The following is a 230,686-nucleotide window of genomic DNA, read 5'->3' as shown; positions in this document are numbered from 1 at the left end:
TGGAGCACGATCTTGATCGCCCGCACGTCATGCCCGGCGCTGCGCGCGGGCACCCGGACGCTTATCGTCTCGGTAGCCATGATCGTCACCGCCTCGCCATCGCGCGCATGAACGCCATGTTGCCGTCGCCCGCCTCGGCGTCGCGGATCGTGGAGCCGGTGTACGACATGAACACGTCGTCCAGGGACGGCCGCGACACGCTCACCGCCGTGATCGGCAGGCCGAGCTCGGCGAACAACCTCGGCACGAACTCCTCGCCCGACGCCACCGCGAACGTCACCGCCCCCTCGCGCACGGCCGCTTCCAGCCCGAACCGCTCGCGCAGCGCCTCGATGGCCTTGGCGTCGTCGTCGGTCTGGATCTGCACGCGGTCCTTGCCGACGCTGGCCTTCAGCGCTTCGGGCGAGTCGATGACGACGATCTCGCCGTGGTCGATGATGGCGATCCTGTCGCAGTACTCGGCCTCGTCCATGTAGTGCGTGGTCATGAAGATGGTGATGTCCTCCGTGAGCCGTAGCTGGTTGATGTACCCCCAGATGGCCGAGCGGGTCTGCGGGTCGAGGCCGACGGTCGGCTCGTCGAGGAACAACACGCGCGGGGAGTGCAGCAGGCCGCGGGCGATCTCCAGCCGGCGCTTCATGCCGCCGGAGAACGTCATGACCTTCGCGTCCTTGCGGTCCCAGAGCGCGACCATCTCCATCACCTGGCGGATGCGGTCGCCCACGACGGCCTTCGGGACGCCGTACAGCTCGGCGTGGAAACGCAGGTTCTGCTCGGCGCTCAGGTAGCCGTCGAGGGTGGGGTCCTGGAAGACGAGGCCGATGTTCCTGCGTACCTCGTCGCGCTCGCGCACCACGTCATGGCCGGCCACGGTGGCGCTCCCGCCGGTCGGATTGACCAGGGTGCAGAGCATGCTGATGGTGGTGGTCTTGCCGGCGCCGTTCGGGCCGAGGAAGCCGAACACCTCGCCGGGGCGCACCTCGAAGTCGACGCCTTTGACGGCCTCGACCTTGCCGTACGTCTTCCGCAGGCCCCGTACGGCGACAGCCGGACGGTCGCTCATCAGTCCTCCGCCAGAATCTGGAAAACGGCTTTGCGGGTCTTCTTGATCAGCAGTTTGGCCTCCTCCACCTGCCGGTCCCCGGCCGTGCGCACCAGGTGGGCGAAGGCCTCGTTGAGCTGGGCCCACAGCAGGCGCAGCTCGTGGCGGTCGGCCGGCACCGTCCTGGCGACCTCCTCCCACGGCGCCTCCTCGGCGTGCCTGGCGGCCTGCTCGCGGCCCCGCTCCGTCAGCTGATAGGTGCGGCTGCCGCCCGACTCGCTGGCCGTGACCAGGCCCTCGTCCTCCAGCTGCTGGAGCGCCGGATAGACCGAGCCGGGGCTGGGCCGCCACACGCCGCGGCTGCGTTCCTCGATGTCCTGGATCATTTGGTAGCCGTTCTGCGGCGCCTCCAGGAGCAGGGCCAGCAGGGCGGCCCGGACGTCGCCGCGGCGCACGCGCGGCGACGGCGCCTCCCAGTGGATCATCGCGCCGAACTCCGGCGCGGGCGGTGCGAACGGGTGATGCGGCCCGAACGTCTCCGGACCGGGCGGCGCGCCCGGATGACCGGGCGGACCCGGAGGGAACGGGGGAGCGGGAGGGCCAGGGGGCGGCGGAGCGTCCCAGAAATCCGGATCTCGCATGACGTCCTCCAACTATCGAGATATCTTGACGATATATCTAGATAGTTGGGACAACAAGGACTTTTCTTCTGAAGGCTGGAAGTTAGCGGGCGTTAACGACGGCGTCGATCGCCGCCTTCGCCATCGCGTGCAGCAGCGGCCGCATGTCGCGCTCCGGCAGCTCGCCGGCGCTGTGCGGGGTCGAGTTGAGCAGGCCGAACACGGCGTGAGTGGCGGCGCGCAGGCGGGCGGCCGGGCACGCGGGGTGCAGCTCGGCCAGCACGGTCACCCATTCCTCGACGTAGAGCCGCTGCAGCCGCCGGATCTGCCGCCGCTGCGGCTCCGCCACGTTGCCCAGCTCCCTGTCGTGCACCGTGATGAGCGCGGGCTGCTCGATGGCGAACGTGATCTGGACGTTGAGCAGCGCGTCCAGGGCCTGGCGCGGGTCGGGAGCCGACGTGGCGACCGCGACGCCCGACTCGCGCAGCCGCGAGCTGACGTCCAGCAGCATCTCGGCCAGCAGCGCGTCCTTGCCGCTGAAGTGCCGGTAGAGCGCCGGTCCCGAGACGCCCACCGCGCTTCCGATGTCCTCGATCGAGACGCCGTGGAAGCCGCGCGCGGCGAACAGCCGGGCGGCCGCCTCCAGAATCTCCGCACGCCTGTTGCGCCGATTGCGGGTAGAGGTGGTGGCAGCGGTGGTCACGTCTCACATACTAGACGGCTACGTTAATGATGACTAACATCCGAGCCATGAGAGGGGACTCATGAGCAGCGACTGGCCGGTGCTGAAGTCGGCCGCCGACCCGGGGAGCGAGGCGTACAAACGCAATGCCGAGCTCAACGAGCGGCTCGCCGCCGAGCTGCTCGAACGCCTCGCCGTCGCCGCGCTCGGCGGCCCCGAGCGGTCCCGGCAGCGGCACGTCGAGCGCGGCAAGCTGCTGCCGCGCGACCGCGTCGACGGCCTGCTCGACCCGGGCTCGCGCTTCCTGGAGTTGTCGCCGCTGGCCGCGAACGGCCTCTACGACGATCAGGCGCCGGCCGCCGGCATCATCACCGGGGTCGGCCGGGTCTCCGGCCGCGAATGTGTGATCGTCGCCAACGACGCCACCGTCAAGGGCGGCACGTACTACCCGATCACGGTCAAGAAGCACCTGCGCGCGCAGGAGGTGGCCCTGCACAACCACCTGCCGTGCGTGTATCTCGTGGACTCCGGTGGAGCGTTCCTGCCGAAGCAGGACGAGGTGTTCCCGGACCGCGAGCACTTCGGCCGCATCTTCTACAACCAGGCCACGATGTCCGCCCGCGGCATCCCGCAGATCGCCGCGGTGCTCGGCTCCTGCACGGCGGGCGGCGCGTACGTGCCCGCGATGAGCGACGAGGCGGTCATCGTCCGCGGCCAGGGAACGATCTTCCTGGGCGGTCCGCCGCTGGTGAAGGCGGCCACCGGCGAGGAGGTCACGGCTGAGGAACTCGGCGGCGGCGACCTGCACGCGAGGGTCAGCGGCGTCACCGACCACCTGGCCGAGGACGACGCGCACGCTCTCGCCATCGTCCGCGACATCGTCTCCACGCTGGCCCCGCGCGCCGCCCGGCCGTGGGAGACGATCGCTCCGGAGCCGCCCCGGCACGACCCACGCGAGCTGTACGGGATCGTGCCCGGAGACACGCGGCAGCCGTACGACGTGCACGAGGTGATCGCCAGGATCGTGGACGGATCGCGCTTCCTGGAGTTCAAGGCGGAATACGGCTCGACGCTCGTGACCGGGTTCGCGCACGTCCACGGCCATCCGGTGGGGATCGTGGCGAACAACGGCATCCTGTTCAGCGAGTCCGCCATGAAGGGCGCGCACTTCATCGAGCTGTGCGACCAGCGGCGCATCCCCCTCCTCTTCCTGCAGAACATCAGCGGGTTCATGGTCGGCAAGGCGTACGAGGCGGGCGGCATCGCCAAGCACGGCGCCAAGATGGTCACCGCCGTGTCGTGCGCGCGGGTGCCCAAGTTCACCGTCGTGATCGGCGGCTCGTTCGGGGCGGGGAACTACGCGATGGCGGGCCGGGCGTATTCGCCCAGGTTCCTGTGGATGTGGCCGAACGCCCGCATCTCGGTCATGGGCGGCGAGCAGGCCGCGAACGTGCTCACCACCGTCGGCGCCGCCGACGCCGACGCGATCAGGGCTCAGTACGAGCGCCAGGGGAACCCGTACTACTCCACGGCCAGGCTGTGGGACGACGGCGTGATCGACCCGCTCGACACCCGCACCGTCCTCGGGCTGGCGTTGTCCGCGGCGGCCAACGCCCCGCTCGAGCCCGCGGGCTACGGCGTCTTTCGAATGTGACGGATGTGACCATGTTGTTCGACCGCGTTCTGATCGCCAACAGGGGCGAGATCGCCGTACGCATCGCCCGCACGTTGCGGGGGCTCGGCATCACGTCGGTGGCCGTGCACACGGCCTCCGACGCGGGCGCCAAACACGCGCTTGAAGCCGACATAGCCCTCCAGGTGCCGAAATATCTTGATATTGAGGCGATCATCCGAGGTGCCGTGGCTTCGGGCGCGCAAGCCGTCCATCCCGGATATGGGTTCCTCGCCGAGAACGCCGAGTTCGCGCGGCGGTGCGCCGCGGCCGGGCTGGTGTTCGTCGGGCCGCCGGCCGAGGCCATTGAGGCGATGGGCGACAAGATCCGCGCCAAGGCCACCGTGTCGGCCGCCGGGGTGCCGGTGGTGCCGGGCGGCGCCGAGCCGGCCGACTCGCTGGAGGGCTGGCGGGACTTCCCCGCGCTGATCAAGCCGTCCGCCGGGGGCGGGGGGAAAGGCATGGTGCTGGTACGGTCGGCGGCCGAGCTGCCCGAGGCGCTGGCGTCCGCGCGGCGCACGGCACGGGCGGCCTTCGGGGACGGCACCCTGCTGATCGAGCGATATGTCGAGAGCCCTCGCCACATCGAGATCCAGATCCTGGCGGACTCCCATGGGAACGTCGTGCACCTCGGCGAGCGCGAGTGCAGCCTGCAGCGCAGGCACCAGAAGATCGTCGAAGAGGCGCCGTCGCCGTTCGTGACCCCGCCGATGCGCGCCAGGATGGGGGCGGCCGCGGTGGAGGCCGCACGGGCGGTCGGGTACGTGGGCGCCGGCACGGTCGAGTTCATCGTGGACGGCGCCACCGGCGCCTATCACTTCATGGAGATGAACACGCGCCTGCAGGTCGAGCACCCCGTCACGGAGCTGGTGACCGGCCTGGACCTGGTGGAGCTGCAACTGCGGGTGGCGGCGGGGGAGCGGCTGCCGTTCGGGCAGGAGGACGTGCGGCTCGACGGGCACGCCGTCGAGGCCCGCGTCTATGCCGAGGACCCGGCCCGCGGCTTCCTCCCGACGGGCGGCCGGGTCCTGCTCCTCCGCGAACCCGGTGGCGGCGGTACGCCCGATGTCCGGGTGGACTCGGGGCTGGTCGAGGGCGGGGTCGTGGGCAGCGAGTTCGACCCGATGTTGTCCAAGGTCGTCGCCTGGGCGCCGGACAGGGAGGCGGCGCTCAGGACGCTCGACCGGGCCCTGGCCGGCACGGTCGTGCTGGGCGTGGTCACCAACGTTCCGTTCCTGCGCGCCCTGGCCGCACACCCGGCCGTCGTGGCGGGGGAGCTGGACACCGGCCTGGTCGAACGCCTGCTCCCCGACCTGGTGCCCGGCGTGGAGGTGCCGGACGAGGTGCTCGCCGCCGCGGCGCTGGTCTTCCACGACCTCCCGCAGGGCGACGACCCGTGGGAGGTCACCGACGGGTGGCGGCTCGGCGAGCGCGCGTGGACGACGTGGCGGCTGGAATCCAGGGACGGCGTGCACGCCATCCAGGTCCGCGGTCTGCCCGAGGAGTCCGCTGAGGTGCGGGCCGATGACGGCCAGGCGGCCGCCCGCATCCGGAAGGACGGACCCGGGCTCACGGTGACGATCGGCGGGCGCACCGAGCATTACGTGCACGTGCGTGACGGCCAGACGTTGTGGCTCGGCAGGGACGGCCGGGCGTGGGCGTTCACCCGGCACCTCATCGGCGACCCCGGCGACCGGCCAGGGGCCGCCGGCGCCGGGGACGGCGTGGTCCGCAGCCCCATGCCGGGCACGGTTCTGGTCGTCAAGGCGCAGCTCGGTGAGCGGGTGAGCGAGGGGCAGCCGCTGGTCATCGTGGAGGCCATGAAGATGGAGCACACGGTCACCGCCCCACGCGACGGCGTGCTCTCCGAGCTGCCCGTCGAGCCCGGCAGGCCGGTCGACATGGACGCCGTGCTGGCCGTCGTCACCAGCGAGGAGGCGTGATGGCGTACCCGATGGAAGGTCTTCCGCAGCAGGTCACGATCTACGAGGTCGGCCCGCGCGACGGCCTGCAGAACGAGTCCGCCGTCGTGCCCGTCGAGGTCAAGGCCGAGTTCATCGACCGGCTCGCGGACGCGGGCCACAAGGTGATCGAGGCGACCAGCTTCGTGCACCCGAAGTGGGTGCCGCAGCTGGCCGACGCCGACGAGCTGCTCACGAGGCTGCACCGCAGGCCCGGCGTGCGCTACCCGGTGCTGGTGCCGAACCTGCGCGGCCTCGACCGGGCGCTCGACCGGGGCGTGGACGAGATCGCGATCTTCGCCAGCGCCACCGAGACGTTCGCGGCCAAGAACCTCAACCGGAGCCTGGAGAGCCAGTTCGAGATGTTCGAGCCGGTCGTGGCCAGGGCGGTGGACAACGGCGTCAGGGTGCGGGCGTACGTGTCGATGTGCTTCGGCGACCCATGGGAGGGGCCGACGCCGATCCCGCAGGTCGTCACGGTCGGCGAGCGGCTGCTCGGCCTCGGCTGTTACGAGCTGTCGCTCGGCGACACCATCGGCGTCGGCACGCCCGGGCACGTGACCGCGCTGATCAAGGCGTTCCGCCGGCCGGACAAGCTCGCGGTGCACTTCCACGACACCTACGGCCAGGCGCTCGGCAACACGCTGGCGGCGCTGCGGGCGGGCGTGACCACGGTGGACGCCTCCACGGGCGGCATCGGCGGCTGCCCTTACGCCGAGTCGGCCACCGGCAACCTCGCCACCGAAGACCTCGTCTGGATGCTGCGTGGACTCGGCATCGAGACCGGGCTGGACCTGGGCAAGCTCGTCGCCACCAGCACCTGGCTGGCGGAGCTGCTCGGCCGGCCCAGCCCATCCCGCGTCGTGCAGGCGCTGTCGAAAGGCTGACATGCTCAAGGACGAGTACGAAGAGCTGCGCAAGACGGTCGAGGCCTTCGCCCGTGACGTGGTGGCGCCCGTGATCGGCGACTATTACGAGCGCGAGGAGTTCCCGTACGACATCGTGCGGCAGATGGGCGCGATGGGCCTGTTCGGCCTGCCGTTCCCCGAGGAGTACGGCGGGATGGGCGGCGACTACTTCGCCCTGTGCCTCGCGCTCGAGGAGCTGGCCCGGGTCGACTCCAGCGTGTCGATCACCCTGGAGGCGGCGGTGTCGCTGGGCGCGATGCCGATCTACCGGTTCGGCACCGAGGAGCAGCGTGCGCACTGGCTGCCCAGGCTCACCGCCGGGACCGAGCTGGGCGCGTTCGGACTGACCGAGCCGGGCGGCGGCACGGACGTGCCGGGCGGGATGCGGACCACGGCCGTGCTCGACGGACAGGAGTGGGTGATCAACGGGACCAAGGCGTTCATCACGAACTCCGGCACCGACATCACCAGCGTCGTCGGCGTGGCCGCGCTCACCGGCGAACGCGAGATCTCCACGATCCTCGTCCCCAGCGGCACTCCCGGCTTCACCGTCTCCAAGAAGTACTCCAAAGTCGGCTGGAACGCCTCCGACACCCGCGAGCTGTCCTTCGCCGACTGCCGTGTGCCTGTCGGCAACCTCCTTGGTGAGCGCGGCCGCGGCTATGCCCAGTTCCTCCAGATCCTGGACGAGGGCCGCATCGCGATCGCCGCGCTCAGCGTGGGCCTGGCCCAGGGCTGCGTGGACGAGTGCTTGAAGTACGTCAGGGACAGGAAGGCGTTCGGCCATGCGATCGGCCATTACCAGGCCATCCAGTTCAAGATCGCCGACATGGAGGCGCGAGCCCACACCGCCCGCCTCGCCTACTACCACGCGGCCGAGCGCATGCTGGCCGGGCTGCCGTTCAAGAAGGAAGCCGCGATCGCCAAGCTGGTCGCCTCCAACGCGGCCATGGACAACTCGCGCGAGGCCACGCAGGTGTTCGGCGGGTACGGGTTCATGAACGAGTTCCCCGTCGGCCGCTTCTACCGCGACGCCAAGATCCTGGAGATCGGGGAGGGCACCAGCGAGGTCCAGCGCATGCTCATCGCCCGCCAACTCGGCCTGGGTGACCTGTAGGGATGTTTGCGCAGGCGATGCAGCACCGTCTAGTGTCATTGGTCATGACGGCTGACGATCTTCTCATCAGGAGGGCGGAGAAGGCGGACGCGGACGAGGTGTTCGCGTTGGCGCGTGAGTTCGGGCTGACGTTCAGGCCCGAGCGCGAAGCCTTCGACGCCGCCCTGCCCGAGCTGCTGGCGAACGAAGACGCCCTGCTGCTCACGGCCGTCGTGAACGGGCGGGTCCACGGTTACCTGCTGGGATTCGTGCACTTGACGTTGTTCGCGAACGGGCCCGTCGCCTGGGTCGAGGAGGCCATGGTCCAGTCGGGGCTGCGTCGGCAAGGACTCGGGCGGGCCCTGCTGGAGGAGTTCGAGCAGTGGGCCCGCTCCCGCAAGGCGGGCTACGTCGCCATGGCGACGCGGCGGGCGCCGGAGTTCTACCACGCGCTCGGATACGAGGCCTCGGCCACCTTCTTCCGCAAGGTGCTGCGCTAGCTGTACTGACCACGGTCGTTGGTGTCATAGGACGGGATTCGCGACTCGCCGCCGAAGTGTGGTGGGTGACGAAGGGCAGTGCGGCCGTCTCAAGGGCTGGCGGGCCGGCGCTTCTGTCGGAGGCGGATGGCATCCTTGCCTACGTGAGTATCCACGCCGTTAGCCCCTTGTTCGTCGGGCGCGCCCGTGAGCTGGCCGTCCTCGGGGACGCGCTGGCCAGGGCGCGTGCCGGGGTGCCGTCCACCGTGCTGGTCGGCGGCGAGGCGGGCGTCGGCAAGACGCGACTGGTCGGCGAGTTCATCGATCGGGCCGACGATGCCACGGTGCTCGTCGGCGGGTGCTTGGAGCTGGGCACGGAGGGCCTGCCCTTCGCCCCGTTCACCGCCGTGCTGCGCGGGCTCGTGCGGAAGCTCGGCCGCGACGGGGTCGCGGCGCTCGTGCCCGGCGGCGCGACGCGCGGGCTGGCGCGGCTGCTGCCCGAGTTCGGGGAGCCGGACAAGGACGGTCCGGAGGCCAGGGCACGCCTGTTCGAGCTGGTGCTCGGTCTGCTGGAGCGGCTGGCCGAGGAGCGCGCCGTCGTGCTCGTCGTCGAGGACGCGCACTGGGCCGACCGGTCCACCCGCGACCTGCTGTCCTTCCTGGTCCGCTACCAGCGCACCGCCGGCCGCCTGCTGATCGTGGTCACCTACCGCACCGACGAGCTGCACCGCACCCACCCGCTACGGCCGATGCTCGCCGAGCTGGCCCGGGTCGAGTGGGTGGCCAGGACTGACCTGCGCAGGCTGACCCGCAGGGAGGCGGTCGCCCAGGCGGCCAGCATCCTGGAGCGGGAGCCGTCCCCCGCCGACATGGATCTGATCTACACGCGGAGCGAGGGCAACCCGCTGTTCGTCGAGGCGCTGCTCAGCGAGGGCGGCGGCGGCGACGCGCTGCCCGAGTCGCTGCGCGACCTGCTGCTCGCCAGCGTCGAGCGGCTGCCGGAGGAGACCCAGGAGCTGCTGCGCGTGGCCAGCGCGGGCGGCCAGCGCATCGAGCACGACCTGCTCTCCGCGGTCGCCGGGCTCGACGAGAGCTCGCTCTCCCGCGCCCTGAGGCCCGCCGTCGCCGGCAACGTGCTGGTGGTCGACGGCGAAGGCTACAGCTTCAGGCACGCGCTCATCCGCGAGGCGCTCCACGACGACCTGCTGCCGGGCGAGCACACCCGCCTGCACACCCGCTACGCCGAGGCGCTGGAGCGCGACCTGTCGATCCTGCCCGCCCCGCGCGGCGCGATCGAGCTGGCCCACCACTGGCACTCGGCCCACGACTCCACCTGGGCGCTGGTCAGCGGGTGGCACGCGGCTGCCGCGGCCCGCAAGTCCACCGCCTACGACGAGCAGTTCGGTATGTTGTCCAGGGTGCTGGAGCTGTGGGACCAGGTGCCCGACGCGGCCGAGCGCATCGGCTGCGACCGGCTCGACGTGCTGAAGCAGATCGCGACGGTGGCCCACCTCGCCGGCGAGTACGAGCGGGCCGTCGCCCTGGCCAGCGCCGCGCTGGCCGAGCTTGACGAGCGGAGCGATCCGATCAGGACCGCCGTCGTGCTGCGCCAGCGTGGCCTGACCCGTTACGACCTGGGGCGTCCCGGCTATCTCGACGATCTGCGCCGCGCCGCCGAGCTGGTGCCCGCGGACGCGCCGAGCAAGCTCCGCGGTCAAGTGCTGGAGACCCTGTCGCGCATGCTCCACGGGCCCGAGGACTGGCCGGAGAAGATCGCCACGGCCCAGCAGGCCAGGGAGATCGGCCGCCAGGTGGGCGACGCCAACGTCGAGGCGCACGCCCTCATCAATCTGACCTGGGCGCGCTTCGGCTATTCCGAAGTCGAGGCCCAGCTGGCGGCGTTCGCCGAGGCGCGCCGCATCGCCGCCGCCGGGGAGGCCTACAACGCGCTGATGCGCTGCGCCATCTCCGAGTCCGACGCGCTCGAGGGCGCGGGCCGGCACGAGCGGGCCGCCCAGGTCGCCCGCGACGGTGTCGAGGAGGCCGCCAACTACGGCCTGGCCCGCACCTCCGGCGCCTTTTTGGGAATCAACCTGGCCGAGCCGCTGGTGTCGCTCGGGCGGTGGGACGAGGCGCTCCAGGTGATCGAGCACGCGCTCGACCTCACGCCGCCGGCACCCTACCGGGCCAGCCTGCAGGGGTTCGCCACGGACATCGCGCTCGCGCGGGGGCAGCTGGATCGCGCCGAGCAACTGCTGGGGTCGTCGCGCAGCGTGTTCTCCCGGGGGACGTACCGGGATCAGACGGTGCTGCCGCATCTGTGCAGGGAGGTGCAGCTGCTGCAGGCGCGGGGGCAGCTGGAGGAGGCGGTGCGGGCGGCAGCCCGCGCGCTGGAGGAACGCGACCTGATGGTCAGCCCGCGGTATGCCTGGCCGGTGCTCGTGACCCTCGCCCGCCTCCTGCTGGCCGTCGCGCCGCCCGCACCGCGCTCCGGTGGGGGCGTGGGGGCGGCGCAAGGGCCCGGAGCGCTCGCGCAGTTCGCTCTGTCGCTCATGCCGCGGATTCGAGCGCTGGGGCAGGAGCTTCCGGCCGTGGGGGATCTGCAGCAGGCGCATCGGCTCACCTTCAGCGCACTGACCGGGCCGGAGACGCCGATCGAGGATGCCGCGGAGCTTGTCGCGTGGCAGGTCAAGGCGTGGGATCTGGCGGTAGAGGCGTGGGCGGCGCTGCGGCAGCCGTACGCGGAGGCCAGGAGCCTGGTGAGCGCCGCGCAGGCGGCGCTGGCGGCCGGGGACCGGCAGGAGGCCGCCGGCCGGCTCACGCGAGCGCGGGAGCTCGCCGGGCAGCTCGGCGCCACGCCGCTGCTGGAGCAGATCGACGTGTTCGGGCGGCGGGCCAGGATCGGGGGATCGGAGGAAACCGCGGCGGACGGGCAGCCGTTGGGGCTGACGGCGCGGGAGCTGGAGGTGTTGCGCGAGGTGGCCGACGGGCGGAGCAACCGGGAGATCGCGGAGGCGCTGTTCATCTCGGTCAAGACGGTGAGCGTGCACGTGTCGAACATCCTGGCCAAGCTCGGGGTCGCCACCCGCGGCGAGGCCGCCGCCACAGCCCACCGACTCCACCTGTTCGACGCCCCGTAACGGGCGCGGCGCGCGACTGCACCCGGCCGTGAGTGGGTGCTTGGTGTTCGGGCTTGTGGCTTCGCGCGGCCGTGCGGTGCTTGGTGCTCGCGCCTGCGGCTTCGCGCGGCTGTGCGGTGCTTGGTGTTTGGGCTTGTGGCGTGGTGCGGCTGTGCGGTGCTTGGTGTTTGGGCTTGTGGCGTGGTGCGGCTGTGCGGTGCTTGGTGTTTGGGCTTGTGGCGTGGTGCGGCCGTGGCCGAGTGCTCGGTCGTCCGCCCGCGGCTTCCGCGGCCGCGACCGGCGTTTGGTCCTAGCGCCCATGGCTTCGCGCGGACGTGACCTGGCTCCTGCGTCGTGCGGCTGTGACCGTGGGTGCCGACGGCCATGGAAGACTCCTGGTGGGCGGCCAGTTGAGTCCCGGCTGATGGCCACGAGAATTCCCGGTGGATGGCCTCGGGTGTCCTGATCTTCGCCTGTCCCCTTGGAGACCTCTCCAGTCCGGTTTGCTGATGTTTGCCGCATTTCGCAAGCCGACCGAAGAGGTCCCGTGACAAAGTCTGACAGAGAGATCATGAAGATCTTTGAGGCGTACGACCTGACCAAGACCGTCCACTCCGCCGCGCAACTGTCCGGCGCGGACCCCAAGACCGTCAAACGCTACGTCGAACTGCGCCAGCTGGGCCTCAACCCGTATGAGCGGGCGGCCCGGCCGAAGCTGATCGACCCGTTCCTGGAGAAGATCGAAGAATGGGTGGAGGCGTCGAAGGCGAAGATCCGCGCTGATGTCGCCCACGACAAGCTGGTCGCGATGGGATATCGGGGCAGCCCCCGCTCCACCCGGCGGGCGGTCAACGCCGCCAAGGCTGCGTGGCGGGCCGGGCGGCGGCGCACCTACCGGCCGTGGATCCCCGAGCCGGGCATGTGGCTGCAGTTCGACTGGGGCGAAGGCCCGCGGGTCGGCGGGAGACGCACCTGGCTGTGGTGCGCTTGGCTGGCCTGGTCGAAGTTTCGGGTAGTGATCCCGGTCTGGGACTGCACGCTCGGCACGTTGGTGTCGTGCCTTGATTCGACGCTGCGGCGGATCGGCGGCGCCCCCACCTACGTCCTCACCGACAACGCCAAGACGGTGACCAGCGACCACGTCGCCGGGATCGCGGTGCGGCATCCGCAGATCGTCGCCGCGGGCCGGTATTACGGCTGCACGGTGGAGACCTGCGTGCCTTACGATCCTGAATCCAAGGGCGGGGTGGAGGCCACCGTCCGCCTGGCCAAGGCGGATCTGGTACCCACCGAGGCCAACCTCCGCAGCGAGTACGGCAGTTTCGCCGAGCTGGCCGAACAATGCCGGACCTGGTGCGAGAAGATCAACGCCCGCCGGCATCGCGGCAGCGGCCAGGTCCCCGCCGAGCAGCTGTTGATCGAGCAGCAGGCGTTGCACGTGCTGCCGGCCGAGCCGTTCGCGCTGGCGCTGGGCGAGCAGCGGATCGTCTATGACGACCAGACCATCAGCTTCGCCTCGGTGCGCTACTCCACCCCACCCGGACACATCGACACCAAGGTCTGGGTGCGTGTGGTCGGCGAGGAACTCGTCATCACCGCCCGGGCCGTCGGCGGGGAGCTGGCCGAGATCGCCCGCCATCGAGTGTCTGTCCCGGGTAACCCGCAGATCCTCACCCAGCACTACCCGCACCATCCCAATGGGCGCAGTGTCCACCAGCCGAAACCGCGGCCGCGCAGCGAGGCGGAGGTCGCGTTCCTGGGCATCGGGCCGGGCGCCAAGCGGTGGCTGACCGAGGCCGGACCAGCCGGAGCCGTGCGCATCCGCGCCAAGATGGCACGCGCCGTCGAACTGGCCGCGGTGCTCGGCGCTGAGCGTGTCGATGAGGCACTCGGCCTGGCCGCGATCGCCGGCCGCTTCGCCGACGACGACCTGCCCGCCATCGTCGACCATCTGAGCGACCACCGGGCCGTTGGCGAACTCGTGCGCGCCGATGAGACGCATTCGGCTCAGCCCGGCACCGCCTCCTGGCAGGCCCTGGGCCAGTGACCACCCCACCACCCGCCCGGCCTGCGCGGCCGGGCGGGCGCCCACGATGAGGAGAACCCCACCCCATGACCTCGCCCACCCCACCGGCTCTGCCCGACGAACTGGACCGGCTGCTACGCCGGATGCGCCTGCCCTACCTGCGCAAAGCCGCCCCCGACGTGCTGGCCACCGCCCGCGCGCAACGCTGGGACCCCGCCGAAGTCCTGCGGATTCTCATCCACGAGGAGGTCACCGGCCGCGACGCGGCCACCCGGCGGCTGCGCCGCACCTCGGCCAACTTCCCCACCGGCAAGACCCTCGCGTCCTGGCGACCGGAGGAGTCCTCCATCCCCGAACCCACCCAGAACGCCCTGGCCACGCTGGAATGGATCGGCCGGGCCGAAAACCTCGTGATCGCCGGCCCGTCGGGCACCGGCAAATCGCACTTCACCGAGGGCCTGGCCCACGCGGCCATCGAGAAGGACCTACGCGTGGCCTGGTTCACCCTGGAAACCCTCACCACCACGATCGGCAAGGCCAAAGTCGACGGCTCCATCGCGCGCACCGTCGCCCGCATCTGCCGCGCCGACCTCATCGTCATCGACGACATCGGCCTGCTCCCGGCCGGAACCGACGCCGCCGAGGCGTTCTACCGGATCATCGATGCCGCCTACGAACGCCGCTCGATCGCGATCACCAGCAACATCCACCCGAGCGGGTTCGACACCATCATGCCCAAGACCCTGGCCACCGCCTCGGTCGACCGGCTCCTCCACCACGCCCACCTGGTCCTGACCAAGGGCGATTCCCACCGACTCGCCGAGGCTCTGGCGGGCAAGGGCGTCACCCCGTTGACCTGACCACCCATCAGGACCACCCCGGCCATCAGCATGGATTTCTGGTGGCCACCAGCCGAGAGAACCCAAGTCCACCTACCTGGGGATCTTCATGACCGTTGACACCGTGGGCTCGTGCTCCGCGCCGGGCGGCGGTCACCGTGGCCGCATGCTGTGGTGCGGTGTGGTTGTGACGGTGGCTTCGTGCTTGGGCATCGTGTCGCCCGCTGGCGCGACTCGCGGCGTGTTGTGGGCGCGTGGGGTGCTCGTCCGGCGCGGGCTTTCCGTTCCACCCATCCTGTACGGCTTCGCCAAGTGTGCCGCCACCCGCCGCACGTGGCTGGTGGCCTCCAGGAAAACGCCCTCTGACCCCGCACGGGGCCGGGCGCCGTTACGTGCGCACCGGACCCGTCGACATGGTGGACGCTCAGGCGGTCAGCTGGGCTTCCAGGCGATAGCCGTCCACCGTGACGTAGACCTGGTCGCCCGGGCGCGCGTTCAGCCGCATGAGCACCGGCTGGAGCGAGTCGAAGACCGGCTGGTGGCCTTGCCAGACCAGGACGATGGCGTTGTCGCCGGGACCCGTGACCGACAGCAGGGTGCCGGGACGCATGCCGAGCTGCGCCGCGTACCCTTCGGGCACCGGCACCGGTCCGCCGCGCAGGTGTTCGGGGGTGACCTCGATGCGCTGCCAGCGGCGCGGGTCCGAGGACGGGCTCGGCAGTGGCGCGGGCGGCGTGGAAGGGGCGCCCGCCACAGGCAACACGCCGGAACGGCCGCCCGACAGCGCCGACAGGGTGGCCAGGGCGGCGGACGGGTCGATCGAGGCGGTGGTCGCGGGCGGGATGGGCTGGCCACCCCGGTGGTGGTGCCCGTTCGCGCCCGGGGTGCGGCGGGGCAGCGGCTGGGCCGGCGACGGGGCCGACGAGGACACCTGGCCGGGCGCGCTCTCGGGAGGCAGGGCATCGAGCCATGCCTGGGCCGAGTGGGCGCGGATGCCGAGCTCCGCCATCAGCTCGACGACGTCGGTGTCGGGCGGGCTGGAGGCCAAGAGCTGCCGCGTACGGGCCTGCAGACCGTGGAGGTCGCCCACCACCAGCCAGCCGTCCTGGAGGCGGCGGTCGGGCATGAGGGTCACCAGCACCCGCCACAGCGGGGTGCGCAACGACGGCACCATCACAGGGTGAGCCGGGTCCGCGCCGATGAGCTGGTCTTCCGTGGCAGCCGCGCCGAGCCACTCGGTCAGGCGGAACATGTGTCCCGTGACCGGGGCGGATTCCGAGGAGCGCAGCCAGTGCAGCACGCGTTCCTCGGCGGTGCGCTGGGCCTGCGAGAGCGCGTCCCGCTCGACCAGCATCTTGTGCGCGAGCGTGCGCAGGCTGACCGGGTCCTCGGCGAACAGCCGGTGCACGGCCACGGCCAGCTCGAGTTTGTCCAGGCTGCGGAACAGGCTGTCGACGACCCGCACCATGGCGTGGTCGGTGTCGGACGGCACGGGGCTGGGAGAGCCCGTGGCGGGTGTCGGGTACGCGGGCGTGCGGGGGGCGGCGCCCTTGGGGGCGTCCCCGGCGGGGATGGCTGGGAATGACCCGGTGCTCGGGCCGCCGGGGATGGCGGGGAACGACCCGGTGCTCGGGCCGCCGGGGATGGCGGGGAACGACCCGGTACTCGGACCGCCGGGGCCGGATGCGCCCGGGGCCGGGATGCGCGGCAGGGATCCGGTGTCCTGGCGGCCGGGCTGCGGGCCCCCGGGGCGCTGCGGGAGACGTTCGGGCTGGCCCGGGCGCTGCGGGAGGCCGCCCTCGCCAGCGAAGCCCTGACGCGGTGCGCCGCCCTGTGGCTGCGCGGGGGACGCGCCGCTCTGCGCGGGGAAGGATCCCGCCTGGGGTTGCGGGCCGCTGTCCGGCTGGCCCGGGAAGGAGCCGGTTTGGCGTTGCGGGCCGCTGTCCTGCTGCGCCGGGAAGGAGCCGGTTTCGCGCTGAGCGCCGCTGTCTTGTGAGCCGGTTGGGCGCTGCGGGCCGCTGTCCTGCTGGACCGGGAACGAGCCGGTCTGGCGGGCCGGAGCGCCGTCCGACGGCTGTCCCGCCGGGCGCGGAGGCGTGCCCTCTGCGGCGGGGAACGAGCCGGGCTGGCCGGGGAAGGCGCCGCCCTGGCGTTGAGGCATGCCGTTGCCTTGAGCGGCGGCGAACGGGCCGGCGGTCTGCGGTTGTTGCGTGGAGCCCTCGGGACGCTCGGCGGGGGAACCGCTCTGGGCGGCGAACGAGCCGGTCTGGGGCTCCGGCCCGGCGCCCCGGGCCTCCTCCTGTGCGGGGGCCGCGCCGCGCTGCAGCGGGCGCGTCACCTCGGGGTGATCCGGCTTCGCGGCCTGGCGCTGGGCGGGGATGCGGCCGAGTATCTCGCGGAAGATGGAGCCGATCACGACTTCCGGCGTGGCCGACGGCGTGCTCAGGTCGCTCGGTGACAGGCGGCGCAGTCGCTGCCAGCCGCCGAGGCCGGCGACCGCCGTGCGGGTGGCCTCGGGCCAGCCGGGCAACGCCGGGTCGACCTGGTGGACGGTCAGCGCGGGAATCAGGTCGGTCAGCGGCAGATGATCCCAGCGGGAAGAGGCCAGCCGGGCGAGACGTTCGCAGATCCAGTCGAGGCCCGCCGTGCCGAGCGCCTTCGACAGGGCCAGCGAGGACCACCACCCCGCGGGCAGGCGCGGATCGCCCAGCACCTCGGCCACCTGCTGTGGTCGGCTCCAGCGCAGAGCAGGGACTAGGTCGCTCAGGCAGATCGATGACTCGACTTCCATCGGCGGACCTTATCCTCCCCAGTGAGCCGCGTGGTGGCGCCCATAACGCATGTGGCTAATGGTGCAGCCTACGCGGCAAGCTATCAATCAGTGTGAATAGGGTAAAGACGGTTCAGATCCAAACCGTACCGTGGACGACCGCCCACCTGGGCCACACATGCGGCACCGGCACGGCAACCTGCCTCCAATGCGCCCCGTTCGTCGACCCCCTGCAAGCTTGCTGTGAGAAATCCGGCGGCGAACGCGTCACCTGCTCCGGTGGAGTCTACGACCTCGGCGGGTACGCCCGCGGCCGTTGCCACAACTGTTCCGTCCACCGCGGCCAGCGCACCGTCGGCGCCGAGCTTCACGATCGCTGTGCCATATCTCTCACTGAGGAGCACCGCGGCGCGTTCCGCGGTGGTGGCGCCGGTCAGCAGGAGGGCCTCGTCGAGGTTCGGGATGATGAGACCGGCGGGGGCGGTTTCGCGCATGAAACGTTCAACGCCGAAGTCACGCAGCGGTCCCGTCGAGGCCGGGTCGACGCTGATCGCCACGCCCGCGGCCGCGGCGTCCGCCATGGCGGCCGTGGCCAGGCTCAGGCCGGGGGTGGCGAAGAGCAGGTAGCCGGACAGGTGCAGCCGGGCGACGCCGTCGAGCAGGGCGGGGTCCCAGTCGTCCGCGGAGATCAGGGCGCCTGCGCCGCGGTTGGTGAGCATCGAACGTTCGCCGCTCCTGTCCACCATCGCGATCACCACGGCGGTCGGATGCTCGGGATCCACCGTCACATGGGGCCGCACCCCCGTCTTGACCAGCTCGGCGGTGTGCCAATCGCTGCTGTCGTAGCCGAGCCTGGTCAGGAGACGGGTATCGGCGCCCAGGTGGGCGGCCCAGGCGGCGGTGTTCGCGCCGGAGCCGCCGGGGCGCAGCACGATGTCGGCGGCCGTGTCGGTGCCCGACATGACCGGCGAACCGTGCAACGCCACCACATCGGTGACCACGTCGCCGATGACCAGCAGGCCGCGGTCCGTCACAGCGGTCTCAGAAGTCGGCATGAGATCGCCAGGTCGCGCGGTCTCAGAAGTCGGCACGAGATCGCCAGGTCGCGCGGTCTCAGAAGTCGGCACGAGATCGCCATTTCACAGTCGCGCCCACGACAGGGCGATCCGGGCGGCCAGGGCGGTGTTGCCGCGTACGGCGGCCAGGTTCGCGTCCAGGGAGGCGCCGCCGGTGCCGTTCACCAGGTAGCCCAGCAGGAACGGGGTGATCGCCTGCCCCTTGACGGCCTCGCGCTCGGCGGCGGCCAGCGCCTCGGCCAGCACGCGGTCGTGCAGCTCGGGGTCGAGCTGCAGGTCCTCGGGGACCGGGTTGGCGACGATCAACGCCGTCTCCTGGCCGCCGAGCGCGTCCTGGCCGCGCATGATCTCCGCCGCCTCCTCGGGCGACTCGATCCGCCAGTCGATCGGCTGGCCGGAAGAGTGCAGGTAGAAGCCGGGGAAGGTGTCGGTGCGGTAGCCCACCACGCTCACGCCCCGGGTCTCCAGCCGCTGCAGCGTCGCCGGCACGTCGAGGATGGACTTCACGCCCGCGCACACGACCGTGATGCGGGTACGGGCCAGCGTGTCGAGATCGGCGGACTCGTCCTGATCCTCGGTCCAGCCACGGTGCACGCCGCCGAGCCCGCCGGTGGCGAACACCCGGATCCCGGCGCGGGCCGCCAGGAACGACGTGGCGGACACAGTGGTCGCGCCGCTGGCCTTCAGCGCCGCCGCCACGGGCAGGTCCCGCTGGCCCAGCTTGCGCAGCCCGGACTCGGTCGCGATGCGCTCCAGCTCCACCTCGGTCAGGCCGATCCTGGGCACGCCGTCCAGCACGGCGATCGTGGCCGGCACCGCTCCCGCGGCCCGTACGACTCCCTCCAGCTCACGCGCCACCTCCAGGTTGCGCGGCTGCGGCAGCCCGTGAGAGATGATCGTGGACTCCAGCGCCACGACGGGTGCGCCGCCGGCCAGGGCCTCGGCCACCTCGTCGGACGGCCGCAGTACGGTGTCGGTGGTGCTGCGCATAGTGGGTTTCGTGCTCCTCGCGTGATCCTTGCCCTGTTCAGGGCGAACGTGGAATTTTACGGCATGTGCTGAGAGCTCCGTAGCCGCCCACATGAGCGATGGACGCCGTCTCGGGCAGCATCGCATCGCGCGACCGAGTCGATCAAGGAAGCGTTCCTCTGGGGCGTTGACGAGGGGCGTCGTTTGGGCCTTAAAGTGCGGGGATGAGGTCCTATGACGTGATTGTCGCAGGAGGCGGGCACAACGGGCTGGTCGCGGCCGCCTACCTCGCCGGAGCCGGTCGGCGGGTGCTGGTGCTGGAGCGGCTCGACCACGTGGGCGGACTGGCGATCTCCGCCCAGCCCTTCCCAGGGGTGGACGTGCGGCTGTCGCGGTACTCCTACCTCGTCAGCCTCCTGCCCTCGCGCGTCGCCCGCGATCTGGGACTCGACCTGGAGCTGCGGCGTCGCCGCTACGCCTCCTACACACCCAAGGGCGACACCGGGCTGCTCGTCGACAACGAGGACGCGGCACGTACGGCGGCCTCGTTCGCGGCCGTCACCGGCGGCGCGGCCGACCACAAGGCGTGGCAGGACTTCTACGGCATGACCGCGCGGGTGGCGCGGACCCTGGCCCCCACCCTGCTCGAACCCCTGCGCACCCCGGCCGAGATCGAGCGCCTGGTCGGCGCGGAGGCGTGGCGCGAGCTGTTCCAGCGGCCGATCGGCCAGACCGTGGACGAGCGGTTCGGCGACGACACCGTGCGCGGCGTCGTGCTCACCGACGCGCTCATCGGCACCTACGCCGACCCGGCCACCGACCTGCTGGCCAACCGGTGTTTCCTCTACCACGTGATCGGCGACGGCACCGGCGAGTGGAACGTGCCCGTGGGCGGCATGGGCGCGGTGTCCGGGGCGCTCGAAGCGGTGGCCCGGCGGGCGGGCGCCGAGATCAGGACCGGGGCGGAGATCATCGGGATCTCGCCGTCCGGTGAGGTCGCGTTCGTCGACGCGGACGGCGAGCATGCGGTGAACGGCGGGCACGTGCTGGTCAACCTGCCGCCCGCGGTGCTCGACCGGCTGCTCGGCCGGGCGCCGAGCACCGTGCCCGAAGGGGCGCAGCTGAAGGTCAACATGGTTCTCAGCAGACTGCCGAAGCTGAAGGACTCCTCAGTGGATGCGATGGCCGCCTTCAGTGGGACGTTCCACATCAACGAGGGACGCGAGCAGCTGGCGACGGCGTTCGCGCAGGCCGCGCGGGGCGAGATCCCGGAGCTGCCGCCGGCCGAGGTCTATTGCCACTCGCTGACCGATTCGTCGATCCTCGGGCCCGGACTGCGGGGGAGGGCGGAGACGATGACGTTGTTCGGGCTGCACATGCCCGCCAGACTCTTCCGGGAAAATCCCGACAAGGCGCGCGATGATGCCCTCCACGCCACCTTCGCCTCCATCAACTCAGTCCTCGCCGAACCCATCGAGGACTGCCTGCTCCAGACCCCCGACGGCGCCCCGTGCGTGGAGGTCAAGAGTCCGGTGGACCTGGAACGGGAGGCCGGGCTGCCCGGCGGCCACATCTTCCACACCGACCTGAGCTGGCCGTACGCCGACGACGGCAGGGGCGGATGGGGTGTGGAGACCGAACACGAGCGCATCCTGCTGTGCGGTGCCGGCGCCCGCAGAGGCGGCGGCGTCAGCGGGATCGGCGGCCACAACGCCGCGATGGCCCTCCTGAGGCCGTGATCCTCATAAAACGTGAGTAAGCGCGTTTATGAGCTTTTCATGATGAGCCTCTAGCGTTTGCTCCATGAGTGAGCCCGCACGGTTGCTGGTAGTGGACGACGAGCCCGCGTTGCGCGAGGCGCTGCAGTCGAGCCTGGAGTTCGAAGGCTACAAGGTCGTCACCGCCAACGACGGGCAGGCGGCGCTGGACGAGCTCGCCCGCGAGTCCTACGACGCCGTGCTGCTCGACGTCATGATGCCCCGCCTCGACGGGCTGACCGCCTGCCGCAGGCTGCGCGGATCGGGCAACCACATCCCGGTCCTCATGCTCACGGCACGCGACGCGGTCGGCGACCGCGTGTCCGGGCTGGACGCCGGCGCCGACGACTACCTGGTCAAGCCGTTCGAGCTCGACGAACTGCTGGCGCGGGTCCGTGCCCTGCTGCGGCGCGGCGCGCTGAGCACGGGTCCCGAGGAGGACGGCACGCTGTCGTACGGCGACCTGCGCATGGACCCGGCGACCAGGGAGGTCACCCGGGGCGCGCGCCGGCTCGATCTGACCAGGACCGAATACCTGCTGATGGAGCTGTTCCTGGCGCATCCGCGGCAGGTGCTGACCCGGGACCAGATCCTGAGCGAGGTGTGGGGCTTCGACTTCGAGCCGACGTCCAACTCGCTCGACGTGTACGTGATGTACCTGCGGCGCAAGACCGAGGCCGGGGGTGAGCCGCGGGTGATCCACACCGTGCGCGGCGTGGGCTACGTGCTACGGAACACGCCGTGATCTGGAGCAGCCTGCGCACTCGGCTCACGCTGCTCGTCACCATCGCCGTGGCGTTGGCGGTCGCCGTCAGCGCGGGCGCGTGCTTCCTGATCGTCCGGCATCAGGTCTACGAGCAGGTGGACCGGCAGCTTGGCCCCCACCCGGGCGAGGACCCGCGTAAGCAGCAGTACTCCCTCGAGCGTGACTGCGGTCCCGTCCCGGAGAACGAGCCGCACTACGGGCCGATCCATTCGACCCAGATCATCTACGCCGATGGACGTCCCCCCTGCTACATCGGGCCGGCCTTGAAGATCATCCCGGAGGACTGGCAGGTGGCCGCCGGTAGGTGGAAGGGGCCCCGGCACTTTCACAACGGTGTCACCGAGGACGGCACGGAGATGCGGATCCTCACCGAGTACGCCAAGCCCGGCGTGGCCGTGATGGACGCCGTGCCGTTGCGAGGTATCCGGAACACCCTGCAGATGGTGGCGTTGCTGCTCGGCGGCGTGGCCGCACTCGGGATCCTGGTCGCGGCCACCGCCGGGTTGCTCATCGCCCGTGCCGCGCTGCGCCCGGTGGGGCGGCTCACCCGGGCCGTCGAGCACATCGCGCAGACCGAGGATCTCGACACGCGCATTCCCGTCAAGGGCAACGACGAGATCGCCCGGCTCAGCTCTTCCTTCAACGCCATGACCACCGCCCTGGCCGGTTCGCGCGAACGCCAGAAACAGCTGGTCGCCGACGCCGGGCACGAGCTGCGCACGCCACTGACGACCCTGCGTACCAACATCGACCTGCTGCTGCGCAGCGAGCAGACCGGCCGCAGCCTCGACCCCGAGGCCAAGCGGCGCCTGCTGGTCAACGTGAAGGCGCAGTTCGCCGAGCTGTCCACGCTGGTCGCGGACCTGCTCCAGCTCGCCAGGGGCGACACCGAGCACGAGCCGCACGTCGAGCTGGCCTTCCACGAAGTGGTGACGGCGGCCGTGGAACGGGCCAGGCTGCGCGGCGCCGAGGTCGTCACCGACCTCAGCCCCTGGTACGTCGTCGGCAGCGCCACCTCGCTCGAACGCGCCGTGCTCAACCTCATCGACAACGCCGCCAAGTTCAGCCCCGACAGCCAGGTCGAGGTGTCGCTGAAGGACGGCAGGCTCACCGTGCGCGACTACGGCCCGGGACTGCCCGAAGAGGAGCTGCCGCACGTCTTCGAGCGGTTCTGGCGTTCACCGTCCGCCCGTGGCCTGCCCGGATCCGGGCTCGGGCTGGCGATCGTCGCCCAGGCGGTCGAGGAGGCCGAGGGCAAGGTCGGCCTGGCGAACGCGCCGGGCGGCGGAGCGATCGCCACGATCGATCTCCCCGGAACTCTCATCCGTAACTCAGAATCGGATAAGTCACGTTAAAGGCGCGAACCATGTGCTAGGTGCATGAACACCACAGCAGTCAGGACGCGCCTGGTCGAGGTGGTCGTCCCGGTCCACAACGAGCAGCGGGCGCTGCGCGCGAGCGTCACCCGCCTGCACGCCTATCTGACCGGGAACTTCCCCTACGGCTTCCGGATCACGATCGCCGACAACGCCAGCACCGACAACACCTGGCAGATCGCCACCGAGCTGGCCGAGGAACTCCCGCACGTGCGGGTCGTGCACCTCGACGAGAAGGGCCGCGGGCGGGCCCTGCGGCGAGTCTGGTCACAGAGCGACGCCGACGTCGTCGGCTACATGGACGTGGACCTGTCCACCGATCTGGACGCGTTCCTGCCGCTCGTGGCGCCGCTGCTGTCCGGCCACAGCGACCTGGCGATCGGCACCCGGCTGTCGCGGGCGTCGCGGGTCGAGCGCGGCCCCAAGCGCGAGTTCATCTCCCGCTCGTACAACCTGCTGCTCCGCTCGGTGATGGGGGCTGGGTTCTCGGACGCGCAGTGCGGCTTCAAGGCCGTCCGTACGGAGATCGCCCAGGCCCTGCTGCCCGGTGTCGAGGACGAGGAATGGTTCTTCGACACCGAGCTGCTGCTCCTGGCCGAGCGCCACGGGCTGCGCATCCACGAGGTGCCCGTGGACTGGGTGGACGATCCGGACAGCCGGGTCGACATCGTCCGGACCGCCCGCGACGACCTGCGTGGCCTGGCCAGGGTGGCGCGCAAGACGCTGTCCGGGGCCGCGCGCATCCCCGTGCCCGCGCGGGTGCAGCGCGCCGAGCTGCCGAAGGGAATGGCCAGGCAACTGCCCAGGTTCGCGATCGTCGGGGTGTTCAGCACGCTGGCGTACCTGGCGCTGTACTCGCTGCTGCGGCAAATGGTGCCGCCGCTGGCCGCCAACGCGGTCGCGCTGCTGGTCACGGCCGTGGCCAACACCGCCGCCAACCGGCGCTTCACGTTCGGCGTCACCGGCTCGGCCGGGGCGATGCGGGACCAGCTCGAAGGGCTGATCGCGTTCCTCGTCGGGCTGGCGCTCACCTCGGGCAGCCTGTCGCTGCTGCCGGACGGGGTCTCCCACGGCGTCGAGCTGATCGCGGTCATCATCGCGAACGCCGCCGCCACGCTCGTACGCTTCCTGCTCCTGCGCGTGTGGGTCTTCAACCCCAAGCGGAGGACCGTACGATGACCGCCACCATGATGCGGCCCGCGCACCGGGCCGCCGAGAGCCGGTCCCTGCCCGCCCGCCTGTTCCTGGGCGCCGAGGACGACCCCCGCTGGTCACGTCCCGCGTTGTGGGCGGTGCTCGTGACCGCGCTCGTCCTCTACACGTGGGCGCTGAGCGGGAACGCCAACGCCTACTACGCCGCCGCGATCGTCTCGGGCACCCAGAGCTGGAAGGCGTTCTTCTTCGGCGCGCTCGATGCCGGGTCCTTCATCACCGTGGACAAGCCGCCGCTGGCCCTGTGGGTCATGGGGCTGTCGGCGCGGATCTTCGGCTACAGCACCTGGAGCATGCTGATCCCGCAGGCCCTGGCCGGTGTGGCGGCCGTCGGGCTGGTCTTCTCCGCCGTATGGCGCTCCTTCTCCGGGGTGCGGGCGGGGCACGCGGCGGCGCTGGTCGCGGCCGTCGTCATGACGCTCACGCCGATCACGGTGGCGATCAACCGGGACAACAACCCCGACACGGTGCTGGTGTTGTTGCTGGTGCTGGCCGCCTGGTTCTGCCTGGAGTCGTTGCGGACCGGGCGGTTGCGGTCGCTGCTGTTCGCCGCGTTGTTCGTGGGGCTGGCGTTCAACACCAAGATGTTGCAGGCGTATCTGGTGGTGCCCGCCTTCGCGGTGGCGTACCTGGCCTGCGCGCGAGTGTCGTGGCTCAAACGTGTGGGGCATCTGCTGGCCGCGGGTGCGGTGCTGCTGGTGTCCAGCGCCTGGTGGATGGTCATCGTCGATCGGTGGCCCGCCGATTCCCGGCCCTACATCGGCGGTTCGACGGACAACTCCGTCTGGGACCTGGTGATCGGCTACAACGGCCTCGGCCGCATCTTCGGCCAGGGCGGGTCTGGCGGCGGCGGGGGCGGCGGCGCCGGCTTCGGCGGGGAGTCCGGGGCCGGGCGGCTGTTCAACGACATCATGGCCGGGCAGATCTCCTGGCTCCTGCCGTTCTGCGTGGCGGCGCTCGCGTTCGCGGTCGTGATCCGGGTGCTGCGGATGCCGTCCGAGGACGCGCCATCGGGGGCGGCGTGGCTCGTGTGGGGCGGCTGGCTCGTCGTCCACTACGTGGTGTTCAGCTTCTCCAGCGGCACCTTCCACCCGTACTACACGACCGCCATGGCGCCCGCCGTGGCCGCGTTGAGCGGGATGGGCGTGGTCGTCATGTGGCGGGCGTACCGGCGGTCGCGGGCCTGGGCGTGGGTGCTGCCGCTCGCGGTGGCCGTGACCGGCGGCTGGTCGTTCGTGGTGTTGCGGCGTACGCCGGACTGGGCGCCGTGGCTGGCCTGGGTCGTGCTCGGGGCGACCCTGGTGGCCGTGGCGGTGCTCGTCCTGGCCCGGATACGTTTCGGACCGTGGGCTCCGACGCCGGGCGGCTCGGCACAGGTCACCGCAAAGGTGGCGGCGATCGCGCTGGCGGCCACCGTGATCGCCGGGCTGGCCGGGCCGGCCGCGTACGCGGTCACGCCGCTGCAGTCCCAGGTGAACGGCACCAACCCGACCGCCGGGCCCGCGACGGGCGGCGGGATGGGCGGGTTCGGACGGCCGGGAGGCATGCCCGGCGGCGGGCAGTTCCCCGGCCGCCAGGACGGACAGAACGGGACCACGCAGCGGCCTTCCGGCGGTTTCATGCGGGGCGGGGTGAGCGACTCGATGGCCAAATACCTCGTCGCCAACCAGGGCGAGGCCACCTGGCTCGTCGCGGTGCCCAGCGCGCAGCAGGCGTCGTCCCTGATCCTGTCCACCGGCAAGCCGGTGATCGCCATGGGCGGCTTCACGGGCAGCGATCCGGCCATGACCGTGGAGCGGCTGAAGGAGCTCGTGTCGTCGGGACAGCTCCGCTATGTCATGGCGGGTGGTGATCAGGGTGGGCCCGGTGGACGGGGGAACGCCGAGGTGACGAGTTGGGTGCAGGAGACCTGCACGGCGGTGGACGGGCAGGACGGTCTATACGACTGCACGACCTAATTACGCAAGGGCGCAGCCGGGTCGGCGCCCCAATTTTCTTCGCTATGAAATAGGCGGATTAGTCCGGATTTAGCAGCGTGATATGCCTTGTGGCCTGGGGAAACTCTTTTCGGTTTCATTGGCAGGTGGCGATCAGCGGAGTATTCTCGACGCAGTCGACGGGACCGGAGATGCCTCATATCCCCGGTCCCTCCCCCCAACGTATGGGAGATCATCTTGGGTTACAAGGAAATGGGCTGCGCACTCTTCACCCGCCTCGACAACGACTTCATCCAGATGCGCGCAGACCAGGCCGAGCTGGCACAGGACCTCACCGAGCGGATCAACGGGGTGGCCAGCCGCGTCAAGACGCTCGACGGGAAGGTGACACTGCTCGATGAGCGGGTCACTCGGGTCGAGGAGAAGGTCGACAAGCTCGATGAGCGGGTCACTCGGGTCGAGGAGAAGGTCGACAAGCTCGATGAGCGGGTCACGAGGGTCGAAGACAAGGTCGACAGGCTGGACGCCAAGGTCGACAAGCTCGATGAGCGGGTCACGAGGGTCGAGGACAAGGTCGACAAGCTCGACGTCAAGGTCGACAAGCTCGATGAGAAGTTCACCGGCAAGTTCAACATGCTGGAGGGGAACCAGATGGAGATGATGCAGATCCTCGTCGCCATCCAGCGCAAGCTCGACATCGACAAGCCCGACATCGACAAGGCCGACCTCAACTAGCAAGCCCCCCACGCCGAAGAGCGGGCCCGTACTAGTCACGGGGCCCGCTCTTCTCATAAGCGTGCTTTATAAGAGCGGAGGCCGATTCAGGCAGGGAGTGCCGCGAGGAGGAAGGCGAGGCGGGCGGCGGCGGATTCGACGTCGTCGGTCGTGCCCAGCCGGTAACCCCACGACGTGACGAACGCACCCTCCTCCGAGCACGTCACGGTCTCCATCAGGGTGGCCGAGAAACGGTTGCGGACCGACACGTAGGCCGGGTCGCTGGCCAGGGCCAGGCTCTGGACGGACAGGTCGGCGTGACGACCTGCGTGCCAGGCGAACCGCTCGAGGCTGAGCGCGGTATCAAGCATCATGCGTCACCTCCGCATCGTCTCGCGACAGAATTGCACGATCTTGCGGTGGGTGGCAAGCAATTGCTGCGGTTAATGTGGGCCTTGTTTACGGTAGGCGTGAAGAATGCGGATCAGTACCTCCCGTCCCCCCTCGTCGAACTCGGCCACTCTCGCATAGGCGTCGAACGCGTTGACGTAGAAGGCGATGTCATCGGGATCCCGCAGGACCAGGTCTTTTGTCATCGTGGCCACGCCGACCATGGCATCGTTGTAGATCCAGAAGCTGTTGATCGGCGCCGACGGCAGCTCGGTGCCGAAGGGGATCACGCCGAACTCGACGTTCGGCAATGTGCTCACGGCGAGCAATCGGTCGAGCTGGCCGCGCATGACGTCGGCCGGGGCCAGCATGATGTGCAGCGCCGACTCGGGCAACACGAATCTGAACGTCCTGCTGCGGTCGTACAGGATCTCCTGGCGTTGCATCCGCACCCGCACGGCCGCGTCGATCTGGTCGGCGGCGCTGTAGAGGCGCTTGACCTTGCGGAAGACGTGCCTGGCGTATTCGGGGGTCTGCAGCAGGCCCATGACGATGCCCGGCTCGAAGGCGCGGAACAGCTTGGTCTTGGCCTCCAGGTCCCGCATGTCCTCCTGAAGGGCGGCCAGGCCGCTGCGGTGGCGCTGCTTCCAGCTGTCGTGCCGCTCCGCCAGGGCGAGAGCCTGCCTGATCAGCTCGTCGGTCGTGTCGGGCGCGGCGCTCACCGCCTGCGCCCACACGACCACGTCATCTTCCGTGGGAGTCTGCCGGGCGTTCTCGAGTCGTGAGACCTTGGACGGCTGCCAGCGCAGCCGCTCGGCCAGGTCCTTGCCCGACAGGTGAGCGGCCTCGCGCAGCTGCCGTAGCTGACCGCCGAGGTCGATGCGCGCCTGCTGAAACGAGGTCACGCCGCAAGAGGCTAGCCCCGGTTGCGGCGATCAAGCCAGCTTCGACCGCAATTGTGATCAACCGGTTGCCGTCGGTGTCTCTCCGCTGGTCGGGAAAGCGGTTGCCGGTCCGTCGGCCAGGACGCGGCGGGCGATTTCGGTGATGAGCTCGCGAGGGACCTCGACCGCGGTCTCGCCGTCGAGGACGTCGCGGAGGTCCGCGAGCGCCTCCGCGTCGGTGACTTCGAGCCCCTGCACGACGATGGTGCCGCGGTCGGTCTCGTACAGGGTGGGGCAGGCGCCCGCCTCCGAGGTGGAGCCGAGGAACCGCATGCGCATGACAATCCTTCCCCGAAATTACAGTGCAATTGCGCGCAATCGTATGCCTCGGTGGTGCGTTGTGATTGTTCTTTCCGAAAATCGGTATATATGGTCAGTCGAGAACGCCGTCCATGAACTCCCGCGCCCGTTCGAACAACTCCAGCGTCGTCGCGTGCAGCAGGTCGCCGATGTCCTTGGGCGCCTTGCCGGCGAACGCCCGGGCGTGCGTGCCCTCCAGCACGATGCCGAGCTTGAAGCAGGCCATGACCGCGTACCAGCCGATGGCCGACAGGTCGCGCTCGGACAGCGCCGCGTAGTAGGCGACGAGCTCCTGCGGTGACGGCAGTCCGGGCACGTGCCCGTTGCTGACGGGCCAGGTGGCCAGCAGCCAGCCCAGGTCGAGGAGCGGGTCGCCGATCGTGCACATCTCCCAGTCCACGATCGCGGCCACCCGCGGGCCGTCGCAGGCGAACATGAGGTTCGCGAAGTGGTAGTCGCCGTGCATGATCCCCGGAGTGAACGACCGGGGGAGGCGGCGGGTGAGCCACTCGGCGGTTTCGTGCAGGCCGGGGATGTCGGGGCCGGGGTAGCCGTCGAGGGCGCCGTACGAGTCGAGCTCCTTGAGCCAGCGCGGCACCTGCCGCTCCAGGAACCCCTCGGGCCGGCCGAAACCCGGCAGCGCCCCCGGATCGACCCGTCCCAGCTCGGCCAGCGCGGCGGCGGCCTCGAACCCCATCCGGTGCCTGATCGCCGGGTCGGAGGCGTGCGGCTCGGGCAATCCCACCGAGGGGTTGAACCCGTCGACCGGCTCCATCAGGTAGAAGACCGGCTCCTCCGCCGTCTGCGCCGCCACCAGCACGGGCGCGGGGACCGGCGTGTCACGCAGCGCCGCCAGCAGTCGCGCCTCGCGGCGCAGCACGTCGTTGCTCCTCTGGCGGGCGTGCAGGGGCGGGCGGCGCAGGATGTACGGGCGGCCGCCGCGTTCGAGTCTGACCATCATGTTCTGCGTGCCGCCCAGAACCGGCGCCACGTCCGTGATCGGGCCGCCCGGCAGCCCTTGGCCGTCCATCCACGCGCCGAGCGTGTCGAAGTCGATGGCGCTGACATCGATGTGGGTGGAGGTCATGTGCCGCCCTTCGAAGACGCCTGGCCCGTCCGTGACGAGCGGCCGTGCCGACCGCCGACAGGCCGGCGGCCGCCGTGCCGACCGCCGACAGGCCAGAACGATATTCTGGTGGTGACCCTACGAGGGCGCCGCGCACCGGGTCAACCCAGGGCCTGCATGAACGGCAGGAACTGGCGGGCAGGATCGCCGGGCAGGCCGCCGCCGCGCACCATGCGCGAGACCGTCCACGGGTTGGCGACGCCGTGCTCGCCCGCCCACCGGATCATCGAGTCGTGGGCGAGGTCGAAGTCCATCCGCACCTCGCCCTCCGCCCCCAGCGCCAGGTCGCCGATCAGCGCCCGCGCGGTCTCTTCATCCCGCGCCACCACTGGGCCGATGACCGTGTTGTCGTCGTTGCGCCAGCGGTGGCCGAAACCGCCGTCGGCGATCCTGACCTCCTCGCCGAAGGCGAACATCCGCCGCAGCAACACGGACCTGTCCGTGCCGAACACCTCGGCGTCGAACGCCAGGATCGTGCCGAGGTCGTCCGGGGTGGCGGAGCGGGTCCGGCCCGAGAGCTCGCCTCTGAAACGGCCCGTGTGCTTGGCGGCCTGGCCGACGACGCGGAAGCCGAGCCGTTCGTAGAGCGGACGGCCGTTCTCGGTGGCGTACAGCGAGACCGTCCGGTCCCCGGCGCGCTCCAGCACGTGCTCCATGAGGCGACCGCCCAGGCCGCGCCTGCCGAACCTGGAGGCCGTGAGGACCATGCTGATCACGGCGTGGTCGTCACCGTAGCGGGTCAGGATGTTCGTGGCGGCCAGGCCGGCGCCGTCCGGGGCGTCGATGCCGTACGCCTCGCCGACCTCGAGCAGCAGGCGCCACTTGTGCTTTTCGGGCAGCCAGTCGCGGTCCTTGGCCAGGCGCGTGCAGTCGTCGAGGTCGTCGAGTGTGAGACGGCGGGGCGTCATAGGGGACATTCTTCTCTATGGGGGATGCTGATCTCAAAGTGATTGTTGGAGGGCGGGATGGAGTGCGTTGCGGCGATCGATGTCGGCGGGACCACCATGAAGGGTGGACTGGTCGCGCGTGACGGGACGATCCTCTACGCCGAGCGTCGCCCCACGCCCCGCGCGGAGGGCGCGGAGCAGGTGATCGCCGCCATCTCGGCCTTCACCGGCGATCTGTCCAGGCCTCGGGGAAGAATGCGGCCGGTGGCCGTGGGCCTGGCGGTTCCGGGGCTCGTCACGCCCACGCACGCGGTCTTCTCGGCGGCGTTCGGGTGGCGCGACGTTCCGGTTTCCGCGTTCACGGACGTGGACCTGCCTGTGGCGCTGGGGCATGACGTGCGGGCCGCGGGGGAGGCCGAACTGGTCTATGGGGCCGGTGGAGGGCGGGATGTGTTGTTCCTGCCCATCGGCACGGGGATCGCGGGCGCGGTCGTCCTGAACGGCTCACCGTACGGGGGCGCGGGCGGATGGGCCGGGCAGATCGGACACATCCCGGTCCGGCCTGACGGGCTGCCGTGCGGGTGCGGGCAGCGAGGTTGCCTGGCGGCCTACGCGTCGGCGGGGGCCATCGCGGCGCGGTGCGGGGAGCCGTCTGCCGAGCACGTCCTTCGCAGGATGCGGCAGGGGGACCAGGCGGCCGCTGCAGTTTGGCGGGAAGCGGTCGAGGCTCTCGCCCTGGCGCTGGCCACGTACACGCTGCTGCTGGATCCGGCGGAGATCGTCATCGGCGGCGGGTTGTCGCAGGCAGGCGACGCCCTGCTGGAGCCGGTACGCGCCCGCCTGGCGGAGCGCCTGGCCTTCCGGCCCGCTCCGGACGTGCGGGCCTCGCGGCTCGGTGTGCAGGCCGGCCTGCTGGGGGCGGCGCTGCTGGGGTGGGGGGGCGTGGCCCACGGCGGTCTCAGGCGTCGGGAAGGAGCTCGGCGGGGATGTCCGTGAGCTGGGCGCGTAGTTCCTCGCCCAAGGCCTTGGCCTGCGGATCCATGCGCGGGCTCGCCGCCACGCCCCTGCCGAGCAGGCCGTGGACGACGAAGTTGAGCGCCAGGATGTTCGGCAGTTCGAAACGCTCGATCCGGTACGGGGCCAGGTCCGGGAGCAGCTCCTGGAGCTTGGCGATCGTGAGGTGGGCGGCCAGCCAGCCGTAGCGGCCGGCGGTGTCGGCCCAGACCCCGAGGTTCGCATTGCCGCCTTTGTCGCCTGATCGGGCCCCGGCGATCCGCCCGAGTGGCGCCCGTACCACCGGCCCGCCGATCGACGTCACTTCACTCCGCGCGGGCGCCGGGAGCGAGCCGGCGGGCGGCGCGGCGCGGGAGGCCTCGTGGGGGACCTCGTCGCCGTTCAGGAACACCCGGGGGCGGATCTCGGCGGCCGGGACGAGGACCGGCCAGTACACGCCGTACGGCGAGGCGTCTCCCGGCGGCGTCAGCCCGTGGAAACCCGGATAGCTGGACAGTCCCGTCTCCACCACAGCCGAGGAGAAGGCCCGGCCGGCCTTGTGCCGGTCGGCGTCCATGACCGTGATCCGCAGCAGGCCGCCGCCGGTCAGCGTCACGTCCACCTGGTCGAACGACTCACGCGGGACCCGCGCCCAGATCGCCTCCTCCGCGACCCTCGCCTTCGCCTCCACGTCCAGCCCCGTCAGCACGAGCGTCATCGTGTTGCGGTAGCCGGCCAGGTAATTGACCGCGACCTTGAGGGTGTCCGGCGGCGGCTCCCCGCGGACCCCGGACACCAGCACCCGGTCCGGCCCCTCCTGCGACAAGGTGATCGTGTCGAACCTGGCCACCACATCGGGGCCGGGATAACGCGGGCCGCCGATCTCGTAGACGAGCTGCGCGGTCACTGTGCCGATCGACACGAGACCGCCTGTGCCCGGATGCTTGGTGATCACCGCCGACCCGTCGGCCCGCAGCTCGGCGATCGGGAAGCCGCAGCGCGCCAGGTCCGGCACCTCCTGGAAGAACGCGTAGTTGCCGCCGGTCGCCTGGCAGCCGCACTCGATGACGTGCCCGGCGACCACCGAGCCGGCCAGCGCGTCGAGATCGCCGGGACCCCAGCCGTACCGCCACATGCCCGGCCCCGTGACCAGCGCCGCGTCCGTCACCCTGCCGGTCACCACCACGTCCGCTCCCGCCGACAGCGCGGTCGCGATGGGCCGCCCGCCCAGGTACGCGTTCGCGGTCAGCGGGGTCGCGTCGAGCCGCTCACCGGTGTCGGCGTTGATCAGATCGAGCGGCCGGCCGGTGAGGTCGTCGCCGGTGACGTACGCGACGTTGGGGGACAGGCCGAGCCGGCCGGCCAGCTCGTGCACGGCCTCGGCGCACCCGGCCGGGTCCAGGCCGCCCGCGTTCGAGACGATCTTGATGCCTCTGTCGAGGCAGGGGCCGAGAACGTCCTCGAGCTGGCGCAGGAACGTGGGCGCATAGCCGGGCCGGCCCTTGAGCCGGTTGCCCGCCAGAATGAGCATGGTCAGCTCGGCCAGCCAGTCGCCGGTCAGCACGTCGATCGGGCCGCCCTCGACCATCTCCCGCGCCGCCGAGAGCCGATCGCCGAAGAAGCCGCTGCAGTTCGCGATGCGCAGCGTCACGGCGACGCCCACCGCGGCGGGCGTTTGTCCCAGAACGCCGCGATCCCTTCCTGGCCCTCCTCCGAGGTGAACCGCTCGGCGGACAACTCCGTCATCCGCCGCAGCCCCTCCTCGAACGACAGCTGGGGCACCTCTCTGAGCAGCCGCTTCGTGATCGCCAGCGCCTCCGGGCCACCCTTGATCAACATCGACGCATAGTGCGCCACCGTCGCGTCCAGCTCCTCCTCCGGCACGGCCCGCGACAACAGCCCGATCTCGGCGGCCGTGGAGGCGTCGAACACCTCGCCGGTCAGGAAGTATTCAGCCGCCGCCCGGGGATCGAGCCTGCGCAGCACCGGTACGGAGATCATGGCGGGCACGACGCCCAGGCGTACCTCCGTGAACGCGAACGACGCCGTCAGCGGCGCGATCGCGAAGTCGCAGGAGGCCACCAGCCCCAGGCCGCCTGCCCGCGCGGTGCCGTTGAGCCGGCAGACGACCGGCTTCGGGCTCTCCCAGAGCAGCGTGAAGATCTCCGGAAGCGACGCCGTCACCGGCGCGCCCGCCGCCTTCTGCTCCTTCAGGTCGGCGCCCGAGCAGAACACGGTCCCGGTGGCGGTCAGCACGATCACCCTGGCCGCGGGTTCGGCCAGCGCCCACGTGAGCTGGTCTTCGAGGTCGGCGAGCAGGCGTACGGACAAGGCGTTGCGGTTGTGCGGTGAGTCCAGCGTGACGGTGGCGACGCCGCCCGCCAGGTCCTTGCGTACGAGGCTCGTCATGGGTTCCCTTCCTGGATGATCGCCAGTACGGCGCCCGCCTCGACCTGCTGTCCCTTCTCGACGTGCACGCCGGAGACCACGCCGTCGGCCGGGGCGGCGATCCGATGCTCCATCTTCATCGCCTCCAGCACCAGCACCGACTGGCCCTTCACCACCCGGTCGCCGGCCGCCACCTCGACCCTGAGCACGCTGCCCGGCATCGGAGCCAGCAGAGAGCCCGGCGCGATCTGCTCGACAGGCTCGGGCAGGCGGGGCACCGGGGTCAGCTCGGCGTGGCCGCCTGCGTGGTCGACATAGACGGTGCCGTCCTCGTCGTACTGGGCGATCTCGTACGTGTGCCGGACGCCGTCGCGTTCCAGGACCACCCGGTGGGGCTCCGTGCTGATCGTCACCACGCCGTCCGGCAGCGGGTCGTAGACCACTTCGATGCCGGTGAAGCAGGCACGCCGGGGTTGGGAGCGTACGTTGCGCCAGCCGCTGGGCAGACCGGCCAGCACGGGGGCGCGGCGACGGTTGGCGGCGGCCAGGGCCAGGGCGGCGGCCAGCGCGGGCAAGTGGTCGGCCGGCTCCGCCGTGTCGGCGCCGAGGGGACCGTCGGCGGCCAGGAAGCCGGTGTGGGTGTCACCGGCCACAAAAGCCTGGTTTGTCAGGATTTTCACCAACAAATCCCGGTTTGTTGTGAGGCCATGCAGCCGTGCTCCCCGCAGCGCCGCGACGAGTTTCCGCACCGCCTCGGCCCGGGACGTGCCGTGCGCGATCACCTTGGCCAGCATCGGGTCGTAGTACGGCGAGACGACCGAACCCGACTCCACCCCCGCATCCACCCGCACATCCCCGCCGACCTCGAACCGCCGCAACACCCCCGACTGCGGCAGATAATCGGCGTCCTCCGCATAAAGCCGCACCTCCACCGCATGCCCTGACGCCTTCGGAGGAGCCGGGGACAAGGCGATCCCCTCGGCCACCTCCAGCTGCAGCCGCACGAGGTCGACACCATAGACCAGCTCGGTGACCGGATGCTCGACCTGGAGCCGGGTGTTCATCTCCAGGAACGCCACCCGATCCCCCTGGACCAGGAACTCCACCGTCCCGGCCCCGGTGTAGCCGATCCTGCGCGCGGCCCGGACCGCCGCCTCGCACAACCGCTCCCGCACCTCGGGCGAGATGCCCGGCGAGGGGCACTCCTCGACGACCTTCTGATGCCGCCGCTGCACGCTGCACTCACGCTCGCCCAGCGCCCACACGGTCCCATGCGTGTCGGCCAGCACCTGCACCTCGACGTGCCTGGCCCGCTCCAGCAGCGGCTCGGCGAAGACGGCCGGGTCGCCGAAGGCCGACTCCGCCTCCCGCCGCGCGGACTCGACCTCCCGCGCCAGCTCCGCGGCCTCCCGTACGATCCGCATGCCGCGTCCGCCGCCACCGGCGGACGCCTTCACCAGCAGGGGAAACCCCGCGGGCGCGGCCAGGTCGAGCGAGGGCAGGACCGGGACCCCGGCCTCCTCCATCAGCCGCTTCGCGGTGATCTTCGACCCCATGGCCTCGATGGCCGCGGGCGGCGGGCCCACCCAGGTGAGCCCGGCGGCCAGCACCGCCTGTGCGAACGCGGCATTCTCCGACAGGAAGCCGTAGCCGGGATGCACCGCGTCCGCCCCGGACGCCACGCAGGCCTCAATGATCCGGTCCATGTCCAGGTAGGTATCGGACGGGCGGGCGCCGCGCAGTCGTACCGCGAGGTCGGCCTCCGCCACGTGCGGCGCGTCCGCGTCGGGGTCGGCGAAGACGGCCACTGTGGAGATGCCGAGCGATCTGCAGGTACGGAAGACGCGGCGGGTGATCTCGCCCCGGTTCGCGACGAGCAGGCGGGTGATCACGGCCGGAACACCCCGAATCCTTGGGGCTCCGGCACGGGGGCGCTGTTGATCGCCGACAGGCACATGCCCAGCACGGTACGCGTGTCGCGCGGATCGATCACGCCGTCGTCGTAGAGCCGTCCGGACAGGAAGAACGGCAGTGATTCGGCCTCGATCTGGGCCTCGACCATGGCACGCATCGCCGCGTCGGCCTCCTCGTCGTACACCTGCCCCTTGGCCTGGGCCGACGCCCGTCCCACGAGCGACAGCACCCCGGCGAGCTGCGCCGGGCCCATCACCGCCGACTTGGCGCTCGGCCAGCTGAACAGGAAGCGGGGCTCGTAGGCGCGCCCGCACATGCCGTAGTTGCCCGCGCCGTACGAGGCGCCCATGACGATCGTCAGGTGCGGGACGGTCGAGTTGGAGACCGCATTGATCATCATGGCGCCGTGCTTGATGATGCCGCCCTGCTCGTAGTCCTTGCCGACCATGTAGCCGGTCGTGTTCTGCAGGAAGAGAAGGGGGGTGCGTGACTGGTTGGCGAGCTGGATGAACTGGGTGGCCTTCTGCGACTCCTCGCTGAACAACACGCCGCGTGCGTTGGCCAGCACGCCCACCGGATAGCCGTGGATCCGCGCCCATCCCGTCACCAGCGAGGCCCCGTAGAGCGGCTTGAACTCCTCGAACTCACTCCCGTCCACCACCCTCGCGATCACCTCGCGCGGGTCGAACGGCACCTTGAGATCCTCCGGCACGATCCCCAGCAGCTCATCCGCCGGATACTTCGGATCTTCCGCGGAAACGGGGGTGACGCCCAGCTTGCGCCAGTTCAGCGACCGTACGATGCGCCGCCCGATCCTGAGCGCGTCGTGCTCGTCCTGGGCGAGGTAGTCGGCCAGCCCGCTGATCCTGGCGTGCATCTCGGCCCCGCCTAGAGACTCGTCGTCGGATTCCTCCCCGGTCGCCATCTTGACCAGGGGCGGGCCGCCCAGGAACACTTTCGCACGCTCCCGCACCATCACCACGTAGTCGCTCATTCCGGGCACGTACGCGCCGCCGGCCGTGGAGTTGCCGAAGACCAGCGCGACGGTCGGGATCCCGGCGGCCGACAGCCTTGTCAGGTCGCGGAAGATGCGCCCGCCCGGAATGAAGATCTCCTTCTGCGTCGGGAGATCCGCGCCGCCGCTCTCGACCAGGTTCACGTACGGCAGGCGGTTCTGCAGCGCGATGTCCGCGGCCCGCAGGGACTTCTTCAACGTCCACGGATTCGACGCCCCGCCACGGACCGTGGGATCGTTCGCGGTGATCATGCACTCGACCCCCTCGATCACCCCGATCCCGGCGACCATCCCGGCTCCGACCTGGAACTCGCTGCCCCAGGCCGCCAGCGGCGACAGCTCGAGGAACGGTGAGTCCGGGTCGACGAGCAGCTCGATGCGCTCCCTGGCGAGCAGCTTGCCCCGGCCGCGGTGCCGCTCGACGTACTTCTCCCCGCCGCCGGCCACCGCCTTGGCGTGCTCGGCGTCGAGCTCGGCCAGTTTGGCGAGCATCGCCTCGCGCCGCTGCCGGTATTCGTCGCCGAGCGGGTCGATCCTGCTCCTGATCATGCGCCCTCCGTAGTTGACGTGCGCGTCAACCCGATGGCCTGCGCCCACAGCCGCGTCAGATGATCGACGGCCATCTCCTCGTCGGCCTGTTCGCCCAGATCCAGCCAGACATGAGCGAAATGCTCCACCATCCCGCCCAGCATGATGGCGGTGACCCTGGGATCCAGCGCCGGATCGGCCAGCCCCTGCTCCTGCAGCCGCCGCAGCCCGTCCGCGCCGCGCCGTACGAAGACCTCGCGCAGCTCCAGCAGCAGCCGCCCAAACCTCTCCTCGGAAACGGCCGCGTGCTCCACCATCCGGACGAGCCGCGAGTTCGCCGCCCATGCCCGCAGGTAGAGGCGGTTGGCCGCCTCGATGCGCGCGTACGGATCGCCGGTGGCCGTGTCCCCGACGACGCTCGCCGCGAACATCTCCCCGACCACGGCCTCGGCCACCTCGCCGAACAGCGCTTCCTTGGAGCCGAAGTAGGTGTAGAAGGAGCCGTGCGAAACCCCGGCCCGCCGGCACACGTCGTCGATCCGCACGGCGTCGTAGCCGTGCTCCTCGAACGCCTCGCGTCCCGCGTGGAGCAAGGCGGCGCGCGTCCGCTGGCCTCTGGGCGTCAGCACAGGCGACGACCTGACGATCACGTCAACTACGGTAGCCGTCGTCTTCCACATGCGAAAGCCCTGTCCGGCGAGCCATGAGGCACCGGGCAGGGCTTGGGGTGGGAAAGGCTGTGGCCGACGGACGGAGCGACGTCAGCCGCAGTGGCTCCAGCCCGACTTCCAGATTTGCTCAGCCCACTGTCCGCCCCAGATCACGCATTTCTTGGCGGCGGGAAGCCTGATAGGCCCTGCGTATGCCGTGAACCTGCCCGGGTTGCTCGCGCTGGATCCGCCCTTCACCTGAAGGATCGCGTTCATCTGCACCTTGCCCGGGTGGACGAAGCGCGACAGCGTGACCACGCAATTCTTGCCCGCACTGGAGTTGTACAGCAGGTAGATCGTGGCGTTGCGCAGGGCGTGCGAGTCGACGACCTTATAGCCGGCGCCGCACAGGGACGTCGCTCTGTACGGGTTGGGCTTGAGCGGAACGTATGTCTTGGTCGGCTTGCTCGTAGGAGCAACGGTGGTCGTGGGGCCGGAGGTCGGAGGCGGCGCTGAAGTCGGCTCGGTTTCCGGGTCCACCGTATTCGTCTGCTTTTTCTTGGTCGGCTTCGGCGAAGGCTCGGCCCGCTTCGTGGTGGTCTGCGGCCGTGGCTGGGACGTCTCGACCGGGGTCGTCGGAACCTGGGCGACCGGCTGCTTGGTTTGCTTCTTCGGCTTCTTGGTCTCCTCCGGGACCTCGATGTCCATGGTGGGGACCGGTTCCGAGGTGTCGGTCGGGACGACCGGGGCGGGGGTCTGATCGGTGGTCGGGGGTTCGCCGGGCTGGCCGGCGCCCGAGCCGTCGCCAGGGGTGCTCGCGCTGGAGTCCTTCACGGCCACCACCGGGATCTGCTTGCTGTTGGCCTGCACCACGACGGCGCCGGCCACCACGAGCAGGGCCGCGGCTGCGGCGCCGGACAGGGCGAGGGTCAGGGTACGGCGCTGTCTCGCCGGAGTGCGGTCACCGGGCCGTGAAGAGCCGCCGGGGCCGCCCGGTCCGGCGGTTCCGCCAGGCGGCCTACCAGGCCCGCCTGGCCCGCTGTGCCCGCCGTGCTGAGCTGGGGCACCGGGAGCGCCCGGGCTGCTGTATCCGCCTGGTCCGCCCGGAGCTCCTCCCTGGAACGGGCCGCTGCCGGGCATGCCGGATGCGGCGGCCTGAGGGCCGCTGGTGGGACCGCCCTGGTGGCCACCGCCATATGGCGTGCCGCCCTGGGGCGCTCCCGCGTGCGGGCCGTTGCCGGGCATGGCGTTCTGGGGGCCGGCCATCCCGGGCTGGAGACCGCTGTGAGGGGAGCCGGTCCCGGGGGCGGTTCCCATGGGGGAGGCGCCCTGGCCGGGCCCGTTCTGGGCCGCGGCGGCAGGAAGGCCGTAGGGGCCCGTTTGCGGAGGTGTGCCGTGCTGCTGGCCCGTCGCCGCGGGCTGGGGACCGGTGGGCTGCGTCCAAGGGCCGGGGTGGGCGGCACCGGCTTGAGGTCCCGTGCCGGGCTGCGGGCCCGCCGGCGGGACGCCCGCCACGCCGAGCTGCTGGCCGGTCACCGGCTCGATGGCCGCTTTCGGGGCCGGCTGGCCGGTGAGACGGAGGATGAGCTCGTCGGCGCTCGGGCGCTGGCTGGGGTCCTTGGACAGGCAGGCGGCCACCAGCCCGGCCAGCTCGCCCTCCATTCTCCCGAGCTCCGGCTCCTCGTTCAGGATCCGGTTCATCACCACCGGGATGGAGTCCGCGCCGAAGGCGGGCTTGCCCGTGGCGGCGAACACCATGGTGACGCCCCACGCGAACACGTCGGCCGCCTCCGACACCGCCGCGCCGCTCAGCTGCTCGGGCGCCAGGTACGACGGCGTCCCCATCGCCATCCCCGTGGCCGTGGCGCCCGGCGAGTCCAGGGCGCGGGCGATGCCGAAGTCGATCACGACGGGCCCCTCGGGCCCCATGAGCACGTTGGCGGGCTTGAAGTCGCGATGCAGGATTCCGGCCCGGTGAATGGCGGCGAGTGCGGTGGCCGTGCTGATCGCGAGCCGTTCGAGCGCCGCACCCCGTCGCGGGCCCTCGTTGATGACCAGCTCACGCAGGGAGGGCCCGGGGACGTACTCGCTCACGATGTACGGCCGGCTTCCCTCCAGGTCGGCGTGGAGAACGGGGGCGGTGCAGAACCTGGCCACCCGCTGGGCCACCGCCACCTCGCGCAGGAACCGGGTCCTGGCGTCGGCATCGGCCACCAGGGCGTGGTGCAGCAGCTTGACCGCGACCTGTTCCCCGGAGTCGCTCTTGCCCAGATAGACAACGCCCTGGCCGCCCTCGCCGAGCCGGGCGACGATGTCGTACGCCCCCAGCCGTCGCGGGTCGTCCGCCGCCAACGGCTGGAACTGATTCACGTCGGACCCCCATCACAACCCAATAGATGAGGCAAAACGCTACCAGCGTGGCGGTTGGGACGTCTGCCGGACCAATAAGAAGTTTCATCTTTTGACGCCACTAGTCAGTGTTGCGACGCAGGTCGTGTACGGTGCGACGCCCAAGGTCACGGCTTGGTCAAGAGCGGCTCAGATGGCCTTGCCCGGGTTGAGGATGCCCAGCGGGTCGAAGACGGCCTTGATGCCGCGCTGGACCTCGGCGGCCACCGGCCCGGCCTCCATCGCCAGCCAGCGCTGCTTGAGCAGCCCCACGCCGTGCTCCCCGGTGAGCGTGCCACCCAGCTCCAGCGCGTGCGTGAAGATCTCGTCCGCCGCCGCCCACACCTCGGCGGGCGGCTCCACCGAACCGCGGTCGAAGATGAAGACCGGGTGCAGGTTGCCGTCGCCGGCGTGCGCGACCGTGCAGATCTTGACCCCGTGCCGGGCCGCCGTCGCCTCGATCGCGCTGATCATGTCGGGCAGCACGGATCGCGGCACGCAGACGTCCTCCACCAGGCACGCCCCGAGCCGCTCCTTGGCGTCGTACGCCAGCCTGCGCAGCCCGATCAGCTCCTCGGCCTCCTGCGGGCTGGAGGACACGGCCACGAACGAGGCGCCGTTCTCCATGCAGATCCGCTCCATGCGCTCGGCCACCGCCTGCCCGTCTCCGGCGTCGGACTGGCCGATGAGCATGGCCGTCGTGTCGGCCTCCAGGCCGAAGTTACGCATGTCGTTGATGGCCTCCAGCGTGGCGCGGTCGAGCAGCTCCATGAGCGACGGCTGGCAACCGGCCGCCATGATCGCCGACACCGCCGCCCCCGCGTCCCTGAGCGAGCCGAACTCGGCCGCGAACGTCGCCGGCGCTCCGGCCGGCGCCCGCCGCAGGCGTACCGTGGCCGCGGTGATCACGCCCAGCGTGCCCTCCGAGCCGACGAACAGGCCGGTCAGGTCGTAGCCGGTGACGCCCTTCATGGTGCGCCGGCCGGTGTTCAGCACCCGGCCGTCGGCCAGCACGACCTCGAGGCCGAGCGCCGAGTCCCTGGTGACGCCGTACTTGACGCACCGCAGCCCGCCGGCGTTGGTCGCCAGGTTCCCGCCGATCGTGGAGATCTGGTACGAGGACGGGTCCGGCGCGTACATGAGCCCGTGCTCCCTGGCGGCCCGGTCCAGGTCGGCGGTGATGACGCCGGGCTCGACGACGGCGATCTCGTCGGCGGGGGAAAGCTCCTTGATCGCCGTCATCTTGGCCAGCGACACGATGATCGTGCCGTCGCCGGCGACGGACGCGCCCGCCAGGCCGGTGCCCCCGCCGCGCGGCACCACCGGCACCCGGTGCTCGCTCGCCCACTTCATCGTGGTGACCACGTCGTCGCGGGAAACCGCGAGCACCACGCCGAGCGGCTTGCCGGGCTCCAGGAACGTCCGGTCGCGGGCGTAGGAGCCGACCACGTCGGGGTCGGTCTGGACGCGGCCCTCGGGCAGGGCGCTCACCAAGGCATCGATGGGTCTCACATCATGCAGCTTATGGTTTGCGCAGAGTGCTCCTTAAGGACAAACTGCCCAGGTGGAAGTCAGGTGCCCGGTGTGCTCGCGTACTGACCAGGTCGTCGCGGTCCCCGGAGCGGTCGCCGCGGGGACCACGTACAAGATCGGGCGGGTCAGGTTGCCGGGCACGCGGGAGGTCGCCGACCTCCCCACCGCCGCGACGCTGGGCGCGTCCAAGCACGTGATGAGCCGTACGCAGCTCGCGGTCTGGATGTCGTTCCCCAGCCGCCACTACACCCCGTGGGCCAGGAACCAGGGCTACATCATGTTGTGCGCGGCGGCGCTGGTCCACCTGGTCGTGTCACTGGTGATCGCGATGGGGCAGGACCCGCAGTGGGGCGAGGTGCTGCTCGCCCCGTTCTGCCTGACGGGCCTGTTCTGGGGGTTCGGGCTGCTGAACGTGCTCGGCTCGCACGGCGCGCGCAGACGCGACAACGTCGAGGCGCCGGCCAGGGAGAAGGCCCTGGCCGTCTGGGAGAGCCTCTACTACTGCGCCCGCGACAACGTCGTCTTCGAGCCGGAGGTCGGCGTCTCGTTCCATCCGAGCGAGACGCGCGACTACATCTTCGGCTTCAGGAACAACCGCTAGGCGTCAGCCGCGCTCCTCGGCCACCAGGCGCACGCAGACGGCCAGGCCGTTGATGGCCTGCTCGAGCTCGTCCAGCTCCGGGTACGTCGGCGCGATCCTGATCGTGCGGTCGTCCGGGTCCTTGCCGTACGGGTGCGTGGCGCCGGCCGGCGTCAGCGCGATGCCCGCGGCCTTGGCCCTGGCCACGACCTCGGCCGCGTGCGGCACCTCCAGGCTGATGAAGTAGCCGCCCTTGGGGCTGGTCCAGGTCGCCAGGCCGCCGAGCTGCTCGGTCAGCACCTTGTCCACCAGCTCGAACTTCGGCCCGATCAGGTCGGCGTGCCGCCGCATGTGCGCGGCCACGCCCGCGCCGTCGCGCAGGAACTCCACGTGACGCAGCTGGTTGATCTTGTCGGGGCCGATGGACTGCTTGGCGGTGTTGTGGAGGAACCACTCGGCGTTCGCCGGCGAGGAGCCGAAGAACGACACGCCGGCCCCGGCCAGCGTCACCTTGGAGGTGGAGGCGTACACGAACACCCGGTCGGCGTTGCCCTGCTCGGCGGCCAGCGCCAGCAGGTCGGCCAGCTCGGCCGGAGTGTCGGTGAGGTGGTGCACCGCGTAGGCGTTGTCCCAGAAAATCCGGAAATCGGGGGCGGCGGTGGGCATGGCCGCCAGCCTGCGGACCGTCTCGTCGCTGTAGACGATGCCGGACGGGTTGCTGTACTTCGGCACGCACCACATGCCCTTGACGCTCGCGTCGCCGGCGACGAGGCGCTCGACGACGTCCATGTCGGGGCCGTCGGCGTTCATCGGCACGGGGACCATCTTGATCCCGAACCGCTCGCAGATCGTGAAATGCCGGTCATAGCCGGGCACCGGACACAGGAACGTGATCTCCGGCTCCTCGATCCAGCGCCGCTCGGCACCGGGAACCTTGGACAGCAGCGCGTGCACCACCGTGTCGTGCATGAGCGCCAGGCTGGCGTTGCCGCCCACGACGAGCTGCTCGGCGGGCACCTGGATCAGCGGCGCGAACAGCCGGCGCAGCTCGGCGAGGCCCTGCAGGTTGCCGTAGTTGCGGCCGTCGGTGCCGTCGGCCGCCTTGTAGGACGCCGGCAGTTTGAGCATGTCATTGGAGAGGTCGAGCTGGCGCGGCGACGGCTTGCCCCTGGTGAGGTCGAGCGAGAGCCCTCGCTGGACGAGGGCGGCGTAGTCACGCTGAGCGGTCACAGAGATCTCTCCTCGGAATCGGTCCCAGACCGCAAGGATAGAAGAACACGCCGGACGGTCCGGCCCTCTTCCGCTATGTGGGACGACATGCTCGGTGCGACGAGGGCAAAAACCTGGGCCACGAATGTCAAAGAACGACTTCACGAGCGGCTGCGGTTGGCGTGGAATGGGTAGATCGGGGCAGGCCCATCTCCGCACTGGAGGGAGCAGCCGTGACGACCGTTCGCGAGCCCTCGATCGAGCAGGTCCGGCGCCGCCGTACCGGGACCGTCATCGCCTCCTGGTTGTCGACGACCGACCACAAGGTCATCGGATACCTCTATCTGATCACCTCGTTCGGGTTCTTCCTCGCGGCCGGGATCATGGCGATGATCATCCGGGCCGAGCTCGCGCAGCCGGGCATGAACCTGGTCAGCCAGCAGATGTACAACCAGCTGTTCACCATGCACGGCACGATCATGCTGCTGCTGTTCGCCACGCCGCTGTTCGCCGGGTTCACCAACGTGGTGATGCCGCTGCAGATCGGCGCGCCGGACGTCGCCTTCCCCCGGCTGAACGCGGTGGCGTACTGGTTGTTCCTGTTCGGCGGGCTTATGGTGCTGGCCGGGTTCTTCACGCCGGGCGGGGCGGCCGACTTCGGGTGGTTCGCGTACACGCCGCTGTCGTCGTCGATCTACTCGCCGCAGGTAGGCGGCGATCTGTGGATCATGGGACTGGCGCTGTCGGGGCTCGGCACGATTCTCGGCGGAGTCAACTTCATCACCACGATCATCGGCATGCGGGCGCCGGGCATGACCATGTTCCGCCTGCCGCTGTTCACCTGGAACGTTCTGCTCACCAGCGTGATGGTGCTGCTGGCGTTCCCCGTGCTCGCCGCGGCGCTGCTGGTGCTCGAATCGGACCGCAAGCTGGGCACGCAGGTCTTCCTGAGCGAGAACGGCGGGCCGCTGATCTGGCAGCACCTCTTCTGGTTCTTCGGCCACCCCGAGGTGTACATCATCGCGCTGCCCTTCTTCGGGATCATCACCGAGGTGATCCCGGTGTTCAGCCGCAAGCCGATCTTCGGCTACCTGGGGCTGGTGGGCGCCACGATCGCGATCGCCGGGCTGTCGATGACGGTGTGGGCGCACCACATGTTCCCGACCGGCCAGGTGCTGCTGCCGTTCTTCTCGTTCATGACGTTCCTCATCGCGGTGCCGACCGGGGTGAAGTTCTTCAACTGGATCGGGACCATGTGGCGGGGGCATCTGTCGTTCGAGTCGCCGATGTTGTTCGCCGTGGGTTTCCTGGTGACGTTCCTGATCGGCGGGCTCACCGGGATCATCCTGGCCTCGCCGCCGCTCGACTTCCACATCACCGACACGTACTTCGTGGTCGCCCATTTCCACTACGTGGTGTTCGGGACCGTGGTGTTCGCGATGTTCGCCGGGTTCTACTTCTGGTGGCCGAAGATGACCGGCAGGATGCTCGACGACCGGCTCGGCAAGGTGCACTTCTGGACGTTGTTCATCGGCTTCCACACCACGTTCCTGGTGCAGCACTGGCTGGGACAGCTCGGCATGCCCCGGCGCTACGCCGACTACGGGGCGGCCGACGGCTTCACCTGGCTCAATCAGGTCTCGTCCATCGGCGCGTTCCTGCTGGGCGCCTCCACGTTGCCGTTCCTCTACAACGTGTTCAAGACCACCAGGCACGCCCCCAAGGTCATGCTCGACGACCCATGGGGCTACGGCAACTCCCTGGAATGGGCGACCTCCTGCCCGCCGCCCCGGCACAACTTCACCAGCATTCCGCCCATCCGCTCCGAGCGGCCCGCCTTCGATCTGCACTATCCCCGCGAGCTGGAGGAACGTCCCTCGGCGGTCGAGGAGGCGGAGGAGGGCGGCAAGCACGACGTCACCCCCCGGCAGGACACATCCGACTGACCTTTCACGAACCAGATCGCGGTGCTTGTGTGGAGATGACGTTTCGCCCATCTAAGGAGATCGGCGATGACAGGCACGAAGATCCCCTTCGACCCCGAGACGGCCCCCTGCGGCAAAAGGTCCGGAGGTCAGCGCCTCGTCGACGACGACGGCTACGGCCTGGTGATCCGTGACCAGTTCTTCGACTGCGGCTGCCGCCGGATCCGCCACGAGTACCACGACGGAAGCATCCACCTGTCCGCCATCCGCCATGACGGCAAGCGGGTGAAGGACCCGATCCAACCCGACCACGGGAGCTGAGCATCAATGATCGACGTGCTGATCGTCGGGGGAGGCGGGGCGGGCCTGCGCGCGGCCGTCGCGGTCGCCGAGCTGGACCCGTCATTGAAGGTGGCGGTCGTGTCGAAGGTCTATCCGATGCGCAGCCACACCGTCTCCGCCGAGGGCGGCGCGGCCGGGGTGATCGGCCTCGACGACACGCTCGACGAGCACTGCTACGACACGATCTCCGGCGGCGACTGGCTGCCCGATCAGGACGCGGTCGAGGCGTTCGTGTACGAGGCGCCGCGCGAGCTGATGCAGCTCGAGCACTGGGGCTGCCCGTGGAGCCGCGAGCCGGACGGCCGTGTCGCCGTCCGGCCGTTCGGCGGCATGAAGAAGATGCGCACCTGGTACGCCGCCGACAAGACCGGCTTCCACCTGCTGCACACCCTGTTCCAGACGACTCTGAAATACCAGGACATCGTCAGGTACGACGAGTGGTTCGTGACCAAGCTCGTCGTCGACGACGGCCGCGTGCATGGCGTCGTGGCCGTGGAGATCAGGACCGGCCGCATCGAGACCATCCCCGCCAGGACGGTCATCCTGGCAACCGGCGGCTGCGGCCGGGTCTTCCCCTTCACCACCAACGCCGCCATCAAGACCGGCGACGGCATGGCGCTGGCCTACCACGCCGGCGCGCCGCTGAAGGACATGGAGTTCGTCCAGTACCACCCGACCGGCCTGCCGTTCACCGGCATCCTCATCACCGAGGCAGCCAGGGCGGAGGGCGGCTGGCTGATCAACAAGGACGGCTATCGCTACCTGCAGGACTACGACCTCGGCAAGCCCACGCCCACGCCGAAGCTGCGCAGCATGGAGCTGGGCCCGCGCGACCGGCTGTCCCAGGCGTTCGTGCACGAGCAGGAGAAGGGCCGCACCGTCGACACGCCGTACGGGCCGGTCGTCTACCTGGACCTGCGCCATCTCGGCGAAGGCAAGATCGACACGCGCATCCCCTTCGTGCGCGAGCTGTGCAAGAGCTACCAGAACCTCGACCCGGCCACCGACCTCATCCCGGTGCGCCCGGTCGTGCACTACATGATGGGCGGCGTCCACACCGACATCGACGGCGCCACCCCCATCGCCGGCCTGTACGCGGCCGGCGAGACCGCCTGCGTGAGCATCAACGGCGCCAACCGGCTCGGCTCGAACTCGCTGCCCGAGTGCCTGGTCTTCGGCCGCCGCGCCGGGACCGCCGCCGCCGAGTTCGCCCGGTCCCACCGGGACGGCGAGGCGGCGGCCGTCCGCAGCCAGGGGGAGGACGAGCGGCGGCGCTTGGAGCGGGCGCGCGAGGGCAGGAGGACCGGCGAGCGGGTGGCTGACCTGCGTGAGCAGATGCAGCACACGCTGGAGGGCGCGGCCGGCATCTACCGCAACGGAGACGTCCTGGCCAAGGCCGTCGACACGCTCGCCGAGCTGCGCGAACGCGCCGAGGATGTGTGTTTCGACGACACCGGCGCCGCCTTCAACACCGAGCTGATCAACCTGCAGGAGCTGCACACCATGCTGGAGGTCGCGCAGACGATCGTGGCCTGCGCGCTGAACAGGGAGGAGTCACGCGGCGCACACCAGCGCACCGACTTCGAGGCCAGGGACGACGCCAACTTCCTGGCGCACTCGCTGGTGCACCGCGCCCCCGACGGCACCCCGTCGGTCACCCTGCTCCCCGTAACGATCACCCGCTGGCCGCCGGGAGAAAGGGTTTATGGCCGTGACTGAACCCGACGCCCCCCGCGAGCGGAGCGAGCAATTGGACAGGGTGCGTCGCGAAGCGGAGCGAGCAATTGGACAGGGTGCATCGCGAAGCGGAGCGGGGGGCGCCGCGGAGCAAGCCACCCGCGGAGCGAATGAGGAGGGTGAAGGAACCAATGAGCGCGTCTGAGACGAAAGAAGCCATTGAGCGGACCGCGTCGAAGACCATCCGGCTGGAGGTCACGCGCTATCGGCCCGGCGAGGACGATGCGCCGTCCTTCCAGGGATACGACGTGCCGCTCATGGAGGACTGGGCGGTGCTGGACGGGCTCAACTACGTCAAGGACCACCTCGACGGCAGCCTGACCTACCGCTGGTCGTGCCGGATGGGCGTGTGCGGCTCCTGCGGCATGAACGTCAACGGCGAGCCCCGCCTGACCTGCGGCACCTTCCTGTCGGAGTTCGGCGACGGGCCGGTGCGGATCGAGCCGCTCAAGGGCTTCCCGGTCATCAAGGACCTCGTCGTGGACATCGACGACTTCCTGGCCAAGCTCTCGTCCGTGCGCCCCTGGCTGGTCAGGGAAGGCGAGGAGCTGCCGCTGAGCACCGAGTACGCCCAGACGCCGGCGCAGTTGGAGGCGTACAAGCAGTACAGCATGTGCATCAACTGCCTGCTGTGTTACTCGGCCTGCCCGGTCTACGTGCTCGACCCCGACTTCCTCGGCCCGGCCGCCATCGCCCTCGCCCAGCGCTACAACCTGGACTCGCGGGACATGGACGACCGGTTCGACGTGCTCAACCAGGATGACGCGGTGTGGGGGTGCACGTTCGTCGGCGAGTGCACCCGGGTCTGCCCCAAGCACGTGGACCCGGCCGAGGCCATCCAGCGTTACAAGCTGACCGCCGCCGTGCGCTCGGTGCTGCCCTGGAGCAAACGATGACGACCGCCTACCGGCCGCGCCGTGACAACCTGTGGTTCGCCCGCACCCGCAACTACACGATCTTCGTGCTGCGCGAGCTGACCAGCGTCTTCGTGGCCTGGTCGATCGTCTTCCTGCTGATGTTCCTCGACGCCGTCGTCAGCGGGAGCCTGCCTGCGTTCGCCGCGCTGGCCGGGCAGCCGTGGATGATCGCGATCAACGTGGTCGCCCTCGCCGCGACCTGCTTCCACGCCATCACGTTCCTCAACCTCGCGCCCAAGGCCACCGTCGTCCGCCTGGACGGCTGGCGGGTGCCCGCCTGGATGATCCAGGGCGGCAACCATTCGCTCTGGTTGCTGATCTCCGCGGTGATCGCCTACTTCGTCCTGAGGTCGCCATGAAGCGCACGCTGGAGCCGTACCTGTGGTTGTTGTTCAGCGGCGGGGGAGTGGTGGCCGCTCTCGTGCTGCCGGTGCTCGTGCTGCTGTTCGGCGTGCTCATGCCGCTCGGCGTGCTGGACTGGCCCACCGCCGAGCACCTGCGCGCGCTGGCCGGCCACGTGCTCGTACGTCTCGCCCTGCTCGTGGTCGTCGTCCTGTGCCTGTTCCACGCGGCGCACCGGATCAGGTTCACCAGTGAGGAACTGCTCGGCATCGCCAGGTTCGACCCGGTGATCGCGGTGATCTGCTACGGCGGCGCGGTCGCGGGCGGTGTGGTGGCCGCGCGTTTGATGTTCTGATTGTCGTAGTTTGATCACGTTTCAACAACGTACTTTACGATCGGTTGATTGACGCTCTAGCGTCCGGCATTGCACACCCTATGGCCATGCGCCCGGCGATCCCGGGCAGAGAGGGTTCCTGGTGCCCAGAACGAAGCGCTTATTAGCAGCTTTCCCGGCGGTCGCCCTGCTTGGCGCCGCCCTGTCCGTGCCCAGCGCTCAAGCGGCGTCCGTCGCGCATTACGAGCCCGCGGCCTCGGACTTCTACATCAATTACGCGCCGCCCGCGGTCGGGAAGGACCCGGAGGAGCCGGCCGTGGCCGATCAGCGGGCGCGTTCGCTGACCCCGGCGCAGAAGTTCGACAGGAAGTTCTCCAGCGGGAACCCGGCCGCCGGCCGCATTCTCGCCGCCCGCGAGAACGAGGCGATCAGGACCGGCCGCAACCCGGCTGAATGGATATTCAAGAATTCCAAGCAGACCCGCACCGCCAAACTCCTGACCCTGCTGGTCGAGTTCAACGAGCAGGCCAATGACGACTTCTCTGGATTCAACCGGTTGCGCACGGTCAACAGCGGACCCGACGACTGCCTGGTCGAGCCGCCGGGCACGCTGAAGAACGGCCCCCTGCACAACACCATCCCGGACCCGGCCACGCTGCCGCACAAGGACAACAACTCCTTCTGGGTCAAGGACTTCAGCCCCGAGCACTTCAACAAGATGCTCTACACCGACAAGGGCATCACCGAGCGGGTCCGCCCCGACCTGAAGGATCCGCGCGACGGCAAGCCCGGCATCGACATCTCCGGCTTCACGATGAAGAAGATGTACGAGGAGATGTCGAAGGGCGCCTACTCCGTCACCGGATCGGCGGTCGGCTGGATCAAGGTCCCGCACTCCGAGGCCTGGTACGGCGCCGCGGCCTGCGGCGGCGCCCCTCAGGACATGTCCGGCCACCCCGACAACCCGCTCGGCGCCCAGCAGCTGGCCATCGACTCGGTGACCACCCTCGCCCAGGCCCAGCCGGACTTCCCGTGGGCCGACTACGACGTCGAGGACATCTCCGACGCCGACGGCGACGGAAACCACCAGGAGCCCGACGGCGTCATCGACCACCTGGTGCTGGTGCACTCCGGCAAGGACAAGTCCTCCGGCGGCGGCGCCGAGGGCACCTACGCCATCTGGGCCCACTCCAGCGCGGTCGCCGGCGGCTACAAGGTCCCCGGCACCGACAAGAAGATCTCCAACTACATCGTGCAGCCCGAGGACTCCGGCGTCGGCGTCTTCGCCCATGAGTACGGCCACGACCTGGGCCTGCCCGACCTGTACGACACCTCCGGCCAGGCCAGCTCCGCGGTGGACTTCTGGGACCTGATGTCCAGCGGCTCCCACTCCGGCCCGATCTTCCAGTCCATGCCGACCCATATGGGCCTGTGGGACAAGTGGGTGCTCGGCTGGGCGAACCCGACCACGTTCGACCCCGGTGACGCCGCCAAACTCGTCACGGTCGGCCAGTCCTCGCGCACGCCCAAGCTCACCGCCGACGGCGTCCGGGTGAACCTGGCCTCCTCGCCGCAGAAGATGATCGACGTCCACAGCGGCTCGAACGCCTGGTGGAGCGGCCTGGATCAGGATTGGGCCAACCTCACGCTGACCCGCGACCTGCCCGTCCCCGCCGGGACCGATCTCAAGTTGTGGATGTGGAACAACTACGTGATCGAGCAGGACTGGGACTTCGGCTTCGTCGAGGTGTCGACGGACGGCGGTGAGACGTGGACCCAGCAGAAGGTCTACGACGAGGCCGGCAACGAGGTCAGCACGCCTGACGACTATCCGGACCCGAACAAGAACCTCAGGGCCTTCGGCAACAAGAAGTACGGCCTCACCGGTGACAGCGGCGGCTGGCGGCACGACTACGTGAACCTGACGCCGTTCGCCGGGCAGACGATCAAGCTGCGGCTGGCGTTCAACACCGACGCCGCCTTCCAGGAGCGTGGCTGGCACGCCGACGACTTCCAGCTCACCAACGGCGGCACGGCCGTGTGGAGCGACGACGTCGAGGGCGGCGACAACGGGTGGAAGGCCGTCGGCGGCACGTTCACCAACACCAGCGGCCAGGGCTGGACCCGCAACAACGGCGAGCGCGAGATCTCCCGGTTCTACCTGGCCGAGTGGCGTAACTTCGACGGCTTCGACAAGGGCCTGCAGTACACCTACGACACCGACTACTCCCGCGACGGGGCGTGGAAGGTGCAGAAGGTGAAGTACAACGCGCCGGGCCTGCTGGTGTGGTACCGCGACTCGACGTTCATCAACAACAACCTCGGCAGCACGCTGCGGCTGCCGCCGAGCCTCGGGCCCAAGGGCAGCCTGCTCGTCGTGGACTCGCACTACGAGCCGCTGCGCCGCACCGGGACCGCCGCCGAGAAGGACCCGACGGCCAACAAGAACCTCCAGGGGCGCGTGCAGACGTCCAACGCCGCGTTCGGGTTCGGCAAGACGTACCCGTTCAAGGAGTGCCTGGAGGCGCCGGACGAGCCGTTCAGCGAGTACTGCACGGACTTCCCGGCACAGAAGGGCGTCTCGCACTTCACCGACGCCAAGACCTGGTATCCGGGCATCGAACTGCTCAACGGCGCGCTCGCCTACCGGGACTTCGACGCCTCGGTGGTAGTGCCGTCCAAGGGCGATCAGACGTACACCACCCGCGTGGTGCACGCGGACGGCACCCCGGCTCCTGAGCTGTACGGCCAGGTGGCCGCCGGCTCGGTGCTCGGCACCGGCAACCCCGGTGACGAGGGCAAGGCGCTGGGCGTGCAGTTCAAGCTGATCTCGCCGCTGCCGGGCAACCTGGGCGCCATCGTCCAGGTCGTACCGCCCAAGAAGTAGCCGTGTGGCCGCCGGGACTCCCGGCGGCCCTGAGGTCGGCCGCGTTTCCGCGGCCGACCTCAGCTGGCGGTTTCTGCCCCTACGATTGATGACCATGAGCGAGTTGCGCACCAAGGCGGAGCACACCGAGGCGATCCTGAGGGATCGCCGGGTGGCTGTGGTGGTGAACACTCGCTCCCGCCGGGGGCGGCGTCACTACTTCGAAGTGATCGAGCAGATCCACAACCTCGGGATCGAGCCGCTGGCCGAGTTGTCGGTCTACAACCCCAAGCGGCTGCGCGACCTGCTCGACACCGCTCTGGCGACCAAGCCGGACCTGCTCGTCGTGGGCGGCGGCGACGGCACGCTCTCCTCGGCCGTGCGTCACGTCGCACACCGTGACGTGGCGCTCGGCGTGCTGCCGCTCGGCACCACCAACAACTTCGCCCGCAGCCTCGGCCTGCCACTCGACCTGGCCGGGGCGATCCGGGTGTTCGCCACCGGCAAGGTGGCCGACATCGACCTGGGCATGGCCGGCGACCGGGAGTTCGCCAACCTGGCCAGCTTCGGCGTATCGGTGGAGGTCGCGGGCAAGGTCAAGCCGTGGCTCAAGCGGGTTCTCGGCCGGCCCGCCTATCCGCTGACGGCGCTGACGATCCTGCCCAACCACAAGCCTTTCCGGGCCTACATCACGGTCGAGGGGCAGCGCCACGAACTGCTCACCCACCAGCTCAACATCGCCAACGGCCGCTTCCACGGCGGCTGGCAGGTGGCCAAGGACATCAGCATCGACAACGGCCTGCTGGTGGCCTACCAGCTCGGCTCGGGCAAGAAGTTGCGACTGCTCGGCGAGACCCTGCTCAGGGCGACCACCGGCCGCTGGCGCAGCCTCGCTGGAGGGCCGTTCGTGGTCGGGCGGGAGATGTACCTGGAGACCGACCCGCCGATGGCCGCCGACGTGGACGGCGAGGTGCGGCTGCGCACCCCGATCACGCTCCGCGTGGTGCCCAACGGCGTGCGCGTCATGGTGCCCGCCTCGTTCGAGGACCGCTAACCCCAATGCCGGTTAGTTAACGCTTGAGGTGTGACGTCAAGGGTTCACGGAAAACTGGGACAGAAGAACGGAGATCCAGTAGAACGGGTGATCTTCCACAACCATCCGTAACAGACTGGATCTCCGTTGAGCCGACAGTCTGCCAGGTCTGTCCTGGCGTGCGCCATCAGCACGGTCACATCGACCACCCGGACCGCGGCGGGGGTGTTCGCGCCGGGTCATCTGGGCGAGCTGACCCAGCTCATTCCCTTTGAGATGGTCGATGAGGCGCTGGCGGAAACGGGTGCGGTCGAGCGGAGGTTGCGGGACCTGCCCTCGCGGGTGGTGGTGTATCTGCTGCTGGCGGCGGGGCTGTTCGCCGGGCTGGGATATCGGCAGGTATGGGCTCGGCTGGTGTCGGGCCTGGCCGACCCGGGCTCGCTGCCGTCGTCCTCGGCCTTGGCCCAGGCGCGACGCCGGGTCGGGGTAGCGCCGTTGAAGGCGCTGTTCGACCTGCTGGCGGGCCCGCCCGCGGGTGCGCTGCGGTGGCGGGGGCTGCTGGTTTGTGCGATAGACGGCACCACGATGTCGGTGCCCGACAGCCCGGCGAATCTGACCCGATACGGGCATCAAAGCGGTTCACATGGCGGGTCGGGCTATCCCCTCGTCCGGCTGCTGGCCGTGGTGGTCTGCGGCACTCGGACCCTGCTCGCGGTGACCTTCGGCCCGTTCAAGACCGGCGAGACCAGCTATGCGCCCGCCTTGTTCGGCTGCCTGCGGCGGGGAATGGTGCTGCTGGCCGACCGGAACTTCGCGGTCAAGGACCTCGTCACAGCGATCGCCGACACAGGAGCGGACCTGGTGATCCGCTGCAAGAACAACCGGGCCCTACCCCGGCTGGCCACCCTGACAGACGGGTCGTGGACCAGCGTGCTGGGCGGGGTGCCCATTCGCGTCATCGACGCCCACATCACCGTCACCCTGTCTGGCACCCACCGGCGGGCCATCCACTATCGGCTGATCACCACCCTGCTCGATCCGCACCGCTACCCGGCCCGGGACCTCGTCGTCCTCTACCACCAGCGCTGGGAAATCGAAACGATCTACCTCGAGCTGAAGGCGACCATTCTGGGCGGGCGGGTCCTGCGCGCCCGCACCCCGGCAGGCGTGGACCAGGAGATCTACGCCCTGCTCACCACCTACCAGGTCCTGCGGCTGGCGATGGCTGAGGCCACCGCCATCCATCCCGGCATCAGCGATGACCGGGCCAGCTTCACCATCGCCCTGCTGACCGCCCGCGATCAAGTGATCCACGCCGCCGGCATCCTCGCCGACACCACCATCGACCTGCTGGGACGTATCGGCCGCGCCCTCCTTGAAGATCCCCTGCCACAGCGCCGCGAACGCATCAGCCCACGCATCGTCAAACGCGCGATCTCCAAACACCGAGCCAAAGGACAAGTCGACCGCACCAACCACCGCGCGAGCACCACCATCGACGTCCTCACCGAACACCAGTTGACAGCAGCCCAAAGCCCTTAACTTCACGGCATTGCCGCTAACCCAGCCGCCGATACGCCGGGCCGAGCACCCGCGCCAGGTCCGCGGGCGGCGGGAAGACCCGCAACAGCAGGTCGGGAGCGGCGGCCGTGGGACGACGCTCCGGCCGGTGCGCCGTCGCGCCGGCGGCGTAGAAGTCGGCCAGCCGGTCGGCGAACGGCACGTCCTCGACCTGCAGCTCCTCTGAGGTGTCGCCGGCCAGGAAGCCGAGCAACTGTTCGCGGGTGCGCCCGCGCCAGGCCAGCACCAGGAACGGGTCGTCGTCGAACGACTCGGCCAGCAGGTAGAGCACCGCAGACAGGTGCTTGCACGGGAAACCCCAGTCCGGGCACGAGCAGTCCATGTCCAGATCGCGCGGGAACAGATCGACCCCCATCGCGGCGAACAGCTCCTCGATCTCCACCGGCATCTCCCCGGCCAGCAGCTTGGCCCGGTAGACGGCCTGCGCCGCGATGGCCTCCTCGAGCGCGGCCCACCGGCTCTCGGCGTATGCCTCGATCCTGATCACGACCTCGTACGGATCCCGCCGCGAGCCCTGCACGGCGGCCCTGACCTCGCCCGCGGACAGGTCGATCGACAGGACCTGGCCCCGGCGGGCGTAGGCCCGGCCGCGGGAGAGCCGCCCCTTGTCGCAGATGCGCTCCAGGATGTCGATGAACCGCCGCGACCACCACGTCGAGCCGATCGAGCCGCGCTGCGTGCGGGCCCTGATGCCACCCTCGACCTTGATCGGCCTGCTGCCGTCGAACCACGCCATGATCAGCTCACCCCCTCCGCGGTCAGGCGGAACACCTCGCGCAGCTCGTCGGTCGACAGGTCCGTGAGCCACTCCTCGCCGGTGCCGACCACCCGCTCGGCCAGGGCCTTCTTGCGCTCGATCATCTCGTCCACGCGTTCTTCCAGGGTGCCCGCGCAGATCAGCTTGCGCACCTGCACGTTCTTGCGCTGCCCGATCCGGAAGGCGCGGTCGGTGGCCTGGTCCTCGACGGCCGGGTTCCACCAGCGGTCCACGTGCACGACGTGGTTCGCGGCCGTCAGGTTGAGCCCGACCCCGGCCGCCTTGAGCGACAACACGAACAACATCGGCTCCGTATCGTGCTGGAACCGCTCCACCAGCCGGTCGCGGGTCTTCTTCGGCAGGCCGCCGTGCAGCCACAACACCGGGCGGTCCAGCCGCTGCGCCAGGTAAGGCTGCAACATCGTCCCGAACTCGGCGTATTGAGTGAAGAGCAGCGCTTTCTCGCCCTCCGCCAGGATCTCCTCGGCAAGCTGCTCCAGCCGGGCGAGCTTGCCGGACCGCCCCGCCAGCCGGGAGCCGTCCTTGAGCAGATGGGCGGGGTGGTTGCAGACCTGCTTGAGCTTGGCCATGGTCGCCAGCACCAGGCCGCGCCGCTCGATGCCCTCGCTGTCGTCGATCTTGGCCAGCATGTCGTCCACCACCGCTTGGTAGAGAGAGGCCTGCTCGGGCGTGAGCGGGCACCACTCCTTGACCTCCATCTTCTCCGGCAGATCGGAGATGATGGACTTGTCGGTCTTGAGGCGGCGGAGGATGAACGGGCCCGTCGCCCTCCTGAGCGCCTGGGCGGCCTGCTCGTCCTGGCGGGCCTCGATGGGCTCCTGGAACCTGGTCCTGAACCGCGAGCGCGACCCCAGCAGCCCCGGGTTGGCGAACTCCATGATCGACCAGAGCTCCGCCAGGTGGTTCTCCACCGGGGTGCCGGTCAGGGCCAGTCTGGTCGGCGCCGGGATGGACCGCACCGCCTGCGCCTGCAGCGTCCCGCTGTTCTTGATCGCCTGGGCCTCGTCGCACACGACCCTGCGCCACTCGTGCCGCTTGAGGGTCTCCAGGTCGCGTTGCGCGGTGCCGTACGTGGTGATGACCAGGTCGGCGCGCTCGATCTCGGCGGCGTCGCGGCCGCTGCCGTGGTGCACGTAGACACGCAGCCCCGGCGCGAACCTGGCCGCCTCCCGCTGCCAGTTGCCCACCAGCGACATCGGGCACACCAGCAGCGTCGGCACGTCCGACCGCTCGTGGACGAGCAGCGCCAGGGTGGTGATCGTCTTGCCCAGCCCCATGTCGTCGGCCAGCACCCCGCCGAGGCCCAGCTGCGACAGGAAGCTCAGCCACGCCAGGCCGCGTTCCTGGTACGGCCGGAGCATGGCGTCCAGCCCCGCCGGGGTCCTCAGCGGTTCGAGCCGCCGCTCGGCCTGGCCGGACAGCAGGTCGCCGAGCACGCCGTCGGCGTCGATCTCCAGCAGCGGCAGCTCGTCGTCGCCCCATAGATCGGCGCTGACCACATGCTGGAGTATGTCGGCGGCCGTCGCCTCGCCCGTGCGCTCGCCCTCCACGGCCCTGAGCGCCGCCTTCAGCTGCCGGTCGTCCAGCTCCACCCACTGGCCGCGGACGCGTACCAGCGGCACCTTGAGCCTGGCCAGCTCGGCCAGCTCCGCCTCGCTGATCGTCTCCTCGCCCACGGCCAGGTCGATGCGGAAGTCGACCAGCTGCCGCATCCCGAACCCCTGGCTCACGGCCGCGGTCTGCGCCTTGGTCCTGGTGGTCAGCTTGAGGCCCAGCCTGGTGCGCCCGGCCCAGCGGGGCAGCTGCACCCCGAACCCGGCCGCCTGCAACAACGGCGCCGCCTGCCGCAGGAACCCGAACGCCCCCGCCGTGTCCAGCGCCAGCTCGCTCGGCTCCGGCACGCGCAGGGCGCGGTCCAGCTCGGGGTAGAGCCGCACCGCCCGGCCCAGCCCGGTCAGGAGCTCGCGCTCGGGAATCGGTGGCAGGCCGGGCACCCGCGTGCCGCTCCACACCTCAGCGGCGGTGACGTAGAGGCTGGGGTCGTCGGCGGCCTGCAACGCGAGCTCCACCCGCCAGTCGTCGGTGTCGGCCGGCTCCAGCAGCCGGAAGCACACCCGCGCCGCGCCCTCGGCCGCCGTCGCGGCCTCGTGCCACTTCTCCAGCTCCCGGCGCAGCTCGGGGACGTCAGGGCAGGCCGGGTCCGCGCCGGTCAGCGCGGCCAGCCAGCGGTCCTGGAGCGTCCTGGGGCGGGCCACAAGGGGCTCGGTGAGCGCCTGGCGGACGAGCGCGTCGGTGAAGACGTCGAGCGCCTCGCGCAGCACGCCGGCGGAGGGACGCTCGATGCCGGAGGTACGGCACGCGGGCGGCATGGCCAGCGCCAGCTCCCGGAAATATCCGGCGTCCACCCCGGTCACCACGGGCCGCCACACCGCCCGCGCGTCGGCCTCCGGGACCGCCCACATGTCCCTGGAGCCGTTGTCCTCCCTGGCGGCGGGCGGTAGGAGCTGGGGGATGACGCGGCCGCGGCGTACCAGGTCGCGGGCGAAGTCGGCGACCGCGGCCCAGTGACGCATGGTGGCGGTGCCGGTGCGCTCGGCCAGCACGTGCAGCGCCGTCGCGGCGGGTGGCACGACCGCGGGAACCTGCCACAGACGCAGCCGCGGCCGGGTGACCTCTGAGAGCCGGCCGGTCTCCGGCGACGGCAGCGGCTCCTTGACCGAGCCGGGAAGCAACAACTCCAGCGTCCGCCCCGGCACGTCGTCGAGCCCGAGCACGGCCGCGACGCCGGACGCGGGCACGGCGAACGGATGGGGCCGCGGCTCATCGCTCCGCCGCGCGCGGCCCCGCGGCGGTGGGCCGGCGGCAGGCAACGCGGTGCCGGCCGCCTCCGAGGGATCGTTCGTGGCCTCCGCCCAGAACGCGAGCCCGTGGGCCGCCCAAACCCCGTGTACCAGCACCACGGCAGGTTACCTCCGGGAACGGAAGATCAGGTCTTGGCCAGGGCGCAGGCGCCCAAGATCGAGCAGCTGGCACTTATATAAGTCAACCCTGAAGTTGTAACATGAAGGTATGAACCCTCCCGGATCGTGGTGTGAACGGCCGAAGCCGCAGGCGCCGCCGTGCGAGCTCCCGTCCCCGTGGAGCAAGCCGCGGCAGCCGGACGACTGGTGCGACGTGCCGAAGGACCCGGTGCTTTCGGTTCTGGGCTTCCTGCTCAAGGGCGCCAAGCGCAAGTAGCGCGTGATAGAAGGCCTTGAGCCTGGGTAGTCGCCTTCCTCAGCGGAGGAGGCGAGCGTCGTGAACGACACGCACAAGCTGGTCAACGATCTCTCCGAGCAGGTCTCCAGGCTCGTCAAGGACGAGTTCCGCCTGGCCAGGATGGAACTCGCCGAGAAAGGCAAGCACGCGGGCTTCGGCGCGGGCCTGTTCGGCGCGGCCGGTACGGTCGCGTTCCTCGGCGGTGGCGCGCTGGTGGCGGCCGTCGTCTTGCTCCTCGCTCTGGTCATGCCCGGCTGGGCGGCTGCCGCGATCGTGGCGGGAGCTCTGTTCGTCGTCGCCGCCGTGCTGGGCCTGATCGGTAAGAACCAGGTCAAACGAGCCACGCCGCTGGTCCCCCAAGAGACCATCGCGAGCGTCAAGGCCGATATCGACACGGTCAAGGAGAGGGCACGGCGATGAGCGAGACCGACCCCGGATACGACGGCGAGCATCACGCAGGTGACGTCGGCGCCCGCAGAGCAAGGGTGGGCACGCCGACCGAGCGCGAGTCGATCAACGTGCCACCGACGAGGCCAGGCGCGGAGGAGAACGCGCGGCGGGCGGAGGAAGCCCGCGAAGAACACGAGACATTCATCCCGGAAACCCCCATCCGCGACGAACGATCCGAGGCAGCGGAAAGCCTGCGTACCGAGGAAGAGTCGCTGCAGGGGACGCACGGGAACCCGGACGACGAGGAAGAGGGCGACGTGCGCAAAGACATCAAGGAAACGCGGCAGGATCTAGGCGAGACGGTCGGCGCGCTGGCCGACAAGGCCGACCTGAAAGGCAGGGCGGGCAACGCGGCCGAGACCGCCAAAGACAAGGCGGCCGAGGCGGCCGAGACCGTGAAGACCAAGGCGGCCGACGCCGCCGACACCGTGAAGAGCACGGCCACCGACGCCGCCGGTGAGGCGAGGAAGCGGCCTATGCTGCTCATCGCCGCCGCCGGAGCCGTGGCGGCCTTCGTGGTGCGCCGCATCGTGAGGCGCCGCAAGGGCAAATAAGGCATTGTCCGCCTCAGCCACCCCCGAACGGTCGCCCTCGGACGTCCCCGACCGACCGGCCGAGCTGCCCCGCCGAGCCTGGTGGAACGTGCTGAGGCGGACGGTCGCCGAGTTCAAGGACGACCGTGTCCAGGACCTGGCGGCCGGCCTCACTTACTACGCGGTGTTGTCCGTCTTTCCGGCGCTGATCGTGCTGGTGGCGGTGTTCGGGCTGCTCGGCAGGCAGGACGCGGCCATGCTGGTCGGCAACCTCGTGGTGCTGGTGCCGGCCGAGGTGCGGGACCTGATCGTGCGGGGCGCCGCCGCGGCCCAGGGAGGCGGGCAGGTGGCGAGCGTCGTCGCCGTCGCCGGGCTGCTGCTCGCCCTCTGGTCGGCCTCCGGCTACATCGCCGCCTTCATCAGGGCGGGCAACGCGATCTACGACATCGAGGAAGGCCGCCCGTTCTGGAAGGTGACGCCGCTCAGGATCGGTCTCACGGTGCTGGCCACCGTGCTGCTGGCGCTCGGCGCGATCGCGGTGACGCTCACCGGTGACCTGGCCCACGCGGTGGGGGACGCCTTGGGCCTGGGCGACGCGGTGGTGGCCACCTGGAACGTGGTCAAGTGGCCGTTGATGGTGCTCGTCGCCGCCGGGCTGATCATGCTGATGTACTGGGCGGCGCCCAACGTACGCCAGCCCGGCATGCGCTGGATCACGCCGGGAAGCGTGCTCGCGGTGGTGTTGTGGGTGGTGGTCTCCGGCGGGTTCGCCCTGTACGTGGCGTCCTTCGGAAACTACAGCCGCACGTACGGCGCCCTCGCCGCGGTGGTGGTGTTCCTCATCTGGTTGTGGTTGTCGAACATGGCGTTGTTGTTCGGCGCGGAGCTGGATGCCGAGTTGATCAGAGAGCGCCGCATCGCCGCGGGTCAGCCGGCCGGGCAGGAGCCGTATGCGGTGCCCCGTGATCCGCCGGAGGCGGATAACCTGCCGGAATGAGGCTTCGGACGGCCGCCGCTTGGCTGGCGCTGCTGGCCGTCACGGGATGCGGCGGCGGCTCGGCGGTGAGCGACTACGGCACGGTGGTCAAGGGCGCCAAGGGCACGACCGTGCAGGTCGAGCTGCGGCAAGGGCAGCGGTTCTCGCTGGCCGTGGCCGACAACCCGTCGGTGGGCGACGACTGGTCGCTGGTCGCGGCGCCGGACACGAAGGTGGCGTCGTTCATCAGCGAGGAGCACGAGAGCGAGGACGAGGGCCCCGGCTCCGGCGGCACGACCTACTTCGTCTTCAACTCCAAACGGCCGGGCATCACCGAGATCAGGCTGTTCGACTGCTGGCGCTGCGGCCAGGACCGGACGCCGGCGACCGAGGAGAGCAGGCGGCAGTCCGGTGAGGCGATCTTCGCGGTCACCGTGAAGTAATCTGCGGATCATGGACTTCATTCGGGTACGCGCCTCCGCCGACGGGGCGGAGACGATCTCGTACTGGACCGGCGACGTCTACGCCTGGCAGGACGATGACGGCCCGCACCACCTGTTCGGGTTCGAAGGGATCAACGTGGCCAGGGCGGTCGAGTCCGACGACGGCTGGCAGCTGCTGACCAGGGAGGCCGCGCTCTACCTCGACCCGCGGACGAGGGAGGTCCTCGACACGTGGGACAACCCGTTCACGGGGCGGACGGTCGAGGTGCACCACGTCTTCAACGATCCGGTCAACCAGCGGCTCGGGGCTTACCCCGTGCCCATGACCCGGCTGGGCGATCAGGTGGTCTACAACATCGATGTGCGGCTGGCGTACCCGTCGCCGCTCAAGGTCGCCGACTACCCGGACAACTCGGCAAGCGACACCTACCGGGCGCTGGAGTTGTTCCAGTTCTTCGCCGCCGCGCGGGATCTGGAGTCGGGCGTGGCCGATGTGCCCTGCGTGTTCTCGTGGTGCCGGGTGTCGCCGTGGTTGCCGTGGATGGCGATGGGGCAGCGCGGCGGCGGGCTGGTCTACCACTGCCGGGGCTCGAAGGTGCCCGAGGTGCCGCTGCGGCTGCGCGAGCGCGTGGGTGAGCGGTTCCTGCACGCGCCCGAGGAATGGTCCGGGCCCAACATGACGAGCTGGACGGCCTTCGCCGATAAGGTCAAACGGTGAGCAACGACCTGTTCTGCGAGATCATCGCCGGAGAGCGGTCCGCCTATGTGGTGAGCTCCGACGAGGTGGCGGTCTCCTTCCTCGACTCCCGGCCGGTCTTCAAGGGACACGTGCTCGTCGTGCCCCGGGTGCACGTGGAGACGCTGGCCGACCTCGCCGACGTCGGCCCCTTCTTCGAGCGGGTCCAGGCCATGGCCCGGGCTGTGGAGACGGCGCTCGAGGCGGGCGGCACGTTCGTGGCCATGAACAACCGGGTCAGCCAGAGCGTGGCCCACCTCCACGTCCACGTGGTGCCGCGCAACAACAAGGACGGGCTGCGCGGGTTCTTCTGGCCGCGGACGACGTACGACTCCGCCGAGGAGGCGGAGTCGTACCGGGATGTGATCGCGAAAGCACTGTGAGCGGAGCGAACCCATGGGCACGGGAGCTGCTCACAGGGCCGACGCAGTCGGCACTGTGAGCGGAGCGAACCCATGGGCACGGGAGCTGCTCACAGGGCCGAAGAAGTCGGCGCTCTGAGTTAGGCTCTGGCCGCGTGGAGTACCTGGTCGGGGTCGCCGTGGTCGCGGTTCTCGTGGGCGTGCCCGCGATCGTGTTGTGGCGCGTCATGAGGGGCCGCCGCGAGCTGGGCACGAGCCCGGCCGAGCGGGCCACGTTCGAGACCCTGCACACCGCCTCGCTGGCCGGGCCGCCGCTGCGGGCCGGGCTCACCGCCGACGGCGCCGAGCGTGCCTCGCGGCACCTCCGGGCGTTGCTGGGCTCGGCGGCACTGGCGATCACCGACGGCGAGCGGCTGCTCGTCTACGACGGCGCCGGCGACGACCACCACGCCGACCAGGCGTTCGAGCACGCCGCGGCCACCTTGAAGGACGGCCGCACCCAGGTGCTGACCATCGACTGCGAGCTGCTCGAATGCCCGATCAGGCACGCCGTGGTGGTGCCGCTCACCACCGACGACCGAGTCGTCGGCACGCTCGCCGCCTACGGGCAGAACGCCTCGGCGGGGCTGGTCAGGGCCGCCCAGGAGGTGGCCGGATGGGTGGACTCGCAACTGGAGCTGGCCGAGCTGGACCGCTCGCGCACCCTCCTCATGGAGGCCGAGGTGCGGGCGCTGCGGGCGCAGATCTCGCCGCACTTCATCTACAACTCGCTCACGACGATCGCCTCCTTCGTGCGCACCGACCCCGAGCGGGCTCGGGAGCTGCTGCTGGAGTTCGCCGACTTCACCCGCTACTCCTTCCGCAGGCACGGCGAGTTCACCACGCTCGCCGAGGAACTGCGCTCGATCGACCGCTACCTGATCCTGGAGCGGGCCAGGTTCGGCGACCAGCTGCAGGTCACGCTCCGCATCGCGCCCGAGGTGCTGCCGGTCGCGGTGCCCTTCCTGTGCCTGCAGCCGCTGGTCGAGAACGCCGTCAGGCACGGCCTGGAGAGCCGCAACGGCGTCGGGCGCATCACGATCGTCGCCGAGGACGCCGGAGCCGAATGCCGCATCAGCGTCGAGGACGACGGCCTCGGCATGGACCCCGAGCGGCTGCGCCGCATCCTCGCCGGAGACATCGCCTCCCCAGGCGGCGTCGGGCTGGCCAACGTGGACGAACGCCTTCGCCAGGTGTACGGCGACGAGTACGGCCTGGTCGTCGAGACCGGCACTGGCGCGGGCACGAAAGTCAACATACGATTGCCGAAATATCACCCGGGCGTCTCTGCCCGTTGACCTCGATCTTTGTTGTCGGTTTTATCACTATCTATGGCACAACTCCGGGTCCTCGCGGTCGACGACGAGCTGCCCGCGCTCGAAGACCTGTCGTACCTGCTGCGCGCCGACCCCCGCATCGGCGAAGTGGCCACCGCCAGGGACGGCGCCGCGGCCCTGCGTCTGCTCGACCGCGCCATCGCCGACGGCAGGCCCATCGACGCGGTGTTCCTCGACATCAGGATGCGCGGGCTCGACGGCGTGGTGCTCGGGCGGCTGCTGTCGCAGTTCGCCAACCCGCCCCGGGTGGTGTTCGTGACGGCGTATGAAGAGCACGCCGTGGACGCGTTCGAGATCAAGGCAGAGGATTACCTGCTCAAGCCCGTACGCCCGGAGCGGCTGGCCGAGGCCATCCGGCGGGTCGCGGTGTCGGCCGACGTGCCGGCGGAGGGCGGCGAGAGCGACACGATCCCGGTCGAGCTGGGCGGCGTGACGCGGTTCGTGTCCAGCGCCGACGTGGTCTACGTGGAGGCGCAGGGCGACTACGCGCGGCTGCACACCGCGACCGGCAGCCACCTGGTCCGCATCCCGCTGGCCACGCTGGAGGAGCGCTGGGCCTCGGCCGGGTTCGTCCGGGTGCACCGCAGCCATCTGGTGGCCGTCAAGCACATCGAGGAGCTGCACATCGACTCAGGCAAATGCACGGTGCGGGTGGGTGACACGGAGATCCCGGTCAGCCGCAGGCACACGCGCGAGCTACGCGACCTGCTGGTCCGCCGCGCGCGGAAGGGGAGGCAGGAATGAGCCCTCGAGCCATGAAGGGCAGGCAGGCGTGAGCCCGGATGCCCGCCCGGCCCGGCCCGGGAAGGGGAGGAAGGCGTGAGCCCGGATGCCCGCCCGGCGCGGCGGGCACCGCGTGAAGGCCCGCGCCGGGTCGCCGTCACCAGCCCGCGCACCGCCGCCGCCCGCCGTCCCCGTTACCCCGCCACCCGCGAGATCGACGAGCAGACCCGGCTCGGCGAGGTGTACATGCGCTCCCTGCTGCGCACCCAGTTCCGGCTGGCGTTGTTCGTGTGCACCATGCTGGCCTGCGTGGTCGGCGGCCTGCCCCTGCTGTTCCTGCTCATCCCCGAGCTGCGCGAGGTGCACCTGCTCGGCGTGCCGCTCCCGTGGGCGGTGCTCGCCGGCCTCATCTACCCCGCCTTCGTCATCGGCGCCTGGTGGTACGTCCGCCAGGCCGAGCGCAACGAACGCCACTTCGCCGAACTGGTCGAGCGCCGATGAGTCTGACCGCCGTCCTCGTAGTGGTGGTGGCGGCCGTGCTCATCGGAGCGTTCGGCATCCGGGTCTCCCGCACCACCTCCGACTTCTACGTCGCCTCCCGCACGGTGAGTCCGCTCTGGAACGCCTCGGCCATCGGCGGCGAATACCTGTCGGCGGCCTCGTTCCTGGGCATCGCCGGGCTCATCCTGTCCTTCGGCGTGGACATGTTGTGGCTGCCGGTCGGCTGGACCGGTGGCTACCTGGTGCTGCTGGTGCTGGTGTCGGCGCCGTTGCGCCGCTCCGGGGCGTACACGCTGCCCGACTTCGCCGAGGCCAGGCTCGAGTCGATGACCGTGCGCCGCACGGCCAGCGTGCTCGTCGTGCTGATCGGCTGGCTCTACCTGATGCCGCAGTTCCAGAGCGCCGGCCTGGTGCTGCGGACGATCACCGGCGCGCCCGTGTGGGTCGGCGGGTTGCTGGTCGCCGTCGTCGTGGCGGTGAACGTGTTGTCGGGCGGCATGCGGTCGATCACGTTCGTGCAGGCGTTCCAGTACTGGCTCAAGCTGACGGCGCTGGCCGTGCCGCTGGTGTTCCTGCTGATGGCCTGGCACGCCGACGGCGCGCCCGGGGTCAGCGCGGCGGACGCGGCCACCTGGCAGGTGCCGCTGGCCGGGGCCAAGGAGTACGGGCTGTATTCGACGTACTCGCTGATCCTGGCCACGTTCCTGGGCACCATGGGGTTGCCGCACGTGCTCGTGCGCTTCTACACCAACCCCGACGGACGGGCCGCCCGCCGGACGACGCTGGTGGTGTTGTCGCTGCTCGGCGCGTTCTACCTGATGCCCGCCATGTACGGCTGGCTCGGCCGCCTCTACACGCCCGGCCTGGCGCGCACGGACACGGTCGTGCTGACGTTGCCCGCGCAAATGATCGGTGGAACGCTGGGCGACCTGCTGACCGCCCTGGTCACCGCCGGGGCGTTCGCCGCGTTCCTGTCCACGTCGTCGGGCCTGACGGTGTCCGTGGCGGGAGTGATCGCGCAAGATCTGCTCAAGGGCAGCGTGCGCTCGTTCAGGATCGCCACGCTCATGGCGGTGGCGGTGCCGCTGGTCCTGGCGTTGTGGGCGCGGGCGCTGCCCGTGGCGGACGTGGTGGGGCTGGCGTTCGCGGTGGCCGCCTCGTCGTTCTGCCCGCTGCTCGTGCTGGGCATCTGGTGGCGCCGGCTCACCACCACGGGGGCACTGGCCGGGCTGTTCGTGGGCGGCGGGCTGGCCTGCGCCGCGGTGCTGGCCACCATCACAGGCGCGGCGTACGACGGGTTCCTCAAGGCGCTGCTGGCCCAGCCCGCGGCGTGGACGGTGCCGATCGCGTTCGCGGTGATGGTGGCGGTGTCGTTCCTCACCCCGCACCGGGTGCCGCCCGGTGTGGCCAGGACGATGGTCAGGCTGCACACCCCGGAGGACCTCGACCTCGACCGCGGCGACTGGCGCCCGCGGTCTTCCTGAGAGTGCGCGCGGGCACTTCGGTTTTCGGGCGAAGTGGTAGTCGGCCAGGGGCGAACCGCTCCCGTCCCTACGGCAGATATGCTTTTGTGATCTTGGTGCGTTGGATGGTGTGGTCTCGATCGCAGTCGTGGCAGTAGCCGGTCACCACGTTGCCCGCGATGTTCAGGTCTTCCATGTAGTGCTCGCGCCGCTGCCACACGATGACGATCACCTCGCCGGTGACGGCAGCCAGTGCCACCGCCTCGCCGTCCACGTCCGTCCCGTTGCCCTGGAGGATGGCTGCGGCCGCCGCAGCGGTGTCGGTGCGAAGGTGGTTTTTGACCTCCACCGCGAGTCGGCGGCGCTGGATGCTCTCCGCCCTGATCGTGCCGTCTGGCGCCACGCTGACCGGGGCGTGGCCTCCCTGACGCAGCAGCCGCAGGGTCTCGTCGGGCGCCAGGCTCCCGAGGGCGACCGTGGGGGCGATCTGGCGCAGGCCCAGCTTGCGGAGCGCCCTGGCGCCGCAGAGCTCGGCGATGACGGCGGGGTCGCTGGCGATGATCACGGACGGCGTGCCGGCGACCTTGATCGTGCCGTGCTTGCGTGCCGTGTCGGTGACGAGGTAGCGCAGCGGCTGGGGGACCGTCTTGGCGGAGAAGCGGGCGAGGCCGGCGAGCAGGGTGTCGGCGTCCGTGCCCGCGTCCAGCGCTCTCCGGATGCTCTTCTCCGAGAAGCGCCACACGCTGGCCCGGTCGCGGGACTCCAGGTCGGCGCAGGCGTTCAGGAAGGCGGCCAGGTCCGGGGCGGGGAGGCCTGAGACGATCGCGGTCAGGTCGTTCTGCAGGGTCGCGGTGGCTGAGGGCGGCGGGAACAACCCGCCCAGATCGCCGCCTGGCTCAGGTGCGGTCAGCAGGGCTCGGCCCAGGCGGGTCAGGGCCCCGTCGGCGACGATGCCCAGCAGCTCGCCCTCACGGAGTGCCGCGGCCACGAACTCGTCGGCCGCGTGCGCCGAGTCCGCCAAGGCCCGCGTGCGCCAGCCCACCGCCGCCCGCAGCCCTGCGGCGTCCGTGCCCAGCCCGGGGGACAGGGTGCGGAGTACGTCCAGGACCGCGCGCCGGATCCGGCCCGCCCCGCAATCGAACTCGTAAGGTGGCGACATCGGCTCCATGTGGTCCGCACAACACCCCACGACCCGGTACGTCGCGGCCTGCGGCAGCCCGAGCCAGGCGTCGGCGAGCGCCCGCCACCTGGCGTCGGGGGAGCGCGCCAGCCAGTCGTCCACCAGCGTGGTGCTGACCAGCTGCTCGTCCGACTCCGAGGCGAGCAGGTCGGCGCCGTACGCGACGTCGAGCCACAGGACCGCCTCCTGCTCGGGCACGCCGAGCGCCTTGGAGACACGCTTGAGCTCACGGACACCCACGCCGCCGGACTTCAGCTCCGCGATCGGGGTCGTGGCGGCCAGCTCGACGAGGGCTTCGACGCGGTCGATGGCCGCCAGCGCGGCGGACACACCGTCGGCGTCGGTACGCGGCCCGGTCGGCACGCCGGGCTGACCGGTCAGCGGCGGTTGCCAGCCGTCGCCGCGCAGGGCCAGCGCCACCTCTTTGGGCATTTCGTAGTTCCAGCCGTCGCGTATCACGAATCCGGCCTTGACCAGGCGTTGCACGGGATGCTCCGATGACCCGTAGTAGAGCTGCTCCAGCACCGGCGGGCCGGCTGTCATGGTCGTGAGCAGCTCAGCAGCCTGGCGGGGGAGGCGGGCGGCCGCGGCCCGGACGGACGCGCTGTCGCGCAGCAGCTCCTCGGCCTGCGTCACGAGGTCGGCCTTGCGCCCTTGCGGCTGGCCCCCGAGTGCCTTGACCATGGTCTTCAGCACCTCGGTGGTGATCTTCTTCGTGAATGCGCGTAGTGGCCTGCCCAGCCCGAACGGGTGAGCCCAGAGGCCGGGGCGGTGCGGCGAGCGCACCGTGTCGCCGTCGAGCGCGATCAGGCCGCGGGCGGCCAGCGTGCCGAGCGCATCGTCGAGCCGCCCGTCCGGGTCGTGCAGCGTCGCGGCCAGCTCGGCGCGGGTGGTCTCGCCGCCGGCCGCCTGCACGGCCTGGCTGACGGTGTGGCAGTCGGCGTCCAGGTCGAGCAGCACGGGAACCGCCAGATCAGGCCGGGCCAGGAGGCGTTCGAGCACTTCCTGCGAGGGGGCGGCGGCCAGCTCGGGGCGGTGGTGGAGGAGGGCGGTGAGTTCGGCGGTGGTGCGTGGCACGCGACGAGCCTAGCGAGGCGGGGGAGGACTATGGCGGCGTATGGGGACATGACCCGGCCACGGAGATCAGGGCGGGGGGAGCTCCCCCGAGCCCCTGGCCACCAGCTCCACCGGCACCTTCACCCGGCGCGGCACCGATGAGGGGTTCAACAGGAGGTCCACCGCGCTGTGGGCCAGGCGGGCCACGTCGTAGCGGACCACTGTTACCCCCGGGTTGAACACATCCGCGAGCGCGAAGTCGTCGAACCCCACGTACGCCGGTCGCTCCGGCCGCTCTCGCAGGGCCTGCAGGATTCCGATCGCGGCCCGGTTGTTGGTGGCGAAGAACGCCGTCGGGGGATCCTCCAGCTCCAGCAGCTTGATGACCTCGTGCGAGACTCGCCACGGATCGAACACCCCGCGCACCACCAGCGCCTCATCGGTGGCCACCCCCACCGCGCTGAGCGCCGCGCGGTAACCGGTCGCCCGGTCGTGCACCGAGCTCAGCCCGTCGCTGTCGGAGATCAGCGCGATGCGGCGGTGGCCGCGGGCCAGCAGGTGCTCGGTGGCCACACGCCCGCCCCGTACGTCGTCGAGCACCACCACGTCCGCCGCCTCCAGCCCGCGCGGCACGCGGTCCACGAAGACCATGCGCAGGGTCGTGTGCTCGGCCAGCCAGGCGTGGTCGGCCGCCGAGGGGACCACGATGAGGGAGTCCACGCCCCGCGCGGACATGGACTCGATGAGCATGCGTTCCTTGTCCGGGCTCTCCTCGTACGAGCCGAACACCACGAGGGCTTCGTGCTCGGCCGCGGCCGCCTCCACGGCGGCGGCCAGGCGGGAGTAGAACTCGTTGGAGATGTTCTCCATCACCAGGCCCAGCGTCAGCATGGTCGCGCCCCTGGCGAGGCGGGCGGCGGCCTCGTTGCGGCGGTAGCCGAGCGCGCTGATGGCCGCGTGCACCCGCTGCTGCAGCGAGGCCCGGACGTGGGGCTCCTGGTTGACGACCCGGGAGACGGTCTTCAGGCTCACACCCGCATGCCGGGCCACGTCCGCCATGGTCGGCTTGCGCGCTGTCATAGTCTGCCCCCATGCATGACGAAAGGACCCCCATGGATGACGAATGGATCTGTGGCCGGTTGGGTGAGGACGAGCCTTGGGTGCTGGGCGCGGTCAACCCGCCGGTGTTCGAGAACTCGCTGTTCACGTTCGCGACCGCGCAGGCGCTGGGCGAGGCGATCAGGAACGAGGACGAGCGGTACGTCTACTGGCGGGGGACCAACCCTACGGTCGATCTTGCCCAGCGTAAGCTGGCCGCGCTGGAGCGGGGAGAGCGGGCCAAGTGTTTCGGCTCCGGCATGGGCGCCATCTCGGCGACGATCTCGTCGCTCGTCTCGGCCGGCGACCACGTGCTGGTGCTGGGCGCGGTCTACGGGCCGACCACGCAGTTCCTGCGTTACCTGGAGAAGTTCGGCGTCACGCATACGCACGTCGGCGACCTCGCGGAGGGTGACAGCGCTATCAGGGCGGACACCCGCCTACTCTACTTCGAGTCCCCCTCCTACATGGCCTACGCCGTCGTCGACATCGCCGAGGTGACGGGGTGGGCGCGCGAGCGCGGCCTGGTGACGGTGATGGACAACACCTGGTCCACGCCGATCTTCCAGAAGCCGCTGACGATGGGCGTCGACCTGGTCGTGCACTCGTTGTCGAAGTACATCGGCGGGCACAGCGACCTCGTGGGCGGCGTGGTCGTGGGTTCCTCGCGGCTGATCCGGCCGCTGGCCCTGACGGAGTACCAGCTGTACGGGGCCGCCATGTCACCGCACGACGCGGCCAAGGTGATCAAGGGGTTGCGGACCTTGCCCGTGCGGATGGCCGCCCACCAGGAGCGGGGACTGGCGGTGGCGGCGTTCCTGGCCGGCCATCCGGGTGTGCGGGCGGTCAACCACCCGGGGCTTGCGTCGCATCCCGGGCACGCCATCGCCACCCGCCAGATGTCGGGGTTCTCGAGCCTGTTCAGCATCGAGCTGGCGACCGAATCGAGGGAAGAGGTCGCGACGTTTCTCGATAAATTGCGATATTTCAGGATCGGCGTGTCGTGGGGTGGCTTCGAGAGCCTGGTGAACGCACCCGCCCTGTCCACCGAGGAGAGCGTGCGCGCCACCATGGGCATCCCGGTCGGTCTCGTCCGTCTCTCGGTCGGTCTGGAACCCGCGGACACTTTGATCAAGGACCTCGGTCTAGCGCTGGAAGGCATGGGTCGCCTAGCGTGACTGACAGCGCTGTCCAAACCAGCGCTGTCAGAACCACGCGGGAGGCCCCCCATGAGAAAGCCCTTCCTGGCGGCCACGGTCGCCACCACGCTTCTGCTCGCGGGCTGCGGCTCCGGCTCGTCGTCCTCGGGAGAGGTACGGCTGCGCATGATCGAGAGTCTGACCAGCCCCGAACGTACCAAGCTCATCAAGACCCTCATCGCCGACTTCGAGAAGGCCAACCCGGGCGTCACGGTCGAGCTCGTCTCACCGCCGCTCGACAGCGCCGACCAGAAGATCACCCAGATCCTGCAGACCAAGAAGGACCTGGACGTGCTGGAGGTACGCGACCACACGGCCAAGTCCTTCTCCAACAACGGCTGGCTGGCCGAGCTGCCCACCACGGAGTGGCCCGGCTGGTCGGACCTGACCGAGCTGGCCCAGAAGAAGGCCGTCGAGGTCGGGGGCAAGGCATACCTGATCCCGTACGGCTTCTACCAGCGCACGCTCTTCTACCGTACGGACTACGGCATGGCCCAGCCCCCGACGACCTGGGAGGAGCTCTACGAGGCCGGCAAGAAGATGACCTCGGGTGACCGCTTCGGTTACTCGTTCCGGGGCGGCAAGGGCGGCGCGGACTACGCGGTGATGATGATCAGCGCGTACAACGGCGAGGCCCTGAACCCCGAGAAGTCCTTCTACCTGAAGGACAAGCGCACGATCTTCTCCACTCCCGAGGCCGCCCAGGCCATGGAGCTCTACGTCAAGATCTTCAAGGAGGCGTCGCCGCCCGACTCGGTGTCCTGGGGCTACCCCGAGATGGTCCAGGGCTTCACCTCGGGCGTCACCGGCATGCTCATCCAGGACCCGGAAGTGATCAAGACGGTCGAGGACAGCGGGGTCACCGCCTGGTCCACCGCCCCCATCCCCAAGGGCCCCACCGGGTACGCCTTCCAGCCCGTCGGCTACGCCGGCTGGGGCGCCACCTCCTTCACCAAGCACCCGAAGGAGGCGGTCAAGCTCGTGCAGTTCCTGTCGGAGGCCAAGCAGAGCATCGCCTTCGCCAAGGGCAACTCGCTCATCCCCATCTCCAAGCAGGCGCAGAACGACCCGCAGTTCTCGCAGGGCGCGTGGAAGGCGTACCTGCAGGCGCAGCAGGACCCCAAGCAGGTGATCACGATCAGGCCGGTGGACTACCCGGGCTGGAGCCAGTTCCTCGTCGACTCCGACCGCGACGTCCAGGCGCTGATCACCGGCAAGAAGACCGTCGCCGACGTGCTCAAGTCGTGGGACGCCTTCTGGACGGACCAGGCCAAGAAGGTTTCATGAGGACCTTCAACGTCCGGAGGGCCAGATTCATCGCGCTGTGCCTGCTGCCAGGCGTGGTGTTCGTGGCGTTGTTCACGTACTACCCGGTGCTCCGCGGCGCGGTGATGGCCTTCCAGCGGTACAACCTGTTCGACCTCACCTCGACCCCCTTCACCGGCCTGGAGAACTTCCGCGCCGTGCTGGGCGAGGAGCGGTTCTGGACGGCGCTGCGCAACACCGGCACGTGGGTGGTCGTGTCGCTGTTCTTCCAGTTCTTCCTGGGGTTCGGGCTGGCGTTGCTGCTGCGGCGGCATTTCCGCGGGCGCGGCCTCTACCAGGCGTGGGTGTTCTTCCCGTGGGCCATGTCGGGGTTCCTCATCGGGTTGTTGTGGCGGTGGATGTTCAACGGGCAGTTCGGCGTGATCAACGACCTGCTGCTCAAGACGGGGATCATCGACCAGCGCATCGGCTTCCTGGCCTCGCCGGGGTGGGCGATGACGTCGGTGATCGTGGCCAACGTCTGGTACGGCGTGACGTTCTTCGCCATCATGATCATGGCCGCGCTGCAGTCGGTCCCGAAGGAGCTGTACGAGGCGGCGGACGTGGACGGGGCGTCGCGGCTACGGCAGTTCTGGCACGTGACCCTGCCGCACATCCGGACCACGCTGGCACTGATCGTGTTGCTGCGGATCATCTGGATCCTGAATTTTCCGGATCTCATCTATTCGATGACCGGCGGCGGCCCCGCCGGCAGCACCGACATCATCACGACCTTCCTCATCCAGCAGGTCATCGGCGGGGACTACGGCCGGGCCGGCGCGGTCGGCCTGCTGGTCCTCGGCCTGCTGCTGTCCTTCAGCGTCTTCTACCTCAACGCCACGAGATTCGAGAAATCCCGATGAGACGTGTCGCGACGCTCGCCAAGGTGGTCGTGCTGGCCGCCTGGCTGCTGATCACCCTGTTCCCCCTCTACTGGGTCGTCGTCACCTCGCTCAAGCCCAAGCCCGAGATCTTCGCGGTGCCGCTCAAGTACTGGCCGGGCGAGGTGACGTTCGAGCACTACGAGGAGCTGTTCTCCTTCGCCGACTTCGGCACCTACCTGCTCAACAGCCTCATGGTCTCCCTTGTCGCGGCCGGGGCGGTGACGGCCATCGGGGTGCTCGGCGGTTACACCCTGGCCCGCTTCACCTTCCCCGGCCGCGGCGTGCTGATGCTGGCGTTCCTGGTCACCCAGATGATCCCGCTGTTCATCGCGCTCGGCCCGCTCTACCTGCTGATGTCGGATCTCGACCTGCTCAACCGGCTCGCCGGGCTCATGCTCGTGTACGTCGCCATGCTGGTGCCGTTCTCCACGATCATCATGCGCGGCTTCTACGAGCGGGTTCCGGTCGCGCTGGAAGAGGCCGCGCAGGTTGATGGGGCGTCACGGCTCGTGGCCATGGTGCGGGTGGTGATCCCGGTCATGTTGCCGGGGATCGCGGCGACGTTCATCTTCGCGTTCGTCCAATGTTGGAACGAGCTGTTCCTGGCGATCACGTTCATCGACAGCGAGGACGCCAAGACGATCCCGGTGGCCATGAACTCCTTCATCACGCAGTACGACATCGACTGGGGATCCATGGCGGCCGCCACCGTGGTGTCCGTCGTGCCCACGCTCGTGCTGTTCGCCGCCATCCGCCGCTACATCGTCGAAGGGCTGACGGCGGGGGCGGTCAAGGGCTGACCCAGTAGGTGATGTCGCAGAAGCGGGACTCGGCCCGGCCGGACCCGTGGTGGTAGCTGTCCAAGCGGTGGTCAAGCACCTTCGGTCAATGGTCCCGTCCTAGGCGGGCACTACGCGGTCCTCGCCTGCGGGCGCTGCCGCCACGTACGCCGACGGCTCCACCGCCCAGGCGGCCCTGGACCCGGCCAAGGAGCTGCGCTCGCTCACCCTGCCCGCGCTCACCCGCCCGCAGCTCCACCGGTTCTCCCTCTCCCTGCATGCGCCACGGTAGAGGGCCGTAATGGGGTGAAAGGGAAGGCCGACCGCTCATCGCGCTGAATGGACCTTTCGCCGCAGCCCATCCCCAACTAAGCGCCGCACGCCGTCGGCTCAGCGAAGAACCCCGTTACGGGCCTCCACGACGGGTAGGTTGCGCTCTTACGTTGACCGTGATCCGCATCACAGTGGAGGTCCCGTGACGACAAGAGAACATGACGCGTCCGTTTATGAACAAGTCCAGGAGAGCACTGAGTTCCAAGAATTGAAGAAGCGCTTCCGCGCCTGGACGTTCCCGATGACCGTGGCGTTCCTCGCGTGGTACCTGCTGTACGTGGTGATGTCCGGATGGGCGCGCGGCTTCATGGCCGTCAAGGTGCTCGGGGACATCAACATCGGGCTGATCTTCGGCCTGCTGCAGTTCGTGTCCACGTTCCTGATCGCGTGGGCGTACGCGAGGCACGCCGAGAAGAAGCTGGACCCCATCGCCGACAAGCTGCGGCATGAAGTGGAGGAGAAGCTCTAGTGGAGTCGACCACCCTGGGAATGATCCTCTTCCTCGCCTTCGTCGCGGCGACCCTGGGGATCACCTTCTGGGCCAGTCGCCAGACGAAGACGGCCGCCGACTACTACGCGGGCGGCCGCTCGTTCACCGGCGTGCAGAACGGCCTGGCCATCGGCGGCGACTACATGTCCGCCGCCTCCTTCCTGGGCATCGCGGGCATCATCGCGTTGTCCGGCTACGACGGGTTCCTGTACTCGATCGGCTTCCTCGTCGCCTGGCTCGTGGCGCTGCTGCTGGTGGCCGAGCTCATGCGGAACTCCGGCAAGTTCACCATGGCCGACGTGCTGGCGTTCAGGATGAGCCCGCGCCCGGTCCGCACGGCCGCCGGCGTGTCCACGATCGTGGTCAGCATCTTCTACCTGCTGGCGCAGATGGTCGGCGCGGGCGCGCTGGTCGGTCTGCTGCTCGGCATCACCAGCCCGGCGGGCAAGGCGTGGACGATCGTCGGCGTGGGCGCGCTGATGATCGTCTACGTGGTGTTCGGCGGCATGAAGGGCACCACCTGGGTCCAGATCGTCAAGGCCGTGCTGCTGATGGGCGGCGCCGCGCTGGTGACGGTGCTGGTGCTGGGCAAGTTCGGCTTCAACCTGTCGGCGCTGCTCGGCCAGGCCGCCACCACCAGCGGCCCGAAGGCCAACCCCGGCAACTTCCTCATCCCCGGGCTGAAGTACGGCACCGACGCCCAGGGCCTGGCCGGCAAGATCGACCTCATCAGCTTGGGTCTGGCGCTGGTGCTGGGCACGGCGGGCCTGCCCCACATCCTCATCCGCTTCTACACCGTCCCCACCGCCAAGGACGCCCGCAAGTCGGTCCTGTGGGGCATCGGCATCATCGGCACGTTCTACCTGCTGACCCTCGTCCTCGGCTTCGGCGCGGCGGCTCTCGTCGGCAAGGACGCCATCGTGGCGGGCGACAAGGCGGGCAACACCGCGGCGCCCCTGCTGGCCCAGGCCGTCGGCCAGGACATCTTCGGCCCGGTCGGTGGCACGCTCCTGCTGGCGCTCATCGGGGCCGTGGCCTTCGCCACGATCCTGGCCGTGGTCGCCGGGCTCACTCTCGCCTCCTCCTCCAGCTTCTCGCACGACCTGTACGCGCACGTCTTCAAGCGCGGCAATGCGACGGAGCGCCAGGAGGTCGTGGTGGCCCGCATCTCCGCCCTGGTCATCGGCGCCGTCGCGATCGGCCTCGGCATCCTCGCCCAGGGGCAGAACGTGGCGTTCCTCGTGGCGCTGGCGTTCGCCGTGGCGGCGTCCGGCAACCTGCCGGCGATCCTCTACAGCCTGTTCTGGAAGCGGTTCAACACGGCGGGCGCCGTGTCGGCGATCTACGGTGGTCTGATCTCCGCTCTGGTGCTGGTGATCTTCTCGCCGGTGGTGTCCGGTGGGGAGACGGCGCTGTTCAAGACGGCCGACTTCGCCTGGTTCCCGCTGAGCAACCCCGGCATCCTGTCGATCCCGATCGGCTTCCTGTGCGGCTGGCTCGGCACGATCATGAGCAAGGAGTACAACGCCGCCAAGTACGCCGAAATCGAGGTCCGCTCCCTGACCGGGGTTGGCGCGGAGAAGGCCGTAGAACACTGAGTCCCTGCCCCCCATCGAGGCGCCGCCTGCCCTGAGGCGCCTCCCCGCCGAAGGCGTCCCACCCCCGCCCGGGGCGTCTTCCGCGCCGAGGGCCCGGCCTCCTCGCGAGGCCGGGCCCTCCTGCGTATCTCCCACCATTGGTCCCCTGGCGCGGCACCCGCCGGTGCGGCAGCCCACACTTCGGGTGTCTGTATGGCGAGTAGCTCGGCGGTGGGGCTCGGTGCAACGTGTGCGGCGGATCGCCACCGCGCCCTCTGATGCGCCGCCCGTCGACGTGACGCCGCCTTCGTGGCCACGCGTCCAGGCCGAGACGTTGGCTGGGCTCGGGGGACCGGCGCCGGCACGCGGGGAGCGCGGCCTCCGGGCTGGAGACGTCGGTTCACGCTCGTGGTGAGTCAGCGGGGCGGGGCGGAGGCGTGGTGGCCGTGGCGGCCAACGGCGGCGGAGACGGCTGCACCGAACGGGTGTGAGTGACGGTTGCCTGGGAAGGGGGAGCGGGCGTCCCGCACCGTTCGCGATCTTAACGACCACGAAACGCTGTGAAACGAGTGGTTGACGGGATTTCAGCGGTATGGGTACGTTCTCAGATGTGTGAACGTTGCCACACTGGCCTGGCAGCCGCGTGGCCGTCATCAGCATGTCTGATGCTCCGCTTGATCAGTGTGGAGGCGAAACCCCAATGAGATCCCCCCTCGCCCGTTGGTCCGTCCTCTCTGTGTCGCTGGCCCTGGCGCTCACCGCCTGCGCCAAGGGCACAGGCGGCGGCGCGGCGCCGACGCAGTCTCCCGGCCAGTTCAACCCCGGCGCCACGTTCCAAGGCACGATTTCCGTCATGGGCTTCGGTGCGACCGACGAGGTCGGCACGACCCGCGTCGACAAGGCCAAGGCGTCACTCGGCGGCGCGGACGTGAAGCTGATCGAGGGCGACCTCGACATCCAGCAGTTCCTGTCCTCGGTGGCGGCCGGCGACGCGCCGGACATCATCTACGCCAACCGTGACCAGATCGGCACCTTCGCCTCGCGTGGCGCGATCGTGCCGTTAACGGCCTGCATTCAGGGCGAGCAGATCGACACCTCGATGTTCAACAAGAACGCGCTTGCTCAGGTGACGTTCGGCAATGAGATCTGGGGCATCCCCGAGTTCAACCAGGTGCAGATCACCATGGCCAACGCCGAGCTGCTCAAGGAGGCCGGCCTGACCATCGCCGATGTCAACGGGTCGAACTGGGACAAGGTCACTGCGGCGGCCAAGAAGCTGGTCAAGGCGCCGGGCGGCAAGCTCCAGGTGATCGGCTTCGACAGCAAGCTGCCGGAGTTCCTGCCGCTGTGGGCCAAGGCCAACGGCGCCGACCTGCTGTCGGCCGACGGCAAGACCGCCCAGCTCAACAACCCGGCCGTGGTCAAGGCGCTGGAGTTCGCCGTCGGCATCTACGACGCGCAGGGCGGTTTCGCCAAGGTCAAGGCGGTGCGGGACTCGGCCGACTTCTTCGGCAAGGGCAACCAGTTCGCCAAGAACGAGCTGGGCGCCATGCCGATGGAGCAGTGGTACGTCAACGTGCTCAACGACGTCTCGCCCAAGGCGCCGCTCACGTTCGACACCTTCCGCACCCCTCAGGGCCAGCCGCTGGCCTACTCCTCGGGCTCGGCGTGGGCGATCCCGAAGGGCGCCAAGAACGCCGCGGCCGCCTGCCGCTTCGCCAAGACGATGACGCTCGTCGACTCCTGGAAGGCCGCCGCCCAGGCCCGCCTGGACAAGCGCAACCAGGAGAAGAAGCCGTTCACCGGCATCCTCACCGGCAACGTCAAGGCCGACGAGGAGATCCAGAAGATGCTCACCCCGGGCGGCGAGCCGTGGGACTCCGGGGTCAAGGCCTTCTACGAGGCCAACCAGCACACCTTCAGCCTGCCGGCCAACCCGGCGGACGCGGAGTTCAAGAAGGCGTGGCAGGACGCGGTGAACCGGGTGCTCAACGGCCAGGACGAGCCGCAGGCCGCGCTGGACAAGGCGCAGCAGGACGCCCAGGCGGCGCTGGACAAGGCCTGGGCCGGGTGGACGAAGCAAACGAACTGACATGTCCCCGTCCCCTTCCAAGGTCCCGCGCCGGCGGTCCACGCGGTTCGTCGAGACCCGGGCGGCGCTGCTGTTCATCAGCCCCTGGCTCATCGGGTTCTTCATCTTCACCGCGTGGCCGGTCATCAACAGCGCCTACCTGTCGCTGACCGACTACGACGTCATCAACGACCCCAACTTCATCGGCTTCGACAACTACGTGACGCTCTTCGAGGACCCGAAGGTCGGGCTGGCGCTGCGGAACACGTTCATCTTCATGGTGATGTCGGTCCCGACCCAGCTCGTCGTCTCGCTGGGGCTGGCGCTGCTGCTCAACGCCGCCACCCGGGCCAGCGGCTTCTTCCGCACCGCGTTCTTCCTGCCGAAGATGACGCCGCCGGTCGCGGTCGGCATCCTGCTGCTGATGTTGTTCAACGGCCAGAACGGCCTGATCAACAGCTTCCTCGGGATCTTCGGCATCGAGGGGCCCGCCTGGACCACCGACCCCGACTGGGTCAAGCCCGGCCTGGTGCTGATGAGCCTGTGGACCGTCGGGGCCTCGGTGGTCATCATCCTGGCCGCGCTCCGCGGCGTCCCGCAGGAGCTGTACGACTCCGCGCTGGTCGACGGCGCCGGCTGGTGGCGGCGTACGTTGCGCATCACCGTGCCGATGATCAGCCCGACGTTGTTCTTCCTGTTCATCGTGGACAGCATCAACGCGCTGCAGTCCTTCACCGAGGCGTACACCGCGTTCTTCGGCTCCGGCAACACCACCTACAGCAACGACGCGGCGCTGTTCTACGCGATCTACCTGTTCCAGCAGGCCTTCGAGTTCCTGCACATGGGGTACGCCTCCGCGCTGGCCTGGCTCCTGTTCATCGTGATCATGGCGATCACCGTCGTGCAGATCCTGGTGACCAGGCGGTTCGTGCACTACGAAGGGGAGCGGCCGTGAAACGCCGGATCAGGCTGATCCTGACGTGGACCGCGCTGAGCGCGTTCGCCGTCGCGTTCATCTACCCGTTCGTCTGGCTGCTCAGCGCGTCGTTCAAACCGCGCGGCGAGGTGTTCGACCACCGGATCCTGCCCGAGACCTTCACCTTCGACAACTACATCAAGGTGTGGCAGGAGGCGCCGCTGGCGCTCTGGATGTTCAACACGCTGCTGGTGACGGTGCTCGCCGCGGTGGCCGTGACGATCACGAGCGCGATGGTGGCGTGGGGCTTCGCCTACTTCCGCTTCCCCGGCAGGGGAGCGCTGTTCGGCGTGGTGCTGGCCACGATGATGTTGCCGGGCGCGGTCACCATGATCCCGGTGTTCCTCATCTGGAACTCCCTCGGCATGGTCGGCACGCTCACGCCGCTGTGGGCGCAGAACCTGTTCGGCAGCGCCTTCTACATCTTCCTGCTGCGGCAGTTCTTCCTCGGGCTGCCGCGCGAGCCGTTCGAGGCGGCCAAGATCGACGGCGCGAACAACTGGAAGATCTTCACGCGCATCGCGCTGCCGCTGTGCAAGCCGGCGGTCGTGGTGACGCTGCTGTTCGAGTTCCAGGCGGCGTGGACGGACCTGATGCGGCCGCTGATCTACCTGCGCGACTCCTCCACCTTCACGGTGCCGCGCGGGCTGAAGGCGCTGCTCGACCAGTTCGGCTTCGGCGGCGAGTGGCACTGGGAGATCGTCATGACGGCCAGCGTGATCACCACGATCCCGATGATCATCCTGTTCTTCCTCGGCCAGAAGCACTTCGTCAAAGGCATCGCGACGACAGGAAGCAAAGGATGAGCTTTCCCGGCGGATTCCTGTGGGGCGCGGGCACGTCCGCGTACCAGATCGAGGGTCACCACGGGCGCGGCGAGTCCGTGTGGGACGAGTTCTGCCGGCGGCCCGGCGCCATCGAGGGCGGCGGCGACGGCTCCCGGGCCTGCGACTCCTTCCTGCGCTGGCGCGAGGACGTCGAGCTCATCAAGGACCTGGGGCTGGGCGCCTACCGGTTCTCGACCGGCTGGTCGCGGGTCATGCCGGACGGCCGGCGCGCCGATCCGAAGGCGCTCGACCACTACGAGCGGTTCGTGGACGCGCTGCTGGAGGCCGGGGTCGAGCCGGTGCTCACGCTCAACCACTGGGACATGCCCGCGGGGCTGAGCTGGGCACGGCGCTCGACCGTCGAGGCGTTCCGGGTGTATGCCGAGGCGGTCGCCGGGCGGCTGGCCGACCGCGTCGCCTGGTGGATCACCCAGAACGAGCCGTGGATCATCGCGTTGCTCGGCTACCAGCTCGGCCTGCACGCGCCCGGCGTGGCCGACCTCGGCACCGCCGTCAAGGCCGGGCACCACGTGCTGCTCGGCCACGGCGCGGCGGCCGACGTGCTGCGGGCCTACTCTGGGGCGAAGGCGGGCTGCGCGCTCAGCCTCTTCCCCTGCGACCCGGCCACGGACAGCGAGGCCGACTGGGCGGCCGCCGCCGGCTCCGACGGCTACGTCAACCGCTGGTACCTCGACCCGCTGCTCGGCGACGGCTACCCCGCCGACATGCGCGAGCACTGGGAACGGGCGCTCGGCCACAGCCTGGACTTCATCAGGGACGGCGACGAGGCCGCCATCGGCGGCCGCAGCGATTTCCTCGGCATCAACTACTACACGCGCCGGGTCATGGCCGCCGCGCCGCCCAACCCGTTCCCGTGGCGGGTCGTCGGGCCCAGCGGCGACGTGGCCAGGACCGACGAGGGCTGGGAGATCAACGCGGACGCGCTGCGCGACCTGCTGATCGGGCTGAGCCGCCGCTTCCCCGGCACCCCGCTGATGATCACCGAGAACGGCGGCGTCTTCGGCGACGCCCCCACCCACGACGGCCTGGTCCACGACAACCGCAGGATCGCCTACCTCCGCGACCACGTCGAAGCCGTCCGGGCGGCCCTTGCCGCGGGCGCCGACGTGCGCGGCTACCTCCATTGGTCGCTCATGGACAACTTCGAGTGGGCGCTGGGCTACCGGCCCAGGTTCGGGCTGGTCCACGTCGACTACGCGACCGGCGTCCGGACCATCAAGGATTCCGGGCGATACTACGCCCAGCTCATCGCAGGGGGCGGCACCGCTCCCGACCTGCCCAGGATCGAGGCTTTCGGCTAAGACATGCGCATCACCACCACCGACCAGGCCCATCACCTGGACAGCGGGCACTACCGGCTGACCGTCTCCCGTACCGACCCCAGCGCCGAGCTGGAAGGCTGGATGACGCTCAGCCTCCTCGCCTCCGTCGGCACCGCGAACGGGCGGGACGAGACGTACGAGACACTCCCACCCGTGCTCGTCCAGCGCGGCAACGTGGCGATCTTCGACTTTCCGCAGCGCACCACCGAGTGGGAGACGAAGACCGTCCGGCTGACCTGCACCCCCGAGACGATCGCGCTGGAGGTGCGGGTCGAGGGCGACGGCGTGCTCGGCGACGTGACGCTGATGGGCGGGCGGGCCGTGCTCAACAGCCGCGCGGCCGGCACGTTCCGCAGCGGGCTGCACGCCCGCGGCGTCTTCAACCCCACCCCCACCCACCCCGTGCAGGTCGTGCGGCCGGTGTCCGTGCCGCTCGCGCTCACCGTGATCGGCGACGCCTCGCCGGGCCGGCTGCACGCCGTCTTCTCGCCGCCGCCGCTGGTCCTGGCCTTCACCAAGGAGGAGCCGGACGGCGCCACCGCCGTGCCCGACGGGCCGTGGCTGGGGGCCTCGGTACGCGCCGGGATCACCGACCTGACCTTCACCGAGCTCGCGTACGAGCCGCTGGACGGCGGGATGTTGCTGCGGTTCGACTACGAGTGCCACACGGTGGTGCGCGGCTCGTGGACCTCGCCCGCGGTCGTCTTCCGCACCGCGTCCTCCCCTTGGGAGGCGATCGCGCAGCACCGCGACGACCTGGTCGCGCACGGCCTCGCGCCCGCCGGGCCGGTTCACGAGCAGCACGCCTGGTGGAGCGAGCCGATCTTCTGCGGCTGGGGCGCACAGTGCGCCGGAGCTCGACTGGCCGACGGCCGGTCGCCGGTGGAGCTGTCCAGGCAGGACCTCTACGACGAGTGGTTGTCCCGGCTCGAACACCACGGCATCGTCCCGGGGACCATCGTCATCGACGACCGCTGGCAGCTGACGTACGGGGACATGGAGCCGGACCCGGCGAAATGGCCGGCGCTGCGCGAGTGGATCGCGGCCAGGCAGGCGCGCGGGCAGCGGGTGCTGCTGTGGTGGCGGGCCTGGTCGGCCGACGGGCTGCCGGCCGAGGAGTGCGTGCTCGACGCCGGCGGGCGGGCCGTGGCCGCCGACCCGTCGAACCCCGCCTACCGCCTCCGCGTCCAGCGGATCATGGAACGGCTGCTGGGCGACCTCGGGGCGGACGGATTCAAGATCGACTTCACGCAGTGGTTCCCCAGCGGGTCGCATCTGAAGTCGTACGGCTCGACCTGGGGCCTGGCCCTCCTGCACGAGCTGCTCGCCACCATGTACGACGCCGCCAAACGCGTCAAGCCCGATGCCCTGATGGTCACCCACACGCCGCATCCCGCATTCGGGGACGTCACCGACATGGTCCGGCTCAACGACGTGCTCGAGTACGACGCCCGTGGCGAGCCCGTGCCGGCCGTCGACCAGCTCCGCTTCCGCCACGCGGTCGCCGCCCACGCCATGCCGGGCCACCTGATCGACACCGATCAGTGGCCGATGCCCGGCAAGGCGGACTGGCTGGCCTACGCCGAGGCGCAGCCCTCGCTCGGCGTGCCCGCGCTGTACTACGCCGAGCGCATCGACAACTCCCTGGAGGAGATCACCGGAGCGGACCTCGAGCTGGTCGCGAGGTGGTGGCGGCGATGAGGCAGGCCGAGGTCGTGGTGTACGGCGCCACGTCCGCGGGCGTGTGCGCCGCCGTCGCCGCCGCCCGGCTCGGCCTCGACACCGTGCTGCTCGAACCGGGGCGGCACGTGGGCGGCATGACCTCCGGGGGGCTCGGCTACACCGACATCGGCGACCCGCGGGTGCTCGGCGGGATGGCGGCGGAGTTCCGCCAGGCCGTCGCGGACGCGTACGGCGTCGCGCCCGGCCACTACGCAGGGCCCGAGCCGCACGTCGCCGAGGAGATCTTCCTGTCGTGGCTGGAGCGGGCCGGGGTGGAGGTCGCGTTCGACGCGCCGCTGCGCACGGTGGTCACCAGCGGCGACCGCATCTTCTCCGCCGCCACCCGCCAAGGAGACTTCGGCGGGGGCGTCTTCGTGGACGCGAGCTACGAGGGCGATCTGCTGGCCGCCGCCGGCGTCGGCTATCGCGTCGGGCGGGAGGACCGGAGGCTGCACGGGGAGACCTTCGCCGGGCGGCGCGAGGTCGTGCCCGGCATGCACGGCTTCCCGCCGTGGATCTCCCCGTTCCGCGCGGACGGCTCCCTCCTCCCGCAGATCGCCGACGGGCCGATGGCCGAGGTGGGGGAGGGTGACGGCGGCGTCATGTCGTACGGCTACCGCGTCTGCATGACCACCGCGCCCGATCGCGTCCCGTTCGAGCGGCGGCCCGGTTACGACGAGGAACACTGGGAGCTCGGGCGGCGGCTGTTCCGGCACTGGCGGGAGCAGGGCGTCGAGCCCCGCGCCGGGCGGCTCGTCGGGCTGGAGCCGAACCTGCCCAACGGCAAGTGCGACGGCAACTCGCTGGGGCCGTTCTCGCTCAGCGTGCTCGACCGGTCCGCGTGGGCCTACCCGGACGCCGGTCCCGCCGAGCGCGAGCGTATCCGGCTGCGCCACCTGCACCACGCCCAGGATCTGCTGTACTTCCTGTCCCATGATCCGGAGGTGCCCGAGAGCGTGCGGGCCGAGCTGGGACGGTGGGGGCTGCCCGCCGACGAGTTCGCCGACACCGGGCACCTGCCCCATCAGCTGTACGTCCGGGAGGCGCGGCGCATGCTGGGCGAGAAACATCTCACCGAGCACGACCTCGTGCGCAGCCGCCCGCAGGAGGACGTGATCGCGATGGGGTCGTACCACCTCGACATCCGCGAGGTGCAGCGGACCTGGCGGTGGGTGTACGAGCACCCGGACCCGGTGCCGATGGTGGTCACCGAGGGGTATCTGTCGGTGGGGGTTCCTCCGTACCAGATCCCGTACGGCGCGATCGTGCCGCGGCGCGAGGAATGCGCCAACCTGCTGGTGCCGGTGTGCGTGTCGGCGTCGCACGTGGCGTTCTCGTCGGTCCGGATGGAGGTGCAGTACCAGATGCTGGGCCACGCGGCGGGGGTGGCCCGCCCCCTTGCAGGCGGCCGGGAGCGAGAAGGCAGTGCAGGACGTGGACGTGGCGTCGTTGCAGGACGCGCTGTCCGCCGCCGGCCAGGTGCTGGCTCTTTAGGGCCAGGCGCCGGCCGCCTCAGGCCTTGGCGGCCCGCTCCAGAACCGCCCGCACGAACGGCGGGATCACGCCGCGCAGCACGTTGGCCTCGTGCGCCTCGGCCTGGGCGAGCGCCCGCTCGGCGGCGCCGGCCGAGCCCGCGGCGGCGCCGCCTGCCAGCAGTTCGAGTGCGGCCAGGCCCGCGGCGCCCATGTCCTTGGCGGCGGCCACCCAGCGGGCCAGCTCCCTGGCGATCGGCCCCGGCACGTCCGTCGGCAGCTCAGCCAGCCGGGCCAGCTCGGCCCGCAGCCGGTCGACGCCATCCCCGGCGAGGGCGGAGGCGCACAGGGCGGTCAGGGCCGGGCTCTGGTTGTCGCCCGGCGGCCACGACGAGCACGCCTCCACCAGCGGCAGCAGCTCGGCCGCACCCTCCAGCAGCCGTACCGCGCGCTGGTGGGAACGGGCCGGATCGTAGGCCGCCAGATGCCAGGCGTAGTCGGCCACCGTCGCCAGCGCGATCTGCGACGCCGCCGCCTCCACCATCGGGTTGGCCGTGATCCCCGCCAGCGGCACGCCGTCGAGCTCGGTCGCCCGCCCGGCCAGCGGCCCGAGGAAGACCCGGGCGAAGTCGAAGTCGTTGACCGGGAAGTTGTCCCACAACGCCACCCGGTGCCCGTAGGAGGCCGCTGCCGCCGTCATGTCGTAGGCCGTGATCTCGCCGACCACGATGTCGGAGCCGGTCCACCAGACGAGCACGTCCGGCGGCAGCTCCTCGGCCAGCCGGTCCCGATAAGGTGTCCGCGCCGTCCCCGCGTAGTCCGTCGGCACCATGGTCAGGGGCCGCTGCGCGCCGCGGGGCGCCAGGAACTCCTCGGCGAAGTCGCGGCAGACCGCCGCGTGGGCGCTCGCGCTCGCGCCCTCCGCCGTGCCGAACGCCGCCCGGTCCGGCTCGTGCCGCAGCTCCGGCGGGATGTCGTCGAAGAGCAGCGCGAAATCGCGTACTCCTGCCTGCCATACCTGCTCGGCCTTCGCTCTTAGCGCCGCACGCTCCGCGGGGTCGCTGTAGACCATCGACAGGCCGGGGCTCACCGCGAACACTAACCGCACGTGCTGGGCCGCCGCCTCCGTGACCAGCTCGGCCAGCCGCGCCAGCTCCTCCTCCGGGTACGGCTCGCGCCACCGCTCCCGATGGTAGGGGTCGTCCTTGGGCGCGTACACGTAGGTGTTGAGCTTGTGCCTGCCGGAGAACCGCAGGTGCTCCATACGGTCGGCGTGGGTCCACGGGGTGCCGTAGAAGCCCTCGATGGTGCCCCGGAGCGGCAGGTCCGGCCAGTCGCGCACGTCGCACTCCGGCACGCACACGTCGTGCTCGGCGCACGGGGCGGCGGCCATGGCGATCAGCGTCTGTGCCCCGTAGAAGGCGCCCGCCGGATCGGCCCCGACGATCAGCACGCCGGCGTCGCCGACGGTGAGCGTGTAGCCCTCGGCAGGCACCTCCGCCCCCTCATCGACCCGCACCTCCACCTGGACCGCACGACCCATGGGCAGGTCCTCCGCCCGCGACCCGCCGGCGGTCCTGGCGTTCGCCTGCGATGCGTCCGTGGCCTCGCCGTCCGGCCCGAGGGGTGCCGCAGCGCGTCGCGCCGGCCTTGCGAGGGCCGTGGCGTCGTCCTTCGGCCGGGGCACGCCCGCCGCCTGGGCCTCCGGCCCCGACGCTCTCGTCGCGTCGCCTTCCGGGCTGAGGGGCGTCGGTGCGGACGGTTCCGTCGGGCTTGCGGGCGCGGAAGACGCGGTCGTGCGGTGGGTCGGCGACGCGACCGGCGGTGTGCCGGGAGGGACGACGGTCTCCTCCGAAAGGGCGCTCGGAACGGTGGCGGATGTATTCGGTGGGGCCGCCGGCGGCTCGGTCAGAGGGGTGGCGGCGAGCGGGCCGCTGGGCCGGGCAGAGGGGGTGAGGGCGGTGCGGAGTGCGGTGAGCGCGGTGCCGGCGGTGGTGGAGCCCTGGATCCGGCACCCGGTCAGATCGACATGTGAACTGCCGATTATGGCCTTTTTCGGACAGGGATTAATCCACGCCAGAGCATCCATTGTGGGAACGATACCGGATAGAATCGCGCCTCGTGAGCAGTGATGTGACCGAAGTTGTGCCCGGGGTGTTCCGCATTGCGGACACCTGCCACGTTTACGTCGTGGCGGCCCCCGCGCAGGCGGGGGAGGAGCGCACCGGGATCGCGATCGACTTCGGTTCCGGCCGCGTGCTCGACCTCCTGGACGAGATGGGGATCGACCGCCTCACCCACGTCCTCATGACCCACCACCACCGTGATCAGGCCCAGGGCCTGGCCAGGGCGGTCGGCGCGGGCATCCCCATCCATGTCCCGCCGGTGGAGCTCGACCTGTTCGAGAAGGTCGGCGAGATGTGGTCGGGTCGGCAGCTCAGCAACGACTACGACCTGCGTGACGACAGGTTCTCGTTGCTCGACCCCGTGCCGGTGGCCGGCGTCGTGCCCGAATACCGGACGGCCACGTACGGCGGCGTGGAGGTGCGCGTGCTGCCCACCCCAGGGCACACCCCCGGCTCCGTGACCTACATCGTCGGCGACGTCGCCTTCACCGGCGACCTCATCTACGCCCCCGGCAAGGTGTGGTCGCTGGCCGCGACCCAGTGGTCGTACACCGAGAACGAGGGCCCGGCCATGATCGTCCTGAGCTGCGAACTCCTCCAGCGGGAGGAGCTCAAGGCGTTACTGCCGTCGCACGGCGAGCCGATGACCGACCCGGACGACGCACTCCGGCAGCTCTCCCAGTCCATGCAGCGGTACGTGAACTTCCGCCGCCCCCACCCCTGGGACGTGCGCGGACTCCTCCACAACCCGTTCGTCGAGGTGACCTCCCACCTGCTGATGAACAAGAGCGCCAATTCCCACAGCTACGTCCTGCTGTCGGAGTCCGGCGCCGCCATGATCTTCGACTTCGGCTACGACATGTCCACCGGTCTGGTGCACAACACCTCACGCGCGGCCCGCCGCCCCTGGCTGGCCTCGCTCCCCGCCCTCCGCGAGCACTACGGCGTCACCAGCATCGAGGTCGCCCTCCCCACCCACTACCACGACGACCACGTGGCGGGCATGCCGCTGCTGCGCGACGTCGAGGGCACGGAGATCTGGACCCCGTCCCACATGGCGCCCATCCTGGCCGCGCCGCTCCACCACGATCTGCCCTGCCAGTGGTTCGACCCCATTCCCTCCGACCGGGTGCTCGAGCTGGGGGAGACCGTGCGGTGGCGGGAGTACGAGATCACGGTGCACGACCTGCCGGGGCACACGTTGTTCGCGGCGGCGTACGAGTTCCAGGTGGACGGCCACCGCGTGCTCGTCACCGGCGACCAGCAGGACGGCATGGGCATCCCCGGGGAACGCCAGGAGAGCCTGAACTTCCAGTACAAGAACAGATTCAGGATCGAGGACTATCGCAAGAGCGCCGCGCTCTACCGGCGCCTGCGCCCCGACCTCATGGTCAGCGGCCACTGGCGCCCCCGCTGGGTGGACGACGACTATCTCCACATGCTGACCGAACGCGGCGAGGAACTCATCGCCCTCCACTACGACCTGCTCCCGCTGGACCACCTGGACCTGGGGGCGGACGGGGTGCTGTGCCGCCTGACGCCTTACTACACGAGCGTTCCCGCGGGGGGCGAGCTGGTGCTCACGGCCACCGTGCGCAACCCGTTCCCCGACAAGGTCGTGGCCACCATCGAGCCGGTCGTTCCCCCAGGTTGGGAGCGGGAGCAAGGGGCCCTGACGCTAAGGCTGCCCGGAGGGGGTATGGAGCAGGTGCACCTCCGTCTCGGCGCCGACGTCGTGCCGCGACGCCGCGTTCGCCTGGCAGTCGACTTGACCATCGGCGATCTGCGCCTCGGGCAGCACGCCGAGGCGCTGGTCGACGTGGTCGGGGAAGGGATTCGATGACCATAGAGCGGCGTACCCCCCTCAGCCGTTCCAGGAGGCCCACGATCAAGGACGTGGCGGAGGCCGCCGGAGTCTCCCGCTCCACCGTCTCCCGCGCGCTGACCGGCCGCGGGTACGCCGCCAGCGACGTGCGCGAGCGCGTCCTGCGGGCCGCCGCCGAGCTCGGATACGTGCCCGATGTCATGGCCCGCACGCTCAAGCAGCAAGTGAGCAGGTCGGTCGGGGTGCTGGTGAGCGACCTGCGCAACCCGTTCTACGCGGAGCTGGCGGCCGGGGCCAGCAGGGAGGCCCGCGAGCGCGGGTACACCATGGTGCTGGCGGACACGAGCCTGTCGGCCGAGGCGGAGAGCGAGGCGGCCGAGGCGCTCGTCGCGCTCAGGGTGGCGGGCGTGGTGGTGACGCCCAACTCCCCGGCCGTGTCCACCTACCTCGCTTCGCACGACATCCCGGTGGTCGAGGTGGACCGGCAGTTCGCGCCCGGCTCGACGGACGGGGTGGTGGTGGGCAACCGCGTCGGCGCCCGCAAGGCCACCGCGCACCTGGTCGAGCTGGGGCACCGCAGGATCGCGCTGTTCATCGACGAGACCGACTGGACCACCGGCTACGAGCGTTACCAGGGTTATCTGGAGGCGCTCGGGGCCGGTGACATCAAGGTGGATCCCGACCTGGTCGTCTCGTCAGGCTGGGACGTGGCAGACTCGCGGCGCCGGGCGCTCGACATGCTCCGCGACCCCGGCCGGCCGACCGCCGTCTTCGCCGCCAACAACGTGCTCGCCGAGGGCGTCTGGCGGGCGATCCGGGAGCTGGGGCTGCGGGTGCCGGAGGACATCAGCCTGGTGGCCTTCGACGACGCGCCGTGGATGAGCATGGTCTCGCCCATGGTCACCGCGGTCTCTCAGGACACGTTCAGCTTGGGCGCGACCGCGGTGCGCAGGCTGAACGAGCGCATCGAGATGCCGGAGTCGGACTCCGTCACGACCGTGCTCAACGTGCACCTCGTAGCCCGCGAATCGACAGCATCACCGCCCATGATCTGACATTTCGCCCATCTCGTGCGTTGACCCCGGGGAAAGGTCGCCCTAGGATCCGCTGTGGGAACGATGTCACAATCCCCTTGACGCGGCATGCGTTCCTGTCGGAGGCCCCCATGGAGCACGTTCCCCCTGTTCTGTCGCTGGACATCGGCGGCACGAAACTCGCCGCAGGCGTCGTCACCGGCGACGGCCGGATCCACGGCTGGCAGATCGCCCCCACCCGCAGGGAGGAGGGCCCCCGCCCAGTCCTGGCCAGGCTGTTCGACCTGGGCAGGAAGGCGATCGCCGAGGCCGGGCTGCCGGAGGTGGCCGCCGTCGGCATCTCCTGCGGAGGACCGCTGGACGCCGCGGCCGGCGTGCTGGAGTGCCCGCCGCACCTGCCCGGCTGGATCGACGTGCCGGTGGGCGCGATGGCGTCCGAGGCGTTCGGCGTGCCGTCGGCCCTTGAGAACGATGCCACAGCCGCCGCACTCGGCGAGTTCCGGTACGGGGCCGGCCGCGGCACCAGCACCATGCTCTACCTGACCATCTCGACAGGCGTCGGCGGCGGCTCCGTCATCGGCGGCCGGCTGCACCGCGGCGCGGCCGGCAACGGGGGCGAGCTCGGGCACGTCATGGTGCGGCCCGGCGGGCGGAGATGCTCGTGCGGGCGGCTGGGCTGCCTGGAGGCCTACGCGTCCGGGACCGCCATCGCCGAGCGTGCGCGTGAGGCGCTGGCCGCGGGGAGAGCCTCCTCTCTCGCCACCATCGACCAGCCGACGGCCGAGGACGTGTCCCGCGCCGCCGCGGACGGGGATCCGCTGGCGGGCGAGATCTGGGACGAGACCACATGGGCTCTGGGAAGCGCGATCACCGACCTGGTGAACGCGTTCGAGCCCGAGCTCGTGGTCCTCGGCGGTGGCGTCACCCGGTCCGGTGCGCGGCTCGTCGACCCCGTGGCCGCCGCGGTCGCCAGGGACGCCATGCCGCCGGCGGCTCGTAGCGTGCGCATCGAGCTCGCGCGGCTGGGGGCGGGCGTGTGTGTGGTGGGTGCCGGGGCCGTCGCCCATGATCTCGTCGCAGGGAGGAACATCCATGCCTGACCAGCCTTCGATCCCCCGACCGACGAGTGCAGTTCCATCCCGGGCGAACGGGCGGGCGTCCCTTGAGGTGGAGGGCGGGTCCGGTGGGGCGTCTGCGGGACCGGCCCGGGCGAACGGGCGGGCGTCCCTTGAGGTGGAGGGCGGGTCCGGCGGACCGTCCGCGGGATCGGTGCGGGGCGTGACGGCGCAGGTGCTGGCGGCGCATGTCGAAGGGCATCTTGCCGCCGCGCGGGGCATGGCGGCGCTGATCCCGGTCGTCGAGGCCGCCGCGGACCTGCTCATCGATACGTTCGCGCGTGGCGGCACTCTCTACACGATGGGCAACGGCGGCAGCGCGGCCGACGCCCAGCACCTCACCGGCGAGTTGATCGGCCACTACAAGCGCGACCGCCGCCCGCTGCCCACGGTGACGCTCACGACCGACGCCACGGTCATGACGTGCATCGCCAACGACTACGCCTACGAGGACGTGTTCGCCCGCCAGGTCGAGGCGCTGGCCGGTCCGGGCGACGTGGTGGCCGCGTTCACCACGAGCGGCAACTCGCCCAACGTCGTCGGCGCGCTCAAGACCGCACAGAGCAAGGGCGCGGTGACGGTACTGTTCGGCGGCAAAGACGGAGGAGCCGCCGCCGAGCACGCCGACCACCTCCTCCTCGCCCCCGCCTCAGAGACACCGCGCATCCAGGAGATCCACACACTGATGCTGCACATGATCAGCGAGAAGGTCGACGCTTGGGCGGCCTCATGAGCAGGCGCCCCGCCCCCATGGCCAACGCCCCCTCCGGCGCCCAGCCGCGCGACCTGCCCCGGGCCCCCCGCCCGGCGGCCACGCCCGACCGCACCCTGCACATGATCGGCAACGCGCACCTCGACCCGGTGTGGCTGTGGCCCTGGCAGGAGGGCTACCAGGAGGCCCGTGCGACGTTCTGGTCGGCCATCCACCGCATGGACGAGTACCCCGACTTCGTCTTCACCTGCGACCAGGTCGTGCTGCTGTCCTGGGTGGAGGAGTCGGACCCGGAGTTGTTCGCCAGGATCCAGGAGAAGGTCGCCGAGGGCCGCTGGGTCATGGCCGGCGGCTGGTGGGTGGAGCCGGACTGCAACATGCCCTCCGGCGAGTCGTTCGTCCGCCAGGGCCTGTACGGGCAGCGCTACCTGAAGGAGAAGTTCGGCATCACCGCGACGGTCGGCATGAACGTCGACCCGTTCGGCCACAACGCCATGCTGCCCGCGATCCTGCGCGGCCAGGGCATGGACTCCTACTGCTTCCTGCGCCCGGGACCGCACGAGAGCGAGCTGCCCGGCACGATGTTCTGGTGGGAGAGCCCCGACGGCAGCCGCGTGCTGGCGTACCGGATCCCGTTCGAATACTGCAGCCCGCCCGGCGAGGTCGCCGGACAGACCGAGAAGGCCCTGGGCCAGCTCGACCGCTCGCTCGGCGACCTGATGATCTTCTACGGGGTGGGCAACCACGGCGGCGGCCCCACCAAGGCCAACATCGAGTCCATCCACCGCTACGACCGGATGGGCACGTTCGGCGAGCTGACCATGTCCTCGCCGCGCCGCTACTTCGACGAGATGGCCAAGCGCCTGGGCGAGCGCGGCCTGGCCGAGCTGCCGGTGTGGCGCGACGACCTGCAGCACCACGCCGCCGGCTGCTACTCCTCGCACTCCGGCGTCAAAGCATGGCAGCGCCGGGCGCAGGCCGCGGTCCTGTCGGCCGAGCGGTGGGCGGCCGTCGCCGGCCACGACGTGCGCGCGGACCTGGAGCGGGCCTGGAAGCAGGTGCTGTTCAACCAGTTCCACGACGTGCTGCCCGGCTCGGCCATCGAGCCCGCCTACGACGACGCCCGCGACCAGCTCGGCGAGGCCGTCGCGATCGCCAAGCGGATCATCACCCGGGCGCACAACGTGATCGCCCGCGACATCCGCATCCCGCAGGAGGACGGCACCCAGCCGGTGGTCGTCTTCAACCCGCACCCGTGGCCGGTCACGACCCGGGTCGAGATGCAGTACGGTCTCGCGCCCACGGGCGTGCAGGTCGTGGACGCGGACGGAGCCGACGTGCCCTGCCAGCGCACCCAGTCGGTCGCCACCACCGACGACAAGGGCCGCGGCGCCACGGTCTTCCAGGCCGAGCTGCCGCCGCTGGGCTACCGCCTCTACCGCCTGCGCCAGGGCGCCCCGGCGGCCCCGAGCGGCCTGTCGTGCAGCGAGACCCACATCGAGAACGACGTGCTGCGCCTGGAGCTCGACCCCGCCACCGGCTGGCTGACCAGCCTGCTCGACAAGCGCACCGGCGTCGACCTGGTGGCCGGGGCGGCCGGCGAGCACACGGTCATCTGCGAGGACCCGACCGACACATGGGGACACCGCGTGGTGTCCTACGACTGGCCGGGCGAGCCGATGGCGGTCACGAACATCGTCCTGCGCGAGCAGGGCCCGCTGCGCGCCCGCATCCGGGTGGAGCGGGAGTGGGGCCGCTCGACGATGGCCGAGGAGTTCATCCTCGGCGCGGGCGGCGACGACGCGGTCGAGGTGCGGGTCACGCTGGACTGGCGGGAGCAGGCGCACCTGATGAAGCTGCGTTTCCCGGTCGCGCTGGAGTCGCCGGCCGCCACCTACGAGATCCCCTTCGGGCACCTCAGCAGGCCGCTCGACGGGGCCGAGGAACCGGCGCAGTCGTGGGTGGATCTGTCGGGGGCCGGCGCCGGCCTCGCCGTCGTGAACAACGCCAAGCACGGCTACGACGTCTCTCCGGCCGGGCCCGGCCGCAGCCCCAGCATCGGCATCACCGCCGTGCGCAGCCCCGTCTACGCCTGGCACGACCCGCGGCTGCTGGACCCGGAAGGGTACTACTCCTACCAGGACCAGGGGACGCAGCGGTTCACGTACCTGCTGGTGCCGCACGCGGGCGACTGGCGGGCCGCCGGGCTCGCGCGGCGCGCCGCGCTGCTCGGCTCCCCGGTGCGCGCCATGCTGGAGAGCTTCCACGACGGCGCGCTGCCCGCCGCCCGCGGCTACCTCGACGACGGCGGCGGCCAGATCATGGTGACCGCGGTGAAGGCGCACGAGGACGCCCCGCGCGACCTCGTCGTCCGCGCCGTCGAGAGCACCGGGCGAGCCGGCGTGGCCACCCTCGACATCCCGCTCGCCCGGGTCCGGCTCACGGCGGACTTCGGCCCGAGCCAGATCCGTACGTTCCGGATCCCGCTCGACGACCCGCTCTCCGCGGTCGAGACGGACCTCGTCGAGCTGACCACCCGCAAGGGCGCGTTCACGGTGGAAGCATGGTGACCATCGCCGACCCCGACGGCGGCGAGCTGGTCGTCGAGGCGCCCGAGCCGGGCACGGTCGCGTGGCGGTGGAGCGAGCGGCCCCGGGGAGCACGGTGCGCTCCAAGGCCAAGAGCGAGAGTCCGGCGGCGGCTGCCGGCCAGCCCGTCAACAGCACGCCATGAAACGTAGATCTTAGGAAGAATCGGGGGTAGCGCGCTGGGCAGGCCGGCAGGGTGCGTCTCTTTTGCCTGGCACACTGCCAGCCGCATCAGCGAGATGGAGATCTCCCTGCGGTAGCCGTTGGTGTCCTCCATCCAGCCCAGCCGATGTACGCACCTCCAGGAGCATCCATTTGAGTGGTGACTCAGTCAATGAGGCTGTCGGACAATGTCCTGGTGACGGAGCGTTGCGTACCGAATAGACCCGGGTTCCGATTTGTGATCGTCGTGCGTCTTGCCGGGTAGGTCGGATTTTCTTACGTTGATCGTCGGATGTTGATCTGCTCCGAGCCCGGCGGAGAGCGTTTGCCACCTGCGGCGGAGAGCGACGGTTGGTGCCCCTGCTGGTGTCTTTCGTTGTGGTTCGGAGTGTGATGGCGCATGCGCCGGATTTCGTCATGGCGTCGTTCAGTTGGAACGCTGCTCGCGCTCGTGGGTATGGCGCCCGGCCTACTGGTAGTGCATGGGCAACCGGTGCTGGCGACGGCCGCCGCGGCGGTGGAGCAGGATGCCGGAGCCTTACCGGAGCTTCCCCAGCAGATGGCCGGCTCGGCCACGGGGCTTGCATCCTTGCTTCCAGCCACGCAGGTGTCTGCGGCTGCTGAGCCTTCGGATGGATGGCGTTCCGAAGTGCGACGGCCCAAGGGTGCGGTGCCGTTGGAGGATCGGACGCCGGATGCGGCATCGGCTGAGGCATCGGGGTCGAAGCGGTTACCTGCCGGGGTGTTGCGGGCGGAGGCGGCCGATGCGTCAGTGCTGGCAGTGCCGAGTTTGGTGGATGTGTACCCGAAGCAGGGGTATCTGGTCGATTCGCTGACGCCGGCGCTGCGGGCCTGGGGGCAGAGCGGCAACGGCAGCTACGCCGTGTCGTACTCGTTCACGATTTGCGATGTCGCGTCGATGTCCGGCACCGGCTGTGCGACGTCGGGCTATGTGGCGGGCAACAAGAACACCTGGACGGTCCCGGCCGGAAAGCTGAGCTGGGGCAAGCAGTACTGGTGGACGGTCACCGTCCGCGACTCCTACGACTTCTCGACCACGACTTCGCCGGTGCTGACGTTCACCACGGGTGTGCGCCAGCCGGCGGTCACCTCGAACCTGGCCAACTCCGGGCTATCAAGACAGGAGTTCGACCAGCAGAACGGTAACTACACCAGCACCTTCACCGACCTGAGAGTGGCCACCGTGGGGCCGCCACTGTCGGTGGTCCGCACCTACAACAGCATGGACCCGCGCACCGACGGCATGTTCGGGCCCGGCTGGTCGACCCGCTGGGACATGAAGATCGTCAAGGAGATGCGGGGCACATCGACGTCGGCGCTGGCGACCTACCCCGACGGGCGTCAGGTGCGGTTCAAGGCCAACGGAGACGGCACCTTCCAGCCGCCGCCCGGCCTGTACGCCACCCTCGCCGAGGAAAGCGGCGGCTGGCGGCTGATGGACAAGGCCTCCACCAGCTACCGCTTCGACACCGCCGGCCGGCTGACGTCGATCACCGACCAGCGCGGCCGCAGCCAGCAGCTGACCTACGACACAGGCGGGAAACTGGCCAAGGTCACCGGTGTCGGCGGCCGGTCGCTGACGTTCACCTGGCAAACCGACCGGGTTGAGTCGATCTCCAGTGATCCGGTCGACGGGGCGGCGCTGCGATGGACCTACGGCTATGAAGGCGGCCGGTTGACGCAGGTGTGCGCGCCGGTGGCGGCCCCGAACTGCACCTCCTACGAGTATGGCAACGGGTCGCTGTATCGCAGCAGCGTGCTCAACTCCGACCCGTTCGGCTACTGGCGGCTCGGCGAGGCGGCCGGTGCCACCAGCGGCGAGGACCTGGGCACCGGCGCCGGCGATCTCACCTATCAGGGCATCACGCTGGGCCAGCCGGGCGCACTGGCCGCCACCACCGACACCGCGGCCACCTTCGCCGCCGGATCGGTGGTCAAGCTGCCCTCCAATACCATCCCGCACCTGGGCGACCAGCTGTCGGTGGAGACCTGGTTCAAGACCACCCAATCCGGTGTGATCATGGCCGCGGGCACCGCCCAGAACGGCAGCGGCCTGGCCCGGGGCGCGATGTTGTACGTGGGCACCGACGGCAAACTGCGCGGCTCCCTGGACGCGGTGACCACCCCGGTCACCTCCACCGGAGCGGTGAACGACGGTCAGTGGCATCACGTGGCGCTGACCGTGGCCGGCCAAGACCAGACGCTGTATCTGGACGGCCAGCAGGTCGGCACCATGACCGGCACGGTCACGAGCTGGCGCACCTACGCCACCTTGGGCAACGGTGTCACCGACCCGGCCAAGTCACCGGCCGTCCCGGCTGCGGTGCAGGCGTTCCCGTTCCAGGGCCAGCTGGATGAGGTGGCGCTGTACGGCAAGCCGCTGACCGCGGCCGAAGTTGCCGGCCACTACGCCGCCCGCACCGGCGCCCCGCACAAGCTCACCAAGACCACCCTGCCGTCCGGGCGGGTGTGGACGGTCAACACCTACGACGCCAAGACCGACCGGATCGCCACCCACGTCGACAGCGACGCAGGCACCTGGAAGATCGGCGACATCGGCATCGAGCAGCAGTCCGGTGAGGCGCAGGTGACGGTGACCGACCCGGACAACAACACCCTCGTCTACCTCTACGACGCCTGGCGCGGTTACCGCATCCGGGGCGAGACCGATCAACTCGGCTACACCATCTGGTACGAGTACGACCAGGCGGGCTTTCTCACGAAGGTGATCGACCGCAACGACATCGCCAACGAGATCTACCAGGACAAGCGCGGCAACACTCTGGGCCGGCAGTACTGCCGGGCGCCGGGGGAGTGCGCGATCGAGTTCTGGACCTACTACCTGAATGCCAGCGACCCGTTCGACCCGCGTAACGACCAGGTGACGGCCTACCGGGACGGCCGCTCGGCCAGTGACACCGACCCCACCTTCGCCACGACGATCGAGTACAACAGCTACGGGGAGCAGACCAAGCAGACCACCCCTGCCACGGCGGACTTCCCGCAGGGCCGCTCAACCAGTATCGCCTACACCGATGGCAGCGAGGCAGCGGTCGGCGGCGGCACCACCCCGGCGGGGTTGGTGAAGAGCAAGACCGACGCGCGCGGCAGCACCTGGCAATACCGCTACACCGCGGCCGGTGACCTGGCCGAGCAGACCAGCCCCGAGGGCCTGGTGGTCAAGCTGGACCACGACGCGCTCGGCCGCATGGTCGCCAGCACGCGCATCTCGCAGGCCGTGCCGGACGGGACGAAGACCACCTTTACCTATGACGGGCGGGGCCGGCTGGTTGCCGGCACTGCCCCGGCGGTGAAGAACGAGATCAGCGGGGTCACGCACACCGCGCAGACCCGCACCACCTACGACCCCGACGGAAACCCGCTGACCGAGACGATCGCCGACCTGACCGGCGGCGAGCCGGATCGGGTGACGACCTTCACCTACGACGCGCACGGCCGCCAGGACTCGCTCACCAACGCCGAGGGCGGCATCGCCCGGCAGGTGTGGAACCACCGCGGCCAGGTCATCCGCACCACCGACGCGCGTGGCACGGTCATCGAGCAGGCCTACAGCAAGCGCGGTGAACTGACCACGAGCACGCTGAAGGGCTGGACCGGCAGCCCGGTCAACCCGCAGCCGGCCACGGACGTGGTGCTGGAAACCCGCGGCTATGACCCGGGTGGGCGGCTGACGTCCATGGTGGACGTGATGGGCCGCAAGTCCACCAACGTGTACTGGATGGACAACCGGCTCAAGCAGCAGATCGCCGACGATGCCAAGCTGAACGGCTCCACCACGCCGCGGGACGTGGTGGTCAAGGCCGAGGAATACGACCCGGCCGGCAACCTGATCGAGCAGATGACCGGCAACGGCACCACCATCACCATCTTCGAATACGACGAGGCAAGCCGGCTCATGGCACAGGTGCTGGACCCGCGCTCGGCCTCCAACCCGAACGGGCTGGAGCGCGTGACCGAGCTCGGCTACGACGCCAACGGCAACGTCACCAAAACCACCCGGACAGCGGCCGGCAGCAGCCGTACCGAGAGCGCCACATACGCCTACAACAAGCTGAATCAGCCGACCCGGCAGACCATCGAAAACGGCGCCCAGGACATCGTGTCCACAACCGACTACAACGATCGTGGTCTGCCCGTTGCCAGCACCGATCCGCGCGGCAACGCCGACGGCGCCAACGCCGCCGACTACACGACCACGGTGCGTTACGACATCCTGGACCGGCTGGTGGAGATCAAGGCGCCGCAGGTGCAGGTCGATAAGAACGGCACCGCCGCCCCGGCCCGCCCGGCCACCCTGGTCGGCTACGACGTGGTGGGCAACACCACGCACCAGCGCGACGCCGAAGGCCGCACCTTCGTCTCCACCTTCGACAAGGCAGGCCGGCTGACCAGCGCCGCTGCGCCGGCATACACGCCGCCGGGCGGCAGTACGATCACGTCGACCGTCCGGCACTCCTACGATGCGGCCGGGCAGCGCAAGACCACTACCGACCCGCGCGGCTACGTCACCTCCTACGACTATGACCAGCTTGGGCGGCAGGTCCGCGTCACCGACCCCGCCCCCGACGGTCAGGCCCCGGGCACCTGGGTGACCGAGTACGACCTGGCCGGGGAGAAGCTGGCCACCGTCGACGCGACCGGTGCGCGCAGCCAGGCCACCTACGACGACCTCGGCCGGCAGATCACCTCCACCCAGATCGAACGCAAGCCCGCCAGCGCGGCGTACACCACAAAGATGGAGTACGACGACGGCGGCCGGCTGGTCAAGCAGACCAGCCCGGACCCAGGTACCGGTGTCAAGGTCACCAGCTTCACGGTCAATGCGGCCGGTGAGACCACGTCGGTCACCGACCCGGCGACCAACAAGACCACCATGGACCACGACCTCGCCGGCCGCCCGGTCAAGATGACCGACCCGAACGGCAACGCCAGCATCGCCGAATACGACCTGGCCGGCCGCAAGACCGTCGCCAAGGACCTCGACGCCACCGGCGCGGTGTTGCGGACCTACGGCTACGGCTACGACCTGGCGGGCAACACGACCAGCGCCACCTCACCTGAAGGCCACGTCACCAAGCAGACCTTCGACGCGCTGAACCGCGCCACCTCGCTCATCGAGCCGGTCTCGGCCAGCGAGTCGATCACCACGAGCTTCGGCTACGACGCCACCGGCGCCCGCACCCGCCTCACCGACGGCCGCGGCAATGCCACCTGGACCGGCTACAACGGCCTCGGGCAGGTGGAAACAGTGACCGAGCCGGCCACCACAGCGCACCCGGATGCGGCCGACCGCACTTGGACCCACATCTACGACGCGGCCGGTAACCAGACGGCCACCGTCCAGCCCGGCGGGGTGCGCATCGACCGTACCTACGACCACCTGGGCCGGCTCACCAAGGAGAGCGGCACCGGGGGCGGCGCCGCGACGGCCGAGCGGACCTTCGGCTACGACCTGGCTGGACGGGCCACCACGGCTGGCGATCTGACGGTGGACTACAACGACCGGAACCTACCGCTGAAGGTCTCGCGCGGCGCCACCCAGGAGACCGCCTACGCCTACGATGCGCTTGGCAATCCCACCCAGCGCATCGACGCGGCCGGCACTGCGACCTTCACCTACGACAACGTCAACCGGCTGAAGACCGTCACCGACCCGGTCACCGCTCGCACCCTGACCTACGGCTACGACCCGGCCAGCCGGCTGAAGACCATCACCGCCACTAGCGGCACGGCCAGCACTCAAACCTTCGACTACGACAACTTGAACCGCGTCACCGGCCAGACGCTGAAGAACGGTTCCGGCACCCAGCTCGCCAAGATCACTTATGGGTGGGACAAGGACGACAACCTCACCACCAAGACCACCACAGGCACCGCCGGCGCGGGCACCAACGCCTACACCTATGACCACGCTGGCAGGATCACCTCCTGGACCGCCCCCGGCGGCACCAGAACCGCGTATGAGTGGGACGCCGCAGGCAACCGTACCAAGGCCGGCGACAAGACCTTCGCCTACGACGAGCGCAACCGGCTGACCAGCGGCGACGGCACCGACTACACCTATACCCCGCGAGGCACGCTGGCCACCGAGACAAAGGCCGGCGCCACCACCAACTACACCTTCGACGCTTTCGACCGGCTGATCGCTGACCGCGACAGCCTCTACAGCTACGACGCCCTCGACCGTGTCGCCTCCCGCATCAGCGGCGGCGCCAAGCAGCTGTTCGCCTACTCCGGTCTGGGCAACGACCTGGCCGCGATCACCGACAGCGGTGGTGCCGTGCAAGCGCAGTACTCCCGCGATGCCGGTGGCGGCCTGCTCGGCCTCAAGGAAGGCAACGGCACTGCAGCCGCGGCGCTGAGCGACCTGCACGGCGACCTGGTGGCCACCTTCACCACCAGCCTGCAGACCTCCACGGCCTATGACCCGTTCGGCACCGTCCTCGCGCAGACCGGCACCAAGACCCAACTGGGCTACCAGGGCGAGTACACCGACCCGGACACCGGCAAGGTCAACATGCACGCCCGCTGGTACCAGCCCGGCACCGGCACCTTCACCAGCCGCGACACCGCCACCCTCACCCCCAGCCCCTCGGTGCAGGCCAACCGCTACACCTACGCCAACGCCTCACCCCTGACCGGAACCGACCCCACCGGCCACGCCACCATCGGCGCGGCCGGCACCACCTGGGACTCGCCCTACACGCCAGGCATCGACTACCAATCGGCCATCGACATCTACGCCCAGCACGGCATCGTCATCGGCGGCGGGAGCAGCAGCGACGGAGGAGGCTATTGCATCGGAAGCTGCTACGGAGGCGGCGGCACGGCGGAGCTTTGCACCACCTGCCTCCTCGCAGGCGAGCTTAATGGCGACGTCGTCCTCGTCATGTCCAAAGATCAAATGAAGTTGAGGGGCCATCTGCCGAACGGAACACAGATCACAGATAGCTTCTGGCGGCTCTCGACGAAGGACATTAATCAGATCATCGAGGTGGCCTATCTCGGGGCAACCGATGCTGAGATCAACATCCTCATTCGATACGCCCAGTATCGCGCGAGGCAGCAATGGATAAAGTCGGGAAGTCCTACACCCGCCATCGGTGGGGGCAACCCGGACCACGGCCAGGGCACCGAATGCCAGAAGGCAATGACCGTCAAGCAATGCTCCGCGATGCTTAAAGCATCGGCAGAACTCGTTATGGCGAAGAAGTTCTACGACCAGTGCGCCGGCAATGCCTTTGGCGACTTGACGGAGTGTAAAAGACTGGTCAAAACGCTGGGGCTGACCGGTAAGCAGGTGCTGGAGCTGTCGCGTAAGAAATTGTGGGAGGGCTTCTGGACTGGTGCCTACGAATTATTCGTAGAGGACTTTAACGCTTGCCTCGAGGGAAGCGTTGGGGGATGCGTGCTCGCTGCAACCAACTTTCTTCCGGGTGGGGCTTTTATTAAGGCAGGCAAGCTGCTTGCCAAATTCCCAACGGTTCAAAAAGCCGTGCAGGCCGCCGCGAACGCGTGCAAGTGGAGCAGCTTTGCGCCGGGAACCCTGGTGCTGATGGCGGACGGCAGCCGTAAACCGATTGAGGACGTACGCGTCGGAGACGAAGTCCTCGCCACCGACCCAACCACCGGGGAGACGGTAGCCAAAAAGGTCACCGCACTGATCAACAGCTCCGGCACGAAGAACCTGATCAAGATCACCATCAGGACGGAGCGCGAAGGGGAAGCCGAGCATAAGTCGGTCATTGCAACGGCCCAGCATCCCTTCTGGGTGCCTTCCCTGCGGAAGTGGATTGATGCCACCTATCTCCAGCCGGGATCATGGCTTCGCACCTCCGTCGGCACGTGGATCCAAGTCACCGATGTGAAGCGTTGGACAGCACCGCAACAGGTATACAACCTGTCTGTCGCCGACATTCATACCTACCATGTTGGCGTCGGGGACGTTAACGTCCTCGTTCACAACACCAACTGCTTTGCACCAGTTAGAATTAAGCCGGGCCAACAAGCAGCTGGTGGCGCCTACGCAATGACCAAGGCCGAGCTTAAATTCGTCAAGGACCTTCTCGCTAAGAAGCCGAACCTCCAGATATTCAGAACTCATGGTAAGAGTTCGATGGGAGACTTCCTCGTGATTGACCCTTCCAACCCGAGAGCGCCCGTCGGATGGGTGGTCGAACTGAAGACCTCTAGTGGAGGCTTCCCTGGCGAGCAGTTTATGAACGCAGATCGTCTCAAGGATCTATATGGCCTGAATCAGCTCAGGAAGGTTGCGGGAACTCCTGAACAAATGCTGGAAGCTCTGAACGTTGGAAGGCGGTCATGGTAGTGATTGTTATTCCTCGCATCCTCAACGAACTCCTGTGTGAAGTCGGAGAATTCGAATCCAAGATCCTCTCACTCAAGTTCGCCGAACGCGCCCTTCGCGCCTGCAGCGATGAACTAAGTTCTACACATCTCGATCTAGCGCTTGCCTATATTGCGACAGCTAGAGAATTTATCGAGGCGCGTGTAGATGTATCTGAGCTGGCAAAATCGCATCACGAGTATTTCTCTGGAAGAGACGGAAGTGACCGAACTTCTGAAGATATCATGTGGGTCGCGGCGATCGCCGTAAACGCGATCGCTCAGCGAGAAATGGAGCAGGCTCACATCATTCACAAGAATCGCTTTAAGCCTAACGTGCTAGACGTGGCAAAGGAGGCTCAAAAAATCGTTGGCCAATGCGCTGCCAAAAGGTCTAATTTTAGCACCGAACAGTCCATCGAAGCTGCGCGGAGAGCTCGATGGGCCGAGGTTAAAGAACAACTTATAGAGCTTATTGGAGTAATTCAATATCCATATGAGCGCGAAACTCGCGACGAAAACCCCTTTATCTAAGCTTCCCGCGCAATGAATGCAGGGCTGATTCCCAGTCGCGTTTGACGGCTACGTTCGGACCGTCCGGGGAGACGGTCTCGTGCCGATCGAAGAGATCGAGATCGGCGACCAGGTGGTCACCGGCTCCGGCGCCGTGCGCACCGTCAGCGCGGTATTCACCCGCGAGGCCGAACGGCTGGAACTGCGCGCGCAGGGCGTGGTGAGCACCGTCACTGCGGAGCACCCGATCTGGGCGCGCCGCAACCGGATCACGGCGGGCGGACTGCGCGCCCGGGAGTCGCAGAGCGCCGATGGGAACGTCGGTCGCCCGGGGCGCCCCGGCCTCAACCGGTTCGAGGCTCCCGAGTTCATCCCGGCCGCAGACCTGCGCCGGGGTGACCAGATCGCACTGCCGCTGCTGGTCGGACCTGAGGTCCACGACGCCTTCCTCGGCGATGATCCGGACGTGGCGCAGGCCCGCGCGTACATCCTCGGTCGCTACCTCGGTGACGGGTGGACCTCTCGCAAGCGCAAAGCCGGGAACGGGCGCGCCGACATGGACGCTTCCTACCTGTGCAGTGCCCACGGCGAGGCCGATCACCTGGAGAAGCAACTCGTCCTCGCCGAGATCGGGTTCAGCCGTCGCGAGTACCCGACCGTCACCCAGTTCGAGTTGCGCTCGGCCGCGCGGGATTGGTTCGCCGAACTGGGCGCGGGTCGCAGCGCCCGCGACAAGCAGGTTCCGGCGTCGGCGATGCACTGGCCAGCCGACCTGCGCGCGGCGCTGCTCGCCGGGTACTGCGACGCTGACGGGCACGAGTCGCAGCGTGGCGGTCAGTCACGGCGAATCTCCGTCAGCACCGTCAGTCGCGCGCTCGCGGTCAGCGTGGCGATGCTGGTGCGCTCACTCGGGCACACCCCTACCTTCAGCGTGCGGAGTTCCGCGAGCGAGTCGTGGGTGGACGGCCGGAAGATCGACGGTGCGTCGGAGTCCTACCGCGTGCAGTGGGCCGTCGACGCCCCCATGAAGCGGCATGCCGAGCACGACGCCGAAGCCGGGATCGTGTGGGTGGACGTGGCGAGCGTAGAGCCGGTCGACGTCGGCGACGTGTATGACGTCACTGTCGACGACCCGGAGCACACTTTCATCGTTGACGGGGTGTTGGTGCACAACTGCGCCCCCAGCGAGACGGTTTACGAGCCGCCGCGAGCTGCGCCTCACCATCCGCTACGACGGGGCCGCGCCGGCCGCCGGCAGGGTACGCGTCAGCAGGTCGGTGCCGGCCGCCGACCCGTGGTGGCTGATCCCCGGCCTGTTCTACGGCGAGAACCGGCCCGCGGCCTGCGAGCGGGTCTTCCCCCGTTTCGAGGCGGGCGCCGACCGACCGGAGGAGATGGTGTCGTCCCGGTGGGGATTCCGCGCCGACCGGGCCGCCACCCCGGCCGTCATGGCGTGGGGCGACGTCTTCGGCGTCGCGTTGATCGCGGACGAGGAGTCGCCGCTCGGTACCACGGGCCTGGCCATCGAGCACTCGGCCGGCCGGGCCACGGTCTCGATGGTGTTCCCGTACCAGGAATATCCGATCACCTACTACGGCTCGGTGCTGCCGCTGCCCGCCCAGGCCGCCACCCACGTCTGGCAGCCCGGCGAGGAACACGAGCTGGACGCCGGTCAAGGACGCCCTGCACGCCCGCACGCTGGGCGAGGCGACGTTGTTCCTGCTGCGGGCGCTGCGGTTGCGGCCGGAGCCCGGCTGGCTGGCCGCCGCCCGCTCCAACCTGGACGCGATGGTCGCCCGCCAGCGCCCCGACGGCAACCTCGGCACGCTGCACCACGCCGCCACCGGCGAGGTGCTGTCCTGGTCGGGGGCCTCCGGCCTGACCTGGGTGGCCGCCCTGGCCGAGGCCGGTGAGGAGCATTACCTGCGCGCGGCCGAGCGGGCGGAGGAGTATTACGCGGCGTTCGTCGACGACGAGTTCGTCTACGGCGCGCCCGAGGACGTGGATTTCGCCCCGACCTCGGAGGACGGCTACGCGGCCGTGATCGCGTACATGGCGCTGCACCGCCGCACGGGCGAGCGCCGCTGGCTCGACCTGGCCCGCCGCGCCCCCGACTCGATGCTCACCTTCCGCTACTCCTACAACGTGCGCTTCCCGCCTCGCAGCCCGCTCGGCGTGTACGGCTTCGCCACTCGCGGCGCCGACCAGGCCTCACCGTCGAACCAGCATGTGCACGCGTACGGGCTGGTGTGCACGGCCGAGCTGATCGAGCTGTCTCAGGCGCTCGGCGATCCCTACTATGCCGAGCGGGCGCACGAGACCCTGGAGTGTTTCCGCCAGCTGCTCCCGGCGGCCGACGGCGACGTCAACGCCTACCGCGGCATGATCACCGAGCGCTACTACCAGACGGACTGCTTCCAGCCGAAGGGCATGTACCTGACATTGTCGCACGCCTGGAGCGCGGGGGTGCTGCTGCTGGCCTGCGAGCAGGTGCTGGCCCGCGATCGCGTCCCTCTGGTGGCCGAGTCCTGATCAGGACGGGACATCCTTGATGAAGACGATTCCGTCGTTGTCACCGAGGTGGGCCGGGTCAAGCGCGAAGTAGCCGTAGTTCGCCGAGATGTCGGTCCGCGGGACCGGCTTCGTGCCCGTCTCGGCGAGGGCGGCGGCCAGCCGGCGGGCGTCGATGAGGTAGCGGTTGTCCGGCAACGTGTACAGCAGCCCCTCCACGGTGTCGGTATGGGGAACGGGGAGCGCCTGGTGCGGCATGGCGCCGAGCGCCGAGGCCACGAAGGCGTACTGGTCGCCCAGGCGGGCGCTGACGATCGCGCCGGCGCTCCACCAGTCCAGCGCCATGTCGGCCAGCTGCCAGGTGCTCTTCTCCCGCTGCAGGTGGCGGTTGTGGGCGTAGATCAGTGTCGGGCCGTACTCGGCGATGGTCTGGAGGTTGCCGGCCATCATCCCGTCACGCAGGCTCATCAGCCGCCACACCCGGGCGGGGGAGTCGTCGGCCATCCAGTAGTGGTAGCGGAGCAGGCCGGTCGCGGTGCGCCCGTACAGGCTCGCCCGCCACCAGTCGTCCCGCGAGGTCGAGGCGATCAGGTGCGGCGCGTACGCGTCGAGCAACGCCACCAGGTCGTCCGCGACCAGGCGGAGCTGCCTGGCCTCGGCGGACTGCCCGATCGACTGGGAGGCGTCCATGGCCGCCGCGGGATTGCTCCATCGCTCGCCCGCCCCGATCAGTCGGTCCAGGTCGTCCGCGGCGCAGGGGAGCAGGCCCGCGTCCAACCAGGCCGCCAGATAGCCGTGCAGCGCGGTCAGCGCCTGCCGGGGATCGGCCGCCCGGGTCATCTCCAGGGGGCCGTCGAACCCGAAGAAGCGCAGCCGCTCCGCGGCCGGCCGGTCCTCGTTGTGCGCCCGCATCCAGCGCACCAGCTCCCGGTTGGCCGGCGACGCGCCGAACCCGTGGCTGAAGCCGCGCTCCATGACCTCGTCGAGCGTCCCCTTGCCGGCCGTGACGTAGTCGTCGACGGCCACGCCCATGAGGCAGTCGCTCTCAAGGGCGAAGGATCGGTAGCCCTCGTGCTCGACGAGATGCCGGAAGATCTCGTTCCGCAGTTCGGGAAGCGCCTCCTCGCCGTGCGTGGGCTCGCCGAGCCCGAGCAGGCGGGGCCGCGCGGGGAGGGTGCGCAGGAGCCTCGTGACGGCGGCGACACCCTCGCCGTCGAGGGAAGACGCGACGTCCTGGACGAGCGGGCCTGTTCTCTTCGATGACGACATGCCTTCTACGGTATCGTTGAACTTTCTGTGTAAACTTTCGCGCGACACCCCCCCGCTCCGGCGGCGGCCTACCTTCAACACGGTGACACATCCATGGCATCCGCTGAGCGGCTGAGGCCGGTGGACCTGGCCCGCGAACACGGCCTGTCCACCCAGGCGATCAGAAACTACGAGCAGGCAGGCATCCTCCCGGACGCCGCCCGCACGCCCCACGGCTATCGCACCTACACCGCGCGGCACGCGCAAGCGCTCCGCGCGTTCCTCGCCCTCGTGCCCGCCCACGGCCACCAGACCGCGACCTCGATCATGCAGGCGGTGAACGGGGGCGGCGTCGAGGAGGCGCTGAAGATCATCGACGAGAGCCACGCCCAGCTCCTCGACGACCGCCGGACCCTCCAGGCCGTGGAGAACGCCCTGCGCGACCTGACGCCCGCCGCCCCTCCCGGGCCCGGCGTCACCTTCATCGGGCCGCTGGCCAGGAAACTCGGGATCCGGCCCGCGACGCTGCGCAAATGGGAGCAGGCCGGGCTGGTGCGGCCGCGACGTGACCCGCAGACCGGCTACCGGGTCTACACCGCGGCCGACGTACGGGATGCCCAGCTCGCGCACCAGCTCAGGCGCGGCGGCTACCTGCTGGAGCAGATCGCGCCGCTGATCGAGCAGGTACGCGCGGCGGGCGGGCTGGCGCCGCTGGAGGACGCCCTGCGGGACTGGCGCGGCCGGCTGTCCGCCCGCGGGCGCGCGATGCTGGCCGGTGCCGCAGCACTCGACGCCTATCTTCGCCTCGCCACTGACACGAACGGGAACCCGCTCACGCTGGACTCCGTCTGACCAGCCGCACTGCCAGCAGGGCCAGCCACGCCCATCCGACGGCCACCGCGATCCGCTGGAAGAGCCCGCCGTAGGCGACCAGCGCAGGGTTCTGCGCGAACGCGATGGTGGCCAGCACCATGGCCGTCACGAACGCCGCTCCGCTCACCGCCGAATAGACGGCCCACCCCGCCTCCCGAGTCCGTGCGAACCGTACCGCGAACACCACGCACGCCGCGGCGATCGCGATGAAGCCCGGCAGCGAGAACAGGTCGTGCAACTCCGCGGACAGGCCGCTGTGCTGCGACAACAGATCAGGGGTCCCCGGCGGGTACCCGCTCACCGGGTCGGTGGTGAACACTCCCGCGCCGACCAGCGAGAGCCCCCAGAGTCCCACCAGGGCCGGCCCCCAGAACGCATTCTTGAGCGCCCGCCGCAGTCCCACGGCGAAGGCGATCGTCAGCAGACCCGCGACCACGAAGTTGGCCGCCTGGACCCAGCCGTGCCCGCCCAGCGCGAGCGAGCTGACCGGGTGGCGCAGCGTGTCGTAATGGGCGCGCACGGCGCCCTGGACGAGGAACGTGACGACGAACAGCGGTCCCGCGATGGCCCCGCACAGGAGCAACCGTTTCGTCGTCCGGTCGTTGGGTTCCGCCATCGGCTCCTCGGGAGCCGGGCTGGCCAGTGTGATAGTGCGCATGCTTGTCAGGCTAGATTGACACGAACCTCTTTGTCAATCCAGCCTGACACGGCCCGCTCAGCTCCCGACCGGCTCCGCCCGCAGCTTCGCCGAATGCTTCACCAGCTCGATCAGGACCTCCCTGCTCGAATCCCGTTTCCTGGCGTCGCACATGATGATCGGGATCGACGGGTCGAGCTGGAGCGCCAGACGTACCTCCTCCAGCTCGAACGTCGGCGCCCCCTCGAAACAGTTGACCGCCACCACGAACGGCGTGTGCCGCCGCTCGAAATAGTCCACCGAAGGGAAACAGTCCGCCAGCCGCCGCGTGTCCGCCAGGATCACGGCGCCGAGCGAGCCCTCCGCCAGTTCGTCCCACACGAACCAGAACCGCTCCTGCCCGGGCGTCCCGAACAAATAGAGCACGTAGTCGTTGTTCAGGGTGATCCGGCCGAAGTCCATCGCCACGGTGGTGGTGCGCTTGGCCTCCACCGAGGTGAGGTCGTCCACACCGATGCCCCGGTCGGTGAGCACCTCCTCCGTCCGCAGCGGCCGGGTCTCGGAGACCGCGCCGACCATCGTCGTCTTGCCCGCGCCGAAGCCCCCGGCGATCAGGATCTTGATCGCCGTCGGCAGGCGCGGGCGCTCAGAGCGAGCGAAGACCATCGAGCACCGCCCTGTACATCTTCATGTCACGCATGTCCACCTCAGATTGTGGTTCCTGGGCAGAGACGAGTTCGCGGTCGAACAGGTCGCCGAGCAGCACGCGGATCGTGCCGGCCGGGAGATTCAGGTGCGCGGCGATCTCGGCGACGGACTTGGGCTCGCGGCAGAGCTGGAGTATCCGCAGGTGCTCGGGGTCCAGTCCGGCGTCCGGGCCTGGCGGCGCACCCACCGCCAAGGCCATGGAGATCAGGTCGAACCTGCCGTGTGCCGGCTGGGTCCGGCCGCGTGTGACGACATAGGGCCGGACGATCTCCGGATCGACCCAGTGCTCGTCCGTCGGGCCACCGATGCCTGTCACCGCTCGCTCCTGGCCACGGCCTCGGCGTTGCGGGCGCCCGAGGTGAGGTATTGGCCCACCCGTGCGACCATCATGGCCATCTCGTACGCGACCAGCCCGATGTCGGCGCTCTGCGCGCACAACACGGCCAGGCAGGCACGCTCGCCCGCCGCGGTCACGACGAGGAACTGGTGCCTCCACTCCACGACCGTCTGCCGCACCGCGCCGCCGGAGATGTAGTCCGAGACGCCCTTGGCCAGGCTCTGCAGCCCGGAGGCCACGGCGGACAGATGCTCGCCGTCGGTCCGCTGCAACCCGGCGGACGAGGCCATCAGCAGGCCGTCGGAGGACAGCACGATGGCGTGCTCGGTCTCCTTGACGCGCGCGACGAGGTCGTCGAGGAGCCAGTTGAGGTCGGTGCCCGCGGTGGGGGTCATGGTGCCTCGCCTCCCTGCTGCTCATCCAGCATCTTGGCCGCCTGCGTGCGGCCAAGGCGCGTGCCTGACTGCAGAGATCCCATCATCGCGCGGATCTCCTCCGGCGAACGCTCGTCATCGTCCTCCTCGAGGTCTGGCTGCTTGGGCGTGTCGTCCCGCAGCGCCGGCGCAAGGTTCGCCTGTGGCACGCGGAGCGGCAGCCCCGACGGGGTGAATTCGGCCACGGGCTGCTGCTCCGGTTCAGCTGGCGGCTCTGGTACTGGTTCGGGGGCAGGGACGAGGCCAGGCTTGGCAACGGGCGCGGGGGCAGGTTCGGCAACGGGCGCCGGGCGGGTGGGCTTGAGCGCGCGGACGTTCTCCGCGCCGCGGGGCGCCTCCGCCGTGACGGGACGGGCCACCTCTCCGGCGACGGGGCGGGCCACCGTGGCCACCGCCGTCGGACGGCGCGGCAGCCGCTCCCCGCCGCCGCCCTGAGGCTCCGGCCTGGGGTCGAGCTGGACGAGCTCCTGCGGCAGCAGGACCACGACCGTGGTCCCGCCGTACGGCGAGGCCTTGAGCACCACCTGGATGTCGTGCCGCCTGGCGAGCTGGCTGACCACGTAGAGGCCCAGGCGGGCGGTGCCCGTGATGCGGAACTCCGGCGGGTTCGCGATGCGCTCGTTCGCGGCCTCCAGGTCCTCGGGCTTCATGCCCAGGCCCCGGTCCTCGATCTCGACCACGTACCCGTTGGCCACGAGCTGGCCGGTGACCTGCACGTTCGTGTACGGAGGCGAGAACGACACGGCGTTCTCGATGAGCTCGGCGAGCAGGTGCACGACGTCACCGACGGCCCGGCCGACGAGCACGACCTCGCCCATCGGCAGCAGCGTGACCCGCGTGTAGTCCTCGACCTCGGCCAGCGCGCCGCGCACGACGTCGACCATGGGGACCGAGCGGCGCCACGTGCGGGCCGGGGAGGAACCGGAGAGCACGATGAGGTTCTCCGCGTTGCGCCGCATCCGGATGGCCAGGTGGTCCAGCCGGAAGAGCTCCTTCAGCTCCTCGGGGTCGGTCTCGCGGCGCTCCATCACGTCGAGCACGGTGAGCTGCCGGTGCACCAGGCCCTGAGTCCTGCGGGCCAGGCTGAGCAGGATGTCGCGGATGCTGCGGCGCAGCTCCGCCTGCTCGGCCGCCACCTTGATCGCGGTGCGCTGCACCGTGTTGAACGCCTGGCCCACCTGGCCGATCTCGTCGTCGCCGAAGTCCAGGTCCGGCGCCTCCTTGGCCAGGTCGACCTCCTCGCCGCGACCGATGCGCTCGACGACGCCGGGCAGCCGGTCGTCGGACAGCTCGTGCGCGGCGTCGCGCAGCTTCTGCAGCTGGGCGAAGATCGCGCGGGCCGTGGTGATCGACAGGATGATCGAGGCGATGACCGCGATGAGCCCGAGACCGCCCGCCAGGACCAGTCGGATGATCACGTTGACGGCGACCGGCACGGCCCTGTCGACCACGCGGTCTCCGCCGGCGAGCACCATGGTGTTGAAGTCGTTGAGTGCCCGCCCCGACACCGTCTTCCACTCCTCGGCGCCGAACGGAAGGGCGCCGATGGCCGGACTCTGCTCGGAGATCTGCCGTTCCAGGCCGGCGAGCTGGACGAACGACGAGCCCTTGACCAGCCTGTCGTAGGCGATCCGATCGGATTCGTGCAGCTCCGATGCGGCCTGGTCGGCGACGATGTGCCAGGCGCCCACGGTCTGGGTGAACTCCGCGTGCTCGGCGGGGGACAGCCGTCCTTCGGTGAGCGCGCCGGTGAGCAGCGCGTCCTCTCGGCTGAGGACCTCCCGGGCCCGGCTCAGGGCGGACAGGGCGCGGATCTCCTTGGCGATGGTCTTGTCGTCGAGAGTCGCCACCGCGCCGTAGAGGTTGTAGAACGGGTCGATGACGGTGGCGAAGGCGTCCATGGCCTGGACCCGGTTCAGCCGTCCGGCGTCGACGGCCTGCCGGGTCTGCTGGATCGAGTCGAGGCGGCGGAACACCTCGGCCAGCCGGCGGGCGCCCTCGTCGTCCATCGCCCAGTCGACGACCGTCGCGCCGGCCGACTCCTGGAACGCGGTGATCATGAGGTCTGTCTGCTTGCGCTGGCTGTCCAGCTCCCTGCGGGCGCGCGGCGAGGGGTCGCTCAGCTTGACGACCGAGAAGCGGCGCTCCTTCTGCAGCTCCTCGAGCACCTGCACGCTGGGGTCGACTACGCTTGAGTTCAGCTGGGTGACCCACAGCAAGTTGACACCCTCGCGAAGAGTGACCCACGCAGCGAAGGCCCACAACGCCGCCAGGGAGAGCAGCAGAGCCGTGACTTTGGTCCGCAGTCGTGTATTGCGGAAGCCCATCTATACCCACCCTGTGAATGTCTATCGTGCGCCGCTCGCCCTACAGCACACAGTGGCAACAGACCCTGTCGATCAAGGAACTGTAGCGTACGTCAAAGCACCTCACAAGCAACGGTAATCACTTTGCGCACAAATATCCGATTTTTGACAATATTGGTCAAGAATGCTCAAAATCGATATCATCCGCATGTGAGCGACGCCGCTGCATACTTCGCCATTCACAATGACCTCGTAGATCGCCTCCTAAAGCGCTCGCATCAGTTGGCCGGAGTGCCGGAACAGGACCGGAGCGCCGTCCTGAACGCCGCACTCGACGCCGTGTCCCTGGCGGAGCGTATGCTGCGCCCCCACACCGCATTGTTCGCCGACGGCGACAGCGCGGCCAGCCGGCTCGCCTTCAGCTGCCTGTCCGCCGCCGCCACGTTCCCGCGCGCGGGGCGGGACGAGATCGCCGACCTCGGGGCCCTGACCGCGATCCTGTTCGGCCTCGACGACCTCGCCGACAACGTCGCGGGCCATTCGTCCGACCGCGACGTCGTCGAGCTCTTCGGCCGGCTCGCCGCCATCCTCGAAGGCGAGCCGGCGCCGGCCGATGCCACGGAGCTCGCGGGCCAGGCACTGCACGCCTGGCAGGCCTGGTGCGCGCGTTTTCACGCGCACCCCGGCGCCGCGGCGCACGTGCCGGCCCTGGTGCGGCGGCTCGACCTCGCCGGTGCCGCCATGGCGCGTGAGCGCGTGTGGGCTTCGGGTGGCGAGCCCTGGCCGGCGTACGACGAATACGTCGCGAACGGCCGCATCACGATCCTCTACCCCACCTGGTGGGCGGCCGCCCTGGCGGTCTGCGGCCCGATGCCCGCCGACGTCGCTCACTGGGAATCGATTGCGCCGGCCACCGCCCTCGGCGCGGCGTGCATGCGGCTCGCCAACGACATCAGGACGTTCGAGCGTGAGAGGCACGAGGGCAAGCCGAACTCCGTCCTCATCCTGGAGCGTGCGGGGATGACCATAGAGGCTGCGGTCGAACGGGTCTCCGCGCACATCGCCGAACTCAACACCGCCTTCGCCGCCGCGCTCGCGGAGCTGCCGCCCGAGCTGGCGGACATCGCGGAGGGACAGCGCAGGAGCGTGGCGTTCAACGGCGCCTGGTACATGGCCAGGGACACGCATGCGTACACCGTGCGGGAGTTGGCCAGGGACGTCGACACACATGGCGGCTAGGGCAAGGCGCCGTCCGGCGACGGGCGGCACGCCCGCTCGGCGAGGTGCTGCGCGGTGATCACCGCGGCGCGGGTCACGGCGAGCGGCGTGTACAGGTCCTTGTCGTGCCAGAGCGGAGGATGGTCCTTGCCGGCCGAGCGTGCCAGGTACGCCTGTCCCCGACCGGCGGCCTCCACACAGCGCGGCTCCCATCGGCTCCTGGTCATCAGCAGGGTCTGCATCGCGTACGCGGTCTCCTCGGCGGTGCCCTCCCAGCGTCCCCAGGAGCCGTCCGGCCGCTGGGTGTCCAGCACCCACGCGACCGCCGCGCGTACCGACGCCGCCGACGGCTCCCCGCCGAAGGCGTCAAGCGCCAGGGCGCAGCTGACGGTCGCGTAGTAGGGAGAGGCATGCCACCTGTCGGTCCAGCTGCCGTCGGGCCGCTGCCGCTCCCGGATCCAGGCCGCCAGGTCGCGGATCGCTTGTCCGTAGCGCGGCGCGGCGGTGGGCTTGCGGGCGACGTACTCGCCGAAGGCGTCCAGCACGTGCGCGTTGACGCTGACCGAGACGCCCTGCTCCCCGGGCCAGGTGGAGAAGTGCCCGCCGGAGCGGAAGTGCCACAAGCTGTCGGGCTCGCACGGCACTCCCAGCAGCGCCAGCGCGTACAACGCCACAGCCGTCGTGTCGGCGTCGGCCGGCAGGCCGGACCCCGCGGGCGTGCCCGAGGGGCCGATCGCCGCCCGCAGGTCGGCCGCCATCTCGGGCGGCACGTCGACCGGCACGCCCGCGCGGCCGAGCCAGCTCAGCACCCAGCCCCGCTCGAACATGGTGATCGGCAGCCCGACGGGCACGGGACCGCCGTGGAGCCGGACGATCGCCTCCAGATGGCCGCGGGCCGCTTCGGAGGCCTCACCGTCACTCCGCTCTCTCAGCCAGGCCGCGGTCGCCGCGGGCGAGGCCCCGATCGTCCCGATGGGGGTGGGCCGGATGCCGGGCGCGCCGGAGGCCTCCTCGCCCGCGATCTCCAGGGCGTGCAGCAGCTTCTCCGGGATCTCCATTCCCGACTTGATCCATGACCTGACCAGCCGGAGCGTGTCCTCGCTCATCCCTTCGGGCAACGGCAGCGGCGGGTGCCCCGTGAGATGCGTGATGCGCTGGTTGATGAGGGTCACGAGGGACGGGACGATGTGCTCGATCGCCGGCATGTCCGGCAGCGTGAGCCGTTGGCCCAGCCACGTGGCCAGCATGCGTACGCCGCGCTCTGCCGCGTACGCGAGGTGCCCGCGGTCGGCGCCGTGGTCCGCGCGCGACAGCGCCGACAGGAGGCCTTCGGTGGCGCTCAGCGTGGGCACCAGGCCGTACCCGTCCGGTGCCCCCCACGCGCCGTCCTCCCGCTGGGTGCCGGTCAGGTAGGCGATGCGCGCCTGGTGGCCGGTCAGCCAGGGGGCCAGGGAGACCAGGCGGCCGGTCTCGTAGATCGATGGCGACACCTGCCCCCACGGCCTGAGCATGAGGCTCGTCACCAGCTCGCCGGCCGCCGCGGCGATGCCGGAGGTCATCGCTGTGGTCATGCCCGTGCGTCCCGATCGCGAGGCTCCAGCCGCAGCCAGAGGCTCTCCCTCGGCCGCACGGACGCCCCCGGCACCGGGGTGAGTTTCTGGGGGTTGGTCAACACCTGCCGGTATCGGCTCATCACGTTGGCTATCACCAGCGACGCCTCGATGTAGAACAGATGCTGGCCGAGGCACACGTGCGGGCCCGTGCCGAAGGGGATGAAGGAGTAGCGGTGCCGGAGCTGGTGCTTCTCGCCGGCCCAGCGCTCGGGATCGAACTCCAGCGGGCGCTCCCAGAACTGCGGCAGCCGGTGGGTGGTGTACGGGCTGACCAGCACCTGCGAGCCGGCCTTGATCCGGACGCCCCCGATCTCCGTGTCGGCCACGGTCTGGCGGGGGATGATCCAGGCCGACGGGTAGACGCGTATGAGCTCCTGCAGCACCATGCGGAGGTAGGGCATCTGCGCGACGTGGTGCGGCCGTACGGGGCCGCCGCCCACCACGCGGTCGATCTCGTCCCGCAGCTTGGCGTCCACGTCGGGATGATCGTGCAGCACCGACCACAGCCAGGCCAGCGACATGGCGGTGGTCTCCGAGGACGCGCCGTACATGCTCACCAGGTCGTCCCGCACCTGCCGCACGTCCACCGTCCCGTCCTGTGCTTTCCGGGCCGTGAGCAGCGCGGAGATGATCTCCTTACGGGGCTCCGCCGCGGGGGAGGCCTCCGCGCGGGAATTCTCCTCGATCAGGGAATAGATGATCTCGTCGATCTTCTTCACGGCTCTGAGGAAGGCCCGGTCGCCGGGGACCTTGATGGAGTAAGGCGTGAAGGGGAAGAGCAGCCGGAAGTGGATCGAGGTGGCGCACGTGGCGATCTCGGGCTGCAGCAGGTCGACGGTCTCGCGCGGGATACGGCCACCGAACAGGAGCTTCATGACGGCCTCGTTCACGATGGCGGTCATCTGGTGGCCGCCGCCGTCGATCAGCCGCCCGGTGCGGGCGTGCTCATCGAGTTCCGGCATGCAGCCGGCGACGACGTCGGCCATGTCCTCGGCCAGCGAGTTGATGTATTTGGGGGTGAAGAGGGGCTGCAGGATCTTCCTGGCCGACGCCCAGGCCTCGCCCTCGGCCAGGATGCTCTGGCCGGTCACGCGGTGCAGCGGCCGCCAGAACATGCCCGCGCGCACGAAGTTCGTCCAGTCCGTTTTGAGTACCTGCTCGACGTGGTCAGGATGCGAGATCAGGTACGGGCGGAACGGGCCTAAGTCGAGCCGGACGATCTGGCCGCGGGCCTCGACGCCCATCCTGGCCAGTTCGGTGACCGGGTCTTTCGCGAGCCGCGGGATGGCCTTGTAGAACGGGAGAATCTTCGGGCTGGTCACGGGAGTGTCCGTGGCGTGTGGCATGGCGTCGATCCCCTGATCCTGAGTGCGATATGCAGAAATAAGGGTGTTATGTGAGGTTTTGGCGGGTTTGCGTATTCTCACATGAGGGTCAGATGATGATCGAATAGGGGAGGCGGATGATGGGTGCCCTAAGGGTGGCGTGGATCGCCACGGGTGCCTCCAACTGTGCCTCCGGCGCCATGTCTCACATGACGGACATTTCCTGACAAATGTCAATCTGTGGGTGGATTATCACATGCGGCTGCATGTAGATTCAAGATCGTACCGGGGTAGGAGCGCCAGTTGAATTTCAGCCATCCGGCCGGCGGCCCGCTGGGCGGCGGCGGCGCCATGGAGCGTTGCCGACGCCTGCTCGAACCGGCTCTCCGTGAGGCCGTCTCCGTGCTGCACCCGTGGGGCGCCAGGATGGCCGCGTTCGCGCTGGGCTGGTCGGACGCGGATGGCCGGCCGTACCAAGGGGACGGCGGCAAGGGCGTGCGGCCCGCCATCGCCATGCTCAGCGCCGAGGCGGTCGGGGCCCGGGCCGAGTCGGCGCTGCCGGCGGCGGTCGCGGTGGAGCTGGTGCACGCCTTCTCGCTGGCGCACGACGACATCATCGATCACGACGAGCGGCGCAGGCACCGCGAGGCGCTCTGGAAGGCGTACGGCGTGGGGCCCGCGCTGCTCACCGGCGACGCGCTCCTCGCCCTGGCCGTCCAGCAGCTCGCCGGGGCGCCGGAGGCCATGAAGTTCCTGTCGGCGGCGCTGGTCGAGCTCGTGCACGGGCAGAGCGCCGACATGGCCTTCGAGAACCGGCCCTGGCGCGGGCCCAAAGAGGTCACCATCGGCGAGTACACGGAGATGGCCGCGGGCAAGACCGGCAGCCTGCTGGGAGCCGCCGCGGCGGCCGGCGTCGCCCTGGGCGGCGGCACGCCCGAGATCGCGGACCGGATGTGGACCGTGGGCCGCGACCTCGGCGTGGCCTTCCAGATCGCCGACGACATGCTCGGCATCTGGGGCGATCCCGGCGTCACCGGCAAGCCCGTCCACAACGATCTGCGGCGCGACAAGAAGACGTTGCCGGTCCTCGCCGCCCTCGCCACCGACTCACCGGCCGCCCGCGAGCTGTCGGCGGTGCTCTCGGCCGGCGTCACGGACGAGGAGTCGGTACGGCAGGCCGCCCGCCTCGTCGAGCAGGCCGGCGGCCGCACCGCCGCCCAGGCCATGGCCGACCGGTATGTGTCGGCTGCCTTGGAGGCACTGGACGAATGCCTACCGAACGCCACCGACCTCCGCGCCGTGTGCGCCGGCCTCGTCAACCGCACCCACTGACCCACCGCCGTGCCGCGGGGGCGGCTCGCCTGCAGCCCGGGCACGCCTAGGCGCATGCGGCCGTCGGCCGGTGCGCACGTCCCTTCGCGCACCGGCCTGCCGACCTCGGCATGACGCGGTCAGGGGCGGGAGGCCTCGTCCAGGAGGGTGAGCTCCTCCGCGCTCAGCGTCAGCTCGGCAGCCGTGATCAGGGCCTGCAACTGCTCGACGTTGCGCGCGCTGGCGATCGGCGCCGTGATCGTCGGCTGGGCTTTGAGCCAGGCCAGCGCCACCGAGGCCGGGTGGACCACCCGCTCGGCCGCCACCTTGGTCAGCGCCTCCAAGGTGCGCCGCCCGTGCTCCGTCGCCAGGTATTCGGCCGCCATGCCCGCCCGCGGGCTCTCGACGGTGACGCCCGGCGCGTATTTGCCGGTCAGGAAGCCGCGTGCCAGCCCGAAGTACGGTGTGCTGCCCAGTCCCTCCTTGGCCACCACGTCCCGCAGCTCGCCCTCGTAGTCGCGCTCCACCAGGTTGTACTGCTGCTGCAGCGCGACGTACCTGATCAGCCCCTCCTCGTCGGAGATCTTGAGGGCCTCCGCCAGCCGGGCGGCGCTGTGGTTGGACGCGCCGGCGTACCGGATCTTGCCCTCGCGCACCAGCGCGTCGAAGGCGGCCAGCGACTCCACCATCGGCGTGTCGTGGTCGTCCACGTGCGCCCAGTAGAGGTCGATGTAGTCGGTACGGAGCCGCCGCAGCGAGTCCTCGACGGCCGTGCGGATGGTCGCCGGGGCCAGACCTTGCAGCCCTTCGAGCATGCCGACCTTGGTCGCCAGAACGAGCGAGTCCCGGTTGCGCCGGTGGGCCATCCACTCGCCGATGATCATCTCGGAAGCGGAGTCGCCGGTCGCCCAGTACGGATAGACGTCGGCGGTGTCGATGAAATTGCCGCCGTTCTCGACGTACTCGTCCAGGACCGCGAACGACGTCTCCTTGTCCGCGGTCCAGCCGAAGACATTGGTGCCGAGCGATATCGGGAAAACGGACAGGTCCGTGGTTCCTATTGATCTCATCCCGCCATTATCCGCGCCTCCGATGAGGCGGCTTCGAATGGCACCCCGGGTTACGGAGTTGCCTGGTCAGCATGCCGGTCTCCGGCGGCATGTTCTTTCTCTGGAAAGGAGGAGCGCGCCGGGCCGAAAACGTTGTCGGGCGAGTCCGAAACGTGTGCTCAGTGATCGGCGGCGGACAGGTCGAGGTCGCGCGGCGTCAGCCACCACACCAGCACCGCGCCGGCCAGCATCACCGCCGCGCCCGCCCCACTGGTCACCGCCAGCGAGCCGGTGAACGCCGTCGTCGCCTGCTCCGCGAGCAGCGCGCCCTCCGCACTGAGCCGCAGGCCCTCGGCGCCCAGTCGCGCGCCCTGCGCGCCCAGCTCCGCGGCCACGTCGATCGCGCCGCCCAGCGACTCCCGCGCGATCCCGGCCGCCGGCCCCTCATAGTCCAGCCCGCCGCGGTAGACGGCCGCCGCCACGCTGCCGAGCACGGCCACGCCCAGCGCCCCGCCGAGGTCGTAGCTCGTCTCCTCGATGGCCGCCGCGCTGCCTGACTTCGCCGCGGGCGTACCCGACATGATCACCGCGGAGGCGACCGCCAGCGCGCCGTTCCCGATGCCGATCAGCACCAGCGCGCCCGCCACCGGCCCGTAGTCCAGCGGCGCCGGCGCCAGGAAGAGCAGCAGGAACCCCGCCGCCGTCACCCCCAGGCCGCCTGCCAGCACCGTACGGGCGCCGATCCTGGCTGCCAGCGACGGAGCCAGCGGCGAGGCCACCAGCGCGGCCAGCGCGGCGGGCAGCAGCCGCACGCCCGTCTCCAGCGGCGAGTAGCCCTGCACGAGCTGCATCCACTGCGCGAGCAGCAACAACACCGCCCCCATCGCGATGGCCGTGGCCAGCGCCGTCGCGACCCCCGCCGAGAAGGGGCCGCTGCGGAACAGCCTGAGCTCCAGCAGCGGATCCGGCCTGCGCAGGCAGCGCACCACGAACCAGCCCAGCGTCACCGCCGCGACCGCGGTCGCCACCAGAGTGCTCGCCGCCGCCGGGCCGTACTTGCCGAAGCTCTTGACCGCGTACAGCAACGCCACCATGCCCGCCATCGACAGCACCGTGGCCGGCGCGTCCCAGCGGCCGGGGCCGGGGTTCCTGGACTCGGGCAGCAGCACCAGGCCCGCGCCGATCGCCGCCGCCATGACCGGCACGTTCACCAGGAACGCCGCAGGCCACGTGAAACGCTCCAGCAGCACCCCGGCCAGGATCGGCCCTGACGCGGCGCCCACCGCCGCCATCGCCGACCACACGCCCAGTGCCCTGGCGCGCTCGCCGGGGTCGGGGAACAGGTTGCGGATCATGGACAGGGTGGACGGCATGATCATGGCGCCGCCGACGCCGAGCAGCGCCCGTACCGCGATCACCTCCGCCGGGTCGTCGGCGAGCAGCACGGCCAGCGACGCCAGCCCGAACACCGCGAATCCGGTCAGCAACATCCGCTTGCGGCCCCACCGATCGCCCAGCGCGCTCACCGTGACCAGCAGGCCCGCCAGCACCAGCCCGTACGCGTCCACGATCCACAACAACTCGATCGAGCTGGGCCGCAGGTCCTCCGACATGGCCGGCAGCGCGACGTTGAGCACGGTCATGTCCATGACCACGAGGAGCACACTGACCGACAACACGGCCAGCCCGGCCCAACGACGCCGCGCCGAGAGCGGTGGCGTGGTGACCGTCATGATTCCCTCCGGGGCGCGGCGCCGTGCGTGAACGTGCGCAGGAGCAGCCGGGGGACGTCCCGGCGGGCGATGTCCCCGCGGCGCAGGCCGTCCCGCACGGCCACCAGCAGGCCGTAGACGACGTCGCTGATCCAGCGGACGGGCAGCTCGGCGCTCAGCACGCCCGCGCGCTGGGCGGCGGTGTAGAACGCGATCTCGCGGGCCTCCAGCTCCTCGGCGCGGCGCGACAGCTCGGGGTTGACGGTCAAGGCGTAGTCGGTGAGGCCGAAGCCGTATTCGTCGGCGACCTCGATCAGGCCGGTGAGCAGGTCGTTCAGTGCCTTCTCCAGCGCGTCCCGATCCCCTGAGGCGGTCGCCGCGTCCAGGCCGGCGGCCAGCTGCGCCTGCTCCCACTGGTCGTGGCCGCGGCGGGCCAGGGCCAGCATCAACTCCTCGCGGCTGCTGAACTGCCGGTGCAACGTGGCCCTGCTGATCCCGGCCGCATCGGCGAGCTGCGCCATGGAGGCGGACGGATCCTTGTTGAGGTGCTGGATCGCCGCCGTCATGATCTGCTCCCGGCCCATCGCCATTAGACACCGCCGTATCGTTTGCGACAATTTTGTCTCACATGATACATCGCTGACGCAAACACGCTCTCCTTCGTGGCATGGCGATGCCCCGCACGTGGCGCTATGGTTCGTGCTGTGGTGACGGGTGACGCGCGCACGCGCATCCTGGACGCGGCAGAGGAGCTGTTCGCGGGCTCCGGCTACGAGGCCACCCCGACTGCGGTCATCGCCAGGCTCGCGAAGGTGCCCAAAGGGCTGATCTCCGACTACTTCCCGCGCAAGATCGACGTACTGGTCGCGCTCGTCAACGAGCGCACGCACATCGAAGAGGGACGCGACGTCGACGCGGTCCCCGGCGACCCCGCGGGCACCCTCGCCAGGCTCGCGCGCGGGCTGCCGCTGCGGGCCTCACCGGCGATGCGGCGCATCCTGTTCCGCGAGGCCGACACGCACGGCTCCGTCAAAGAACGGCTCAGCCGCCTCAACGGCGAGCTGATCAGGCGGGCCCGGTTCGCGCTGGAGCTGGCGATGCCCGGGACCCGCGGGGACGCGGCGAGGCTGGAGGTGGCGGCGGCCACGTTCGCCGCCGTCCTGCTCTACCAGGAGAACCTCTGGCAGCTAACGGGACACCAGATCGACCCCGACGCCGTCGCGGAACTCATCGCCCACTCGCTCGTCTAGCAGTTCCTCCAGCGCCGCACGCAGGTGCCGGAGCAGGCCCCAGACGTCGTCCACGCGCTCGGGGCAGGCGACGATGCCGAAGTCGAGCATGCCGTCGTAGGAGAAGCAGGTGATGTTCAGGCCGCCGCTCATGTCGGTCAGGACCGACAGCGGATAGTACGACAACACCCTCCCGCCGCACAGGTACAACGGGAACTGCGGGCCGGGCACGTTGCTGATGATCAGGTTGATCGGTGGGAACGCCATGCCCGCCAACCGGAAGATCGCCGGCGTGGCCAGGGTCGTGACCGGTGCGGGCAGCATCGAGCACAGCTCGCTCAGCCAGGTCGCCGGGGCCAGCGCGAAACGCCGCTTGGCCCGGCTCATGGCCGCGCCGACCGCCTGCAGGCGCTCGTGGGGGTCGGGGACGTTCGTGGGCATGGGGGTGACCATGGCGGAGATCTGGTTGCCGACCACGTCCTTGGCTCCTGCCGTACGGACCGCGACGGGGACGGCCACGATCAGCGGCTCCTCCGGCAGCGCGTCGCGTTCGCGCAGCCACGAGCGCAGAGCCGACGTGCACAAGGCCATGACGATGTCGTTGACGCTCATGCCGTTGGCTTTGGCCACCTTCTTGACGTCCTTGAGCGGCAGTGAGCCGAAGGAGAGGTGGCGGCGGGCGCTGATGGGGCCGTTGAACGGGGTGCGGGGGACGGAGAGACTCGGCAGCTCCGGGCGGTCGGGCCGGTCGCGGACCACCGTCCGCACGGCCTTGGCGATCAGCTTCGCGCCCGGCACGCAGGCCGCCAACGGGATCGCGTCCAGGTCCCCGGCCGCATTGACGAGGGATCGGGCGGCGCGGACGGGGTGAGTGGCGGTGCGGACGACGGCGCCGGCCAGCATGCCGATCAACCCGGGAGCCGCTTCGTCTCTGTCGCCACCGACCGGCCGCAACGGGTCGCGGTCGAGGACGCCACCGGATTGCCCGCCGGACCGGCCGTTGGTGGCGCCGGTGTTGTGCTCGGTGCGCCGGCCGTTGGTGGCGCCGGTCGTGTGCTCGGTGCGCTGGCCATTGATGGTTCCGGTCTTGTGCCCCGTGCGCTGGCCGTCGGTGGCCCCGGCGTTCACGGGGACGGCTTGCGCGGCCAGGTCGCCGTTGACGGACACGGCGCCGGCTGCTGGACCACCGTGTGCCGGTGTGACGTGGGAGGTGGTGCTCGCCTGGGTGTTGACCGGGTGAACCGTCGTGGGCAGCCTGCGGCAGGTGAGGTGGCCGTCCGGGGTGAGGTCGAGGAGCGTGGCCAGGGTCTCCGCGCCCGAGATGCCGTCGATCGCGGCATGGTGCACCTTCGTGTAGATGGCCACCCTCCCGTCCGGCAGCCCATTGATCAGGTGCATCTCCCACAGCGGATGCGCCCGGTCGAGCCTGCGGGCGTGGATCTCCGCCACGGCCTCGGCCAGCTGCCAGTCGTTCCCCGGCTCGGGCAACGTCAGCTCGAACAGATGGTTGCCGATGTCGAAGTCGGGGTCGGGCGCCCAGTACGGATGGTCCAGCCCCAGCGGCACCTCGGCCAGCCGCAGGCTCAGCGCGGGGGACAGGTGAACCCGGTCGAGCAGCAACTCCGCGAGCGCGTCCCGGTCGAGCGACCCGTCCGCCGAGTCGAGGATCGCCAACCCCGCCACGTGCGCGGCGGTCGTCGCCGTCTCGACGTTGAGGAACTGGGCGTCGAGTGCGGTCAGCTGGCGCATCTGCTCTCCTTTTCCCGGCGTATGTGCACAGTCACACAGAGGGATTTCCGGAAGGTTTCCGCGAGAGTCTTTCAGATGAATTCAGCTGCGCCGCACGGCGGCAATGGAAATCTCCAGCTCAGCCCGGATCGGTGACAATTACCTATCCGTGGACAACGTGAATCGGGTGTTGCACGACGGCGTCGAAGTGATAGCCGAACGGATGCCGCGGCGTCATCAGCGGTTGCGTGGCGCCGGTCTCGTCGGTCGCCCTGGCCATGAGCACATACCGCCCCACATGCCGGGGAGCCCACGAGATGTGCCACGGCAGCCAGGCGCTGACCAGGTGATGCCCATGGTGCTCGGCCGCGCGCCAGCTGAAGCCGCCGTCGAAGCTCACCTCCACCCGGACGATCCTGCCCCGGCCCGACCAGGACCGGCCGTGCAGGATGTGCGGCCCGGTGATGGGCAGCGCGGCATTCCAGGCGAGCTCGAAAGCGCTCTTCACGGGCTGCGTGGTGACATCCGCGTAAAAAACCGTGTTCCACGGAGTGAACAGCTTGGTGGTGGAAACTTCAATGTCGCCGAGCCATTTGATGGACGCTATTCCCACCCATCCCGGCACCACCAATCGCACCGGAAATCCGTGATCGGGAGGCAGTGGCTCGCCGTTCATCTCGTACGCCACCAGCACGTCGTCCATGGCCTTGCCGATCGGCAGCGGCCGGCGTACGTGACCGTAATCCTCGAACGGCTCGTCCAGTCCCGTGGGCAGCACGTCCACGGCCTCGGGACGGACGCCGACCTGCTTGAGCAGGTGTTTCAGTGGCACGCCACGCCACCGGGCGACCCCGATCGCGCCCAGCCCCCACTGTGTCCCGGGAGCGGCCTCGTGCTGTTGCGTCCCGTAGAACCGCCGCCCGTTGCCCGCGCATTCGATCGCCAGGTCATACGTCCGCGACGGCATGGCCCTGAGGTCGTCGTAGCCGAACTCGCGCGGCCATCGGATGCCCGCGCCGTGCAGGCGCAACCGCCAGGTCGTGGCGTCGATGAGCGGTGTGGAGGTGTGGTTGCGCACGAAGAACCGGTCGATCGGCGTGTGGTATCCCTGCCCTGACATGGCCTCCCACCGCATCTCGGCACTCGCGCCGTGCAGCCGGAACAGGTGGTCGGGCAGCGGTTTGACGATCGTCGCAGTGGCTTGCTCCATTGATCTCACCTCGTCATCAGGTATTCCCTACCTGTAAACCATTTAATCTCCTCTCGCTTGGCGTCGGCATCCCTCTTCGCCGACCCGAACCCCCCGTATCGCTTCAGGAACGTTCCAACTCCCCTTGGGCTCCCTCTACCCGACCGCCCCACCTGCGGAACCGCCCAGCCAGGCATCGCCGCCCCTCGGCTCGTCCACCGAGGGCTGGGGTCGGCGTCAGACGCCTCACCGCACCCTGGCGAGCGGTCAGGGCGACAGGCGGGCGGCGGGGGTCAGCGGCCCAGGAAGGCCTGGAGACGGTCCAAGGGCCAGGTGTTGATGACATCGTCCGCCGTCAACCACGCCCGCTGCGCGATCCCGATCCCGAACCGCTGATTCGCCAGGTGCGGGATCGCGTGCGAGTCGCTGTCGATCGAGAACTTGACCCCGTGGTGCTTGGCCAGCCGCACCAGATCCGCCGGCAGGTCGGAGCGGTCGGGGAACGAGTCGATCTCCATCGCGGTGCCCGTGCGGGCCGCCGCGCGGAAGACGGCGTCCCAGTCCGCGTCCACGGCCGCCCGCTTGCCGATCTTCCGCGTCGTCGGGTGCCCGATGATGTCGACGTAGGGGTTTTCGCAGGCGGCGATGAAGCGGCGCGTCATCTCGTCCCGCGACATCCCGAAATGGGAGTGCACCGAAGCCACGCACACGTCGAACTCCCGCAGGATCTCCCCGGGCCAGTCCACCGACCCGTCGGGCGCGATGTTGAGCTCGGTGCCGTGCAGCAGCCGCATGTCCGGATATTTCTGCTGGAGCTCGGCCACCCGTCCCCGCTGCTCCAGCGCCTTGTCCAGCGTCATCCGCTGCATCGCCAGGTCCGGCGCGTGGTCGGTGACCGCGTAGTAGGCGTAGCCGCGGGCGTGCCCGGCCGCCACCATGTCCTCCAGCGATGCGATCCCGTCGGTGAGGTTGGTGTGCGTGTGCAGGTCGCCCTTGAGGTCGGACAGCTCCACGAGCACGGGCAGCTCGCCCCGGAGCGCCGCCTTGACCTCGCCGCCGTCCTCCCGCATCGGGGGCGGCACGAACTGCATGCCGAGCGCGGCGTAGATGTCCTCCTCGGACTCGGCGGCGATCACCCGCTCGCCCTCGAACAGTCCGTACTCGGAGAGCTTCCAGCCCTTCTTCACCGCCATCTCCCTGATGGCGACGTTGTGCTCCTTGGAGCCGGTGAAGTATTGCATGGCCGCACCCCACGACGCGGCGGGGACCACGCGCAGGTCCACCTGGATGCCGGACGTGGTGCGGATCGAGGTCTTCTTGTCGCCCGCCGCGATGACCTCGGCGACATAGGGCTGGGCGCGGAACTCCTCCATGATCGACTCGGGCGCGACCGCGAGGATGTCGATGTCGCCGATCGTGTCCTTCATCCGCCGCAGCGATCCCGCGTACGCGACCCGCTCGGCGGGCAGCGACGCCATCACCTGCTCGGCCAGCGACATGGCCACGCCGATGTGCACCCGGCGGCCGGACTGCTCGAGCTGGTCGATGCCCTTGAGCAGGTTGGCCAGGGTCTTGGGGCCGAGGCCCTTGACGCCGTCGAGGCGGCCGGAGCCGATCGCCTCACGCAGCGCGTCGGTGGAGTCGATGCCGTAGTCCTCGAACAGCATGATCGCCGTCTTGGGGCCGAGGGTCGGCACCCGCGTCAGCCTGCGCACCCCATCGGGAACGCGCCCTCGCAGGTCGTCGAGCTGCCGGAAGCTCCCCCGCTGCAGGAACTCCTCCATCTTCTTGGCGATCGCCTCACCCACACCGGGGACGCTGCGCACGTCGACGACCGAGATGTCCTCGGGGAACCCGGCGATGGCCTTGGCCGCCTTCTGATAGCTCCGCACCCGGAAGGCGTCGCCGCCGCAGAGCGCGAACAACTCCGCGTATTCCTGCAGCGCCGACGCCGCCTCCTCATTTGCCCGCATGCCCCAACCCTAGGGGCTCGGACCGACAATCCGGGATGGTCAGAACCGCACCTCACGCGGCCGGTACGGCTCCGCGAGGAACGTCAGCTCCTCCTCCGACAGCGACACGTCCACCGCCGCCACCGCGTCGTCCACGTGCCGGTCCTTCGTGGCCCCGACGATCGGCGCCGTGACGGCCGGCTGGTGCAGCAGCCAGGCCAGCGCGACCTGCGCGGCGGGCAGCCCGCGCTCGGCCGCCACCTGCGCCACCCGGTCGACGATCAGCTTGTCGTTCTCCGGGTCGTACAGGGCGTCGATGCGCTCGTCCGACCCCGCCCTGGTCGTCGTGGCCGCCGCACCGGCCCGGGCCAGCACTCCCCGCGCCAGCGGGCTCCACGGGATCACGCCCACACCCTGGTCGAGGCAAAGCGGCAACATCTCGCGCTCCTCCTCCCGGTAGAGCAGGTTGTAGTGGTTCTGCATGGAGACGAACCTCGTCCACCCGTTGCGCTCGGCCACCTGCTGCGCCTTGGCGAACTGCCAGGCCCACATGCTGGACGCGCCGATGTAGCGGGCCTTGCCCGCCTTGACCACGTCGTGCAGCGCCTCCATGGTCTCCTCGATGGGCGTCTCGTCGTCCCACCGGTGGATCTGGTAGAGGTCCACGTAGTCGGTGCCCAGCCTGTCGAGCGAGGCGTCGATGGAGGCGAGGATGTGCTTGCGGGACAGGCCGCGGTCGTTGACGCCCCTGCTCATCGGGAAGTAGACCTTGGTCGCCAGCACGTAGTCCTCACGCCGGGAGAAGATCCCGCGCAGCACGTTGCCGGTCACGACCTCGCTCTCGCCGCGGCTGTAGACGTCGGCGGTGTCGAAGAACGTCACGCCCGCGTCGGCCGCCCTGCGGACGATCGGCTCGGCCTGGTCCTGCGGCAGCGCCCACTCCTGCCTGGCCGGATCGCCGTAGCTCATCATGCCCAGGCACACCCGCGAGACCTTCAAACCCGTGTCACCAAGTCGTGTGTACTCCATACGGCTCACCATAGGGGGGCCTCACAGGGGCAACGCGGCACGGGGGGCGGTTGTCGGCCGAGGACGTTCAGTGCGGCGTCCGGGGAGTGATCATCGTGACGCCCGGCACCGAGCCGATGGAGGCCAGCGCCTTTCCGGCGTCGGCGAGCCCGATCGTGCGGGTGACGAGCTGGTCGGGATGCAGGACCCCGGCCCTGATCAGCTCCAGCATCGGCGGATAGGCGTGCGCGGCCATGCCATGGCTGCCCAGGAGCCGCAGCTCGTGGCCGATCACCCGGTCCATCGGCACCGGCGTCGCCCCGCCGGGCAGCAGCCCCACCTGGACGTGCCGGCCCCTGCGGCGCAGGCTCTCGATGGAGGCGGCGCACGTCGCCGGACTGCCCAGCGCGTCGATGGACACGTGCGCGCCGCCCCTGGTCAGCTCCCTGACCTGGGCCGCCGCGTCACCGGCCGAGCCGTTGACGAAATGCGTGGCGCCGGCCAGCTCGGCCAGGTGCAGCGCATCCGTGCTGATGTCGACGGCCACCACGCGGGCCCCCGCCGCCGTCGCGATCATCACGGCCGACAGCCCCACACCGCCGCACCCGTGCACCGCCACCCACTCGCCCGGGCGCACCTCGCCCACCTGGGCCACGGCGCGGAACGCGGTGGCGAAGCGGCAGCCCAGCCCGGCGGCCGTGGCATAGGCCATGTCCTCGGGGATCGCGATCAGGTTGACGTCGGCGTGGTCGATGGCGACGTACTCGGCGAAGGAGCCCCAATGGGTGAATCCCGGCTGCGTCTGCCGCTCGCACACCTGCTGGTCGCCGGCGGCGCAGGACGCGCACGTGCCGCAGGCGCAGATGAACGGCACGGTCACGCGCGCCCCCGGCCGCCAGCCGCGTACGTCAGAACCGACGGCCTCGACCACGCCCGCGAACTCGTGCCCCGGCACGTGCGGCAGCGCCTTGATGTCGGGATCGTGCCCCTGCCAGCCGTGCCAGTCCGAGCGGCACAAACCCGTCGCCTCGACCCTGATCACCGCCCCGTGCGGGGCCGGGGCTGGGTCGGACAGCTCGCGCACGTCGAGCTCCCCACCGAAAATGTCAAACGCAACCGCTCGCATCTCATCAGCCTAGCTTTAGAGCACGTTGCCACAGGTCGCGTAGGGCCTGTGGGAACGGGTTCGCCCGCGCATGGATCATTCAGGTCTTGCCGCGAGCGTCAATGGCGACGATGAGAACGAGGTGTGCGAAGTCTCCTTCGGCGCCGTGCACCGCAGCGTTACGCCCGCTCGCCGACCGAGGGCTCGACTGGACGGTTTTCGACGGTTGAGCGGCGGCCGTCCGATCAGCTCATGGTCAGTTGCCGCAGCTCACGAAGGGCCTGGTGCGAGGGGGAGCCGGGTTCGGTGGTGTAGAGCACGAGACGGAGGTCGTCGCGGTCAGGCACCGGCATGACCTGGCAGATCATGTCGATCACGCCGACGAGCGGGTGGGTGACGCGCTTGCGCTGCTCCCTGCGGATCTCGACCTCGTGCCTGGACCACAGTTCGGCGAACTCGGGGCTGAGCGCGAGCATCTCGGCGACCAGCGCCCTCATCCTGCGGTCGTCGGGGTAGCGGCCCAGGGCGGCGCGCAGGTCGGCGACCGAGGCGCGGGCGAAGCGGCCCTTCTCCTCGTCGTTGAGGTGCTCGGCGATGTCGGGGGACATGAAGACCCAGCGGATGACATTCTTGTCCTCGGGCGGGCGGCTGTCGAGGTCGCCCATGAGGACGTTGGCCATGGGGTTCCAGGCGAGGATGTCGTAGCGGGCGTTGAGGACGTAGGTGGGCACCTCCTCCAGGAACGCCAGCAGGTGCAGCACGCTGCCGGGCACGTTCTCCCTGATCGACGGCGCCTCCAGGGGCTGCCCGGCCAGGTCGAACAGATAGGCGCGCTCGTCCTGGGTCAGCATCAGCGCCCTGGCCAGCGCGTTGAGTACCTGCCGCGACGGATGCGGGCCGCGGCCCTGCTCCAGCCGGATGTAGTAGTCGATCGACATGCCGGCCAGCTGCGCGATCTCCTGCCGGCGCAGGCCCGGCGTGCGGCGGCGCTCGCCACTGGGCAGTCCCACGTCGGCCGGGCTGACGCGGGCACGCCTGCTGCGGAGAAACTCTGCGAGTTGGTCGCGGTTCATGCCTTCATCCTGGGTCATGACCGTGCGTTCGTGGGTGGTACTGCCGATCCCAGCTTCCGCAGGTCTCTCCCGCACCTGGTCTGGCCTGGGCGAACGTGGAGGCATGACGAAGATCGCCCTTATCACGGGTGCCAACAAGGGAATCGGCTACGAGATCGCGCGGCTGCTCGCCGAGCAGGGCGTCACCGCGATCGTGGGAGCACGCGACGAGGAGCGCGGGCGGGCCGCGGCCGAGCGGCTCGGGCTGCCGTACGTGCGGGTCGACGTGACCGACGAGGACAGCGTGGGCGCCGCCGCGAAGTGGATCGAGCAGGAGTACGGCACGCTCGACATCCTGGTCAACAACGCCGCGATCTCCGGCGGCCTGGACCAGGTCGTGCCCAGCACCGCCTCGACGCAGGCGCTCAGGGACGTCTACGAGACGAACGTGTTCGGCGTCGTCACCGTGACGAACGCCATGCTGCCGCTGCTGCGCAGGTCGCCGGCCGGCCGGATCGTGAACATGTCGAGCGAGCTCGGCTCGCTGACCATGGCCGCGGCCCCGGACAGCCCCTTCGCGGAAGCCACGTTCCTGGCGTACAACTCTTCCAAGAGCGCGCTCAACATGATCACGGTCCTCTACTCCAGGGAGCTCAAGGACACCCCGATCAAGGTGAACGCCGCCAACCCCGGCTACTGCGCCACCGATCTCAACGCCCACTCCGGTTTCCGCACGGCCGAGCAGGGCGCGGCGATCGCGGTACGGCTGGCCATGCTCGACGAGAGCGGTCCCACCGGTGCGTACATGGAGGACGCGGGAGTGATCCCCTGGTGATGTGTCAAACCTGACGAAGAGGACAGAAGGGGGTGATGGGACGAGATCTGGATAAGGAGCGATTCACCGAGGCGGAGTACGTCCGCTTCGGGGAACGCCTCCAGGAGCAGCTCGGCGTGCTGCGCGAGCTGCTCGATACCCCCGGCTTCGGCGCGGGCCCGGTCACGATCGGGGCCGAGCTGGAGCTGTTCCTCATCGACGAGCGCGGCCGCCCGCTGCCGCGCAACAGCCAGGTGCTGGAGGCTCTCGGCGACCCCCGCGTGGTGCTGGAGCTGGGCCGTTACAACGTCGAGGTCAACCTGACCCCGACGCCGCTGGAGGGCAGGCCGTTCGAGCAGATGAGCGGCGAGGTCCAGGAGACCATGACGAAGGTGGACAGCGCGGTCGAGGGCGGCGGCGCGGTGCCCATCGGCATCCTGCCCACCCTCGGCACCGAGGACTTCACGGTCAACGCCATGAGCGACCAGAACCGTTATCGCGCGTTGAGCAGGGGCATCAGGCGGCTGCGGCTGGAGCCGTTCCTGGTCAAGATCGACGAGCTCGAGCTGTCGGTGGAGGACGTGATACTCGAGGCCGCCAACACCTCCTGGCAGGTGCACATCCGCACGCCGCCCGAGCGTTTCGCCCGGCTGTTCAACGCCGCCCAGCTCGCCATCGGCCCGGTGCTGGCCGCGTGCGGCAACTCGCCGTTCTTCCTGGGCAGGCAGCTGTGGGAAGAGACGCGGATCGCGCTGATGGAGGAGGCCGCCGACGACCGGGACGTGGAGCGGCGCGGGCGCAGGGACGGGCGGGTCACGTTCGGCTCGGACTGGGTGCGCGAGGGCGCGCATGAGTTGTTCCGGCGGTACGTACGCGACTACGAGCCGATCGTGCCCGACCTCCACGACGACGCCGGGCCGCACGAGGTGCCCGAGCTCCGGCTGCACCAGGGCACGATCTGGCAGTGGAACCGGCCCGTCTACGACCCGGCCGAGGGCGGGCACCTGCGGATCGAGATGCGGGCGCTGCCGGCCGGGCCCTCCTGCGCGGACATGGCCGCCAACACGGCGTTCCTGCTGGGGCTGACGTTGTCGCAGGCCGAGCGGGACCTGACCGGTTACCGGTTCGCGGAGGCGTACCAGAACTTCTACCGGGCCGCCATGCACGGGCTGGACGCCAAGCTGTCCTGGCCGGGCGCGGACGGCGAGTTCGGGGCCGCCGACCTGGTGCTCACCCTGCTGCCCGAGGCGCGGGCCGGGCTGCTCGGCGCCGGGGTGACGCCGAGCGACGCCGACCGCGCGCTGGGCGTCATCGAGCAGCGGACCCGGCTGCGCCGCACGGGGTCGGTGTGGCAGCGGGAGGCGCTGGCGCGTTTCGGCGGCGACCGGGAGCGACTCGTGCGACGTTATCGCGAGCTGGCGTTGTCGGGACTTCCGGTGCATTTGTGGCGCTGAGCGCAACCATTGCCGTTCCCGTTCCGTCACAGTAGGTAAAGAAACGGGAAAGGTGAGGGAGATATGGCGGAAACGGGGATGGCTCCCACCGAGAAGGCGCCGTACACGCTGAACCGGGCGACGGGGGACCTGGCCGACGGGGCGGCCAAGCTCGCGCAGGAGATCGGCAGCACAGGCGTCGAAGCGCTGCTGGCGCAGGCCAACAGGACCGCGGCCCGGCGGGGAGCCGCCGGCGCACTCGGCTCCATGAAGCCCAGGCCGGCCGAGTGGTACGCCTTCGACGCCAAGGACCAGGACACCGCCGACTGGTATCCCCAGGGCCTGACCTGCGGCGAGGAGTCCGGCTCCATCGGGGTGCCGGTGTTCGTGGCGAGCTGGTACTTCAAGCCCGAGGCCGGTGAGCGGGGGATCAGGGTGTCGTTCCTGAGCCCGCGCACGCTGAAGTACCAGCACGCGCTGCTGGTGGCGGCCAAGCCGGACGGCTCGTACGCGCCGATCAACATCCACGCGGGCGGCATCGCGCTCGACGGCGACCTGCTCTACGTCGCCGACACCTTCAAGGGGCTGCGCGTCTTCGACCTGAACAACCTGCTCGACCTGCGTACCGCGCAGAACGACCTGGGCGACCCCACGCGGATCGGCCGGCACCGCGGCAAGTTCCACGCCTTCGGCTACCGGTACGTGATCCCGCAGACCGACTTCTGGAAACTCGCGCAGCCGGGGCCGCACTTCTCCTTCGTGTCGATCGACCGCAGCGGCGGCACGCCGCAGTTGATCACGGGCGAGTACTGGGAGGACGATCCCGGCGGCCGGGTGGCGCACTGGGACCTCGCCTTCTCCGGCGGCGAGCCCAACGAGGTGTTCGTGATGGGGCACCCCAAGATCCAGGGGGCGATCTCGCACGGCGGGAAGTGGTACCTCAGCCAGGCGGCCAACGCGACCACCAACGGCAAGCTGCTCGTCTACGCCGACCAGAAGCTGCAGACCAGGCCGTTCCCGATCGGGCCCGAGGACCTGACCGTGCAGGACGGCAAGCTGTGGAGCGTCACCGAGTTCAGGAACAAGCGGGTGATCTTCGGGGTCGGTCTCTGAGGTGCTCGCCAGGGTCAGTCTTTGAGGTGGCGGAGCAGGACTTCGCGGTAGCGGGTGTCGAAGTCGTCGTAGCGGGCCCGCAGCTCCGCGCCCGGCCAGCCGGCCGGCAGCAGCTCCTCCGGGAGCAGCGGGTCGGCCAGCAGGTGGCGCAGCACGGCGGCCGACACCAGGAAACCCTCGGCCAGCCCGTCGGCGCGCTCCAGCTCCCGCTCCAGCCGCCGGGCCTCGGCCGCCCAGCCGTCGAGGTCCCAGAGCAGGGGAGTGGGGTCGCGGTGCGGGCGGCCGTCGATGCGCGTGCACTGTGCGGCGACGCTCTCCGGCCACGCGCGCACCAGGTTGGCGGGCCGCAGCCAGGTGCCCTCACGTAGCTCGGCCAGGCGCAACGTGGTCATCGTGTGCCGGAACGCGGCCCGGTCGGCGGGCGCGCGCCGCTCCGCGGTGACGACGGCCACCTCCCAGGTGCCGTCCCACGGCCTGGTGTGCGGGTCGCGGCTCTCGTCCTGCCTGGCCTGCCGTTCGACGAGCCGCTCCGACAACGTGTAGAAGCGGTCCTCCTGGATCAGGTCCCCCGCCGCCACCATGCGGGACAGCGCGACGCGCACGGTGCCCTCGGCGATGCCGAACAACGCCCCGATGCGCACCAGATGGCGGGCCGGCAGGCGCGGGGGATGGTGACCCAGCAACGCGCTCAAGACGGCCGACCGCGCACTCAAGGTGTTATTACGCTCTTCCATCGCGTGTCGATTATATGTAACACTCGCAGACATGGGGCGCTATCTCGTGGAACCTTTCGACCGCAGCGACCGCTACGCCACTGAGCGCTACCAGGGCGCGGCCGGGCGCAACTGGTGGGCCTGCGATCCCACGCTGCACCTGCTCATGCGGCGGCACCTGGGCGAGGGCTTCGCCTGGGCCGAGCCGCGCCTGGACCGGCTGGGCGCGCTCATGGGCGGGCTCGTGGCCGAGTGCGCCGAGGAGACCGACCGCCATCCGCCGCGGTTGGAGAAGTACGACAAGTGGGGCAGGGACGTCAGCCAGGTCGTCATGCCGCCGTCGTTCCAGGCCGCCCGGCAGGCGCTCATGGAGGACAACTTCACCGCGCCGTCGTTCGCGGAGGAGGCCCGGGCTCACGGGGCGGATCCGGCGGCGCTCGCCGCCGCGTGGACGTATTTGCTCGACCAGGCCGACATCGGGATGGGCTGCGCGCTCGGCACGGGCGGCGACATGGTGGTGCAGCTAGCCGAGAAGCACGCGCCGCCGGACGTACGCGATCGGGTACGGGAGATCTTCGCGAACGGCTTCTACTCCGGCGAGGCCGCTCAGATGTTCACCGAGCGGACGGGCGGCTCGGACCTGGCGGCGCTGGAGGCCGCCGCCGTGCCATCTGGGGACTCCTGGCGGCTGTCCGGCTTCAAGTGGTTCGCCTCCAACGCCAACGGATCCGCGTTCGTGGTGCTCGCCCGGCTGCCCGAGGGGGCGGTGGCGCCGTTCCTGGTGTTGTGGGATCGGCGGGACGGCAGCCGCAACGGGGTACGGATCAGGCGGCTCAAGGACAAGCTCGGCACCAGGTCCGTCGCCTCGGCCGAGGTCGAGTTCACCGACGCGGAGGCGTTCCTGCTGGCCGGGCAGGGCTCCGGGTCAGGCCTCGGGACCATGATGAAGCTCACCAACTCCTCCAGGCTCGGCGTGGCCATGATGGGTCTCGGCGTGGCCAGGCGCGCGCTGGTGGAGTCGATCTGCTACGCCCGCGCCCGCGAGGCGTTCGGCCGCCCGCTCATCGACCAGCCGCTCATGCGCCGCAAGCTGGCCGAGCTGATCGTCGAGGTCGAAGCCGCGCAGGCGCTCGTCTTCGACGGTCATGCCGGCCCCCGGCTGCGCCTGGCCCCCGCCCTGATCAAGCTGCGCGCGGCCCGGCTCGGCGTGACGGCCGCCAGCGACGCGATCGAGATACACGGCGGCAACGGCTACATCGAGCAGTGGCCGGTCGCCAGGCTCCTGCGCGACGCCCAGGTCAACCCGATCTGGGAGGGCGGCGACAACATCCTGTGCCTGGACGTCCGGCGCGCGATGGTGCGCGAGAACGCCCACGAGCCGTTCCTCGAACGGCTGGAAGCGGCCGTCGACCAGGCCCCTCCCGGCTCCGGAGACCTCGTGCGGGAACGGATCGAGGATCTCCGCAAGGCGATCACCGCCTGGTCGTCGCTGGAGCCCTCGGTGGCCGAGGCGCGGCTGTTCCCGCTGGCCCAGCTCATGGCGGACGTCTACGCCGCCGCCCTGCTGCTGGAACAGGCGGGCTGGGAGCAGCGCTCGGGCCACGGCGACCGCAAGGCTTTGGTCGCCCGCCTCTACGCCGAGGCCCACCTCGCCGACCACGGCCCGCTCCGCGGGATCGACCGCCCGGCGGAGGAATTGGAGCACTTCGACGATCTGGTCGTGGGGGCGGTGACGCTCTAGCCCGTTTCCACCACGGCCTCGAACCCCTGGACGATCGTGGACCACGTCGCGGTCCGCGGATCGATGACCTCGAAGTGGCCGACATCCTCCAGTTCGAGCAGCTGACAGGGGTCCCCGGCCTTATGCGCGGCCTCCGCGTACCGGCGGCTGAGCTCCGGCGGGACGCGATCGTCATCGGTGCCGTGGACGACGAGTGCCGGAGTTCCGCTCGGCAGCCGGCGCATCGGGTCGGCCAGGTCATAGAGCTCAGGCCGCTGCTCAGGCGTACCGCCGACGAAGTCGAGCGCGGCGCCGTCTCCGATGCGCAGCCGCGCCGCCTCGGCCAGATCGCAGACGCCGCCGAGCGGCACGACGGCGGCGACCGGTCGCGTTCCGGCCGCCCACAACGCGAGCTGGCCGCCGGCCGAGTGCCCGAGCAGCACCACCGGCACGTCGCCGACCGGTTCCAGCTCGTCAAGGTGCCGGAGGGCGGCCGTGATGTCGTCGAGTGTCGCCGGTACGCCTCCGCCGGTGCCGACCCGCCGGTACTCCACGTTCCAGCTCGCCCACCCGCGCAAGGCGAGATCGGCGCAGAGCGCCCGGGTTGTCTCCCGCCCGAAGCGGGACCGCCAGAAGCCGCCGTGGATCACCACCACAAGACCGCGCGGCGTGGCACCAGGAGGCAGCCGCAGATCGGCCTCATGATCGGGAAGAGGCCCGTAACGGTGCGTTTCCACGGACTCGTCGTGCTGATCGGACCAGTCCGCGAGCTCGGCGAAGAATCGGTCAAGATCCACCGGGATGCCTCCTCGAATCGATGGAAAGCGTGGCTGTCCGTCAGCGCGTGCCCCCAGATGGCCATCGAAGACCAATGACTGTACGGGAAAGCCCTCCGGGCGCTGGAGGAGTTCGAACGCCGCGTCAAGGAACTGGCCGAGCTGGGCGATCGAGCGGCCTCGCTGGCACGCGAAGGTCTGACGTCGTGACTCGCCACGCCGCCGAGCGAGCGGAGCGCCTCCAGTCGTTCTCTGATCGTGACAAGCCGGGGGCGGTCGCGCGACATCTGGACAAGGGCATCATGTCGGGGTCGAGTCGGGCCATCGGGTTCCTGGGGAGGGCAGCGGTGTGGCTCATCCTCTGCATGGTCTTCAAACGACGGGATTGGCTCTGATCGGAAACTCAGGCACCCGTCATGCACGCAGCACGGTGACCTGGCGGCCGGACGGTGTGGTCGCCTGCTCGAAGCCGCCTCGTTCCTTCCATGGTGGGGCCTCGGGGCGCCGATCGAAGATCACCAGCACGCCGGTGGGGAGGCTGAGCCGGTCCAGATACCGGTCGAGCTGCGCCAGGCCGTCGGGCAGCGGGTCGTCCCCGCCCGTCCGCCAGACCTTCAGCTCCATGGCCTCCCGCTGCATCAGCCGTTCGCCGTCGGGACCGGTGTAGGGCCATCGGACCAGGACGTCCAAGCGCTTGGTGCCCGCGGCGTACTCCCGATCCAGATACCCTCCGCCGTTCACCAACCGGTGCAGGAAGGCCATGAGGATGATCTGGCAAGCGGCCTCGTGGTAACCCTCCTGCCGGATGAGCACCTCGCCGTGCTCGCGCCAGAACACGACGAATTCCTGCAGCAGGCGCGGCAGGTCGAACCGGCCGTCCGGCAGCACGAAGCTGCGCGGATCGGCCATCACGTACTGTTCCGTCGGGTCTCCCAGCACTCGCAGGATGACCTCCCGATAGATCGAGTTGGCCACCTCCAGCGGAGGTTTCTGCTTGATCAGGCCCAGATCGCGGACGTAGGACAGGTCGTCGGAGAAGGTGGGGTCGACGTGGGGGAAGGCCCCGGCCACCACGGGCTCCATCACCCGCTTGACGCGGGGTTCGTGCAGCCGGGCCACGAGGGAGTCCAGATGGGTGGCGCGCGCCCGGATCAACCGCTCCTTGGCCTCATCCACCTGCCCGGCGATGATGGCACCGGTCACCCCCATCTGAAAGCTGATCTCATAGGCGAGGGCGTTGACCAGCCACGGTTGTCCCTGTGTCAGCTCGAAGACCCGATCCACCGCGTCCTTGGCGAACTCCTGGCCGGTCGCCTGCGTGTGCTGGCCGTACAGCTCGGCGATCTGATCGGCGGTGAAGTCGCCCAGGCGCAGCGACTCGGCGATGATGTTGAACGGGCTCGCAGGGTTCGACCGGCCCGGGTCGCCGCCCGAGGCGACCTTGTAGTCACGCACGTCGCGCAACCCGCACAGCACCACGGAGGCAGGGAACGGCTGGCCCTTCGGCCGCGCGTTGTGACCGTCGCGGAGCTGGCTGAGGATGCTGATCATGCTGTCGCCTTGGAGGGCGTCGATCTCGTCGAAGAACAGCACCAACCGGCGCGGGCAGCGGCGGCACCACTCCGTCAGCGCCACAGCAAGCCGGCTGCCCGGTGTGACCTGCGGCCACGGATCAGGTGGCAGCAGCTCGTCCGGCCATCCCGACCACTCGGCGGCCTGACGGAGGGAATCCAGCAGAAGCGACTCGGCGGCCGCGTAGTCGTCACCGGCCGCCTTGGCACGCTCGCAGGAGAACATCAGGGCGGCGATGTCACCCTCGGCGGTGAGCTCGGACGCCAGGGTGCGTAGCGCGGTCGTCTTGCCGGTCTGCCGGGGTGCGTGCAGCACGAAGTAACGATCCATGTCGATGAGCACCCGTGCCTGCGGGAGCCGCGGCGTGGGGGGCAGCATGTAGTGGCGCTGCGGGTCGCACGGGCCGGTGGTGTTGTAGTATTTCGCTCGTGGTGGCCGCATGGTCACATTCTGCCATCGCCCGCAGTGCCTGTTGCGAGATTCCGCGTCGAGACCGCCGAGGTCGTGGAGCATGCGGCCAGGGCCACGCTCCATACATCGCCGCTCGGTGAGCGTCCGCCCGATACGTTGCTCAACGCTCAGAACCGCAACTTCCTCCGCCCGTCCATAGCCATAACGTTTGGTTCACGGCGTTCCGCTTCAGCCCGACCTTTCCCGTGGTTACCATTCGATCGACCCGGCGTCTCCCACCTCCACGAATCGGGCGATGATGATGGCGACGCAGGAAGAGATCGACGCCGCCCGGCGTCAGATCGAACGATTGCGCGACCAGCACGCCAACGACGTGATCGCGCTCGTTCGCCTGGTCGATGGCGGTGCGCTCAAAGGCCAAGCCGGAGATCGACTCATCGCTGATCTGCGCGCCTGGGACAAGGGCTTCAAGGACTTCTTGGAGCGGGCCTTGTCCGTGCTGGACTCCCTCAAGCCAGCCGACCCGTCCAAGGGGGCGGCCACCCGATGAGCCCGATGGTCGGCATCAACCCCACGCTGATGACGCAACTGATCAATCCGACTGGCTGTCGAAGTCTCCCGCCGAGGGCGCGGCAGCCGCCGAAGCCCTGGCGGCAAAGCTGCGGGAGCAGATCAGGAGTCACAAGCTGGACGCCAAGACGGTGGCCGAAATCGAGCGGCACAAGAACGATCCGTACTTCGCGATCGCCTTCGCCAAGGAAATACCACCGCGCGAACTCAAGGCCCTGATCAACAGGCTGTACGGGGCCGGCCTCTCGCAGTCGGCCCGCCCGTCCCAGCGAGACGCCAGGACACAGGACAGGCTCGTCACCATGCTCAGCAGGATGCTGGGCACGGCCTCGCGTGGAGTGGGCCGGATGAAGCTGCCTGACGACTACGCCGATCAGCTGGTCGACGACGTCGAGAACCCGCAGGACGCGTTCGCGGTGAAAAGGCTGCTCCAGGACGGCGAGTTCGACCACACGTTCCTGCTCTCGGTGGTCCGGAAGCTGTACGACAAGGATGTGGCTCATCCGCCCGACCCGAGCCTGCCGCGAGACCCTTGGGCGATGCCCGGCCCCAGGGACGGCTCACCCGGCGACCTCAGCCCCATGGGTACGGCCCTGGTCGCGCTGGCCCACCATCCCGCCGTCGCCCAGGACTTCTTCACCGACCCGCAGCGCAAGCCACTGGCCTACCTGATGCGACAGCACCACTGGGATGGCGATGCCGACAAGGATCTCGGCTGGGCCATCCAGGTGGCGAGCACGGAATTCCGCGATCACGACCTGCCGCCTGGTAATTCGCGCGGGTACAAGTCCGCGCTGATCGCCTCATGGGCGGCCCACTTCTGGAGCGATGCCAAGGTCCAGAAGAATCTTCCCAATACCCGCGCCCATCTCGGCAACGTCTTGGCCCACTACACCGGTGACCTGCACCGCGACACACAGTCCTTCTCCAACAAGATGCCGGCTGTGGTGACGGGCCAGGACCCGGACAAGAACCTGTACGGCGCGGAACCGTATGGTGCCAAGTTCGCTGCGACAGAGGTCAAGAAGGCGATGACGTGGGCGTTCGCAGATGACGGCGCGTTTCAGACCGTGGCCGCCGCGCACGGAGTGTATGCCGCCAAGATGCTGGACGAACTGGCCGCCAAGATCTCGAAGGAGATCGATGCCGACCTTGCGGCATGGCGGAGGTCGCACCCAGAGGCCACACCGCAGCAGCTCGACGCCGCACGGCAGGACATCCTCGAAGAGCGCATGAGCCGCAGCGGAGGCGCGGAATTCTCACGGGCGACGCGCGGGCTCAGCATGACGACCTGGGTGATCACCGATGCTGCCAATATCTCCAGGATCGGAGAGGCGAAGGAGAACGATGCCCGCACCGCCGCCTTCAAGGAAATGACGGAGAAGGTGGTGGGACTGGTCCCAGGGCCGCAAGGGAAGTTCGTGGGATTCCTGGTCGACGAGGCCAAGAGTGCGATCTTCGGAAAGATCAAGTCCAGCCACGAGGACCGGGCTCGCCAGGACGCGGACACCGCGATGGGGGCGGCCAAGCACATGTTCGCCGATCTCACGGCGGCCACGATGATGCGCCACGGCCTGTTCGGGGATGGATCCGTGCCCGCCAAGACGCACCCATACCGCCACGAAGATTTCTCTCCGGGCTCGAAGGGGCACTTCATGGTGAACGGGGAGATCAAGTCCTGGGCTGAGATGAATGCCGACGAGCGTGAGGCCTACGAGGAGTGGCTGAAGCTGAACGAGACAGGTCGCGTCTTCGGCCGGCCGGATGACGCCATCGCACTCGGCTTCAAGGAGGCCGAACGCAGCTACAGGGGCGGCTCATGAGAATCCAGCCGTCAACGGGCGCCGTCATTGCCGTGCTCGCCCTGGCGACGGCGTGCACTTCTCCTCCCACTCAACCACCGGACACCCGGCCCTTGGGTGACGTCACTGCAACCCCACGAGAATGCGACCTGATCTCGGCGAACGCGATCAAACTCGCCACCGGCTTCAAGGACTACACGGCCGTCGGCACGAAGATGGACAAAGGACGTTTCGCGTCATGCTCGGTGGCCGAGGACTTGACGCCGGAAGGCAAGCTGGGACTCGTGATCGAAATCTTCGACCCATCACCACATGACGCGGAAGACCTAGAAAACACGAAGCTGTCCACCCAAGGGAATGACCTACCCGCCGAAGTAGGCCCCGGCTTCGCAGCGTGGCGCAGGAATGCCGAGGATCAGTCCATTGCCTTCGTCTACGGATGGACGCCTGACTACAAACGCCTGCTCACGATCAACATCTACAGCGGTGCACCGGGCCGGGACTCGCTGTCGGATGCGACGGAATTCTTCCGCCAGCTCAAACCCGTCCTGCTGGACAAGCCCAAGTGAGGCCGCACGAACGCAGCCTTTCGTCCAGTTGGCGAACGTAGGTGGTGTCCGCCCATGGCTCCAGCCGGGCACGGGCCTGGCCGATCTCATCGGTCAGCCGAGCCGAACTGTGCTGCCTGGTGACATCGGCGGCATCCATGAGCTTGGCCGCAGCCTCGGGCATCTCCTTGGCCATCGTCAAAGCGCTGGCGTACCGAGTAAGCACCAACCCATGGCGCCTCTTGTACTTCGGATCAAGCCCGGCCAGAAACCGCTCGGCCGCCATCAGGACGGGGCCCACGGCTAGTCCGGGTTGATTCATCCGGACCAGCAAGGCGCACCTCCCAAGTTCCAGCGCCGATGGCGAAATCCAGTACAAAACGCCGGCGGATCGCCCCGCCGTACGCACCCAGGTCACGACCGATCAGCTTGTTGAACAGCTCCTCGGTCTGCCGGTCGGCGAGCCGTACGACCAACGCGGCTCCGGCCACGGCGGCGGCGAGCTGATCGGCGCGGGTGGAATTGTCGGCGCCGGGGGTGACCACGACGATGGGCGCCCTGCGCCGGGGTTCCTCCAGGGCGCGCAGGAGCTGGTGGACCTCGGCTTCCGTCACCAGCGTGGCGCGGTCCTCCAGATGGATCGCGCCGTCGGTGATCCGGGCGGTGCGCAGGTAGCCGGGGATGAAGCCGGGGGCTCGGGCAGGGCCGGAGCCTTCGACGCTGATCAGGGTCCATCCGGGGCGGCCGTCCAGGAAGATCACCTTGGTCCGCCGGTCGGGCTCCTCCATCAGATACCGGCCGCAGTCTGCCCGGCGCTCCATGATGAGCCGCATGCCCGACAGTTCCTGCTGCTGGCGTGCCTTACCTGTATCAGGGGCGGGGAAGCCCTTGCTCTGCGCCCAGGCGGCGAAGGCTCGATGGAGCCGAATCCAGATAGGCCGGTCCGGGTCGCGCACGATGGCCTCATAGAGCGGAGGTGCCGCCACAACAGTCCTTTCTGAAGGGCCCATGTCTCTCGTTACAGGGACACGAGCCAGAAGTATCAGCGATCACGTACGGGGGCTGGTTGTTCATGGGGGCTCGCGGGGCAGAGGAGGCGTGAACAGTGGATCATCTGTGAACTGAGAGCACAATCAAAATCTCGCTATGGACGGGAAGTGGCGAAGTGCCGTAATCTCCGATGCACGCCTCGGACTGTTGTGCGCCTCGTGATATTGACGTAGCAAGACGTAACCAAGTCCTGTGACAAGGAGTGAGCGGTGACGGGTGTGACCTCGGAGAAGCCGGCCATCGGCGCATTAGTCGCCGTTCGCGGGCAACGCTGGGTGGTCAGTGACATCGAGGCGGGGCAGACCAGCACAATGGTGAGCCTGCAGAGCGTCGAAGACGGCCGCTACGGCCACACCCTCGATGTCATCTGGGAGGTCGAGCCCGGCAGCCGGGTCCTGCCCAGCGGATCCCTCCCCGAGGTCACCGACTTCGACGCCCCCGCCAGGCTCGGCGCCTTCCTCGACGCGATCCGCTGGTCAGCCGTCACCTCGGCCGACGTGAAGACGTTGCAGGCACCCTTCCGGTCCGGCGTGGCGATCGAGGACTACCAGCTGGAGCCGGTCGCCCGCGCCGTCGACGCCCCCAGGGTCAACCTGCTGCTCGCCGATGACGTCGGTCTCGGTAAGACCATCGAGGCGGGACTGGTCGCCCAGGAACTGCTCCTGCGCCACCGCGGCCGGCGCATCATGATCGTCTGTCCGGCCGGACTGACGCTCAAGTGGAAGGACGAGATGACCGAGAAGTTCGGCCTCGACTTCACGATCATCGACACCGAGCGCTGCGCCGTGGTCCGCCGCACGCACGGGAGCGCCGCCAATCCGTTCGAGGTCTATCCGCTGACCATCGTCAGCCTCCCTTGGCTGCGCGGCCAGAAGGCCCAGCGACTGCTCAACGAGGTGCTGAGCTCGGACAAGAGAGTCTTCGACCTGCTCATCCTCGACGAGGCGCACCACATCGCGCCGGCCGCCCCCAAGCAGGTCTACGCGGTCGACTCCCAGCAGACCAAGCTGATCCGGACCCTCGCCCCCCACTTCACCCACCGCCTGTTCCTGTCGGCAACTCCGCACAACGGCTATCAGGCGTCCTTTACCGCGCTCCTGGAAACGCTCGACGATCAGCGCTTCGCCCGCGGCGTCGACCCCGATCCCGCCGCCGTCAAGGAAACGGTCGTCCGCCGGCTCAAGCGCGACATCGTCAACGACGACGGCACCAGGCGCTTTCTGGAGCGCAGCGCCCGCGCGATCCCGGTTCACTATCCCGAGGACGAGCGGGAGATCCACGCCCTCCTCAAGGAGTTCGCCGAGGCTCGCAGGAAGCGCCTGACCAAGAGCAGGGGCCGTAAGGCGGCCGACCTGGTGACGCTGCTGCTGAAGAAGCGCCTGTTCTCCAGCCCTGCTGCCTTCCTGCACACCGTCGGCGTCTACCTCGACACCGTCGCCGCCAAGAATCAGGTGACCGGCCCCGACGAGTGGCTCGACGAGTACGAGGACTACATCGCGACCCTTGACGACGAGTCCCTGGCCGAGGCCGAGGACGACGCGGTCAACCGCGCCCACCCGCTGCAGGAGGGCGCCACCGAGCACGAGATCGAGCTGCTGACCCAGATGCAGCGCTGGGCGCAGCGGCACGCCGTGCGACCGGATGCCAAGGCACGGGAGCTCATCACCTACCTCAAGGCGGTGACCAGACCCGATGGTCACTGGACCAACGAGCGCGTCGTGGTCTTCACCGAATACCGCGACACCCAGACCTGGCTCGCCGACCTGCTCCGCCAGGAGGGCCTCGACCGGCTCGAACTCCTCCACGGCGGCCTGAACGCCGACGAGCGCGAGCGGATCAGGCAGGCGTTCCAGAAGGACCCCGAGGAGTACCCGGTCCGCATCCTCCTGGCCACCGACGCCGCCGGCGAAGGCATTGACCTGCAGAACCACTGCCACCGCCTGATCAACTACGACATCCCGTTCAACCCCAACAAGCTGGAGCAGCGGATCGGGCGCATCGACCGGTACGGCCAGCGCCACACCCCCGACATCCGCCACTTCGTCGGCGTCTTCAAGGGCGAGACCGTCGACTCCTACGAGGCCGACCTGGAGTTCCTCTCCCGGATCGCCGAGAAGGTCGCCCGCCAGCAGAAAGACCTCGGCCCGGTCAACGCGGTGATCTCCCAGCGGGTCCAGCGCCGCATGCTCGGCGAGCACGTCGCCATCGACGACATCGACGAGGCCGCGCCCAAGGAGGACGTGCCGGCCGAGACCAACGTCGGCGACCAGGTCCGCAGGCTCCGGGCCAACCTCGACGAGACGGTCCGCGAGCTGCGGATCACTCCCCAGAACGTCAAGCGCGTCGTCGACACCGCGCTCGACCTGGCGCGCCAGCAGCCGCTCAAGCCGTACCTCGACGACAAGCACCTCACCGAGGGCCTGTTCGAGGTGCCGCCGCTCACCGGCTCGTGGGAACGGGCCGGTGCCGGGCTGCTGGAGAAGATCACCCCTGAGGGCGAGACGCCGAAGCAGCGGCCGATCACCTTCGACCCGCGGGCCGTCAAGGACCTGCGTGACGATGTGGTCCTCGCGCACCTCAATCACCCGCTCGTCGCCATGTCGACCCGGCTGCTCCGCGCCGCCGTGTCCAACCCCGAGATCGGCCTGCACCGCGTGACCGCCGTCGTCAGCGACGACCCCGCGCTGGAGACGACGCTGATCGGTGCCTACGCCCGTTACGTCCTGGTCGGCGGCGACGGCGTCCGGCTGCACGAAGAGGTCCTGTACGCCGGAGGGTGGGCGCAGAGCAGTGGGCGCTTCCGCCGCCTCGACACCCTGAGCACGCTCGGCCCCATCCTGGACCGCGCGCTCACCCAGGGCCTGCCCGCTGCCCCGCATCTGCACAGGCAGCTCGTCGACCTGTGGCCGAGAATGCGTTCGGGCGTGATCGACGCGATCGACGCTCGTGCGAAGACCCGGCGTGAGTCGCTGGAGAACCTGCTGGCCAAGCGCCGCGAGTCCGAGCAGAACCGGATCATCGCCAATCTTGACCAGTTCGCCGCCACGCTCCGCGCGAAGCTGGCCGAGGACGAAGAGGGTGACGCCCTCTTCAGCGTCGCCGAGATCAGGGACGCGGAGGAGTACCGCCAGTACAAGAAGGACCGGGACTCCTGGACTCAGCGCCTGTCCCGGCTGTCAGATGAGCGAGACCGCGAGCTGGAGGCGATCGACGCCCGCTACCGGGACCCGCAGGAGCACCTCTTCCCCGTCGCCCTGATCTTCGTCGTGCCCGCGCAGGAGGCCGCCAGATGAGCAAGTTCGCCAAGCCGGTCGACTCCGGCCGGGTCCACCAGGACTGGCTGAGCCTGGTCGAGGTCTCCGGCCCGTTCCTGTCCCTGCCGGTGCTCCGCCGTACGTGGCCGTCGCTCGATCCGCTGGACAAGCAGGCCCGTGAGAGCCTGCGCCTGCACCACGGCACGTGGCAGGCCGGCGGCAAGGCTCGCGACTGGATCGTGTACGCCCTGCGCGACCTGCTCGGATGGGGCGACGCGCTCCACACCGAGAGTCTGGAGGTGCTCGCGCTCGACGTCCCGCAGCACGATGCCGTTCTGGTGCCGAGCTTCGCCCTGGTCGAGCCGGATTCCGAACTGAAGCCGGACAGCACGAGGTTGATCGGCCTGATCTGTGAGGGCCAGCCGACCGCCCGCGTCAAGGGCGAGGACTGGTCGGCCACCCCGGTCGACCGGATGGCCCAGCTGTGCCGTCACCACGGTGTGGAGCTGGGCCTGGTGACCGACGGTCGCTGGTGGGCGCTGATCTGGGCGCCGCGCGGCGGGGTCACCACCAGCGCGATGTTCGACGCGATCTCGTGGCCGGAGGCCGCCGAGCGTGACGTGGTCCGTGCCTTCGTCTCGCTGCTCAACCGGGCCCGGTTCTTCTCCTTCCCCGAGGAGGAGACCCTGCCCGCGCTGCTGCGGGCCAGCCTGGACAGCCAGGAGGACATCACCGAGGCCCTCGGCGTCCAGGTCCGCCAGGCCGTCGAGCTCCTCGTCGCCGCGATCGGCCGCGCCGACACCCGCGACCGCGAGGCGGGCGGCGAGGGCGTCGGCGACGCCACCGCGCACGACGTCTACCGCGGCGCGGTCACGGTCATGATGCGCATCGTCTTCCTGCTCTTCGCCGAGGAACGCGGCCTGCTGCCCGCCGACAACGAGCTGTACGCCCGCGCCTACTCCGCCGGCGGGCTATGCGCCGAGCTGGAGCAGCTCGCCCTCGAAGGCTCCGAGAACGACCTGGAACAGACCCAGGCCGCCTGGCACCGGCTGCTGGCGCTCTTCAACGCCGTCTACGCCGGGGTGGACCACCCGCGGCTGACCATGCACGCCCACGACGGCTCCATGTTCGACCCGGATGCCTACGCCTGGCTGCCGCTGTCGATCGACGACAGGACCGTGCTGCACATGCTCAGGGCCGTGCAGTACGTCCAGCTCGGCACCGGCCGGAACCGGGAGCGCCGTAAGCTCAGCTTCCGCGCGCTCGACGTCGAGCAGATCGGCTACGTGTACGAGGGTCTGCTCTCCTTCGAGGGCCGCCGCGCCACCGACACCGTCGTCGGCCTGGTCGGCAAGCCTGGCATGGAGGAGGAGGTGGACCTCACCCGACTGGAGCGCATCGGCCCCAATCCGGCCGCGCTGGCCGAGACGTACAAGGCGTCGGGCATCGGCACGGCCGCCGCCCTCGCCAAGCGCCTGGCCCCCCTGAGCGACGCGGAGCAGCTTGAGGCGCTCCGCAAGCTGCTCGCGGTCACGGGGGGAGACCGTGCCCTTGCCGAGCGGCTGCTGCCGTTCTACGGGATCATCCGGCTGGACCTGCGCGAGCTGCCCATGGTCATCCTGCCGGGCGCGCTCTATGTCACCGAGTCGTCCCTCCGGAAGAACACCGGCACCCACTACACGCCGCGCTTCCTGGCCGAGCAGGTCGTCGAAGGCGCGCTGGAGCCGCTCGTCTACCGGGTTGGGCCGCTCCAGACGGCCGACCGGGCCGCGTGGGTGCCGAAGTCGCCGGTCGAGATCCTGGCGTTGAAGATCGCCGACATCGCCATGGGGTCGGCCGCGTTCCTCGTGGCCGCCGCTCGCTATCTGGCCGGCCACCTGGTGGAGGCGTGGTCGCGCGAGGGTGACGCTCGTGCCGCGGCCTATCTGGCTTCCGAGCGTACAGCTGAAGCCGACGACGATCCGCTGGTCATCGAGGCCCGCCGGGCCGTCATCGAGCACTGCCTGTACGGGGCTGACATCAACCCGATGGCCGTGGAGATGGCCAAGTTGTCGCTCTGGCTCGTCTCTATGGACCCCGCACGGCCGTTCACCTTCGTCGACGACCGGCTCGTCTGCGGGGACGCGCTGCTCGGCATCACTTCACTCGACCAGCTGGAAGTGCTGCACCTGGACCCGCGCAAGGGGCGCGAGATCCACGAGAAGCGTGCCCTGTCCAACTTCGCCGTGGGGGCGCGCAGCGTGGCAGTTGAAGTCGCAGAGCTCAGGCGGCGGCTCGCCGAGATCCCGCTCGGCGACGACCCGCTGGCCGCCCTGCGGACGAAGCGGGCACTGCTGGCCGAGGCCGAAGTGGCCACCGCCCAGGCACGGTTGTTCGCTGACCTGATCGTGGGCGCGGCGCTCGCGCACGCCGGGCGGGGTGAGGCCGGGCTTCGGGACGGCTCGATCGTGGCCGCCAACTATGTGCGCCGGATCGCCGAGGGCTCGCCGATGGCCGAGGTCGAGGCGGGGGAGAAGCGCCACGAGTGGCTGGCCACCGACCGGATTCGCGGAGCCTTCGACCGCCGGCCGATCCACTGGCCGCTAGTCTTCCCGGAGGTCTTTGAGGACGTGACGGGGGAGGTTTCCCGGGCTGCTGGCTTCGACGCGGTCATCGGCAACCCGCCCTTCCTGGGCGGCACGAAGATTACCGGATCCATGGGGACGGCGTACCGAAACTACTTGGTCGAAACGATCGGACGAGGTGTGCGAGGAAACGCCGACCTCGTAGCCTTTTTCGTGTTGCGCGCTCATGATTTGCTCAACACGGTGGGGCAGGCTGGGCTGATAGCCACTAACACGCTTGCGCAGGGCGACACCCGTGAAGTCGGGTTGGACCAGCTCCTCGTGGCTGGCATGACGATACGGCTGGCTGTCAAGAGCAAGCCTTGGCCATCGAGGAGTGCGGCGCTCGAGTACTGCGCTGTCTGGACGAGTCGCCCGAAGCCGGGAGAGGAGGCCGAACAGGTTGCCGACGGCGTCGTGGTGGCCGGCATAACGACTTCACTCGAGCCTGAATCGCGGGTCAAGGGACAACCTTTCAGGTTGGCCGGCAGCGCGGGGATCTCCTTCAAGGGGGTGGACATCGGGGGAATCGGGTACACGCTGGAGCCCGATGCCGCGAGGGTCACGATCGAGAAGGAGCCACGCAATCGAGAGGTCCTCTTTCCTTTCCTCAATGGACAGGATCTGAATTCCAGGCCTGACTCTTCGGCGAGCAGATGGGTTGTTAATTTCCACGACTGGCCCGAGGACAAGGCGAGATCGTTCATTGACCCCTACGAAAGAGTCCTTCGACTGGTCAAGCCCGATCGCGACAAGAACAATCGAGCCGTCCGGCGTGAGAAGTGGTGGCAATATTCAGAGCGAGCCTCCAATATGGTCAAGGCGGTAAGCGGCCTTGAACGGATTGTCGCGATCACTCGGCACACCAAAACAGTAATGCCGGTCATGGTTCCTACGGGGCAAGTGTTCAGTGATGCGCTCATCGTGTTCGCGACAGAAGATCATGCGATGCTCGCCGTGCTGTCCAGCGCCCCACATTATTGGTGGACTCGTACGTGGGCTTCGTCAATGAAGACCGATCTCCGCTACACGCCGTCAGACGTGTTCGAAACCCTTCCTCTCCCCGAACTCACCCAGGAGATGCGGGACCTCGGCGACCGCCTCGACCGCGAGCGCCGAGCGCTCATGCTCTCCCGCCAGGCCGGTCTCACCGCCACCTACAACCTCGTCAACGACCCCGCCAACACCGACGACGACATCGAAATCCTCCGGGCCATCCACCGTGCCATCGACGAGGCCACCCTGCGCGCCTACGGCTGGGACGACCTCATCGGCAAGCTGGACCACGGCCACCACCTGATCGGCGGCCGCGAGATGCGCTACACCGTCGGCCCCGCCGTACAGCGAGAGCTCGTCGACCGCCTCCTGGAGCTCAACCACGCCCGCTATGCCGACGAGGTCGCCAAGGGCCTGCACGCCAAGAAATCCAAGAAATCCCCACAAGGCGGGCTTTTCTAATGCACGCCATCCAGCCCCACGACACGTCGAAATCAACCGCCCTAACCTGGGATCCAGGTGGCCGACTAAGGACTTTGGGCCGCGCAGCGAACTCTGGAAGGGCGGTCCTGTGCAGGGTACGAGAGCTGTGTCAATCCGAGTCTTCGATCGCTCAGCCTGCCGTGGGGCAGCGCATAGAAAAAGCCGGCTATCCCAGTCTCCTGGGAAGAGCTCCCCTGGAGCTTTTGTCACCGGCTGCCTTCAGCGAACCCCACCGGGGGTCCCGATCGCAACCGGTTTGGCAAAAGAACAGGCTTGCCATACCGGACGAAGGCCTCGGACGGTCGCCGGAAGCGCTTTGGTGGGGATCAGCTCTCCTGGAGCACGAAACGCAGCGGCTGCAGTCGGCTGACCGGCGTGGCCATACCGAGGAACTTGTAGTCAACGGTGGCGATGTCGCTCACCTTCAGTCGCTCCGCCATGGCCAGCACGATGCCGTCGACGTAGCCCAGTGGACCCGACACGAGCCGCGTGCTCAGCTCAAGCGCTCGTTCCCGATCCTCTGGGACAGGGTTGACGATCTCGAAATCCCCGGGCTCTGTCACAGCCTGCAGGAAACGGACCTCAAGCAGCGGCCCGTTACGGACGTTATTGCGCAGGTAGTTGCAGACTTCACCCACCACAGGCTCGGGCACGAGCACACGCCCCTGCCACTCGTTGAGCATGCGGACGCATTTCGCGAAATCGGGATCGAGATCGTTGAACGTGGCTATCAATGGCCCAGAGTCGCACAGAAGCGACTTCACGCACTCCTCCGTGCTGCATCGATGGCTTCGACGATCTCGCGGTTGCGGCGGGCTTCTGCCATGACCTCGCGATGCCGTCGCGCCGCAAGAGCTGGATCGTCGATGCTGACCAGAGCGACCCAGGGAAAGCGTCGGCGCAATGCGATTATGTCGATCGGCTCCTCGACGTCCATGACTACGACTGTAGCCGACGGCGACTCGATGACCTCGAAACGGCTATGGGGAGCGGGGGATGACTCCGTGTTCATGGTCCATAACCTTACGTGCATGTCCGGCGGAATGCTCGCGGAAATGGGAACAGGATGACGACAGCCGACGACCAGACGCCTGCCGTACCTGAGCAGAACCCGCTGGACGAGCCGCAGGTCTTCGCCGAGGCCACCTCCTACGAGGTCCGTGACGAGTTCCAGGAGCTGGTCTGCCGCGACCTGCTCGGCCCCTGGGACGGGCCGACGGAGGAGTTCAGGCCGAGCATGCGTGGTCCCCGCGAGCGCTATCTCGTGGGAATGATCGGGCCGAAACGCTCGGCGACCTCCTCGCGGGACGAGGCCGACGCGGTGCCGGACACCGAGACCGGCGTGGAGGGCGACGCCACCGAGGCCGACCTGCCCGACGTGATGACCGCGCAGAACCTCGGCAGTATCTGGGCCTCCTCCATGGGGCTGTCTTTCGCAGTGCCGGCCGACGTGAACACGATCGCGGTCACCGCCTCCTGGGGACGCTACGGCAAGAGCGAGGTGGAGCAGGAGGACGGCAAGAAGGTCAGGACCTGGTCGCGGGAGCCGGTGAGCCACGACCGGGAGATCCCCCTCGACGGTGAGTCGAACTTCTGGGTTCCCCTCACCGTCAAGCACAGGGACGAGCCGGGCGTCCACCTGGCCGTCACGGTGCGTGCGGTGAGCGGCCATCGTGTCGTGGAACTTTCGCTGATCAACACTCAGGTGGAGCCGGAGAAGAACAAGGACGAGGCCTGGCTGTTCCAGACCGAGCTCCGGGTCCGGGCGCTCGACGGGAGCGAGGCGATCTTCATGCCGATCGACGACCCGCTCGACGGCGGCGGTCCCGGCTTCGACGAGGAGGACTCGCACCTGCGACTGCTCTACCGGAACGAGCGCCGTTACGCCTCAGGACGCAACACGGCGGTGCACGCGGCGTTGCGCCCGGATGAGCGCCGTGCGCACGAGCTGACCACCACGTGGTTGCCCGTCTATGACGTTCCGAGCACCACCGCGCCGCCGATCCCCGGCGTGCTGCTGTCGATGGACGCCCTGGCCGAAGCGGAGGCGCCCGAGCTGCGAGCGGGTCTCGCGCCGCTGGCCGACGGCTACGCCGCCTGGCTCGACCAGCGCTCGGCAGACCTTCCCGGTCTGCCCGAGGCGCTGCGTCCGGCGGCGGAGAACGCGATCTTCAAGGCCAAAAGAGTCGCCGAACGCCTGCGCCGCGGCATCGAGTTGTTGGAAGCCGACGCCGACGCGCTGCGCGCCTTCCGCTTCGCCAACCAGGCCATGGCCGACCAGCGCCGCCACAGTGCGATCGCCAAGCTGCGGCAGGAGGAAGGGCTGAGCTACGAGCAGGCGGAGGCACGGGTGCTGGCCCAGGGTGCCAAGGCCGCCTCCTGGCGTCCCTTCCAGCTGGCGTTCGTGCTGCTCAACCTGCCCGCGTTGAGCGACCCGGCGCACCCGGAACGGGCCGCCGACCACACGGCCACCGCCGACTTGCTGTTCTTCCCGACCGGTGGCGGTAAAACCGAGGCCTATCTCGGCCTGACCGCCTACACCTTCGCGATCCGCCGGCTGCAGAAGGTCGTCGGTACGGCAGAGCGGGCCCGCAGCGGTCTCGACGGGGTGGCCGTGCTGATGCGTTACACGCTGCGGCTGCTCACCGCCCAGCAGTTCCAGCGGGCCTCCGCGCTGGTCTGCGCCGCCGAGATGATCCGCAGGCAGGACGAGAGCACCTGGGGCAGCACCCCGTTCCGCATCGGCCTGTGGGTCGGCGGATCGGTCTCGCCGAACTGGTTCGAAGGAGCGGCCAAGGAGGTCGGTGACGCCAGATCCGCCCCCGAGGGGAAGCGGCCGAATGTCCTGCAGACGCTCTCGTGCCCCTGGTGCGGCCAGATGCTGAAGGGTCACGAGGACCTCCACATCGACGACGACCGCCGCAGGGTGCTGCTGTACTGCTCCAACGGCGAGGGGCAGAACGCCTGCCCGTTCTCCCGGCGGATGTCCCCCGGGGAGGGTCTGCCCATCCTCACCGTCGACGAAGAGATCTACCGGCTGACCCCGTCACTGGTGATCGCCACCGTCGACAAGCTCGCCCAACTGCCGTGGCGCGGCTTCGCAGGACACCTCTTCGGGCGCGTTCGCGAGCTGTGCTCCCGCCACGGGTACCGGCACGAGGACCTGAACGCCAGGACCGGATGCACGCCCCGGCACAACGCGAAGGGATCGCTCCCCGCCAGCCAGGTGCAACCGGTGACCCGCCTGCGTCCGCCGGACTTGATCATCCAGGACGAGCTCCACCTCATCTCGGGATCGCTCGGCACCACGGTCGGCCTGTTCGAAGCCGCTGTCGACGAGTTGTGCACCTGGGGCCAGGGGTACGGCCCGAAGATCGTCGCGTCCACCGCCACGACCAAGCGTGCGGACGCGCAGGTGCTCGGCGTCTTCGCGCGCGAGCTCGCAATCTTTCCGCCGCAGGTCCTCGACGTGGCCGACACCTACTTCTCTGAGCAGGTGCCGATCACGCCCGAGACACCGGGGCGGCGCTACCTGGGCGTCTGCGCGCATGGCGTCCGGCTCAAGTCGGCGGAGATCCGGCTCGCTGAGATCCTGCTCATCGCCGGGCAGACCGTGTTCGACCGGTACGGCAAGCCGGCCGACCCCTACATGACCATGGTCGGGTACTTCAACGCCACGCGGGAGCTGGCCGGCATGCGGCGTTACGTCGACGACGACGTGACGACCCGCGTCCGTACCCACGGCAAGCGCAAGGGCCTGTCGAACCGGCTCACCACCAGGCTGGAGATGCTCACCGTCCAGGAGCTGACCTCACGCATCTCCTCCACCGATATCAGCGAGGTGCTGCGGAACCTGGAAGTCGGTTTCGTCGCCGAGTACGAGACCTCGGAGCGCAAGCTCGCCCTGCGCAGGGAACTGGCTCTCGCCCGCCGAGACAAGCGCCCCGAGCACGCGCTCGCCGCTCGGTGGCTGCGCAGGCGGCTCCCGGTCGACGTGGTGCTGGCCACCTCCATGCTGCAGGTCGGCGTGGATGTCTCTCGCTTCGGGCTGATGGTGGTGGTGGGCCAGCCCAAGAACACCGCCGAGTACATCCAGGCATCCTCCCGCGTCGGCCGTGACGCCGACCGGCCCGGCCTGGTGGTGACGCTCTACAACTGGTCCCGGCCCCGGGACCTGGCCCACTTCGAGGACTTCGAGCACTACCACGCCACGTTCTACCGGCAGGTGGAGGCCCTGTCGGTCACGCCGTACACGCGACGGGCCCTGGACCGGGGAGTGGCCGCCGCCTTCGTGGGGGCGCTGCGCAACGCCGAGGAGACCTATTCGCGCAACACCGACGCCCACGACGTGCCGCTCGACGGCCCGGTGGCCACCCGGATCCGCAGGCGGTTCCTGTCACGCGCCGAGGCGGTCGCGGGCGAGCGGGGCCGGGATTACCTCCTGGAACGGCTAAACGTGGTGGCGGACAAGTGGGAGACCATGCGGGCCGGGCAGATCAGGCTCGGCTACCAGGCCAGCTCCTCCACCCGGCAACCGCTGGTGGGCCTGCTCAAACCGGCCGGTGAGAGCGCGTGGGACACCATGACGGTCGGCCAGTCCATGCGGGAGACGGAAAGCGAGATCAACCTGCTCGTCCCCCGACTGGAGGAGATGTTCGCCCCCGCTTACGGGGCGCCCGCCTGGAGCTTCAAGGTCGGCGTGGATGAGGACGACGACGCCCCGGAGGGCGACGAGCTGGGAGAGAGCCGTGGCTAAGCCCGAAGGTCACCGCCGCAGGGTCGGGGCTGTCCGGCCCAGTCACCTGATGTTCACCGGTGGCGTCGGCGCGCTTGTCGACCTACCCAACTTCTCCGTCCTGGTGAAGGGGCTGGATGACTGGGCGCCGGAGTACAACAAGGTGCCCGACTGGGAGCCGCTGACCGAGCCGCGCCTCCTGGCCGCCGTCCAGACGCTGCTGGGCAAGACCGTCACCCAGCTGCGCCCCGCCCCCTGGTTGCCGGACACCGACGACAGCGGCGCGGCGGCCCGGGTGGGTGTGCCGACGATGCCGTTCCCGGCCTGGATGCGCTGCACCGCCTGCAGTCTTCTGGCGCCGATCGAGTCGCAGGTGGTCTTCGGATTCGAGAATCCCAAGGCGCACGCGCCCCACGAGGCGCGTTTCTTCCATAAAACCTGCGGACGCAAGAAGTCGGGCCCGAGACCGCTGGCGGTCGCCGCGCGCTTCGTGCTCGCCTGCACCGCGGGCCATCTCGACGACTTCCCCTACGTGCCGTTCGTGCACCGGGGTGGCTCCTGCGAGGTGGAGTTCCCACCGCTCAGCATGGACGACCGCGGCGGCAACATGGGCGCCAACGTCGAGATCAAATGCGAGCGCTGCGGCCTGAAGCGCAACATCACCGAGGCCATGGGCCGGCGCGGCGAGCAGAACCTGCCCGCCTGCCGCGGCCGGCACCCGCACCTGTCGACCTTCGAGTCCTGCGACCGTCCGGTGCGCGTGCTGGTGGTCGGCGCCTCTAACCAGTGGTTCGCCCAGGGGCTGTCCTCCCTGTGGGTGCCGGAGGCAGGGGGCAACGTGCTGGATGCGAAGGTCGCCCAGCACTGGGAGACGAGCCTGCACGGCATTCCCGGGCCGAACATGCTTCCTTTCATGCGTACGGCGGTGCCCGCGCTGCGCGAGTTCGAGAAATGGGACGACCAGACCCTGTGGGCGGCGATGGAACGCCATCGGGCCAAACTAGAAGGCGCGGAGATAACGCAGAACGACGGCTACCCCGATCTTCGGACGGCTGAGTGGGAGGTGTTCTCGGCGCGGGAGCTCCCGGAGCCGGATGAGGACTTCACCTTGCGACGAGACCCTGACGGCGTGCCCGAGCCGCTTCGCGGCGTCTACGCCGACGTCGTCCAGGCCGAGCGGCTTCGGGAGGTGCGTGCTCTGATCGGCTTCACCCGGCTGGACGCCCCGGACCCGGAAGACCCCGAACTGGTCACCCGGGCTCCTCTGGCGCGCGACAAGCCAGCCTGGGTGCCAGCGAGCGAGGTGCGGGGGGAGGGCATCTTCCTCAGGCTTCCCGAAGACCTCCTGTCCGGATGGGAGAAGCGTGTTGAGAACACCCTCGCCCTTCGCGAGCACAAGGACGCCTACGCGCGTTTCCGAAGGCACCGCTACAGCGACCGGATCCGCGGCGCCTTCGACGAGATGCAGCACTGGCCGGGAGCACGCTTCTACGTCCTGCACACCCTTTCCCATCTGCTGATCCGGACGATCGCGCTGGAATGCGGCTACAGCTCGGCCAGCCTGTCGGAACGCATCTACGCGGGCAGCCAGGACGATCCGCGCAGCGGAATTCTCATCTACACGGCCGTGCCGGACGCCGAAGGCACACTCGGCGGCCTGGTCTCCCTGGCTGAACCCGCCAACCTGGTACGGCTGACGAGGCGGGCCCTGCACGACGCCAAGCACTGCTCGTCCGACCCGCTCTGCGCCGAACGGCTGCCGCAGGAACCCGCGGACTTTCTGCACGGCGCCGCCTGCCACGTCTGTCTTTTCGTCTCCGAGACGACCTGTGAACGCGGCAACCGCTTCCTCGACCGCCGGTTCGTCGTCCCCATCGACGAGCCGGACCTCGCCCTCTATCCCGAACTCCCGTGAACGGTTACCCGCGCCTGGCGAGGGCGGCGGCCGAGGCCGTCGCCCAGCTTGGGCCCTCCAGGCTCAGAACCCTGGCCGAGCGGATCGGTGCGGGGTGGCCGCGCGCGGCCATACCGGGCGCGGTTCCGGTTCCGGGGTTCGCCGAGCACGCGACGGCGATTCTGGACGCGCGTGACGCCGAGTCGGTTCCTGACCTGGTAGCCGCGACCTACCTCGTGGGCGTGGCCGACGGGCACGCCCAGCACGCCGGGACGACCCGTGCCGACGTAGTCTGGAGTGGGCCGAGCAGCCACGGCGTGCCGGTGCGTGCCACGGCGCAGGTCCTGGTGGACGTGGTGGCGGAGGCTACCCGCGAACTGCTGTTGATGACGTACTCGGCCAAGCCGTACCCGCCGCTCCTGGAGGCTCTCGCCGCCGCGGTGCGCCGCGGAGTCACGGTGGCGGCGGTCGTCGAGACACTGCAGGGAGCGGGTTCGGCGCTGAGCGGGTCGGAGCCCGCCACTGCCTTCACCTCTGTGCCCGGCATCGAGCTCTGGCACTGGCCTGCCGCCAGGCGAACCACGCCGGGGTCCAAGATGCACGCCAAGCTCGCCGTGGCCGACCGGCGGATTCTGCTGGTCTCCAGCGCCAACCTCACCCAGTCGGGAGTCTCGCGGAACATCGAGGCGGGGCTGCTCATCACAGGCGGGACGGCGCCCCAGCGGGCAGCCGAGCACATCGCCGAACTTCGCGCCCACGGGGTGCTGGAACGGCTCAGGTAGGAGGAGAACGACAATGCGCGACGATGCCGTTGTGGCGGCGGCCGACATCGCCCGGATGGCCGGGGTGGGCCGGCCCGCTGTCAGCAATTGGCGCCGCAGGTTTCAGGACTTTCCCGAACCGGTCGGCGGAACCTCCTCCAACCCCCTCTTCTCGCTCGCCGAAGTCGAGGTCTGGCTACGCGACCAAGGCAAGCTCCAGGAGTTGCCAGAGGACGAACTGGTCTGGCAGCAGATCCGCAACTCGGCCGACGACCTCGAGCTCGCCGTCGTGGTCAGCAACGTCACAGCCGCTCTCACCGACACGCCCCAGGGCAGCCGGCATGCTCCCGCTCGGTTGGTCCAAGCCGCCGCCGCGCTCGCGGCCCAGCGGGGGACGGCGGACACCGTCGAACTGCTTTACCGCCGATACGTGGAGACCCACTCGCGCCGCGTGCAGGTGGTCTCTGACGAGGTCGCCGCCCTCATGTCCGGTCTGCTGGGCGAGTGCGAGACGGTGCTGGACCCGATCTGCGGCTTCGGCCCGCTCCTCCTGGCCACGACGAGGGCCCGCCGGGTCATGGGCCAGGAACGAGACGAGGCCACGGCACGGCTGGCCGCGGCGCGGCTGGTCGCCCGCGGCATCCCCGCGGACATCCGTGGCGGCGACGCACTGCTGGCCGACGCCTTCCCCGACGTGGAAGCCGACGGCGTTGTGTGTGTCCCTCCTTTCAACGAACGTGGCTGGGGCTACGAGGAGCTAACCAACGACCCGCGCTGGCAGTACGGCCTGCCCCCCAAGGGCGAGTCGGAACTCGCCTGGGTGCAACACTGCCTTGCCCGGGTCAGGCCAGGTGGGCAGGTGGTTGTCCTGATGCCGTCCGCGGCCGCCAACCGCCGTTCCGGGCGGAGGATCCGATCGCAGTTGCTGAGAACGGGAACTCTGCAGGCGATCATCGGCCTTCCCGCCGGATCCGCTCCGCAGTCGGCCCTTCCGCCTCACCTGTGGCTGCTGCGCCGGCCCCAGGAATCGGATGCGGTTCCTTCGCACGTGACCATGGCGGAAGGCAGCCTGGAGTCGGGGCATCCTGTGCCGATCATCGAGCTTCTGGACGACGAGGTCGACCTGACACCGTCACGCAGGCTGCCCAAGGCGGTAGCCGTACCAGAAAAGGATCTCGAATCGGCGCGCGCTGAGCTGGCGGAGCTGTCCGGTGCCTTGACCGGCCTCCTGCCGAGGGTGAGCCGCCAGAGCCGGGACCTGGCCATGACCACGGTGGCAGAACTCGTCCGCGCCGGGGCTGTCCAGGTGGAGCAGACACCGATGCGGATGGAGACAGAATCGGGCGCGGTGCCGCTCCTCACGGCCAAGGACGTCGTACTGGGCCGAGGACCCTCCGGTCTGGGCGAGATCAGGGTGGAGTCGGTGGTCGCACGGCCCGGCGACATCGTGATCCCCGCGGTGAGCCGCTCGGTGGTCGCCAGAGTCGTGGCCGAGGAGGTGCTGCTCGGGCCACACCTGTGTCTCCTGCGGCTGGACCAGGAGGTTCTGGATCCGGCCTTCGTCGCGGGTTTCCTCCGCGTGTCGGCCGCGCGGGCCGCCAGCACGTTGTCCGGAACCTACCGCGTGGACGTGCGCCGCTCGCAGCTCCCCCGGCTGCCGATCTCCGAGCAGCGCCGCTACGGCGAGGCGTTCCGGCAGCTGGAGGCGTTCGAGAACGGCGTGCGTGCGGTGGCCGTGTTGGGCGGCGCGCTCGCGGCGCAGGTCTTCGAGGCGCTGATCGACGGCAAGATGCAACCTCAAGACTGAAGCGGAGATCGCGTGATATCTCTGATCACTGGGACTGCTTCCGTAACATGGCCTGCGTTTGAGGGAAGGCGGCCAGGGTGGACACACGCACGATCGACGGTCGCTACTCGCTGGACCCGGCATCGCGTCGCGGCGGCGGGATGGGGGAGGTGTGGTTCGGCTGGGACACCCGCCTAGACCGGCCGATAGCGATCAAGTTCATCCGGCTCGATCGGCTCCCCGATGGAAAACCGGACAAGGAGCTGAACGAGCGCTTTGTTCGAGAATCCCGGATCACCGCCCGGCTTGAGCATCCGGGCGTCCCTACCGTCTACGACTGCGGCACCCACGGTGAGTCGCTCTACCTGGTCATGCAACTGATCGACGGTTGCCCGGTGAACTCACTTGTCGATGAGACGGAGATCCCCGTGGCATGGGCCGCCGCGATAGCCGCCCAGGTCTGCTCGGTGCTGATGGTGGCGCATGCCAAATCGCTGGTCCATCGTGACCTGAAACCAGGCAACCTCATGCTCTGCCCTGATGGCACGGTGAAGGTGCTCGACTTCGGGATCGCCGCCGCCACCTCCTCGGCGGCGACCAGGCTCACGCGGACCGGCGTCGTGGTCGGCACCCCCGAGTACATGGCGCCCGAGCAGGCGATGTCAGGGTCGACAGGCCCGCAGAGCGACCTCTACTCCCTCGGGGTGATCCTCGACGAGATGCTCGCCGGGGAGAACCAGTTCTGCGGCCCCACGCCCTTGGCGACCATGCACAACCACATCGGCCGCGAGCCGAAACCGTTGCGTCAGCGTCGCCGCGAAGTGCCCGAGGGTCTGGAGCGGCTCGTCCTGTGGCTGCTGGCCAAGACGCCGGACAAACGCCCGCCTGCGGCTGAGATCGTCTACGCGCGCCTCCTCGATTTCTGCCGTGAGCTGCCGCCGTTCACGGGCTACGTCGACACGAACGCCCCTCATCCGGTCCGGATGTACGCGCGGGTGGTCGGCAGGATCGGAGCGACGCCGCAGCCTGTCGTCGAGCCCGCACTCGCCGTACGGCCCGCGCCCGCGTCGGTTCCGGACACCTTCCGACCCAGCGACATGGCTCTGGCCCGGAAGGACGCGGACGCGCTGAAGGCCGAATCGCGCTTCGCCCAGGCAGCCGACGTCCTCGCCGAGGTTGTGGAACCCGCCGCCCGCAAGCTCGGCCCCGGCGATCCAAATGTGATCTCGCTGAGGATCGAGCTGGCCGATGCCCTGTTCCTCGGAGGAGACTATCGCCGCGCGGCAGCGGAGTTCGCGGCTCTCGTCGCCGATCTCGCCGAGCGAGACGGGCCTGACAACGATCTCGTCCTGCGCTTCCGGCTGATGGAGGCCAACAGCAACGCCGCCGCCGGGGAGACCACGCTCGCCCTGACGCAGCTGAGCCGTTTGTTGGAAGACGAGCAGAGTTTCGGCGTGGACGACGACAGGACGCTGGAACTGCGCCGCCAGATCGGCTTGCTGAAGCTGGGCGCCGGAGACCGCGCGGGAGCCAGGAAAACCCTTGCCGTGCTGCTGCCCGACCTGAAGACCCGATACGGGCAGGCGCATCCCAACGTGACCAAGGTCCAGGAGATTCTGGACCAGCTAAACAGTAACGGCTGACGTAGCCAATCTGGCCCCGTTCCTCGAGCGTCTCGAGTCCGCCTTGATCCAGGCTTCCCCGGCCAATCCGCCACGGAGTCTGTCGTAAGAGAGCCTGCGGTGGTGGACCTGGGCCGGCTACTGCGCCAGCGCGCCCCTGGCCACCACGCGGCCCTCGATCGCCGCCCCTGTGCAGCGGCCGAACGACTGCGCGGTGCGGCTCCGCCAGGACCTCACAGGAGTTGGTGCCGCAGCCGGTTTTGTGCTGTAACGACAGTCGGGTCGGGCAACTCATCGGCAACGGAGTGGCAGGGGATCTTCAAGCGTGGCTGCCTAATGTCAATGTCGTTTCCGAGCGAGGGCGGTACGAGGCCACCGGCAAGGGGGCACTTATGTACAACAGCACAGGGCGGCGCCGGGTTGTCCGGCATGCTCGACGACCCGGCGCGAGGCGTCGGCGACGTGCTCGCCGACGGGTGTCTCTGATGCGGACGACGTCGTGGTGTTGACGGAGGACATCGGCCTGATCGTGAACGACCCGCCAATAGCGGCCTTGAACGTCCGTCCTGCGGTCGTCGGGTTCGGGAGCTCCCGCGCCGGCCATACCAGGCGCCACGTCGCCACGTACCCGCAGTACATGCTGACCGCCACGAAGTAGGCCTCGGGCATCCCGCTATAGCTGATCTATACCGCGCCTCTCTACGCTCATGGCGATGAGGCAGCGAACCGGAACCGTCTTCATCATCATCGCCGCGGCTCTGACCGTGATCGGCGCGTTGATCCACATCTTTCCCCCGCACCTGACGGTGGTCACGGTGTTCCTCGGGCTGGGTGCGGCGCTCTGCTACACCGTCGGGGTTGCCCTGATCGTCGGCTGGCCGCGGCAGGTTCTGGTCCGGCCCATGGCAGCGATTGTCATAGTGGTCCTTGCCTGCGGGATGTGGGGCGCTCTCACGGGCATGGCGCCTGTGATTGGCGGAACGGTCGCGCTGGCGGCGCTCGGCGAGGAACAGACCTGCACGGTGACCGAGGTCGAGACCATGCGCGCACGGAGAGGCGGGGCGACCTATATTTACACGGTCCGCTGTTCGGACGCGCGCATTCACGAGATCCGGACGGGGCGGGAAGAACGGCACGACGAAGGCTCCCCTGCCGAGGTCGTCGGGGACGCGAATGGGCTGCTGACGACGAGGTTCGTTGCGGGCGCCTACCAGTGGACCGGGGTGGGGGTCTGTGCGCTGCTGGTGCTGTGCGTGTCCGTGCTTCCGCTCGTCGCCCGTCGCGTCGCCCCGCCGCCACCGCCGTCGTCCCCGGGCGGGTTCTCCCCACCGCCCCCGCCGTGGGCCGCCCAGCCGCGCCGCTACTAGGGTGCTGGCCCGGAGCCTGGCTTGTACGTGTACGACACCACCGCACTCAATGACCAATGGCCCATACGGTCACCCGCCAGAGCGCCTCGAAGAGGACACCAACGCTCATCTTGCTCGCGCCGGCTGTACGGTCGACGAAGGTGATCGGCACCTCCGCCACCGTGAAGCCGTGACGTACGGCTCGCAGCGTGAGATCGACCTGGAAGCAGTAACCCCGCGACTCCACACCGCCGAGAAGGATCTTCTCGAGTGCGGCGGCCCGGTAGACGCGGAACCCGCCCGTGGCGTCGGCGACGGGAAGGCCGAGCGCGAGCCGTGCATAACGGTTCGCCAGCCGGGACAGCAGCTCCCGTCTCCGCGGCCAGTTCGCCACGCGGCCGCCGGGCACCCAGCGCGAGCCGATGACGAGGTCGGCGTGCTCCGCCGCGCGCAGCAAGGCGGGGAGCCGCTCAGGCGGATGCGAGCCGTCCGCGTCGATCTCCACGAGCAGGTCGAACCCTCGGGCGAGTCCCCAGCGGAAGCCCGCCAGGTACGCGGCGCCCAGCCCTTCCTTGCGTTCCCGATGCAGGACGTGCACGCTGTCGAGTTCGGAAGCGAGCCTGTCTGCGATCAGGCCCGTCCCGTCAGGGCTGTTGTCGTCGACGACGAGGATATGGGCCGCCGGTGCGGCTGCGCGGATCCTGCCCACGATGCCGGGGAGGTTGTCCCGTTCGTTGTAGGTCGGCGTGATGACCAAGACGGTGTTCATGATTGTTCCTCAGCTCGCGTGCCGGAAGCCGGGCCAGGCGGTCGTCCATGGACTCCGCGGTCCTGAGCAGACTGTGATGGGCAGGCCCTGCTCCTCGTTCGCGACTCCTGTGCCGTGATCGATGACCCCGGCGGATTCACAGCGCGCGAAGCGCAGCCGCAGACGCTCGGGCCGCAACCCCACGGCGACCACCGTCTGCGCCGTTTCCGGCGGCGGCCCTTGGTACCCCAGCTCGTTGTGGCCGCTGTAGACGGGAATGTCCGGTGCGAACCGGTCCAGTGCACCGGCCTCGCCATAGTTCGAGGTGAGGACGATCGTCCCCGACGGCAGCGCCCGGTGCACTCCGGCCACCTGGGCGACGAAGCGCGGCCAGCCCACCGACTCCCTGGACACCTCGTTGGGCGAGAAACTGAGCGCCGGCAGCGGGAGCAGCGGCAGCGCCACGACGATCCCGATGACCGACGTGCCGAGAAGCCCCCACCACACCACCCGGCGCCGGGCGACCCGGCTCTCCATCCACGCGGTGGTGGGCACGCAGCCGGCCACGAAGGCGAAGATCAGGCTGCCGGCGACATAGTCCGCCCGTCCTCCTGACACCAGGCCGAGCAGGATCGTCACCAGGGTCGCGATCGCCAGTGGCCGCGTCTCCTGCCGCCGGCGCAGCCAGAGCCACCCGACGACGGCGATCACGAACGCTCCCATGCTGAGCAGCGCCACCAGCATGGGCACGAACATGATCCGATTCAGGGGTTCGCTGAGCGTGGCGGCCATGGTGAGCTGAGGCCAGCCGTTGGCGGCCTGGTAGAGCAGGTTCGGAGAGGCGATGACGGCGGCCAGGAACGCCCCGGACCAGAACCATCTGTCGCTGAAGACGGCGCGCGGCCCCTTCACCGCCAGGCCGGCGGTGATGAGCAGGCCGGTGGCCAGACCGGTGATCAGAAGGACGATGAGGTGCTTGTTGAACGTGGCGGCTCCCGCGATGGCGCCGGCCGCCATCCACCATCGCCCGTCACCGCGCAGCAGGGCACGGAGCACGAACAGGATGCAGGCCGTCCAGAAGACGAAGTCGGCCGATTGGGTCAGCAGGGTGTGCCCGGCGACCAGGGGGAACATCCCGGTGCCGAGGCCGGCGGCGGCGAGGGTCTGCGCGCCTGTGCGACCGCCGAGCTCCCGTGTGATCGCGGCACCGATCAGGATCAGCAGTCCCGCGCACAGCGCAGGGACGACCCGCAGCCCGACGATGGTGTCCCCGAACAGCTCCGTGGACAGCCGCGCCAGGAGCGGGGTCAGCGGGGGCTGGTCGAAGTAGCCCCAGGCGGGAGACTGACCGAGCATGCGGAAGTAGAGCTCGTCGCGGTGGTAGCCGTACCACGGGCTCAGCATCAGCAAGGTGACCACGACGACGCCCGCGATGGAACCGACGGTCCGCCAGGCGAAGGCCGGGAGCGAAGGAGCGGTGATCTGAAGACGGGGGGTTTGAAGAAGCATGCCCCCCACGGTTTCCGATGGGGCCGCCGCGTGTCGTCTGGCCGGGAACAGAACGTGGAGTCAGACCGCAGGCATAGGCGGCGGCTCCCCGGGGCGGACCACGCCGTGGTCGAAGGCGAAGACGACCGCGGCGGCCCGGTCGCGTACCGCCAGCTTCGTGAAGATCCGGCCGACGTGGGTCTTGATCGTGCCCTCGCCGACCACGAGATGACGGGCGATCTCCGCGTTCGTGAGCCCTCGGCCGATGAGCTTGAGCACGTCGAGCTCGCGAGAGGTGAGCTCGCCGAGCCGCCGGACCGCGTCGGGGTCGGTCACCGGATCTGTCCGATAACGTCGCAGGACCCGCCCGCAGACGGCGGGATCCAGCCATCCGTCGCCGGCCGCCACCGCCCGGACAGCACGCTGGATGTCCTCGGCCGGAGCGTCCTTGAGACAGAATCCGGACGCGCCGGCCCGCAGAGCCGCCGCGAGAACGCTGTCCTCACCGAACGTGGTCAGCACCAGGATGCGGGACGACGGATCCGCGGCGAGCATGGCACGGGTGGCCTCGACGCCGTCCATCCGCGGCATGCGAATATCCATGACCACGGCGTCCGGCCGGACGCGCGCGACCTCCGCCAGCGCGGCCTGGCCGTCGGCCGCCTCACCGACCACGTCGAATCCGTACGGCTGGCGCAGGATCGTCCGCAGTCCTGCCCTGGCGAGTTCCTGGTCGTCGACGAGCACCACCGAGATCATGCGGGCAGCTCCGTCCGCACGACCCACCGGTCGTCCTCTGGGCCGGCAGTGACGTGGCCACCGACCATGCGCACCCTGTCGGCCATCGCGCGAAGTCCCATGCCGCCATTGTGCCGAGGTGGGCGGTCGGGCAAGGGATTGGAGACCGTGGCCCGCACAGCACCTTCCTCCGAGATGCGCACCCGTACCTCGACGGGACATCGGGGAGCGTGGCGGCTCGCGTTGGCCAGTGCCTCCTGAACCAGCCGGTAGAGCACCATCCCGCTCGTCGGGCCCACCGCCGACAGCTCACCGTCGACGCTCGCGTCGAATTCCAGACCCGCCGTCCGGTACTCCTCGAAGAGTTCGGGAAGCCGGGGCGCGGTGGGCTGGGGAGCGACCACGGCAGGATCGGAGCCTTCCTCGGCAAGGACACTGACCACCTTCCGCAGCTCCGCCATGCTCTGCCGGGCGAGGCGCTCGGCCTCGGCGATCCCCGCCGCCGCTTCCTTGGGATCGTGCTCGAGCGCCAGTCGTACACCCCCCAGATGCAGCACCGTCACGGCGAGCGTGTGCGCGACGATGTCGTGCAGATCGGCGGCGAGCCGCTGCCGCTCGGCCAGGGCTGCGGCAGCGGTGGCGGCGCTCTCCGCCCGGTGCAGCCGCTCGCCCACCTCAATGCGGTAACGCGCGGCCCAGCCGCTCCAGAAGACGAGCGTTACGGCGGCCAGCCAGTTAGGCCATCCGGGGTCGGGCGAGGTGAACGCCGCCGCGACCACCACGGAAAGCGAGGCGAGCCAGATGACGATGCCCGGCCAGAGCCGCAGCGTCAGCGCGACGAACGCGATGTAGAGCACCAGAATGAACCAGCCGACGCTGTTGACCGCGAGATCCGTGAGCGCCGCTATGGCCACGGGAGCCAGCAGAGCGGCCACCTCGGCGGGACGGCCCGGCCCCGCACGCACGATGACGAGACAGAGAACGACAAGGATGCCCCCTCCGGCGAACGGCCAGGCGCAGTCGCAGCCACGCATGATCGTTTGCACCCACGACAACCCGACCAGCAGCATCAGCAGCCCGAGACCGGCCGGTAACAGCCAGCGGGGAGTCACCACCACCCGCCCATCGTAGGAACGGCCGGTTCCCCGCGCATCCACCCACGGGGATACCCGCCATCCACCCACGGTCAGAGGCGAATCCTCCCGCGTTCCTGTCCAGGGACGTAGGGCGAAGGCTGCTGGGCGTCGGCGACTTGACCGGTGGGTCGCTGGCTCGAACTCCGGCCACAGCGTACGCTCGGCACGTTCCCCGAGGAGAATCGAACGTTCCCCCGAGGAGGGCCGCATGACCGTACGCGTGGAGCGCCAGGGACGGGTCACCACCGTGGTGATCAGCAGGTCGGAGGCGCGCAACGCCGTCGATCGCAAGACCGCCGACGCGCTGGTGGACGCGTTCCGCGACTTCGAGGACTCCGACGCCGACGTGGCCGTGTTGTGGGGTGAGGGCGGCACGTTCTGCGCCGGGGCCGACCTCAAGGCGCTCGACAACCACGTCGGAGAGGAGGGCGACGGGCCCATGGGGCCGACCAGGATGCGCCTGGCCAAACCGGTCATCGCCGCCGTCGCCGGGCACGCCGTCGCGGGCGGGCTGGAGCTCGCGCTCTGGTGCGATCTGCGGGTGGCGGAGGAGGACGCGGTGTTCGGGGTGTTCTGCCGCCGGTGGGGCGTGCCGCTGATCGACGGCGGCACCGTACGCCTGCCCAGGCTCATCGGCGCGTCCAGGGCCATGGACATGATCCTCACGGGGCGGCCGGTCGGCGGGCGGGAGGCGTACGAGATGGGGCTGGCCAACCGGCTCGTCCCCACCGGGACGGCTCGGCAGCACGCCGAGGAGCTGGCTCGCGAGATCGCCCGCTTCCCGCAGATGTGCCTGCGTGGCGACCGGCTGTCGGTACTGGAGCAGCACGGGCGAGGCGAGGAGGACGCGATGCGGAACGAGCTGCGCCATGGCCTGGTCTCTCTGCCCGACGCCGTCGAGGGAGCGGCCCGCTTCGCCGCCGGGGCCGGCCGCCACGGCGACTTCTCTCAGGTGCGCTGATCGTCACAGGCTGATTGTCGGGGTGCCCGCGTATCGTGACCCTATGCCTGACATCGAGGTCGCCGGGCGCGAGGTCCGCATCACCAGCCCCGACAAGGTGGTCTTCCCTGAGGCCGGGCACACCAAGCTCGACCTGATCCGCTACTACGAGACGGTGGGGGAGGCGGCGCTGCGCGGCGTGCACGGGCGGCCGATGGTGCTCAAGCGGTTCGTGCACGGGATCGAGCAGGAGGCGTTCTTCCAGAAGCGCGCCCCGGCCAAGCGGCCCGACTGGATCGAGGTGGCCGAGCTCAAATACCGGTCGGGGCTCAGCGCCGAGGAGGTCGTCTGCACCGACCTGGCGCAGCTGCTGTGGGTGGTCAACCTGGGGTGCGTGGACCTCAATCCGCATCCGGTGCGCTCCGACGACCTCGCCAAGCCCGACGAGTTGCGGATCGATCTCGACCCGGTGCCCGGCGTCGAGTGGGCGGACGTGCTGAAGACCGCTCAGGTCGCGCGGGAGGTGCTGGCCGATCACGGGCTGGTGGCCTGGCCCAAGACCTCCGGGTCGCGCGGTTTCCACGTGTACGCGCGGATCGAGCGGCGCTGGCCGTTCGCGAAGGTGCGCAAAGCGGCCGAGACGGTGGCGCGGGAGGTCGAGCGGCGGGCCCCCGACCTGGCCACGAGCCGGTGGTGGAAGGAAGAACGGCACGGCGTGTTCGTGGACTTCAACCAAAACGCCTACGACCGGACCGTCGCGTCCGCCTATTCGGTGCGCGCCGTGCAGGACGCCCGCGTGTCCACACCGCTGACCTGGGACGAGGTGCCCGGATGCCGGCCGGAGCTCTTCACCATCGACACCGTGCCCCGGCGCCTGGCCGAGATCGGCGACCCGTGGGAGGACATGGACCTGCACGCCGGCTCCCTGGACGGGCTGCTGGCGCTCGCCGAGGAGCTCGGGCCGGCGCCCAAACCGCCCAAGGGCAGCGGGCGCAGGCAGCAGACGATGCCCGTCATCGAGATCGCCAGGGCCGAGCACAAGGACGAGGCGATGGCGGGGTTCGAGCGGTGGAAGGCCCGGCATCCCGAGGTGGCGGCCAAGCTGGAGCCCGCCGACGTGCTGGTGGACGGCATGCGGGGGCGCAGCAGCGTGTGGTATCGCATCCGGGTCAACCTGCAGCACGTGCCGGAGGGGGAGCGGCCGCCGCAGGAGCAGCTGGAGGTCGACTACGACCCGTGGGGCGGCGCCTCCGGCCCGCCCTGAGCCTGAGCCTGAGCCTGAGCCCGAGCCTGAGCCGCCAGGGGTCAGCCGCGGGTCGGGCGTTCGTAACCCTCGTCGCCGCCGTAGACGTGCCGGTCCGGGTCCTGCTCCGGCTGGGTGGCCGGGCTGGTGGGCGAGGCGGTGTGCTCGGAGGCGAAGTCGTCCGAGAGGACCGGCGGGGGCGGGGCCAGATAGTCCTGCCAGGTGATCTTGCCCTTGGGCGTCGCGTCCGTGGTCAGGAGGTCGGCGCGCATGGCCGCGTACAGACGTCCGGGGTAACGCATGCGCAGGCAGGCGCGGCGCAGGTGCTGGGCGTCCAGCCAGGTCCGGGTCAGCTCGGCGGTGTCGAGCACCTCCGGGCCCCCATACTCGATCTCGATGCCCTGCGGGCCGCCGGCGAGCAGGTCGGCCGCTCGGGCGGCGACCTCGCCCGTGTGGACCGGCTGCCAGGGCACGGTCGGGTCGACCGGCAGCACCGGGAGTGCGGAGAAGTCCCGCAGCCGCTGCTGCAGCCACTGGTGGAACGGCGTGGCACGGAGGACCGTCCAGCCCAGGCCGCTCTCTTCGACCAGGCGCTCGGCCTCCAGCTTGTACCTGAGGTAGCCGATGGGCGCACGGTCCGCGCCGACCATCGAGGTGAGCAGCAGGTGCCCGATCCCGGCCTCGCGGGCGGCCATCACGAGCAGGCGGGTGCCCGGGATGTCCACGGCGCCGCGCCCCTTGCGGCCGCTCGTGGCCAGGTGCGCGATCGCCTCCACGCCGGCGACGGCCTCCGGCACGCCGTGGCCGGAGAACAGGTCGCCCCACATCCACTCGACGTTCCCGCGGCTCTCCCTCTTGGTACGGCTCAACGCCCGCACCTGATGGCCCGCCTTGACCAGCGCGGGCACCAAGGCCCTGCCCAGCGTGCCCGTGGCTCCCGTGACCAAAATGCGCATGCCGCCCCTCTACCCCCGAATCCGCACCCTTGACATGGGGGCCGCGAAGTGGGGTAGGGCCGCTCGCATGGCTCGAATCGCATCGGAATCCCTGATCGAACGGCTCGTCGAGTGGGGCGTGGACACCGTCTTCGGCCTGCCGGGCGACGGCATCAACGGCATCATGGAGGGACTGCGGCGCCACCGAGACCGGGTGCGCTTCGTCCTCGTCCACCACGAAGAGGCCGCGGCCTTCATGGCGACCGGCTACGCCAAGGCCACCGGGCGCATCGGGGTCTGCCTGGCCACCTCGGGGCCGGGCGGGATCCACCTGCTCAACGGGCTCTACGACGCCAAGCTCGACCACGTGCCCGTGCTGGCGATCACCGGCATGCAGGAGACCTCCGTGCTCGGCACCGGCTACCAGCAGGAAGTCCATCTGGACAGGCTGTTCGCCGACGTGGCCGAGTACAACATGATGATCACCAATCCGGCGCAGCTGCCGTCGCTGGTGGATCAGGCGGTCAGGACGGCGTACGCGCGGCGCGGGGTCTCCCATCTGACCCTGCCCAACGACATCCAGGTGGCCGAGGCGGACGCGGACCCGTACAAGCACGTGGCGCCGGTCAGGCTGCCGCAGACCGCGCCCGTCTACCTGCAGTCGTCCGGCATCCCCCGGCAGGAGGACGTCGAGTGGGCGGCCGAGGTGCTCAACCGGGCCGAGCGCCCCGCCATGCTGGTCGGGCAGGGCGCGCTGCACGCCCGGCAGGAGGTGCTGGCCGTGGCCGAGGCCCTCGGCGCGCCCGTGGTCAAGACGTTGCCCGGCAAGGCCGTCATCCCGGACGACTCGCCGTACACGACCGGCGGGATCGGGCTGCTCGGCACCCGGCCGAGTGAAGAGCTCATGGAAGAAGCCGACGTGCTGTTCATGGTGGGCACGAACTTCCCGTACTCGAAGTTCCTGCCGGAGCCGGGCAAGGTGCGGGTGGTGCAGTTCGAGGCGGAGCCGACCAGGGCGGGGGCGCGGATCGCGACCGACGTGCCGGTCGTGTGCGACGCCAAGGAGGGGCTGGCGGCGCTGCTGCCGCTGCTGTCCCGCCGGGACGACACCGCTCATCTGGCGAAATATCAGCGGATGACGGCCGAGTGGCGGGCCGACATGGACGCGCTGGAGAACCCCGAGCGCGACCCGATCGCCCCGCAGTACCCCGTCTCCATCCTCGACGAGCTCGCCGCCGACGACGCCATCATGACGTGCGACAGCGGCACTGTCGCCACCTGGGCGGCCCGGCACTGGACGGTCCGCGGCGGGCGCGAGTTCTACCTGTCCGGCACGCTGGCCTCGATGGCGAACGGGTTGCCGTACGCGATCGCGATGCAGCACGCCTTCCCGGGCCGGCAGGTCATCGCGTACGTCGGCGACGGCGGCTTCTCGATGCTCATGGCCGAGTTCCTGACGGCGGTCCAGCAGCGGCTGCCGATCAAGGTGATCGTCAACAACAACAACTCGCTCGGCCAGATCCTGTGGGAGCAGATGGTGCTGGGCTACCCCGAGCACGGCGTACGGTACGCGGAGCCGGAGGCCGACTTCTCGGCCTGGGCCCGCTCGTGCGGCGGATTCGGGGCCAAGGTCACCAAAGCGGACGACGTGGGCCTGACCATCGGGCAGGCGCTCGCGCACGACGGCCCGGCGCTGGTGGACGTGGACGTCAACCCCAACGAGCCGCCCCTGCCCGCCAAGGTCTCCTACGAGCAGGCCAAGAACTTCGCCCAGGCCTTCCTCAAGGGGCAGCCGCACCGGGCCGCCATCGCCACCACGCTGTTCAAGGACCGGATCCAGAGGATGGGGGACTAGCTTTCGCTATGCCCGCGGCGGCGTTCCGCAGGGGATCGATGAGGCGGGGCAGCTCGCGGGCGCGCCGTGAGGACACCACGATGCCCACGGCGGCCACGGCCCGGCCGTCCACCAGGATCGGCGCGGCCGCCGAGCACGAGCCCAGCGTCATCTCCTCGTACGTGAACGCGTACCCCTGGGCCCGGACCGCGGCCAGCTCCCTGGCCAGCCGGCCAGGCTCGGTGATCGTGTGCGGGGTGGGACGCTCGAGCTTGCGGGCCAGGTAGGACTTGACGAACCAGTCCGGCTCGTACGCCAGCAGCGCCTTGCCCACGCCCGTCGGGTGCATGGGCAGCCGGCCGCCGGTCCTGGAGACGATGGGGACGGCGCGGCGGCCGTACACCTTGTCGACGTACAGCACCTCGAGCCCGTCGCGGACGGCCAGGTGCACGTTCTCGCCCGTGGTGACGAACAGCTCCTGCAACCACGGATGCGCCAGGCTCACCAGCCTGCTGGGGGCGAGCTGGCCCAGCTCCCACAGCCGCAGCCCCACCCGCAGCCGCCCGTCGGCGTCGCGGCTGAGCGCCTGCCACTCCTCCAGCTCGGCCACCAGCCGGTGCGCCGTGCTCAGCGGAACCCCGCTGCGCCTGGCCAGGTCGGTCAGCGTGAGCTGCGGGTGAGCGGCGTCGAACGCGCCGAGGAGGGCCAGCACCTTGGACGTCACGGTGCGGCCTGGCTGGCGGGATCCGCCTGACATGGTGCCAGTATTCCACTCAGTGGAAGCAGTCTCTCGGCGTGGCCCGGCTCGAAGCAGGATGCTTCCCTCATGCGAACTCAGGTCGGGATCATCGGCGCGGGCCCCGCTGGCCTGCTGCTGTCTCATTTGCTCCACCTCCGCGGCATCTCCTCCGTGGTGCTGGAGAAGCGCAGCCGCGACTACGTCGAGCGGCGGGTGCGGGCCGGCGTGCTGGAGCAGGGCACGGTCGACACCCTCATCCAGGCGGGCGTCGGCGAGCGCATGCTGCGCGAAGGGCTGCCGCACCACGGCATCGAGCTCAGGTACGGCGGCTCCGGCCACCGCATCCCGTTCGAGAAGCTCGTCCCCGGCAGGTCGATCACCGTGTACGGGCAGCAGGAAGTGGTCAAGGACCTGATCGCGGCCAGGCTGGCGGCGGGCGGCGACGTACGGTTCGAGGTGGAGGACGTGGCCGTGCACGGGCTGGAGCCAGGGCCGGACACGGGGCCGTATGTGACCTTCGGCGGCGAGCGGCTCGACTGCGACGTGATCGCCGGCTGTGACGGTTTCCACGGCGTGTCCCGCCCGTCCATCCCCGAGGGTGTCCTGACCGTTTTCGAGCGGGAATATCCCTTCGCCTGGCTCGGCATCCTGGCCAACGTGACGCCGTCGTCGGAGGAGCTCATCTACACCAGGACCGAGCGCGGCTTCGCGCTGCACAGCATGCGCTCGCCCACCGTCAGCCGCTTCTACCTGCAGGTCCCGGCCGACACCCGGATAGAGGACTGGCCGGACGAGCGGATCTGGGACGAGCTGAAGGCCAGGCTGGAGAGCGTGCCCGGCTTCACGCTGACCACCGGGGAGATCACCGAGAAGGGCGTCACGCCGATGCGGTCCTTCGTGGTCGAACCCATGCAGTACGGGCGGCTCTACCTGGCCGGGGACGCCGCCCACATCGTGCCGCCCACCGGGGCGAAGGGCCTCAACCTGGCCGTGGCCGACGTGCGCGTGCTGACCGAGGCGCTGGACGCGTACTTCTCGGACGGCTCCACCGCGCTGCTGGACGGATACTCGGAGGCGTGTCTCAAGCGGGTGTGGCGAGCGCAACACTTCTCATGGTGGATGACGACGTTGCTGCACACGTTCGAGGACGACGACGCCTATGGGAGGCGGCTGCAGCTGTCGTATCTGGACTACGTCACTTCATCGGAGGCGGCGGCCACGACATTGGCGGAGAACTACGTCGGGCTGCCATATGGCGGCTGACCTTGGAAAATGCTTTAAGGTTGTTTGGTGGTCTTTGAGGAAGGTTGGGCGGCTGCGCCCTTTCGGTGGTTGATGGACGCGCTGGGTGATGCCCAGCTTGCGCGGATGGGCAGCGACCCAGGGCTGGTCGCGGCCGTGGACCAGCACGCAGCGGTGCTGCGTGACGCGATCCCGCTGGATCGCGAGACCCTGGGCGACTACCTGCTCGGCTTCCTCGACGAGCTCCGCCAGCGCGGCTGGGCCTTCACCGGCGAGCACGCGGAGCCGGCGGCCCTGCGGCTGACGGCGGTCTGCTGGCTCGCCCGCGAGCGCGGCTTCCTGAGCGACGAACTGCCCGCCTGACCTGCCGGTCGGCGGGCCACCCGCCCCGCTCGGCTCTGGAGGTGGGGCCGAGCGGGCGGGCCGGTGTGTCCGGGTCAGCCGGGAGGCATGTCGGAGCGGGGCGGGCCCGAGGTCGGCGGCTCCGTGCGGGGCGGGCCCGAGGTCGGCGGCATGTCCGGCCGGGACGGAGCCCCCGGAGTGGTGCGGATGGGCGCCGTCTCCTCGGTCATCGCCGCGGCGTCCTGGCGCCCACGCTGGTACGCCTCCGCGTGCGCCCTGGCCTGCGGCGCCTCCTCCTCGATCCGGCCCAGCCAGCGCTCCCAGCGCTGCTGCATCGGCCGGACGAGCCCGCCGCCGATGCCGATGGCCGCGATGGCCCCTATGGTGGCGAGTACGGTGATCAGCACCGGAGTCGTGACCGTGGTAGCCACGCCGATCTGGTTGAGCGCCGCGATGATGCCCAGCGCCCAGATGAACACCGCCGCGGCGGTGGCCACCCAGCGGCCGTACGACAGCCCGCCGAGCGCCCCGTTCAGGATGTCCCTGACGCCCCTGGCGATGGCGCCGGCCACTACGATGATCACGATGGCGACCAGGGCCATAGGCAGCCAGGCCACCACGGCGGTCAGCAGCGCCGAGATCGGGTTCGGGCCGAACACGCTGAACGCTATCTGCAGGGTGACCAGGATGATCGCGTAGAAGACGATTCTCGCCAGCAGGCTGCTGGCGTCGTACTTGCTCCGCTCCAGCCAGCGTTGTACGCCGCTGCGCTCCACCGCCCGGTCGAACCCCACCCGTTCCAGGATCTTGTCGACGATCTTCTCCAGAAGCTTGGCCACGATCCACCCGATGAAGAGAATCACCAGGAACGCGACCAGCCTCGGAACGAACGTCGCTATTTGCCGCCAGGCGTCTTGGATGCCCTGGCCTATGTTGATATCCACGGTTTCCTCCTCCGAGGAGTCACTTTCACGGCGCTACCCGCACCGAAACGGTCTATGCACTCAGCGACACCAAAAGTTCGCGCTGGGCGACATTTCACCGAGGTCTGGCACGTGATCCGCAAAGGCGGCGCAATCACCCTTCGCTAGGGTGATCTCCGTGCATCGCAGCCGCGTCTACGCCCTCCTCATCGACACCCCCTCGCCCGAAGCCGACCGGGCCGCGGCCTTCTGGGCGGCCGCGCTCGGCGCCACCGCCCGTCCCCTCCAGGGCGAGGAGCAGTTCACCTCGCTCCACCAGGCGATTCCCGGCCTCGTCACGGCCGTCCAGGCGGTCGACGACGCTCCCCGCTTCCACCTCGACATCGAGACGGACGACGTGGAGGCCGAGACCGCGCGCCTGCTGGGGCTCGGCGCGACCCAGGTGTCGCAGTGGATGGAGTGCCGGGTCCTCCGCGCTCCTGGCGGCCACCTGCTGTGCGTGCTGCCCGTGGAGAGCGACAGGGAGGTGTTCGAGGCCCAGGCCAACACCTGGCCCTGAGATTCATGTCAGGCCACTGAGCTCGGGCCGTCGGGTGACATGAGCCATGCGCTCAGCCGCCACCCCGCACGGCCTTCAGATGCGCGGCCGCGGCCTGCTCGAGGCGGACGAGGCCGGAGGAGACGGTGGCGAAGCGGTGGCGGTGTCACAGGGCGGTTTTCTCCGAACACCGCCCACCCGCACGTGGCGGAGGATCCCGCCAGGTCGGAGACAGCGGGTATCGCGGTCATCGCCAGGAGCGCTGGAGCGATTCATGGTTGTGCCAGGCATTCGGCGCCGGCGATGCCCACGGAGAGCTCCTTGCCGGATCTGCCCTGCACACTGATGGAGTTGGTGTCGCCGGAGTAGGCCACCTCGGCTGCTGCGTCGCAGATCTTCTGAGCTGTGCTCGACTCGCCGTCGCCGAGGGTGGTCTCGATCGACACCAGTGTGCACTGGCCCTGCATGGTGACCGATTCGATTTCGGGCTGCTGCGCACGCTGCTTGACCTTGCTGGCGGTCTCGCCGCAGGAGTCCTGGGCGGGTGCAGAGGTTGCGCTCTGGCCGTCCCCGGGTGGTGGGCTCGGTGAGCGTGGGCCGGCTCCCGCCTGGCCGCAGCCGGACGAGACGACGAGCGCGATGGCCACCAGGGCGTTCCTGGAGATCATTGCCATCAGGCGGTCACCGAAAGGGTCCAGCCCTGCTTGCAGCTGGAGCTGAAGGTTCCGTTGTCGCAGCCTTCGACGATGAACCGGTAGCCGCTGGTGGTCATCACGCGGACCCGCATCCGGCCGCTGGTGCCTCCGCCTATGTCTCGCTGCGTTCCGGCTCTGTCCGCGGCGCTGGTCCAGCGGACGAGGAAGCGGTCGTAGGAGCGGGGCGCGGTCGTGCGCCAGTCGACGTAGGCGTATCCGCCGATCGACCAGGCCGACACCACCAGCTTGGGCCCTTGCCGGGGTGACCAGACCATCTGCCCGCGAAGCAAGTTCTGCCTTCGTCCGGCCCAGACGCCGTTGAGGTAGACGTCCACCTCGGAGGTGCGCGGGCAGCCCAGCGCGCTGTTCTCGCCGCCGAGTTCGATCCACCGCGCGCCGATCAGGCCGTAGGGCTGAATGCCGCAGGCGCTCGTCACGGCCGCCGTGGTGGTGCCGGCATGGGCGGGGACCCCGGCGCACAGCGTTGCGGCCAGGGCGAGCGGGGTGCTGACCGACAGCGCGCGGCATAAGGTCACTGCCGCGGAGGTACGGCTGGTGCCAAGACTTGCCATGATGTGATCATCTCGATTCTGGTGGTGTGGTGAGGTTTCTTCGGGGCGCGCCAAGCGTGCGGCACCCCGTGATCGACACGACCGCAGAGGCTGCTGTCCGAGCGTGCGCCGATCATGGTGCGGCCACAGCGGTGACCAGCCGAACCCGGGCGGGAGATCAGTAGCCGCCGCCGGGCTCGCGGAACCCTTCGAACAGCCGTGGCACCGCCGCGCGTGCAGCGGCCGGCCCAGGGGCGCGCATGGCCTGGTGCATGAGCGCGTCACCTGGCCCGGCTCTTCACCCTGGAACGGCTGGGCCGCCCCCTGGTGAAGGGCTCAGTTGCCGTCGGCATCCCGACGAGGGCCGGAGAGGAGTGGATGGGCGTGGGATCGGCTCGTCGGCCGGCTTGCGTCTGCCGTTGCTTGATCTGTCGATCGATGTGAGGGCGGCGATGTCAACGATGGGCGGGCACGTGATGAGCTGGTGGGGACGCTGCCGAGTCCACGTGAAAGGCCGCGATCCGCGTGACCTGGTTCTGGTCAGGTGGTACTGGGCCCCAGGGGGCTGTCAGGCGTTGGCGAGCCGCTCGGGAGTGGTTCCTTCAGCTCAACGAAGATCGTGTGTGTGTCGGTGTCGCCGATGTTCTCGCCGGAATGCTCTTGAGCGCCGACCCATCGCACCTGCCCGGCTTGGAGCTCGACATCCACCTGCCGGGCGCCGGCCGCGACCCTTCTCTTGAAGGAACTCAGCGTGTAAATGACGCTGTCGGGATGCCGATGGGGTGTGGTCTTGTCGCCCGGCTTGTCCTTGTACTCCAGTACCCGGATGCGCTCGTTCTCGAAGATCAGTTTATAGAGGTCGGGATTGGTTGTGGTGGGATCGTGGTCCATGAGCGCATCACCCGATCTGCTTCGTCAGAGCACTGACGCCGATATGGGACTCAAGTCCCATGGGACGAAGATACCATGATGGGCATGTCAGTACCATATGAGTTGGGTGGCCGTCATCAGCAGAAGGCTCGCACGCGCCAAGCGCTCATCTCGGCCACGCGCGAGCTGCTGACGCAAGGGGTCATCCCCACCGTGGAGCAGGCCGCAGCCACAGCAGGGATCTCCCGGACGACGGCGTACCGGTACTTCCCCAATCAGCGCACGCTGCTGCTTGCCGCACATCCCGAGACCCAGCAGCAGTCGCTGCTGCCCGAGCATGCGCCCAGCGATCCGCAGGCCCGGCTCGACCTGGTCATGGAGGCTTTCACCCGGATCACGGTCGAGTGGGAACCACAACTGCGCACCTCGCTGCGCCTGTCGCTGGAACCCGTCCCCGACACCGAGCAGCCGGTTCTCCGCGGAGGGCGAGCCATCGGCTGGATCGAGGACGCCCTGGCGCCTCTGCGCGAGACCAACCCCGAGATCGACGTGCATCGGCTCGCCGTGGCGATCCGATCCGCCAGCGGCATCGAAGCGCTGATATGGCTCACCGACATCGCCGGCCTCTCCCGTGAAGAGGCGGTGGAAACCATGAGCTGGTCGGCACACGCCCTGCTGCAAGCGGCGCTCGCCGGCGCGACACCCCCACAGTCGTAGCCGTCCCGCGATGGTGAGCGGCCCGACCGGAGGGAGGCGGCCTCCCGTCACCCGTACGCCTTCACGCCCCGCCGGCGCGGCCAGGAGTCTGTCGCGAGGCACCATAACGGCTGGGAACGGCGGCGCCGTTCAGGTCGACCAGGTGGAGCCGGTTGACCGTGGGCTCGGCCACGCCGGTGATGCCGAGGTCGGCGAGGGTGGCGTGAACGGTGGGATGGATGCGCTCGTCGAAGGCCTTGACGCACAGTTCTTCGGATTCCCACACGTCGATGTAGCGGAGCGTGCCGTCGGACTGAGCTTTCCTTTGATCTTGACCTGTAAGGGATGGTGACATTGATGAGTTAGTGATGGCAATGACTGCTGTCGGAAAAGTGGCTGTGGTGGTGGGAATGGACCTGAAGGAATAGGAGACGGCGTCGTTGGATCCCGGGAATTCGCGGCGGGTAGGCGCTGCGGCGGCGACGGGCTACGGTCGGGGCATGCAGGCCGAAGCCCTCGGGGTGCTGGAGGCGGCCGCCTGGGGTCTCGCCGGTGGCGTGGCTACCGCTCTGGTGTCCTTGGTGGCCGCGATCAGGGCCGCCAGTTTCCGCTGGCCCTGGCGCCGTAAGGGGGTCACCGAGCGAGAGGCTCGCGAGGAGTTATCGGCGCGCCTGTTCGTGCTGGGCGGCTCATGCGTGCTCGGGGCACTTGTGGCGGCAGCCGCGCACGGGCAGATGAGCGGACCCTGGCCGGCGTTCATCATCGGCGTGGCAGCCTAGGCCAGCGTACGGGGCATGCTGTCCGGTGTGGAGGTCAGCGTCCGCAAGCCTGACCAACAGGAGGCAGGAGGCGAGGCCGATGGTCTCGGCACACCCTGACAGCCTGCTTGGCCGCCTGGCCCAGGCGGGCCGGCCGCGCCGCCCCTGGCTGCGTGTGAGCGTCTCGCCCTGGTGGGCCCGGGTGCTCATAGCCGCGAGAGCCCGGCCGGTGCCAGCACCGGCAGACAGCATGACCATGACGTTCAGACCGGGGCTGAGCCTGCGTGATATGAACCTGGCCAGCGCGGATCTGGCTGGCGCGGACCTGCGTGACGTGAACCTGATCCACGCGAACCTGTTCGATGCGGATCTGGCCGGCGCGGACCTGCGTGACGCGGACCTGACCCGCGCGAACCTGTTCGACGCGAACTTGGCTCGAGCGAACCTGAGTGACGCGAACCTGCTCGGTGCGAATCTGAGTGACGCGAACCTGGCCCGCGCCAACCTGAGCGACGCGAACCTGGTCGGTGCGAACCTGACCAACGCGAACCTGGACCGTGCAGAACTGACCCGCGCGGACCTGACCGGTGCGATCCTGACCCACGCGAACCTGACCGGTGCCAAATTGGCCCAGGCGAACCTGATCGGCGCGGACCTCCGCGACGCGATCTTGCCCGGCGCGACCCTGGATCGCGCGAACCTGCCCGGCGCAATCCTCACTCACGCGGACCTGGCCAGCGCCGAGCTGAGCGGCGCCCTCTTGACCGGCGTGGACCTGGCCGGAGCGACGTTGTCGGTTTCGAAGTCGCGTACACGGATATCAGGAGTCGTCTGCACACGCGCGCTGAGGGGCGGAGTGCCGACGGCGAATGGGCGGTAGATGGCGGCGGCGAGGTAGAGGCCAGGACTGATGGGCTTCTTGTCGGCGAAGATCCGCAGGCAGCCCGCCTCGGTCAGAGCGGCCAGTTGCCGGTCCAGAAGCTACCCGGCGGCCGAGCAGGTCTTCGGCACCCTGATGCCGCACCGCCGGCCCGCGACTACGAGACCCGATCGGCCGGCTCCGAGTCGATGATCTATTGGTCGATGACCGACGACATGACCCGCCGCTTGACCGGAACGGCCACCCCGACCTGGCGCGATCCCGCACCAGGCGGTCACTTCGGGGCCTCACCCGTAGGGCGGATCGAGCGCCTGATGGCCGGCCGGACGGTGGTGATGGTGGCCCACCGGATGCGGACGGTCCAGCGCGCCGTCCGCATCGCCTTCCTGGACGGTGGCCGGGTCGTCGAGGAGGGCGATCACGAGGAGCTGGTACGCCGCGGCGGCCGCTACGCCGATTTCCTCCACGTTGGTGCGGTAAGCTCCCGGTAGCAGCTAGCCAAATTTGGCTAGTGAAGTTCGGGAGGGTTCGATGAAGCCGGTACGGCTGCTGGTCCTGGGCGCGCTGCGCAGACGCGGGCGCGCCCACGGTTACCAGGTCCGCGCGGATCTGGAGTCGTGGGGCGCGCACGAGTGGTCGACCGCCACCTCGGGCTCGGTCTATCACGCGCTCAAGAGCATGGCCGGTCAGGGCCTGCTGGTGACGCACGAGACGGTCGCCTCCGAGGCCGGGGGACCGCCGCGGATCGAGTACGAGCTGACCCAGCAGGGCGAGCGGGAGTACCTCGACCTGCTGGGTCAGGCGCTGGCCGACCGCGAGCCGAGCCTGGACGTGCTGGGCGCCGCTGTCGGCCTCATCGAGGACCTTCCCCGGGAGCGGGCCCTGGAGTTGCTGCGCGAGCGGGCCCGCGCCATGCGCGAGTGGCGCGCGAGCATCACCGCGTACCTGCCCGAGGGCACGGATCTGGCGACCTGGGGCCCGGTCGGCGAGGTGCTGTCCCTGTGGCTGAGCACCGCCGACGCCGGCGCCCAGTGGACCGACCGGATGATCCGCCGCCTGGAAGAGGGCGCGTTCACCATGGCCGGCGAATAGGAGTTCCCCCAATGGCCAACGAGATCGCCATACCGCTGCTTCCCTGCCGCTCCATCGACGAGATGGTCGACTTCTACACGATGCTCGGTTTCCGCCGGATCTACTACCAGGTCCGGCCGAACCCGTACGTGTTGCTCAAGCGCGAGGATCTCCAGCTGGGCTTCTTCGGCATGCCGGAGGCGTTCAAGCCCGAAGACTCCTACGGGACCTGCGTGATCGTCGTGCCGGACACCGGAGAGCTGTTCGAGGCGTTCGCCGCGGGCATGCGCGCGGCGCACGGCAAGCTCCTGGTCTCCGGCATCCCCCGGATGACCCGGCCGCGCAGGCGGAAGAACGACGGCAACCACTCCGGCTTCGCCGTCATCGACCCCGGCGGCAACTGGATCCGCTTCATGGCCGCCCGCCCCCTGCCGGAGAAGGAGGAGGCCACGAGCAGGCTCACCGCCTCGCTGAACCGGGCGGTCGTGATGGGCGACTCCCACGGCAAGCACGAGCGGGCGGCCGAGATCCTGGACGGCGCCCTGGAGCGGGACAAGGACACCGCGTCGGCGGCCGAGCTGCTGGAGGCGCTGGTCTACCGGGCCGAGCTCGCCGTCCGCGCCAAGGACCACGCCGCCGCCGGGCACGCCCTGGCCCGGGCGCGCGCCCTCACCCTGACCGAGGCAGAACGCGAGCAGCTCGCCCAGTCCCTGGCGGCCATCGACGACCTCGAGGCCGTGCTAGGTCTCTGACCGGGTACGGCGCTTGCGCGGGGCCGCCGAGCGGGGCGGCTGCGCGCGCATGTGGTCGCGCACGCGGGTCATGATGTCGCCGAGGTAGCGCACGTCCTCCTTAAGGACTGCGCCGTAGGTCGGGGTCTGTGCTCAGCTCGGCTGGCCCGTGTTTGGGCAGGCCGTGTTTCACAGGTGAGGACCTATGAAACACCACCTCCGGTGGGCCGCGTCCAGGGCAAACGCTGTTTCATGAGTCGGTGCAAACGGGTGGTCGTCTGAAACACTCCCAGGGTGCGCGACGATGACTTCCTCCGCGTGGAGACCACGACTGCCCGATGACCTCCTGCGCCGCTCCAGCCGGATCCCCATGTCGTACCAGCCGAGGCAAGGTGGCCGTCCAATACCACACCGCCCGCTTCCGGCTCGAGCCCGCGCTCGCCAAGGCACTCAACGTCCCGACCCGGCTGTCCGCAAGCCGGGCATGGCCTGGATCGAGCTGCCCCGCCCGGCCACGGCGGGCGCCGAGCCGGCCGGGCACGTGCGGATCGGCTACGCCCGCGCCTCCACCGTCCGCCAGTCCCTGGACACCCAGCTCGACGGGCTCCAGGCCGCCGGCGTCACCCGCGTCTTGGCCGAGAAGATCTCCACCCGCGCCACCACCCGCCCCGAACTCGACAAGGCCGTCGCCCTGGCCCGCGAGCTCCGCTCGGCGGAGGTCGCGGTCACGCTCGTGGTACACGAGCACAAACGGCCCGGCCGCGGCCTCGACCTCGCCGCCCTGGCCGAGCAACTGCGCGCCGCCGGCATTGCCCTGGAGTTCCTCACCGGCGAGCTGCAGGGCAGCCACGACCCCTCCGGCGTCATGTTCACCGTGCTCGCCGCCCTCTCAGGGATGGAACGCGAATACATCCGCGACCGCACCCTGGAAGGCCACGAATCCGCCCGCAGCCGCGGCAAGGCCATCGGCGGCGCCGCCGTCACCGACGAATCCATGCTCTCCATGGCCCTGCACCTGCGCGACCAGCACCTTAGCCTGCGCGACATCGCCGCCCGCCTTGTCATCACCAAGGGCAAGAAGAAGAGCCGTCACCCCTCGGTGGCCACCGTCCTGCGCATGCTTCGCGATCACGACGATGCCGCCGCAGGGTGATCGGGAGTTCACCGACTCCTACACCTCGTACCGATATGGCGCTCCAACCCCGCAAGCCCTATTCTCACCCATCGTGAAGCCCCTCAAGATCGCGGCACTCGCCTGCGCCCTCCTCACCCCCTTGACCGTCACGGCGGCCGCGCACGCCTCGGCGTATCCCGTGAAGAACCCCGTGCTCGTCAAGAACGCGTTGTACCAGGCCGGGCCGCTGCCCACCACGACCTGTAACGACCTGCCGGACGAGCCCATGACGCCCGCCGAGGCCCGTACCTACATCAACGAGGCCCTGCGCTGCCTGGAGAACACGTGGGGACAGCACCTGAAGAAGGCCGGCCTGCCCTATGAGCCGGTCAAGGTGCGGTACGTGACCCGCCTGCCCAAGAACTACTGCGCGTCCGAGGACGGCGAGACGATCCAGCCGTCCACGGTGTGGTACTGCGACTGGGACCGCACGCTGTCCTTCAAGATCGGCAAGTACTGGCTCCTCGGACCAATTACCGGCCTCGACCTCTTCAACACGATCGCCGTCACCTATGGTTACCACGTGCAGAAGCAGGCCGGTCTCTACGACGCCGGCGAGGACCTCAGAGCCGGCAGCAAGGCCGAGCACCTCGAGCAGGGGCGGCGCATGTACCAGCAGGTCGAATGCCTGGGCGCGGCCTTCACCAAGAGCGTCTGGCCGCTGCCGGGCAAGACCGCGCGGGACTGGGAGAGGGTCGCGTCGTCCTTCTACCGCGACTCCGCCGAGTACGGCAAGGCCGCCAACCGCAAGCGGTGGGTCAAGGCCGGTTTCCGCACCGCCGACCCGGCCTCCTGCAACACCTGGGCGGCAGCCTCGTCCAAGGTCTCCTGACGCGATCGACCCCGGCCTGGCCGGCCAGAACGTCCTGGTCGCCGCAGGGGCGGGCGGCATCGGCACGGCGATCAGCCGGGTGCTCGCCATCCATGGCGCCCGCGTGGCGATCCGCTACCTCGAGCGGGACGCCACACCGCCGACCTGCCCAACATGCCGCGGACGCGGGCAAGCGATCGCTCTGCCGGTCGTTGGGAGCCTCTGTCAGTCCTTCGCGATGGGGCGGGAGACATGGGTGACGGCGAGTCGGGTCGCCGTCACCCGGGCGTCGGGATGCTAAGCGGGCGGCTGGAGGACGGTGACCACGTGGGTGGTGCTCGCTGGCTCGATGGTCGAGTTGCCGAGCAAGTTGACGGTGTACGTGTGTTCGCCGGCCGTGGTCGGCGTATCGGAGAAGCTGAACGATCCGTCGGCGGCGGGGGTCAACTTCACCAGGCCCGTCGAGGTGCCGGTGCCGTCCGGGCTGACGACCTTGCGCGATACGGTGATGATCGTCCGCGGGAAGGTGATGCCGTCGGCACCGAAGGTTCCGCTGAATTCGAGTCGCTCGCCGACGTTGCCCGTCGCCGGTCCGGTCGCGGTGATCGTCGGCTGGTACCTGGCCACCGTGACGGTCACCGAGGAGCCGCTACCCCAGAACCATGAGTTGCCCGGCCAGTACACCTGATACTTGAACGCCCCGGTCGACGGCGGGGCGTCGGTGAATTGATAGGTCCCGTCCGCCGCCGTGGTGATCTCCTGGAACGGCCTGGAGGTGCCGTCGGGGAGCCAGCGGTACAGTTCGAGCGTCTGTACGCCGGGTGGCAGTCCGCTGCTCAGCGTGAGTCGTCCGCTGAGGGTCGACTGCTTGAGCGCGGTCACCTTGGAGGGAGCCGTCAAGGTCAGCGTGGAGGAGTGGTAGGGCGAGGGAGGCAGCCGCCAGAGGTGCATCCGCCCGGTGCCGGGCTCTTTCAAAACCGCGAAGGTGAGTGTGCCGTAGAACTCGATGCTGCCCGCCACGACCACCTTCCCCTGGTGGGCGGCTGTGTAGATGACCTCCGCGCTGGTCGCGTCGTACACCACGAGCTCCGCCGCGTCGCCCGCGGAGGAGTTCCAGCCGCCCACGACGTAGGCGCCGTTCGGGCTGGCCGCGACGGCGGTGGGGAGGCCGTGCTCGCTCAGCTCGCCGCTGTCGTAGGCGCGGGTCTTGGCGTTGGTCGTCGTGTCCCAGGCGTCGAACCGGTGGGTGTCGGCCAGCGCCGACAGCGCCGCTGACCCGTAGTCGGCGAGGGCGAGGTCCCGCAGGGACGTGTCAGCGCGGATCTCACCGCGCGGGGTGGCCGGGGTGGTGCTGACGTCATACACCCTGATCGAGGCGGGGTCCGCTCCCGGCTCTCCCGCCACCAGAGTGCTCCCCGCGACGGCGACCAGCGGAGGCTGCGTCGTGCCTGGCCCGACCGGGACGAGGGTGGGTGTCGGCCTCCACAGCTCGAGGGCGACGACGCCTCCTTCCCCCGCTTGGCCGCACCCGTATCCGACCCACAGCCGCTCGTACGACTGGGCCAGCGTGGACGGGCACGGGTAGGCGGTGAGGTCGATCCGCTTGGTGATGGCGAGTGTTGCGATGTCGATCTCGATCACTTCATGCGAATCGCGCAGCGCCGCGTACACCTTCCTGCCGTTGTCCGCCACGGACAGGGCCACGGCACCGGACAGGCCGCTGATCGTGTCGATGAGCGCGCCGTCGCTTTTGGTGACCACGATCCGATCGTCGGCGGCGACGAAGATTTTGCCGCTGTGCCCCACCACGTCGCCGCCCCTGTCGGCGGCGACGCCGAGTTCGGTGACGGTCGCGGCGGCCGCGGCGGTTGCGGCGGTGGGCGCCTGAGTGACGAGCAGGGCCGCCGTCAGGAGCAGGGTCCCGGCCCAGGCGACTAATCGGCAGGACAGAGGAGCTCGGGCAGAGGTTGATGGGCGCACAGGCACTCCGTTCTGGAGGAGAAGGGGAGAAGCGAGCACTCCGACATGACTGCGGGACTCGGCTCCGCTGACGATCTTCCCTAATCGAACACATATTCGCATAGTGTGGCATTGTCGTCTAGGGATCTTCGGCGTCGTGATTCGAAGGGCGGACCCGTCCCTCGGCCATCGCCTATGTCGTGACCCACCCGACGATCGGGCAGCCCCGAGCATCTCCGGCGCGGACACGTCAATGTTCCCGGCTTCTTGCGGGACGCTCTGAGCCTGGATCCACTGTGTGAATCTTGAGGCGAGGCCCGGGAAATAGCGTGAGGTGCCCTTTGAGCTGGGAGGATGGGAGTTCTTCACGCTTCCAGCCGCCCGTTTCAAAGGACACCTCGTAAGTGCGATTCTCCCACGCCGCCGCCCGTACGCAGGCGATCTTCGATGGCGAGCATGTGATCTCCTACGGCGGGCTGGCTCCGGCGATGCGACTGGCCGAGCGGTGCGGCCTTGCCCCAACCACCCCAAATACACCGTTGCCGACAAGTCCGGCACCCGCTGGGCCTGCTGTGACGATCATGTCCCCCGCTACCTCGCCTCCCGGCCCCCGCGCTGAATCAATACCAGGGAAGCCGAGCGGGCAGCTCGGGCAGTTTCCCCGGCCGCATACAGATCTGGGAGAAGTCCAGGGTTTCGTGGTGGCCGTGATCGCAGCGGCCGACCAGACCAACCCCAGCCCCTGATAGCGGCCCACCGGCATCGCGAGCCTTGACGTCACCGGACGGGCATCGCGCCCTGGCCCTCACGATCGAACACGGCGTGGACATCAACGCCCGAGTCGCCCCGCTCGCCGCCACCATCAACACTGCGGCGGCGTCCGACCCCGACATCGATGGCTACTGGCGCGGTGTCACAGAGTCCCGCCGGGCCGGCATGAATCAAATGATCGCCGGCCTCGCCACGCAGGGGCAGCTCCGTCCCGGGCTGGACCCGCAACGCGCCACCGACATCATGGTGGTGCTCTACAGCCACGAGACCTTCCTCGGCTTGACCCGCGATGCCGGCTGGAGCGTGCCCGAATATAAGGCATGGCTCTACGAAACGCTGAGCCGGCAACTGCTTGAGGCGACGCAGCACACCGCAGAGGCAACGGAGGACCTGTCCTACCACGACCTTCTCCGCGCGCACTGACACAGGGCGCGTCTCAGCTCCGGCGCGGCTGCGCCCACCGAAGGGTGTGGCTCGTGCGTGGCATCGTCGCCTCCTCCGAGCGGAACGTGCTCAACCTCGAACAACAAGAAGCCCCAGACTCCCGGCATGTGCCGTGAGCTGGGGCCCTTTGGTGGTGGACGATACTGGGATTGAACCAGTGACCTCTTCCGTGTCAGGGAAGCGCTCTCCCGCTGAGCTAATCGTCCGTATTGAGTTAGAACTCAGAGCGGAAGACGGGATTCGAACCCGCGACCCTCACCTTGGCAAGGTGATGCTCTACCACTGAGCCACTTCCGCATGGCGTTGCTCTTTACTTTAGCGGATCCTGGAGGGTCCGCCGTTCGCCGAGGTGGAGACGGGATTTGAACCCGTGTAGACGGCTTTGCAGGCCGCTGCCTCGCCTCTCGGCCACTCCACCAGGAGTCTCGCTCCGAGCGGAAGACGGGATTCGAACCCGCGACCCTCACCTTGGCAAGGTGATGCTCTACCACTGAGCCACTTCCGCATGAACCCCGGGCGACGTGCGCCGGGCCACGGGAAAACCATATCGTCTCCGCGGAGTGCCCGTGCGCACTCGAAGGTTCGCACGGCGAAATTCAAGGGATCAGGCGGACGTCTTTCGTCATCACGAACATCACCCGATGGCCCAGCTGGATCTGGTGGTAGCGGGTCTTGCCGGTGGTGGTGACATGTTTGGACGGATGGAACGCGCCGGCGGCGTAATAGGAGCCGGTGATCGTGTCGCCCACCGTGTACGTCTGCCCGGGGGAGATCGTGTACTGGAGCGGGGTCAGGGGCTGATACGACGCAATGCCAGCTGTATAGGCGGACTTTTCGGGATATGCGCGACCGTACACCTTGGTGTTGGGCTTCAGCGGAGTGACCAGCGAGCCCTTGGCCGGGACGGCGGTGGGGTTGGCTGCCGGGTTGTGGAACCACGCCTTCTGGCCCAGGTACCAGATGGCCGTCCAGTCGCCGCGCCGCTCGGCGACGGCGAAGCGCTGGCCCGTCGAGGCGCGGGCGGCGTGGTCGTACACGCTGTACGAGCTGGGCTTGCCTCCGTGTTTGCCCACGTCGGTGACCAGCGGAGCGCTCGCGCTCGGCGCGGCATGCAGCCAGACGGTGCTGGCGCCGTGCGGCGGGCAGTCCTGGCCGGCCTTGGCGGCGAGGCCCGGGACGCTCTTGCTGGCCAGGCAGCCGGTGAAGCGAGGGCGGTTCGAGTCGTACGACGGGCGGATCATGACGGAGTCGCCGCCCTTCACGGCCGTGAGCGGTCTCCCCATCAGCTCGAAGTAGTGGGCCCAGTCCCAGTACGGGCCGGGGTCGGCGTGCATGCCGGCGACGGACTTCGGGGTGGTGCCCGGGACGTTGTCGTGGCCCAGGATGTGGGCGCGGTCGAGCGGGATGCCGTACTTGTCGGCCAGATAACGGACGAGCTTGGCGGACGCCCGGTACATCGCCTCCGTGTACCAGGTTCCTCCCTTCGCCAGGTATCCCTCGTGCTCGATGCCGATGGAGCGGGTGTTGACATCCCAGTTGCCCGCATGCCAGGCGATGTCCCTTGTCGCCACGTGCTGGGCGACATGTCCGTCACGGGAGCGGATCGTGTAGTGCCAGCTCACGTACTTCGGGTTGCCGATCATGGAGGGGATGCCCTGGTAGGTGCCTTCCGTGTCGTGGATGACGATGTAGTCGACCGACCGGGGGCGGAGCATGCGGTCGTGGTTGCCGTAGTCCTTGTTGTTCTTCTTGCCGAAGCGCTGGTAGGCGGCGGGCATCCATTCGCAGGCGAGGGAGGCCGGGCACTCCGTCGTCGCGGCCCTTTCGACCGGCGGCTCCGCCTCCTCGGCATACCAGCCCTGGGACAGGGGGGCGCTGTTCGTGGACGGCAGCCCGTCACCCGGGCCGTTCTCACCAGGGACGGCCTGCCCGTCGACGCCGTAGACCTGTCCCTCCGCGGAGGGCTGCGCACCGGCGACGCCGCCGGCCGGGGCGACGCCTCCTACCTGCTGGGTGCCGACTTCTGCCGGATGGGTGGTGCCCGCCGCCGGTGGGGCGGTGTCCGCTGCCGGTTGGGTGGTGCCCGCCGCCGGTGGGGCGGTGGCTTCCGCTGCCTGGGTGATGATCCCTGCCGGTGGGGCGGTGCCCTCCGCCGGCTGGGGGTCGTCGGCGGAGGACTTGCTCTCCATGCCGGCGCGCAGGCTCGGCACGGGGTCCAGCCGCACCACGTGCCCATCGTCGGTGCGGCGCTGCATCCCCTCCCGGATCACCGCGAACACCTCGTCGGCGAACTCCCGTGCCGCCATCGAGTCCTGCGCTCCCGAGTACCGGGCGATCGCGCCGTACCAGTCGGACGGGTCGGTGCTGGGGCGGTTCTGGTAGGAGGCGAGCAGGGCCGCGCCGGCGCGGATGTTGGCGGAAGGGTCGGTCCGCAGCCGGGCGGGCTCCACGCCGATCAGCCGTCCCGCCTCGGGCAGCGTGGTCCGCGGCGCCGCCTGGGCGGTCCGCGGTGCCGCCTGGGCGGTCCGCGGTGCCGCCTGGGCGGTCCGTGGCGCCGCCTGGGCGGTCCGTGGCGCCGCCTGGGTAGTCCGTGGCGCCGCCTGGGCGGTCCGCAGCGCCGTCGACGGCGGGACGGTGGCCGGGCGCGGCGGCATCGGCCGGGCGTCATCCCCCCGGGCGTCTCCCAGTGCGTCCCCGATCACGGAGGAGCCCGCGGGGATCGCGTCCACGAGATGCATCGGTCCGTAGCCGCCGGCGGTGCTCGGCGACCCTCCGTGCGTGTCCCAGCGGGACCCGAGGTATGAGACCCCGAGCAGCACGCTCACCGGGACCCCGAATTCGCGCGCGGCGGCCATGAAATCGTGCTGCCGCCCGGAGGCGAGGTCCTTCCCGGGCGCGGCGAGCACACCGGCGGCAAGGATGGCGGCGAGCAAGATCTGCATGACATCTCCCCCGTAGATCGTCACGACATGACTACTCAGCGTAACTGTTCCCAGAAAGGGACGTGTCAGACGGGGCAGGTGATACAGATGAGGTTTCTGCTTCGCGCCGCGTGGTGCCGCTATATCCTGCCCGATATCGGGCAGGATGTTGGCGTGTCTCGTTCCAGATGCGTAGTGTCCTCCTCTGTGTCCACGGCACGACATCCCTACGAAGATCTCGTCGCGCACCTCACCAGGACGAGCCCGCTGGGCCCTGGAGAGGCCGCGCGGGTGATCGCCGACGTGCTGTCGTACTTCTCCGAATCCGCCGAGGAGTACGTCCGCCGCCGCCACGGCGAGTTGAAGGCCCGCGGCCACACCAACGACGAGATCTTCCCCAGGATCGCCGCCGAGTTACGCGGCCGCCGCGTGGCCGCGCCAGAGCTGTCACTGCGGCAGCTTCGCAGAATTGTTTACGGATAAGAGGAGACCTCGATGTGCGGAATCGTGGCCTACGTAGGCCCCAAGGACGCCGCGCCCATCCTGCTGGAGGGCATGCAACGGCTTGAGTACCGGGGCTACGACTCGGCGGGGATCGTGGTGTCCAACAAAGGGCTGAAGGTACGCAAGTGCAAGGGCCGGGTGGCCGACCTGGCCAAGGTCGTGCCCACGCGGTTCAAGGGCGGCCTCGGCATCGGGCACACCCGATGGGCCACGCATGGTGTGCCCAGCGACGAGAACGCCCACCCCCACCTGTCGGCCGACCAGCGCATCGCGGTCGTGCACAACGGCATCATCGAGAACGCCGGCGATCTGCGCGCCAAGCTGATCGCCGACGGCGTCGAGTTCGCCTCGGAGACCGACACCGAGGTGCTCGCCCACCTGATCGCCCACGCCGTGGACGAGAACGACTCCCTCGAGGAAGCGGTCAGGAAGACCCTCAAGAGCATCGTCGGCACGTACGGCATCGCGGTCATCGACGCCGAGCGGCCCGGCGAGGTGGTCGTGGCGCGCAACGGCAGCCCGATCGTGCTCGGCATCGGCGAGAAGGAGATGTTCGCCGCCTCCGACGTGGCCGCCCTCGTCCGTTACACCCGCCAGGTCGTGCACCTGGAGGACGGCGAGCTGGCCGTGCTCAAGGCCGACGGCTTCCACACCTTCGCCAGCGACGCCCGCGAGACGGCCAAGGAGCCGCTGACCGTCGACTGGGACGCCGGACACTACGACACCGGCGGCTACGAGCACTACCTGCTCAAGGAGATCTCCGAGCAGCCCGAGACGATCACCCGGACGATGAGCGGCCGGCTCGACGAGCGCTTCCACGTGGCCCACCTGGGCGGGCTCAACATGGACGCCCGCGAGACGCGAGGCTTCCGCCGCGTGAAGATCATCGGCTGCGGGTCGGCGTACTACTCGGGGCAGATCGGCGCGCAGCTCATCGAGGAGCTCGCGCGCATCCCGTCCGACGCCGAGCCGGCCAGCGAGTTCCGCTACCGCAACCCGGTCGTCGACCCCGACACTCTCTACGTGGCGATCAGCCAGTCGGGCGAGACCTATGACACGCTCGCCGCCGTGCAGGAGCTCAAGCGCAAGGGCGGCCGGGTCATCGGCATCGTCAACGCCGTCGGCAGCGCCATCGCCCGCGAGGTGGACGGCGGCATCTACCTGCACGCCGGGCCGGAGGTCTCCGTGGCCTCGACCAAGGCGTTCACCTCGACCTCGGTGGCGTTCGCGCTGCTCGCCCTGCACCTCGGCCGGGTGCGCGACCTGTCGCCGGCCGACGGGCGGCGCATCGTGGAGGGGCTGCGCCGGCTGCCGGGGCAGATCGAGGAGATTCTCACGCAGAGCGACAAGATCGCCGAGCTGGCCCAGAAGTACGCGACGCACGCGAGCATGATGTTCGTCGGCCGCGTGCGCGGTTACCCGGTGGCCAGGGAAGGCGCGCAGAAGCTCAAGGAGATCTCTTACGTGCACGCCGAGGCGTACCCGGCCAGCGAGCTCAAGCACGGCCCGCTCGCGCTGATCGGCCCCGACATGCCGACGGTCGCGATCGTCCCCGACGACGAGCTGCTCGACAAGAACCTCACCACGCTCGGCGAGATCCGCGCCCGCGGCGGTCAGGTCCTCATGGTCGGGCACCGCGAGCCCGACGCCAAGCTGGCCGACGACGTCATCGTGATCCCCAAGAACGAGATCGAGCTCGACCCGATCCTGCTCACGATCCCGCTCCAGCTGCTCGCCTACCATGCCGCGGTCGCGCTCGGCCGCGACGTGGACAAGCCGCGCAATCTTGCGAAGAGCGTAACGGTCGAGTAATCGGCTCCAATTCAGCCACAAACCTCGTTATTCCGCTTCGAACGACATAAATTCACTACTGTGCGGCAGTTCGACCAACAGCGGCCTAATCCCGCACGCATGTACGACTACATGCTCGGCGGGAAGGCCAACTACGCGGTCGATCGCCTGGCCATCGAGCAGCTCGCGGAGCTGATCCCGGAGGCGGTCCCGCTGGCCCGCGCCAACCGGGCCTTCCTCCAGCGTGCCGTTCGGTACGTGGCCGCCGCCGGGGTACGCCAGTTCCTCGACCTGGGCAGCGGGCTGCCGACTCAGGGCAGCGCGCACGAGGTCGTGCCCGAGGCTCGGGTCGTCTACGTCGACCACGATCCGGTCGTGGCCGCCCACGCCGCCGCCCTGCTCGACGGAGCCCGCGGAGCCCGCGGAGCCCGCGGAGCTCGGGATTCGGGCAGGGCCGTCGTGGTCGAGGCCGACCTGCTGGACCCCGATGACGTGCTGGCCCAGGCCGGGCGGTTCCTCGACCTGGCCGAGCCGGTCGGGGTGCTGCTGGTGTCGATCCTGCACTTCCTGCCCGACTCCGCGCAGCCGCAGCGGGCGGTGGCCGCGCTGCGCGAGCGGATGCCGCCGGGCAGCCATCTGGTGATCAGCCACGCCACCACGCGAGGGCGGCTGGAGGAGGATCGTGCCGGAGGCGGTCGTCAGGGCGCGCCGGCCGGTGGCGGCGATCGCACGCCTGCCGAGATCCGCGCGTTCTTCGGCGACTTCGTGCTGGAGCCGCCGGGGCTCGTACAAGCCGTCGACTGGCGTCCTGACCGACCCAAACTGGTGGGGGACTGGTCCCTTCCGTCGTCACTTATGGCGGGCGTCGCGAGAAAAGCGGCTATTTGAGCGAATAAATCGCTACATTTCGGGTTCTGTCCCCGGCGTGATCTCAACGCGTACGTGTGCATCTCTCTGTAATGGGTGAATAACTTGGAGTAAGGAGGCGTACGCGAAGGAGAGGCACATGCGCCGTCGGCGGTTCTTCGCATGGGGACTGGGCGTGGTCGCGTGCGCGGCCGGCTGCGGGACCGAGCGCTTCATCGGTGGCGCGCCGGGGCTGCGGAGCGAGTTCTCCATCAACCCGGCCGGCCGCCGCTGGGACCGGGTCGGGCAGGCGTTCGCCGGCGCGGCCCGCGCCTCCGGCTACCAGACCGGCGCCGGCACGAAGATCACCCTGACCGGCCTGCCCGCACTGGCCGCCGCCGAGCTGAACCACGGCCAGACGCCGCTCTACACCGCCACCCCGCTGTCCAGGCTGGCCGGTGACGTGGAGGTCGTGGTCGTTCCCGGAGACTCCCGCTTCAAGGACTTCGACGAGTTCGGCGCCCATCTGCTCGCCCGGCCGGGAGAGACGCTGCTGGCCGGCGGGCCGCAGGGGGCGCCCGACCACCTGCTGTTCGGCCTGATCGCCAAGGGCCTCGGCGCGGACACCAGGCAGGTCGACTACACCGGCTACCCGGGCAGTCAGGAGGTCGCGGCCGCGCTGTTGTCCGGCGAGGTCGCGGCGGGCGCGGGGCTGCTCGCGGACTGGCGTGAGAGCATCGGCAAGGGCCGCGTGCGGGCGCTGGCCGTCTCCTGCGCCGTCCGCGTGCCCGACCTCGACGTGCCGACGCTGCTGGAGTCCGGCGTACGCGTGGACTTCGCCGACTGGACGGCCGCCTTCGGGCCCGACGACATGCCGGACGAGAGCCGCGAGGCCGCCATCCGCATGTGCGAGGACGTCACCGGCTCGACCAGCTGGCAGGCCGCCTGCCGGGCGAGCGGCTGGATCTCGATCCCGCTCAGCGGCGACGACTTCAGACGATGGCTCGCCTCCGAGGTGGCGCGCACCCGCGCCGTCCTGCGGGATCTCGGATTGGTGGACACGACCAAAGCCACAACATGCTGGGGTAGTTGCGGGAACGGCCACTAGATGTAGGATCCTGGTCGTCGCTGGTTCGCCTCCCCGGAGGCGGAGCAAAAGGGAACCCGGTGCGATTCCGGGGCTGCCCCGCAGCGGTGAGCGGGAACGACCGCCGTCATGAGCACTGGAGCGATCTGGGAAGCGACGGCCAGTAGGAGCTGTTGAGCGCGCCCGCGAGCCCGAAGACCTGCCAGCGGCATGCAGTGTCCATGGCCTCGAGGGAGGGCCGGGAGCGACGGGGACCCGCCATGCTCTCGCGTGCCCTCACGGGGATGAGCTCGCGAGGAGAGAGCACGTGACGCAGGTCATTGAGATCGACCGTCGGCTGGCCATCGAGGAGGCCGCGGCACGGGTGATCGCCGACCCGGCCAACTCCCGGGTCGCCGCCCGGCTGCTGGCCGAGGAGATCGCCGACGAGGCGGCCGGCCACGGGGTGCGGTCGTTCTCCGAGTCCATCGCCGCCACTCATGCGGCCGGGCTGATCCAGGACGGGCTGGCCGCGTTCGTCGCCGCGCACGCCGCCGAGCTGGACGCGCTGGTGGGGGAGGAGGCCGACGGCCGGTTCGAGTACTTCGGCCTGCGTACCGTCTACGACCGCTACCTGCTGCGCCACCCCGAGACGCGGGCCGTGCTGGAGCGGCCGCAACACTTCTTCCTGCGCGTGGCCTGCGGGCTGTCGGAGACGGTCGGGGAGGCTGCCGAGCTCTATGCCCTGATGTCCACGCTGTCCTACCTGCCCAGCTCGCCCACGCTGTTCAACTCCGGCGCCCGCCGGCCGCAGCTGTCGTCGTGCTTCCTGCTCGACTCGCCGCGCGACGAGCTGGAGTCGATCTACGACAGGTACGGCCAGGTGGCGCGGCTGTCGAAGTACGCCGGTGGCATCGGCATCTCCTGGACCCGGGTGCGCTCGCGCGGTTCCCTGATCCGGGGCACGAACGGCCACTCCAACGGCATCGTCCCGTGGCTGCGTACCCTCGACTCCTCGGTCGCGGCGGTCAACCAGGGCGGCCGGCGCAAGGGCGCGGCCTGCGTCTACCTGGAGACCTGGCACGCCGACATCGAGGAGTTCCTGGAGCTGCGCGACAACACGGGCGAGGACGCGCGCCGCACCCACAACCTCAACCTGGCCAACTGGGTGCCCGACGAGTTCATGCGCCGGGTGGAGGCCGACGAGGTCTGGTCGCTGTTCGACCCGAAGGAGGTGCCCGACCTCACGGACCTGTACGGGGAGGCGTTCACGGCCGCGTACCGGGCCTACGAGGCCGCCGGGCGGTATGTCCGGCAGATCCCCGCCCGCACCCTCTACGGCCGCATGATGCGCACTCTCGCCCAGACCGGCAACGGCTGGATGACGTTCAAGGACGCCGCCAACCGCACCTCCAACCAGACCGCCCGCCCCGAGAACGTCATCCACCTGTCGAACCTGTGCACCGAGATCCTCGAGGTCACCAGCGACGCCGAGACCGCCGTGTGCAACCTCGGCTCGATCAACCTGGCGGCCCACCTCACGGGGCGCCTCGCCGGCGCCGACATGGACTGGGAGCGGCTGCGCCGCACCGTCCGCACCGCGGTGCGCTTCCTCGACCGCACCATCGACCTGGGGTTCTATCCGACGCCTGAGGCCGAGGCGGCCAACAAGCGGTGGCGGCCGATCGGTCTCGGCGTGATGGGCCTGGCCGACGTGTTCTTCACGCTGCGGCTCCCGTTCGACTCCCCGCAGGCCCTCGCCCTGTCCACGCGGATCGCCGAGGAGATCGCGCTGGCCGCGTACGACACCTCGGCCGACCTGGCCGCCGAGCGCGGCAGGCACCCGTCGTACGCCGACACCCGTGCGGCCGGGGGAGTCCTGCACCCGGACCACTACGTGGGAAGCACCCCTCCCTGGGACGCCCTGCGAGAGAAGATCGCGATCAACGGTCTCCGCAACTCGCTCATGATCGCCATCGCGCCGACCGCCACGATCGCCTCCATCGCCGGCTGCTACGAGTGCATCGAGCCGCAGGTGTCCAACGTGTTCAAGCGTGAGACCCTGTCCGGCGAGTTCCTCCAGGTCAACCGCTACCTGGTGGCCGACCTGCAGGCGCGCGGGCTGTGGACGCAGCAGATGCGGGACGCGATCAAGCGCGCCGACGGCTCGATCCAGGACGTCCCCGGCATCCCCGACGACCTGAAGTCGCTCTACCGGACCGCCTGGGAGCTGCCGCAGAAGGCGCTGATCGACCTGGCCGCCGCGCGGCAGCCGTACATCGACCAGTCGCAGTCGCTGAACCTCTTCATGGCCAGCCCGACGATCGGCAAGCTCTCCTCGATGTACGCCTACGCCTGGAAAAAGGGCCTGAAGACCACCTATTACCTGCGCTCGCGCCCCGCGACCCGCATCTCCCAGACCACGGTGGCCGCGCCGGCGGAGATCGCGGCGGAGGCCGTCGCCTGCTCACTGGAGAACCCCGAGGTCTGCGAAGCCTGCCAGTGACTTAGTGACCGCTTCACCGAAGAACGCGGCCAACGATGCGCTCGTAACGGCGCGCACCCCGTGAGCCTTCACGACCGGCCATGACAGATGGAAGCCAGTGACGGCGCGTGCGGGTAAGCCGGCCGGCCGTAAAAGAAGAATCTAAGCCCGCCTTCACGACCGGCCATGACAGACCCAAGCCCGGTGCGGCGCGTGCGGTGACGCTGGGCGACCGTAAAAGACGAAGAAGATGTTTGAGGAGAAAGCGTTGCTGCTCGACCCCGGAATGGACCTCACGCTCCGCCCGATGCGTTATCCGGACTTCTACGAGCGCTACCGCGCCGCCATCCGGAACACGTGGACGGTGGAGGAGGTGGACCTGCACACAGACATCGCCGACCTCGCGAAGATGACGCCGCAGGAGCGGCACCTCATCAACCGCCTGGTCGCGTTCTTCGCCACCGGCGACTCCATCGTGGCCAACAACCTGGTGCTCAACCTCTACCAGCACGTCAACGCTCCGGAGGCCCGCCTCTACCTCAGCAGGCAGCTGTTCGAGGAAGCCGTGCACGTGCAGTTCTACCTGACGCTGCTCGACACCTACCTCCCCGACCTCGACGAGCGGGTGAAGGCGTTCGCCGCCATCGAGCACATCCCCTCGATCCGCGACAAGGCGGAATTCTGCTTCAAGTGGATCGACTCGATCAACGGCCTGGACCGCCTGGAAACCGCTGCCGAGCGCCGCCAGTTCCTCCTCAACCTCATCTGCTTCGCCGCCTGCATCGAGGGCCTGTTCTTCTACGGCGCCTTCGCCTACGTGTACTGGTTCCGCTCCCGAGGCCTCCTCGGCGGCCTGGCCACCGGCACGAACTGGGTGTTCAGGGACGAGTCCATGCACATGGAGTTCGCCTTCAGCGTGGTGGACACGGTCCGGGCCGAGGAGCCGTCGTTGTTCGACGACGAGCTGGGCAAGCAGGTCACCGCCATGCTGGAGGAGGCCGTGGCCGCCGAGCTGGCCTTCGCCGCGGACCTGTGCGGAGCCGGTATGCCCGGCATGAGCGTGGACCAGATGCGCCAGTACCTCGAGTACGTCGCCGACCAGCGCCTCGCCAGGCTGGGCCTGCCCCGCCGCTACGGCTCGGCCAACCCCTTCGCGTTCATGGAGCTGCAGGACGTCCAGGAGCTGGCGAACTTCTTCGAACGGCGTGTCTCCGCTTACCAAGTGGCGGTTGAGGGCAATGTGACCTTTGACGAGACGTTCTAGACAAAGGGGGCATTAGCGTGCAGTCTCCGTCGGACTGGCCGATTCTCGTAATCTCGGTGATCGGGGCGATCATCCTGGTCGAGTTGGTCCGCCGGATGCTGAACAGGATCGGACGCAAGTTCGCGCTCGCCCGGCATCTGGTGGAGCACTGCACCTGGCCCGCGTTCACGGTGGCCGCCGTCCTGGCGTTCAACGTGGTGTTCGGGCCCGGCATGTTCGGCGACTCGCCGTCCGAGCGGGGTCTCGCCGGCACGGTCGAGCGGGTGCTCGGCCTCGTCACGATCGCGGCGGTCACCTGGCTGATCGTGCAGGCCACGTACGCGCTGACGGACGTCGTCCTCGACCGGCTCGTCCACGTCGAGGGCGAGCGCAACCGCCGGGCGCGGCGGATCATGACCCAGATCGCGCTGGTCCGCCGGGTCGCCGGCGCGATCATCATCGTGGTCGCCATCGGCGCGATGCTCTTCTCCTTCCCGCAGGTGCGGGCCCTCGGAGCCGGGCTGCTCGCCTCGGCCGGCATCGCCGGCGCCATCGTCGGCATCGCCGCCCAGCCCACCCTCGGCAACATGCTCGCCGGGCTCCAACTGGCCTTCAGCGACGCGCTGCGCCTCGACGACGTGGTCGTGGTCGAGGACGAATGGGGCAGGATCGAGGAGGTCACGCTCACCTACGTCGTCCTGCGCCTCTGGGACGAGCGCCGGCTCGTCCTGCCGGTCAGCTACTTCACCCAGACCCCGTTCGAGAACTGGACCCGGCACGGCAGCCGGGTGCTCGCCGTGGTGTTCCTGCGGGTGGACTGGTCGGTGCCGGTGAAGCAACTGCGCCAGGCGCTGTACGAGTTCCTGCAGGGCAACCCACTGTGGGACCAGAAGGACTGGACGCTCCAGGTCACCGACGTGCTGCCCAACGGGCTGGTCGAGCTGCGCGCCCTCATGAGCGCCGCCGACTCGCCGTCCTCCTGGGACCTGAAATGTGACGTACGCGAATTCCTCGTCGACTACGTCAGGGACAACTACCCGGAATCCCTGCCCCGCTTCCGCGTCGAAACCCCGGAGACCAGAGTCGGCCTGGCCTGGGAGCACACGGAAAATAAATAGGTGGCACGCGCCCCGATCGCCGGTTTACCGTAGTAATCGTCCACCCGAGAAAGCAACCAGAGGAAGGCGGCGAGAATGCGCGACCTGAGCACCACGTGGCCGCCCGCGCCCCTCCCCGAGCTGCCGCCCCGCCGGCTTTCCGGATAGTCCCCAAGGATTACCGCGAAAGCCGTCTCGGCCATATCCGAGGCGGCTCTTTTCATGCACGACCTCCATATCCGAGTGTGGGGTAGCTTGGTGGCCCGCCTGCCTTGGGAGCAGGAGCATCGCAGGTTCGAATCCTGCCACTCGGACGACGGCCCTGAAAGAAAAGGGCCGCGGGCCACGGCCTGGCCGACGGGAATGGCGCCCCCCGGCCGGACCACGCCCTCGCCCCGGGCCAGGCCCACGCCAGCCCAGCCCGGGGCTCAGCCGCTCTGGCCCAACAGGCAAGAGGCGCCGTCTTCAGGAGGCGGAGGTTCAGGGTTCGAATCCCTGGGGCGGCACCCACTTATAGGGGAACTTTTGCGATCTCTGCCGATGCGTTGATTCGATGGACGACCACCTTGTCGGTGGTGCTGGTGGCCGGCATCGCAGCTGCCGTGTCCTATCGGCACATGTACGAGCTGGCACTGCGACACGGTGAGAGCTCGCTGGGGGCGACGCTGATCCGGCTCGCGGTGGACGGCATGATGGGGCACCAGGCCACTACGCCGTGAAGGGCCCAGCTGACGCCAGCATGGTCAGCTCCGGAAGTGGGGAAGACGAGCAACCTGACGTCCTACTGGACGAGGACGGTGTTCCTCCTGATCGCAATGGCGGGGGTCGGATGTTGCAGCGGGCGGCGTGGCGGTGGGCGCTGGAACATCGTGGACCCGATGGTGATCTGCCGAGCGGGGTCAAGATTGCCCAGGCGTTTTCCCGCCGTCCCCGCTCGTCGTGTCCAAGTTTCTGGACATGCAGAATTACTCCCTCGGTTCTTCAAGGGCTGTATGAGCCAGTGAGATGCGGAACGATGGCGGCAATCCTCCTTTCTCATGGCCGAATCCACTTCTGCCATTGCTGATCAGGAGTTCTCGGTCTCCTCGTCGCTGCCGGTGCCGGAGCCGATTCAGCCGGAATCCGGGGGCGGTCAGCGACCATGGACTCGCACCTCCTTGATCTCGGCCGGAGCCTCAGGGAACACGAGCTTCACTGCGTGCAGGGCGCGGCCTCGCAGGTCGAACGACAACCGGCGGTCGGTGGTGCCGGTGGCCACCTCCTCGGCGGCCTGGCCATCGGAGACCTCCAGTCGGTACGGCACGGCGTCCGGCTCGCCCAGGAGAACCGTGACGGTGTCTACTTGCCACAGGCCCTCGAGGTCGACGCGGATCCAGGCACCCGGCTCGTTCGTGGCGCTGACCCAGCCCTCCCCGGTGGAGTAGTCGGTGACCAGGTGCGCCGGACGGTCGGCCACCGAGCCGCTGCTGAAGACGGGCCGCTTGGCCGACAGCAGGCGCGGGGCGTCGGAGGAGGGAAGGAACGACATCGAGGGCGGGCCTGGGGACAGGCGGCGAGGCTGGCCACGCCATCGTTCCCCGCCGACGGCCTCGATGGTCAGCTCCGCCGGGGGCAGACCGTCCGCGCTGGCCCGCAGCGTGTTCGGGCCGGCGAAGTAGGAGCGGAACTCGATCGCGCCGACCCCGTCGAGCAGGCCGCGGTTGTCGGGGGACAGCGTGATCGAGGTTCCGGTGGGGAAGATGCCGCCGCCCTCGACGACCTCGATGCGGACCGGGCGCTCGTCGGCGACGACGTTGCCCGACGCGTCGACGAGTTCCACCATGACCTGGGTGTCGTCGGTGCCGTCGGTGGCGATCGTCATGCGGTCCGCGCTCAACCGCAGTGCGGTCGCGGTGCCCGGGAGCGGCCACGGGGGCGGCTCGACGCCTCGAAGCTCGCGGCGGTACCAGTACCAGGACCGCAGTGGGAGGCGGAAGTAGTCGATGAAGCCCATGCGCCCCATGTCGGGCACGATGCTGCCGTGGTGGATGCCGCACCAGAGGGCGATGCCCGACCGCCAGGCGTGCGGGGTGTCGACACCATGGCCGTACCGCGGGCCGTGGGTGCCGGGGCGGTCCTCGATGACGCTGCCGTACTCGGAGACCAGGTTGGGCCACGGCGGCTTGTGATAGAGCGACGCCCCGTCGCCGTTGTAGCCGGCCACATCGCCGAGCTCGTCGAAGCCGCGGCGCTGCGCACCGCCCACCGCGGCCGGCCGGGTGGGGTCGAGGTCGTGGACGAGCTCGACCAGGCGCCGGGTCAGGTCCTTGGCTTGCGGGATCACCTCGTCGTCGCTGAAGAACACCTCGTTGCCGGTGCTCCACGCGACGATGCTGGGGTGGTTGCGGTTGACGCGGATCATCTCCGTCATCGCGCGAAGGCAACTGTCTTCGAATTCCGCGCGGTCGGCCTCGTGCGGCGGGTAGGCGCTGGCGTTCCAGAACCCTTCGGCGTTCTGCCCGCCGATGCCCCAGAAGCACAGCTCTGACCAGAACAGTACGCCCTGGCGGTCGCACTCGGCGGCGAACTGGTCGTGGTGGGGGTAGTGCGCGCCGCGGATGAAGTTCATGCCGCTCTCGCGGATCAGGGCGACGTCGCGGCCGATGCCGCTGTGGGTCGCCGCGTCGCACCACCCGGCGCGATCCTGGTGCACGTTGGCGCCGTGGATCGGCAGGTGCTCACCGTTGAGGAAGAAGCCCCTGTCGGCGGTGAACTCGACGGTGCGCACCCCGAAGGCGGTGACGGCCTGGTCCAGGCAGCGCTCGCCCTGGACCAGGCGCTGCTCCAGCGTGTACCAGCGCGAGATGCGTGCCGAGATCCTCGGCACGTACGTGGAGCACCCGCCGGTAGATGCCGCGGCCGACGTAGAAGCCTGTCTCCATGAAATACGGGATGCCGAAGGAGTGCGGCAGGCCGATGTCATAGAAGTCTCCGTCGTCGAAGTCCTCGGCGACCGCGCCGGCGGGGTCGCCATAGGTGAACTTCCAAGCCCTGTTGATGAGATCCCTACGACGGATCATGACGCGTCCGTCCCGGGCTTGATGGCGGTAAGGCGAACCTGTGGGAAAGCCCGATGCGGGCGAGGGGCTGCGACGGAGTACAAGGGCACGATGAACAGCTCTCACAAAGGGACGCTTGAGGGCCGTGAACGTTCACGGCATATCCATGAAAAATCACCGTAAAGAGCGGGTGCACATGTGTCAAGGCGTGGCTGTCAAGCGGATTCGCGCCAAAGAATATGCGGGCGCACCGTACGCCGCATGGGTGGCAGCTCGCCGAAGTCGGCTGTGGCCAGCGCGTCGGCGAGGTCTAGGGCGTTGCTCACCAGCGCGTGGCGATCGATGGATATCGTCGTCAACGTCGGATGCACGGCCTCGCCCAGGGTGAGACCGTCGATGCCGCAGATCCTCACCTTTCCGGGCACGTCGATGCCGAGTGCGTGCGAGGCCTGCACCGCGCCGATCGCCATGAGGTCGTTGAAGACGAGTACCGCGTCCGTGTCCGGATGGGCGCCGACGAGTTTGGCGAACGCCTGACCGCCGCCGGCCATCGATTCCTCGCCGACGACGACCATCTCCGCCGACCCGGTCCCGGCGAACTCCTCGAAGTACCCACGCCGCGGCGAGGACACGTAGGTGGGGGAGGTACGCAGCGAGTAGGCGGAATCGATCATGCCGATGCGCCGCGCGCCCTTGCCGCGAAGAGCCTCGATCGCTTCACGCACGCCTTCGCGGATGTCGACTTCGACGGAGTGCATGCCGGGCAGGCTGCCGGCCCGCTCCAGCATCACGAGCGGGATGCCGCGGCAGGCCTTGATGAGGTCGTCGTCGTCCTGCATGAAGTGCCCCATGAACACGTCCACCTGGCCTGACAGCATGTCGAGCGCGCTCGCTTCATCCTCCGTTTCCGTGGAGGCCATCACCACGTGCCAGCCGCGCTCGGCCGCGGCGTTGAGCAGGTCGCCGGCGATCTCGGTGAAGTACGGATTACGGAAGGAGGCCACTAAATAGCCCATCGCGCGGGTCTTTTTCCGCACGACCAGGTTGCGGGCGAAGCGGCTCGGCCGGTATCCGAGTCGTTGGCAGGCTTCCAGCACGCGCTGCTTGGTCTGTTCGTTGATCTCTCCCATGTCGTTGATGGCCCGGGTCACGGTCTGCCGGGAGACCCCGGCGGCCTGGGCCACATCGTTGATCGTCACTCGTTTCGCCATCGCCGTCCTAGGTTCGTTGCCTGAGCCGATGGTACTGACGGGACGGGCCGCAAGCCGTCGCCACCCGCGACGACCTGCGGCTCGGCGGGCGCGCTCGGCTTCGTGGTCGCGCTCGGCTTCGTGGTCGCCTCCATCCGCAACTCCTTACCACGCCGAGATCAACTTCGGGGAGACGAAGCCGTCCGGCACGTCGTCCGGCCGCGGCTTCTGTGGCGTGAGTCTGCCTGAACCCTGACTATTGACAGGCAAACCACCGATGTTTAGGTTGTGTTTCACGCCAGTGTCGTGAACGTTCACGGCGCTCGCATCGTGAACGTTCACGATTCTAGCCCCCGCTCCTGCAACCTGCGCCACGGCATCGAGGCGAGACTGCGCCCCAGCGCTCTCACTGCCCGAAGGGTCGTTTTACCAGGTAACGGATCCTATTCCATCGTCTTCCATGGGTCGGTAGAACATTGTCCTCCAGTGAAGCACCCCGTAACGTCTCATCGTTCGAGCCGGGCGCAGGCCGGCTGAAACCTCGTGCCAGCTCGGCCAGCAGCGCCCGCTCGCTTTCCCTCGATGGTGATTGGATGTTTCACCTGGCTCCCAGCCTTCGGGAAATGAGCGACGGCTTCGAGAGCCTTGACTTCGACGATTCCGCCTGGTCGGTGCTGCGGGTGCCAAGTTCTTGGCAGATGGAGGGCCTCCGCGACCACGAGGGCAACCTTCTTGATCACGGGCAGGCACGGTTCGGAAGGCCCGCGTACACCAATCAGATCTACCCGTTCCCGATCGACCCGCCTCACCCGCCGGACGCCAACCCCACGGGCGAGTACCGCCGGACCTTCGAGGTGGACAGGCTCGAAGTCGCGAGCTGGGTGTTGCGGTTCGAAGGTGTGGACTCGCATTTCACGGTGTGGCTCAACGGGGTGGAGCTCGGCTGGAGCACCGGCAGCAGGCTGCCGACCGAGTTCGACGTGACTCGCACTCTCCGGGAGGGTCAGAACGTCCTGGCCGTCCGGGTGCACCAGTGGTCGGCGGCGAGTTACCTGGAAGACCAGGACATGTGGTGGATCTCAGGGATCTTCCGCTCGGTCTCCCTGGTCGAACGACCGGCCGGAGCCATTGGCGACCACTTCGTGCACGCCGACTTCGATCACCAGACGGGAGACGGCATCCTCTGTGTCGAGTCCGACGTCGCGGCGGTCGTGGACATCCCGGAGCTGGGCCTCGCCGGCCTGCCGGCGGGCGAGACCGTCCACATCGCGGGGGTCGCCCCATGGAGCGCGGAGACCCCGAGGCTGTATGCCGGAGTGCTGAGGAGCGAAGGCGAATCCATCGAACTCCGCATCGGGTTCCGCACCGTTCGCGTCGTGGACGGCACCATCACCGTCAACGGGTCGCCGATCCGGTTCCGCGGTGTCAACCGGCACGAGTGGCATCCGGAGACGGGCCGCACCCTGGCCCTGGAGACGATGCGGGCCGATGTGCTGCTGATGAAGCAGCACAACATCAACGCGGTGCGGACCAGCCACTACCCGCCGGACAGCCGTTTTCTCGACCTGTGTGACGAATACGGCCTGTGGGTGATCGACGAATGCGATCTCGAGACCCATGGATTCGGTCAGGTCGGCTGGGATCGCAACCCGTCCGCGGACCCACGGTGGCGATATGCCTGCCTGGACCGGGTGCAGCGCATGGTCGAGCGCGACAAGAACCACCCTTCCGTGATCATGTGGTCGATGGGCAACGAGTGCGGGGTCGGCGACAACCTCCGTGCGATGGCCGAATGGGCGCGCCGGCGTGACAGCACCCGGCTCATTCACTACGAGGGCGACTATGACAGCTCCTACGTCGACCTCTACAGCCGGATGTATGTGGACCTGGACGAGCTCGAATTGATCGGCATGGGTGCCGACGAGCGCACAGTGGACGCCCAGGCCGACGCTCATCGCCGTGCTCTGCCCATGATCCTCTGCGAGTACGCCCACGCCATGGGCAACGGCCCAGGCGGCCTGGCGGAGTACGAGGAGCTGTTCGACCGCTACCCACGGCTGCACGGCGGATTCGTCTGGGAGTGGATCGACCAGGGCATCCTGCAGCGCGCGGCAGAAGGTCCCAACGCCGGGCAGCTGTTCTACGCCTACGGAGGCGACTTCGGGGAGGTCGTCCACGACGGCAACTTCATCGCCGACGGCCTCGTCTTCCCTGATCGGACCCCGTCTCCCGGGTTGGTGGAGTACAAGGCGGCGATCGCGCCCGTGGTGCTGTCCATCGACGACGGCGACGGGATCACGCTGACGGTTCGGAGCAGATTCGATCACATCGACACCTCCAGCCTGGCCTTCGCCTGGCTGCTCGAAGAGGACGGCGCTGAGCTGGGCGGCGGCACCGTCGAGATCCCTCCGGTCCCTCCACGCGGCACGACCCGGGTCCGGTTCGGCGACACCATTGCCGAGCTGGCCGCCGACGCTTCGGGCGAGGTCGTCCTCACCGTGCACGCGTTGCAGGCCAAGGAGCGTGATGGGGTGCCCGCCGGCCACGAGATCGCCTTTTCGCAACGGATCCTGGCCGGTGCCCGGCAGCAGGAGCACAGCCGGATCGAGGGCCTTCCGGTCACGGTGTCCCAGGACGGGTACCGCCTCGGGAACGCCGAATTCGGCTCCGATGGGCGGCTGGTCATGTTGGGCGAGCTGCCTGTGGTCGGTCCTCGTCTGGATCTCTGGCGTGCGCCCACGGACAATGACCTGGCAGGGCCGGGGCAGGCGCAAGCCTGGCGCGAGCTCGGCCTGGATCGCCTGGAACACCGGACCGTACAGGTGCTGCCGCAGGAAGACGAACTCGTCGTCGAGACGGTCAGCATGGCTGCCGGGCGGGAAGCCGGGACGCGGACGCGGATGATCTGGTCCGCGCGCCCGGACGGCCAGCTCGAGCTGCGCGTTCACCTGAGCCCGGTCGGCCGGTTCGACACCGGTCTCGCTACCCTCATCCACGACTCCAGCCGCGTGAGGCGAGGCACCGTACCGCGTCTGGGCGTACGTCTCGGGCTCCCGGGCGGTGAGGCAACTCTGGAGTGGTACGGCCTCGGCCCGGGCGAGAACTACAGCGACAGTCGCCTGGCGGCCCGTCTCACCCGCCACCGGGCCACGGTGGCCGAGCTGCAGACCCCCTACGTCCGTCCACAGGAGAACGGCAACCGCGGCGCAGTGCGATTCGCGGAGATCTCCTGGCAGACGGGCGAGCGACTGCGCGTCACCGCGCCCTCCGGCGTCAACGTGACGTTGCGCCCCTGGACCAGCGAAGCGCTGGACGCGGCGCAGCACACCACCGACCTGGTGCCGGACGGAAGACTCTGGCTCAACCTCGACCTCGCCCACTACGGGCTCGGCTCGGCGTCTTGTGGTCCCGACGCGTGGCCGGCCCACCGCTTGTACCCGCACACCTGCTCACTCCTGGTCCGCTTCGCCCCGGTGCGGTGACGCACGAGTCCGAAAGGAGAACCGTGATGGGGTGGCGTGCCGCCAGACAGAGCTTTCGCCGCTATTGGCAGCTCTATCTGCTGATCGTGGTGCCGTTGGTCTACTTCGTGGTCTTCAAGTACGTCCCCATGACGAACGCCGTCATCGCGTTCAAGGATTACAACGTCGTGGAGGGGATCTGGGGCAGCGAGTGGGTGGGCTTCAAGCACTTCTCCGCGTTCTTCTCCAATCCCGTCTTCTGGAATCTGGTCGAGAACACCTTCCTGCTGTCGGTGTACTTCCTCCTGGCCGGGTTCCCCATCCCGATCATCCTGGCGCTTGCGCTCAACGAGGTCCGGCTGCGCTGGTTCAAGCGCACGGTCCAGATGGTCACCTACGCGCCCTACTTCATCTCCACCGTGGTCATCGTCTCCATGGTGATCCTGATTCTCTCCCCGCGGATCGGGTTCATGGACAGGGCCTTCGGATTCTTCGGCGTCGACGCGCCCAACCTGCTGGCTGATGCCGACTACTTCCGGCACATCTACGTGTGGAGTGACATCTGGCAGACAGCGGGATACTCCGCAGTCATCTACATGGCCGCGCTGTCGGGCATCGACCCCAGCCTGTACGAGGCGGCCCGAGTCGACGGAGCGACCCGCCTGCAGAAGATCATCCATGTCGACATCCCCGGCATCATGCCGACCGCGATCATCATCCTCATCCTCGGTGTCGGCAACATCATGGCGGTCGGCTTCGAGAAGGCGTTCCTCCTGCAGAACCCGCTGAATCTCGGCACCTCCGAGATCATCGCCACCTACGTCTACAAGGTCGGACTGCTGAACGCCGACTTCAGCCAGGCCACTGCGGTGGGCCTGTTCAACTCGCTGATCAATCTGCTGCTCCTCATCGGAGTCAACTTCGCCGCCAAGCGCATTTCCGGGAGTGGTCTGTGGTGACCAACACAATGGTGGAGATCGCACAGAGGAAAGAGCCGGCGGCAAAGGACTCCCGCCACCCCGCCCAGGTCAAGGACTCCGGGATCGACCGCCTGTTCATCACGTGCGTCTATGTTCTGCTCATCACGTTCCTCGCGGTGGTCCTCCTGCCGTTGATCTATATCGTGGCCAGCTCCTTCAGCAGCCCCAACGCCGTCTCGTCCGGCCGGGTGTGGCTGTGGCCGGTGGATTTCTCGATCCGCGGCTACGAGGTGGCTCTGAGCAATCCGCAGATCGTGACGGGATTCCTCAACTCGCTCTTCTACACCGTCGTGGGCACGCTCGTCAGCGTGACGCTCACCATCGCCATCGCCTATCCGCTCTCCCGCAAGGATTTCTTCGGACGCAACGTCATCACCGCGTTCATCGTCTTCACAATGATCTTCGCGGGCGGGCTCATCCCCACCTACCTGGTGGTGCAGAAGCTCGGCTTGCTCGACACGCGCTGGGCGTTGATCGTGCCGGGAGCGATCGGCGTCTGGCAGGTCATCATCGCCCGCGCGTACCTGCGGCACAGCATTCCCGACTCGCTCTACGAGGCCGCCGAGATCGACGGGGCGGGCAGCCTGCGCGTGCTGTGGTCGATAGTGCTGCCGCTCGCCAAGCCGATGATCGCGGTCGTCGCTCTGATGTACGCGATCGGGCAGTGGAACTCGTACTTCGAGGCGTTGCTCTACCTCAAGAGCGACGAGCTCTACCCGCTCCAACTGGTGCTGCGGAACGTGGTCATCCTCAACACCCAGAGCGGCTCGCAGAACATCGCCAGCTTGCTGGAACGTCAGCAGCTCGCTGACCTGCTCAAGTACTCCCTCATCGTCATCTCCACGGTTCCCGTGCTGCTGATCTATCCGTTCGTCGCCCGCTACTTCACCAAGGGCATGATGATCGGCGCGATCAAGGGTTAGTACGGCGAGCGGCTCTCCCACCCCCCACCCCACGAAAGGCAACATCCCTCGTGTTCACCCTGCCCAGGAAACAAACAGCCGTCCTCGCGGCGCTCGCGCTGGCCTGCCTCACCACGGCGGCCTGCTCAACGTCCGACGAGCAGCCCGCAGCTTCGGCAGCGCCGGGCGGCGTCACCGAGCTGACCGTCTTCGCTCCCCAAGGCGCCAATCAGAATCTGCAGACCGCCACCTTCACCAAGGTCCTTGGCGACAAGTTTAAGATCAACTTCAAGTTCGAGACGACGACCTACGACGCCGGTCCCGCGGCCGAGAAGCGGCAGATCTCGCTGGCCAGCGGCGACTATCCCGACCTGTACCTGCTCATTTCGTGGGTGGATCAGTTCAACCGGGCGGAGTTGCTCAAGCTGTCCAAGCAGGGCGTGATCCTGCCGCTCAATGACCTGATCGCCAAGTACGCGCCCAACATCCAAAAGGCGCTGGAGGCGAACCCGGCCTACAAGACCCTGGCCACCGCTCCCGACGGCAAGATCTACGGCCTGCCGCAGTGGAACGACTGTTTCCACTGCTCCTACCAGGGCAAGTTCTGGATCAACTCGGCGTGGCTGAAGAAGCTGGGGCTGTCCGCGCCGAAGACGACCGAGGAGATGCGCGCCGTCCTGCGGGCCTTCAAGACCAAGGACCCCAACGGCAACGGCAAGGCCGACGAGATCCCGCTCAGCTCCTCCACCGCGGACATGATCCTGCCGTATTTCATGAATTCCTTCATCTACGACCCGGAGAGCAGCGAGGCCACCGTCCCGACACTCGCGTTGAACAACGGCAAGGTGCAGTTCCAGCCCGTGCAGGACAAATGGCGTGAGGGCCTGCGCTACGTCGCCTCGCTGTACAAGGAAGGGCTCATCGACCCCGGCGCCTTCACCCAGAACCGGGACGGGCTGAAGGCCAAGGGCGACAACGCCGACGAGGTGATCGTCGGAGCGGCGACCATGCTGCACCCGGCGATCCTGGTCACCCTCGGCCAGAAGGACGGGCGGGACGAGGACTACGACGCGGTGCCGCCGCTGACCGGTCCCGACGGGGTCGCCTACACCTCCTACCGCCCGGCCAGCGTCCCCGGCGCCTCGTTCGTCCTGACGAACAAGGCCACCGAGCAGGACCAGATCGCCGCCATCAAGATGCTCGACTACATTTTCACCGACGAGGGGCACCTGGAGGGCGAGTTCGGGAAGGAAGGCGTGGGCTGGCAGAAGCCGGAGTCCGGCGATGTGGCGCTCAACAAGGACCTGAAGCCCCTGTTCGAGCAGATTCCCGCCGACCCGGATGCGCCGCCCATCAACGACGCCTGGGGGGCACTCACGCAGTACAACAGCACCAGGGCGTTTCGTGAGTCCCAGGTCCAGCCGACCGATATCTACGAACCGGAAGGCTACGAGCGCAGGCTGTTCGAGGCCACCAAGCTGTATGAGGGCAAGGAGCCGAAGGCGCAGATGTTCCCGTTCTGGAGCCTGTGGCTCGGCACCGACGTGGCAGGTGAGACGGCGACGCTGCAGACCAACATCAACAACTACGTGACCCAGGCCAATCTGGAGTTCGTGACCGGCAAGAGGAACATCGACAGTGACGAGGACTGGGCCGCCTACCTGGAGGGCCTCAACGGCCTCGGCCTCCCCCGGTACCTGCAGATCCAGCAGCAGGCCTACGACGCCCTGTAAGGAAAGAACATGGACGAACGCCGCCGTATCCGGCTGACCGCTCCGGCCGTCGAATTCCACGACGCCTTCCTGCTGGGGAACGGCAGCCTGGGTGCGACGGTGTACGGGCGGGCGGGCGTCGAGCGCGTCGACCTCAACCTGGACACCGTCTGGTCAGGCGGCCCGTCGGCCCCGGAGACGGGTGATCCGGCGAGCAGGCTGCTGCCCGAGCTGCGGCGGGCGATCCGCGAGCGCGATGACCTGCGCGCGGACGAGCTCGCTCGTTCCCTGCAGGGATCCGGCTACACCCAGTCCTACCAGCCGCTTGGGTGGCTGGAGTGGGGCTACGCCCCTGACCGGCAGCTCGACGGCTACATCCGCGAACTCGACCTGGCCGAGGCGGTCGCGAGCACGGCCTACGGGCCGGTGCGGGTGGAGAGCTTCGTCTCGGCACCCGACGGGGTCCTCGTGATGTCGGTCACGGGCGGCGACGAGGTCACGCCGCCCGTGTTCGGCTCCGAGCATCCGACCGTGGAGGTCGCGCAGGGGGAGGTGGATGGCGTCCGGTGGCTCGTGGCCACCGGGCGGGCGCCCGCACACGTGCTACCGAACTACGTGGATCAGGAGCCCGCCGTCGTCTACGCGGCCGATGAACCCGGCGGAACGGGCAGAGTTCCGGCCGGTATGGGATTCGCCATCGTCGTGGCGGTGCACCGGGCCGCTCCCGGTGAGGTTCGGCTCATCGCGGCCGCGGCGAGCGGGTTCCGTGGCTTCGACCGGCAGCCCAGCGCGGATCGCCGATCGATCGCCGCCGAGGCCGAGGAACGGGTCGCGCGAGCCCTGTCCACCGAGACGTCGAAGCTGCGGGTGCGGCATCGCGAGGATTACCGCGGCTACTTCGATCGGGTCGATCTGGACTTGTCGGCCTCGGGGCCCCAGGCGGCCGGGGCCGAGCTCTTCTTCCACCTCGGCCGGTATTTGCTGATCTCGAGCTCCCGGCCGGGCACGCAGGCGGCCAACCTCCAAGGCATCTGGAACCTCGACGTTCGTCCCGGGTGGAGCTGCAACTACACCACCAACATCAATCTTCAGATGAACTACTGGGCGGCGGAGCCGACCGGCCTGCGGGAGCTGCATGAGCCGCTGTTCGAGCTGACGCGTGAGCTCGTCGAGAGCGGGGCGCCGACGGCCACCCGGTGCTATGCGGCCCGCGGTTCGGTGGTCCACCACAACACCGACATCTGGCGGTTCTCGACACCGGTGCACGGCGATCCCCAGTGGGCCAACTGGCCCTCGGGGCTCCTGTGGCTGTCGGCCCACCTCTGGGACCACCTCGACTACGGGGCCGGCGACGCGTTCGCCGTGGAGACCGCCCTGCCGGTCTTCCGAGCGGTGGCGCGATTCGTGCTGGACATGCTGGTCGCGGCCGAGACGGGCGAGTTCGTGATGAGCCCCTCGACCTCGCCCGAGCACCACTTCCGCGTCGGTGCGTCAGCCTACGCGGCCGTGTCCGAGGGTTCGGCGATGGACCAGGAGCTGGCACGGGAGACGCTGTCGCGGTATGTCAGCCTGGCCCAGCGGTACGCCTCGGAGGACGACGACGCCGAGCTGGCCGTGCGGGCGCGGGCAGCGCTGGCGATCCTGCGCGACGTCGCCATCGGATCGACCGGCGAGCTGCTCGAATGGTACGACGAGCGGCCGCCTCGCGAGCCCGGCCATCGCCACCTGTCCCACCTGTACGGCCTGTATCCGGGCACCCGCATCACCGAAGCCGGCACGCCCGCTCACTTCGAGGCGGCACGCCGGGCACTGCGCCACCGGCTGGAACACGGCAGCGGCTACACCGGATGGAGCCAGGCGTGGATCCTCTGCCTGGCCGCCCGCCTGCGTGACGCCGAGCTCGCCGAGCAGGCGATCGCGGTCCTGCTCGGCGAGCTGAGCTCGCAATCCCTGCTCGACCTGCACCCGCACGACAACTGGCCCGGCGGCAACATCTTCCAGATCGACGGCAACCTGGGCGCGGTCGCCGGAATGACCGAGCTCCTCGTGCAGAGCCACGAGGGCGCCATCAGCCTGCTCAAAGCCTTGCCCGCGAGCTGGCCCGCGGGATCCGTACGAGGCGTCCGCTGCCGCGGCGGACACCAGATCGACCTCGCCTGGCGAGCGGGAACGTTGGTGAGCGCGGAGATCACGGTCGGCCTGCCCGGACAAGTGGTCATCGACATACCCGGCGGCGACGCCCCGCCTCTGAACATCTTCGACGAAAACGGCACCAGAGTGCCTCATACCGTGGCCGGCGGAGCGATTCCCGGACGCCTCCGCCTGTCCTGGAACGGCGTGCCCAAGCATCGCTACACGGCCCGCGCCTGAGCGGATCGACCTTCCAGAACCTGACGATCAACGGCAAGGTCATTGCCAACACGATGAGGAAGCCTGGCTGGTACCTGGAATCGGACACGGTGCCGATGTTCGTCAACGAGCACGTCAAGGGCCTGCGCTTCCTGGACGCCGCCGCGGCCGCGGCCTCTGTCGCGCCGCACGTCACCAGCGCGGGTGAGGCCGCGGCCACCGCGCGGCAGGTCTTCAACCACCTGATCACCGCGACCGCGCTGCCGACGTCGTTCAACGCCGAGGGCCTGCCGAAGAGCCTCACGGTCGACACGACACCGGCCTGATCTCCGGAACCCCGCAGGTCCCCGGCATCTATACGGTCACCGTCTCGGCCACCAACAGCGTGGGTACGGCCACGAAGTCCCTCACCCTCACGGTCGCCCACCCCACCTGAACCAGGGAGTCACCCCGTGCACCCTCTCAGCCGGCGGTCGTTCCTCGGCACGGCGGGGTTCGCGGCCGTGGCCGGGGATAGCAGAGGAATTCACCGAGTCGGCAAGCCCGCGGCGCGTGGACACGGTGCGACCTGACACCACGAGCGTCCTCGCCCGAGCCATCACTCGAGCGAGAACCGGCTTCTCCGGTGGCCTCGAGGCCCCGGACGGAGGGATGTCAGCAACCCAGCCAGCCGAGCAGCCGGAGCGTGATCAGATACAGGAGGCGAAGAGACACAAGAACCGATCCTTCCTGCACCACCGTCCCAGGTCGACCCGCAGGTCAAGCGCCCAGCAACGATTCTTGAAGCGGTGCGGGGCGGGCCGGGGCAACCCACCTCGTCCTCACGCACCTGATCCCGGCCTTCGAGGACGAGGCCGGCGAGCGGAGTTCGTCGCCGATGTGCTCTGGGCCGCTATGGCGGCCGGATCGCCATGGGCCGACCTGACGGCGGCGACGATCGGCTAGGCAGGCGCGTCCTCGCCTGCCGTGCTCTCCCGGAGGATCAGCCTCCTGTCGTTGTCACGTCGTACCGTCCTTCATGCCACTGTCACCGGCGTAGCGTTGATCGCATTGACTCCGGGGCCGGCCTCGGCGAGCACTTCCGCCGAGGACACTTCTTGGAGATTTCGAAGGTGTCACCTCTGTGCTGTCTAGCGGGCAAGGCCACCCGGGAGAACGATGTGGCAGACCTATCGACTGCCACATCCGGGAGCAGATCATGGCGATGGAACGGAATCGTGGTTCAGACGCCCTGCTGGAGATGTACAAGCAGGGTGGCTACAAGCTCGACGACGACTCGGTCAGCCAGCTCGTCGAGCTGCTCGCCGATCTCGACGTCCATGATGTGCTCGTGAAGGGGCAGCCGGCCCCCGACTACCTGCGCGCCACCATCCAGGTTGAAGACCCCGATCGATGCGGCGCCGTCACGGGCGGCCTGATGGGTCTCATCCGCCGGTACGGCACGGCGAAGCTGCCCGGCACTATCAAGGTCTTCCCGAAGGGCATCCCGTTCCCTGACCGCTTCGTCATCGATCTCGTCATCGCCGAACAGCAGCGTTTCTAGCGCCACCGACATGGGCCCCACCGGGGAGCGTGCCATCTTCCAGGTTCACCCCACTCGCCGATGCAATCTGCGCTGCCTGCACTGCTACTCGCAGTCCGGGCCCGACGTCGGCGCGGTGCTCGGCCTGGACGTGCTGGCCGAGGCCGTCGCCGACGCGGCGGCTCTCGGCTACGACGTGCTGGGCGTCTCTGGCGGCGAGCCCATGCTCTACCAGCACTTGATCGAGCTGCTCGGCGTCGGGAAGGCGCTCGGGATGCGGACCACGGTGACCAGCAACGGCTGGCTGCTCACCGAGCGGCGTCTCGCTGAGTTGTCCGGTCTCGTCGACATACTTGCGGTCTCACTGGATGGCGCGCCGGAGAGCCATGTCCGCATGCGTGGCGATCCCCGCGCCTTCGAGCGCCTCGACAGGCGCATGCCGGCCGTACGCGACTCGGGCATCACCTTCGGCCTCATTACCACGCTCACCTTGCATAACGTGCACGAGCTCGCCTTCGTCGTGGACTACGCCGTGGCTCACGGCGCCGGCCTGGTCCAGGTGCACCCGCTCGAATCTGCCGGCGCCGCCGTCGTCAATCTGGCGGGATCCGTGCCCGATGAGCGTGAGGCATCCTTCGCCTTCCTGGAGGCCGCCCGCCTCTCGGCCGCCTACGGTCTTCCCATCCAGGTCGACCTGACTCGGCGGGCCGACCTCATGCGACATCCGGAACACTTCCTCGCCGCGCCGCCTCCGCCCGGTGCGTCCCTGGGAAGCTGGCTGACCCCGCTCGTGCTGGAAACGGATGGCACCACCGTACCGGTCACTTATGGCTTCTCCCGCGTCTACGCCCTCGGCAACGTCAACGACCGCCCGCTTCGCGATCTCGCCGTGCGCTGGGACCCCGATCCGTTCCGGCAGCTCTGCCGGGACGTGCACGCCCGGCTCGCGACAGGATCGCAGCGCTATGTGAACTGGTATGAAGAGCTGGCCCATCAGGCGAACGGGCAAGCGTTTCCTGGAGCTGCGGCCGGGCGAGTGGGTGGGCCGGTTTGAGAGGGCGGATGGGGGCGTTCGCCCTTCTCCGCCGGCGATCTCGCAGGCCCGTCCGGTCACATGATCGACTGCGGCCCGAGCTCAGCGAAGTATCAGATGGCGAGCACGCCGGTGGGAGTCGTCGTTGCGATCGTTCCCTCCTCTGCGCTGAAAGCGAGGCCGTGGATCGTGCTGGCGTGCCCCATGACCGTGGCGATCCGTATGGAGTAGGCGCGATCGGTCATAGCCGTGCACCTGGCGCGGCGCGAGCTCGTCTGCACCATTCATGACTCAATGTGCTGCAGGGAGACGTACCGTCACCACCGAATCTGTGAACGCAGTGCCGCTCGGATGCTGGTGGCGGGGTCGCCGAGGTGGTAGATCCGTTCCGATGGTTCGGTGCCGTCCAGGAATTCCTGGTAGCGCGCGGCGTAGGACAGCTGGGCCAGCGGTTGGGCGAGTGCCAGCGCGCGGGATGGAAGTCGCCGTGCACGACCGTGTCGGGCAGGCCGAACTCGGCCAAGAGGGGCCACCGGTCGACCAGATCGTACGCGCCCGCCCGTTCCCCGGCGGTCAGCTCGCGGCCAACCTCGCCGCCGAGCAGCGCGGACCATGTCGGCGACGACGGGCCCGCGTCGGTCCGGCAAACCGGGCGGGAGCCCACCAGGCGTCTTGGCCAGCGCGGCCTGTGCAGTAACCAGGTGGTTCACAGCGCTGGTGACGATCTCGACGGGGGCATCCCAGCAGTCCTCGCCTGACAGGTGCTCCATCAGGACCCGCCGTGGTCCTGATGCGATGACCGTGGGAACCAGGCCCGGGTCCAGGTCCGCGAACGCGCCGATGACGGCGGCCTCGTCGGCGGCGAAGGCCGGCGTGGCCTTCAGCCAGACCGGGCCTTGGCCGGTGGGCCAGCGCGGGCGCGGTCGGCTGCAGCGCCTCGACGTGATGGGTCACATGTCCGTCGCGCCCGCCCTCGCCGCCTTCCACGCCCAGCAGGCGTAACACCAGCACGTCTACTCCGAGCGACTGGCGCGCATGCGCGACGACCGGCTCGACCTCCGACCACCACGGCACGTCCACCGCGAACGGGCCGAGGACGCCAAGACAGTCGTCGCCCGACGTCACCCATGCACTGACGATTCGGCTCATATGATCAGTCTCATTGGTGCCTGCGATCTCTTGCGACGGGATATTCGGGTCGCCGGTCGCTGCGGTACGGTCCGCCGGGTGTGCGTCACGAACGTTCTCTGGCGGACGGCTCCCGATCTCGGACAGCACGACACCGAGACCATCCTCCGGGCCGCCGCGACCGGGTCCGGGTCCACTGCCTGGCGGCCTGAGCAGGCCATCGGGATTGTTCACCCTGTTCTGTGTGTCCCTGGGGCGGCACACAGAAGCAGGTGCATTTTTCGCCGGCTTCTCTGCGAGGAACCCGACCCCGGACACCACCGGCTCCGATCCCCAGCTGTACGACGAGGCCGCCCTGGACGCCAGGCGGGGCTGGGCGCTCGCGCGGCCGACGTCATACCCGATGCCGGTCCAGGCTGATCAGTTGCGCAGCCTGGGTGGCATCGCGCGACTGCTGGGCGTCGACGGCAAGACGGTCAGCCAGAGCCTGAACGCGAACGCACAGACGGGTCACCTTACCCATCGGCGTCAGCTCGAAAGAGACGGCTGAGGAATGCCGCATCTTCCAGACGAACAGGGACGGTCCCGAGGCGACAGCCACGGCCGCTCGCAGCGTGTGGTCCACATCACCTCGATGCAGCCGCCGCCCTGCCCCACCCGCGGCGTGCCGCAGAGGCGAGCACGGCAGAGACCGCCGCGGTGTTCCTCATTCCCGAGCCAACGCGTGCGTGACACCGCTCCTCAGGGTGACGCCCAGAGTTTGGCCATGGCACTCATCGCGACTTGGCGCCGTGCGGAGCCAGCCTGGCCTGGCGCGGGTCGTACGGGTTGTACAACACATCGACGGCGCCGCCCGATCGGTCGACTGGCAAGAAGATGGGGAAGCTACGTGTTGTGCCGTCCTTGGTCACGAATGAGACGAGGTAGTCGCGGCCTTCGCCCATGGATTGACCGTTCGGTCCTTTAAAAATGCGGTACGGCCCGCATGGATGGATCTTCCCCCGGGCATGCTGCCACCGCGATCGGTCGACCTCATACGAGGCGTCGCTCGACCTTCCTGTCCCGACCAGAAGCGAGAATATCATTCCGATCACAACCAGGAATATCAGGCCGACGAAGCCAACAATGAGGAGTTCTGGCATACCGAGGTTGTCGAACATACGCCCTGCCTTTCGTCTTCGAGGCCTGTGTCAGGTAATGGGATCGGTGGCTTCACAACACTGCTCCGTGATGCCCGCCGGGCATCGACACGTTCTGCTGGCGGTCGCCGCAACGCGTGGTGGATCGGGTGATGGCTTGTCCGTCCGATGATGGTTCTTCCAGCGGCGTCGCAAAGCTCCACGCCAGACGCCGTACTCCTCAACACGCGCGTCCGCGAGGTTGTCGAATGTGCTGACCAGCGCATGAGCCTGCAGGGCCGGCTGCGACGCCTGGGATGCGGCCGCGGTCCCGGTGGACGGTCCGAAGGCCTCCCTTTCCAGTTCGGTCGCCAGGGTGCGGATGGTTTCGTTGAGCGCGTCGTGCGTCTGATGGGCCTCGACCAGTGAGGCACGGGCCGCGGCCACCTCGGCGGTGTGAGCGTCTCCAAGTCTTTGGCTGCGCTGACCAGCCGCTCACCGAGCTCCCGGACCTAGCGGGCCGGAGCTCGGATGAACGTTTCACCTTCGACGCCCGGCTCCTTCTCCTGAGGCCCAGGTCATTTCTGATGCCGCTCGGTCCGCGCGTCAGTCACCTCGCGGAAGCCGCCAATCTTGTCATGGCCGTCAGAAAGCGAGTCGTGAATTACCTGGAAGTGCCGCTTGACCTGGCCGGATGACTGATCGGCGGCTGCGAACACCATACTGAGTTCGCGTGCGTTTGCAGGTTTGTTGCAGCTTTCGGTCTCACCATTGACACCTTTTGACAGCCGCCTCTATGGTCCGAGTGAATGGTAAGCGCTTTCCGTCGGTGTCAGCAGAGAAGAGCTTTTCGGCGTACGGCTCTCGACGTCGCCCTTTTGCCGTGGTGGCAGCACGCCACACCACTTCGCCATTTCCGCGCCGCCTCGCGCGGATTCGTGTGCCTCTACCCCGTTCAAGAGAGGTCCCATTTGGACAGACCTAGCTTTCGCGCGCCCGCACCACGCCGCCGTCCACGACGGCGACGGTGACGTCCGCCCCCAGGCGCTGACGCGCTCCCATGACAAGCCCGACGCTGCGGGGCGCCCTGCAGCAGGCCCGCAGCACTGACCGCACAGAAAAGAACGCACCCAGCATTCGAAGACGAAGGTGAGACGAGGATGAGACGAGCAGTCGCGTTGCGACTCCAAGCGGGGCTGGCCACGGCGGCCATTGCGGCCGCGATCGGTGTGGCTTTGCCGGTGATCCAGGCGTCGGCAGCGACTGGCAGCGCCACTGGGTACGCGACCGGCAACGGTGGGACCACCGGCGGTGCGGGCGGGCAGACGGTGAGGGCCACCACGGGGACCGCGATCCATGCGGCCCTGTGCAGCCGGGCCAGCAGCAGCACCCCGATCACCATCCAGGTTGAGGGGACCATCAATCACGGCAACACCAGCAAGGTGTCGGGTGCAAGCTGCAACACCGCCGACGGCCTGATCGAACTCAAGCAGATCAGCAATGTCACGATCATCGGAGTCGGCAACGGGGCCGTCTTCGACCAGCTGGGCATCCACATCCGCGAGGCCCGCAACATCATCATCCAGAACGTGACCGTCCGGAACGTCAAGAAGTCGGGCTCGCCCATCTCCAACGGTGGTGACGCCATCTCCATGGAGAGCAACGTCCGCAACGTCTGGGTCGATCACGTCACCCTGGAGGCCTCGGGTGGGGAGGCGGAGGGGTTCGACGGCCTCTTCGACATGAAGGACAACACCCAATACGTGACCCTGTCCTACAGCATCCTGCGCAACTCCGGCCGCGGCGGGCTCATCGGGTCCAGTGAGAGCGACCTCTCGAACGGCTTCATCACGTTCCACCACAACCTGTACGAGAACATCGACTCCCGCACGCCCCTGCTCCGTGGCGGCATAGCTCACATCTACAACAACTCCTACGTGAACCTCCACGAGTCCGGCATCAACTCCCGGGCCGGGGCTCGCGCCAAGGTGGAGAACAACTACTTCAAGGACTCCAAGGACGTCCTGGGCACCTTCTACACCAACGAGCGCGGCTACTGGCAGGTCAGCGGCAACGTCTTCGACAACGTGACCTGGTCCAGCCCCGGTAGCGAGAACTACCCCGCCGGCCCCAACCCACAGTCCAACACCACCGTCAGCATCCCGTACTCCTACAGCCTCGACGGGGCAAGCTGCGTGCCGGACATCGTCCGCCAGACGGCAGGCGCCAACAAGGGTCTGCAGGTGTCGAACGGCAACTGCTCGCCACAGACGCCGACAGCCTCACCGACCAGCCCTACGCCGTCCGCCAGCCCCACACCGTCAACCAGCCCTACGCCGTCAACCACCCCTCCACCCGGCGGGACCAACCTCAGCATCGGGGCCGGCTCTGACGGCTCCAGCAAGGCCGACGGGACGAGCTACGGCAACGTGCGGGACGGCAACATGAGCACCTACTGGTCGCCGGTCGGCTCGACCGGTGACATCTCGATCAAGTGGGGTTCCGCCACGACGGTGTCCAGGATCATCATCCGTGAGACGTCCGGCTCCGCGGGCACCATCGGGTCCTGGCAGGTCATCAACGGAGGCACTGGCGCCGTCCTGAGATCCGGCAGCGGGGCGGGCTCCATCACCTTTGCCGCGACCTCGCTGAGCAAGGTCACCTTCAGGATCGCCAGCTCGACCGGCACGCCTCAGGTCGCCGAGTTCGAGACCTACGCCGGCTAGCAGGCCGGTTCGCCGCGCTGCTGACCACCGCGAACAAGCCGGCGCGGATCGGCGAGGTCGACGGCCAGGATGCCGGGGTGTGCGTGCGGGAAGTGCGATGCCGCCCCGATGGGTTCGGGGCGGCATCGCGGGACTCGGCCCTGAGGGTGCCGAGCGTGCCGGGGGTCAGGTGCCGGTGTAGCGGAAGATGTAGAGGCCTTGGTCGCGGTCGCTGGCGGCGACGTACTCCTGGCCGTCGTGCTCGAACACCTGCACGCCCCAGAAGTTGTTGCCTCCCTCGTCCACGAAGTGGCCCACCTCCTGGATCTTGCCGTTCACGATCCGCGTCACGCGGAAGCCGGCGGAGTAGTAGGAGAAGTAGGCGAGGTCTGCCTGCTTGGCCGAGGTCGCCACCTCGTGGACCGACAGGTCGCCGTGGTCTTCGGCATAGGCGGGGTCGTGTGCCTCGGGCACCGCGTAGGTGTCGAGCTCCTTCATCGACTTCCGGTCGTACAGGTGCACGTACCCCCAGCCGTCGAAGTACGATGAGAAGGTCAGCGTGTCGCCGGCCGTGCCGAGCGGTACCGGGAGCTGTGCCGGGCCGGTGCCGGCGAGGCAGTCGGCGTTGCTGTACGGCTGGCCGAAGATGGCGAAGCCCTGGCCGCGGGGCGCGACACCGAAGGTCGGGATGTCTCCCTGGACGTCCATGCCGAGGGCGGCATCGCAGGCGTCGGTGCCGGTGCGGTTGAAGATGAGGACCGCGTCGTAGCCGCCGGCGGCGATGACAGCGGCGACCTTCTCGGTGAAGGTGCACACGCCGCGCTCGACCACGGCGATGTCCACGGCGTTGGGGTCACCGGCGGGTACGGCGGCGCTGCCGGGGCAGGCGAGTCCGGCGAACTTGGCGACGCCCGTCAGTTCCTGTCCCGGGGTGAGCTTGGTGGTGCCGCTGCCCTGACCGGCGCTGATCGCGGTGCCGTCGGTGAGGTTGGAGGTCTTCAACGCGTACGGTGAGAAGTCCTCGTCGGCGGCCAGGACGTACTTGTTGTCGAGGGTGAACTCGGCCTGGTGGGCGTTGCCCTCCGGCTTGACGCTCAGCCCGCTCTCGGCCGCCTCGGGGTCGGGGTCGGCGAAGGTGCTGTCGGCCAGCAGCGAGATGTTCAGCGGGTCGGTGACGTCGATCTGGACGTAACCTCCGTCCCAGTACGACAGCAGCATGACCTGCCTGCCGCCGATCTCCTTCACCACCATGTCGTGCAGGAAGATCTCGTCGAGGCCCGGCTGGGTGATGCCGGGGAATTTCTCGTCGATGTCGTACTCGGCGATGACCTTGGGCTTCTTCGGGTTCGTGATGTCGAGGATGTCGACGTCGGGGCCTTCTTCGTTGTCCACGATGACGGCGTAGGCCTTGGCGCCGGCGTCCCAGGCGAAGACGCTGTGGATCTCGTTGGCGTCCTTCTTGCCGGCGCCGGCGACGGTCTCGTCGCCGATGCCCACCGCGAGGGGAGTGGGGTGGGCAGGGTCGGTGACGTCGTAGATGTTCAGGCCGCCGACCCCGGTCATGGCCTTGCAGACCTCGTTGTTCGTGACGAGGATGTCGCCGGTGAAGGCGGGGGTGCCGACGCTCAGGGCCTGGATGCCCTCGCCCGGCGCACTGCCCTCCTTCGCGACGATGAACGAGACTTCCTTCGGCTGGGCCGGGTTCTTGATGTCGACGACGTGCACGCCGTTGTACTTGCAGGTCGCGCCGCCCCAAGCGGCCAGGTAGGCGTAGCCCTTGTGGACGCCGACGTCGGCGATCTTCTCCGGCTCGACGTTCTTCAGCGCGAGCTTGCTGACGAGGTCGACGTTGGCCTTCGAGGCGGGCAGGTGGCCGTGGTCGCCGCCGTGCTGATGGTGATTGTGGGTGATCTTCGCGTGGTCTATCGCGCCGTCAGAACTGGTCGCACCGTCGTGCGCGGTGGCGGACGGCACCAGAGCTGCCAGGCTCGTGCCTACGGCGATGACCGTGGCTGCCGCAAGGCGGCTGGCTTTGTGTCCCATCAGGGGGTGTTCCTCCATTGGTGGCAGAGGGACGAAATAAAGGGAACATAAAGCGTCGTGCGGGCAGACGGGAAGGCTACTGCTCTCATTAGTAGGAGACTTACAGGTAAGCGAGTCGATTGTCCGCTTTATGGTCAAATGCGAAGCCTGGGAGGTGGGCTGACGAAGCGATTTCACCCGTGTCTGAGTCCCGTAGGGGTACGATCACGGGTAGTCGCACCGAAGGCAAGCCAGCCGAGATCGCGGAAACCCGCCGCCTCGGCGACCGCCGCGGAGGCATGGTTGCCTGGGTCGTGCATGTAGGTCGGGATCGCGCCTTCGTCCAGCACCCGCCTGGCCGCCTGGGCGACGAGCCTGCGCGCCAGGCCGCGGCCGCGTGCTCCGGGAGCGGTCACGACGGCGAGTTCATGGCCGTAGGCGTCGTGTCGTTTGACGCCCACCCCCGCGAGGTGCTCTCCGCTCTCGGCATCTCTGGCGACCAGAACGTCACCGCCGAAAGGCCGTAGCCAGTCCGGAACCTCCACGCCATCGGCGGGTACCCAGACTCCGGCGTCGGGGAAGGGCGTGGGCCGGGTGGTCCACCGATAGACGGCGGTGAACCAGCCGCGTTCGGGAAAGCCGACCAGGGCGGGGATTCGTGGCCCCAGCGCGGCGAGGTCCTCGGCCTTGGCGTACTGCTCCGCCACCGTCGCGGCGTGCTCCGGCGGGACCGACAACACGCCGCCCTCGGGGCTGGTGACTCCCATGGCCGGGTGTATCTTGCCGTCCCATCCCGGGCGGATACGCGCAGGCGAGCCGATGATGTCCAAGCCCCCGGCGGCAGGCCATCTGCCCAGCCGGCGGGACAGATGCTCCACGAGCAGTCGCGCCATCGTCTTCCCTCCTCATATACCTTAGGGGGGTATTGTAGAGTCCCAAAGACCTTGAGGAGGACACATGCGACGTCTGACCCCGTTCGATCCCGCCGACGCGCCAGAAAAGTCGGCAGAGTTGCTGAACGACATCATCAGCAGGAGGGGCGGCGTGGGCGAGATGGTCGCCACCATGGCTCACTCGCCCGCGCTGTTGCAGGGTTACCTGGACTTCTCGCGTGCCATGAAGCGCGTCAAGCTGCCGCGGGCGCTCAGCGAGAAGATCTCGCTCGCCGTACAGGAATGGATCGGATGCGGCCTCTGCCTCCAGGCGCACGCCGAAGCCGGGCGCGCGGCAGGGCTCAGCGAGACCGACATCGCCCTGGCCAGGCAGGGCACCTCCACCGACGCCAGGGAGGCGGCACTCATCGCCATGGCCGTGCGCGTGCTGGCCGAGCCGTCGTCGATCACCGACGAGGACGTCGCGGAGCTGCGGGCGCATGGCTGGAGCGACCGCGTCGTGGCCGAGCTCGTCGGCGTGGTCACCCTCAATCTCATGACCGGTGCCTTCAACCTCCTGGCGGGCTTGGAGCCGGCAGAAGCATGATCTGGCGTTCCTCTGCTGTTCAGTCAGCGTCAAGCCAGCCGAGCCGTGCTGCCCGCACGCCCGCTTGGAAGCGGCTGCTCGCTCCCAGCATTTCCGTCAGCTCGCCCACCAGACGGGTGACGGTACGCGTGGAGACGCCCATGCTGCGGGCGATGGCGGAGTCCTTCGCGCCGGCGGCCAGCATACGGAGAACGGCCCGTTGCTGCTCGGTGAGGGTCACACCGTCGGCCGACCGGGGTACGTCCTCGGGCTCTGAGGCGGTCGTCCAGCAATAGTCATAGACGGCCGCGAGGGATCTCACCACGGTGCCGCCGCGGATCAGGACGGCGCCTGCCTCCAAGTTCTCGGGGTCGGCCTGGACGACGGCGGTCCGGCGGTCGTAGATGAGCATCCGCGTGGGGATCAGCGGGGTGACCCGTATCTCCATGCCGCGCTCTCTCCATCGGATCATGTATTCGCGTACCAGGGGATTCGCCATGGCGATCTGCGCGTGCAGGCCTCGTACGCGCACGCCGTTGTGCAGAACCGTTTCGTTGCGGGCGAGACCCGCCTCCAAGGACTCGCGCGTCCACGGGGTGGCCGGGTGCATGCCGAGGACCTCGTGCTCGGCCAGTTCGGCAAGCTCGTCGATGCGCTCGGACAGGTGCTCCCGACGGTCATGCCAGGAGAAGAACTCCACGTACGCGTGGCTGTCCGCCTGTTTGGACACATCGAGGTAGTGCCTGGCCAGCGTGGCCGTCCTGACGTGCTGTTCGACGAGGCTGTCGAGGAGCCGATGGCTGTTTTGCAGGCTTCGGTTGAGTGCGGCGGTCACGTCTGCGGCGGTCTGCGATTCCGCGTTCAGCAGGTTGAGCCGGGTGAGCTGGTCGCGAGCCTGGTCGATGTCCGCCGCCGCCAAGCTCAGCTGCTCCGCGGCTTCGGGCAGTGCTTCGCCTTGTTCGTGCATGCGGGCGTACAGGGAACGAGTGACGCTGTCGTGCACGGAAGGCGGCCTCTCGCCCACGGGAACTCCCTTCAAGCTGACCCAACGCTGAACACTGGCATATAGAGCGCTTTATCGGCAAAGGGTTCCGGTTTCCGCCATGTCGTACTTCGGAATCCTTTTGGGCTTCTCTAGCCCGCCTGCGGTGCAGCACGATCCCTTCCAGTGAGGCGAAACGCCATCGCTGCGAACGAGAAGGAGGGATCCGGTTGATCACCGTTGCGTACAGTCTGATCGCCTATCGTGTCACGGGCCTGTCGCCGGCGACGTGCGAACACTGTCTGGCCGCCATCAAGCTGGAGCTCATCCAGGTGCCGGGCGTCGTCGGCGTGGACGTCGATCCTGCGGATTCACGGGTGAGCATCCTCACCGATGGTCCCGTCGGCGAAGGCGAGGTCCGGGCGGCCATCGAGGCCGCAGGCTGTGCCGTGGAGGGCCCCTGAGCCGCGGATGGCCGGGTCCGCCATCGTCGGGTGGCGGACCCGGGCCGGCCTACTGCCGTGTGGACGCGGCGGTGGGGTGGACGGGGCTCATATGAACGGCGCCAGGATGCGTACAAAGCGCAGTACTATCTGCCATAGTCGCTCAGACATCGCAGTGAGCAGGCGCGTGACCTCAGATTCGGGTCTTGAGCGTGGAGGAACACACCGGGAGGAGGGTGCATGAGCAGACCGGCTCGACGGCTGCTCCTTCGCCACCTTCTGCCGGTGGTGCTCGCCCTCGGAGTCTGGGCCATGCACACGCTCGGGCATCTCGCCTCTCACCACGGCGAGGCCGCCCCGCCTCGTCCGTACGCTCTTGCGCACACGGGGCCGTCTGAAGAGACGGCGCACGGCGACACCATGCCTGAGCGCCGCACCGAGCTCATCGGGCGGGCCTCGTCCGTTGATGCGTTCAGCGGGCCCTTGCTCGGCTCCGGGGCCTCGCTCTGGCTGGATCCGACCGATGTGTGCTTGGCCGTGCTGCCCTTGATCCTTGCCCTGGTGATCGCGGCCTGGGCGAGAGCACAGGCGTGGCCAGGGGGAACGGCCGTTCCGATGCCGTCGGCAGGGGGAGTGGCCAGGTCGCCGCCACGCCGATGGGCGCCCACCCTGGCTGGGCTCTCGGTGATGCGTACATAGGCCGATCCATCTCCGGTCGACTTCGGGTCGTCCGCGATGTCAGGTCATGTACGTCAAACACCAGAGAGACAACCATGTTCACGAATATCAGGAAATTCTCCGTCGCTGTCGTCACCTCGAGTGCTGCACTGGCCCTGCTGACCGCGTGCGGGGGCACCGACAGCGCTTCCACGGGCGGGCATGACATGTCCACCATGTCCAGCAGCGCACCGGCCGCCACCACGGCGAGCGCTCAACCGGCGGCCGCATTCAACGACGCGGACGTGATGTTCGCGCAGATGATGATCCCGCACCACGAGCAGGCGGTCGAGATGGCCGAGCTGGCCGAGACGCGGGCGGCGGACACAGAGATCAAGGAGCTGGCGGCGAAGATCAAGGCCGCCCAGGATCCGGAGATCCAGACCATGCAGGGCTGGCTCACCGCCTGGGGCAAGCCGTCGCCGTCCGAGGGCACGGACCACGGGATGGGCCACGGCATGCCGGGGATGATGTCCGAGGAGGACATGAAGAAGCTGGAGGATGCCAAGGGGAAGGCGTTCGACCGGCAATTCGCCGAGCTGATGATCGAGCACCACGAGGGCGCGATCGAGATGGCCCGCACCGAGCAGTCGCAGGGTTCCAACCCAGAGGCTAAGGAGCTGGCGAAGACGATCGAGTCGGCGCAGCAGGCCGAGGTCGAGCAGATGCAGGCGATACTCAAGCGGCTCTAGAGCGAAGGCCGGCTGCCCGGGCCCGCAGTCTGATCACTTTGCCGAGCCGGTCCAGGCCGCCCGTGGACGCCGCGAGGAACTCCTCGTAGGCACGCTGGCGCTGAACTGCGCCGACTCACGTCTCTGTGTCACTCGGGCCGCCGGCTTCCCCTGTGCTCCTGCCCGGCGTGAGCCTCTTCCTGCTATTCTGCTTAGTAGCTGGATGACTGGTTGAGGCCGCTCTCGTACGCGAAGATCACGGCCTGGACGCGGTCGCGCAGGCCGAGCTTCATGAGCAGCCGCTTGACGTGCGTCCGGATCGTCGATTCCTCGACCACGAGCGCGGTGGCGATCTCGCGGTTGGACAGGCCTCGGGCGATGAGCGTGAGGACCTCCCGCTCGCGCGGCGTCAGTCCGGCCAGCATGGACTGGTCGGCGAGGTCGGGGATGGGCTGGCGGGCCATGCGGTCGATCACGCGCCGGGTGACCGACGGCGACAGCAGCGAGTCGCCGGCGGCGACAGTGTGCACGGCGGCGATGAGCTCCTCCGGCCGGGTGCGTTTGAGCAGGAATCCGGACGCGCCTGCGCGCAGTGCGCCGAAGATGTAGTCGTCCTGCTCGAACGTGGTCAGGATGAGCACCCGCACTCCCGGGGCGGCCAGCGACAACTCGCGGGTCGCCATGATGCCGTCGAGGTCGGGCATGCGGACGTCCATGAGCACGACGTCGGGCGCCAGCCGGCACGCCCGCTCGACCGCCTCCCGCCCGGTCGCGGCCTCCCCGACGATGTCGATGGTGGGGTCGTTGGAGAGCAGCTCGGCGAGCCCGGCGCGCATCAGGTCGTCATCGTCGCTGATCAGGACCCGCGTCATGGGCGGTGGCCTCCGTAAGGGATCCGGGCGTGTACGCGGAAGGCGTCGCAGGCGGGCTCGACGTCGAGACTACCGCCGAGCAGGGTCGCGCGTTCACGCATGCCGATGAGCCCGTGCCCGCCGCTGTGGCGGCGGGCGCCGTTGGCGCGCACGGGGTTGGTGACGGTGAGGCCGACGTCCGTCGCGTCGAAGGTCAGCTCGACGTGGGCGCTGCCGGCGCCGTGGCGGGCCGCGTTCGTGAGCGCCTCCTGCAGGATCCGGTAGACGGCCTGGTCGGCCGGGCCGCCGAGGGCCGGGGCCGGGCCCGAGGCGTCCAGCGTGACCCGCAGCCCCGCCGCCGAGTGGCGCGCGATCAGGCCGTCCAGCGACGCGAGTCCAGGCGGCGTCTTGTCGCCCGGGCCTTCCGTGTTGTCGCCCGGGCCTTCCGTGCGCAGGGTGCCGACGATCTGGTCGATCTCCTCGACGGTCTGCCGTGCCAATTCCTCGATGGCCTCCAGCGCCTGGAACGAGCGGTCAGGATCTCGGTGGTGTCGCAGGCGGGCCGCGCCGGCGCGGACGGCGATCACGCTGATGGCATGGCCGGCTGAGTCGTGCAGGTCGCGGGCGATGCGGGCGCGTTCCTCGGTGGCGGCGAGCAGCCGCTCTCGCTCGGCCTCGCGCTCGGCGCGCACGGCGCGGGCCCGCAGCTCGGCGATCTGCTCGCGACGCAGCCGCGTCCGCTCGCCGGCGAACCAGGCCACCACCCAGGTGAGGGGAGTGAGGCACAGCGCGGCGACGCCTGGCGTGCCATCGGCCGCAGCTATGGTCGCACCCACATGGGCGGCGCCCAGGCCGCCGACGACGGCTGTGGTGTGCCAGGTCCAGGGATTGAGCCGGTCGCGCCCGGCGGTGAGCAGGTAAAGCGCGGCGGCGGGGCCGAGCACCAGCGTGGAGTGATAGTCCAGGCCCGCGAACAACGCGCCGGCCGCCGCGGTCACCGCGAACACCCCGAGCGGAAAGCGCCGCCAGACCAGGAGCGGCAGCGCCGAGCAGCCCACGAGCACCAGCGCGAGCCCATCGATGTCGCCCGATCCAGCGAAGGCCGGGTCCAGACCGCGGTGGGGGAGCAGCCCGAGCCCGTGGGCCAGCAGCACCAGTGAGCCGCTGAGCACGGCGATCGTGAGCGCGATGTCGAACAGCGTCCCCCACAGGGGCCGGGCCGCGAAGAGCCGATACGCGCTGGTCTTCGAGGACACGAGCCACACGCTACCTCCGCGCGCGGCGTGGGGAATCCCCCTGCCGGAGGAACCGTGTCCACGCCAGGGGGACACGGAAGTTCTCCTCTGGGGGTGAAGCGCCACCCCGCCCGGCTCGTGTGCACTGGCCGGAGTGTCCAAGGACCAGCCGCTGATGCCACCCGCACGGCAGGCAGGCGTTCGGACCGACAGCGAATCAGCTCGAAAGGACGACCGACATGGCCGGCTCACCCTCCAGCCACGACTCCGGCGTGACCCCCGACCGCGGGTCGCCCCCACGCATGCCCCGCTGGGTGAAGGCGGCGGTGCTCATTGTCGGCATCTTGCTCCTGCTGTTCGCCGTGATGCGGATCACCGGCCTCGGCGGTGAGCACGGGCCTGGACGGCACATGCCGGCGGGCATCGGACTCACCGATCAGCGGGGCGGAGTGTGACCATGCCATCCGGCCTGCGCAAGGCCGCGCTCATCACGCACGTCACGTGCTCGGTCGGCTGGCTCGGCGCCGTCGCCGCCTACACGGCGCTCGACCTCGTGGCGGTGACCAGCCAGGAGGTCGCAACCGTTCGAGGCGGTCATCTCGCCATGAACCTGATCGTCTCGTACGTCATCGTCCCGCTGGCACTGGCGGCGCTGGTCACCGGCCTCGTACAGTCGCTGGGAACGCCATGGGGCCTGTTCCGGCACTACTGGGTGTTGGCGAAACTCCTGCTCACCGTGGTCGCCACCGTCGTCTTGCTGGCAGAGACGAAGACGGTGGCCGCCATGGCCGAGTACGCCGCCTCCACCGCCGATCCCCGCGGCATGCCCGGGACACTGCCGCACTCCATCGGCGGCCTCATCGTGCTGCTCCTGATCACCATCCTGTCCGTGGTCAAACCACAGGGCCTGACGCCGTACGGGTGGCGCAAGCAGCAGGAGCACCGGCGCACGAAGAGCAAGGGCCGGATGGCGGCCGCCGGATAGACGTCCTCTTCGTGGCGGTGGGCTCCGCCACGGACCACGACCGGTTCAGCACGGCAGGTGCTGACCGATCGTGGGCGCTCATTCTCAGTGGCCGTGGTGGTACTGGTGGATCACCGCATGGCCCTTGCCTCGGCCGATCAGCCACTTGTTCACCGGCGTCGTCAGCACGAACGCCACCAGCAAGGCCCCGGCCAGCGCCACCCAGAACAGCCAGCTGGTCAGCCCCGCGTCCATGGCGCCGGGCACGGTCAGCATCACCGCGTTGTCCAGAATCTCCATCACCGCGATGGAGATGGTGTCCGCGGCGAGCGCGACCTTCAACGCGGTGCGGAAATCGACACCGGCACGCAGCACACCCCGCATGGTCAACGCGTAGCCGAAGACGAAGGCCAACGCCACGGCCAGCACGACGGTGGCGATGTTGGACAATCCGATCGAAGTGCCGATGACCATGCCCAGCACTTCGCCGATGGCACAACCGGTCAGGCAGTGCAGGGTCGCTTGCGCGGCCATGCCCCAGCTGGCGACTGGTGGGGTGGACGAGTGGTGTCCGGCCGGTGATTGGGTCCCATGGTGAGCATGGTGAGCATGCGCGTGCTCAGCGCCGGCCGGTTCGGGGGCGGCGTGATGGTGACCGCTATGGTCCATGATGATGCTCCTTAGTCGTGGAGCTGAGATTATACGGGTATGGGGTATATCGCGAAAGCGGGTGGCATTACAGGGCCTGGATCCCCGTGGACGCGGCATGTGGATGCGATCAGGCCCGCATGGACGCCGCTGCTACTATGGGGCGTAATAGATGGCGGCCGGGCATCGTCGCCGTCTTCGCCGTGTGCATCGGCCTTGGGGCCGGTCACCTGCTCGTCGGGGACACCTCCGTGCCGGAAGGGTCCGACCTGCCGGCACTGGTCAGGGTCGGTGTGGTTGCCTGCGTGATCTGCGATCTAATGGGCTCACCATGGGGATCGTCACCGCGCTCGTCGCCGCCTACCTGCTCGGCTGGCAGGCCGGGCCCGTGCTGTCCCGCGCCGCCTGGCCGTGGCGCCGGCCCGCAGTCGCCGTGGCGCTCTGGGCGAGCCTGCTCGCGGCCTTCCTGGCCGTGCTCGCCACACTGATCACACTGACCTTCGCCTTGCCGCCCGGACCGCTGCACACCTGGGTGGAGCATCTGAGGTCCTGCGTGCCCGGGCACACGCACAGCGGAGAGTACGTCACGCTCGCCGTCGCGCTGCTGGTCGGCGCGGCCGTCGCCCGGCTGTCCCACCGAGGGCTCGCCAGGGCCCGCCGCACCGCCGCCGATCGCAAACGGCATCACGAGATGGTACGGCTGGTCGAGACGCATCCTGCGGATCCCGCGGACGTCTGCTTGATCGCCTACGATCTCCCGCTCGTTTACTGCCTGGCGCGGCGGCACCGGCCGATCGTGATGACCACGGGCACCCTGTCCCACCTCGATACCGCACAGCTCGAGGCCGTCCTGGAGCACGAGCGGGCCCATCTCCGGCACCGCCACCACTTCCTGCTCGGCGCGGTCGACACCGTGCATGCGGCCCTACCGTGGCCCCCGGTGGTGAGGCTGGCCGCGAAGGCGCTGCCCGAGTTGGTGGAGATGGCCGCCGACGACGCGGCGGCGCACCGATGCGGCGCCGCCAACGTGGCGCAGGCTCTCCAGCGACTCGCCCTCGCACCTTGTGCTGACGAGGGCCTCGCCATCGGTGCGGGGGCGCAACGCCGACTCGACAGGCGCATCGAGCGGCTCGAAAGTGGCGCCTGCCCGCCTCGCGTCGTCGGATGGCGGGCAGAGATCGCTCTGCTCGCGGCACCGCTGTGCGGGGTCGGGGCAGCCGTGCTGGGGGTGCTGCTCTCCTGCTGAGGCTCAGGTGCGGGGAGGCGGCGGTCAAGGTGGGGGAGTGCCTGCGATGGCGGATCAGCCGCGCGCCGGGGCGAACACGACGGTGAAGTCGATGCCGCCGTTCCTCGATTCGTACACCGTGCCGTCCTCGATTGCCGCGAGAAGGCGTTGACGATCGACGGCGGTGAACGCCGCGGCCGGAGCCGGCAGGCGGCCGCTCGTCCGCCACGTCTTGCCGTCGTCGACACTCACCTGCAC

Annotated in this window: 194 protein-coding genes, 6 tRNA genes, 2 pseudogenes and 1 riboswitch (2 of these 203 cut by a window edge); of the genes and pseudogenes, 120 read left to right on the top strand and 82 right to left on the bottom strand. The window is 69.3% G+C overall.

Going from position 1 to position 230,686, the window contains the following annotated elements; translation table 11 throughout:
* From EDD27_RS27245 to EDD27_RS27230, 4 genes are all read right to left on the bottom strand, one after another.
* Nucleotides 1-80 carry the start of an ABC transporter permease gene (locus EDD27_RS27245; RefSeq protein WP_127934905.1) on the bottom strand. It extends 775 nt beyond the left edge of the window, so the window shows 80 of its 855 coding nt (coding positions 1-80); the start codon lies at nucleotides 78-80; the stop codon falls past the left edge of the window.
* Nucleotides 81-85: 5 nt separating this feature from the next.
* Entirely contained in the window at nucleotides 86-1,063 is a 978-nt protein-coding gene (locus EDD27_RS27240; RefSeq protein WP_127934904.1) for an ATP-binding cassette domain-containing protein, read from the bottom strand.
* Nucleotides 1,063-1,683 carry a PadR family transcriptional regulator gene (locus tag EDD27_RS27235; RefSeq protein ID WP_127934903.1) on the bottom strand — a complete coding sequence of 207 codons (621 nt, stop codon included), beginning with the start codon at nucleotides 1,681-1,683 and terminating at the stop codon, nucleotides 1,063-1,065. Before EDD27_RS27235 ends, EDD27_RS27240 begins: the two co-directional genes overlap by 1 nt.
* 82 nt (nucleotides 1,684-1,765) lie before the next feature.
* Complete coding sequence (locus EDD27_RS27230) at nucleotides 1,766-2,365, bottom strand: SACE_7040 family transcriptional regulator (protein ID WP_127934902.1); 600 nt, start codon at nucleotides 2,363-2,365, stop codon at nucleotides 1,766-1,768.
* Between the two features lie 61 nt (nucleotides 2,366-2,426).
* Here EDD27_RS27230 and EDD27_RS27225 point away from each other — a divergent pair, with 61 nt between their 5' ends.
* From EDD27_RS27225 to istB, 8 genes are all read left to right on the top strand, one after another.
* Nucleotides 2,427-3,998 carry a carboxyl transferase domain-containing protein gene (locus tag EDD27_RS27225; RefSeq protein ID WP_127934901.1) on the top strand — a complete coding sequence of 524 codons (1,572 nt, stop codon included), beginning with the start codon at nucleotides 2,427-2,429 and terminating at the stop codon, nucleotides 3,996-3,998.
* An 11-nt stretch (nucleotides 3,999-4,009) separates the two neighbouring features.
* Nucleotides 4,010-5,959 carry an acetyl/propionyl/methylcrotonyl-CoA carboxylase subunit alpha gene (locus EDD27_RS27220; protein WP_206642212.1) on the top strand — a complete coding sequence of 650 codons (1,950 nt, stop codon included), beginning with the start codon at nucleotides 4,010-4,012 and terminating at the stop codon, nucleotides 5,957-5,959.
* Nucleotides 5,959-6,864 carry a hydroxymethylglutaryl-CoA lyase gene (locus EDD27_RS27215; protein WP_127934900.1) on the top strand — a complete coding sequence of 302 codons (906 nt, stop codon included), beginning with the start codon at nucleotides 5,959-5,961 and terminating at the stop codon, nucleotides 6,862-6,864. The genes EDD27_RS27220 and EDD27_RS27215 overlap by 1 nt, the downstream gene beginning before the upstream one ends.
* Nucleotide 6,865: 1 nt before the next feature.
* The gene (locus EDD27_RS27210; RefSeq protein ID WP_127934899.1) at nucleotides 6,866-8,002 is read left to right on the top strand and encodes an acyl-CoA dehydrogenase family protein; all 1,137 of its coding nucleotides are present in this window, start codon (nucleotides 6,866-6,868) and stop codon (nucleotides 8,000-8,002) included.
* Nucleotides 8,003-8,046: 44 nt separating this feature from the next.
* Nucleotides 8,047-8,481 carry a GNAT family N-acetyltransferase gene (locus tag EDD27_RS27205; protein WP_127934898.1) on the top strand — a complete coding sequence of 145 codons (435 nt, stop codon included), beginning with the start codon at nucleotides 8,047-8,049 and terminating at the stop codon, nucleotides 8,479-8,481.
* 143 nt (nucleotides 8,482-8,624) lie between these two features.
* Nucleotides 8,625-11,600: a helix-turn-helix transcriptional regulator gene (locus EDD27_RS27200; protein WP_127934897.1), complete on the top strand. Its 2,976-nt coding sequence runs from the start codon at nucleotides 8,625-8,627 to the stop codon at nucleotides 11,598-11,600.
* 550 nt (nucleotides 11,601-12,150) lie between these two features.
* Entirely contained in the window at nucleotides 12,151-13,626 is a 1,476-nt protein-coding gene (gene istA, locus EDD27_RS27195; protein ID WP_127934029.1) for an IS21 family transposase, read from the top strand.
* A gap of 65 nt (nucleotides 13,627-13,691) precedes the next feature.
* Nucleotides 13,692-14,465: an IS21-like element helper ATPase IstB gene (gene istB / locus EDD27_RS27190; protein ID WP_127934030.1), complete on the top strand. Its 774-nt coding sequence runs from the start codon at nucleotides 13,692-13,694 to the stop codon at nucleotides 14,463-14,465.
* A gap of 403 nt (nucleotides 14,466-14,868) precedes the next feature.
* Here the strand turns inward: istB and EDD27_RS27185 are convergent, their stop codons facing one another.
* From EDD27_RS27185 to EDD27_RS27175, 3 genes are all read right to left on the bottom strand, one after another.
* Complete coding sequence (locus tag EDD27_RS27185) at nucleotides 14,869-17,235, bottom strand: hypothetical protein (protein WP_127934896.1); 2,367 nt, start codon at nucleotides 17,233-17,235, stop codon at nucleotides 14,869-14,871.
* Nucleotides 17,236-17,318: 83 nt separating this feature from the next.
* On the bottom strand, nucleotides 17,319-18,269 hold the full coding sequence (locus EDD27_RS27180; protein WP_127934895.1) for a carbohydrate kinase family protein: 951 nt from the start codon (nucleotides 18,267-18,269) through the stop codon (nucleotides 17,319-17,321).
* 84 nt (nucleotides 18,270-18,353) lie between these two features.
* Nucleotides 18,354-19,280 (bottom strand): pseudouridine-5'-phosphate glycosidase, encoded by a 927-nt coding sequence (locus EDD27_RS27175; protein ID WP_127934894.1) that lies wholly within the window; start codon nucleotides 19,278-19,280, stop codon nucleotides 18,354-18,356.
* Nucleotides 19,281-19,498: 218 nt separating this feature from the next.
* On the opposite strand from EDD27_RS27175, the gene EDD27_RS27170 reads away from it, so the two are divergent.
* The 6 genes from EDD27_RS27170 to EDD27_RS27145 all read left to right on the top strand — a co-directional run bounded on the left by EDD27_RS27170 (nucleotide 19,499) and on the right by EDD27_RS27145 (nucleotide 27,042).
* A complete protein-coding gene (locus EDD27_RS27170; RefSeq protein WP_241564277.1) occupies nucleotides 19,499-20,998 on the top strand; it encodes a phytoene desaturase family protein in 1,500 nt (499 codons plus the stop codon).
* A 64-nt stretch (nucleotides 20,999-21,062) separates the two neighbouring features.
* Nucleotides 21,063-21,761: a response regulator transcription factor gene (locus EDD27_RS27165; protein WP_127934892.1), complete on the top strand. Its 699-nt coding sequence runs from the start codon at nucleotides 21,063-21,065 to the stop codon at nucleotides 21,759-21,761.
* Nucleotides 21,758-23,137, top strand: coding sequence for a sensor histidine kinase (locus EDD27_RS27160; protein WP_164903809.1), 1,380 nt, complete (start codon nucleotides 21,758-21,760; stop codon nucleotides 23,135-23,137). Before EDD27_RS27165 ends, EDD27_RS27160 begins: the two co-directional genes overlap by 4 nt.
* Before the next feature lie 24 nt (nucleotides 23,138-23,161).
* Nucleotides 23,162-24,337, top strand: coding sequence for a bifunctional glycosyltransferase family 2/GtrA family protein (locus EDD27_RS27155; RefSeq protein ID WP_127934891.1), 1,176 nt, complete (start codon nucleotides 23,162-23,164; stop codon nucleotides 24,335-24,337).
* A complete protein-coding gene (locus tag EDD27_RS27150; RefSeq protein WP_241564276.1) occupies nucleotides 24,334-26,328 on the top strand; it encodes a mannosyltransferase YkcB-related protein in 1,995 nt (664 codons plus the stop codon). The genes EDD27_RS27155 and EDD27_RS27150 overlap by 4 nt, the downstream gene beginning before the upstream one ends.
* A gap of 216 nt (nucleotides 26,329-26,544) precedes the next feature.
* Nucleotides 26,545-27,042: a coiled-coil domain-containing protein gene (locus tag EDD27_RS27145; RefSeq protein ID WP_127934890.1), complete on the top strand. Its 498-nt coding sequence runs from the start codon at nucleotides 26,545-26,547 to the stop codon at nucleotides 27,040-27,042.
* An 86-nt stretch (nucleotides 27,043-27,128) separates the two neighbouring features.
* Here the strand turns inward: EDD27_RS27145 and EDD27_RS27140 are convergent, their stop codons facing one another.
* From EDD27_RS27140 to EDD27_RS27120, 5 genes are all read right to left on the bottom strand, one after another.
* A complete protein-coding gene (locus EDD27_RS27140; protein WP_127934889.1) occupies nucleotides 27,129-27,395 on the bottom strand; it encodes a hypothetical protein in 267 nt (88 codons plus the stop codon).
* Nucleotides 27,396-27,464: 69 nt separating this feature from the next.
* Nucleotides 27,465-28,316, bottom strand: a complete 852-nt coding sequence (locus EDD27_RS27135) for a helix-turn-helix domain-containing protein (protein ID WP_127934888.1) — start codon at nucleotides 28,314-28,316, stop codon at nucleotides 27,465-27,467.
* Between the two features lie 57 nt (nucleotides 28,317-28,373).
* A complete protein-coding gene (locus EDD27_RS27130; RefSeq protein WP_127934887.1) occupies nucleotides 28,374-28,634 on the bottom strand; it encodes a hypothetical protein in 261 nt (86 codons plus the stop codon).
* A gap of 94 nt (nucleotides 28,635-28,728) precedes the next feature.
* Entirely contained in the window at nucleotides 28,729-29,742 is a 1,014-nt protein-coding gene (locus EDD27_RS27125) for a phosphotransferase family protein (protein WP_127934886.1), read from the bottom strand.
* Between the two features lie 140 nt (nucleotides 29,743-29,882).
* On the bottom strand, nucleotides 29,883-30,689 hold the full coding sequence (locus EDD27_RS27120; RefSeq protein WP_164903808.1) for a GNAT family N-acetyltransferase: 807 nt from the start codon (nucleotides 30,687-30,689) through the stop codon (nucleotides 29,883-29,885).
* A gap of 57 nt (nucleotides 30,690-30,746) precedes the next feature.
* Between EDD27_RS27120 and EDD27_RS27115 the strand changes: the two genes are divergently transcribed.
* Nucleotides 30,747-31,664, top strand: coding sequence for an ROK family protein (locus tag EDD27_RS27115; protein WP_127934884.1), 918 nt, complete (start codon nucleotides 30,747-30,749; stop codon nucleotides 31,662-31,664).
* Here EDD27_RS27115 and EDD27_RS27110 read toward each other — a convergent pair.
* The 7 genes from EDD27_RS27110 to EDD27_RS27080 all read right to left on the bottom strand — a co-directional run bounded on the left by EDD27_RS27110 (nucleotide 31,627) and on the right by EDD27_RS27080 (nucleotide 42,056).
* On the bottom strand, nucleotides 31,627-33,312 hold the full coding sequence (locus EDD27_RS27110) for an acyclic terpene utilization AtuA family protein (protein ID WP_127934883.1): 1,686 nt from the start codon (nucleotides 33,310-33,312) through the stop codon (nucleotides 31,627-31,629). The genes EDD27_RS27115 and EDD27_RS27110 overlap by 38 nt on opposite strands.
* Nucleotides 33,309-34,070: an enoyl-CoA hydratase-related protein gene (locus tag EDD27_RS27105; RefSeq protein ID WP_127934882.1), complete on the bottom strand. Its 762-nt coding sequence runs from the start codon at nucleotides 34,068-34,070 to the stop codon at nucleotides 33,309-33,311. Before EDD27_RS27105 ends, EDD27_RS27110 begins: the two co-directional genes overlap by 4 nt.
* On the bottom strand, nucleotides 34,067-35,941 hold the full coding sequence (locus tag EDD27_RS27100; protein ID WP_127934881.1) for an ATP-binding protein: 1,875 nt from the start codon (nucleotides 35,939-35,941) through the stop codon (nucleotides 34,067-34,069). The genes EDD27_RS27105 and EDD27_RS27100 overlap by 4 nt, the downstream gene beginning before the upstream one ends.
* Entirely contained in the window at nucleotides 35,938-37,527 is a 1,590-nt protein-coding gene (locus tag EDD27_RS27095; RefSeq protein WP_127934880.1) for an acyl-CoA carboxylase subunit beta, read from the bottom strand. Before EDD27_RS27095 ends, EDD27_RS27100 begins: the two co-directional genes overlap by 4 nt.
* Nucleotides 37,524-38,156 (bottom strand): TetR/AcrR family transcriptional regulator, encoded by a 633-nt coding sequence (locus tag EDD27_RS27090; RefSeq protein ID WP_164903806.1) that lies wholly within the window; start codon nucleotides 38,154-38,156, stop codon nucleotides 37,524-37,526. Before EDD27_RS27090 ends, EDD27_RS27095 begins: the two co-directional genes overlap by 4 nt.
* Before the next feature lie 111 nt (nucleotides 38,157-38,267).
* Nucleotides 38,268-40,526: a serine/threonine protein kinase gene (locus EDD27_RS57930; protein ID WP_206641676.1), complete on the bottom strand. Its 2,259-nt coding sequence runs from the start codon at nucleotides 40,524-40,526 to the stop codon at nucleotides 38,268-38,270.
* A 168-nt stretch (nucleotides 40,527-40,694) separates the two neighbouring features.
* Nucleotides 40,695-42,056 (bottom strand): FAD-binding oxidoreductase, encoded by a 1,362-nt coding sequence (locus tag EDD27_RS27080; protein WP_241564275.1) that lies wholly within the window; start codon nucleotides 42,054-42,056, stop codon nucleotides 40,695-40,697.
* Nucleotides 42,057-42,108: 52 nt separating this feature from the next.
* Here EDD27_RS27080 and EDD27_RS27075 point away from each other — a divergent pair, with 52 nt between their 5' ends.
* Nucleotides 42,109-42,678 carry a hypothetical protein gene (locus EDD27_RS27075; protein ID WP_127934878.1) on the top strand — a complete coding sequence of 190 codons (570 nt, stop codon included), beginning with the start codon at nucleotides 42,109-42,111 and terminating at the stop codon, nucleotides 42,676-42,678.
* Between the two features lie 3 nt (nucleotides 42,679-42,681).
* Here the strand turns inward: EDD27_RS27075 and EDD27_RS27070 are convergent, their stop codons facing one another.
* Nucleotides 42,682-43,887 (bottom strand): aspartate aminotransferase type Ic, encoded by a 1,206-nt coding sequence (locus EDD27_RS27070; RefSeq protein ID WP_127934877.1) that lies wholly within the window; start codon nucleotides 43,885-43,887, stop codon nucleotides 42,682-42,684.
* Between the two features lie 212 nt (nucleotides 43,888-44,099).
* Between EDD27_RS27070 and ctaD the strand changes: the two genes are divergently transcribed.
* From ctaD to EDD27_RS27025, 9 genes are all read left to right on the top strand, one after another.
* Complete coding sequence (gene ctaD, locus EDD27_RS27065) at nucleotides 44,100-45,812, top strand: aa3-type cytochrome oxidase subunit I (protein WP_127934876.1); 1,713 nt, start codon at nucleotides 44,100-44,102, stop codon at nucleotides 45,810-45,812.
* A 66-nt stretch (nucleotides 45,813-45,878) separates the two neighbouring features.
* On the top strand, nucleotides 45,879-46,112 hold the full coding sequence (locus EDD27_RS27060; protein ID WP_127934875.1) for a hypothetical protein: 234 nt from the start codon (nucleotides 45,879-45,881) through the stop codon (nucleotides 46,110-46,112).
* Nucleotides 46,113-46,118: 6 nt separating this feature from the next.
* Nucleotides 46,119-47,852: a fumarate reductase (quinol) flavoprotein subunit gene (frdA, locus tag EDD27_RS27055; protein ID WP_127934874.1), complete on the top strand. Its 1,734-nt coding sequence runs from the start codon at nucleotides 46,119-46,121 to the stop codon at nucleotides 47,850-47,852.
* 149 nt (nucleotides 47,853-48,001) lie between these two features.
* Entirely contained in the window at nucleotides 48,002-48,766 is a 765-nt protein-coding gene (gene sdhB / locus EDD27_RS27050) for a succinate dehydrogenase iron-sulfur subunit (protein ID WP_127934873.1), read from the top strand.
* Nucleotides 48,763-49,146: a succinate dehydrogenase/fumarate reductase transmembrane subunit gene (locus tag EDD27_RS27045; protein WP_127934872.1), complete on the top strand. Its 384-nt coding sequence runs from the start codon at nucleotides 48,763-48,765 to the stop codon at nucleotides 49,144-49,146. The genes sdhB and EDD27_RS27045 overlap by 4 nt, the downstream gene beginning before the upstream one ends.
* Complete coding sequence (gene frdD, locus EDD27_RS27040; protein WP_127934871.1) at nucleotides 49,143-49,484, top strand: fumarate reductase subunit FrdD; 342 nt, start codon at nucleotides 49,143-49,145, stop codon at nucleotides 49,482-49,484. The genes EDD27_RS27045 and frdD overlap by 4 nt, the downstream gene beginning before the upstream one ends.
* Nucleotides 49,485-49,605: 121 nt before the next feature.
* The gene (locus EDD27_RS27035) at nucleotides 49,606-52,350 is read left to right on the top strand and encodes an immune inhibitor A domain-containing protein (RefSeq protein WP_206641675.1); all 2,745 of its coding nucleotides are present in this window, start codon (nucleotides 49,606-49,608) and stop codon (nucleotides 52,348-52,350) included.
* Nucleotides 52,351-52,444: 94 nt separating this feature from the next.
* Entirely contained in the window at nucleotides 52,445-53,383 is a 939-nt protein-coding gene (locus EDD27_RS27030; protein WP_127934869.1) for a diacylglycerol/lipid kinase family protein, read from the top strand.
* Nucleotides 53,384-53,509: 126 nt separating this feature from the next.
* Nucleotides 53,510-54,904, top strand: a complete 1,395-nt coding sequence (locus EDD27_RS27025; RefSeq protein ID WP_206641400.1) for an IS4 family transposase — start codon at nucleotides 53,510-53,512, stop codon at nucleotides 54,902-54,904.
* Between the two features lie 16 nt (nucleotides 54,905-54,920).
* Here the strand turns inward: EDD27_RS27025 and EDD27_RS27020 are convergent, their stop codons facing one another.
* Together EDD27_RS27020 and EDD27_RS27015 are read right to left on the bottom strand one after the other, a co-directional pair.
* Nucleotides 54,921-55,679 carry an SWIM zinc finger family protein gene (locus EDD27_RS27020; protein WP_127934868.1) on the bottom strand — a complete coding sequence of 253 codons (759 nt, stop codon included), beginning with the start codon at nucleotides 55,677-55,679 and terminating at the stop codon, nucleotides 54,921-54,923.
* A 2-nt stretch (nucleotides 55,680-55,681) separates the two neighbouring features.
* A complete protein-coding gene (locus EDD27_RS27015) occupies nucleotides 55,682-58,681 on the bottom strand; it encodes a DEAD/DEAH box helicase (RefSeq protein WP_127934867.1) in 3,000 nt (999 codons plus the stop codon).
* 109 nt (nucleotides 58,682-58,790) lie between these two features.
* Between EDD27_RS27015 and EDD27_RS54590 the strand changes: the two genes are divergently transcribed.
* The 11 genes from EDD27_RS54590 to EDD27_RS26965 all read left to right on the top strand — a co-directional run bounded on the left by EDD27_RS54590 (nucleotide 58,791) and on the right by EDD27_RS26965 (nucleotide 66,563).
* On the top strand, nucleotides 58,791-58,958 hold the full coding sequence (locus tag EDD27_RS54590; RefSeq protein ID WP_164903805.1) for a hypothetical protein: 168 nt from the start codon (nucleotides 58,791-58,793) through the stop codon (nucleotides 58,956-58,958).
* Nucleotides 58,959-59,018: 60 nt separating this feature from the next.
* Nucleotides 59,019-59,399, top strand: coding sequence for a phage holin family protein (locus EDD27_RS27010; protein WP_127934866.1), 381 nt, complete (start codon nucleotides 59,019-59,021; stop codon nucleotides 59,397-59,399).
* Nucleotides 59,396-59,983 carry a DUF3618 domain-containing protein gene (locus EDD27_RS27005; protein WP_127934865.1) on the top strand — a complete coding sequence of 196 codons (588 nt, stop codon included), beginning with the start codon at nucleotides 59,396-59,398 and terminating at the stop codon, nucleotides 59,981-59,983. Before EDD27_RS27010 ends, EDD27_RS27005 begins: the two co-directional genes overlap by 4 nt.
* 88 nt (nucleotides 59,984-60,071) lie before the next feature.
* Complete coding sequence (locus EDD27_RS27000; RefSeq protein ID WP_241564274.1) at nucleotides 60,072-60,959, top strand: YihY/virulence factor BrkB family protein; 888 nt, start codon at nucleotides 60,072-60,074, stop codon at nucleotides 60,957-60,959.
* Complete coding sequence (locus EDD27_RS26995; protein ID WP_127934863.1) at nucleotides 60,956-61,381, top strand: protease inhibitor I42 family protein; 426 nt, start codon at nucleotides 60,956-60,958, stop codon at nucleotides 61,379-61,381. The genes EDD27_RS27000 and EDD27_RS26995 overlap by 4 nt, the downstream gene beginning before the upstream one ends.
* A gap of 10 nt (nucleotides 61,382-61,391) precedes the next feature.
* Nucleotides 61,392-62,099: a DUF1838 family protein gene (locus tag EDD27_RS26990; protein WP_127934862.1), complete on the top strand. Its 708-nt coding sequence runs from the start codon at nucleotides 61,392-61,394 to the stop codon at nucleotides 62,097-62,099.
* The gene (locus EDD27_RS26985) at nucleotides 62,096-62,500 is read left to right on the top strand and encodes an HIT family protein (RefSeq protein WP_127934861.1); all 405 of its coding nucleotides are present in this window, start codon (nucleotides 62,096-62,098) and stop codon (nucleotides 62,498-62,500) included. The genes EDD27_RS26990 and EDD27_RS26985 overlap by 4 nt, the downstream gene beginning before the upstream one ends.
* Before the next feature lie 134 nt (nucleotides 62,501-62,634).
* Nucleotides 62,635-63,816 carry a histidine kinase gene (locus EDD27_RS26980; protein WP_127934860.1) on the top strand — a complete coding sequence of 394 codons (1,182 nt, stop codon included), beginning with the start codon at nucleotides 62,635-62,637 and terminating at the stop codon, nucleotides 63,814-63,816.
* Nucleotides 63,817-63,849: 33 nt separating this feature from the next.
* Entirely contained in the window at nucleotides 63,850-64,599 is a 750-nt protein-coding gene (locus tag EDD27_RS26975; protein ID WP_127934859.1) for a LytR/AlgR family response regulator transcription factor, read from the top strand.
* Between the two features lie 75 nt (nucleotides 64,600-64,674).
* Nucleotides 64,675-65,079 carry a hypothetical protein gene (locus EDD27_RS26970; RefSeq protein WP_127934858.1) on the top strand — a complete coding sequence of 135 codons (405 nt, stop codon included), beginning with the start codon at nucleotides 64,675-64,677 and terminating at the stop codon, nucleotides 65,077-65,079.
* Nucleotides 65,076-66,563: a sodium/solute symporter gene (locus tag EDD27_RS26965; protein ID WP_127934857.1), complete on the top strand. Its 1,488-nt coding sequence runs from the start codon at nucleotides 65,076-65,078 to the stop codon at nucleotides 66,561-66,563. Before EDD27_RS26970 ends, EDD27_RS26965 begins: the two co-directional genes overlap by 4 nt.
* A 67-nt stretch (nucleotides 66,564-66,630) precedes the next feature.
* On the opposite strand, the gene EDD27_RS26960 is transcribed toward EDD27_RS26965, so the two are convergent.
* Nucleotides 66,631-68,799, bottom strand: a complete 2,169-nt coding sequence (locus tag EDD27_RS26960) for a helicase-associated domain-containing protein (RefSeq protein WP_127934856.1) — start codon at nucleotides 68,797-68,799, stop codon at nucleotides 66,631-66,633.
* Between the two features lie 66 nt (nucleotides 68,800-68,865).
* Nucleotides 68,866-69,858, bottom strand: a complete 993-nt coding sequence (locus EDD27_RS26955) for a LacI family DNA-binding transcriptional regulator (protein WP_127934855.1) — start codon at nucleotides 69,856-69,858, stop codon at nucleotides 68,866-68,868.
* Between the two features lie 32 nt (nucleotides 69,859-69,890).
* On the opposite strand from EDD27_RS26955, the gene EDD27_RS26950 reads away from it, so the two are divergent.
* Genes EDD27_RS26950 through EDD27_RS26935 form a run of 4 tightly spaced genes read left to right on the top strand, consistent with a single transcriptional unit; the run spans nucleotide 69,891 to nucleotide 74,064 of the window.
* Entirely contained in the window at nucleotides 69,891-71,054 is a 1,164-nt protein-coding gene (locus EDD27_RS26950) for a trans-sulfuration enzyme family protein (protein WP_127934854.1), read from the top strand.
* A gap of 51 nt (nucleotides 71,055-71,105) precedes the next feature.
* The gene (locus EDD27_RS26945; protein WP_127934853.1) at nucleotides 71,106-72,362 is read left to right on the top strand and encodes an ABC transporter substrate-binding protein; all 1,257 of its coding nucleotides are present in this window, start codon (nucleotides 71,106-71,108) and stop codon (nucleotides 72,360-72,362) included.
* Nucleotides 72,359-73,243, top strand: a complete 885-nt coding sequence (locus tag EDD27_RS26940; protein ID WP_127934852.1) for a carbohydrate ABC transporter permease — start codon at nucleotides 72,359-72,361, stop codon at nucleotides 73,241-73,243. Before EDD27_RS26945 ends, EDD27_RS26940 begins: the two co-directional genes overlap by 4 nt.
* Nucleotides 73,240-74,064: a carbohydrate ABC transporter permease gene (locus tag EDD27_RS26935; protein ID WP_127934851.1), complete on the top strand. Its 825-nt coding sequence runs from the start codon at nucleotides 73,240-73,242 to the stop codon at nucleotides 74,062-74,064. Before EDD27_RS26940 ends, EDD27_RS26935 begins: the two co-directional genes overlap by 4 nt.
* Before the next feature lie 99 nt (nucleotides 74,065-74,163).
* Here EDD27_RS26935 and EDD27_RS57925 read toward each other — a convergent pair whose 3' ends face one another.
* The gene (locus tag EDD27_RS57925; RefSeq protein ID WP_277750755.1) at nucleotides 74,164-74,286 is read right to left on the bottom strand and encodes a hypothetical protein; all 123 of its coding nucleotides are present in this window, start codon (nucleotides 74,284-74,286) and stop codon (nucleotides 74,164-74,166) included.
* 232 nt (nucleotides 74,287-74,518) lie between these two features.
* Here EDD27_RS57925 and EDD27_RS26930 point away from each other — a divergent pair, with 232 nt between their 5' ends.
* From EDD27_RS26930 to EDD27_RS58895, 8 genes and pseudogenes are all read left to right on the top strand, one after another.
* A complete protein-coding gene (locus EDD27_RS26930; protein ID WP_127934850.1) occupies nucleotides 74,519-74,845 on the top strand; it encodes a DUF485 domain-containing protein in 327 nt (108 codons plus the stop codon).
* A gap of 20 nt (nucleotides 74,846-74,865) precedes the next feature.
* Entirely contained in the window at nucleotides 74,866-76,464 is a 1,599-nt protein-coding gene (locus EDD27_RS26925; protein ID WP_127940980.1) for a solute symporter family protein, read from the top strand.
* A 679-nt stretch (nucleotides 76,465-77,143) separates the two neighbouring features.
* Complete coding sequence (locus tag EDD27_RS26920; protein ID WP_127934849.1) at nucleotides 77,144-78,535, top strand: ABC transporter substrate-binding protein; 1,392 nt, start codon at nucleotides 77,144-77,146, stop codon at nucleotides 78,533-78,535.
* Nucleotide 78,536: 1 nt separating this feature from the next.
* The gene (locus EDD27_RS26915; protein ID WP_127934848.1) at nucleotides 78,537-79,469 is read left to right on the top strand and encodes a carbohydrate ABC transporter permease; all 933 of its coding nucleotides are present in this window, start codon (nucleotides 78,537-78,539) and stop codon (nucleotides 79,467-79,469) included.
* The gene (locus tag EDD27_RS26910) at nucleotides 79,466-80,296 is read left to right on the top strand and encodes a carbohydrate ABC transporter permease (protein ID WP_206641673.1); all 831 of its coding nucleotides are present in this window, start codon (nucleotides 79,466-79,468) and stop codon (nucleotides 80,294-80,296) included. Before EDD27_RS26915 ends, EDD27_RS26910 begins: the two co-directional genes overlap by 4 nt.
* Entirely contained in the window at nucleotides 80,293-81,639 is a 1,347-nt protein-coding gene (locus tag EDD27_RS26905) for a GH1 family beta-glucosidase (RefSeq protein ID WP_127934847.1), read from the top strand. The genes EDD27_RS26910 and EDD27_RS26905 overlap by 4 nt, the downstream gene beginning before the upstream one ends.
* A gap of 3 nt (nucleotides 81,640-81,642) precedes the next feature.
* On the top strand, nucleotides 81,643-83,361 hold the full coding sequence (locus EDD27_RS26900) for an alpha-amylase family protein (RefSeq protein WP_127934846.1): 1,719 nt from the start codon (nucleotides 81,643-81,645) through the stop codon (nucleotides 83,359-83,361).
* Nucleotides 83,358-84,725: pseudogene (locus EDD27_RS58895) on the top strand (FAD-dependent oxidoreductase); the annotation flags it as partial. The gene EDD27_RS26900 and the pseudogene EDD27_RS58895, both read left to right, overlap by 4 nt.
* A 169-nt stretch (nucleotides 84,726-84,894) precedes the next feature.
* Here EDD27_RS58895 and EDD27_RS26890 read toward each other — a convergent pair.
* Nucleotides 84,895-86,397 carry a protein O-GlcNAcase gene (locus tag EDD27_RS26890; RefSeq protein WP_127934845.1) on the bottom strand — a complete coding sequence of 501 codons (1,503 nt, stop codon included), beginning with the start codon at nucleotides 86,395-86,397 and terminating at the stop codon, nucleotides 84,895-84,897.
* A 578-nt stretch (nucleotides 86,398-86,975) separates the two neighbouring features.
* On the opposite strand from EDD27_RS26890, the gene EDD27_RS26885 reads away from it, so the two are divergent.
* The 7 genes from EDD27_RS26885 to EDD27_RS26855 all read left to right on the top strand — a co-directional run bounded on the left by EDD27_RS26885 (nucleotide 86,976) and on the right by EDD27_RS26855 (nucleotide 103,338).
* Complete coding sequence (locus EDD27_RS26885) at nucleotides 86,976-88,823, top strand: MBL fold metallo-hydrolase (RefSeq protein WP_206641672.1); 1,848 nt, start codon at nucleotides 86,976-86,978, stop codon at nucleotides 88,821-88,823.
* The gene (locus EDD27_RS26880; RefSeq protein ID WP_127934844.1) at nucleotides 88,820-89,860 is read left to right on the top strand and encodes a LacI family DNA-binding transcriptional regulator; all 1,041 of its coding nucleotides are present in this window, start codon (nucleotides 88,820-88,822) and stop codon (nucleotides 89,858-89,860) included. Before EDD27_RS26885 ends, EDD27_RS26880 begins: the two co-directional genes overlap by 4 nt.
* 110 nt (nucleotides 89,861-89,970) lie before the next feature.
* Nucleotides 89,971-90,939 carry an ROK family protein gene (locus EDD27_RS26875; protein ID WP_127934843.1) on the top strand — a complete coding sequence of 323 codons (969 nt, stop codon included), beginning with the start codon at nucleotides 89,971-89,973 and terminating at the stop codon, nucleotides 90,937-90,939.
* Nucleotides 90,940-91,117: 178 nt separating this feature from the next.
* Nucleotides 91,118-91,687, top strand: coding sequence for a D-sedoheptulose-7-phosphate isomerase (locus EDD27_RS26870; protein ID WP_206641671.1), 570 nt, complete (start codon nucleotides 91,118-91,120; stop codon nucleotides 91,685-91,687).
* Entirely contained in the window at nucleotides 91,684-94,236 is a 2,553-nt protein-coding gene (locus EDD27_RS26865) for an alpha-mannosidase (RefSeq protein WP_127934842.1), read from the top strand. Before EDD27_RS26870 ends, EDD27_RS26865 begins: the two co-directional genes overlap by 4 nt.
* 580 nt (nucleotides 94,237-94,816) lie before the next feature.
* Nucleotides 94,817-102,787 (top strand): polymorphic toxin-type HINT domain-containing protein, encoded by a 7,971-nt coding sequence (locus EDD27_RS26860; protein ID WP_127934841.1) that lies wholly within the window; start codon nucleotides 94,817-94,819, stop codon nucleotides 102,785-102,787.
* Nucleotides 102,781-103,338: a hypothetical protein gene (locus EDD27_RS26855; RefSeq protein WP_127934840.1), complete on the top strand. Its 558-nt coding sequence runs from the start codon at nucleotides 102,781-102,783 to the stop codon at nucleotides 103,336-103,338. Before EDD27_RS26860 ends, EDD27_RS26855 begins: the two co-directional genes overlap by 7 nt.
* Here EDD27_RS26855 and EDD27_RS56935 read toward each other — a convergent pair.
* Nucleotides 103,331-104,134 (bottom strand): hypothetical protein, encoded by an 804-nt coding sequence (locus EDD27_RS56935; RefSeq protein ID WP_241564273.1) that lies wholly within the window; start codon nucleotides 104,132-104,134, stop codon nucleotides 103,331-103,333. The two genes, EDD27_RS26855 and EDD27_RS56935, sit on opposite strands and share 8 nt — an antisense overlap.
* Between EDD27_RS56935 and EDD27_RS58890 the strand changes: the two are divergent.
* Nucleotides 104,072-104,485 (top strand): annotated as a pseudogene (locus EDD27_RS58890) (LAGLIDADG family homing endonuclease); the annotation flags it as partial. The gene EDD27_RS56935 and the pseudogene EDD27_RS58890 overlap by 63 nt on opposite strands.
* 150 nt (nucleotides 104,486-104,635) lie before the next feature.
* On the opposite strand, the gene EDD27_RS56930 reads toward EDD27_RS58890, so the two are convergent.
* Nucleotides 104,636-104,905 (bottom strand): hypothetical protein, encoded by a 270-nt coding sequence (locus tag EDD27_RS56930; RefSeq protein WP_241564272.1) that lies wholly within the window; start codon nucleotides 104,903-104,905, stop codon nucleotides 104,636-104,638.
* Nucleotides 104,906-105,030: 125 nt separating this feature from the next.
* On the opposite strand from EDD27_RS56930, the gene EDD27_RS54585 reads away from it, so the two are divergent.
* A complete protein-coding gene (locus EDD27_RS54585; RefSeq protein ID WP_241564271.1) occupies nucleotides 105,031-105,849 on the top strand; it encodes a hypothetical protein in 819 nt (272 codons plus the stop codon).
* On the opposite strand, the gene EDD27_RS26845 is transcribed toward EDD27_RS54585, so the two are convergent.
* On the bottom strand, nucleotides 105,850-107,097 hold the full coding sequence (locus tag EDD27_RS26845; RefSeq protein ID WP_127934838.1) for an erythromycin esterase family protein: 1,248 nt from the start codon (nucleotides 107,095-107,097) through the stop codon (nucleotides 105,850-105,852).
* A 93-nt stretch (nucleotides 107,098-107,190) separates the two neighbouring features.
* Between EDD27_RS26845 and EDD27_RS26840 the strand changes: the two genes are divergently transcribed.
* On the top strand, nucleotides 107,191-107,928 hold the full coding sequence (locus tag EDD27_RS26840) for a TioE family transcriptional regulator (protein WP_127934837.1): 738 nt from the start codon (nucleotides 107,191-107,193) through the stop codon (nucleotides 107,926-107,928).
* Here the strand turns inward: EDD27_RS26840 and EDD27_RS26835 are convergent.
* Genes EDD27_RS26835 through EDD27_RS26815 form a run of 5 tightly spaced genes read right to left on the bottom strand, consistent with a single transcriptional unit; the run spans nucleotide 107,909 to nucleotide 112,392 of the window.
* A complete protein-coding gene (locus tag EDD27_RS26835; RefSeq protein WP_241564270.1) occupies nucleotides 107,909-108,607 on the bottom strand; it encodes a DUF998 domain-containing protein in 699 nt (232 codons plus the stop codon). The two genes, EDD27_RS26840 and EDD27_RS26835, sit on opposite strands and share 20 nt — an antisense overlap.
* Nucleotides 108,608-108,664: 57 nt before the next feature.
* Nucleotides 108,665-109,252 carry a GTP-binding protein gene (locus EDD27_RS26830; RefSeq protein ID WP_127934836.1) on the bottom strand — a complete coding sequence of 196 codons (588 nt, stop codon included), beginning with the start codon at nucleotides 109,250-109,252 and terminating at the stop codon, nucleotides 108,665-108,667.
* Nucleotides 109,233-109,610 (bottom strand): DUF742 domain-containing protein, encoded by a 378-nt coding sequence (locus tag EDD27_RS26825; protein WP_127934835.1) that lies wholly within the window; start codon nucleotides 109,608-109,610, stop codon nucleotides 109,233-109,235. Before EDD27_RS26825 ends, EDD27_RS26830 begins: the two co-directional genes overlap by 20 nt.
* Complete coding sequence (locus EDD27_RS26820; protein ID WP_127934834.1) at nucleotides 109,607-110,026, bottom strand: roadblock/LC7 domain-containing protein; 420 nt, start codon at nucleotides 110,024-110,026, stop codon at nucleotides 109,607-109,609. Before EDD27_RS26820 ends, EDD27_RS26825 begins: the two co-directional genes overlap by 4 nt.
* Complete coding sequence (locus EDD27_RS26815; protein WP_127934833.1) at nucleotides 110,023-112,392, bottom strand: sensor histidine kinase; 2,370 nt, start codon at nucleotides 112,390-112,392, stop codon at nucleotides 110,023-110,025. The genes EDD27_RS26820 and EDD27_RS26815 overlap by 4 nt, the downstream gene beginning before the upstream one ends.
* 270 nt (nucleotides 112,393-112,662) lie before the next feature.
* Here EDD27_RS26815 and EDD27_RS26810 point away from each other — a divergent pair, with 270 nt between their 5' ends.
* Nucleotides 112,663-113,610 (top strand): terpene synthase family protein, encoded by a 948-nt coding sequence (locus tag EDD27_RS26810; protein WP_127934832.1) that lies wholly within the window; start codon nucleotides 112,663-112,665, stop codon nucleotides 113,608-113,610.
* Here EDD27_RS26810 and EDD27_RS26805 read toward each other — a convergent pair.
* Nucleotides 113,607-115,160: a prenyltransferase/squalene oxidase repeat-containing protein gene (locus EDD27_RS26805; protein ID WP_206641670.1), complete on the bottom strand. Its 1,554-nt coding sequence runs from the start codon at nucleotides 115,158-115,160 to the stop codon at nucleotides 113,607-113,609. The two genes, EDD27_RS26810 and EDD27_RS26805, sit on opposite strands and share 4 nt — an antisense overlap.
* Complete coding sequence (locus tag EDD27_RS26800) at nucleotides 115,157-116,548, bottom strand: cytochrome P450 (protein ID WP_127934831.1); 1,392 nt, start codon at nucleotides 116,546-116,548, stop codon at nucleotides 115,157-115,159. The genes EDD27_RS26805 and EDD27_RS26800 overlap by 4 nt, the downstream gene beginning before the upstream one ends.
* Nucleotides 116,549-116,830: 282 nt before the next feature.
* On the opposite strand from EDD27_RS26800, the gene EDD27_RS26795 reads away from it, so the two are divergent.
* The gene (locus EDD27_RS26795) at nucleotides 116,831-117,859 is read left to right on the top strand and encodes a polyprenyl synthetase family protein (RefSeq protein WP_241564269.1); all 1,029 of its coding nucleotides are present in this window, start codon (nucleotides 116,831-116,833) and stop codon (nucleotides 117,857-117,859) included.
* A 119-nt stretch (nucleotides 117,860-117,978) separates the two neighbouring features.
* Here EDD27_RS26795 and EDD27_RS26790 read toward each other — a convergent pair whose 3' ends face one another.
* The 3 genes from EDD27_RS26790 to EDD27_RS26780 form a co-directional block, all read right to left on the bottom strand.
* Complete coding sequence (locus EDD27_RS26790) at nucleotides 117,979-118,908, bottom strand: aldo/keto reductase (RefSeq protein ID WP_127934830.1); 930 nt, start codon at nucleotides 118,906-118,908, stop codon at nucleotides 117,979-117,981.
* A gap of 158 nt (nucleotides 118,909-119,066) precedes the next feature.
* Nucleotides 119,067-120,620 (bottom strand): MFS transporter, encoded by a 1,554-nt coding sequence (locus EDD27_RS26785; protein WP_127934829.1) that lies wholly within the window; start codon nucleotides 120,618-120,620, stop codon nucleotides 119,067-119,069.
* Complete coding sequence (locus tag EDD27_RS26780; RefSeq protein ID WP_241564268.1) at nucleotides 120,617-121,165, bottom strand: TetR/AcrR family transcriptional regulator; 549 nt, start codon at nucleotides 121,163-121,165, stop codon at nucleotides 120,617-120,619. Before EDD27_RS26780 ends, EDD27_RS26785 begins: the two co-directional genes overlap by 4 nt.
* 138 nt (nucleotides 121,166-121,303) lie before the next feature.
* Between EDD27_RS26780 and EDD27_RS26775 the strand changes: the two genes are divergently transcribed.
* Nucleotides 121,304-121,849, top strand: coding sequence for a TetR/AcrR family transcriptional regulator (locus tag EDD27_RS26775; RefSeq protein ID WP_241564267.1), 546 nt, complete (start codon nucleotides 121,304-121,306; stop codon nucleotides 121,847-121,849).
* On the opposite strand, the gene EDD27_RS26770 is transcribed toward EDD27_RS26775, so the two are convergent.
* The 6 genes from EDD27_RS26770 to EDD27_RS26745 all read right to left on the bottom strand — a co-directional run bounded on the left by EDD27_RS26770 (nucleotide 121,787) and on the right by EDD27_RS26745 (nucleotide 129,883).
* Complete coding sequence (locus EDD27_RS26770; RefSeq protein ID WP_127934826.1) at nucleotides 121,787-123,577, bottom strand: WS/DGAT/MGAT family O-acyltransferase; 1,791 nt, start codon at nucleotides 123,575-123,577, stop codon at nucleotides 121,787-121,789. The genes EDD27_RS26775 and EDD27_RS26770 overlap by 63 nt on opposite strands.
* A 142-nt stretch (nucleotides 123,578-123,719) precedes the next feature.
* Nucleotides 123,720-124,766 carry a sulfite oxidase gene (locus EDD27_RS26765; protein ID WP_127934825.1) on the bottom strand — a complete coding sequence of 349 codons (1,047 nt, stop codon included), beginning with the start codon at nucleotides 124,764-124,766 and terminating at the stop codon, nucleotides 123,720-123,722.
* A 272-nt stretch (nucleotides 124,767-125,038) separates the two neighbouring features.
* The gene (polX, locus tag EDD27_RS26760; RefSeq protein ID WP_127934824.1) at nucleotides 125,039-126,718 is read right to left on the bottom strand and encodes a DNA polymerase/3'-5' exonuclease PolX; all 1,680 of its coding nucleotides are present in this window, start codon (nucleotides 126,716-126,718) and stop codon (nucleotides 125,039-125,041) included.
* Nucleotides 126,719-126,757: 39 nt separating this feature from the next.
* A complete protein-coding gene (locus EDD27_RS26755; protein ID WP_127934823.1) occupies nucleotides 126,758-127,726 on the bottom strand; it encodes an aldo/keto reductase in 969 nt (322 codons plus the stop codon).
* Nucleotides 127,727-127,793: 67 nt separating this feature from the next.
* Nucleotides 127,794-128,831 carry a zinc-dependent alcohol dehydrogenase family protein gene (locus EDD27_RS26750; RefSeq protein ID WP_127934822.1) on the bottom strand — a complete coding sequence of 346 codons (1,038 nt, stop codon included), beginning with the start codon at nucleotides 128,829-128,831 and terminating at the stop codon, nucleotides 127,794-127,796.
* A gap of 224 nt (nucleotides 128,832-129,055) precedes the next feature.
* Nucleotides 129,056-129,883, bottom strand: a complete 828-nt coding sequence (locus EDD27_RS26745; protein WP_127934821.1) for a helix-turn-helix transcriptional regulator — start codon at nucleotides 129,881-129,883, stop codon at nucleotides 129,056-129,058.
* 103 nt (nucleotides 129,884-129,986) lie between these two features.
* On the opposite strand from EDD27_RS26745, the gene EDD27_RS26740 reads away from it, so the two are divergent.
* The 3 genes from EDD27_RS26740 (at nucleotide 129,987) to EDD27_RS26730 (ending at nucleotide 133,222) form a co-directional block, all read left to right on the top strand.
* On the top strand, nucleotides 129,987-130,697 hold the full coding sequence (locus EDD27_RS26740) for an SDR family oxidoreductase (protein WP_127934820.1): 711 nt from the start codon (nucleotides 129,987-129,989) through the stop codon (nucleotides 130,695-130,697).
* A 35-nt stretch (nucleotides 130,698-130,732) separates the two neighbouring features.
* Complete coding sequence (locus tag EDD27_RS26735) at nucleotides 130,733-132,130, top strand: glutamate-cysteine ligase family protein (RefSeq protein WP_127934819.1); 1,398 nt, start codon at nucleotides 130,733-130,735, stop codon at nucleotides 132,128-132,130.
* A gap of 63 nt (nucleotides 132,131-132,193) precedes the next feature.
* Complete coding sequence (locus tag EDD27_RS26730; RefSeq protein ID WP_127934818.1) at nucleotides 132,194-133,222, top strand: hypothetical protein; 1,029 nt, start codon at nucleotides 132,194-132,196, stop codon at nucleotides 133,220-133,222.
* A gap of 14 nt (nucleotides 133,223-133,236) precedes the next feature.
* Here the strand turns inward: EDD27_RS26730 and EDD27_RS26725 are convergent, their stop codons facing one another.
* On the bottom strand, nucleotides 133,237-133,956 hold the full coding sequence (locus EDD27_RS26725) for a PaaX family transcriptional regulator C-terminal domain-containing protein (RefSeq protein ID WP_127934817.1): 720 nt from the start codon (nucleotides 133,954-133,956) through the stop codon (nucleotides 133,237-133,239).
* A 31-nt stretch (nucleotides 133,957-133,987) separates the two neighbouring features.
* On the opposite strand from EDD27_RS26725, the gene EDD27_RS26720 reads away from it, so the two are divergent.
* Nucleotides 133,988-135,676 (top strand): acyl-CoA dehydrogenase family protein, encoded by a 1,689-nt coding sequence (locus EDD27_RS26720; protein ID WP_127934816.1) that lies wholly within the window; start codon nucleotides 133,988-133,990, stop codon nucleotides 135,674-135,676.
* Here EDD27_RS26720 and EDD27_RS26715 read toward each other — a convergent pair.
* Nucleotides 135,673-136,452 (bottom strand): alpha/beta hydrolase family protein, encoded by a 780-nt coding sequence (locus tag EDD27_RS26715; RefSeq protein ID WP_206641669.1) that lies wholly within the window; start codon nucleotides 136,450-136,452, stop codon nucleotides 135,673-135,675. The two genes, EDD27_RS26720 and EDD27_RS26715, sit on opposite strands and share 4 nt — an antisense overlap.
* Before the next feature lie 393 nt (nucleotides 136,453-136,845).
* Entirely contained in the window at nucleotides 136,846-138,444 is a 1,599-nt protein-coding gene (locus tag EDD27_RS26710; protein ID WP_206641668.1) for an ATP-binding protein, read from the bottom strand.
* A 265-nt stretch (nucleotides 138,445-138,709) separates the two neighbouring features.
* Here EDD27_RS26710 and EDD27_RS26705 point away from each other — a divergent pair, with 265 nt between their 5' ends.
* The 3 genes from EDD27_RS26705 to EDD27_RS26695 all read left to right on the top strand — a co-directional run bounded on the left by EDD27_RS26705 (nucleotide 138,710) and on the right by EDD27_RS26695 (nucleotide 141,355).
* A complete protein-coding gene (locus EDD27_RS26705) occupies nucleotides 138,710-138,964 on the top strand; it encodes a hypothetical protein (protein ID WP_127934815.1) in 255 nt (84 codons plus the stop codon).
* Nucleotides 138,965-139,331: 367 nt separating this feature from the next.
* Complete coding sequence (locus tag EDD27_RS26700) at nucleotides 139,332-140,807, top strand: hypothetical protein (RefSeq protein WP_127934814.1); 1,476 nt, start codon at nucleotides 139,332-139,334, stop codon at nucleotides 140,805-140,807.
* Nucleotides 140,804-141,355: a hypothetical protein gene (locus EDD27_RS26695; protein WP_127934813.1), complete on the top strand. Its 552-nt coding sequence runs from the start codon at nucleotides 140,804-140,806 to the stop codon at nucleotides 141,353-141,355. Before EDD27_RS26700 ends, EDD27_RS26695 begins: the two co-directional genes overlap by 4 nt.
* A gap of 233 nt (nucleotides 141,356-141,588) precedes the next feature.
* Here the strand turns inward: EDD27_RS26695 and EDD27_RS26690 are convergent, their stop codons facing one another.
* Complete coding sequence (locus tag EDD27_RS26690) at nucleotides 141,589-142,320, bottom strand: hypothetical protein (RefSeq protein ID WP_127934812.1); 732 nt, start codon at nucleotides 142,318-142,320, stop codon at nucleotides 141,589-141,591.
* Nucleotides 142,321-142,593: 273 nt separating this feature from the next.
* Between EDD27_RS26690 and drmD the strand changes: the two genes are divergently transcribed.
* On the top strand, nucleotides 142,594-145,677 hold the full coding sequence (drmD, locus tag EDD27_RS26685; protein ID WP_127934811.1) for a DISARM system SNF2-like helicase DrmD: 3,084 nt from the start codon (nucleotides 142,594-142,596) through the stop codon (nucleotides 145,675-145,677).
* Nucleotides 145,674-149,699 (top strand): Eco57I restriction-modification methylase domain-containing protein, encoded by a 4,026-nt coding sequence (locus tag EDD27_RS26680; RefSeq protein WP_127934810.1) that lies wholly within the window; start codon nucleotides 145,674-145,676, stop codon nucleotides 149,697-149,699. The genes drmD and EDD27_RS26680 overlap by 4 nt, the downstream gene beginning before the upstream one ends.
* A gap of 347 nt (nucleotides 149,700-150,046) precedes the next feature.
* On the opposite strand, the gene EDD27_RS26675 is transcribed toward EDD27_RS26680, so the two are convergent.
* Together EDD27_RS26675 and EDD27_RS54580 are read right to left on the bottom strand one after the other, a co-directional pair.
* Nucleotides 150,047-150,484, bottom strand: coding sequence for a type II toxin-antitoxin system VapC family toxin (locus EDD27_RS26675; RefSeq protein ID WP_164903803.1), 438 nt, complete (start codon nucleotides 150,482-150,484; stop codon nucleotides 150,047-150,049).
* Nucleotides 150,481-150,657, bottom strand: a complete 177-nt coding sequence (locus EDD27_RS54580; protein ID WP_164903802.1) for a hypothetical protein — start codon at nucleotides 150,655-150,657, stop codon at nucleotides 150,481-150,483. The genes EDD27_RS26675 and EDD27_RS54580 overlap by 4 nt, the downstream gene beginning before the upstream one ends.
* Nucleotides 150,658-150,786: 129 nt before the next feature.
* Between EDD27_RS54580 and drmA the strand changes: the two genes are divergently transcribed.
* From drmA to EDD27_RS26650, 5 genes are all read left to right on the top strand, one after another.
* On the top strand, nucleotides 150,787-154,476 hold the full coding sequence (gene drmA / locus EDD27_RS26670; protein ID WP_127934808.1) for a DISARM system helicase DrmA: 3,690 nt from the start codon (nucleotides 150,787-150,789) through the stop codon (nucleotides 154,474-154,476).
* Nucleotides 154,469-156,370: a DUF1998 domain-containing protein gene (gene drmB / locus EDD27_RS26665; protein WP_277750754.1), complete on the top strand. Its 1,902-nt coding sequence runs from the start codon at nucleotides 154,469-154,471 to the stop codon at nucleotides 156,368-156,370. Before drmA ends, drmB begins: the two co-directional genes overlap by 8 nt.
* The gene (drmC, locus tag EDD27_RS26660; RefSeq protein ID WP_127934806.1) at nucleotides 156,367-157,131 is read left to right on the top strand and encodes a DISARM system phospholipase D-like protein DrmC; all 765 of its coding nucleotides are present in this window, start codon (nucleotides 156,367-156,369) and stop codon (nucleotides 157,129-157,131) included. The genes drmB and drmC overlap by 4 nt, the downstream gene beginning before the upstream one ends.
* A gap of 13 nt (nucleotides 157,132-157,144) precedes the next feature.
* Nucleotides 157,145-158,917, top strand: coding sequence for an N-6 DNA methylase (locus EDD27_RS26655; protein ID WP_127934805.1), 1,773 nt, complete (start codon nucleotides 157,145-157,147; stop codon nucleotides 158,915-158,917).
* Nucleotides 158,918-158,994: 77 nt separating this feature from the next.
* Nucleotides 158,995-160,539, top strand: a complete 1,545-nt coding sequence (locus tag EDD27_RS26650; RefSeq protein ID WP_241564266.1) for a serine/threonine protein kinase — start codon at nucleotides 158,995-158,997, stop codon at nucleotides 160,537-160,539.
* A gap of 369 nt (nucleotides 160,540-160,908) precedes the next feature.
* On the opposite strand, the gene EDD27_RS26645 is transcribed toward EDD27_RS26650, so the two are convergent.
* Complete coding sequence (locus EDD27_RS26645) at nucleotides 160,909-161,187, bottom strand: hypothetical protein (protein ID WP_127934804.1); 279 nt, start codon at nucleotides 161,185-161,187, stop codon at nucleotides 160,909-160,911.
* A gap of 44 nt (nucleotides 161,188-161,231) precedes the next feature.
* Here EDD27_RS26645 and EDD27_RS26640 point away from each other — a divergent pair, with 44 nt between their 5' ends.
* A complete protein-coding gene (locus EDD27_RS26640) occupies nucleotides 161,232-161,885 on the top strand; it encodes a hypothetical protein (RefSeq protein ID WP_127934803.1) in 654 nt (217 codons plus the stop codon).
* Between the two features lie 46 nt (nucleotides 161,886-161,931).
* Here the strand turns inward: EDD27_RS26640 and EDD27_RS26635 are convergent, their stop codons facing one another.
* The 4 genes from EDD27_RS26635 to EDD27_RS26620 are packed head-to-tail and all read right to left on the bottom strand — an operon-like array spanning nucleotide 161,932 to nucleotide 165,956.
* A complete protein-coding gene (locus EDD27_RS26635) occupies nucleotides 161,932-162,633 on the bottom strand; it encodes a polyprenol monophosphomannose synthase (protein WP_127934802.1) in 702 nt (233 codons plus the stop codon).
* Between the two features lie 9 nt (nucleotides 162,634-162,642).
* Complete coding sequence (locus EDD27_RS26630) at nucleotides 162,643-164,121, bottom strand: ArnT family glycosyltransferase (protein ID WP_127934801.1); 1,479 nt, start codon at nucleotides 164,119-164,121, stop codon at nucleotides 162,643-162,645.
* A gap of 60 nt (nucleotides 164,122-164,181) precedes the next feature.
* On the bottom strand, nucleotides 164,182-164,859 hold the full coding sequence (locus tag EDD27_RS26625; protein WP_127934800.1) for a response regulator: 678 nt from the start codon (nucleotides 164,857-164,859) through the stop codon (nucleotides 164,182-164,184).
* Complete coding sequence (locus EDD27_RS26620; protein ID WP_164903801.1) at nucleotides 164,856-165,956, bottom strand: sensor histidine kinase; 1,101 nt, start codon at nucleotides 165,954-165,956, stop codon at nucleotides 164,856-164,858. Before EDD27_RS26620 ends, EDD27_RS26625 begins: the two co-directional genes overlap by 4 nt.
* Before the next feature lie 226 nt (nucleotides 165,957-166,182).
* On the opposite strand from EDD27_RS26620, the gene EDD27_RS26615 reads away from it, so the two are divergent.
* Nucleotides 166,183-166,935 (top strand): crotonase/enoyl-CoA hydratase family protein, encoded by a 753-nt coding sequence (locus tag EDD27_RS26615; RefSeq protein ID WP_127934798.1) that lies wholly within the window; start codon nucleotides 166,183-166,185, stop codon nucleotides 166,933-166,935.
* Between the two features lie 43 nt (nucleotides 166,936-166,978).
* Complete coding sequence (gene ligD, locus EDD27_RS26610) at nucleotides 166,979-168,178, top strand: non-homologous end-joining DNA ligase (protein WP_127934797.1); 1,200 nt, start codon at nucleotides 166,979-166,981, stop codon at nucleotides 168,176-168,178.
* 41 nt (nucleotides 168,179-168,219) lie between these two features.
* On the opposite strand, the gene EDD27_RS26605 is transcribed toward ligD, so the two are convergent.
* Complete coding sequence (locus tag EDD27_RS26605; protein ID WP_127934796.1) at nucleotides 168,220-169,113, bottom strand: SDR family oxidoreductase; 894 nt, start codon at nucleotides 169,111-169,113, stop codon at nucleotides 168,220-168,222.
* 67 nt (nucleotides 169,114-169,180) lie between these two features.
* Between EDD27_RS26605 and EDD27_RS26600 the strand changes: the two genes are divergently transcribed.
* The gene (locus EDD27_RS26600) at nucleotides 169,181-170,947 is read left to right on the top strand and encodes a thiamine pyrophosphate-dependent enzyme (RefSeq protein WP_127934795.1); all 1,767 of its coding nucleotides are present in this window, start codon (nucleotides 169,181-169,183) and stop codon (nucleotides 170,945-170,947) included.
* On the opposite strand, the gene EDD27_RS26595 is transcribed toward EDD27_RS26600, so the two are convergent.
* Nucleotides 170,916-171,683: an IclR family transcriptional regulator gene (locus EDD27_RS26595; protein ID WP_127934794.1), complete on the bottom strand. Its 768-nt coding sequence runs from the start codon at nucleotides 171,681-171,683 to the stop codon at nucleotides 170,916-170,918. The genes EDD27_RS26600 and EDD27_RS26595 overlap by 32 nt on opposite strands.
* A 69-nt stretch (nucleotides 171,684-171,752) precedes the next feature.
* Here EDD27_RS26595 and pobA point away from each other — a divergent pair, with 69 nt between their 5' ends.
* Both pobA and EDD27_RS26585 read left to right on the top strand, forming a co-directional pair.
* Nucleotides 171,753-172,928: a 4-hydroxybenzoate 3-monooxygenase gene (gene pobA, locus EDD27_RS26590; protein ID WP_127934793.1), complete on the top strand. Its 1,176-nt coding sequence runs from the start codon at nucleotides 171,753-171,755 to the stop codon at nucleotides 172,926-172,928.
* Between the two features lie 105 nt (nucleotides 172,929-173,033).
* The gene (locus tag EDD27_RS26585) at nucleotides 173,034-173,270 is read left to right on the top strand and encodes a DUF6401 family natural product biosynthesis protein (RefSeq protein ID WP_206641667.1); all 237 of its coding nucleotides are present in this window, start codon (nucleotides 173,034-173,036) and stop codon (nucleotides 173,268-173,270) included.
* Nucleotides 173,271-173,344: 74 nt separating this feature from the next.
* On the opposite strand, the gene EDD27_RS26580 is transcribed toward EDD27_RS26585, so the two are convergent.
* Entirely contained in the window at nucleotides 173,345-174,187 is an 843-nt protein-coding gene (locus EDD27_RS26580) for a mechanosensitive ion channel family protein (protein WP_164904236.1), read from the bottom strand.
* Between the two features lie 163 nt (nucleotides 174,188-174,350).
* Here EDD27_RS26580 and EDD27_RS26575 point away from each other — a divergent pair, with 163 nt between their 5' ends.
* Entirely contained in the window at nucleotides 174,351-174,731 is a 381-nt protein-coding gene (locus tag EDD27_RS26575; RefSeq protein WP_127934790.1) for a VOC family protein, read from the top strand.
* A 251-nt stretch (nucleotides 174,732-174,982) separates the two neighbouring features.
* On the opposite strand, the gene EDD27_RS26570 is transcribed toward EDD27_RS26575, so the two are convergent.
* From EDD27_RS26570 to EDD27_RS26560, 3 genes are all read right to left on the bottom strand, one after another.
* Nucleotides 174,983-175,384 carry a hypothetical protein gene (locus tag EDD27_RS26570; protein ID WP_127934789.1) on the bottom strand — a complete coding sequence of 134 codons (402 nt, stop codon included), beginning with the start codon at nucleotides 175,382-175,384 and terminating at the stop codon, nucleotides 174,983-174,985.
* Nucleotides 175,384-175,977 carry an LGFP repeat-containing protein gene (locus tag EDD27_RS26565; RefSeq protein WP_206641666.1) on the bottom strand — a complete coding sequence of 198 codons (594 nt, stop codon included), beginning with the start codon at nucleotides 175,975-175,977 and terminating at the stop codon, nucleotides 175,384-175,386. The genes EDD27_RS26570 and EDD27_RS26565 overlap by 1 nt, the downstream gene beginning before the upstream one ends.
* A 519-nt stretch (nucleotides 175,978-176,496) precedes the next feature.
* Nucleotides 176,497-176,847, bottom strand: a complete 351-nt coding sequence (locus tag EDD27_RS26560) for a cupin domain-containing protein (protein ID WP_127934788.1) — start codon at nucleotides 176,845-176,847, stop codon at nucleotides 176,497-176,499.
* An 84-nt stretch (nucleotides 176,848-176,931) separates the two neighbouring features.
* Here EDD27_RS26560 and EDD27_RS26555 point away from each other — a divergent pair, with 84 nt between their 5' ends.
* On the top strand, nucleotides 176,932-177,543 hold the full coding sequence (locus EDD27_RS26555; protein WP_127934787.1) for a TetR/AcrR family transcriptional regulator: 612 nt from the start codon (nucleotides 176,932-176,934) through the stop codon (nucleotides 177,541-177,543).
* A 61-nt stretch (nucleotides 177,544-177,604) separates the two neighbouring features.
* Here the strand turns inward: EDD27_RS26555 and EDD27_RS26550 are convergent, their stop codons facing one another.
* Nucleotides 177,605-177,808 carry a hypothetical protein gene (locus tag EDD27_RS26550; RefSeq protein WP_127934786.1) on the bottom strand — a complete coding sequence of 68 codons (204 nt, stop codon included), beginning with the start codon at nucleotides 177,806-177,808 and terminating at the stop codon, nucleotides 177,605-177,607.
* Between the two features lie 214 nt (nucleotides 177,809-178,022).
* Here EDD27_RS26550 and EDD27_RS26545 point away from each other — a divergent pair, with 214 nt between their 5' ends.
* From EDD27_RS26545 to EDD27_RS26510, 7 genes are all read left to right on the top strand, one after another.
* Nucleotides 178,023-178,301 (top strand): hypothetical protein, encoded by a 279-nt coding sequence (locus EDD27_RS26545; protein WP_127934785.1) that lies wholly within the window; start codon nucleotides 178,023-178,025, stop codon nucleotides 178,299-178,301.
* 79 nt (nucleotides 178,302-178,380) lie between these two features.
* Nucleotides 178,381-179,160 (top strand): pentapeptide repeat-containing protein, encoded by a 780-nt coding sequence (locus EDD27_RS26540; RefSeq protein WP_127934784.1) that lies wholly within the window; start codon nucleotides 178,381-178,383, stop codon nucleotides 179,158-179,160.
* 203 nt (nucleotides 179,161-179,363) lie between these two features.
* Nucleotides 179,364-179,651: a hypothetical protein gene (locus EDD27_RS26535; RefSeq protein WP_206641665.1), complete on the top strand. Its 288-nt coding sequence runs from the start codon at nucleotides 179,364-179,366 to the stop codon at nucleotides 179,649-179,651.
* 40 nt (nucleotides 179,652-179,691) lie between these two features.
* Nucleotides 179,692-180,252, top strand: a complete 561-nt coding sequence (locus tag EDD27_RS26530; protein ID WP_127934783.1) for a PadR family transcriptional regulator — start codon at nucleotides 179,692-179,694, stop codon at nucleotides 180,250-180,252.
* A gap of 11 nt (nucleotides 180,253-180,263) precedes the next feature.
* Nucleotides 180,264-180,983, top strand: a complete 720-nt coding sequence (locus EDD27_RS26525) for a VOC family protein (RefSeq protein WP_164903800.1) — start codon at nucleotides 180,264-180,266, stop codon at nucleotides 180,981-180,983.
* 463 nt (nucleotides 180,984-181,446) lie between these two features.
* Nucleotides 181,447-182,115, top strand: coding sequence for a recombinase family protein (locus EDD27_RS26515; protein WP_206641664.1), 669 nt, complete (start codon nucleotides 181,447-181,449; stop codon nucleotides 182,113-182,115).
* A 73-nt stretch (nucleotides 182,116-182,188) separates the two neighbouring features.
* Nucleotides 182,189-182,968 carry a neutral zinc metallopeptidase gene (locus EDD27_RS26510; RefSeq protein WP_127934782.1) on the top strand — a complete coding sequence of 260 codons (780 nt, stop codon included), beginning with the start codon at nucleotides 182,189-182,191 and terminating at the stop codon, nucleotides 182,966-182,968.
* 276 nt (nucleotides 182,969-183,244) lie between these two features.
* On the opposite strand, the gene EDD27_RS54575 is transcribed toward EDD27_RS26510, so the two are convergent.
* A complete protein-coding gene (locus EDD27_RS54575) occupies nucleotides 183,245-184,927 on the bottom strand; it encodes a YncE family protein (RefSeq protein ID WP_164903799.1) in 1,683 nt (560 codons plus the stop codon).
* Between the two features lie 801 nt (nucleotides 184,928-185,728).
* Here EDD27_RS54575 and EDD27_RS26500 point away from each other — a divergent pair.
* Nucleotides 185,729-186,100: a hypothetical protein gene (locus EDD27_RS26500; protein ID WP_127934781.1), complete on the top strand. Its 372-nt coding sequence runs from the start codon at nucleotides 185,729-185,731 to the stop codon at nucleotides 186,098-186,100.
* A 152-nt stretch (nucleotides 186,101-186,252) separates the two neighbouring features.
* Here EDD27_RS26500 and EDD27_RS26495 read toward each other — a convergent pair.
* The 5 genes from EDD27_RS26495 to EDD27_RS56925 all read right to left on the bottom strand — a co-directional run bounded on the left by EDD27_RS26495 (nucleotide 186,253) and on the right by EDD27_RS56925 (nucleotide 189,063).
* Nucleotides 186,253-186,327, bottom strand: a tRNA-Val gene (locus EDD27_RS26495).
* A 19-nt stretch (nucleotides 186,328-186,346) separates the two neighbouring features.
* A tRNA-Gly gene (locus EDD27_RS26490) sits at nucleotides 186,347-186,418 on the bottom strand.
* Between the two features lie 50 nt (nucleotides 186,419-186,468).
* Nucleotides 186,469-186,539: transfer RNA gene (locus EDD27_RS26485), tRNA-Cys, on the bottom strand.
* Between the two features lie 15 nt (nucleotides 186,540-186,554).
* Nucleotides 186,555-186,626: transfer RNA gene (locus tag EDD27_RS26480), tRNA-Gly, on the bottom strand.
* A gap of 91 nt (nucleotides 186,627-186,717) precedes the next feature.
* A complete protein-coding gene (locus EDD27_RS56925) occupies nucleotides 186,718-189,063 on the bottom strand; it encodes an N-acetylmuramoyl-L-alanine amidase (RefSeq protein ID WP_241564265.1) in 2,346 nt (781 codons plus the stop codon).
* A 186-nt stretch (nucleotides 189,064-189,249) separates the two neighbouring features.
* Here EDD27_RS56925 and EDD27_RS26465 point away from each other — a divergent pair, with 186 nt between their 5' ends.
* From EDD27_RS26465 to EDD27_RS26420, 10 genes are all read left to right on the top strand, one after another.
* The gene (locus EDD27_RS26465) at nucleotides 189,250-189,525 is read left to right on the top strand and encodes a hypothetical protein (protein ID WP_127934780.1); all 276 of its coding nucleotides are present in this window, start codon (nucleotides 189,250-189,252) and stop codon (nucleotides 189,523-189,525) included.
* A 12-nt stretch (nucleotides 189,526-189,537) separates the two neighbouring features.
* Nucleotides 189,538-191,358: a glutamine--fructose-6-phosphate transaminase (isomerizing) gene (gene glmS / locus EDD27_RS26460; protein ID WP_127934779.1), complete on the top strand. Its 1,821-nt coding sequence runs from the start codon at nucleotides 189,538-189,540 to the stop codon at nucleotides 191,356-191,358.
* A 60-nt stretch (nucleotides 191,359-191,418) separates the two neighbouring features.
* Nucleotides 191,419-192,225: an SAM-dependent methyltransferase gene (locus EDD27_RS26455; protein WP_241564264.1), complete on the top strand. Its 807-nt coding sequence runs from the start codon at nucleotides 191,419-191,421 to the stop codon at nucleotides 192,223-192,225.
* Between the two features lie 118 nt (nucleotides 192,226-192,343).
* Nucleotides 192,344-193,291: a tripartite tricarboxylate transporter substrate-binding protein gene (locus EDD27_RS26450; protein ID WP_127934778.1), complete on the top strand. Its 948-nt coding sequence runs from the start codon at nucleotides 192,344-192,346 to the stop codon at nucleotides 193,289-193,291.
* A 4-nt stretch (nucleotides 193,292-193,295) separates the two neighbouring features.
* Nucleotides 193,296-193,491: riboswitch (cobalamin riboswitch) on the top strand.
* An 86-nt stretch (nucleotides 193,492-193,577) separates the two neighbouring features.
* Complete coding sequence (locus tag EDD27_RS26445; RefSeq protein ID WP_127934777.1) at nucleotides 193,578-195,755, top strand: ribonucleoside-diphosphate reductase subunit alpha; 2,178 nt, start codon at nucleotides 193,578-193,580, stop codon at nucleotides 195,753-195,755.
* 229 nt (nucleotides 195,756-195,984) lie between these two features.
* Nucleotides 195,985-196,998 carry a ribonucleotide-diphosphate reductase subunit beta gene (locus tag EDD27_RS26440; protein ID WP_241564263.1) on the top strand — a complete coding sequence of 338 codons (1,014 nt, stop codon included), beginning with the start codon at nucleotides 195,985-195,987 and terminating at the stop codon, nucleotides 196,996-196,998.
* A gap of 17 nt (nucleotides 196,999-197,015) precedes the next feature.
* Nucleotides 197,016-198,095, top strand: coding sequence for a mechanosensitive ion channel family protein (locus tag EDD27_RS26435; RefSeq protein WP_241564262.1), 1,080 nt, complete (start codon nucleotides 197,016-197,018; stop codon nucleotides 198,093-198,095).
* A 218-nt stretch (nucleotides 198,096-198,313) separates the two neighbouring features.
* Nucleotides 198,314-198,388, top strand: a tRNA-Pro gene (locus tag EDD27_RS26430).
* A gap of 117 nt (nucleotides 198,389-198,505) precedes the next feature.
* Nucleotides 198,506-198,580: transfer RNA gene (locus EDD27_RS26425), tRNA-Leu, on the top strand.
* A 60-nt stretch (nucleotides 198,581-198,640) separates the two neighbouring features.
* Nucleotides 198,641-198,793 (top strand): DUF2637 domain-containing protein, encoded by a 153-nt coding sequence (locus EDD27_RS26420; RefSeq protein ID WP_277750753.1) that lies wholly within the window; start codon nucleotides 198,641-198,643, stop codon nucleotides 198,791-198,793.
* Nucleotides 198,794-199,206: 413 nt separating this feature from the next.
* Here EDD27_RS26420 and EDD27_RS26415 read toward each other — a convergent pair whose 3' ends face one another.
* A complete protein-coding gene (locus tag EDD27_RS26415) occupies nucleotides 199,207-200,940 on the bottom strand; it encodes a glycoside hydrolase family 2 TIM barrel-domain containing protein (protein ID WP_164903798.1) in 1,734 nt (577 codons plus the stop codon).
* A gap of 387 nt (nucleotides 200,941-201,327) precedes the next feature.
* Nucleotides 201,328-202,311, bottom strand: coding sequence for a LacI family DNA-binding transcriptional regulator (locus EDD27_RS26410; protein WP_164903797.1), 984 nt, complete (start codon nucleotides 202,309-202,311; stop codon nucleotides 201,328-201,330).
* 467 nt (nucleotides 202,312-202,778) lie between these two features.
* On the opposite strand from EDD27_RS26410, the gene EDD27_RS26405 reads away from it, so the two are divergent.
* The 9 genes from EDD27_RS26405 (at nucleotide 202,779) to EDD27_RS26370 (ending at nucleotide 214,282) form a co-directional block, all read left to right on the top strand.
* On the top strand, nucleotides 202,779-205,784 hold the full coding sequence (locus EDD27_RS26405; protein WP_206641663.1) for a glycoside hydrolase family 2 TIM barrel-domain containing protein: 3,006 nt from the start codon (nucleotides 202,779-202,781) through the stop codon (nucleotides 205,782-205,784).
* A gap of 26 nt (nucleotides 205,785-205,810) precedes the next feature.
* The gene (locus tag EDD27_RS26400) at nucleotides 205,811-206,722 is read left to right on the top strand and encodes an ABC transporter permease (RefSeq protein WP_127934772.1); all 912 of its coding nucleotides are present in this window, start codon (nucleotides 205,811-205,813) and stop codon (nucleotides 206,720-206,722) included.
* The gene (locus EDD27_RS26395; protein ID WP_206641662.1) at nucleotides 206,716-207,666 is read left to right on the top strand and encodes a carbohydrate ABC transporter permease; all 951 of its coding nucleotides are present in this window, start codon (nucleotides 206,716-206,718) and stop codon (nucleotides 207,664-207,666) included. The genes EDD27_RS26400 and EDD27_RS26395 overlap by 7 nt, the downstream gene beginning before the upstream one ends.
* A 50-nt stretch (nucleotides 207,667-207,716) precedes the next feature.
* Complete coding sequence (locus EDD27_RS26390; protein WP_206641661.1) at nucleotides 207,717-209,378, top strand: type 2 periplasmic-binding domain-containing protein; 1,662 nt, start codon at nucleotides 207,717-207,719, stop codon at nucleotides 209,376-209,378.
* Nucleotides 209,379-209,387: 9 nt separating this feature from the next.
* Complete coding sequence (locus EDD27_RS26385) at nucleotides 209,388-211,727, top strand: glycoside hydrolase family 95 protein (protein ID WP_127934771.1); 2,340 nt, start codon at nucleotides 209,388-209,390, stop codon at nucleotides 211,725-211,727.
* 53 nt (nucleotides 211,728-211,780) lie between these two features.
* A complete protein-coding gene (locus EDD27_RS26380) occupies nucleotides 211,781-212,032 on the top strand; it encodes a hypothetical protein (RefSeq protein WP_127934770.1) in 252 nt (83 codons plus the stop codon).
* Nucleotides 212,029-212,142 (top strand): putative Ig domain-containing protein, encoded by a 114-nt coding sequence (locus EDD27_RS58885; protein ID WP_421917324.1) that lies wholly within the window; start codon nucleotides 212,029-212,031, stop codon nucleotides 212,140-212,142. Before EDD27_RS26380 ends, EDD27_RS58885 begins: the two co-directional genes overlap by 4 nt.
* A gap of 762 nt (nucleotides 212,143-212,904) precedes the next feature.
* On the top strand, nucleotides 212,905-213,249 hold the full coding sequence (locus EDD27_RS26375; RefSeq protein ID WP_127934769.1) for a hypothetical protein: 345 nt from the start codon (nucleotides 212,905-212,907) through the stop codon (nucleotides 213,247-213,249).
* A 10-nt stretch (nucleotides 213,250-213,259) separates the two neighbouring features.
* A complete protein-coding gene (locus EDD27_RS26370; protein WP_127934768.1) occupies nucleotides 213,260-214,282 on the top strand; it encodes a radical SAM protein in 1,023 nt (340 codons plus the stop codon).
* A 92-nt stretch (nucleotides 214,283-214,374) separates the two neighbouring features.
* Here EDD27_RS26370 and EDD27_RS57920 read toward each other — a convergent pair whose 3' ends face one another.
* Nucleotides 214,375-214,506: a hypothetical protein gene (locus EDD27_RS57920; protein ID WP_277750752.1), complete on the bottom strand. Its 132-nt coding sequence runs from the start codon at nucleotides 214,504-214,506 to the stop codon at nucleotides 214,375-214,377.
* Nucleotides 214,507-215,056: 550 nt separating this feature from the next.
* Here EDD27_RS57920 and EDD27_RS54570 point away from each other — a divergent pair.
* Both EDD27_RS54570 and EDD27_RS26360 read left to right on the top strand, forming a co-directional pair.
* Entirely contained in the window at nucleotides 215,057-215,263 is a 207-nt protein-coding gene (locus EDD27_RS54570) for a hypothetical protein (RefSeq protein WP_164903796.1), read from the top strand.
* Nucleotides 215,264-215,615: 352 nt separating this feature from the next.
* Nucleotides 215,616-215,939 carry a hypothetical protein gene (locus EDD27_RS26360; protein ID WP_127934767.1) on the top strand — a complete coding sequence of 108 codons (324 nt, stop codon included), beginning with the start codon at nucleotides 215,616-215,618 and terminating at the stop codon, nucleotides 215,937-215,939.
* 223 nt (nucleotides 215,940-216,162) lie between these two features.
* On the opposite strand, the gene EDD27_RS26355 is transcribed toward EDD27_RS26360, so the two are convergent.
* The 3 genes from EDD27_RS26355 to EDD27_RS54565 form a co-directional block, all read right to left on the bottom strand.
* Nucleotides 216,163-216,549, bottom strand: coding sequence for a DUF3592 domain-containing protein (locus tag EDD27_RS26355; protein WP_127934766.1), 387 nt, complete (start codon nucleotides 216,547-216,549; stop codon nucleotides 216,163-216,165).
* A gap of 30 nt (nucleotides 216,550-216,579) precedes the next feature.
* A complete protein-coding gene (locus EDD27_RS26350) occupies nucleotides 216,580-216,954 on the bottom strand; it encodes a hypothetical protein (protein ID WP_127934765.1) in 375 nt (124 codons plus the stop codon).
* A gap of 131 nt (nucleotides 216,955-217,085) precedes the next feature.
* Nucleotides 217,086-217,229 carry a hypothetical protein gene (locus tag EDD27_RS54565; RefSeq protein ID WP_164903795.1) on the bottom strand — a complete coding sequence of 48 codons (144 nt, stop codon included), beginning with the start codon at nucleotides 217,227-217,229 and terminating at the stop codon, nucleotides 217,086-217,088.
* Between the two features lie 438 nt (nucleotides 217,230-217,667).
* On the opposite strand from EDD27_RS54565, the gene EDD27_RS26345 reads away from it, so the two are divergent.
* Nucleotides 217,668-219,233, top strand: coding sequence for a pectate lyase family protein (locus EDD27_RS26345; RefSeq protein ID WP_127934764.1), 1,566 nt, complete (start codon nucleotides 217,668-217,670; stop codon nucleotides 219,231-219,233).
* 165 nt (nucleotides 219,234-219,398) lie between these two features.
* On the opposite strand, the gene EDD27_RS26340 is transcribed toward EDD27_RS26345, so the two are convergent.
* Complete coding sequence (locus EDD27_RS26340) at nucleotides 219,399-221,255, bottom strand: PA domain-containing protein (RefSeq protein WP_164903794.1); 1,857 nt, start codon at nucleotides 221,253-221,255, stop codon at nucleotides 219,399-219,401.
* Nucleotides 221,256-221,428: 173 nt separating this feature from the next.
* Entirely contained in the window at nucleotides 221,429-222,127 is a 699-nt protein-coding gene (locus EDD27_RS26335) for a GNAT family N-acetyltransferase (protein WP_127934762.1), read from the bottom strand.
* Between the two features lie 64 nt (nucleotides 222,128-222,191).
* Here EDD27_RS26335 and EDD27_RS26330 point away from each other — a divergent pair, with 64 nt between their 5' ends.
* On the top strand, nucleotides 222,192-222,713 hold the full coding sequence (locus EDD27_RS26330) for a carboxymuconolactone decarboxylase family protein (RefSeq protein WP_127934761.1): 522 nt from the start codon (nucleotides 222,192-222,194) through the stop codon (nucleotides 222,711-222,713).
* 19 nt (nucleotides 222,714-222,732) lie between these two features.
* On the opposite strand, the gene EDD27_RS26325 is transcribed toward EDD27_RS26330, so the two are convergent.
* Nucleotides 222,733-223,716, bottom strand: a complete 984-nt coding sequence (locus EDD27_RS26325) for a helix-turn-helix transcriptional regulator (protein ID WP_127934760.1) — start codon at nucleotides 223,714-223,716, stop codon at nucleotides 222,733-222,735.
* Between the two features lie 188 nt (nucleotides 223,717-223,904).
* Here EDD27_RS26325 and EDD27_RS26320 point away from each other — a divergent pair, with 188 nt between their 5' ends.
* The 3 genes from EDD27_RS26320 to EDD27_RS26310 all read left to right on the top strand — a co-directional run bounded on the left by EDD27_RS26320 (nucleotide 223,905) and on the right by EDD27_RS26310 (nucleotide 225,526).
* Nucleotides 223,905-224,138: a cation transporter gene (locus EDD27_RS26320; RefSeq protein WP_127934759.1), complete on the top strand. Its 234-nt coding sequence runs from the start codon at nucleotides 223,905-223,907 to the stop codon at nucleotides 224,136-224,138.
* A 219-nt stretch (nucleotides 224,139-224,357) separates the two neighbouring features.
* Nucleotides 224,358-224,816 (top strand): hypothetical protein, encoded by a 459-nt coding sequence (locus EDD27_RS26315; RefSeq protein WP_127934758.1) that lies wholly within the window; start codon nucleotides 224,358-224,360, stop codon nucleotides 224,814-224,816.
* Between the two features lie 74 nt (nucleotides 224,817-224,890).
* The gene (locus tag EDD27_RS26310; protein ID WP_127934757.1) at nucleotides 224,891-225,526 is read left to right on the top strand and encodes a DUF305 domain-containing protein; all 636 of its coding nucleotides are present in this window, start codon (nucleotides 224,891-224,893) and stop codon (nucleotides 225,524-225,526) included.
* Nucleotides 225,527-225,717: 191 nt separating this feature from the next.
* On the opposite strand, the gene EDD27_RS26305 is transcribed toward EDD27_RS26310, so the two are convergent.
* Both EDD27_RS26305 and EDD27_RS26300 read right to left on the bottom strand, forming a co-directional pair.
* Nucleotides 225,718-226,377, bottom strand: a complete 660-nt coding sequence (locus EDD27_RS26305) for a response regulator (protein WP_127934756.1) — start codon at nucleotides 226,375-226,377, stop codon at nucleotides 225,718-225,720.
* Nucleotides 226,374-227,612 (bottom strand): sensor histidine kinase, encoded by a 1,239-nt coding sequence (locus EDD27_RS26300; protein ID WP_164903793.1) that lies wholly within the window; start codon nucleotides 227,610-227,612, stop codon nucleotides 226,374-226,376. The genes EDD27_RS26305 and EDD27_RS26300 overlap by 4 nt, the downstream gene beginning before the upstream one ends.
* Before the next feature lie 218 nt (nucleotides 227,613-227,830).
* Between EDD27_RS26300 and EDD27_RS26295 the strand changes: the two genes are divergently transcribed.
* Nucleotides 227,831-228,046 (top strand): hypothetical protein, encoded by a 216-nt coding sequence (locus EDD27_RS26295; RefSeq protein WP_127934754.1) that lies wholly within the window; start codon nucleotides 227,831-227,833, stop codon nucleotides 228,044-228,046.
* A gap of 2 nt (nucleotides 228,047-228,048) precedes the next feature.
* Nucleotides 228,049-228,576 (top strand): DUF2269 domain-containing protein, encoded by a 528-nt coding sequence (locus tag EDD27_RS26290; RefSeq protein WP_127934753.1) that lies wholly within the window; start codon nucleotides 228,049-228,051, stop codon nucleotides 228,574-228,576.
* 84 nt (nucleotides 228,577-228,660) lie between these two features.
* Here the strand turns inward: EDD27_RS26290 and EDD27_RS26285 are convergent, their stop codons facing one another.
* Complete coding sequence (locus EDD27_RS26285; protein WP_241564260.1) at nucleotides 228,661-229,089, bottom strand: DUF4396 domain-containing protein; 429 nt, start codon at nucleotides 229,087-229,089, stop codon at nucleotides 228,661-228,663.
* Nucleotides 229,090-229,534: 445 nt separating this feature from the next.
* Between EDD27_RS26285 and EDD27_RS26280 the strand changes: the two genes are divergently transcribed.
* Nucleotides 229,535-230,449 carry a M56 family metallopeptidase gene (locus tag EDD27_RS26280; RefSeq protein WP_164903792.1) on the top strand — a complete coding sequence of 305 codons (915 nt, stop codon included), beginning with the start codon at nucleotides 229,535-229,537 and terminating at the stop codon, nucleotides 230,447-230,449.
* A gap of 54 nt (nucleotides 230,450-230,503) precedes the next feature.
* On the opposite strand, the gene EDD27_RS26275 is transcribed toward EDD27_RS26280, so the two are convergent.
* Nucleotides 230,504-230,686, bottom strand: the end of a protein-coding gene (locus tag EDD27_RS26275) for a F510_1955 family glycosylhydrolase (protein WP_127934750.1). It continues 669 nt past the right edge of the window; the window shows 183 of its 852 coding nt (coding positions 670-852); its start codon lies beyond the right edge, outside the window; the stop codon is at nucleotides 230,504-230,506.

It is taken from the genome of Nonomuraea polychroma, from assembly GCF_004011505.1.
In the GTDB taxonomy this organism is placed as follows: Bacteria; Actinomycetota; Actinomycetes; order Streptosporangiales; family Streptosporangiaceae; genus Nonomuraea; species Nonomuraea polychroma.
Note: the sequence above shows the minus strand (reverse complement) of the source record. Positions and strands in the feature narration are given on the sequence as shown.

Bases quoted from the DNA above. Each gene is read 5' to 3' on its own strand.
- EDD27_RS27240 (WP_127934904.1), bottom strand. From the start codon at position 1,063: ATGAGCGACCGTCCGGCTGTCGCCGTACGGGGCCTGCGGAAGACGTAC.
- EDD27_RS27235 (WP_127934903.1), bottom strand. From the start codon at position 1,683: ATGCGAGATCCGGATTTCTGGGACGCTCCGCCGCCCCCTGGCCCTCCC.
- EDD27_RS27225 (WP_127934901.1), top strand. From the start codon at position 2,427: ATGAGCAGCGACTGGCCGGTGCTGAAGTCGGCCGCCGACCCGGGGAGC.
- EDD27_RS27220 (WP_206642212.1), top strand. From the start codon at position 4,010: ATGTTGTTCGACCGCGTTCTGATCGCCAACAGGGGCGAGATCGCCGTA.
- EDD27_RS27215 (WP_127934900.1), top strand. From the start codon at position 5,959: ATGGCGTACCCGATGGAAGGTCTTCCGCAGCAGGTCACGATCTACGAG.
- EDD27_RS27210 (WP_127934899.1), top strand. From the start codon at position 6,866: ATGCTCAAGGACGAGTACGAAGAGCTGCGCAAGACGGTCGAGGCCTTC.
- EDD27_RS27205 (WP_127934898.1), top strand. From the start codon at position 8,047: ATGACGGCTGACGATCTTCTCATCAGGAGGGCGGAGAAGGCGGACGCG.
- istA (WP_127934029.1), top strand. From the start codon at position 12,151: ATGAAGATCTTTGAGGCGTACGACCTGACCAAGACCGTCCACTCCGCC.
- istB (WP_127934030.1), top strand. From the start codon at position 13,692: ATGACCTCGCCCACCCCACCGGCTCTGCCCGACGAACTGGACCGGCTG.
- EDD27_RS27185 (WP_127934896.1), bottom strand. From the start codon at position 17,235: ATGGAAGTCGAGTCATCGATCTGCCTGAGCGACCTAGTCCCTGCTCTG.
- EDD27_RS27180 (WP_127934895.1), bottom strand. From the start codon at position 18,269: ATGCCGACTTCTGAGACCGCTGTGACGGACCGCGGCCTGCTGGTCATC.
- EDD27_RS27175 (WP_127934894.1), bottom strand. From the start codon at position 19,280: ATGCGCAGCACCACCGACACCGTACTGCGGCCGTCCGACGAGGTGGCC.
- EDD27_RS27165 (WP_127934892.1), top strand. From the start codon at position 21,063: ATGAGTGAGCCCGCACGGTTGCTGGTAGTGGACGACGAGCCCGCGTTG.
- EDD27_RS27155 (WP_127934891.1), top strand. From the start codon at position 23,162: ATGAACACCACAGCAGTCAGGACGCGCCTGGTCGAGGTGGTCGTCCCG.
- EDD27_RS27150 (WP_241564276.1), top strand. From the start codon at position 24,334: ATGACCGCCACCATGATGCGGCCCGCGCACCGGGCCGCCGAGAGCCGG.
- EDD27_RS27140 (WP_127934889.1), bottom strand. From the start codon at position 27,395: ATGATGCTTGATACCGCGCTCAGCCTCGAGCGGTTCGCCTGGCACGCA.
- EDD27_RS27130 (WP_127934887.1), bottom strand. From the start codon at position 28,634: ATGCGCATGCGGTTCCTCGGCTCCACCTCGGAGGCGGGCGCCTGCCCC.
- EDD27_RS27125 (WP_127934886.1), bottom strand. From the start codon at position 29,742: ATGACCTCCACCCACATCGATGTCAGCGCCATCGACTTCGACACGCTC.
- EDD27_RS27120 (WP_164903808.1), bottom strand. From the start codon at position 30,689: ATGACGCCCCGCCGTCTCACACTCGACGACCTCGACGACTGCACGCGC.
- EDD27_RS27115 (WP_127934884.1), top strand. From the start codon at position 30,747: ATGGAGTGCGTTGCGGCGATCGATGTCGGCGGGACCACCATGAAGGGT.
- EDD27_RS27105 (WP_127934882.1), bottom strand. From the start codon at position 34,070: ATGACGAGCCTCGTACGCAAGGACCTGGCGGGCGGCGTCGCCACCGTC.
- EDD27_RS27095 (WP_127934880.1), bottom strand. From the start codon at position 37,527: ATGATCAGGAGCAGGATCGACCCGCTCGGCGACGAATACCGGCAGCGG.
- EDD27_RS27060 (WP_127934875.1), top strand. From the start codon at position 45,879: ATGACAGGCACGAAGATCCCCTTCGACCCCGAGACGGCCCCCTGCGGC.
- frdA (WP_127934874.1), top strand. From the start codon at position 46,119: ATGATCGACGTGCTGATCGTCGGGGGAGGCGGGGCGGGCCTGCGCGCG.
- sdhB (WP_127934873.1), top strand. From the start codon at position 48,002: ATGAGCGCGTCTGAGACGAAAGAAGCCATTGAGCGGACCGCGTCGAAG.
- EDD27_RS27045 (WP_127934872.1), top strand. From the start codon at position 48,763: ATGACGACCGCCTACCGGCCGCGCCGTGACAACCTGTGGTTCGCCCGC.
- frdD (WP_127934871.1), top strand. From the start codon at position 49,143: ATGAAGCGCACGCTGGAGCCGTACCTGTGGTTGTTGTTCAGCGGCGGG.
- EDD27_RS27030 (WP_127934869.1), top strand. From the start codon at position 52,445: ATGAGCGAGTTGCGCACCAAGGCGGAGCACACCGAGGCGATCCTGAGG.
- EDD27_RS27020 (WP_127934868.1), bottom strand. From the start codon at position 55,679: ATGGCGTGGTTCGACGGCAGCAGGCCGATCAAGGTCGAGGGTGGCATC.
- EDD27_RS54590 (WP_164903805.1), top strand. From the start codon at position 58,791: ATGAACCCTCCCGGATCGTGGTGTGAACGGCCGAAGCCGCAGGCGCCG.
- EDD27_RS27005 (WP_127934865.1), top strand. From the start codon at position 59,396: ATGAGCGAGACCGACCCCGGATACGACGGCGAGCATCACGCAGGTGAC.
- EDD27_RS26995 (WP_127934863.1), top strand. From the start codon at position 60,956: ATGAGGCTTCGGACGGCCGCCGCTTGGCTGGCGCTGCTGGCCGTCACG.
- EDD27_RS26990 (WP_127934862.1), top strand. From the start codon at position 61,392: ATGGACTTCATTCGGGTACGCGCCTCCGCCGACGGGGCGGAGACGATC.
- EDD27_RS26975 (WP_127934859.1), top strand. From the start codon at position 63,850: ATGGCACAACTCCGGGTCCTCGCGGTCGACGACGAGCTGCCCGCGCTC.
- EDD27_RS26965 (WP_127934857.1), top strand. From the start codon at position 65,076: ATGAGTCTGACCGCCGTCCTCGTAGTGGTGGTGGCGGCCGTGCTCATC.
- EDD27_RS26955 (WP_127934855.1), bottom strand. From the start codon at position 69,858: ATGACAGCGCGCAAGCCGACCATGGCGGACGTGGCCCGGCATGCGGGT.
- EDD27_RS26950 (WP_127934854.1), top strand. From the start codon at position 69,891: ATGGATGACGAATGGATCTGTGGCCGGTTGGGTGAGGACGAGCCTTGG.
- EDD27_RS26945 (WP_127934853.1), top strand. From the start codon at position 71,106: ATGAGAAAGCCCTTCCTGGCGGCCACGGTCGCCACCACGCTTCTGCTC.
- EDD27_RS26940 (WP_127934852.1), top strand. From the start codon at position 72,359: ATGAGGACCTTCAACGTCCGGAGGGCCAGATTCATCGCGCTGTGCCTG.
- EDD27_RS26935 (WP_127934851.1), top strand. From the start codon at position 73,240: ATGAGACGTGTCGCGACGCTCGCCAAGGTGGTCGTGCTGGCCGCCTGG.
- EDD27_RS26925 (WP_127940980.1), top strand. From the start codon at position 74,866: ATGATCCTCTTCCTCGCCTTCGTCGCGGCGACCCTGGGGATCACCTTC.
- EDD27_RS26920 (WP_127934849.1), top strand. From the start codon at position 77,144: ATGAGATCCCCCCTCGCCCGTTGGTCCGTCCTCTCTGTGTCGCTGGCC.
- EDD27_RS26915 (WP_127934848.1), top strand. From the start codon at position 78,537: ATGTCCCCGTCCCCTTCCAAGGTCCCGCGCCGGCGGTCCACGCGGTTC.
- EDD27_RS26905 (WP_127934847.1), top strand. From the start codon at position 80,293: ATGAGCTTTCCCGGCGGATTCCTGTGGGGCGCGGGCACGTCCGCGTAC.
- EDD27_RS26900 (WP_127934846.1), top strand. From the start codon at position 81,643: ATGCGCATCACCACCACCGACCAGGCCCATCACCTGGACAGCGGGCAC.
- EDD27_RS26890 (WP_127934845.1), bottom strand. From the start codon at position 86,397: ATGGGTCGTGCGGTCCAGGTGGAGGTGCGGGTCGATGAGGGGGCGGAG.
- EDD27_RS26880 (WP_127934844.1), top strand. From the start codon at position 88,820: ATGACCATAGAGCGGCGTACCCCCCTCAGCCGTTCCAGGAGGCCCACG.
- EDD27_RS26875 (WP_127934843.1), top strand. From the start codon at position 89,971: ATGGAGCACGTTCCCCCTGTTCTGTCGCTGGACATCGGCGGCACGAAA.
- EDD27_RS26865 (WP_127934842.1), top strand. From the start codon at position 91,684: ATGAGCAGGCGCCCCGCCCCCATGGCCAACGCCCCCTCCGGCGCCCAG.
- EDD27_RS26860 (WP_127934841.1), top strand. From the start codon at position 94,817: ATGCGCCGGATTTCGTCATGGCGTCGTTCAGTTGGAACGCTGCTCGCG.
- EDD27_RS26855 (WP_127934840.1), top strand. From the start codon at position 102,781: ATGGTAGTGATTGTTATTCCTCGCATCCTCAACGAACTCCTGTGTGAA.
- EDD27_RS26845 (WP_127934838.1), bottom strand. From the start codon at position 107,097: ATGTCGTCATCGAAGAGAACAGGCCCGCTCGTCCAGGACGTCGCGTCT.
- EDD27_RS26840 (WP_127934837.1), top strand. From the start codon at position 107,191: ATGGCATCCGCTGAGCGGCTGAGGCCGGTGGACCTGGCCCGCGAACAC.
- EDD27_RS26835 (WP_241564270.1), bottom strand. From the start codon at position 108,607: ATGCGCACTATCACACTGGCCAGCCCGGCTCCCGAGGAGCCGATGGCG.
- EDD27_RS26830 (WP_127934836.1), bottom strand. From the start codon at position 109,252: ATGGTCTTCGCTCGCTCTGAGCGCCCGCGCCTGCCGACGGCGATCAAG.
- EDD27_RS26820 (WP_127934834.1), bottom strand. From the start codon at position 110,026: ATGACCCCCACCGCGGGCACCGACCTCAACTGGCTCCTCGACGACCTC.
- EDD27_RS26815 (WP_127934833.1), bottom strand. From the start codon at position 112,392: ATGGGCTTCCGCAATACACGACTGCGGACCAAAGTCACGGCTCTGCTG.
- EDD27_RS26805 (WP_206641670.1), bottom strand. From the start codon at position 115,160: ATGACCACAGCGATGACCTCCGGCATCGCCGCGGCGGCCGGCGAGCTG.
- EDD27_RS26800 (WP_127934831.1), bottom strand. From the start codon at position 116,548: ATGCCACACGCCACGGACACTCCCGTGACCAGCCCGAAGATTCTCCCG.
- EDD27_RS26790 (WP_127934830.1), bottom strand. From the start codon at position 118,908: ATGAGATCAATAGGAACCACGGACCTGTCCGTTTTCCCGATATCGCTC.
- EDD27_RS26785 (WP_127934829.1), bottom strand. From the start codon at position 120,620: ATGACGGTCACCACGCCACCGCTCTCGGCGCGGCGTCGTTGGGCCGGG.
- EDD27_RS26780 (WP_241564268.1), bottom strand. From the start codon at position 121,165: ATGACGGCGGCGATCCAGCACCTCAACAAGGATCCGTCCGCCTCCATG.
- EDD27_RS26770 (WP_127934826.1), bottom strand. From the start codon at position 123,577: ATGCGCCAGCTGACCGCACTCGACGCCCAGTTCCTCAACGTCGAGACG.
- EDD27_RS26765 (WP_127934825.1), bottom strand. From the start codon at position 124,766: ATGGAGCAAGCCACTGCGACGATCGTCAAACCGCTGCCCGACCACCTG.
- polX (WP_127934824.1), bottom strand. From the start codon at position 126,718: ATGCGGGCAAATGAGGAGGCGGCGTCGGCGCTGCAGGAATACGCGGAG.
- EDD27_RS26755 (WP_127934823.1), bottom strand. From the start codon at position 127,726: ATGGAGTACACACGACTTGGTGACACGGGTTTGAAGGTCTCGCGGGTG.
- EDD27_RS26750 (WP_127934822.1), bottom strand. From the start codon at position 128,831: ATGCGAGCGGTTGCGTTTGACATTTTCGGTGGGGAGCTCGACGTGCGC.
- EDD27_RS26745 (WP_127934821.1), bottom strand. From the start codon at position 129,883: ATGAACCGCGACCAACTCGCAGAGTTTCTCCGCAGCAGGCGTGCCCGC.
- EDD27_RS26740 (WP_127934820.1), top strand. From the start codon at position 129,987: ATGACGAAGATCGCCCTTATCACGGGTGCCAACAAGGGAATCGGCTAC.
- EDD27_RS26735 (WP_127934819.1), top strand. From the start codon at position 130,733: ATGGGACGAGATCTGGATAAGGAGCGATTCACCGAGGCGGAGTACGTC.
- EDD27_RS26730 (WP_127934818.1), top strand. From the start codon at position 132,194: ATGGCGGAAACGGGGATGGCTCCCACCGAGAAGGCGCCGTACACGCTG.
- EDD27_RS26725 (WP_127934817.1), bottom strand. From the start codon at position 133,956: ATGGAAGAGCGTAATAACACCTTGAGTGCGCGGTCGGCCGTCTTGAGC.
- EDD27_RS26720 (WP_127934816.1), top strand. From the start codon at position 133,988: ATGGGGCGCTATCTCGTGGAACCTTTCGACCGCAGCGACCGCTACGCC.
- EDD27_RS26710 (WP_206641668.1), bottom strand. From the start codon at position 138,444: ATGCGGCCACCACGAGCGAAATACTACAACACCACCGGCCCGTGCGAC.
- EDD27_RS26705 (WP_127934815.1), top strand. From the start codon at position 138,710: ATGATGATGGCGACGCAGGAAGAGATCGACGCCGCCCGGCGTCAGATC.
- EDD27_RS26700 (WP_127934814.1), top strand. From the start codon at position 139,332: ATGAAGCTGCCTGACGACTACGCCGATCAGCTGGTCGACGACGTCGAG.
- EDD27_RS26695 (WP_127934813.1), top strand. From the start codon at position 140,804: ATGAGAATCCAGCCGTCAACGGGCGCCGTCATTGCCGTGCTCGCCCTG.
- EDD27_RS26680 (WP_127934810.1), top strand. From the start codon at position 145,674: ATGAGCAAGTTCGCCAAGCCGGTCGACTCCGGCCGGGTCCACCAGGAC.
- EDD27_RS54580 (WP_164903802.1), bottom strand. From the start codon at position 150,657: ATGGACGTCGAGGAGCCGATCGACATAATCGCATTGCGCCGACGCTTT.
- drmA (WP_127934808.1), top strand. From the start codon at position 150,787: ATGACGACAGCCGACGACCAGACGCCTGCCGTACCTGAGCAGAACCCG.
- EDD27_RS26655 (WP_127934805.1), top strand. From the start codon at position 157,145: ATGCGCGACGATGCCGTTGTGGCGGCGGCCGACATCGCCCGGATGGCC.
- EDD27_RS26645 (WP_127934804.1), bottom strand. From the start codon at position 161,187: ATGCCCGAGGCCTACTTCGTGGCGGTCAGCATGTACTGCGGGTACGTG.
- EDD27_RS26640 (WP_127934803.1), top strand. From the start codon at position 161,232: ATGAGGCAGCGAACCGGAACCGTCTTCATCATCATCGCCGCGGCTCTG.
- EDD27_RS26635 (WP_127934802.1), bottom strand. From the start codon at position 162,633: ATGAACACCGTCTTGGTCATCACGCCGACCTACAACGAACGGGACAAC.
- EDD27_RS26630 (WP_127934801.1), bottom strand. From the start codon at position 164,121: ATGCTTCTTCAAACCCCCCGTCTTCAGATCACCGCTCCTTCGCTCCCG.
- EDD27_RS26625 (WP_127934800.1), bottom strand. From the start codon at position 164,859: ATGATCTCGGTGGTGCTCGTCGACGACCAGGAACTCGCCAGGGCAGGA.
- EDD27_RS26615 (WP_127934798.1), top strand. From the start codon at position 166,183: ATGACCGTACGCGTGGAGCGCCAGGGACGGGTCACCACCGTGGTGATC.
- ligD (WP_127934797.1), top strand. From the start codon at position 166,979: ATGCCTGACATCGAGGTCGCCGGGCGCGAGGTCCGCATCACCAGCCCC.
- EDD27_RS26605 (WP_127934796.1), bottom strand. From the start codon at position 169,113: ATGCGCATTTTGGTCACGGGAGCCACGGGCACGCTGGGCAGGGCCTTG.
- EDD27_RS26600 (WP_127934795.1), top strand. From the start codon at position 169,181: ATGGCTCGAATCGCATCGGAATCCCTGATCGAACGGCTCGTCGAGTGG.
- EDD27_RS26595 (WP_127934794.1), bottom strand. From the start codon at position 171,683: ATGTCAGGCGGATCCCGCCAGCCAGGCCGCACCGTGACGTCCAAGGTG.
- pobA (WP_127934793.1), top strand. From the start codon at position 171,753: ATGCGAACTCAGGTCGGGATCATCGGCGCGGGCCCCGCTGGCCTGCTG.
- EDD27_RS26585 (WP_206641667.1), top strand. From the start codon at position 173,034: ATGGGCAGCGACCCAGGGCTGGTCGCGGCCGTGGACCAGCACGCAGCG.
- EDD27_RS26570 (WP_127934789.1), bottom strand. From the start codon at position 175,384: ATGGCAATGATCTCCAGGAACGCCCTGGTGGCCATCGCGCTCGTCGTC.
- EDD27_RS26565 (WP_206641666.1), bottom strand. From the start codon at position 175,977: ATGGCAAGTCTTGGCACCAGCCGTACCTCCGCGGCAGTGACCTTATGC.
- EDD27_RS26560 (WP_127934788.1), bottom strand. From the start codon at position 176,847: ATGGACCACGATCCCACCACAACCAATCCCGACCTCTATAAACTGATC.
- EDD27_RS26555 (WP_127934787.1), top strand. From the start codon at position 176,932: ATGTCAGTACCATATGAGTTGGGTGGCCGTCATCAGCAGAAGGCTCGC.
- EDD27_RS26545 (WP_127934785.1), top strand. From the start codon at position 178,023: ATGCAGGCCGAAGCCCTCGGGGTGCTGGAGGCGGCCGCCTGGGGTCTC.
- EDD27_RS26540 (WP_127934784.1), top strand. From the start codon at position 178,381: ATGGTCTCGGCACACCCTGACAGCCTGCTTGGCCGCCTGGCCCAGGCG.
- EDD27_RS26535 (WP_206641665.1), top strand. From the start codon at position 179,364: ATGACCGACGACATGACCCGCCGCTTGACCGGAACGGCCACCCCGACC.
- EDD27_RS26530 (WP_127934783.1), top strand. From the start codon at position 179,692: ATGAAGCCGGTACGGCTGCTGGTCCTGGGCGCGCTGCGCAGACGCGGG.
- EDD27_RS26525 (WP_164903800.1), top strand. From the start codon at position 180,264: ATGGCCAACGAGATCGCCATACCGCTGCTTCCCTGCCGCTCCATCGAC.
- EDD27_RS26515 (WP_206641664.1), top strand. From the start codon at position 181,447: ATGGCCTGGATCGAGCTGCCCCGCCCGGCCACGGCGGGCGCCGAGCCG.
- EDD27_RS56925 (WP_241564265.1), bottom strand. From the start codon at position 189,063: ATGCAGATCTTGCTCGCCGCCATCCTTGCCGCCGGTGTGCTCGCCGCG.
- glmS (WP_127934779.1), top strand. From the start codon at position 189,538: ATGTGCGGAATCGTGGCCTACGTAGGCCCCAAGGACGCCGCGCCCATC.
- EDD27_RS26450 (WP_127934778.1), top strand. From the start codon at position 192,344: ATGCGCCGTCGGCGGTTCTTCGCATGGGGACTGGGCGTGGTCGCGTGC.
- EDD27_RS26440 (WP_241564263.1), top strand. From the start codon at position 195,985: ATGTTTGAGGAGAAAGCGTTGCTGCTCGACCCCGGAATGGACCTCACG.
- EDD27_RS26400 (WP_127934772.1), top strand. From the start codon at position 205,811: ATGGGGTGGCGTGCCGCCAGACAGAGCTTTCGCCGCTATTGGCAGCTC.
- EDD27_RS26385 (WP_127934771.1), top strand. From the start codon at position 209,388: ATGGACGAACGCCGCCGTATCCGGCTGACCGCTCCGGCCGTCGAATTC.
- EDD27_RS26380 (WP_127934770.1), top strand. From the start codon at position 211,781: ATGAGGAAGCCTGGCTGGTACCTGGAATCGGACACGGTGCCGATGTTC.
- EDD27_RS26375 (WP_127934769.1), top strand. From the start codon at position 212,905: ATGGCGATGGAACGGAATCGTGGTTCAGACGCCCTGCTGGAGATGTAC.
- EDD27_RS26370 (WP_127934768.1), top strand. From the start codon at position 213,260: ATGGGCCCCACCGGGGAGCGTGCCATCTTCCAGGTTCACCCCACTCGC.
- EDD27_RS57920 (WP_277750752.1), bottom strand. From the start codon at position 214,506: ATGACCGATCGCGCCTACTCCATACGGATCGCCACGGTCATGGGGCAC.
- EDD27_RS54570 (WP_164903796.1), top strand. From the start codon at position 215,057: ATGACCGTGGGAACCAGGCCCGGGTCCAGGTCCGCGAACGCGCCGATG.
- EDD27_RS26355 (WP_127934766.1), bottom strand. From the start codon at position 216,549: ATGTTCGACAACCTCGGTATGCCAGAACTCCTCATTGTTGGCTTCGTC.
- EDD27_RS54565 (WP_164903795.1), bottom strand. From the start codon at position 217,229: ATGGTGTTCGCAGCCGCCGATCAGTCATCCGGCCAGGTCAAGCGGCAC.
- EDD27_RS26345 (WP_127934764.1), top strand. From the start codon at position 217,668: ATGAGACGAGCAGTCGCGTTGCGACTCCAAGCGGGGCTGGCCACGGCG.
- EDD27_RS26340 (WP_164903794.1), bottom strand. From the start codon at position 221,255: ATGGGACACAAAGCCAGCCGCCTTGCGGCAGCCACGGTCATCGCCGTA.
- EDD27_RS26335 (WP_127934762.1), bottom strand. From the start codon at position 222,127: ATGGCGCGACTGCTCGTGGAGCATCTGTCCCGCCGGCTGGGCAGATGG.
- EDD27_RS26330 (WP_127934761.1), top strand. From the start codon at position 222,192: ATGCGACGTCTGACCCCGTTCGATCCCGCCGACGCGCCAGAAAAGTCG.
- EDD27_RS26315 (WP_127934758.1), top strand. From the start codon at position 224,358: ATGAGCAGACCGGCTCGACGGCTGCTCCTTCGCCACCTTCTGCCGGTG.
- EDD27_RS26310 (WP_127934757.1), top strand. From the start codon at position 224,891: ATGTTCACGAATATCAGGAAATTCTCCGTCGCTGTCGTCACCTCGAGT.
- EDD27_RS26305 (WP_127934756.1), bottom strand. From the start codon at position 226,377: ATGACGCGGGTCCTGATCAGCGACGATGACGACCTGATGCGCGCCGGG.
- EDD27_RS26295 (WP_127934754.1), top strand. From the start codon at position 227,831: ATGGCCGGCTCACCCTCCAGCCACGACTCCGGCGTGACCCCCGACCGC.
- EDD27_RS26290 (WP_127934753.1), top strand. From the start codon at position 228,049: ATGCCATCCGGCCTGCGCAAGGCCGCGCTCATCACGCACGTCACGTGC.
- EDD27_RS26285 (WP_241564260.1), bottom strand. From the start codon at position 229,089: ATGGCCGCGCAAGCGACCCTGCACTGCCTGACCGGTTGTGCCATCGGC.
- EDD27_RS26280 (WP_164903792.1), top strand. From the start codon at position 229,535: ATGGGGATCGTCACCGCGCTCGTCGCCGCCTACCTGCTCGGCTGGCAG.